The sequence below is a fragment of the Pseudarthrobacter sp. 902506025 genome (genome assembly GCF_040702325.1).
Classification (GTDB): domain Bacteria; phylum Actinomycetota; class Actinomycetes; order Actinomycetales; family Micrococcaceae; genus Arthrobacter.
In genome coordinates this window covers 1-221,263 of the sequence record NZ_JBFBKW010000006.1, presented here as the reverse complement: position 1 = coordinate 221,263, position 221,263 = coordinate 1, and the positions used below count along the sequence as shown (strand labels likewise).

198 protein-coding genes, 3 tRNA genes, 1 pseudogene and 2 riboswitches are annotated in these 221,263 nt (G+C 67.6%); of the genes and pseudogenes, 152 read left to right on the top strand and 50 right to left on the bottom strand.

Going from position 1 to position 221,263, the window contains the following annotated elements; all coding sequences use genetic code 11:
* The 16 genes and pseudogenes from AB0280_RS13535 to AB0280_RS13465 all read left to right on the top strand — a co-directional run.
* On the top strand, positions 1 to 5,592 hold a 5,592-nt coding region (locus AB0280_RS13535; RefSeq protein WP_307492423.1), incomplete at its 5' end, for an Ig-like domain-containing protein.
* A 79-nt stretch (positions 5,593 to 5,671) separates the two neighbouring features.
* Positions 5,672 to 6,643, top strand: coding sequence for an AAA family ATPase (locus AB0280_RS13530; RefSeq protein ID WP_159632448.1), 972 nt, complete (start codon positions 5,672 to 5,674; stop codon positions 6,641 to 6,643).
* A gap of 71 nt (positions 6,644 to 6,714) precedes the next feature.
* Positions 6,715 to 8,058 (top strand): DUF58 domain-containing protein, encoded by a 1,344-nt coding sequence (locus tag AB0280_RS13525; protein WP_275180377.1) that lies wholly within the window; start codon positions 6,715 to 6,717, stop codon positions 8,056 to 8,058.
* Positions 8,055 to 10,685, top strand: coding sequence for a transglutaminase-like domain-containing protein (locus tag AB0280_RS13520; protein ID WP_366367503.1), 2,631 nt, complete (start codon positions 8,055 to 8,057; stop codon positions 10,683 to 10,685). Before AB0280_RS13525 ends, AB0280_RS13520 begins: the two co-directional genes overlap by 4 nt.
* A pseudogene (locus tag AB0280_RS21535) lies at positions 10,685 to 10,762 on the top strand (zinc-ribbon domain-containing protein); the annotation flags it as partial. The gene AB0280_RS13520 and the pseudogene AB0280_RS21535, both read left to right, overlap by 1 nt.
* A gap of 264 nt (positions 10,763 to 11,026) precedes the next feature.
* Positions 11,027 to 12,394 carry an RDD family protein gene (locus AB0280_RS13515; protein WP_307492417.1) on the top strand — a complete coding sequence of 456 codons (1,368 nt, stop codon included), beginning with the start codon at positions 11,027 to 11,029 and terminating at the stop codon, positions 12,392 to 12,394.
* The gene (locus tag AB0280_RS13510; protein ID WP_224025516.1) at positions 12,391 to 13,317 is read left to right on the top strand and encodes a PP2C family protein-serine/threonine phosphatase; all 927 of its coding nucleotides are present in this window, start codon (positions 12,391 to 12,393) and stop codon (positions 13,315 to 13,317) included. The genes AB0280_RS13515 and AB0280_RS13510 overlap by 4 nt, the downstream gene beginning before the upstream one ends.
* Complete coding sequence (locus tag AB0280_RS13505) at positions 13,314 to 15,443, top strand: FHA domain-containing protein (protein ID WP_366367499.1); 2,130 nt, start codon at positions 13,314 to 13,316, stop codon at positions 15,441 to 15,443. Before AB0280_RS13510 ends, AB0280_RS13505 begins: the two co-directional genes overlap by 4 nt.
* Positions 15,440 to 17,206, top strand: a complete 1,767-nt coding sequence (locus AB0280_RS13500) for a serine/threonine-protein kinase (protein WP_366367497.1) — start codon at positions 15,440 to 15,442, stop codon at positions 17,204 to 17,206. The genes AB0280_RS13505 and AB0280_RS13500 overlap by 4 nt, the downstream gene beginning before the upstream one ends.
* A gap of 45 nt (positions 17,207 to 17,251) precedes the next feature.
* Positions 17,252 to 17,956, top strand: a complete 705-nt coding sequence (locus tag AB0280_RS13495) for a hypothetical protein (protein WP_224025519.1) — start codon at positions 17,252 to 17,254, stop codon at positions 17,954 to 17,956.
* Positions 17,953 to 22,398 carry an FtsK/SpoIIIE domain-containing protein gene (locus tag AB0280_RS13490; RefSeq protein ID WP_366367496.1) on the top strand — a complete coding sequence of 1,482 codons (4,446 nt, stop codon included), beginning with the start codon at positions 17,953 to 17,955 and terminating at the stop codon, positions 22,396 to 22,398. Before AB0280_RS13495 ends, AB0280_RS13490 begins: the two co-directional genes overlap by 4 nt.
* A gap of 121 nt (positions 22,399 to 22,519) precedes the next feature.
* The gene (locus AB0280_RS13485) at positions 22,520 to 23,143 is read left to right on the top strand and encodes a hypothetical protein (RefSeq protein ID WP_366367494.1); all 624 of its coding nucleotides are present in this window, start codon (positions 22,520 to 22,522) and stop codon (positions 23,141 to 23,143) included.
* A gap of 132 nt (positions 23,144 to 23,275) precedes the next feature.
* On the top strand, positions 23,276 to 25,552 hold the full coding sequence (gene ligA, locus AB0280_RS13480; protein WP_307492432.1) for an NAD-dependent DNA ligase LigA: 2,277 nt from the start codon (positions 23,276 to 23,278) through the stop codon (positions 25,550 to 25,552).
* Positions 25,549 to 26,358, top strand: coding sequence for an inositol monophosphatase family protein (locus AB0280_RS13475; RefSeq protein ID WP_224025522.1), 810 nt, complete (start codon positions 25,549 to 25,551; stop codon positions 26,356 to 26,358). The genes ligA and AB0280_RS13475 overlap by 4 nt, the downstream gene beginning before the upstream one ends.
* Before the next feature lie 113 nt (positions 26,359 to 26,471).
* Positions 26,472 to 26,975, top strand: a complete 504-nt coding sequence (locus AB0280_RS13470; protein ID WP_159632437.1) for a GNAT family N-acetyltransferase — start codon at positions 26,472 to 26,474, stop codon at positions 26,973 to 26,975.
* Between the two features lie 47 nt (positions 26,976 to 27,022).
* Entirely contained in the window at positions 27,023 to 27,403 is a 381-nt protein-coding gene (locus AB0280_RS13465; protein ID WP_159632436.1) for a RidA family protein, read from the top strand.
* A 10-nt stretch (positions 27,404 to 27,413) separates the two neighbouring features.
* Here the strand turns inward: AB0280_RS13465 and AB0280_RS13460 are convergent, their stop codons facing one another.
* Positions 27,414 to 28,076, bottom strand: a complete 663-nt coding sequence (locus tag AB0280_RS13460) for a response regulator (protein WP_366367492.1) — start codon at positions 28,074 to 28,076, stop codon at positions 27,414 to 27,416.
* Positions 28,069 to 29,823 carry a sensor histidine kinase gene (locus tag AB0280_RS13455; RefSeq protein WP_366367490.1) on the bottom strand — a complete coding sequence of 585 codons (1,755 nt, stop codon included), beginning with the start codon at positions 29,821 to 29,823 and terminating at the stop codon, positions 28,069 to 28,071. Before AB0280_RS13455 ends, AB0280_RS13460 begins: the two co-directional genes overlap by 8 nt.
* Positions 29,824 to 30,013: 190 nt before the next feature.
* On the opposite strand from AB0280_RS13455, the gene AB0280_RS13450 reads away from it, so the two are divergent.
* The 5 genes from AB0280_RS13450 to AB0280_RS13430 all read left to right on the top strand — a co-directional run bounded on the left by AB0280_RS13450 (position 30,014) and on the right by AB0280_RS13430 (position 35,904).
* Positions 30,014 to 31,495, top strand: coding sequence for a CitMHS family transporter (locus AB0280_RS13450; protein WP_275180368.1), 1,482 nt, complete (start codon positions 30,014 to 30,016; stop codon positions 31,493 to 31,495).
* 145 nt (positions 31,496 to 31,640) lie between these two features.
* Positions 31,641 to 31,937, top strand: coding sequence for an Asp-tRNA(Asn)/Glu-tRNA(Gln) amidotransferase subunit GatC (gene gatC / locus AB0280_RS13445; RefSeq protein WP_141940678.1), 297 nt, complete (start codon positions 31,641 to 31,643; stop codon positions 31,935 to 31,937).
* A gap of 2 nt (positions 31,938 to 31,939) precedes the next feature.
* Positions 31,940 to 33,505 (top strand): Asp-tRNA(Asn)/Glu-tRNA(Gln) amidotransferase subunit GatA, encoded by a 1,566-nt coding sequence (gene gatA, locus AB0280_RS13440; RefSeq protein ID WP_159632432.1) that lies wholly within the window; start codon positions 31,940 to 31,942, stop codon positions 33,503 to 33,505.
* Positions 33,505 to 35,013 (top strand): Asp-tRNA(Asn)/Glu-tRNA(Gln) amidotransferase subunit GatB, encoded by a 1,509-nt coding sequence (gene gatB, locus AB0280_RS13435; RefSeq protein ID WP_286402989.1) that lies wholly within the window; start codon positions 33,505 to 33,507, stop codon positions 35,011 to 35,013. Before gatA ends, gatB begins: the two co-directional genes overlap by 1 nt.
* Before the next feature lie 195 nt (positions 35,014 to 35,208).
* The gene (locus AB0280_RS13430) at positions 35,209 to 35,904 is read left to right on the top strand and encodes a hypothetical protein (protein ID WP_366367488.1); all 696 of its coding nucleotides are present in this window, start codon (positions 35,209 to 35,211) and stop codon (positions 35,902 to 35,904) included.
* A gap of 31 nt (positions 35,905 to 35,935) precedes the next feature.
* Here AB0280_RS13430 and AB0280_RS13425 read toward each other — a convergent pair whose 3' ends face one another.
* Positions 35,936 to 36,835, bottom strand: a complete 900-nt coding sequence (locus tag AB0280_RS13425; protein WP_366367486.1) for a LysR family transcriptional regulator — start codon at positions 36,833 to 36,835, stop codon at positions 35,936 to 35,938.
* Between the two features lie 125 nt (positions 36,836 to 36,960).
* Between AB0280_RS13425 and tdh the strand changes: the two genes are divergently transcribed.
* The 6 genes from tdh (at position 36,961) to AB0280_RS13395 (ending at position 43,381) form a co-directional block, all read left to right on the top strand.
* A complete protein-coding gene (tdh, locus tag AB0280_RS13420; RefSeq protein WP_366367484.1) occupies positions 36,961 to 38,007 on the top strand; it encodes an L-threonine 3-dehydrogenase in 1,047 nt (348 codons plus the stop codon).
* An 8-nt stretch (positions 38,008 to 38,015) separates the two neighbouring features.
* A complete protein-coding gene (locus AB0280_RS13415) occupies positions 38,016 to 39,212 on the top strand; it encodes a glycine C-acetyltransferase (protein ID WP_366367483.1) in 1,197 nt (398 codons plus the stop codon).
* Between the two features lie 55 nt (positions 39,213 to 39,267).
* Positions 39,268 to 40,398, top strand: a complete 1,131-nt coding sequence (locus AB0280_RS13410; RefSeq protein WP_366367482.1) for an NAD(P)/FAD-dependent oxidoreductase — start codon at positions 39,268 to 39,270, stop codon at positions 40,396 to 40,398.
* Positions 40,399 to 40,409: 11 nt separating this feature from the next.
* Positions 40,410 to 41,621: an imidazolonepropionase gene (hutI, locus tag AB0280_RS13405; RefSeq protein ID WP_366367480.1), complete on the top strand. Its 1,212-nt coding sequence runs from the start codon at positions 40,410 to 40,412 to the stop codon at positions 41,619 to 41,621.
* Between the two features lie 99 nt (positions 41,622 to 41,720).
* The gene (locus tag AB0280_RS13400; protein WP_307492387.1) at positions 41,721 to 42,509 is read left to right on the top strand and encodes a DeoR/GlpR family DNA-binding transcription regulator; all 789 of its coding nucleotides are present in this window, start codon (positions 41,721 to 41,723) and stop codon (positions 42,507 to 42,509) included.
* A gap of 92 nt (positions 42,510 to 42,601) precedes the next feature.
* Positions 42,602 to 43,381, top strand: a complete 780-nt coding sequence (locus AB0280_RS13395) for a CPBP family intramembrane glutamic endopeptidase (RefSeq protein ID WP_366367478.1) — start codon at positions 42,602 to 42,604, stop codon at positions 43,379 to 43,381.
* A gap of 85 nt (positions 43,382 to 43,466) precedes the next feature.
* Here the strand turns inward: AB0280_RS13395 and AB0280_RS13390 are convergent, their stop codons facing one another.
* Positions 43,467 to 45,248 (bottom strand): HNH endonuclease signature motif containing protein, encoded by a 1,782-nt coding sequence (locus tag AB0280_RS13390; protein WP_366367476.1) that lies wholly within the window; start codon positions 45,246 to 45,248, stop codon positions 43,467 to 43,469.
* A 207-nt stretch (positions 45,249 to 45,455) separates the two neighbouring features.
* Positions 45,456 to 46,094 carry a VOC family protein gene (locus AB0280_RS13385; RefSeq protein WP_141161063.1) on the bottom strand — a complete coding sequence of 213 codons (639 nt, stop codon included), beginning with the start codon at positions 46,092 to 46,094 and terminating at the stop codon, positions 45,456 to 45,458.
* A gap of 161 nt (positions 46,095 to 46,255) precedes the next feature.
* Positions 46,256 to 46,370: riboswitch (SAM riboswitch) on the top strand.
* A 44-nt stretch (positions 46,371 to 46,414) separates the two neighbouring features.
* Between AB0280_RS13385 and AB0280_RS13380 the strand changes: the two genes are divergently transcribed.
* From AB0280_RS13380 to AB0280_RS13365, 4 genes are all read left to right on the top strand, one after another.
* Positions 46,415 to 47,737 carry a bifunctional o-acetylhomoserine/o-acetylserine sulfhydrylase gene (locus tag AB0280_RS13380; protein ID WP_366367474.1) on the top strand — a complete coding sequence of 441 codons (1,323 nt, stop codon included), beginning with the start codon at positions 46,415 to 46,417 and terminating at the stop codon, positions 47,735 to 47,737.
* Between the two features lie 103 nt (positions 47,738 to 47,840).
* Positions 47,841 to 47,956: riboswitch (SAM riboswitch) on the top strand.
* 12 nt (positions 47,957 to 47,968) lie between these two features.
* Positions 47,969 to 49,084, top strand: a complete 1,116-nt coding sequence (gene metX / locus AB0280_RS13375) for a homoserine O-acetyltransferase MetX (protein WP_366367472.1) — start codon at positions 47,969 to 47,971, stop codon at positions 49,082 to 49,084.
* A 179-nt stretch (positions 49,085 to 49,263) separates the two neighbouring features.
* Entirely contained in the window at positions 49,264 to 50,646 is a 1,383-nt protein-coding gene (locus AB0280_RS13370; RefSeq protein ID WP_224025538.1) for an MFS transporter, read from the top strand.
* Positions 50,647 to 50,650: 4 nt separating this feature from the next.
* Complete coding sequence (locus AB0280_RS13365) at positions 50,651 to 51,787, top strand: zinc-binding dehydrogenase (protein WP_366367470.1); 1,137 nt, start codon at positions 50,651 to 50,653, stop codon at positions 51,785 to 51,787.
* Between the two features lie 35 nt (positions 51,788 to 51,822).
* Here AB0280_RS13365 and AB0280_RS13360 read toward each other — a convergent pair whose 3' ends face one another.
* The gene (locus AB0280_RS13360) at positions 51,823 to 52,755 is read right to left on the bottom strand and encodes a LysR family transcriptional regulator (protein WP_159632417.1); all 933 of its coding nucleotides are present in this window, start codon (positions 52,753 to 52,755) and stop codon (positions 51,823 to 51,825) included.
* Positions 52,756 to 52,866: 111 nt separating this feature from the next.
* On the opposite strand from AB0280_RS13360, the gene mmsB reads away from it, so the two are divergent.
* Both mmsB and AB0280_RS13350 read left to right on the top strand, forming a co-directional pair.
* A complete protein-coding gene (gene mmsB / locus AB0280_RS13355; protein WP_159632416.1) occupies positions 52,867 to 53,784 on the top strand; it encodes a 3-hydroxyisobutyrate dehydrogenase in 918 nt (305 codons plus the stop codon).
* 87 nt (positions 53,785 to 53,871) lie between these two features.
* Entirely contained in the window at positions 53,872 to 55,356 is a 1,485-nt protein-coding gene (locus AB0280_RS13350) for a CoA-acylating methylmalonate-semialdehyde dehydrogenase (RefSeq protein WP_366367468.1), read from the top strand.
* A gap of 131 nt (positions 55,357 to 55,487) precedes the next feature.
* Here AB0280_RS13350 and AB0280_RS13345 read toward each other — a convergent pair whose 3' ends face one another.
* Positions 55,488 to 56,069: a hypothetical protein gene (locus AB0280_RS13345; RefSeq protein ID WP_307492367.1), complete on the bottom strand. Its 582-nt coding sequence runs from the start codon at positions 56,067 to 56,069 to the stop codon at positions 55,488 to 55,490.
* A 49-nt stretch (positions 56,070 to 56,118) separates the two neighbouring features.
* On the bottom strand, positions 56,119 to 56,988 hold the full coding sequence (locus AB0280_RS13340) for an SGNH/GDSL hydrolase family protein (RefSeq protein ID WP_159632413.1): 870 nt from the start codon (positions 56,986 to 56,988) through the stop codon (positions 56,119 to 56,121).
* Between the two features lie 77 nt (positions 56,989 to 57,065).
* On the opposite strand from AB0280_RS13340, the gene AB0280_RS13335 reads away from it, so the two are divergent.
* Complete coding sequence (locus AB0280_RS13335) at positions 57,066 to 57,716, top strand: alpha/beta hydrolase (RefSeq protein ID WP_307492364.1); 651 nt, start codon at positions 57,066 to 57,068, stop codon at positions 57,714 to 57,716.
* 53 nt (positions 57,717 to 57,769) lie between these two features.
* Here AB0280_RS13335 and AB0280_RS13330 read toward each other — a convergent pair whose 3' ends face one another.
* Positions 57,770 to 58,003, bottom strand: coding sequence for an RNA-binding S4 domain-containing protein (locus AB0280_RS13330; RefSeq protein ID WP_159632411.1), 234 nt, complete (start codon positions 58,001 to 58,003; stop codon positions 57,770 to 57,772).
* A gap of 32 nt (positions 58,004 to 58,035) precedes the next feature.
* On the opposite strand from AB0280_RS13330, the gene AB0280_RS13325 reads away from it, so the two are divergent.
* The 3 genes from AB0280_RS13325 to AB0280_RS13315 all read left to right on the top strand — a co-directional run bounded on the left by AB0280_RS13325 (position 58,036) and on the right by AB0280_RS13315 (position 61,580).
* Positions 58,036 to 59,025 (top strand): DMT family transporter, encoded by a 990-nt coding sequence (locus AB0280_RS13325; RefSeq protein ID WP_307492361.1) that lies wholly within the window; start codon positions 58,036 to 58,038, stop codon positions 59,023 to 59,025.
* A 129-nt stretch (positions 59,026 to 59,154) separates the two neighbouring features.
* On the top strand, positions 59,155 to 60,540 hold the full coding sequence (locus AB0280_RS13320) for a glycine--tRNA ligase (RefSeq protein ID WP_307492359.1): 1,386 nt from the start codon (positions 59,155 to 59,157) through the stop codon (positions 60,538 to 60,540).
* 2 nt (positions 60,541 to 60,542) lie between these two features.
* Positions 60,543 to 61,580 (top strand): GNAT family N-acetyltransferase, encoded by a 1,038-nt coding sequence (locus AB0280_RS13315; protein ID WP_275180356.1) that lies wholly within the window; start codon positions 60,543 to 60,545, stop codon positions 61,578 to 61,580.
* 71 nt (positions 61,581 to 61,651) lie between these two features.
* Here AB0280_RS13315 and AB0280_RS13310 read toward each other — a convergent pair whose 3' ends face one another.
* Positions 61,652 to 62,476, bottom strand: a complete 825-nt coding sequence (locus AB0280_RS13310; RefSeq protein WP_307492355.1) for a lysophospholipid acyltransferase family protein — start codon at positions 62,474 to 62,476, stop codon at positions 61,652 to 61,654.
* 9 nt (positions 62,477 to 62,485) lie between these two features.
* Positions 62,486 to 63,334 (bottom strand): alpha/beta hydrolase, encoded by an 849-nt coding sequence (locus tag AB0280_RS13305; protein WP_307492353.1) that lies wholly within the window; start codon positions 63,332 to 63,334, stop codon positions 62,486 to 62,488.
* Between the two features lie 110 nt (positions 63,335 to 63,444).
* Between AB0280_RS13305 and AB0280_RS13300 the strand changes: the two genes are divergently transcribed.
* Positions 63,445 to 64,953 (top strand): YibE/F family protein, encoded by a 1,509-nt coding sequence (locus AB0280_RS13300; RefSeq protein WP_307492351.1) that lies wholly within the window; start codon positions 63,445 to 63,447, stop codon positions 64,951 to 64,953.
* 47 nt (positions 64,954 to 65,000) lie between these two features.
* On the opposite strand, the gene AB0280_RS13295 is transcribed toward AB0280_RS13300, so the two are convergent.
* Entirely contained in the window at positions 65,001 to 66,212 is a 1,212-nt protein-coding gene (locus AB0280_RS13295) for a globin domain-containing protein (RefSeq protein ID WP_307492349.1), read from the bottom strand.
* 132 nt (positions 66,213 to 66,344) lie between these two features.
* Here AB0280_RS13295 and dusB point away from each other — a divergent pair, with 132 nt between their 5' ends.
* The 10 genes from dusB (at position 66,345) to AB0280_RS13245 (ending at position 74,783) form a co-directional block, all read left to right on the top strand.
* Positions 66,345 to 67,523 carry a tRNA dihydrouridine synthase DusB gene (gene dusB, locus AB0280_RS13290; protein ID WP_159632404.1) on the top strand — a complete coding sequence of 393 codons (1,179 nt, stop codon included), beginning with the start codon at positions 66,345 to 66,347 and terminating at the stop codon, positions 67,521 to 67,523.
* Positions 67,516 to 68,835, top strand: coding sequence for a deoxyguanosinetriphosphate triphosphohydrolase (locus AB0280_RS13285; protein WP_370871820.1), 1,320 nt, complete (start codon positions 67,516 to 67,518; stop codon positions 68,833 to 68,835). The genes dusB and AB0280_RS13285 overlap by 8 nt, the downstream gene beginning before the upstream one ends.
* 114 nt (positions 68,836 to 68,949) lie before the next feature.
* Positions 68,950 to 69,273 carry a hypothetical protein gene (locus tag AB0280_RS13280; RefSeq protein WP_307492346.1) on the top strand — a complete coding sequence of 108 codons (324 nt, stop codon included), beginning with the start codon at positions 68,950 to 68,952 and terminating at the stop codon, positions 69,271 to 69,273.
* Between the two features lies 1 nt (position 69,274).
* Positions 69,275 to 70,375, top strand: a complete 1,101-nt coding sequence (locus AB0280_RS13275; protein ID WP_307492343.1) for an FAD:protein FMN transferase — start codon at positions 69,275 to 69,277, stop codon at positions 70,373 to 70,375.
* The gene (locus AB0280_RS13270; protein WP_275180509.1) at positions 70,368 to 70,925 is read left to right on the top strand and encodes a ferric reductase-like transmembrane domain-containing protein; all 558 of its coding nucleotides are present in this window, start codon (positions 70,368 to 70,370) and stop codon (positions 70,923 to 70,925) included. The genes AB0280_RS13275 and AB0280_RS13270 overlap by 8 nt, the downstream gene beginning before the upstream one ends.
* The gene (locus AB0280_RS13265) at positions 70,922 to 72,190 is read left to right on the top strand and encodes an NADH-ubiquinone oxidoreductase-F iron-sulfur binding region domain-containing protein (RefSeq protein WP_307492341.1); all 1,269 of its coding nucleotides are present in this window, start codon (positions 70,922 to 70,924) and stop codon (positions 72,188 to 72,190) included. The genes AB0280_RS13270 and AB0280_RS13265 overlap by 4 nt, the downstream gene beginning before the upstream one ends.
* Entirely contained in the window at positions 72,187 to 72,447 is a 261-nt protein-coding gene (locus tag AB0280_RS13260) for a ferredoxin (protein WP_307492339.1), read from the top strand. Before AB0280_RS13265 ends, AB0280_RS13260 begins: the two co-directional genes overlap by 4 nt.
* A gap of 29 nt (positions 72,448 to 72,476) precedes the next feature.
* The gene (gene dnaG, locus AB0280_RS13255) at positions 72,477 to 74,420 is read left to right on the top strand and encodes a DNA primase (RefSeq protein WP_307492337.1); all 1,944 of its coding nucleotides are present in this window, start codon (positions 72,477 to 72,479) and stop codon (positions 74,418 to 74,420) included.
* Between the two features lie 95 nt (positions 74,421 to 74,515).
* Positions 74,516 to 74,588 (top strand) — tRNA-Asn (locus AB0280_RS13250).
* 122 nt (positions 74,589 to 74,710) lie between these two features.
* Positions 74,711 to 74,783, top strand: a tRNA-Asn gene (locus tag AB0280_RS13245).
* A 70-nt stretch (positions 74,784 to 74,853) separates the two neighbouring features.
* Here AB0280_RS13245 and AB0280_RS13240 read toward each other — a convergent pair.
* The 3 genes from AB0280_RS13240 to AB0280_RS13230 form a co-directional block, all read right to left on the bottom strand.
* Positions 74,854 to 75,261, bottom strand: a complete 408-nt coding sequence (locus AB0280_RS13240) for a hypothetical protein (RefSeq protein ID WP_366367462.1) — start codon at positions 75,259 to 75,261, stop codon at positions 74,854 to 74,856.
* A gap of 80 nt (positions 75,262 to 75,341) precedes the next feature.
* The gene (locus AB0280_RS13235; protein ID WP_224025554.1) at positions 75,342 to 75,521 is read right to left on the bottom strand and encodes a glycine zipper 2TM domain-containing protein; all 180 of its coding nucleotides are present in this window, start codon (positions 75,519 to 75,521) and stop codon (positions 75,342 to 75,344) included.
* 72 nt (positions 75,522 to 75,593) lie between these two features.
* Positions 75,594 to 76,817, bottom strand: coding sequence for a multidrug effflux MFS transporter (locus AB0280_RS13230; protein WP_159632397.1), 1,224 nt, complete (start codon positions 76,815 to 76,817; stop codon positions 75,594 to 75,596).
* A gap of 179 nt (positions 76,818 to 76,996) precedes the next feature.
* On the opposite strand from AB0280_RS13230, the gene AB0280_RS13225 reads away from it, so the two are divergent.
* The 6 genes from AB0280_RS13225 (at position 76,997) to AB0280_RS13200 (ending at position 82,268) form a co-directional block, all read left to right on the top strand.
* Entirely contained in the window at positions 76,997 to 77,848 is an 852-nt protein-coding gene (locus tag AB0280_RS13225; RefSeq protein WP_366367460.1) for a phage holin family protein, read from the top strand.
* A 102-nt stretch (positions 77,849 to 77,950) separates the two neighbouring features.
* Positions 77,951 to 78,574, top strand: a complete 624-nt coding sequence (locus AB0280_RS13220) for a CDP-alcohol phosphatidyltransferase family protein (protein WP_366367458.1) — start codon at positions 77,951 to 77,953, stop codon at positions 78,572 to 78,574.
* Positions 78,574 to 79,482 carry a DMT family transporter gene (locus tag AB0280_RS13215; protein WP_224025557.1) on the top strand — a complete coding sequence of 303 codons (909 nt, stop codon included), beginning with the start codon at positions 78,574 to 78,576 and terminating at the stop codon, positions 79,480 to 79,482. Before AB0280_RS13220 ends, AB0280_RS13215 begins: the two co-directional genes overlap by 1 nt.
* A 111-nt stretch (positions 79,483 to 79,593) precedes the next feature.
* Complete coding sequence (locus AB0280_RS13210; protein ID WP_366367456.1) at positions 79,594 to 80,790, top strand: glycosyltransferase; 1,197 nt, start codon at positions 79,594 to 79,596, stop codon at positions 80,788 to 80,790.
* A 75-nt stretch (positions 80,791 to 80,865) separates the two neighbouring features.
* Positions 80,866 to 80,939, top strand: a tRNA-Ile gene (locus tag AB0280_RS13205).
* Positions 80,940 to 81,077: 138 nt separating this feature from the next.
* Positions 81,078 to 82,268: an acyl-CoA dehydrogenase family protein gene (locus AB0280_RS13200; RefSeq protein ID WP_275180349.1), complete on the top strand. Its 1,191-nt coding sequence runs from the start codon at positions 81,078 to 81,080 to the stop codon at positions 82,266 to 82,268.
* 68 nt (positions 82,269 to 82,336) lie between these two features.
* Here the strand turns inward: AB0280_RS13200 and AB0280_RS13195 are convergent, their stop codons facing one another.
* On the bottom strand, positions 82,337 to 82,996 hold the full coding sequence (locus AB0280_RS13195) for a M23 family metallopeptidase (RefSeq protein ID WP_366367454.1): 660 nt from the start codon (positions 82,994 to 82,996) through the stop codon (positions 82,337 to 82,339).
* 447 nt (positions 82,997 to 83,443) lie between these two features.
* Here AB0280_RS13195 and rpsB point away from each other — a divergent pair, with 447 nt between their 5' ends.
* From rpsB to AB0280_RS13165, 6 genes are all read left to right on the top strand, one after another.
* Positions 83,444 to 84,307 carry a 30S ribosomal protein S2 gene (rpsB, locus tag AB0280_RS13190; protein ID WP_110544706.1) on the top strand — a complete coding sequence of 288 codons (864 nt, stop codon included), beginning with the start codon at positions 83,444 to 83,446 and terminating at the stop codon, positions 84,305 to 84,307.
* A 129-nt stretch (positions 84,308 to 84,436) separates the two neighbouring features.
* Complete coding sequence (tsf, locus tag AB0280_RS13185) at positions 84,437 to 85,273, top strand: translation elongation factor Ts (protein WP_141161028.1); 837 nt, start codon at positions 84,437 to 84,439, stop codon at positions 85,271 to 85,273.
* A gap of 150 nt (positions 85,274 to 85,423) precedes the next feature.
* Complete coding sequence (gene pyrH, locus AB0280_RS13180) at positions 85,424 to 86,161, top strand: UMP kinase (RefSeq protein WP_307492317.1); 738 nt, start codon at positions 85,424 to 85,426, stop codon at positions 86,159 to 86,161.
* 129 nt (positions 86,162 to 86,290) lie between these two features.
* The gene (gene frr, locus AB0280_RS13175; RefSeq protein ID WP_141161026.1) at positions 86,291 to 86,848 is read left to right on the top strand and encodes a ribosome recycling factor; all 558 of its coding nucleotides are present in this window, start codon (positions 86,291 to 86,293) and stop codon (positions 86,846 to 86,848) included.
* Positions 86,848 to 87,768: a phosphatidate cytidylyltransferase gene (locus AB0280_RS13170; protein ID WP_159632389.1), complete on the top strand. Its 921-nt coding sequence runs from the start codon at positions 86,848 to 86,850 to the stop codon at positions 87,766 to 87,768. The genes frr and AB0280_RS13170 overlap by 1 nt, the downstream gene beginning before the upstream one ends.
* Before the next feature lie 118 nt (positions 87,769 to 87,886).
* The gene (locus AB0280_RS13165) at positions 87,887 to 88,471 is read left to right on the top strand and encodes a DivIVA domain-containing protein (protein ID WP_275180347.1); all 585 of its coding nucleotides are present in this window, start codon (positions 87,887 to 87,889) and stop codon (positions 88,469 to 88,471) included.
* Between the two features lie 22 nt (positions 88,472 to 88,493).
* Here AB0280_RS13165 and AB0280_RS13160 read toward each other — a convergent pair whose 3' ends face one another.
* Genes AB0280_RS13160 through AB0280_RS13140 form a run of 5 tightly spaced genes read right to left on the bottom strand, consistent with a single transcriptional unit; the run spans position 88,494 to position 92,976 of the window.
* Complete coding sequence (locus tag AB0280_RS13160) at positions 88,494 to 89,183, bottom strand: hypothetical protein (RefSeq protein WP_307492312.1); 690 nt, start codon at positions 89,181 to 89,183, stop codon at positions 88,494 to 88,496.
* Between the two features lie 19 nt (positions 89,184 to 89,202).
* Positions 89,203 to 90,669, bottom strand: a complete 1,467-nt coding sequence (locus AB0280_RS13155; protein WP_307492430.1) for a cation acetate symporter — start codon at positions 90,667 to 90,669, stop codon at positions 89,203 to 89,205.
* A gap of 7 nt (positions 90,670 to 90,676) precedes the next feature.
* A complete protein-coding gene (locus tag AB0280_RS13150) occupies positions 90,677 to 91,048 on the bottom strand; it encodes a hypothetical protein (protein WP_159632386.1) in 372 nt (123 codons plus the stop codon).
* Entirely contained in the window at positions 91,045 to 91,761 is a 717-nt protein-coding gene (locus AB0280_RS13145; RefSeq protein ID WP_159632385.1) for a LytR/AlgR family response regulator transcription factor, read from the bottom strand. The genes AB0280_RS13150 and AB0280_RS13145 overlap by 4 nt, the downstream gene beginning before the upstream one ends.
* A 33-nt stretch (positions 91,762 to 91,794) precedes the next feature.
* Positions 91,795 to 92,976 carry a sensor histidine kinase gene (locus AB0280_RS13140; RefSeq protein WP_307492309.1) on the bottom strand — a complete coding sequence of 394 codons (1,182 nt, stop codon included), beginning with the start codon at positions 92,974 to 92,976 and terminating at the stop codon, positions 91,795 to 91,797.
* A gap of 214 nt (positions 92,977 to 93,190) precedes the next feature.
* Here AB0280_RS13140 and AB0280_RS13135 point away from each other — a divergent pair, with 214 nt between their 5' ends.
* Positions 93,191 to 93,571, top strand: coding sequence for a DUF485 domain-containing protein (locus AB0280_RS13135; RefSeq protein ID WP_159632383.1), 381 nt, complete (start codon positions 93,191 to 93,193; stop codon positions 93,569 to 93,571).
* Positions 93,568 to 95,184, top strand: coding sequence for a solute symporter family protein (locus AB0280_RS13130; RefSeq protein ID WP_159632382.1), 1,617 nt, complete (start codon positions 93,568 to 93,570; stop codon positions 95,182 to 95,184). Before AB0280_RS13135 ends, AB0280_RS13130 begins: the two co-directional genes overlap by 4 nt.
* Positions 95,185 to 95,356: 172 nt before the next feature.
* Here AB0280_RS13130 and AB0280_RS13125 read toward each other — a convergent pair whose 3' ends face one another.
* The 4 genes from AB0280_RS13125 to AB0280_RS13110 all read right to left on the bottom strand — a co-directional run bounded on the left by AB0280_RS13125 (position 95,357) and on the right by AB0280_RS13110 (position 97,707).
* Positions 95,357 to 95,977, bottom strand: coding sequence for a hypothetical protein (locus tag AB0280_RS13125; protein ID WP_224025564.1), 621 nt, complete (start codon positions 95,975 to 95,977; stop codon positions 95,357 to 95,359).
* 16 nt (positions 95,978 to 95,993) lie between these two features.
* Positions 95,994 to 96,398 carry a DUF4383 domain-containing protein gene (locus tag AB0280_RS13120; RefSeq protein WP_159632381.1) on the bottom strand — a complete coding sequence of 135 codons (405 nt, stop codon included), beginning with the start codon at positions 96,396 to 96,398 and terminating at the stop codon, positions 95,994 to 95,996.
* Between the two features lie 147 nt (positions 96,399 to 96,545).
* Positions 96,546 to 97,091 carry a hypothetical protein gene (locus AB0280_RS13115; RefSeq protein WP_275180343.1) on the bottom strand — a complete coding sequence of 182 codons (546 nt, stop codon included), beginning with the start codon at positions 97,089 to 97,091 and terminating at the stop codon, positions 96,546 to 96,548.
* Between the two features lie 142 nt (positions 97,092 to 97,233).
* Entirely contained in the window at positions 97,234 to 97,707 is a 474-nt protein-coding gene (locus AB0280_RS13110) for an Lrp/AsnC family transcriptional regulator (protein WP_307492302.1), read from the bottom strand.
* A gap of 193 nt (positions 97,708 to 97,900) precedes the next feature.
* Here AB0280_RS13110 and pdhA point away from each other — a divergent pair, with 193 nt between their 5' ends.
* From pdhA to AB0280_RS13095, 3 genes are read left to right on the top strand one after another with little or no spacing between them, the layout of a single operon-like run.
* Complete coding sequence (gene pdhA / locus AB0280_RS13105; protein ID WP_307492300.1) at positions 97,901 to 99,070, top strand: pyruvate dehydrogenase (acetyl-transferring) E1 component subunit alpha; 1,170 nt, start codon at positions 97,901 to 97,903, stop codon at positions 99,068 to 99,070.
* The gene (locus tag AB0280_RS13100) at positions 99,070 to 100,080 is read left to right on the top strand and encodes an alpha-ketoacid dehydrogenase subunit beta (protein WP_307492297.1); all 1,011 of its coding nucleotides are present in this window, start codon (positions 99,070 to 99,072) and stop codon (positions 100,078 to 100,080) included. Before pdhA ends, AB0280_RS13100 begins: the two co-directional genes overlap by 1 nt.
* Entirely contained in the window at positions 100,077 to 101,468 is a 1,392-nt protein-coding gene (locus AB0280_RS13095) for a dihydrolipoamide acetyltransferase family protein (RefSeq protein ID WP_307492296.1), read from the top strand. The genes AB0280_RS13100 and AB0280_RS13095 overlap by 4 nt, the downstream gene beginning before the upstream one ends.
* Before the next feature lie 105 nt (positions 101,469 to 101,573).
* On the opposite strand, the gene AB0280_RS13090 is transcribed toward AB0280_RS13095, so the two are convergent.
* Positions 101,574 to 102,197, bottom strand: a complete 624-nt coding sequence (locus AB0280_RS13090; protein WP_366367517.1) for a TetR/AcrR family transcriptional regulator — start codon at positions 102,195 to 102,197, stop codon at positions 101,574 to 101,576.
* 206 nt (positions 102,198 to 102,403) lie between these two features.
* Here AB0280_RS13090 and AB0280_RS13085 point away from each other — a divergent pair, with 206 nt between their 5' ends.
* From AB0280_RS13085 to AB0280_RS13055, 7 genes are read left to right on the top strand one after another with little or no spacing between them, the layout of a single operon-like run.
* Positions 102,404 to 104,011 (top strand): carboxyl transferase domain-containing protein, encoded by a 1,608-nt coding sequence (locus AB0280_RS13085; protein WP_366367447.1) that lies wholly within the window; start codon positions 102,404 to 102,406, stop codon positions 104,009 to 104,011.
* A gap of 7 nt (positions 104,012 to 104,018) precedes the next feature.
* Positions 104,019 to 106,220: a biotin carboxylase N-terminal domain-containing protein gene (locus tag AB0280_RS13080; RefSeq protein ID WP_425328616.1), complete on the top strand. Its 2,202-nt coding sequence runs from the start codon at positions 104,019 to 104,021 to the stop codon at positions 106,218 to 106,220.
* Between the two features lie 2 nt (positions 106,221 to 106,222).
* Positions 106,223 to 107,386, top strand: a complete 1,164-nt coding sequence (locus tag AB0280_RS13075) for an acyl-CoA dehydrogenase family protein (RefSeq protein ID WP_159632374.1) — start codon at positions 106,223 to 106,225, stop codon at positions 107,384 to 107,386.
* Between the two features lie 20 nt (positions 107,387 to 107,406).
* Entirely contained in the window at positions 107,407 to 108,171 is a 765-nt protein-coding gene (locus tag AB0280_RS13070) for a CoA transferase subunit A (RefSeq protein WP_224027299.1), read from the top strand.
* Positions 108,168 to 108,947, top strand: coding sequence for a CoA transferase subunit B (locus tag AB0280_RS13065; RefSeq protein ID WP_374114919.1), 780 nt, complete (start codon positions 108,168 to 108,170; stop codon positions 108,945 to 108,947). Before AB0280_RS13070 ends, AB0280_RS13065 begins: the two co-directional genes overlap by 4 nt.
* Complete coding sequence (locus AB0280_RS13060) at positions 108,944 to 109,510, top strand: MaoC family dehydratase (protein ID WP_224025573.1); 567 nt, start codon at positions 108,944 to 108,946, stop codon at positions 109,508 to 109,510. The genes AB0280_RS13065 and AB0280_RS13060 overlap by 4 nt, the downstream gene beginning before the upstream one ends.
* A 4-nt stretch (positions 109,511 to 109,514) precedes the next feature.
* Positions 109,515 to 110,354 (top strand): HpcH/HpaI aldolase/citrate lyase family protein, encoded by an 840-nt coding sequence (locus AB0280_RS13055; RefSeq protein ID WP_366367444.1) that lies wholly within the window; start codon positions 109,515 to 109,517, stop codon positions 110,352 to 110,354.
* On the opposite strand, the gene AB0280_RS13050 is transcribed toward AB0280_RS13055, so the two are convergent.
* Positions 110,355 to 111,824, bottom strand: a complete 1,470-nt coding sequence (locus tag AB0280_RS13050; RefSeq protein WP_366367514.1) for a lipase maturation factor family protein — start codon at positions 111,822 to 111,824, stop codon at positions 110,355 to 110,357. It abuts the gene before it with no gap.
* A 110-nt stretch (positions 111,825 to 111,934) separates the two neighbouring features.
* Here AB0280_RS13050 and dxr point away from each other — a divergent pair, with 110 nt between their 5' ends.
* The 11 genes from dxr (at position 111,935) to AB0280_RS12995 (ending at position 123,593) form a co-directional block, all read left to right on the top strand.
* Positions 111,935 to 113,119 carry a 1-deoxy-D-xylulose-5-phosphate reductoisomerase gene (dxr, locus tag AB0280_RS13045; protein WP_307492284.1) on the top strand — a complete coding sequence of 395 codons (1,185 nt, stop codon included), beginning with the start codon at positions 111,935 to 111,937 and terminating at the stop codon, positions 113,117 to 113,119.
* 17 nt (positions 113,120 to 113,136) lie between these two features.
* On the top strand, positions 113,137 to 114,468 hold the full coding sequence (locus AB0280_RS13040) for a M50 family metallopeptidase (RefSeq protein WP_366367443.1): 1,332 nt from the start codon (positions 113,137 to 113,139) through the stop codon (positions 114,466 to 114,468).
* Between the two features lie 77 nt (positions 114,469 to 114,545).
* Positions 114,546 to 115,322: a MarR family transcriptional regulator gene (locus AB0280_RS13035; protein WP_366367441.1), complete on the top strand. Its 777-nt coding sequence runs from the start codon at positions 114,546 to 114,548 to the stop codon at positions 115,320 to 115,322.
* Positions 115,319 to 115,942 (top strand): hypothetical protein, encoded by a 624-nt coding sequence (locus tag AB0280_RS13030; RefSeq protein WP_366367439.1) that lies wholly within the window; start codon positions 115,319 to 115,321, stop codon positions 115,940 to 115,942. Before AB0280_RS13035 ends, AB0280_RS13030 begins: the two co-directional genes overlap by 4 nt.
* Before the next feature lie 97 nt (positions 115,943 to 116,039).
* Positions 116,040 to 116,333 carry a YciI family protein gene (locus AB0280_RS13025; protein WP_224025578.1) on the top strand — a complete coding sequence of 98 codons (294 nt, stop codon included), beginning with the start codon at positions 116,040 to 116,042 and terminating at the stop codon, positions 116,331 to 116,333.
* Between the two features lie 34 nt (positions 116,334 to 116,367).
* Positions 116,368 to 117,534, top strand: coding sequence for a flavodoxin-dependent (E)-4-hydroxy-3-methylbut-2-enyl-diphosphate synthase (gene ispG / locus AB0280_RS13020; protein ID WP_018771945.1), 1,167 nt, complete (start codon positions 116,368 to 116,370; stop codon positions 117,532 to 117,534).
* Positions 117,497 to 118,387 (top strand): GNAT family N-acetyltransferase, encoded by an 891-nt coding sequence (locus tag AB0280_RS13015; RefSeq protein ID WP_159635612.1) that lies wholly within the window; start codon positions 117,497 to 117,499, stop codon positions 118,385 to 118,387. The genes ispG and AB0280_RS13015 overlap by 38 nt, the downstream gene beginning before the upstream one ends.
* A gap of 39 nt (positions 118,388 to 118,426) precedes the next feature.
* The gene (locus AB0280_RS13010; RefSeq protein WP_366367437.1) at positions 118,427 to 119,188 is read left to right on the top strand and encodes a hypothetical protein; all 762 of its coding nucleotides are present in this window, start codon (positions 118,427 to 118,429) and stop codon (positions 119,186 to 119,188) included.
* A gap of 354 nt (positions 119,189 to 119,542) precedes the next feature.
* Entirely contained in the window at positions 119,543 to 121,354 is a 1,812-nt protein-coding gene (locus AB0280_RS13005; RefSeq protein ID WP_366367435.1) for a proline--tRNA ligase, read from the top strand.
* The gene (locus AB0280_RS13000; protein WP_224025582.1) at positions 121,351 to 122,145 is read left to right on the top strand and encodes a sulfite exporter TauE/SafE family protein; all 795 of its coding nucleotides are present in this window, start codon (positions 121,351 to 121,353) and stop codon (positions 122,143 to 122,145) included. Before AB0280_RS13005 ends, AB0280_RS13000 begins: the two co-directional genes overlap by 4 nt.
* A gap of 56 nt (positions 122,146 to 122,201) precedes the next feature.
* Positions 122,202 to 123,593 (top strand): pyridoxal phosphate-dependent decarboxylase family protein, encoded by a 1,392-nt coding sequence (locus AB0280_RS12995; RefSeq protein WP_366367433.1) that lies wholly within the window; start codon positions 122,202 to 122,204, stop codon positions 123,591 to 123,593.
* Positions 123,594 to 123,636: 43 nt separating this feature from the next.
* Here AB0280_RS12995 and AB0280_RS12990 read toward each other — a convergent pair whose 3' ends face one another.
* From AB0280_RS12990 to AB0280_RS12980, 3 genes are all read right to left on the bottom strand, one after another.
* The gene (locus AB0280_RS12990) at positions 123,637 to 124,695 is read right to left on the bottom strand and encodes an aminoglycoside phosphotransferase family protein (RefSeq protein ID WP_425328615.1); all 1,059 of its coding nucleotides are present in this window, start codon (positions 124,693 to 124,695) and stop codon (positions 123,637 to 123,639) included.
* Positions 124,685 to 125,452, bottom strand: coding sequence for a VIT1/CCC1 transporter family protein (locus AB0280_RS12985; RefSeq protein ID WP_159632363.1), 768 nt, complete (start codon positions 125,450 to 125,452; stop codon positions 124,685 to 124,687). The genes AB0280_RS12990 and AB0280_RS12985 overlap by 11 nt, the downstream gene beginning before the upstream one ends.
* 98 nt (positions 125,453 to 125,550) lie before the next feature.
* Complete coding sequence (locus AB0280_RS12980) at positions 125,551 to 126,726, bottom strand: DUF4439 domain-containing protein (RefSeq protein WP_366367431.1); 1,176 nt, start codon at positions 126,724 to 126,726, stop codon at positions 125,551 to 125,553.
* 140 nt (positions 126,727 to 126,866) lie between these two features.
* Between AB0280_RS12980 and rimP the strand changes: the two genes are divergently transcribed.
* From rimP to rbfA, 5 genes are all read left to right on the top strand, one after another.
* Entirely contained in the window at positions 126,867 to 127,478 is a 612-nt protein-coding gene (gene rimP, locus AB0280_RS12975; protein ID WP_366367429.1) for a ribosome maturation factor RimP, read from the top strand.
* On the top strand, positions 127,478 to 128,458 hold the full coding sequence (nusA, locus tag AB0280_RS12970) for a transcription termination factor NusA (protein WP_159632360.1): 981 nt from the start codon (positions 127,478 to 127,480) through the stop codon (positions 128,456 to 128,458). The genes rimP and nusA overlap by 1 nt, the downstream gene beginning before the upstream one ends.
* 179 nt (positions 128,459 to 128,637) lie before the next feature.
* Complete coding sequence (locus AB0280_RS12965; RefSeq protein WP_159635606.1) at positions 128,638 to 128,985, top strand: YlxR family protein; 348 nt, start codon at positions 128,638 to 128,640, stop codon at positions 128,983 to 128,985.
* Between the two features lie 152 nt (positions 128,986 to 129,137).
* Positions 129,138 to 132,056, top strand: a complete 2,919-nt coding sequence (gene infB, locus AB0280_RS12960; RefSeq protein ID WP_224025587.1) for a translation initiation factor IF-2 — start codon at positions 129,138 to 129,140, stop codon at positions 132,054 to 132,056.
* Between the two features lie 252 nt (positions 132,057 to 132,308).
* Entirely contained in the window at positions 132,309 to 132,818 is a 510-nt protein-coding gene (gene rbfA / locus AB0280_RS12955; protein WP_307492263.1) for a 30S ribosome-binding factor RbfA, read from the top strand.
* An 82-nt stretch (positions 132,819 to 132,900) separates the two neighbouring features.
* On the opposite strand, the gene AB0280_RS12950 is transcribed toward rbfA, so the two are convergent.
* Entirely contained in the window at positions 132,901 to 134,028 is a 1,128-nt protein-coding gene (locus tag AB0280_RS12950) for a ScyD/ScyE family protein (RefSeq protein ID WP_366367427.1), read from the bottom strand.
* Positions 134,029 to 134,201: 173 nt separating this feature from the next.
* On the opposite strand from AB0280_RS12950, the gene AB0280_RS12945 reads away from it, so the two are divergent.
* Entirely contained in the window at positions 134,202 to 134,705 is a 504-nt protein-coding gene (locus AB0280_RS12945; protein ID WP_307492261.1) for a nucleoside deaminase, read from the top strand.
* A gap of 2 nt (positions 134,706 to 134,707) precedes the next feature.
* Complete coding sequence (gene trxA / locus AB0280_RS12940; protein WP_307492260.1) at positions 134,708 to 135,145, top strand: thioredoxin; 438 nt, start codon at positions 134,708 to 134,710, stop codon at positions 135,143 to 135,145.
* Positions 135,146 to 135,163: 18 nt separating this feature from the next.
* Here trxA and AB0280_RS12935 read toward each other — a convergent pair whose 3' ends face one another.
* Positions 135,164 to 136,321: a pyridoxal phosphate-dependent aminotransferase gene (locus AB0280_RS12935; protein ID WP_307492259.1), complete on the bottom strand. Its 1,158-nt coding sequence runs from the start codon at positions 136,319 to 136,321 to the stop codon at positions 135,164 to 135,166.
* A 137-nt stretch (positions 136,322 to 136,458) separates the two neighbouring features.
* On the opposite strand from AB0280_RS12935, the gene truB reads away from it, so the two are divergent.
* The 10 genes from truB to AB0280_RS12885 all read left to right on the top strand — a co-directional run bounded on the left by truB (position 136,459) and on the right by AB0280_RS12885 (position 146,510).
* Positions 136,459 to 137,424, top strand: a complete 966-nt coding sequence (truB, locus tag AB0280_RS12930; protein ID WP_307492257.1) for a tRNA pseudouridine(55) synthase TruB — start codon at positions 136,459 to 136,461, stop codon at positions 137,422 to 137,424.
* A gap of 2 nt (positions 137,425 to 137,426) precedes the next feature.
* Entirely contained in the window at positions 137,427 to 137,780 is a 354-nt protein-coding gene (locus AB0280_RS12925; RefSeq protein ID WP_159632352.1) for a hypothetical protein, read from the top strand.
* A 19-nt stretch (positions 137,781 to 137,799) separates the two neighbouring features.
* The gene (locus tag AB0280_RS12920) at positions 137,800 to 138,249 is read left to right on the top strand and encodes a hypothetical protein (protein WP_159632351.1); all 450 of its coding nucleotides are present in this window, start codon (positions 137,800 to 137,802) and stop codon (positions 138,247 to 138,249) included.
* Between the two features lie 99 nt (positions 138,250 to 138,348).
* Positions 138,349 to 139,332 carry a bifunctional riboflavin kinase/FAD synthetase gene (locus tag AB0280_RS12915; protein ID WP_307492254.1) on the top strand — a complete coding sequence of 328 codons (984 nt, stop codon included), beginning with the start codon at positions 138,349 to 138,351 and terminating at the stop codon, positions 139,330 to 139,332.
* Between the two features lie 36 nt (positions 139,333 to 139,368).
* On the top strand, positions 139,369 to 140,223 hold the full coding sequence (kynA, locus tag AB0280_RS12910; protein WP_224025592.1) for a tryptophan 2,3-dioxygenase: 855 nt from the start codon (positions 139,369 to 139,371) through the stop codon (positions 140,221 to 140,223).
* Positions 140,220 to 141,479: a kynureninase gene (locus AB0280_RS12905; protein WP_366367424.1), complete on the top strand. Its 1,260-nt coding sequence runs from the start codon at positions 140,220 to 140,222 to the stop codon at positions 141,477 to 141,479. The genes kynA and AB0280_RS12905 overlap by 4 nt, the downstream gene beginning before the upstream one ends.
* 200 nt (positions 141,480 to 141,679) lie before the next feature.
* Positions 141,680 to 141,949, top strand: a complete 270-nt coding sequence (gene rpsO / locus AB0280_RS12900) for a 30S ribosomal protein S15 (protein ID WP_043452786.1) — start codon at positions 141,680 to 141,682, stop codon at positions 141,947 to 141,949.
* A 242-nt stretch (positions 141,950 to 142,191) separates the two neighbouring features.
* Positions 142,192 to 144,450, top strand: a complete 2,259-nt coding sequence (locus AB0280_RS12895) for a polyribonucleotide nucleotidyltransferase (RefSeq protein WP_159635603.1) — start codon at positions 142,192 to 142,194, stop codon at positions 144,448 to 144,450.
* 112 nt (positions 144,451 to 144,562) lie between these two features.
* Positions 144,563 to 145,906, top strand: a complete 1,344-nt coding sequence (locus AB0280_RS12890) for a M16 family metallopeptidase (protein ID WP_159632347.1) — start codon at positions 144,563 to 144,565, stop codon at positions 145,904 to 145,906.
* Positions 145,907 to 146,012: 106 nt separating this feature from the next.
* On the top strand, positions 146,013 to 146,510 hold the full coding sequence (locus AB0280_RS12885) for a DUF1579 family protein (protein WP_307492959.1): 498 nt from the start codon (positions 146,013 to 146,015) through the stop codon (positions 146,508 to 146,510).
* 75 nt (positions 146,511 to 146,585) lie between these two features.
* Here AB0280_RS12885 and AB0280_RS12880 read toward each other — a convergent pair whose 3' ends face one another.
* The 3 genes from AB0280_RS12880 to moaA form a co-directional block, all read right to left on the bottom strand.
* On the bottom strand, positions 146,586 to 148,160 hold the full coding sequence (locus tag AB0280_RS12880) for an HNH endonuclease signature motif containing protein (RefSeq protein WP_307492957.1): 1,575 nt from the start codon (positions 148,158 to 148,160) through the stop codon (positions 146,586 to 146,588).
* A gap of 91 nt (positions 148,161 to 148,251) precedes the next feature.
* Positions 148,252 to 148,518, bottom strand: a complete 267-nt coding sequence (locus AB0280_RS12875; RefSeq protein ID WP_307492955.1) for a MoaD/ThiS family protein — start codon at positions 148,516 to 148,518, stop codon at positions 148,252 to 148,254.
* A gap of 5 nt (positions 148,519 to 148,523) precedes the next feature.
* Entirely contained in the window at positions 148,524 to 149,651 is a 1,128-nt protein-coding gene (gene moaA, locus AB0280_RS12870; RefSeq protein ID WP_307492953.1) for a GTP 3',8-cyclase MoaA, read from the bottom strand.
* A 119-nt stretch (positions 149,652 to 149,770) separates the two neighbouring features.
* Here moaA and AB0280_RS12865 point away from each other — a divergent pair, with 119 nt between their 5' ends.
* From AB0280_RS12865 to AB0280_RS12830, 8 genes are all read left to right on the top strand, one after another.
* Positions 149,771 to 151,441, top strand: a complete 1,671-nt coding sequence (locus tag AB0280_RS12865) for a molybdopterin-dependent oxidoreductase (protein ID WP_425328614.1) — start codon at positions 149,771 to 149,773, stop codon at positions 151,439 to 151,441.
* Positions 151,442 to 151,464: 23 nt separating this feature from the next.
* Positions 151,465 to 152,754, top strand: a complete 1,290-nt coding sequence (gene glp / locus AB0280_RS12860) for a gephyrin-like molybdotransferase Glp (protein ID WP_366367422.1) — start codon at positions 151,465 to 151,467, stop codon at positions 152,752 to 152,754.
* The gene (moaC, locus tag AB0280_RS12855) at positions 152,742 to 153,233 is read left to right on the top strand and encodes a cyclic pyranopterin monophosphate synthase MoaC (RefSeq protein ID WP_224025601.1); all 492 of its coding nucleotides are present in this window, start codon (positions 152,742 to 152,744) and stop codon (positions 153,231 to 153,233) included. Before glp ends, moaC begins: the two co-directional genes overlap by 13 nt.
* Entirely contained in the window at positions 153,230 to 153,760 is a 531-nt protein-coding gene (locus tag AB0280_RS12850) for a MogA/MoaB family molybdenum cofactor biosynthesis protein (protein ID WP_159632338.1), read from the top strand. Before moaC ends, AB0280_RS12850 begins: the two co-directional genes overlap by 4 nt.
* A complete protein-coding gene (locus AB0280_RS12845; RefSeq protein WP_159632337.1) occupies positions 153,750 to 154,214 on the top strand; it encodes a molybdenum cofactor biosynthesis protein MoaE in 465 nt (154 codons plus the stop codon). The genes AB0280_RS12850 and AB0280_RS12845 overlap by 11 nt, the downstream gene beginning before the upstream one ends.
* A gap of 87 nt (positions 154,215 to 154,301) precedes the next feature.
* Positions 154,302 to 155,072, top strand: a complete 771-nt coding sequence (dapB, locus tag AB0280_RS12840; protein ID WP_224025602.1) for a 4-hydroxy-tetrahydrodipicolinate reductase — start codon at positions 154,302 to 154,304, stop codon at positions 155,070 to 155,072.
* Positions 155,073 to 155,075: 3 nt separating this feature from the next.
* Positions 155,076 to 155,549, top strand: a complete 474-nt coding sequence (locus AB0280_RS12835; protein WP_159632335.1) for a hypothetical protein — start codon at positions 155,076 to 155,078, stop codon at positions 155,547 to 155,549.
* 366 nt (positions 155,550 to 155,915) lie between these two features.
* Entirely contained in the window at positions 155,916 to 156,905 is a 990-nt protein-coding gene (locus AB0280_RS12830; protein WP_275180317.1) for a TM2 domain-containing protein, read from the top strand.
* A 124-nt stretch (positions 156,906 to 157,029) separates the two neighbouring features.
* Here the strand turns inward: AB0280_RS12830 and AB0280_RS12825 are convergent, their stop codons facing one another.
* Positions 157,030 to 158,265: a heparan-alpha-glucosaminide N-acetyltransferase domain-containing protein gene (locus AB0280_RS12825; protein WP_366367419.1), complete on the bottom strand. Its 1,236-nt coding sequence runs from the start codon at positions 158,263 to 158,265 to the stop codon at positions 157,030 to 157,032.
* A 113-nt stretch (positions 158,266 to 158,378) separates the two neighbouring features.
* On the opposite strand from AB0280_RS12825, the gene AB0280_RS12820 reads away from it, so the two are divergent.
* From AB0280_RS12820 to AB0280_RS12790, 7 genes are all read left to right on the top strand, one after another.
* A complete protein-coding gene (locus AB0280_RS12820; protein ID WP_275180315.1) occupies positions 158,379 to 158,960 on the top strand; it encodes a hypothetical protein in 582 nt (193 codons plus the stop codon).
* Positions 158,961 to 159,018: 58 nt separating this feature from the next.
* On the top strand, positions 159,019 to 159,927 hold the full coding sequence (dapA, locus tag AB0280_RS12815; RefSeq protein WP_141940780.1) for a 4-hydroxy-tetrahydrodipicolinate synthase: 909 nt from the start codon (positions 159,019 to 159,021) through the stop codon (positions 159,925 to 159,927).
* A 40-nt stretch (positions 159,928 to 159,967) separates the two neighbouring features.
* Positions 159,968 to 161,659, top strand: coding sequence for a ribonuclease J (locus AB0280_RS12810; RefSeq protein WP_159632332.1), 1,692 nt, complete (start codon positions 159,968 to 159,970; stop codon positions 161,657 to 161,659).
* Positions 161,660 to 161,819: 160 nt separating this feature from the next.
* Positions 161,820 to 164,708 carry an FtsK/SpoIIIE family DNA translocase gene (locus tag AB0280_RS12805; RefSeq protein ID WP_307492940.1) on the top strand — a complete coding sequence of 963 codons (2,889 nt, stop codon included), beginning with the start codon at positions 161,820 to 161,822 and terminating at the stop codon, positions 164,706 to 164,708.
* A gap of 17 nt (positions 164,709 to 164,725) precedes the next feature.
* A complete protein-coding gene (gene pgsA, locus AB0280_RS12800; RefSeq protein ID WP_307492939.1) occupies positions 164,726 to 165,370 on the top strand; it encodes a CDP-diacylglycerol--glycerol-3-phosphate 3-phosphatidyltransferase in 645 nt (214 codons plus the stop codon).
* Complete coding sequence (locus AB0280_RS12795; protein WP_307492937.1) at positions 165,367 to 165,846, top strand: CinA family protein; 480 nt, start codon at positions 165,367 to 165,369, stop codon at positions 165,844 to 165,846. Before pgsA ends, AB0280_RS12795 begins: the two co-directional genes overlap by 4 nt.
* Before the next feature lie 168 nt (positions 165,847 to 166,014).
* A complete protein-coding gene (locus AB0280_RS12790) occupies positions 166,015 to 166,467 on the top strand; it encodes a helix-turn-helix domain-containing protein (RefSeq protein WP_018771597.1) in 453 nt (150 codons plus the stop codon).
* A gap of 70 nt (positions 166,468 to 166,537) precedes the next feature.
* Here the strand turns inward: AB0280_RS12790 and AB0280_RS12785 are convergent, their stop codons facing one another.
* On the bottom strand, positions 166,538 to 167,077 hold the full coding sequence (locus AB0280_RS12785; protein ID WP_366367416.1) for a MarR family winged helix-turn-helix transcriptional regulator: 540 nt from the start codon (positions 167,075 to 167,077) through the stop codon (positions 166,538 to 166,540).
* Between the two features lie 41 nt (positions 167,078 to 167,118).
* On the opposite strand from AB0280_RS12785, the gene AB0280_RS12780 reads away from it, so the two are divergent.
* From AB0280_RS12780 to dapF, 6 genes are all read left to right on the top strand, one after another.
* On the top strand, positions 167,119 to 167,343 hold the full coding sequence (locus AB0280_RS12780) for a DUF3046 domain-containing protein (RefSeq protein ID WP_307492932.1): 225 nt from the start codon (positions 167,119 to 167,121) through the stop codon (positions 167,341 to 167,343).
* A gap of 214 nt (positions 167,344 to 167,557) precedes the next feature.
* Positions 167,558 to 168,613, top strand: coding sequence for a recombinase RecA (gene recA / locus AB0280_RS12775; RefSeq protein ID WP_056338727.1), 1,056 nt, complete (start codon positions 167,558 to 167,560; stop codon positions 168,611 to 168,613).
* A 120-nt stretch (positions 168,614 to 168,733) separates the two neighbouring features.
* Positions 168,734 to 169,234, top strand: a complete 501-nt coding sequence (locus AB0280_RS12770) for a regulatory protein RecX (RefSeq protein WP_307492969.1) — start codon at positions 168,734 to 168,736, stop codon at positions 169,232 to 169,234.
* Positions 169,235 to 169,237: 3 nt separating this feature from the next.
* Positions 169,238 to 170,794 (top strand): tRNA (N6-isopentenyl adenosine(37)-C2)-methylthiotransferase MiaB, encoded by a 1,557-nt coding sequence (miaB, locus tag AB0280_RS12765; protein ID WP_425328612.1) that lies wholly within the window; start codon positions 169,238 to 169,240, stop codon positions 170,792 to 170,794.
* 3 nt (positions 170,795 to 170,797) lie between these two features.
* Complete coding sequence (gene miaA, locus AB0280_RS12760; RefSeq protein ID WP_307492930.1) at positions 170,798 to 171,694, top strand: tRNA (adenosine(37)-N6)-dimethylallyltransferase MiaA; 897 nt, start codon at positions 170,798 to 170,800, stop codon at positions 171,692 to 171,694.
* Positions 171,695 to 171,738: 44 nt separating this feature from the next.
* Positions 171,739 to 172,683 (top strand): diaminopimelate epimerase, encoded by a 945-nt coding sequence (gene dapF, locus AB0280_RS12755; RefSeq protein ID WP_307492928.1) that lies wholly within the window; start codon positions 171,739 to 171,741, stop codon positions 172,681 to 172,683.
* Here the strand turns inward: dapF and AB0280_RS12750 are convergent.
* Positions 172,655 to 173,278 (bottom strand): class I SAM-dependent methyltransferase, encoded by a 624-nt coding sequence (locus AB0280_RS12750; protein ID WP_307492926.1) that lies wholly within the window; start codon positions 173,276 to 173,278, stop codon positions 172,655 to 172,657. The two genes, dapF and AB0280_RS12750, sit on opposite strands and share 29 nt — an antisense overlap.
* A gap of 437 nt (positions 173,279 to 173,715) precedes the next feature.
* On the opposite strand from AB0280_RS12750, the gene hflX reads away from it, so the two are divergent.
* Together hflX and AB0280_RS12740 are read left to right on the top strand one after the other, a co-directional pair.
* Positions 173,716 to 175,293: a GTPase HflX gene (hflX, locus tag AB0280_RS12745; protein ID WP_307492924.1), complete on the top strand. Its 1,578-nt coding sequence runs from the start codon at positions 173,716 to 173,718 to the stop codon at positions 175,291 to 175,293.
* On the top strand, positions 175,286 to 177,343 hold the full coding sequence (locus tag AB0280_RS12740) for an ATP-dependent DNA helicase (protein ID WP_307492922.1): 2,058 nt from the start codon (positions 175,286 to 175,288) through the stop codon (positions 177,341 to 177,343). The genes hflX and AB0280_RS12740 overlap by 8 nt, the downstream gene beginning before the upstream one ends.
* Before the next feature lie 63 nt (positions 177,344 to 177,406).
* Here AB0280_RS12740 and lexA read toward each other — a convergent pair whose 3' ends face one another.
* The gene (lexA, locus tag AB0280_RS12735; RefSeq protein WP_307492920.1) at positions 177,407 to 178,141 is read right to left on the bottom strand and encodes a transcriptional repressor LexA; all 735 of its coding nucleotides are present in this window, start codon (positions 178,139 to 178,141) and stop codon (positions 177,407 to 177,409) included.
* A 358-nt stretch (positions 178,142 to 178,499) separates the two neighbouring features.
* Between lexA and AB0280_RS12730 the strand changes: the two genes are divergently transcribed.
* From AB0280_RS12730 to AB0280_RS12695, 8 genes are all read left to right on the top strand, one after another.
* On the top strand, positions 178,500 to 178,850 hold the full coding sequence (locus AB0280_RS12730) for a LysM peptidoglycan-binding domain-containing protein (RefSeq protein WP_307492918.1): 351 nt from the start codon (positions 178,500 to 178,502) through the stop codon (positions 178,848 to 178,850).
* A 69-nt stretch (positions 178,851 to 178,919) separates the two neighbouring features.
* Complete coding sequence (locus AB0280_RS12725) at positions 178,920 to 180,038, top strand: histidinol-phosphate transaminase (protein WP_307492916.1); 1,119 nt, start codon at positions 178,920 to 178,922, stop codon at positions 180,036 to 180,038.
* A gap of 62 nt (positions 180,039 to 180,100) precedes the next feature.
* Entirely contained in the window at positions 180,101 to 180,727 is a 627-nt protein-coding gene (gene hisB, locus AB0280_RS12720; protein WP_307492914.1) for an imidazoleglycerol-phosphate dehydratase HisB, read from the top strand.
* The gene (gene hisH / locus AB0280_RS12715) at positions 180,724 to 181,482 is read left to right on the top strand and encodes an imidazole glycerol phosphate synthase subunit HisH (RefSeq protein WP_307492912.1); all 759 of its coding nucleotides are present in this window, start codon (positions 180,724 to 180,726) and stop codon (positions 181,480 to 181,482) included. Before hisB ends, hisH begins: the two co-directional genes overlap by 4 nt.
* Positions 181,483 to 181,641 (top strand): hypothetical protein, encoded by a 159-nt coding sequence (locus AB0280_RS12710; RefSeq protein WP_307492910.1) that lies wholly within the window; start codon positions 181,483 to 181,485, stop codon positions 181,639 to 181,641.
* A gap of 83 nt (positions 181,642 to 181,724) precedes the next feature.
* Entirely contained in the window at positions 181,725 to 182,471 is a 747-nt protein-coding gene (priA, locus tag AB0280_RS12705; RefSeq protein WP_141160950.1) for a bifunctional 1-(5-phosphoribosyl)-5-((5-phosphoribosylamino)methylideneamino)imidazole-4-carboxamide isomerase/phosphoribosylanthranilate isomerase PriA, read from the top strand.
* Positions 182,472 to 182,492: 21 nt separating this feature from the next.
* Entirely contained in the window at positions 182,493 to 183,377 is an 885-nt protein-coding gene (locus tag AB0280_RS12700) for an SseB family protein (RefSeq protein WP_307492905.1), read from the top strand.
* A gap of 57 nt (positions 183,378 to 183,434) precedes the next feature.
* A complete protein-coding gene (locus tag AB0280_RS12695) occupies positions 183,435 to 184,733 on the top strand; it encodes an MFS transporter (protein ID WP_307492903.1) in 1,299 nt (432 codons plus the stop codon).
* A gap of 92 nt (positions 184,734 to 184,825) precedes the next feature.
* On the opposite strand, the gene AB0280_RS12690 is transcribed toward AB0280_RS12695, so the two are convergent.
* Complete coding sequence (locus tag AB0280_RS12690) at positions 184,826 to 185,212, bottom strand: DUF1844 domain-containing protein (protein WP_159632313.1); 387 nt, start codon at positions 185,210 to 185,212, stop codon at positions 184,826 to 184,828.
* Positions 185,213 to 185,612: 400 nt separating this feature from the next.
* Here AB0280_RS12690 and infC point away from each other — a divergent pair, with 400 nt between their 5' ends.
* The 4 genes from infC to AB0280_RS12670 all read left to right on the top strand — a co-directional run bounded on the left by infC (position 185,613) and on the right by AB0280_RS12670 (position 188,452).
* Entirely contained in the window at positions 185,613 to 186,635 is a 1,023-nt protein-coding gene (gene infC / locus AB0280_RS12685; protein ID WP_370871838.1) for a translation initiation factor IF-3, read from the top strand.
* 118 nt (positions 186,636 to 186,753) lie between these two features.
* Positions 186,754 to 186,948, top strand: coding sequence for a 50S ribosomal protein L35 (gene rpmI, locus AB0280_RS12680; RefSeq protein ID WP_009358635.1), 195 nt, complete (start codon positions 186,754 to 186,756; stop codon positions 186,946 to 186,948).
* A gap of 118 nt (positions 186,949 to 187,066) precedes the next feature.
* Positions 187,067 to 187,456 carry a 50S ribosomal protein L20 gene (rplT, locus tag AB0280_RS12675; protein WP_307492900.1) on the top strand — a complete coding sequence of 130 codons (390 nt, stop codon included), beginning with the start codon at positions 187,067 to 187,069 and terminating at the stop codon, positions 187,454 to 187,456.
* Between the two features lie 69 nt (positions 187,457 to 187,525).
* A complete protein-coding gene (locus AB0280_RS12670) occupies positions 187,526 to 188,452 on the top strand; it encodes a TrmH family RNA methyltransferase (protein WP_275180301.1) in 927 nt (308 codons plus the stop codon).
* A gap of 141 nt (positions 188,453 to 188,593) precedes the next feature.
* On the opposite strand, the gene AB0280_RS12665 is transcribed toward AB0280_RS12670, so the two are convergent.
* On the bottom strand, positions 188,594 to 188,869 hold the full coding sequence (locus AB0280_RS12665) for a GlsB/YeaQ/YmgE family stress response membrane protein (protein ID WP_159632311.1): 276 nt from the start codon (positions 188,867 to 188,869) through the stop codon (positions 188,594 to 188,596).
* A 167-nt stretch (positions 188,870 to 189,036) separates the two neighbouring features.
* Positions 189,037 to 190,245 carry an MFS transporter gene (locus AB0280_RS12660; protein ID WP_307492897.1) on the bottom strand — a complete coding sequence of 403 codons (1,209 nt, stop codon included), beginning with the start codon at positions 190,243 to 190,245 and terminating at the stop codon, positions 189,037 to 189,039.
* A gap of 162 nt (positions 190,246 to 190,407) precedes the next feature.
* Between AB0280_RS12660 and AB0280_RS12655 the strand changes: the two genes are divergently transcribed.
* On the top strand, positions 190,408 to 190,869 hold the full coding sequence (locus AB0280_RS12655) for a (deoxy)nucleoside triphosphate pyrophosphohydrolase (RefSeq protein WP_307492894.1): 462 nt from the start codon (positions 190,408 to 190,410) through the stop codon (positions 190,867 to 190,869).
* A gap of 10 nt (positions 190,870 to 190,879) precedes the next feature.
* Here AB0280_RS12655 and AB0280_RS12650 read toward each other — a convergent pair whose 3' ends face one another.
* The 3 genes from AB0280_RS12650 to AB0280_RS12640 form a co-directional block, all read right to left on the bottom strand.
* On the bottom strand, positions 190,880 to 192,010 hold the full coding sequence (locus tag AB0280_RS12650; protein WP_307492892.1) for an Rv2578c family radical SAM protein: 1,131 nt from the start codon (positions 192,008 to 192,010) through the stop codon (positions 190,880 to 190,882).
* 107 nt (positions 192,011 to 192,117) lie between these two features.
* A complete protein-coding gene (locus AB0280_RS12645; protein ID WP_268891542.1) occupies positions 192,118 to 192,777 on the bottom strand; it encodes an SIMPL domain-containing protein in 660 nt (219 codons plus the stop codon).
* Positions 192,774 to 193,226: a hypothetical protein gene (locus tag AB0280_RS12640; RefSeq protein ID WP_307492890.1), complete on the bottom strand. Its 453-nt coding sequence runs from the start codon at positions 193,224 to 193,226 to the stop codon at positions 192,774 to 192,776. The genes AB0280_RS12645 and AB0280_RS12640 overlap by 4 nt, the downstream gene beginning before the upstream one ends.
* A gap of 201 nt (positions 193,227 to 193,427) precedes the next feature.
* On the opposite strand from AB0280_RS12640, the gene pheS reads away from it, so the two are divergent.
* Genes pheS through AB0280_RS12625 form a run of 3 tightly spaced genes read left to right on the top strand, consistent with a single transcriptional unit; the run spans position 193,428 to position 197,772 of the window.
* On the top strand, positions 193,428 to 194,489 hold the full coding sequence (gene pheS, locus AB0280_RS12635; RefSeq protein ID WP_159632306.1) for a phenylalanine--tRNA ligase subunit alpha: 1,062 nt from the start codon (positions 193,428 to 193,430) through the stop codon (positions 194,487 to 194,489).
* A 2-nt stretch (positions 194,490 to 194,491) separates the two neighbouring features.
* On the top strand, positions 194,492 to 197,035 hold the full coding sequence (gene pheT / locus AB0280_RS12630; protein WP_275180299.1) for a phenylalanine--tRNA ligase subunit beta: 2,544 nt from the start codon (positions 194,492 to 194,494) through the stop codon (positions 197,033 to 197,035).
* A gap of 32 nt (positions 197,036 to 197,067) precedes the next feature.
* Positions 197,068 to 197,772 carry a 4'-phosphopantetheinyl transferase family protein gene (locus AB0280_RS12625; protein WP_159632304.1) on the top strand — a complete coding sequence of 235 codons (705 nt, stop codon included), beginning with the start codon at positions 197,068 to 197,070 and terminating at the stop codon, positions 197,770 to 197,772.
* Here the strand turns inward: AB0280_RS12625 and AB0280_RS12620 are convergent.
* From AB0280_RS12620 to AB0280_RS12610, 3 genes are all read right to left on the bottom strand, one after another.
* On the bottom strand, positions 197,736 to 199,097 hold the full coding sequence (locus AB0280_RS12620; protein WP_275180297.1) for a M1 family metallopeptidase: 1,362 nt from the start codon (positions 199,095 to 199,097) through the stop codon (positions 197,736 to 197,738). The two genes, AB0280_RS12625 and AB0280_RS12620, sit on opposite strands and share 37 nt — an antisense overlap.
* An 11-nt stretch (positions 199,098 to 199,108) precedes the next feature.
* The gene (locus AB0280_RS12615; protein ID WP_366367505.1) at positions 199,109 to 203,011 is read right to left on the bottom strand and encodes a Pls/PosA family non-ribosomal peptide synthetase; all 3,903 of its coding nucleotides are present in this window, start codon (positions 203,009 to 203,011) and stop codon (positions 199,109 to 199,111) included.
* A 235-nt stretch (positions 203,012 to 203,246) separates the two neighbouring features.
* Positions 203,247 to 204,212 carry a quinone oxidoreductase family protein gene (locus tag AB0280_RS12610; protein WP_159632302.1) on the bottom strand — a complete coding sequence of 322 codons (966 nt, stop codon included), beginning with the start codon at positions 204,210 to 204,212 and terminating at the stop codon, positions 203,247 to 203,249.
* 155 nt (positions 204,213 to 204,367) lie between these two features.
* On the opposite strand from AB0280_RS12610, the gene argC reads away from it, so the two are divergent.
* The 10 genes from argC (at position 204,368) to AB0280_RS12560 (ending at position 214,416) form a co-directional block, all read left to right on the top strand.
* A complete protein-coding gene (gene argC / locus AB0280_RS12605) occupies positions 204,368 to 205,399 on the top strand; it encodes an N-acetyl-gamma-glutamyl-phosphate reductase (protein WP_366367408.1) in 1,032 nt (343 codons plus the stop codon).
* A complete protein-coding gene (gene argJ, locus AB0280_RS12600; RefSeq protein WP_224025630.1) occupies positions 205,396 to 206,562 on the top strand; it encodes a bifunctional glutamate N-acetyltransferase/amino-acid acetyltransferase ArgJ in 1,167 nt (388 codons plus the stop codon). Before argC ends, argJ begins: the two co-directional genes overlap by 4 nt.
* 54 nt (positions 206,563 to 206,616) lie before the next feature.
* Positions 206,617 to 207,576 carry an acetylglutamate kinase gene (gene argB / locus AB0280_RS12595; RefSeq protein WP_224025631.1) on the top strand — a complete coding sequence of 320 codons (960 nt, stop codon included), beginning with the start codon at positions 206,617 to 206,619 and terminating at the stop codon, positions 207,574 to 207,576.
* Positions 207,573 to 208,826, top strand: a complete 1,254-nt coding sequence (locus AB0280_RS12590) for an acetylornithine transaminase (protein ID WP_224025632.1) — start codon at positions 207,573 to 207,575, stop codon at positions 208,824 to 208,826. Before argB ends, AB0280_RS12590 begins: the two co-directional genes overlap by 4 nt.
* On the top strand, positions 208,823 to 209,824 hold the full coding sequence (gene argF, locus AB0280_RS12585; RefSeq protein WP_366367405.1) for an ornithine carbamoyltransferase: 1,002 nt from the start codon (positions 208,823 to 208,825) through the stop codon (positions 209,822 to 209,824). The genes AB0280_RS12590 and argF overlap by 4 nt, the downstream gene beginning before the upstream one ends.
* Entirely contained in the window at positions 209,824 to 210,354 is a 531-nt protein-coding gene (locus AB0280_RS12580; protein WP_159632296.1) for an arginine repressor, read from the top strand. Before argF ends, AB0280_RS12580 begins: the two co-directional genes overlap by 1 nt.
* Positions 210,355 to 210,399: 45 nt before the next feature.
* Entirely contained in the window at positions 210,400 to 211,605 is a 1,206-nt protein-coding gene (locus AB0280_RS12575; RefSeq protein ID WP_018763590.1) for an argininosuccinate synthase, read from the top strand.
* Between the two features lie 5 nt (positions 211,606 to 211,610).
* Positions 211,611 to 213,038 carry an argininosuccinate lyase gene (gene argH / locus AB0280_RS12570; RefSeq protein ID WP_307492876.1) on the top strand — a complete coding sequence of 476 codons (1,428 nt, stop codon included), beginning with the start codon at positions 211,611 to 211,613 and terminating at the stop codon, positions 213,036 to 213,038.
* A gap of 70 nt (positions 213,039 to 213,108) precedes the next feature.
* Positions 213,109 to 213,657: a pyridoxine/pyridoxamine 5'-phosphate oxidase gene (locus AB0280_RS12565; protein ID WP_307492874.1), complete on the top strand. Its 549-nt coding sequence runs from the start codon at positions 213,109 to 213,111 to the stop codon at positions 213,655 to 213,657.
* A gap of 21 nt (positions 213,658 to 213,678) precedes the next feature.
* Complete coding sequence (locus tag AB0280_RS12560) at positions 213,679 to 214,416, top strand: maleylpyruvate isomerase family mycothiol-dependent enzyme (protein ID WP_307492872.1); 738 nt, start codon at positions 213,679 to 213,681, stop codon at positions 214,414 to 214,416.
* A gap of 18 nt (positions 214,417 to 214,434) precedes the next feature.
* On the opposite strand, the gene AB0280_RS12555 is transcribed toward AB0280_RS12560, so the two are convergent.
* Positions 214,435 to 214,929 (bottom strand): methylated-DNA--[protein]-cysteine S-methyltransferase, encoded by a 495-nt coding sequence (locus AB0280_RS12555; RefSeq protein ID WP_307492870.1) that lies wholly within the window; start codon positions 214,927 to 214,929, stop codon positions 214,435 to 214,437.
* Entirely contained in the window at positions 214,926 to 216,404 is a 1,479-nt protein-coding gene (locus AB0280_RS12550) for an AlkA N-terminal domain-containing protein (RefSeq protein WP_307492867.1), read from the bottom strand. Before AB0280_RS12550 ends, AB0280_RS12555 begins: the two co-directional genes overlap by 4 nt.
* A gap of 128 nt (positions 216,405 to 216,532) precedes the next feature.
* Between AB0280_RS12550 and AB0280_RS12545 the strand changes: the two genes are divergently transcribed.
* From AB0280_RS12545 to tyrS, 3 genes are read left to right on the top strand one after another with little or no spacing between them, the layout of a single operon-like run.
* On the top strand, positions 216,533 to 217,222 hold the full coding sequence (locus tag AB0280_RS12545) for a DNA-3-methyladenine glycosylase (RefSeq protein WP_307492866.1): 690 nt from the start codon (positions 216,533 to 216,535) through the stop codon (positions 217,220 to 217,222).
* A 51-nt stretch (positions 217,223 to 217,273) separates the two neighbouring features.
* Positions 217,274 to 219,502 carry a HelD family protein gene (locus AB0280_RS12540; protein WP_307492865.1) on the top strand — a complete coding sequence of 743 codons (2,229 nt, stop codon included), beginning with the start codon at positions 217,274 to 217,276 and terminating at the stop codon, positions 219,500 to 219,502.
* Between the two features lie 34 nt (positions 219,503 to 219,536).
* Positions 219,537 to 220,850 carry a tyrosine--tRNA ligase gene (gene tyrS / locus AB0280_RS12535; RefSeq protein ID WP_366367401.1) on the top strand — a complete coding sequence of 438 codons (1,314 nt, stop codon included), beginning with the start codon at positions 219,537 to 219,539 and terminating at the stop codon, positions 220,848 to 220,850.
* Positions 220,851 to 221,263 lie beyond the last annotated feature (413 nt).

The window sequence follows — 221,263 nt, the reverse complement described above, 5'->3', positions numbered from 1 at the left end:
GATGACCGGATTTATTCGGCGGATCCGAAGACCGGGGCTGTGACGGTGACGGGTGTTGACGCCGATGGTGGTGTGACGTCGTCGGAGTCCAGTACGTGGGATGGTCTTAAGGGTGCCGGGGATCTGCAGATGACGGTGGTGGGGGACCAGCCGGTGGTGTTGGATGCTGCGGCGGGGAACCTGTTTTTGCCTGGTGGTAAGCGGTTGGCGTTGGAGGATGCCCGGGATGCGAAGTTGCAGCAGCCTGGGCCGGGCAGTGATGTTGTGGCGGTGGCGACGCGGAAGGCGTTGTTGAAGCAGCCGTTGGATGGTGGGACGGCCAAGACGGTGGGGCTCGACGGCGAGGGCGTCCCTGCTGCGCCGGTGCAGTTGGGCGGGTGCGTGCATGCGGCGTGGTCGGGTGCGAACAAGTACGTGCGGGATTGCGTCAATGATGCTGATGATAAGAATGTTGCGGTGCCGAAGGCGAGTGCGTCGCCGTCGTATGTTTTCCGGGTGAACCGGGACCTGGTGGTCCTGAACGATGTGAACTCGGGGAATGTGTGGTTGGTCAACCAGAACATGCAGCTGGTGAACAACTGGGACGACGTCATCCCACCCAAGAACCAGTCCGACGACCAGGACCAGGAGTCGGCGGACAACAACACCATCAACATCCTGCCGGACCGCACCAAACCCAACCGTCCGCCGGAAACCAAGCCCGACGCCGTAGGAGTCCGCCCGGGCCGGACCACCATCCTGCCCGTCCTGGACAACGACTCCGACCCCGACGGCGACGTCCTCACCGCAGCGGTGGGGGACGCCGGACCCAAATCGGGAACGCTGGAAAGCATCTACGGCGGCACCGCCTTCCAGATCACCGTCCCCGCAGACGCCAAGCCGGGCACCGAGACCTTCAACTACAGTGCCTCGGACGGCCGCGGCCTGTCCGCCACGGGCCAGGTCACGCTCAGCGTGGTGGGACCCGACGAAAACAAGCCGCCCAAGTTCAAGCGCGGCGAAGACACCACCATGCTGGTGGAACAGGGCAAAACCGTCAGCCAGAACATCCTCACCGACTGGATCGATCCCGACGGCGACGACCTGGTCCTGCTGGACGCCAAGGCCGACAACGACCAGGACCAGGTGAAGGTCCGGCGCGACGGGCTGCTCACCTTCCAGGATTCCGGCGCCACCGCCGGCAAGAAGAACGTCCAGGTCACCATCTGGGACGGCCGCGCCACCGTCACGGGCAAGGTGGTGGTTAATGTCCAGCCGCCCGGAGCCCTGGCACCCGTGGTCAACGCCGACCATGTCACGGCCGTGGTGGGCCAGGACCTGGTCATTTCCCCGTTGAAGAACGACGTCGACCCCAACGGAGGTGCCCTCCGCCTGGCCCAGGTGGAAGCCAATGGCCCAGCCGAACTTGGCCCCGTCACCGACGGCGGCACCTTCACCTTCCGCAGCAGCACCCCCGGCCCCGTCTACCTGACCTACATCGCCAGCAACGGCCCCCAAAGCAGCCAGGGCCTCATCCGGGTGGACGTGGAATCCGGCAACGACGGCGGCGACCCCGTGGCAGTCCATGACGTTGCCCTGATGCCCACCGGCGGCAGCGTGCTGCTGGACCCGCTGGCCAATGACTCCGACCCCTCCGGCGGTGTCCTGGTGCTGCAGTCCGTGAAGCTCCCGGACAATGCGACGGTGTCCGTCAGCGTGATCAACCACAGCGTCCTGCGCATCACGGACATCCTGGGGACCAAGGACCCCATCCTGTTCGAATACACCATGTCCAACGGAAAGAAGTCGGCCACCGGCTCAGTCTCCGTGGTGCCGGTCCCGGCACCGGCCGTGGTGGAAGCACCGCAGCCCAAGCCGGACGAGGTGAATGTCCGCGTCAATGACGTGGTCACCATCCCCGTCCTGGACAACGACACCCACCCGCAGGGGCAGGAACTGACCGTGGACCCGGTCCTGCCGCAGGCGGTTGATCCTGCCGACGGCAAGAGCTTCGTCTCCGAGAACACGCTCCGGTTCATTGCGGGCAGCCAGCCCAACACCGTGCGCGCCATCTACAACGCGGTGGATCCGCAGGGCCAGAAGAGCGCCGCCGCCGTGACCATCCACATCCTTCCGCTCGAAGGCGCGGAGAACTCCCGGCCGCAGCCGCGGAACCTCACCGCCCGCGTGGTGGCTGCCGGTACCGTCCGCATTCCGGTTCCCCTGGACGGCATCGATCCGGACGGCGACTCCGTGCAGCTGACCGGCATCGACAGCACCCCCGCCATGGGAACCGCCACCGACGGCAGCAACTTCATCGACTTCACTGCTGCCGGGGACGGCGCCGGCACCGACACGTTCCGCTACAAGGTGGTGGACCGCCAGGGCGCCGTGAACACGGGAACCGTCACGGTGGGTATCGCACCCCGCGGTGACATGAACCAAAAGCCCACTCCCGTGGATGACGAGGTCCGGGTGCGCCCGGGCCGCCAGATCGCCGTCGATGCCCTCGCCAACGACACCGATCCCGACGGCGACCGCATCCGCATCCTGACCGACGGCATCGAGGCCGACCCGGCCCTGCAGGCCACCGTCAGCAAGAACAGCGGCCGCATCATCCTCCTGGCCCCCAACGAGGCCGGAACAGTCAACGTGCGCTACACCATCGCCGATGACCGGGACGCGACCGCCCAGGCCACCATCCGCCTGGTGGTCGACAATGACGTGCCGCTGAAGGCGCCGATCGCCCGTGACGACAGGGTGACGTCCGCCCAGGCCATGGGAAAGACCGCCGTAGACGTTCCGGTCCTCAAGAACGACGAGGATCCCGACGGCGTCGGCGAGAACCTGAAGATCAGCACGGACGCCACCACGGCGCGGCCCGGCGGCAACGGCAACGTCCTGGTCGACCTCACCGAGCAGCCACAGCTCATCCCGTACACCGTGGAAGACGTGGACGGCCAGCAGTCCACAGCCATCATCTGGGTGCCGGGCCTGGGCCAGCAGGTTCCCACCCTGGCCAAGGACGAAGTCATCGAGGTGGTTGCCGGCCAGTCCGTCGACGTCGACCTGAAGGAATGGGTCAGGGTCCGGGAGGGACGCTCACCCCGGCTGACCCAGGCGGACCGGATCAAGCTCATCGGTGCCGACGGCGGCGATCCGGTGACGCGCGACGGCACCGGCCTGAAATACACGGCAGGTGCGGATTACGTAGGCCCCGGTTCACTGACCTTCGAGGTGACCGACGGAACCGGACCGGACGATCCTGCCGGACTCAAGTCCACCCTCAGCATCCGCACCAAGGTCCTCCCGGACCCGAACAAGAACAACCCGCCGGAACTGCTGGGCGCCAACATGGATGTTCCCAAGGGCGACTCAGCCACCACGGACCTCGGCAAGCTCACCTCCGATCCGGACCAGGACGACGTCGAGAAGACGAAGTACGAAGTGGTGGGGGATTCCCCGGGCGGCTTCAACGCACGCGTCGAAGGCAAAACGCTGAAAGTTTCGGCGGCCGATTCCACGGCAACCGGAACCCGCGCCGCCGTGCAGGTCAAGGCAACCGACCCCCGCGGGCTCCAGGCCACGGCCACGTACCAGCTTGCCGTGACCGCCTCCAACCGGCCCAAACCGGTGGCGAACGACGACGTGCAGGACAACGCCGCCGCCGGCAAGCCGGTGACCATCAATGTGCTGGCCAACGACGCCAATCCGTTCCCTGAAACACCGCTGAAGATCATTGCCGCGAACACCGAAACGGGCAGCGGCAATGTGGGCGTCAACGGTGACTCTGTGACCGTCACGCCGGCGCCCGGTTTCACCGGAACCATGGTGGTGGCGTACACGGTGGAAGACAAGACGCAGGACAGCTCCAGGCATGCCACCGCCCGTGTCCGGCTGACCGTTAAAGACAAGCCTGCAGCCCCCACCACACCGCAGGCGCAGAGCGTGGGCGACCAGACCGCACTGCTCACCTGGTCCGCGCCGGCCGACCGGGGCTCCGCCATCACCAAGTACACCGTCTACGGTGAGGGCGGGTTCCGGCAGGAGTGCCCGGCCAACACCTGCACCCTGAACGGCCTGACCAACAACACCACCTACCACTTCCAAGTGACGGCCACCAACGAGTTCGGCGACTCCGACCGCTCGCCGGCGTCCGCCGATGTCCGCCCCGACGTCAAACCGGATACGCCGCTGGCGCCGTCGCTGAAGTTCGGCGACAAGCAGCTGACGGTGAACTGGACTGCCCCGGCGAGCAAGGGCTCGCCCGTAAAGTCCTACGACCTGGAAATCTCGCCGGCTCCGGCCGGGCAGAACGCGCAGATCCAGGGACTGACGTCAGTCAGCTACGTCTGGAAGGGCCTCCAGAACGGCGTCTCCTACAAGGTCCGGGTCCTGGCCCGCAACGATGCCAAGGACCCGTCCGAGTGGAGCCCGTATTCGGCGGCCGAGGTGCCGGCCGGCGTCCCCGCCACTCCGGCAGCGCCGAGCGTGGCACAGGCGACGCCGGTGGGTTCGCAGAGCCAGCTGAGGGTGGTTTGGGCCGCGCCCAACAACAACGGTGACGCCGTCTCGGCCTACACCCTGACCACGCTCCGGGGCGGTGCCGCGGTCTCCAGCCAGCAGGTGTCCGGCACCTCGCAGAACGTCACCGTGGATAACTCGGAAACGAACTACACGTTTACGGTCTCGGCAACCAACAAGGCCGGAACGAGCGGCACGAGCGCGCAGTCCGCCGCAATCCGGGCAGCAGGCAAACCTGGCACTGTCAACGCTGGAACCGTCAAAGAGAACGGGACCAGCGGCCAGCTCGACGTTACGTTCACGCCCCTGACGGATGCGCAGCGCAACGGCTCCACGGCGTCCGAGATTGCCTACTCATACAACGCAGACGGAAAGACCGGTGCCATCAAGGCCGGGGGAGGAACCATCGGTGGCATGACCAATGGCCGGGACATCACCGTGACCATCATTGCCACGTCCACCAAGAACAACATGTCCGGTGACGCCAAGGCCATCGGCACCGGGAACCCCTACGGTCCTGCCAATGCCCCCAGCATCAACGGCGGCACCTCGGCGAAGGGCGATGGCCAGGTGCACTGGACCTGGAATGACCCGGCGACGAACGGCAGGCCCCTTAGCTACTACGAGGTGAGCATGGATGGTGGCGGCTGGCAGAACGTCGGCAAGGCGAACAAGTTCGATACCGGAGCCGGCGGGTGGAGCACGAGCCACAAACTGCGGGTCCGCGCCTACACCGTCACCAACGGGGCAATCGGCGGACCGGTCACCTCTACGTCCGGTCCGGATAACACCCCACCCCCGCCCACGGACTGGTACGTCACGGCAAGCCCGGTGCGCAGCTGCACGGAGCCCCGCCAGGGGACGGACAGCTACATTGCCGGCAATCCGTCCCAGTGCACCGGTGCCGGCAAGTGGCTCGATGCCGGTGCCCCATCCACGGCGGACCGCTACCAGGTCTGGTACAAGACCTCCAACAACCCCAGCGGCATCTGGTACCACCTGAATTCGGGGATGGCGTCGGGTAACTGGCTCCGCTGCGACACCTCCAATGTGGGCTGCAACCCGCCGAACGGCATGCCAAACCGCTAGCAATCTCCGGAAGCACAACTGTGGGCCCGGCTACCCGGGGCTCACAGAAGATTCGATCCATCAGAAGGAAGCACATCTCATGACCATGACCATTGAGCAGGCCGAGTGGTTTGCTGGCACGTTCGAAAAGCTGGTTGCCAACGTGGGCCAGGCGGTGCTGGGCAAGGAACACGTCATCCGGCTGACCTTCACCGCCATGCTGGCCGAGGGCCACGTCCTGTTCGAGGACGCCCCGGGGACGGGCAAAACCTCCCTTGCCCGCGCCTTGGCTGCCACCGTGCAGGGCTCCAACAACCGCATCCAGTTCACCCCGGACCTGCTGCCCTCCGACGTCACCGGTGTGACCATCTACGACCAGAAGACGCAGAAGTTCGAGTTCCACAAGGGCCCGATCTTCAACAACATCGTCCTGGCCGACGAAATCAACCGTGCCTCGCCCAAGACCCAGTCGGCGCTGCTGGAGGTCATGGAGGAATCCCGCGTGACCGTGGACGGCGTCACGTACTCGGCAGGGCGGCCTTTCATGGTGATGGCCACCCAGAACCCGATCGAGCAGGCAGGTACCTACCGCCTTCCCGAGGCGCAGCTTGACCGCTTCCTGATCAAGACCTCCATCGGCTACCCGGACCACGCGTCTACGGTCCGGCTCCTGGGCGGCAGCAACCTGAAGGACCGCTCCAAGGAACTCTCCGCCGTCATCACCACCCAGGCAGTGGCGGACATGGCAGATCTCGCCGCAACAGCCCACGTGGACACTGCCGTGCTGGAATACATCTCCAGGCTGTGCGAGGAAACCCGCAACGCCCCGGAAACGCGCCTTGGGGTGTCAGTGCGTGGTGCCCTGGCCATGGTGCGGGCCGCCAAGGTCTGGGCCGCCGCGCAGGGCCGGAATTTCGTCCTGCCGGACGACATCAAGGAACTGGCCTCCGTGGTGTGGACCCACCGGTTCGTGATGGACCCCGAAGCAGAGTTCTCCGGCGCCACGGCTGAGGCCGTGCTGACCCGGATCCTGGCCGACGTCGCCGCCCCGCAGCAGCGCACCAACGCCTGATCCGCCCGGCTGAGGCCGAACGCCGCAGCCACCGTCATTCCATTCCAGCGCAACAACGAAGGCACACCCCTATGTCCGACGGCACGTCCAGCGGTACCCCGTTGACCCGGCTCGCGGAGCGTTTCCAGCAACTCTTCCACCGGAACGGCCGCCCCACCCGGCTGCACCCTGCCGCGGTGTGGTCCGAGGCCAGCAGTACCGCACTCCAGGCCCTGACGCCCGCATGGCGGTCCGTCCGGGACACTTGGCTGAAGTACGCGTGGCCGGTGCTTTCCGTGGTCAGCATCCTGGGCTGGTCCGTCCTCGCCGCCGCGATCCTGCTCTGGACCACAGGACAGGCATTCGGCTGGCAGGAAGCCACGGCGGCGGCCATAGCCGCCTTCGCCATGTTCGTCATCGCAGTGGCCTTCATCCTGGGCCGGTCCTCGTACGGGGTGGTGCTGGACCTGGCCCGCACCCGGGTGGCGGTGGGGGACAGTGCCGTCGGCAGCATCGCCGTCTCCAACACCTCGGCGCGTCCCCTCCTGCCGGCCGCGCTGGAACTGCCGGTGGGCAGCACCACCGCCGTGTTCCACCTGCCGCGGATGAAGCCCGGCCAGGTGCACGAAGACCTGTTCACCATTCCCACCGCGCGCCGCGCCGTCATCGTGGTGGGACCGGTCCGCTCCGTGCGGGCGGACCCGCTGCACTTGCTGCGCCGCCAGGTCCTCTGGACCGAGCCGGAGGACCTCTTCGTCCACCCGCGGACCGTGGCCCTGGCCGGCTCCGCCGCAGGCTTCATCCGCGACCTCGAGGGCATGCCCACCACGGACCTCTCCAGCGCCGACGTCTCCTTCCACGCCCTGCGCGACTACGTGCCGGGCGATGACCGCAGGCACATCCACTGGAAGACCACCGCCCGCACCAACAAGCTGATGGTGCGCCAGTTCGAGGAAACGCGCCGCGCCCACCTGGCCATTTCGCTGTCCATCAACACCGAGGAATACGCTTCCGAGACCGAGTTCGAGATGGCCATCTCCGTGGCCGCCTCCATCGGCCGGCAGGCCATCCGCGAACAGCGTGAACTGGATGTCCTGACCCAGAAGGGCCCCCTGCGCTGCGAAACCGGCCGCAACATGCTGGACGACATGACCCGGATCGTCGGCGCCCCCATGCGCCGCACCGCCGTCGACCTCGCCCGGACCCTGGCTGACACCGTGCCCAACGCCTCCGTCGTCTTCTTCGTGGTGGGCAGCAACGTCACGGCAACCCAGCTTCGCTCCGCCGCCGCCTCCGTGCCGCCCGGTGTGCGCAGCCTGGCCGTCAGGGTGGAAGCCGGCGCGGCCCCCACCCGGGCCAACATCGCAGACCTTACTGTCCTGACCCTCGGCGACCTGGCCGACCTTGCCATCGTGCTGAGAAAGGCGGCAGCATGAGCACCGCACCGGGCCGATCCCGACAAACCCCTGCCCCCCGCCAAACCCCTGCGCCGCAGACCCGCAGCCGCCGCAAGGTGGCCAACCAGGAGTCGGCGTTCGCGGACGGCCAGCCGCTATGGCACTTCCTGCTCGACGCCGGAGCCCTGGTGGTCCTGCTGGGCCTGGGACTGCTCGGCTACGGCCTGAGCTTCGGCGGGGACCCGTACTACCTGCTGTCGGGTTTCGGCGGCATCATCCTGGGCCTGGCCATCGGTGCGGTCAACGCCCACCTGCGCCTGGGCCTGCTCATCACCACCGCACTGGCCCTTGCCGCGTACCTGCTCTTTGGCACCTGGCTGGCGGTCCCTGATGCTGCCATCGCCGGCTTCGTCCCCACCCTGGATTCGCTGCGGACCCTGCTCCTCGGCGTCGTCTTCGCCTGGAAGGACATGCTCACGGTGGGCGTGCCCGTGGGAACAGCCGGCGGCGTGCTGATTGTTCCCTTCCTGAGCTCCCTGATCACGGCGATCGTCGCCGCGCTGCTGACATGGCGCACGAAAAGCCCCTACCTGCCCCTCCTGCCCGTGCTGGTCCTGTTCGTCACGGGCATCGCCTTCAGCACCAACGCGGCGTTCCTGACCCTGGAACGCGGCATCGGCCTGACCGTGCTGGGCATTGCGTGGGGAACGTTCCGCCGGGACGCGCTCCGGCGGAACAACACCCGGCGGGTGTCCGTGAACAACCCGCAGACGGACACCGCCGCCGCACGGCGCGCCCGGATCCGCCGGCTGGGCATGGCTGCGGGAGTCATCGCCGCCAGCGTGGGGGTCACCGCAGTGGCCGCACCGCTGGTCAGCGCAGGAGAGGACCGGAAAGTCCTCCGCAACGTGGTGGTGCCCCCGTTCGACCCCAAGGACTACATCACGCCCCTGGCAAGCTTCCGGACATACGTGAAGGACAAAAAGGACGACACCCTGTTCGTGGTCAAGGGCCTTCCGAGGGACGGCCGGGTCCGGCTCGGCGCCCTGGATGCCTTCAACGGGACCAACTACAACATGGACCCCAATGGCTCCGGAAACTTCAGCAAGGTGGGCGATGCGAAATCCATCAACACCCTCGCCGACTCATCCGGTGTGGTGCCCACCAACGACTACTCGATCAGCATCAACATCGAGGACTACCAGGGCTACTTTGTCCCCGGCGGACGAAAGACCACCGGCATCAGCTTTGACCAGTCCGGCTCCGCCGCCGCTGCGGGCCTCTACTTCAACCCCGGCTCCGACACCGCGGTGACCACCAGCGGGCTGTCCCGCGGCGACTCCTACAGCGTCCAGGTCTCCGATCCCGTCAAGCTCGAGCACGGGCAGTTGACGCAATACGACTTCGCAAAGATTTCCCTCCCGGATGCACTAGAGGTGCCGCCGGTGGTGGGCTCCCAGGCCAACGACCTGTCCGCGGATGCGCCAACCGCCATCGACCGGGTGCGCCAGATCGAAGCCCACTTCCAAAAAACCGGGGCGTTCAGCAACGGTTTGGTCAGTGAAGGCCAACTGCCCAGCGTCTCCGGCCACGGCTCGGCCCGCATCCGCAGCCTGCTGACGGCCAAGCAGATGCTGGGTGACGATGAACAGTACGCGGTGGCCATGTCCCTGATGCTCCGCCACCTGGGCATCCCGTCCCGCGTGGTGATGGGTTTCTACCCTGAGCCGACCAGCCCGGAGAACGGTGCAGGCGAGGTGAAGATCACCGGCAAGGATGTCCACGCCTGGGTTGAGGTCGCCTTTGAACGGGTTGGCTGGGTCAGCTTCGATCCCACCCCGCCCAAGGACAACATCCCCATCCCGCCTGACCCCGAGAACAAATCCAAGCCCAAGCCGCAGGTGCTGCAGCCGCCGCCCCCGCCGCAGGAGCCGGCAGACCTGCCGCCGGACTCCTCACCGGACGCGCTGGATGCCGACCAGAAGAAAAACAACCCGTGGCTGTTCTGGGGTGCCCTTCTGGGTGCCCTGGGCGTCGTCGCGATCCCGCTGGTGATCCTGGCCCTGCCGCTGCTGCTGATCGCCCTGTTGAAGACACGACGGCGGAAGTCGCGTTTCCGCGACGGGCACCCCGCCCAGCGCGTGGGAGGAGGATGGAACGAGGTAGTGAGCCTGGCGACAGACCTGGGCGCCGCCGTCGACACCCGCTCGACGCGGCGGGAGAGTGCTGCCGTCCTGGCCGAAGCGTTCCCAGCCACCCAGGGAACCACCACCATGCTGGCGCGCCGGGCAGACGCCTCGATCTTCGGGGCGGGGGAGCCCACTGAGGAGGAAGTCCGCGAGTACTGGACCATCGTTGACGGGTCCCTCAAGGAGATGACCTCCTCCATCGGATTCTGGCGGCGCCAGCAGGCACGGTTCTCGCCGCGGTCGCTCCTTGCCGACGCCAGGACCGCGATGAACTCCGGCCAGGGCCTCAAGCTGCGCGGCGGCCGTGTGGCGCTCCCGGCGGTGGGCGGAATCCTGGCTGCGCGCCGCCGCCGGATTGCCGGCGGGAACCCTGCCACGGGCCGGGCGGAAACGCCCAACGCACCTTCATCGCCCCGGCCGGACGCACCGGCCCGGGACACGAACGAGCCAGACCAGCAAGGACCCCACCAGCAGTGATGCCCGACGCCGAACGCTGCCTGCGCTGCCAACAGCAGATCCGCGCGGGAGCCACCTTCTGCACCGCCTGCGGCGCGCCGCTGCCCAACCGGGCAGCGCGCCGCACCCGCACCCCGGACCCGCTGGAGCACCAGGACAGGAGTGCCGACCGGGAAGCGCGCCCCACGCATGCGCCCGGGATTCCCGGTACTATCCCGGTAGTAGAAAGGCCCCCGGCAGGTCAGCCGGCGGGCACAGCACATACGGGCAACGCGCGCAGGGGCACCCTGCATACGGGCACCGGGCCGGGCACGACCGGCGGTTCCACAAGGGTGGAAGCCGCTCCAGGGGGAGGAACGGGAATGGCAGTGAACCTTCAGCTTGTTCCGGCTGCGGCGGGCAAGCGGCTTGGCGCTGCCGTCATCGACTGGCTGCCCGGGGTGGCAGTGCTGGTGGTGACGTTCGCCATCGGATTTGCCGGGATCACCCGCACCAGGAGCGGCGGGTTCATCGTGTACGACACCTCTTCCCTGGTGCTGTTCGGCGGAATCGGCCTGGGCCTCACCCTGGCCTACCTGTTCGTCGTGCTCGGTCTGGAAGCCCGCAGCGGCAAAACGCCCGGCAACCTGGCCATGGGCATCCGCAGCGCGGACCAGGACGGCTACGCACCCGGCGCGGGCGCTGTGTTCCTGCGCGGCCTCATCACCGGGGCGGGCATCCTCCTGGCCCTGCTGGCGGCAGTGCTGGTAGTGGTCTTCAAATGGTTCGACGCCGCCCTGTTCATCCTCGGCCCGCTGCTTCTCGTGGGTGCTGCCTGGGCTGTGCTGGTGGTGGTTTCCAACCGTTGGGACAAGAACGGCGGCCTCCGGGGCTGGAATGACACCGCTGCCAAGACCCTGGTGTTCGACGTCAAGGCAGGCAGGGACCCCATCACCACCGGCGGCATCCAGGGTCCCTACAGCTTCGCGCCCCTGGACCTCCCGCCCGTGCAGCAGGTGCTCTCCCCGGTGGCCGGGGCCAAAGCGCCGCAAACCGCCGCACCCCGTGCCGCTGCACCCCAAACCCCTGGCTCCCAGCCACCTGCTCCGGTACTGCAAACTCCGCCACCTGCTGTCCCGGCCCCGTACAACCCGGCCCCGTACACCCCAGCCCCCTACAACCCGGCCCCGGCGGCTCCGGCGCCGCAGGTCAACGGACCGCAGGCGTCCGCGCCGCAAGCACCTGCGCCGTCGGCCACCATGCCGTCCCAGACCATGCCGTACACCTCGCCGGCGTCCTTCGCGCCGCCCGCGGCCGGTTCCCAGGGCGTTCCCCCGGGGCACCGGGTGCCTTCGCAGCATGTGGACGACGACGTCGAACGCACCCAGGTGCGTCCCGGCGCCGGAGGACCAGCCCAGGTGGCCGTCCTCCGCATCCGCCTGGACGACGGCCGCGACTTCCAGCTGGACCGCAGCGTCCTGGTGGGCCGGAACCCGGTGGGGCAATCGGGCGAACAGCACGCCCAGCTGCTGGCTGTAGACGACCCCGGGCGCTCCATCTCCAAGACGCACCTGCACCTGCTCACTGACGGTGCGGGCATCTGGGTGACGGACCGGCAGTCGACCAACGGAAGCGCCGTCACCACCCCGGACGGCCTGCGCACCCCCCTGGTGCCGGGCGTCCCCACGTTTGTTACCCCGGGATCCAGCGTGCACTTTGGAGACCGTACCTTTTACCTAGGACAGGCATGAACCAGCACCCCGCCAGTGTTTCCTCCACCATCCAGCCGGGGCCGGGCCTCAGCCTCACCTACGGCTACGGGACGGACAGGGGACTCCGCCGGGAGCTGAACGAGGATTCCTACATCGCCGCCGACCCGATCTTCGCCGTGGCTGACGGTATGGGCGGACACGAGGCCGGCGAAATCGCCAGCGGCCTGTGCGTGCGCGCCCTGGCAGAAATGCCCCAGGTCACCACGGGGGAGCGGAACATTACCGCGTCCCTCCTCCAGGAGTACCTGGTCCGTGCCGACGCCTCCATCCGCGAAGCCACAGGCGCCCGCGCCGGCACCACGCTGACGGGCGCTGTGGTGGTGGAGCAAATGGGCGTGCCGTACTGGCTGGTCATGAACATTGGCGATTCCCGCACCTACCGGCTCAGCCAGGGCCGGTTCGAGCAGATCAGCGTGGACCATTCCGAGGTCCAGGAGCTCGTGGACGCCGGCGAGATCACCGCACAGGAAGCCACTGTCCATCCCCGCCGCCACGTGGTCACCCGGGCCCTGGGCACCGGGGACGAGACGGAGGCGGACTACTGGCTCCTCCCCGTGGAGGAAGGCGACCGGGTGCTGGTCTGTTCGGACGGCCTCACCGGGGAATTGCCGGACGAGGAGATCCTCCGGATCCTCAGCACCGTGGCTGCGCCGCAGGACGCAGTGGACGCCCTGATCCAGGCTGCCCTGCGCAGCGGCGGCCGGGACAACGTGACGGCCATCGTGGTGGACGCCAGGAACGTAGCGAACGACGACGGCACCGGCACCACGGCACCCCGCCACACCCCGGCGGACGGGGACGAAGTGACGCTGCCGCGGCCGGCTGCGTCCGAAGCCGTCACGCAGCCCCTGCCGGCGCCCGTCGAAGCCGGCACCGACCAGGACGGAGAGCCCGGACGATGACCGGCGCCAGCTACATCCCCGGCACCTGGCTGGGCATCGTCCGGTCCGGGACCGCAGTCCTTCTGGGCCCGGAGACACCCGCCGGACTCGCAGGGGCCATTTGGGAGCTCCTGGCTTCGCAGCCCGAGCCGCACGAGGTCCTGGCAGCCGTCACCAGCAGTTCCGGTGGCTCCCTGACCCGCATCCCGTCCTTCGGCATCCTGGATTTCAACGGGTCCTTGCGGGTCTTCCTGCGCGGTGACCTCGACCTCACCGTGGAGCAGCCCGGCGGCCCGGTGGAGCTCGACGGCCGCGACGTGACCACCTGGAACGAGCGCAGGTTCGTCGTGGCCGGGACATGCCGGCTGGGTATCGCCGGCGGTGCCACGGCGGGGCTGGCCGCGGAACGCCGCGGCCAGCCGCTCGGTGAACAGCTGCTGGGTGAACAGCCGCTGCCTGAACTGCGGCTGGCTGAACTGCCGCTGGGGGAGGGCGTGGTGCTGCTCCAGTCGCTGACCCTGTGCGCGCCGGCCGGCCCTGCCGCCGTCGGTGGTCCTGCCGCAGTGGACCGCGAAGAATCCCCGCGGACTCCGGCCAGTGTTGATGCCCCGTTCGCCGTCAGTTCTTCCGGCGAGGTGGACGGCCCCGCCGGTTTCGACCAGGCCCTTACCCCGGAAGCGCCAGCAGGTGGGGGCGAAACAGCCGACGATTCCCCCGTGGGGACCCCTAGTGGCATCCCGGCCGCAACCGCCGGAGGCCCGCAGCAACCTGACGCGCTGCCGGATCCGGAACCCGCCGTGCGCCACCTTGATCCGGAAGCCACGATTGCCCCCGGCGCGATCATTGACGCCGACGGAGAGCTTCTCGACGAAACCGGAGCCGAAGACCCGACCGGCCCTGGGGAGCAAGGACCGGAGCTGCCCGGTTCCGGGACAACCGGGACGGAACCAACCGCCCCCGCGCCAGGCCACGCTGATTCCGCACCCGCCGTCGAGATGACCACGTCCTACGACCACCTGTGGGACCGGACCGTCATGCGGAACATCGAAGACGCCGCCGTGCGGGAGGACCCCGACGCCGACTCCGGACATGTAGTGCCGCAGCAACAGCCGGCGCTGCCCGCAGCTGAACCACTCCCCGCCCTGGGCACGGGGGAGGATGCGGCGACGGGTGGCTCGTCGGCCGAATCCGGAGCAGGACCGGCCGGCGCAGCAGATGCCGGACCAGCAGATACCCGTTCAGACGCTCCCGCCGGACACGGTGACGGCTCGAACGGCACGGCTGCCACTCCGTCCCGTCCCGCTTCCTCCGGTGTCCTCATCGATTCCGTCCCCTGGCGCACTGCAGGAACGGCACCCTCACCGACGGAACCCGGCACCGGCAGCGATGCTCCCGCCCGGGAGCCCGCGTCCTTCCAGGGACCTCCGGCTGCCTATGAGCCCGGTCCCGCTGCCTTTGGGCCTGCCCCGGTCCATGAGCTGCCTGCCGATGGGCCGCCAGCCCATAACCCGCAGGTCCATAACCCGCAGGCCCATATTCCACAGGTCCAGCAGCCGGACACGGGCCAGGAACCCGGCGCCGGCTTCGATCCCGACCATGATGGCCAGACGGTCATGAAGAGCAGCGTCGCCGGATCAACGGCCGGCCCTGCTACGGACGCACCTGCGGCCCGGCAGGATGCGGGCGGCGGCCCGCTGGTGCTGGCGCGCGTCTGCGCCCAGGGCCACGCCAATCCGCCCACCCGCGCCCAGTGCAGCGTCTGCGGGGCTGCCCTGTTGCCCGATGCGGTGCAGGTAGCGCGTCCCAGGCTGGGACGGATGCGGCTGTCCACCGGAGACCTGCTGGACCTCGACCAGTCCATGGTGATCGGCAGGCAGCCGTCGGTGTCCCGGGTGCAGGGCGGCGTGATGCCGCGCCTGGTGCAGGTGGCCAGCCCGGGCGGAGACATCTCGCGGTCCCATGTGGAGGTGCGGCTTGAGGGCTGGCACGTGATGCTCTGCGACCTCAAGGCCACCAACGGCACCGTCCTGGTCCGCGAAGGCCAACCGCCGCGCCGTCTCGCCCAGAACGAGATGGCCATCCTGCTCGACGGCGACATCGCCGAGCTGGGCGACAACATCTCATTGCGTTTTGAGGAGATTCCTTGAGTTCCAAACGGCCTGTTGCGCCGCCGCCCCGCATTCCGGGGTTCACCTACATCAGCCTGCTCGGCTCGGGGGGCTTCTCCGACGTCTACCTCTACGAACAGGACAGGCCGCGCCGGAAAGTCGCCGTCAAGGTGCTGCTCTCGGACCTGAAGACCGAGGGCGCCCGGCGGCGCTTCGAGTCCGAGGCCAACCTCATGGCCCAGCTGTCCTCGCACCCGTACATCGTCACCATTTTCGAAGCGGAAGTGACGGACGACGGGCATTCCTACCTGGCCATGGAGTACTGCTCCCGGCCCAGCCTGGACGTGCGGTACCGGCGGCAGCGCTTCAGCGTTGATGAAGTCCTGGCCGTCGGCATCCAGGTGGCCTCCGCCGTCGAAACCGCGCACCGTGCCGGCATCGCCCACCGCGACATCAAGCCCGCCAACATCCTGGTGACGGACTACAACCGTCCCGCGCTGACCGACTTCGGGATCTCCGGCACCCTGGCCGGGGACTCCGACGACGACTCGGGCATGTCCATTCCCTGGTCCCCGCCGGAGCAGTTCCGCGACGGCAGTGTCGACGGCGTCATGGTGGATGTGTGGGCCCTCGGCGCCACCCTGTACACCCTGCTGGCCGGGCGCTCGCCCTTCGTCATGCCGGGGGCGGACAACTCGCAGCGGGAACTGATCAACCGGATCAGCAACTCGCCGCTGCCCCGGCTGGGCCGTCCGGACGTGCCGGAATCGCTGGAACTGGCCCTGGCCACCGCCATGGCCAAGTCGCCGCAGTCACGGTATTCCTCCGCGCACGCCTTCGCCCTGGCCCTCCAGCGGATCCAGGCTGAGCTCAACCTCTCCGTGACTCCCTTCGAAGTCCTCGAGGAACCCCAGCAGGAGGAAAGCCACCCGGACGACGGCACCGAGGAAACCCGCGTCCGCAGCATCGCCGCCATCGATCCCGAGCGCACCGGCAGCGCCCCCACCTTCCCGGCCCGCACCCGCCCCGGCTCACCCGGCGCCGGAACCGACGCCACGGGACGCCGGGGTGGCGCCGTCCCGCCGTCGTCCTTCACCACCGCCGGCCCAGCCCAATGGCGCCCGTCCCCGGCCGTGCCCTCCATCCCGGCGGGCCCCGCCGGAGCGGCTGGCCCCGGAGCAGGCGCGGCCGACGGCGGCGCCCAGGGGGAGTGGGCACAGTCCACCGTCCTGCGCGGCAGCACCGGCGCGGCGAACTATGGTGCCCCGGTAAGGGACGACGCCGGGCCGGACACCTACACCGCCGACGCAACCGTGCACCGGCCCGTGAACGTGGACCAGCCCGAGGCGGAGCCGGCGGCAGACCATGGCAAGCGCAACCTCTGGCTCGCGCTGGCCGGCGGAACCCTCCTGGCCCTGGCGGCGGTGGTGGGCATCGTGGTGGCCAACACTGCGACCGGAACGCCCAAGGCAGTGGACACCCAGCAGGTCAGCAAGCCGCCGGCGGACGCCGTGGACAGCGGCACCGTCCCCAGTGTTGAAGGCCTCACGGCATCACGAAAGCCCGAAGATCCAAACACCATCGTCTTCTCCTGGACCAACCCGCAGCCCAGGGAGGGCGACTCCTACAAATACCGCACCAAATCCGCCAAGGCGGACGGACCCTACGAAACCACGAAGGTACCGAAGACCTTTGTTTCCGGGTTCGGCCCCACTCCCATTTGCCTGGAAGTGATCCTGGTGCGGGCCGACGGCAGCGCCTCGCCGGAAGGCCAGGACTCCATCGCCTGCCTGCAGGACTAGCCAGCTGATGACGCAAACACATTACCCACTGAGGAGGCACAGATCATGGGGGATCTAGCAATAGATTTCTGTGGCGAATGGTACGAGCCATCGGATGAGGACATCTTCAATATCGGCCGCGAAGGCGACCTTGAAGTGGACGACAACCCGTACCTGCACCGGCAGTTCCTGCAGGTGGCCCGCTACGACGGCATTTGGTGGCTGAGCAACGTGGGCAGCATGCTGTCCGCCACCGTGGCTGACGCGTCCGGCGGCATGCAGGCCTGGCTGTCGCCCGGCGCTCGGATTCCGCTGGTGTTCAGCCACACCAACGTCATCTTCACGGCCGGGCCCACCACCTACGAATTTGCTGTGCACCTGAAGACGCCATCCTTCCGGCAGGAAGCCCGGGAAGGCGCCAGCAGCGGCGACACCACCATAGGCCCCGTGGTCTTCACCGACGCCCAGAAGGCGCTGATCGTGGCCCTCGCCGAGCCGGTGCTCCGGCGCGAAGGCACCGGGTTCAGCACCATCCCGTCCTCGGCGGCCGCCGCCAAGACCCTGGGCTGGGCGCTGACCCGTTTCAACCGCAAACTGGACAACGTCTGCGACAAGCTGGACCGCGTGGGCGTGGTGGGACTGCGCGGAGGCGGCGGGAAACTGGCCACCAACCGCCGCGCCCGCCTGGTGGAGCACGCCGTCACCACCCACCTGGTGACACCCGATGACCTGTACCTGCTCGAAAAGATGAGGGGCGTGGACGAAGGATGAGGATCCGGCTGACACTCCGCCGCGAACCCGCCGACGCCAAGGACCTGGCCGTCACGGTGGACGGCCTGGCCACCGTGGCCGATATTGCCACCGTGCTTTGGGCGGCCGACCCTGACCGGAAGGGCACCCCTGCCCCGGACAACCTGTCCCTGCGCATCGACGAAGCCTTCGTGGGTGCCGGCATCAGCGGCAACGTCCTGGCCCGCGAAGACAACCTGCTCGAATCGGGCCTGCGCCCGGGCTCCGTGGTGTCGCTGGCCCAGGTCAGCGGGCAGTTCCACGAACCCGGAGCCAGCCGTGGGCCTGCTGCGGCCACGTTGCGCGTGTTGTCCGGGCCCGACGTCGGCCGCGAATTTTCGCTGCCCATCGGCACCAGCTACATCGGCCGGGACCGGGACGTGGACATCCGCCTGACGGATCCGCTCACGTCCAAACGGCATGCCCGGATCACGGTGGGCGAAAGCATCGAGATCGTGGACACCAATTCCGCCAACGGCCTCCTGATGGACGGGCTGCCGGTCACGCGCGCCACCCTGAACTCGTCCGACACGGTGACCCTGGGGGACACCACCGTCACTGTGGTGCCGCTGGGGCACAACCACGCGGCAGCGCCGACGTCGCCCCTTGTGGACTTCAACCGCTCCCCGCGCGTGGTGCCCCGCTTCGATGTGCCCAAGCGCGTCCTTCCTGCCGGGCCCAAGCGGCCCGAGGACCAGCCGTTCCCTTACATCATGCTGGTGGCACCCCTGATGATGGGCGCGGTCATCTTCGCGGTCACGCAGAACGTGCTGTCCATGGTGTTCATGCTGATGATGCCCCTGTTCATCGTGGGCCACTACGTGGACACCAGGATGCGGACGCGGAAGCAGCAGAAGGAACAGCTCAAGCAGTTCCGGGCGTCCATGGCCGCCTTCCGGCAGGACCTCACCGAACTGCAGCAGGTGGAACGGGCGGTCCGGCTCCAGGAAGCGCCGTCGGTCAGCGACACCGTGGATGCCATCTACAAGCTCGGGCCACTGCTGTGGACGCACCGGCCCGAGCACTCCTCGTTCCTTGGCCTGCGCTTCGGGCTGGGGACCGGGCCGTCCCGCATCCCGCTGGAGGAACCCTCCAACAATGACACCGAGGTCCAGTACGCCCGCGAGATCCAGGACTGCATCAAGCAGTTCAGCGAGATCGAAGGCGTCCCCGTGGTCTCCCAGCTGCGCACCTCCGGGGCCCTTGGCATCGCCGGCGCCCGCGGCCTGGTGGACGATGTTGCCCGCGGCATGGTGCTGCAGCTCGTGGGCCTGCATTCCCCGGCCGAGGTGGTCCTGACGGCCATCACGTCCGCGCAGTCCCGCGAACGGTGGAACTGGCTGCAGTGGCTGCCGCACGTGGGCTCGGGGCACAGCCCGCTGGGCGGGGACCACCTGGCAGCCGGGTCTGCCGGCGGCTCCTCCCTGCTGGCCCGGCTTGAGGACCTGGTGGACGCCCGGGAAGCGGCGGCCAAACGGACCGCCCCGGAACTGCGCCCTGGCATCGACCCCGTCAAGCATGAACTCGAAGAGCCCGTCCTTCCCTCGGTGCTGGTCATCGTGGAAGACGACGCTCCGGTGGACCGCGGCCGGCTCACCCGGCTGGCGGAACGCGGGCCCGACTCCGGCGTCCACGTCCTGTGGGTGGCCACCGACATCCAGGCCCTCCCGGCCGCCTGCCGCGACTTCATGGTGGTGGACGGCGACCACGGCACCACCACCGGCCAGGTGCGCCTGGGCCGCCACACCTATCCCGTCAGCTGCGAGAGCGTGGACGCGGAACTCGCCGCCCAGCTCGCCCGGATGCTGGCCCCCGTGGTGGACGTGGGCAAGCCCGTCAACGACGACTCCGACCTGCCGCGCGCCGTGTCCTACGCGACGCTGATCGGCAAGGACTTCCTGGACAACCCGCAGTCCGTGGCCGAGCGCTGGACGGAAAACAACTCCGTGCACGCCACCGCGGTGGCGAACCGCAAGGACAACGGCACGCTCCGGGCCCTGGTGGGGTCCAAGGGCATCGAGCCGCTGTACCTGGACCTGAAGAACGAGGGGCCGCACGCCCTGGTGGGCGGCACCACCGGCGCGGGCAAGTCCGAGTTCCTGCAGTCCTGGGTCATGGGCATGGCCGCGGCGTACAGCCCGGACAGGGTCAGCTTCCTGTTCGTGGATTACAAGGGCGGCGCCGCATTCGCGGACTGCATCAACCTGCCGCACACCGTCGGTCTGGTCACCGACCTGTCCCCGCACCTGGTGCGCCGTGCCCTGACATCCCTGCGTGCGGAGCTGCATTACCGTGAGCAGCTGCTGAACCGGAAGAAGGCCAAGGACCTGCTGGCCCTGCAGCGCGAGGCAGACCCGGAAGCCCCGCCGTACCTGATCATCATCGTGGACGAGTTCGCCGCCCTGGCCAACGATGTTCCCGAGTTCGTGGACGGGGTGGTGGATGTGGCCGCCCGTGGCCGCTCCCTGGGCCTGCACCTGATCCTGGCCACCCAGCGGCCCGCCGGCGTCATCAAGGACAACCTCCGCGCCAACACCAACCTCCGGGTTGCGTTGCGCATGGCCGATGAGGACGACGCCACTGACATCCTGGGCGTCCCGGACGCCGCCTACTTCGACCCCGCCATTCCGGGCCGCGGTGCCGCCAAAACGGGCCCCGGCCGCATCCAGGGGTTCCAGACCGGCTACGCCGGCGGCTGGACCACCGACAAGCCACAGCGGCCCCAGATCGACATCGTGGAAATGGCTTTCGGTTCCGGTCCCAGCTGGGAAGCGCCCGCCCCTGACAAGCCCGTTGCCCAGGAACCGGCCGGCCCCAACGACATTGCCCGGATGACTTCCACCATCGTGCACGCCGCGGACACCCTGGCCATCCAGCCGCCGCGCAAGCCATGGCTGGATGAACTGGCCAAGACCTACGATTTCTCCAAGCTGCCCAACCCCCGCACCGACGAACAGCTGCTCCTGGGCGTTGCCGACGATCCCGTGCACCAGGACCAGCCCACCGTGTTCTACGAACCGGACCGGGACGGCAACATGGCCATCTACGGCACGGGCGGTTCAGGAAAATCCGCAGCCCTGCGCGGCATTGCCATTGCCGCCGCGGTCACCCCGCGCGGCGGCCCGGTCCACGTGTACGGCATCGATTGCGGTTCTTCAGGGCTGCGGATGCTGGAGGAGCTTCCGCACGTGGGCGAGATCATCAACGGCGACGACGTGGAACGCGTTGGGCGCCTGCTGCGCCTCCTGCGGGACATCGCCGAGCTGCGGTCCGCACAGTTCGCGGAGGTGCGGGCGTCCACCATCGTGGAGTACCGGAAGCTGGCCAACCGGCCGGACGAGAAGCGGATCTTCGTGCTGGTGGACGGCATGTCCGCGTTCCGGGAAGCATACGAGCACAGCAAGCTTTCCGGGCTCTGGGACCTCTTCCTGCAACTGGCCACCGACGGCCGTACCCTGGGCATCCACCTGGTGGTGACGGGGGACCGGCCCAACGCCGTCCCCGCGTCGCTGCTCGCCTCCATCCAGCGCCGGCTGGTGCTGCGGCTCTCCAATGAAGACGACTACATCTCGATGGACGTCCCCAGGGATGTGCTCACCGCCACGTCGCCCCCGGGACGGGGGCTGCTGGACGGACTTGAGGTGCAGCTCGCCGTCCTGGGCGGCAACTCCAACCTGGCCCTGCAGGCCCGGGAAGTCCATAAGCTCAGCGAAGCCATGCTGCGCCAGGGCCTGGACACCGCGCCGGGCATCGAACGGCTGCCTGAGCAGGTGGACCTGGATGTCCTGCCCGCCGGCAGCCCGGACCTGCCGGTGATCGGCGTGGACGACGAGTCCCTGCAGCCCGCAGAGGTCATGGCGCGCGGCCCGCTGCTGCTGGCAGGCCCGCCGGGTGCCGGACGGACCGTGGCCCTGGTAACCCTGGCCTATGCACTGCGCCGGTCAAACCCCGCCACGGAGCTGATCTACCTCGGGTCGCGCCGGTCCGCCGTCGCCTCCCTTCCCATCTGGAACCGCTCGGTGGTGGGACCGGACGACCTCGCCGAGGTGGTGGAGGACCTGGTGGAGCACTCCACCGGGAATCCGGGAGCGGTGGCCTTCTTCATCGAGGGCCTGACGGAATTCACCGACACCATCGCCGAATCAGGGATGGCGCAGCTGGTGACCGCGTCGCTGAAGGCGGACCAGTGGGTGGTGGGCGAGTCCGAATCCTCTACCTGGTCAAGTGCCTGGCAGCTTGCCCAGCCGTTCAAGTCCGGGCGCCGGGGCCTGCTGCTCAACCCGGGGGACATTGAAGGCGACAGCCTGCTCAACACCTCGCTGGGCCGGGTGAGCCCGGACTTCATCCCCGGCCGCGGCTACGTGGTGGGACGCGGTAAGGCACGGAAGATCCAGGTGGCCCTGCCGCCCGAAAACCGGGACTGAGCAGGCCCAATGACGGCGGGGCCGCTGCTGCGGCGGATTTGCGGCCCCGCCGGGCGCTGTAGAAGACTACCGGGGACACCAGAAAGCCGCGGTGGGGGGCTGCGCGCATCGAAAGGTAGCAATGACCCCGTCCGCTCCGATCCTCCATGCCGTCTCGACGACGGCTTCCGCAGCTGTCCTGGCCCTGGCCTTTGGCTTCTTCCCAACCGGCCCGGCACTTGCTGCCACTGCCGATCCCACGCCCGCTCCGGCGTCGGACACCCAGGCGCCAGCCGACTGCGGACTGGTCTGCATGCCCATCCTTGCCAGCAGCCCCGACGCCGGCCAAACCGGGCGCCCACGCAAATCCAAGGATCCCGTGCCGCCGCCGGCCCAGCCGGCACCTCCGGCGGAGCCGGCCGCCCCGACTGTCCAGCCCCAGCCGGCGCAGCCTGACGTCCCGGCCCCGGACCCGGCCCAGCTGCCGGCAACGGTGGCGCCGGTCCCGGACGATTCCGCCCCCGAAACCCCATCAGCGACTGCCGGCTACCGCCCGCCCACCGGCCCCTCCAGTGGACAGGACTGGAACAGTCCCGTGACCCGGACCACTGCGCCCACCAAGTTGGCCGCCGTTGCTCCTGCCGGAGGCGGGGGCCCGGACGGGCCGGCACTGGGGCCGATCGCCATCGGAACACTGCTGGTGGGTGCGTCCGCCGGAGCTTTCGCCTGGTGGAACCGGAACCGCAACCGGCTCCGGTCGCACTGAGCCTGGGTGCCTGCCACGCCGCCGTGCCCGGTGGCTGTCGGAGGTGTAAGGCAAGATAGGTCTGTGAGCACAGGACCAGGACCCGCAGAACAGACCGCCGCCCGGACCACGGCACCGCACGAGCCCGAAGCGATCCCCACCGAGGCCATCCGCGAGGAATATGACAACCTCGCGGACCTGGTCCGGAAGTACCGGTTTGCGTACTACCAGGAGGACGCGCCGCTGGTATCGGACGCCGAGTTCGATTCCCTCTTCCGCCGCCTCGAGGAGATCGAGGCGCTGCACCCGGAACTGGTGGCCAACGATTCACCCACCCAGGAAGTGGGCGGCGAGGTGTCCGCCGCGTTTGCTCCGGTGGAACACCTGCAGCGGATGTACAGCCTCGAGGATGTCTTCTCCCTGCAGGAGCTTGAGGCATGGCTGAACCGGGCCGAGGCCGGCATCGAAAAGATCGGCGACGGCGGCGCAAAGGCGGCGTGGCTGACCGAACTGAAAATCGATGGCCTGGCGGTCAACCTCCTGTACCGCGACGGCAAACTGGTGCGGGCTGCCACCCGCGGCGACGGCACCACCGGCGAGGACATTACCCACAACCTGCTCACCATCAAGGAAATCCCGCAGGAACTGCGCGGCGACGGTTTCCCCGCAGAGATGGAAGTGCGCGGCGAGGTCTTCATCCCGTCCAAGGCGTTCGCCGAGTTCAATGAGGCCCTGATCGAAGCCGGGAAGGCGCCGCTGGCCAATCCCCGCAACGCCGCCGCCGGCTCGCTGCGGCAAAAGGATCCGGCGGAGACGGCCAAGCGGCCACTGAAAATGTTTGTCCACGGCATCGGCGCCCGGGAGGGCCTTGCCGCCGGCAGCCAGTCGGAGACCTACGGCCTGCTGAAGGAGTGGGGCCTGCCGGTGAGCCCGTACTTCGAGGTGCTGGAAGCCCGGGACGACGTCCTCGGATTCATCAAGCGGTACGGGGACCAGCGCCACAAGCTGCTTCACGAAATCGACGGCATCGTCATCAAAGTCGATGATTTCGCCACCCAGCGCGCCCTGGGCAACACCACCCGTGTTCCCCGCTGGGCCGTGGCGTACAAGTACCCGCCGGAGGAAGTCCACACCAAGCTGCTGGATATCCAGGTCAACGTGGGCCGCACCGGCCGCGTCACGCCCTACGGTGTGATGGAGCCGGTCAAGGTTGCCGGATCCACTGTGGAAATGGCCACCCTGCACAACCAGGACGTGGTCAAGGCCAAGGGCGTCAAGATCGGCGACATCGTCATCCTGCGGAAGGCGGGGGACGTCATCCCCGAAATCGTGGGCCCGGTCCTGAACCTCCGGGACCAGCAGGACCCGCCGGTGCGCGACTTCGTGATGCCCACCGAGTGCCCTTCCTGCGGTACCCCGCTGGCACCTGCGAAGGAGGGGGACGTGGATGTCCGCTGCCCCAACGCGAGGTCCTGCCCGTCCCAGCTCCGGGAGCGCGTGTTCCACGTTGCCGGCCGGGGTGCCTTCGATATCGAGGCCCTGGGCTGGGAGGCGGCCATCGCACTGACCCAGCCTGCCGAACCGGACACCCCTCCGCTGACCTCCGAAGCCCGCTTGTTCGACCTCACCCCCGAGGACCTGGCTGGTGTCCGGATCCGGCGCGAAAAGAAGAGTAAAGGCGTTCCCACCGGCGAATACGAGCTGGTGCCGTACTTCTTCAGCAAGGGCACGGCCAAGTCGCCGTCCAAGCCCACCGCCACCACCCAGAAACTGTTCAAGGAACTTGAAAAGGCCAAGACCCAGCCGCTGTGGCGCGTCCTGGTGGCCCTGTCCATCCGCCACGTCGGTCCCCGCGCATCCCGGGCCCTGGCGCAGGCGTTCGGCAGCATGGACCGCATCCGCGCCGCGTCCGAGGAGGAACTTGCGCATGTGGACGGCGTTGGCCCCACAATTGCCGCCGCGCTGAAGGAATGGTTCGCCGAGGACTGGCACGTCGAGATCATCGACCGCTGGGCCGCCGCCGGGGTCCGCATGGAGGACGAACGCGACGAGTCCATGCCGCGCACCCTTGAGGGACTGACCGTGGTGGTCACGGGTTCCCTGCCCAACTTCAGCCGCGACGAAGCCAAGGAAGCCATCCTGCTCCGCGGCGGCAAGGCAGCCGGCTCCGTTTCCAAGAACACCAGTTACGTGGTGGCCGGCGAAAGTGCCGGCAGCAAGCTGGACAAGGCAGAGCAGCTGGGCGTCCGCGTCCTGGACGAGGACGGGTTCCGGCAACTGCTCGACGGCGGCCCGGCGGCCGTGGGGGATGCCGCGGCAGCAGATGCCGTGGAACCGGGCGGGGATGACGGGGGCAACGAACAGGCGACCGTACCTGCCTCTGCAGGGGAGAACACTGCACAGGACAGCACCGTGGAGGAGAACGCATGACGTCCGCAACGGAACTGCTGGAGGTAGCCAAACAGGCCGCCGCGGCAGGCGCTAAAGTCCTGTCCGGCCGTGACGGCAACGCCCTGGACGCAAGCAACAAGGGAGCCGCCGGGGACTGGGTCACGGCCTTTGACCTGGCGGCGGAAAACGCCGTACGCCGCGTCATCACCGCTGCCCGCCCGGGCGACAGCATCACCGGCGAGGAACAGGGAACCACCCGGGCCGCCGACCCCACGGGTTACCGCTGGTCCATCGACCCCCTGGACGGCACCACCAACTTCATCCGCAACATCGTCTACTACGCCACCTCCGTGGCTGTTGCCGATGCCGACGGCGTCTGGCTGGCCGGCGTCGTCAACGCCCCTGCCCTGGGGCGGGTGTACTACGCTGCCCGCGGCCAGGGTGCGTGGCTGGAGGAACGCGGCACTGTCACCAGGCTGGACGGGCCGGTTCCGGGCCGCGCCGGGCAGATCCTGGCCACCGGGTTCAGCTACGAGCCCGATGTCCGCGCCCAGCAGGCGGCCGCCTTCGGCACGTTGATGGATGGCTTTGCCGATGTCCGCAGGCTTGGTTCCGCCGCCCTGGACCTGTGCATGGTGGCGGACGGAACCCACGATGCCTACGGCGAGCGGGGTCTGAACGAGCATGACTTTTCAGCCGGCGCCCTGATCGCGGAGGAGGCCGGCTGCTGGGTGCGCAGGCCGCGCCTGACGAGCCCCCTCGACGGCGGCCCCACCGATGGCGAACGCCTGGACGCCTGGACCTGTGCCGCCAGCCTGGAGCTGTCCGGGAAGTTTCCGCTCTGAGTCGGCATGGGAACCGGCCTCATCGAAAGAGCGGGGCCACCCGTTCTGATAGTTCTGTCACGGAAAGTGCCTTCCTGCCGTACGGCGCCCCGGCCCGCCACTAGCATTGACGGGTGCAGCCGCAGATAACTATCCGTCCCGCCGTCGAGGCCGACTTCGCCGCCATTGCCCGCATCACCGGAGCTTCGTATCTTTCGGCAGGCTACTTCGACGACGCCGCGCACCCCTACATGGTGAAGATCATGGATGTGGCAGAGCGCGCGGAGCAGGCCACCATCTGGGTGGCGGAGCGGGACGGAGCTGTCATCGGTTCCGTCACGCTGGCACTGGCGGGGGAGCCGTACGCGGACATCGCCCTGCAGGATGAGCTGGAATTCCGGATGCTGGTGGTGGACCCTGCCGTGCAGCGCAGCGGCGCCGGCAAAGCCATGGTGGACGCCATCATCGGCCATGCCAGGACCCTTCCCGGCATCCGTGCGGTGGCCCTCACCACCGGTCAAACCTGGGAAAGCGCGCACGGGCTGTACCGCAAGACCGGCTTCCAGCGGGTGCCTGAGCGGGACTGGCTGGTCCCCGGAACCGACATAAAACTGCTGGTTTACCGGCGCGACCTGTAGCAGCCCTACAGTGGTGGCGACCCATTCCAGCTTTGAAAGGCCCACCCATGCGCAAAACCTTCGGCAGCGGATCCGTCTGGGAACAGACCCTCGGCTATTCCCGCGCCGTCCAGGTGGACAACACCCTCTACATCTCTGCCACCGCAGCCAGCGGTGACGACGGAATCGTGGGGGATGACTTCTACACCCAGACCCAGTACATCCTGCAGAAACTCGGCAAGGTCCTGGCTGAGGCCGGCTTCGGCTACGGGGACGTGGTGCAGTCCAAGCTGTACCTGACGGACATCAGCAAATGGGAAGAGGCCGGCCGGGCCCACGGCGAAGTGTTCGGCGAGATCCGCCCCACCCTCTCCCTGGTCCACGTGCTCCCGTTCCTGGACCCGAAGATGCTCGTCGAGATCGAACTGGTCGCGCAGAAGAGCGAGTAAGTTTCCGGCCCTACCGTGCCGGCAGGCCGTAGCGGTGCTCGGGCCTGCCGGTGGTGCCGTAGCGGAGCTGGATGTCCACTGCGCCGTCGTCCGCCAGCGAGGACAGGTACCGCTGGGCGGTGGCGCGGGAAACGCCCACCCGGGCGGCCACCTCGGCGGCAGAGTACTGCTGGCCGGGGGCCAGCGATTCCAGCACCGCGGCCTCCGTCGCGGAGCGTGGTTTCGACGACGGCGTGACGTCCCCCGGAATCAGCGCGCGTTTGGCGCGCTCCACGGCGTCCTGGTCCAGTGCCCCCGGCTGGCCCAGGAGGCGCCGGTACCGGGCATAGGAACGCAGCTGCTGGGACAGTGACTCCGCCGTGAAGGGCTTGAGCAGGTATCCCAGTGCGCCGCGGCGGAACGCGACCCGGACCGACGCGGGATCAGACGCGGCGCTGAGGATGATTGTGTCCACGTCCAGCTGCTGCAGGAGGTCCAGGCCGGAGGCGTCCGGAAGGTACACGTCCAGCAGCACCAGGTCCGGCCGCAGGCTGTGGATCGCCTGCAGGGCCAGCGACGCCGTTCCGACGGGCGCCAGCGCCAGGAACCCCGCCACCGAATCCACGTAGGCGGCATGCAGCTTGGCCACGTGGAAGTCATCGTCCACGATCAGGACCCGAAATTCGTCAGCCATTCTTTTCCTTTCCGGCTTCCCCCGTGGTCTTTGCGACAGGGCTCCCTGCCGTCGTGTGCGGAAGGGTGGCCATGAACACGGCGCCCGGGCCGCCCCTGGCCCCGCGGTCCAGCACCTTCACATCGCCGCCCCGGCGCCGTGCCAGCTGGCGGGCCAGCGCCAGCCCGAAGCCCTGGCCGCCGCCGGCGCGGACCGGGCCGGAAGCGGTGGTGAAACCTTCGGCAAACACGGCCTCCGTGTCTGTGCCTTCTGCCAGCCCGTCACCGGAGTCCGCCACCACGACGTGAAGCGTGCCGCCGTCGTCGCCCGGCTCATCCAGCACCTCCAGCTCAACCCAGCGGTCCGCGGACGAGCCCGCCACGGCGGCGTTGACGGCGTTGTCGAGCAGGTTTCCCAGCACCGTGGTCACGTCCTGGGCCTCCGTTACCTGCCCTCGGACCAGGGTCTCCGGCCCGATGCGCAGTGCGACGCCCCGTTCGTCGGCTTCCACGCCCTTGGCGCCCACGAAGGCCTGCAGGTACGGGTCCTGCAGCAGCTCGGCCTGGTCCACCGGGAACTTCAGCGGGCCGGTAGCGGCGAGGCCGGCAAGGTAGTCGCGCGCCTCCTGGTGCTGGCCGATGCCCAGAAAGCCGGCAAGGGTGTGCAGCTGGTTGGCGAACTCGTGCCGCTGGGCGCGCAGCGCGGTGGACATGGTGCCCACGGCGTCGAGCTGCCGCGTAAGCTCCTGCAGTTCCGTCCGGTCACGCAGCATGACCACCCAGCCCAGGTCCTCCCGGCGGTGCAGGGCTTTGCGCGCATTTACCACCAGCACCCGGCCGCCCGCCGCCAGCTCGAGGGCATCCTGGTTTGATCCGCCGGTGGCAACCGCCGGGCCCGCAACCCCGGTCCCGGGGCGCGTGAGGGACTTCAGCTGTTCCGGGACGGGCGCGTCCTCCCAGCGGGATCCCGACAGGTCCGGCAGTCCCAGCAGCCGCTGCGCGGCGGCATTGAAGACGCTGACCCGGCCGTCGGCACTGACGCCGATCACGCCGTCGTCCACGCCCTGCAGCACCGCCACCTGGTCATGGACCAGCGTGCTGATCTCTTCCGGTTCCAGGCCCAGGGTGAGGCGCTGCAGGCGCCGGCGCAGCAGGAAGGAGCCCAGGACGCCGGCCAGGAGGGCGCCCGCGGCGGTCAGTGCCACGGGCCCGATGTCCCGGGCCACGCTCTGGGCCACGGTTTCCATGGAGTAACCCACACTCACCTCGCCCACCACCGCGCCGGTGCCGGGTGCGTAGACCGGAACTTTCGCGCCGGCGGACGGGCCGAGTGTTCCGGTGTTCCGGGTGGTGACCTCCTGCCCGGACAACGCCTCGGAGGGGTCCGTGCTGACCTTCTCACCGAGCCGTTGCGGATCCGGGTGGGCCAGCCGGATGCCCGTTTCGTCCGTGATGACCACGAACAAGGCGCCGGTCCTGGTCCGCGCCGCCTCGGCGGATGCCTGCAGTGGCCCGGCCAGGAGCTCTGCTGCCGGGGGAGTGCCGGGCTGTCCGCTGATGGCCAGCACATCGGCACGGACCTCCGGGTCGGAGGCAACGGTCCGGGCCAGCGTCAGGGCCTGGTTCTCCGCATCGCTGCCCACCCGGTCATACGTCAGCCACGCGTGCACGGAGGTGCTCAGCAGCACCACCAGCAGCACCACGGCCAGCTGCAGCAACAGCGTCTGGGTGGAAAACCGCAGCGGCTGCCGGGGCGCGGAACGCTGCATTCATCCTCCTTGACGGGTGGCGGCGGGCCATGGTTTCGGCGCCTAAGCGCTGTGAGCACAATGAGCAAAATGCTCCCAATAAGCAGTATGCCAATCAATTGAGCCAAAGGCACTGCCGTGACGGCCGCCACCCTACAGTCTGTAGCACGCGTCACACCGCTGTGCCGCTGTTCACAAGAAGGAGCCGGCTGTGCTGGTAATACTTGGATTCGCCATGATCGCGGTATTCATGGTGCTGATCATGACGAAGAAGTTGACGCCAGTGCTGGCGTTGATCATTGTCCCTACTGTTTTCGGCCTGTTCGCCGGTGCCGGCCTGGGCATCGGCGACATGGTGATGGACTCCATGAAGTCCATGACCTCCACCGCGGCCCTGCTGATGTTCGCCATCATCTACTTCGGCCTGATGATCGACGTCGGGCTCTTTGACCCGCTGGTGAAGTTCATCCTCCGCAAGCTGGGCAACGACCCCGCCAAGGTGGTCCTGGGCACCGCCATCCTGGCCGCCGCCGTGTCCCTGGACGGCGACGGGTCCACCACCTTCATCCTCACCACCGCCGCGATGCTGCCGGTCTACCTGCGCCTCAAGATGAGCCCCGTGGTCCTCACCTGCGTGGCCGGCCTGGCCAACGGCACCATGAACATCCTGCCCTGGGGCGGCCCCACGGCCCGCGCCGCCACCGCCCTGAAGATCGACGTCAACGACGTCTTCGTCCCCATGATCCCGTCCCTCGTGGCCGGCCTGGTGGTCGTCTTCGCCTTCTCCTGGCTGCTCGGGCTGCAGGAACGCAACCGCCTCCGCGCCACGGCCCCCGAGATCTGGGGCGTGCCGGACACTGCGGAAGAGTTCGACGGCGGCACCTCCACAGGTGCCTCAGGCACCGGCGCTTCCGGAACCGGCGCTTTTGGAAGTGGCCGCCGCAAGGGCGGCAACCCCGGCGGAGCAGCCCCCGCCGGTGGTTCGGTGGCGGTCCTGGACCGCACCGAAACCCTGGTGGACGAGCACGACTCCGCCATGGCGGACACCGCGCTCGACCCCAACCGCAGCACCCTGCGCCCCAAGCTGTTCTGGTTCAACCTGGCCCTGACCGTCGCCGTCATGGTGGTGCTCGTCGCCAACGTCATCCCGCTGCCGTTCGTGTTCATGGTGGGCGCCGCAATCGCCCTGCTGGTCAACTTCCCCAAGGTCAAGGACCAGGGCGCCCAGCTGATTGCGCACGCACCGTCCATCGTCGCCGTGGTCAGCATGGTCATGGCCGCCGCCGTCCTCACCGGCGTCCTCAAGGGCACCGGCATGGTGGAAGCAATGTCCGCGTGGCTGGTCCAGATCATCCCCACCTCCATGGGCCCGTTCATGGCGGTCATCACCGGTGTGCTCAGCATTCCCATGACGTTCTTCATGAGCAACGACGCGTTCTACTTCGGCGTCCTGCCCGTCCTCAGCGAAACCGCTGCCCACTACGGTGTCGGCGCCGCTGACATGGCCCGTGCCTCCATCACCGGCCAGCCGTTCCACCTGCAGAGCCCGCTGGTTCCGGCCATCCTGCTGCTGGTCTCGCTGGCCAAGGTGGACCTGGGCGACCACCACAAAAAGGTCCTGTGGCGCACCGCCGTCATCTCCCTGGTAATGCTCGGAGTCGGCATGCTTACCGGCGCCATTGGAATCGGCTAGTCTATAGCTGCCCGTGCTCCTGTCCCCGAGGCAGGCCGGGTATCGAAGGTGCCCGTCTGACGCCCGCTGGGGGATGTCAGACGGGCATCTGCGTTTCCGCACTAGACTGGATCGGAAAACAATTCGAACTTTGCAGGGGAGATCCATGGCTGCGATCAACCGTGACGACGTCGCGCATCTCGCGCGGCTCGCTCACATCGAGATGAGTGCAGAAGAGCTGGACAGGATGGCCGGCGAGCTCGCCGTCATCGTGGATTCGGTCAAGTCCGTCAGCGAGGCCGCGGGGGACGACGTCCCGGCCACCTCGCACCCCATCCCGCTGACCAACGTGTTCCGTGAGGACGTTGTGGGACACACCTTCACCGCGGAACAGGCTCTCTCCGGCGCACCGGACTCCGACGAAAACCGTTTCAAGGTTCCGGCCATCCTGGATGAGGCATAGACATGACTGAAAAGAACACCAGCGCCGGCACCCTGATCCGGCTGTCCGCCGCACAGCTTGCCGAGAAACTGCGCGCCGGCGAAGTCACCGCCGTCGAAGCCACCCAGGCCCACCTGGACCGCATTGCCGCCGTCGACGGGAAGGTCAACGCCTTCCTGCACGTCAACGCGGAGGAAGCGCTCGCCGTCGCCGCGGAGGTGGACGCCATCCGCGCCGCCGGCGGGGCGGAAGCAGAAGCACTGCACTACCTGGCCGGCGTCCCCATCGCCGTCAAGGACCTGATCGTCACCATCGGCCAGCCCACCACCGCCGGCTCGAAGATCCTCGAAGGCTGGCACAGCCCGTACGACGCCACCGTCGTCGAACGCCTTCGCGCCGCAAAGATGCCCATCCTGGGCAAGACCAACCTGGACGAGTTCGCCATGGGCTCCTCCACGGAGCACTCCGCCTACGGCCCCACCCGCAACCCCTGGGACCTGGACCGGATCCCCGGCGGCTCGGGTGGCGGCTCCGCTGCCGCCGTCGCTGCTTTCGAGGCGCCCCTGGCCCTGGGTACGGACACCGGCGGCTCCATCCGCCAGCCCGGCGCCGTCACCGGAACCGTGGGCGTGAAGCCCACCTACGGCAGCGTCTCCCGCTACGGCGCCATCGCTATGGCATCCTCCCTGGACCAGATCGGCCCCGTCACCCGCACCGTACTGGACTCCGCGCTCCTGCACCAGGTCATCGGCGGCCACGATCCCCGCGACTCCACCTCGCTGCCCGAACCCCTGGCGGACCTCGTTGCCGCCGCGAAGACCGGCAACGTCGAGGGCCTGCGGATCGGCATCATCAAGGAACTGCACGGCGAGGGCTACCAGGCCGGCGTCGAAAACCGTTTCAACGACGCCCTGGAGCTGCTCAAGGAAGCCGGCGCGGAGATCGTTGAGGTCTCCTGCCCCAACTTCCAGTACGCCCTGGGCGCCTACTACCTGATCATGCCGTCCGAGGCCTCATCCAACCTGGCCAAGTTCGATGGCGTCCGGTACGGCCTGCGCGTCCTCCCCGAAGATGGCCCCATGACCATCGAACGCGTGATGGGTGCCACCCGCGCCGCCGGCTTCGGCGACGAAGTCAAGCGCCGCATCATCCTGGGCACCTACGCCTTGTCCGCCGGTTACTACGACGCCTACTACGGCTCGGCCCAGAAGGTCCGCACGCTGGTGCAGCGGGACTTCGAGGCCGCCTTTGCGCAGGCTGACGTCCTGATCTCGCCCACCGCCCCCACCACGGCGTTCCCGCTCGGCGAAAAACTGGACGATCCGCTGGCCATGTACCTCAACGACGTCGCCACCATCCCGGCCAACCTTGCCGGCGTCCCCGGCCTGTCGCTGCCTGGCGGCCTGGCGGACGAGGACGGGCTGCCTGTCGGTATCCAGTTGCTGGCCCCGGCCCGCGAGGACGCCCGCCTGTACCGGGTGGGTGCGGTCCTTGAATCGCTGCTCGAAGCCAAGTGGGGCGGCCCGCTGCTGGCCCAGGCTCCCGACCTTGCCGTTGCCGGAACCCTCGAAACCCAGGAGGCAAAATAATGAGCACTGATGACATCCTGAGCTTCGAAGAGGCCATGGAGAAGTACGATCCCGTCCTGGGGTTCGAGGTCCACGTGGAGCTGAACACCAAGACCAAGATGTTCTCCTCCGCCCCCAACGTCTTCGGCGACGAGCCCAACACCAACGTCAACGAGGTGGACCTGGGTATGCCCGGCGTCCTGCCCGTGGTGAACAAGACGGCCATCGAGTCTTCCATCAAGATTGGCCTGGCGCTGAACTGCAAGATCGCCGAATCCTGCCGCTTCGCCCGGAAGCAGTACTTCTACCCGGACACCCCCAAGAACTTCCAGACGTCCCAGTACGACGAGCCCATCGCCTACGACGGCTACCTGGACGTCGAGCTCGAGGACGGCACCGTGTTCCGCGTGGAGATCGAGCGCGCGCACATGGAGGAGGACGCCGGGAAGCTGACCCACATGGGCGGTGCCACCGGCCGGATCCAGGGCGCCGACTTCTCGCTGGTGGACTACAACCGTGCCGGTGTTCCGCTGGTGGAAATCGTCACCAAGCCCATCGAGGGCGCCGGGTCCCGTGCACCGGAACTGGCCAAGGCCTACGTGGCGGCCGTCCGGGAGATCGTGAAGAACCTGGGCGTGTCCGACGCGAAGATGGAACGGGGCAACGTCCGCTGCGACGCGAACGTTTCGCTCCGCCCGCACGGCCGTGAGCGGTTCGGCATCCGTTCCGAGACGAAGAACGTGAACTCGCTCCGCGCGGTGGAGCACGCCGTCCGCTACGAGATTCAGCGCCACGCCGCTGTCCTGGACTCGGGTGAACCGGTGATCCAGGAAACCCGCCACTGGCACGAGGACACCCGCACCACCACCTCCGGCCGCGCCAAGTCCGACGCCGATGACTACCGCTACTTCCCGGAACCGGACCTGGTTCCCGTGGTGGCCTCCCGCGAATGGGTGGAGGAACTGCGCGCCACCCTGCCCGAGCCGCCGGCCGAGCGCCGCAAGCGCCTCAAGGCCGACTGGGGCTACTCCGACCTCGAATTCCGCGACGTGGTCAACGCCGGCGTCCTGGACGAGATCGAGGAAACCATCGCCGCCGGCGCCACCGCATCCGTGGCCCGCAAGTGGTGGATGGGTGAGATTGTGGGCCGCGCCAAAGCTGCCGACGTCGATCCCGGCCAGTTGGGCGTTGAGGCTGCCACGGTGGTGGAGCTGAGCCGCATGGTTGAGGCGGGCAAGATCAACAACAAGATGGCCTCCCAGGTGCTGGACGCCGTGCTCGCCGGTGAGGGCACCCCGGAGGAGATCGTGGAGAAGCGCGGCCTTGCCGTCGTATCCGACGACGGGCCCCTCCTGGAAGCCATCGACGCCGCACTCGCCGCGCAGCCCGACGTCGCGGACAAGATCCGGGGCGGCAAGGTGCAGGCCATCGGCGCGATCGTGGGCGGGGTCATGAAGGCTACCCGTGGACAGGCCGACGCCGGCCGCGTGAAGGAACTGATCCTGGAGAAGCTGGGCGTCACCGTCTAGTACACCCCTGCAGGACCCAACTGGGTAGCGCCAGGTGTCGTTTTGAACCCTCATAACGACACCTGGTGCTACCCAGTTCCGCGTTAAGTACTCAGGCGGCGCTCAGTGAAACTACCCGTGGTTGGGCGCCTGCGGCGGACTTACACTGGAGCCCACAGGGCGCCGGTGCCCTGGCTGCGTGCGGGAGGAACAACCATGGTGGTCCGGGAACCTATGAGGATGCGCAAGGCGGTGCTGGCCGGTGCCGTGGCCGTGGCACTTACCGGGACAGGGGCCGCCCTCGCCTGGTCGGCAACCGGGACGCCCGCACCCACGCCGTCGCCCTCACCATCATCACAATCAGCGCCCGGCAACTCAGGCAGCGCCCCGGGGCCACATAAGCCCGGCAAGGCCGAGCGCGGGCAACTCCTGCACGGCGAAGGCGTCGCCAGGAAGCCCGACGGAACCTACCAGACGGTCCTGGAACAGAACGGGACCGTGGAGTCGGTCAGCGATACCGGCATCACCGTCAAGAGCGGGGACGGCTTCTCCCAGACCTACACCGTCAATGGCGACACGAAGGTGACCACGATTCCTCCGGCCGCCAATCCAGGTGCAACGCCCAGCCCGGAAGCAACGCCCAGCCCCGGTGGAAAGTCCGACGACGGCAAGCGGCTTAAGCCGACGGACGGGACCATCGCGGACATCGCCGCCGGGGACACCGTGCGCATCGCCGGCGTCAAGGACGGGGACAATGCCACGGCCACGCGGATCGTGAAGGGCGCCGGTGACGGGCCCGGACTGGGGCTGGGGCGTGGGTTGGGACGCGGGCCGGGCCATGTGCCGGGTAACGGCCAAGGACTTGGACACAAGATGGGCAAGGGCAACCACCAGGACGGCCAGGACTCGTAGCCTCCAGTACGCCGGCCGGCTCAGCCCTGTTTCACCAGCCCGCCATGATGTCCTCCAGCGCCTCGCAGACCATCACCACGGAGCGGCGCTTGAGGTTCTCCGGCCGGGCCAGCAGGTCGATCCTGCGGCGGGTGCTGATCCCCTCCAGGGGTCGCAGCACGATGTCCGGGTTCAGGACCGGGCCCGCCGTGTATCTGGGGAGCAGCCCCACCACACCGCCGGCGGCCACGAGTGCCGCCACGGTGGAATAGTCGTTGATGCGGTGCACGATATTAGGCTCGCGGCTGGAGACGGCGGCGACGGCGGACAGGACATCGGCGGGGGAGTAGCCGGGGTGGCTGGTCACCCAGGCCTCTGTACCGACGTCGTCCGCCGTGACCGTCTCCTGTTGGGCCAGGGGATGGCCGGCGGGCAGCGCCACGTCCAGCGGCTCATGCGCCAGCGGGATCACCGCGACCCGCTCCGCCGGCCAGCGGGGACTGTGGTCCATGCGGTGCGCCAACACCAGGTCGTACCGGGCGGTGAGGGCCGGGAAGTCCTGTTGCGCGACGTCCTCGTCGGACAGCTCGATCCGCGGGTGCTCCGGCCTGTCCAGCATGCGGGCCAGGGGCGCGAACAGGGCCTGCCCGGCGCTGTGGAACCCGCTGACGGTCACCCTCCCGGCGGGCGAGCCGTGGTAAGTGCCCAGCGCGCCCCGGGCGTCGGCCATGGCACTGACGACGGCGGCGCCCGCGTCAGCGAGAACCTGGCCGGCTTCCGTGAGCACCAGGTTCCGGCCTTCCTTGCGCGTCAGCGGCACCTCCACGGTGCGCTGCAGGTGCGCCAGTTGCTGCGATACTGCCGACGGGGTGACCATGAGCGTATCGGCCACGGCCTTCACACTGCCCAGGGCGCCCAGTTCCCGCAGGATTTCAAGCTGATGAACCTCCATACGTCCACTCTAATCATTAGGACTGCTACATCGTCGATTGAGAAAATCCCTGTTGTGCTAAAGCATCGGCAGGGCTTCAATGGGGACGTACCCCGCAGATTGAATGCCAAGCAGTAAGGATGCCAATGAAGGCCCTGTATAAAGCCGGCCCCCACGCCGGATTCGAGCTCGTCGAACGGCCCGAACCCGCAGCAGGCCCGGCTGACGTGAAGATCCGGGTCATGACCACCGGAATCTGCGGCACGGATCTGCACATCCAGTCCTGGGACGCCTGGGCGCAGGGGATCATCGAAGCCCCCCTGATTGCCGGCCACGAGTTCTACGGCGAAGTGGTTGAAGTGGGCGAGGACGTCCGGGAGGTCAAGGTCGGGGACAGGATCTCCGGCGAAGGCCACGTGGTCTGCGGCATCTGCCGGAACTGCCGTGCCGGACGCCGCCAGATGTGCATCCACACGGTCAGCGTGGGAGTCCAGCGCGATGGCGCCTTTGCCGAATACGTCGTTATCCCCGAAACCAATGTCTGGGTCCACCATGATCCCTCCGTCACGCCCGAACTCGGTGCCATCTTCGACCCCTTCGGAAATGCCGTCCACACAGCACTCAGCTTCCCGCTGGTGGGCGAGGACGTGCTCATCACCGGCGCAGGCCCTATCGGCCTCATGGCCATCGCCGTGGCCCGCCACGCCGGAGCGCGGAAGATCGTCATTACGGATGTTTCCCGGCCGCGGCTGGACCTGGCACGGCAGCTCGGAGCCGATCTTGCCATCGACGTCTCCACCACCCGGGTGCGCGACGCCCAACGTGAGCTGGGCATGCGCGAAGGCTTCGACGTCGGAATGGAAATGTCCGGCCACCCCTCGGCCCTGCCTGAGATGATCGACAACATGAATCACGGCGGCCGGATCGCCATGCTGGGCCTGCCCAGCCAGGAGATCACCATCGACTGGGGCAAAGTGGTCACCCACATGCTCACGCTCAAGGGCATCTACGGCCGCGAAATGTACGAAACCTGGTACGCCATGAGCGCCATGCTCTCCTCCAATCCGGTGCTGCACGCCGGCATCTCCGCCGTGGTGACGGACACGCTGCCCGCCACGGAATGGGAAAAAGGCTTCGAAATCGCCCGCAGCGGCGTAGGCGGCAAAGTTGTCCTCGACTGGACCCGACTGTAAGGAACCCCATGTACACCTCCATCAAGGACCAGCTGCGCGAAGAACTGGACGGGATCCGCACCGCGGGACTGTACAAGACCGAACGCAGCATCAGCTCGCCCCAGTCCAGCCACATCACCGCCGGGCAGATTGGCGGCCCGGGAGCTGATGTGCTCAATTTCTGCGCCAACAACTACCTGGGCCTGGCCGACCACCCGGACATCATCAGCACCGCCAAGGCCGCCATGGATGAGCGCGGCTTCGGCATGGCCAGCGTCCGGTTCATCTGCGGCACCCAGGACCTTCACCTGGAACTGGAAGCCAAGGTCTCCGCGTTCCTGGGCACCGAGGACACCATCCTGTTCTCCAGCTGCTTCGACGCCAACGGCGGCGTCTTCGAGTCCCTGCTGGGCCCGGACGACGCCGTGATCTCCGACGCGCTCAACCACGCCTCCATCATCGACGGCATCCGCCTCTGCAAGGCCCGCCGCTACCGCTACGCCAACCAGGACATGGCCGAACTCGAGGCCCGCCTGCAGGAGGCACAGGACGCCCGCCGGACACTGATCGTCACCGACGGCGTCTTCTCCATGGACGGCTACCTGGCCCCGCTTGAGGCCATCTGCGACCTCGCCGAAAAGTACGGCGCCATGGTCATGGTGGACGACTCCCACGCGGTGGGCTTCATGGGCGCCACCGGTGCGGGAACGCCCGAGCACGCCGGCGTCTATGACCGGGTGGACATCTACACCGGCACCTTCGGCAAGGCCCTGGGCGGAGCGTCCGGCGGGTACGTCTCCGGACGCGGGGAGATCGTGGCCATGCTGCGCCAGAAGGCGCGGCCCTACCTGTTCTCCAATTCCCTGGCTCCCGCCATCGTGGCCGCCACCCTCAAGGCGCTGGACCTGGTGCAGAACTCGGCCGACCTTCGCCGCCGCCTGTTCGAAAACGCCGGGCTGTTCCGCCGCCGGATGACCGAGGAGGGCTTCGACCTGCTTCCCGGCGAGCACGCCATTGTCCCGGTCATGTTTGGCGACGCCGTCGTGGCGGCCAAGGTGGCGGACCGGATGCTGCAGCATGGCGTCTTCGTCACCGCCTTCAGTTTCCCGGTGGTTCCGCGGGGTGCCGCCAGGATCCGGGTGCAGCTCTCCGCTGCGCACTCAGCGGACGACGTCGAAGCGTGCGTAGGCGCCTTCGTCGCCAGCCGGACCGAGGCAGCAGCCTGACGGGACTCCCCGACGGCGGGGTTTCAGTTCGCTGGAACTCTGTCAGGATGGACGAATGGCAGCACACTACGATGTCCTGATTGTGGGCGGCGGCATCGCCGGCCTGTCCCTGGCGTCCGCCCTCGCCGGCCGCTGCAGCGTTGCGCTGGTGGAGGCGGAGCAGGAACTGGCGTACCACACGTCCTCCCGCTCCGCCCGCCAGCTGATCCCCAGCTACGGGCCTCCCGTGGTGCAGGAGCTTACCGTCCGGACCCTTGAGCTGCTCGCAGCCCGCGACGCGGAATCGCCCGAACCCGTCCTGACGCAGCGCAGTTTCATGCTGGTGGGCTCTGCGGAGGATGTCGCCGCGGAAGCCAGCGGGCACATGCAACCCATTACCGTGGACCGTGCCCTTGAGCTGTGCCCTGCGCTGGTCCCGGGAACCTTTGAAGCCGCCGGACTGGATACCGGCTCCTTTGGCTGCAATGCGCCCCTGCTGCTGGAGGACCACCGCAAGCGGGCGCTCGCCGCCGGAGCCGACATCATCACCGGTGCCCGCGTTCATTCGGCACAACGGCTGGGCTCCGGGTGGCAGGTGGGTGCCGGTGCAGAGGGTTTTGAGGCCTCCGTGCTGGTCAATGCGGCAGGCGCCTGGGCGGACGAACTGGCGGTGCTTAGCGGCGTCGAGAAGCTGGGACTCCAGCCGTACCGGCGCACTGCGGCGATTGCCGCCGTCGACCATCCCTTGCCCGCCGCCACCCCCATGGTCGCAGCGGCGGACAACACGTTCTATTTCCGGCCGGACGGGCAGGACGTGCTGATTTCTCCCTCGGAGACGGTGCCCAGCGGGCCCGAAGATGCGCGCCCGCGTCCCGGCGATGTGGAACGCCTGGTGGAAAAGCTCAATGCGTTCACCAGCCTGGGGATCAGCGGCATCCGCCGGGCATGGACGGGCCTGCGCACGGAAGTAGCGGACGGGTTGCCGGTGGCCGGGTTCGACGCCGAGGCTGCCGGATTCTACTGGCTGGCAGGGCAGGGCGGCTACGGCTTCCAGACCTCGGCCGCGATGGCCGAGCTGGCAGCGGGGCAGATTCTTGCCGCGCTGCACTCTTCCGGCGGTTCCGCCCCTGCTGATGGGGCTGCGGACGGTCCGGAATCCCGGACAGCACAGGCCCTGGCAGCCACACGCTGGTCCATCCGACGCTGAAGAATGATTCCATGAGCACCTTGATCACCAACATCGCCGAGCTGATGACACAGGACCTGGAACACCGGGTCTTGAAGGACGCGGCGGTGGTGGTCGAGGGCGAACGGATCTCCTGGCTTGGGGCAGCGGCCGATGCTCCCGCCGCGGATGACGCGGTCGATGCCGGCGGCCGGGCCATGCTGCCGGGGTGGGTGGACTCGCACAGCCACCTGCTGTTCGCCGGGGACCGCACCGCAGAATTCGAGGCACGGATGGCGGGGGAGGCCTACGCCGCCGGCGGCATCGCCGTCACCATGAACGCCACGCGTGCCACGTCCGATTTCGACCTCACCCGCCTGGCCATGGGGCGGGTGGCCGAGGCCGTATCCCAGGGCACCACTTACCTGGAAACCAAGACCGGCTATGGACTGGACGTTGAGCATGAGGCCCGGAGCGCGCGCATTGCCTCCACCATCGCGGACCAGGTGACCTACCTCGGCGCGCACCTGGTGCCTGCCGGGCAGGATCCGGAGGCTTATACGGACCTGGTCTGCGGGCCGATGCTCGCCGCGGTCCGCCCGTACGTCCAGTGGGCTGACGTCTTCTGCGAGGAGGGCGCGTTCAACGCGGAGCAGTCACGCCGTGTGCTGGTAGCCTGCCGTGACGCCGGGCTGGGGCTGCGCGTGCACGGCAACCAGCTCGGTGAAGGCCCCGGTGTGCAGCTCGCCGTGGAGCTGGGCGCGGCCAGCGTGGACCACGTCAACTACCTTGCAGCGCAGGATGTGAAAGCGCTGGCTGCGTCCTGGTCGGGCTGGGACCCTGCCGTGGGGACGGGGGAGCGGGGCACTGTTGCCACCTGCCTTCCTGCCTGCGACCTGTCCACCCGCCAGCCGTTGGCCCCCGCCCGCGAACTCCTCGACGCCGGTGTGCAGGTGGCCTTGGCATCCAATTGCAACCCGGGCACGTCGTACACCAGCTCCATGGCTTTCTGCGTGACGACGGCCGTGCTCCAGATGCGCCTCAGCGTGCACGAGGCTGTCCGGGCCGCCACCTACGGCGGCGCGCTGGCGTTGCACAAGGAAGCCGGGCGGGATGCCGACGGTGAACGCGCCGTGGGGTCCATCGCCGTCGGACACCGGGCCGACCTGCACTTACTGAACGCGCCGTCCGCCACGCACCTCGCTTACCGGCCGGGGATGCCGCTGACGTACGCTGTCTGGCGGGCCGGAACCCGGGAACGGTAATCAAAGGCACCACTTTGATTGTTCCTGATTGTTTCCCTAGGGTTATAATCAGGAAACGTCATCAGGAGTGGTGGCTGATGTATCGAAAGGCCCGCTTGTATGACGCGTACCGACCGGCTGACGGCGATTCTCGACCTGCTGGCCAAGACCGGGCAGGTGGAGGTTGACGAGATCGTCAGCACCCTCAACGTTTCCCCTGCCACGGCCCGGCGCGACCTGGACAGCCTTGCCAAGCGACGCCTGCTGACGCGGACCCGCGGCGGCGCCACCACGGGCGCCCTCGCATACGACCTGCCGGGACGTTACAACCGCGACGACCATGCCGAAGCCAAGGAACAGATCGCGCAGTGCGCCTCTGCCTTGATCCGGCCGGGTGCGGTGATCGGTCTCTGCGGGGGCACCACCAGCACCGCCCTTGCGCAGATCCTGGCCACCCGCGAGGACCTGAACGCACCCTCAAACCAGCCGACGCTGACAGTGGTGACCAATGCCATCAACATCGCCGGCCAGTTGGCGGTGCGGCCCAACATCAAGGTGATGGTGACCGGCGGCATCCTGAACCCGCGGTCGTACGAGCTCGTGGGCCCTTACACGGACATCATCATGCAGAAGGTGGTGCTTGACATCGCCTTCATCGGTGTCAACGGCATCGATCCGGAGGTGGGACCCACCAACACGGGGGAGGGGGAAGCCTCTGTCAACGCCTTGCTGGCTTCCCGCGCCAGGGTGTCCTACGTCCTGGCTGATTCCTCCAAAGTTGGCGTTCGGGCCTTTGCCACCATGGATGGCTATGACTTCACCCGGCTAATCACTGATTCCGGCATTTCTGCGCGCGACAAGGCAGCGTTCGAAGCCAACGGCACGGAAGTGATCGTCGCACCCGTATAAATCCCTTGGGCTGTGCGCGGCCCGCGTACCGTGCTGTCCAACATCTGCCGCTCCATCAGGCCGGATCCAGAAACTGAAGGCAAGATGGGAACATGCTGGTTCCCTCCCGCCGTCGACTGCGGCTCGAAGTCTGGATCGTCCTGGGCCTGTCCCTGGGCCAGTCCGCTGTCTACTCCGTGGTGCAGCTGCTCGACAAGATGACCCGCGCCCCGCTGGCCGAGGGCACCTCCACCCTGAACCGGTCGCAAAGCACCCGCGAGTACTTCGACCTCACCTACCAGCTGCTGGATATCATCTTTGCGCTGGTTCCAGTACTGCTGGTTCTCTACTTCCTCACCGACCAGCGGCAGGCTTCGCCCGGCAACGCACGCAACTCCGGTTCGGCATTCCAAAAGCTCGGATTCAACTTCGCCCGGCCCGGGAGGGACCTCCTGCAGGGCGTCGGGCTCGCCGCGCTGATTGGCATACCGTCCCTGGGGCTTTACGCGGCCGGCCGGGCCCTCGGCATCACCACCGCCATCATTCCCAGCGCACTGGACTCGTATTGGTGGACTGTTCCGGTCCTGATCCTGTCGGCGATGCGCCACGCGGTGCTCGAGGAAGTCATTGTGGTGGGCTACCTCCTGGACCGCTTCGGCAAGTTCGGGTGGAGCACGCCCCTCGCCATCGCCGTCAGCTCGCTGCTGCGCGGCAGCTACCACCTCTACCAGGGCTTCGGGCCCTTCATTGGAAACGCGGTGATGGGGGTGGTCTTCGCCTGGCTCTACACCCGTACCAAGCTCGTCATGCCATTGGTCATCGCCCACGCGCTGCTGGACATTGTGGCATTCGTCGGCTTCAGCCTCTTCGGTAAGGCCGTAGGGCTGGGATAGTGGCGCCGCGGCCTGGCAGTGGGGCTTAGGGGCTACCTGAGCGGCACAAGTGCTGCGTCCCCGCAATGCCCAACACCACCCACATTCACATGCCCAGCAGCAGCTGCCAGTCCGCCTGCGGGTCAGCGGGCAGCTCGAAAAACTTTGCATGGAACTCATCCCACAAGGGATCAGTGGGGCAAAGCTCGCCGGGGTCCACCATGTTCTCACCTGGCGGTTCTTCGACAGGCGGATCAGGCCACACCGGCATCCCCGCAAGGAACTCTTGCCACAACGGATCCTCCGATAGGTGCGGCCCGCGCCATGGTGGCGCCGTAGCCAGTGGAACGGTGTCAGCAGGTCCTGGCGCGTCGGTGAATCCCGGCATGTCGTTGCGTTCAGTGCTGTCGCCAATGCCAGCCGTGTATTCGCGCGGACCTGACGCGTCGACGGGCGCCGCAACAGCATCCATCGGCAAGCTTCCCGATGGCCACTGGGCCGGTTCGGGGTCGGGGTGTTCTGGGTTGTAGTGCCTGCCTGTTGGTGAGGTCCAGCCGGGTGGTTCATTCTTGTTGGCCGGATCTGGTGTCCATTGGCTGTGGTGTTTGAGTCGATGGTGTTTGGGGCAGAGTTGGGCCAGGTTGCTGACGTTGGTGGTGCCGCCGTGTTGCCAGGCTTGTAGGTGGTCTGTTTCGTTGTCGGGGGTGCGGTTGGTGCAGCCGGGGAAGGTGCACTTGGTGTCGCGCAGCCTGATCCAGCGTTTGATGGTTTCGGTGAGCCGGTAGTTTTTCCGGCCGATTTCCAGTGGTGCCCCGTCGCGGGGGTCGATCAGGACCCGGTAGAACGAGTCCGCCCCGTCGGCGACAAGTTTGCGCGCCATGGACGCCGGGATTGGTCCGAAGCCGTCCAGTACGGCGGGTTCATCGGTCTGACCGAGCAGGGCGAACACGGGCACGGTGACCAGGACGTCGGCCCGCGGCGCAGGGACCTTCCCGACCCCGGTGACACCCTCCGTGCCCTGAATGCCGAGGCCGGGACCGTCTTCCTCGGCGTGGCCGGCGCCGAGGAGCAGCGATGCTGCGATGTCGGGGCGGAGTTGGGTAAGGGTGCGGGGTTCGTCTGGTCCCTGGAGGCCGCGGGCGGTCGCGGTGGTCCGGTTCCAGATGGCGCAGGCGGTGTCCCCGGGCAAGTAGAGGGAGATCCAGGCCATACCGTCCTTGTCCGGGGTGTATTCCATCCGCCGGTCAGCCACACCCTTTACATGGCGCTTCTCGATCGAGTCGGGGTGGTGGCGTTCCCGCCAGCCACGCACCTTCGCCCGGAACCGGGACGGAACAAGCTCGCCGGGGGCCGCGCCGCGGGCGGGCTGGGGTGCAGCCGGGTCGAAGAAGTGCGCCACCAACGCCAGGGCGCCCTCGGTGGTGAGGCCTTCAGTCTCATCGGCGACAATCCGGGCGTGCTGCCAGGACATGTCCCCGGCGGACAGTGCATCGAACACCAGCGGCAGGGAGCAGATCCGGCGTGAGTGCTCCACCAAAGCGCCCGCGGCCGCCGAGCTGATGGTCAGCACCCCGGCGATCTCCTCCACCACCGACATGTCCGCGTAAGTGCGGTCCTGGACAGTGGCGTCCGGCGGCGTCATCGCCTGCTGGAAGGCAACGGCTTCGGCAGTATCCAGCGCCTTCATCGCGGCGAGCTGCGCCTCCAGCCGGGCCGCAACCTCCAGCCGTTCCAGCCGGATCTCATACCGCCGTTGAAGCACGTCAACACGGGAACCAATGCCGGCGCCGGCAGCCAGGGAAGTATCTTCGAAATCCAGCGCATCGATGGCAGCAACAGAGGCACGAACACCCTCCAAAACCACCTCAACACCACCGCTGATTCCCATGCCCACATCATCCAACGAGGCACTGACATCCAAAGTGTGCGCGGTTCATGCTGGCGTCCTTCATAGCGGCGCAGGGAGCAGCTTCTTAAATTAATTCGGCCGCCATTGGCTGGTGACGCCGTTGTCACCACCCAATGGCGGCCGAAGTTTGCCCGGGGCACAACCCGGGGACCTCCCCGAAGTGATCCGGGGAGGAACGGGGGAGGGTCAGATGGTGACGGCTCCGTTGGCGGTTTCAAAGGTGACCGAGAGGATGCCCGGGGTTCCGTGCGGGGCGACCCACTCCACCGCAACGTCCTCGAGCGGCTTCTCCACCGGCTCACCCAGCCACTCGGTGACGCGCGAGGCGGAACCGGCGATGGTCAGGCAGCTCATCTTGAGGTTGCTCTCGTACGCGTGGGACGGGTGGAGCGAGGGATCGCCCTCCCACTTGAGCATGTACGGCACCTGGGGATCGGCGATGAGGCCCAGGATGCCAATCTGCTTCCAGACCAGTTCGCGGCCGTCCGGGAACTTGCGGTTGCCGTTCACGGCAGCGCGGCCCAGGCGTTCCTCGAAGGGGGCGAGGTCGTCCACTTCGACGCACCAGCCCATCCAGCCGCCACCAGCAGCGGAGCGGGCACGTACTGCCTGTCCGAACGGTGCCTTGTCCGATGCCGGGTGGTCCAGGACCTCAACGACTTCGAGGTACTTGTGGCCGGCGAGCGGGATGATCATATTCCGGGTTCCGAAGCGGGGGTGTACGCCACCCTTCACTGCCTCAACGCCGAGGGCAGTTGCAATACGTTCGGTAGTGGCCGCGAGGCCATCGTGTTCACAGGCGTAAGAGACGTGATCCATGCGCATGCGAACATCTTGGCACTTTGTGATCGGGCTCTCAGCTAAGGGTACCCTTACTAGCATTACCGGTGCCCGGCGCCCTCGTTATTCGGCCGAGACAGTGGCCGGAAGACCATGTTCGTCACAATGCTGTCCACGGCAACCGTCCGGTTCCTAGACTGGGCCCAGGTCATGAGTGCCAGCGCCAAGCCCCGGCTCGCTGGCCGGCAACCCTCCATCCGCGGTGGGGTGCCCCGGGTGAAGACCTGGCTCTTCGGCAACAGCCGGGAGCAAGCGCGGCCCGTACTGCCGGTGAGCATGCCGGGCCCATGTCAAAGGAGATTTGGATGTCCAACGGATGGTCCTTCGAAACCCGCCAGATCCATGCAGGCCAGGCGGCGGACAGCGCCACGGGTGCCCGCGCCCTGCCCATCTACCAGACCACGTCATTCGTCTTTCCCAGCGCTGAAAGCGCCGCCAACCGTTTTGCCCTGGCTGAACTTGCGCCCATCTATACCCGCATCGGCAATCCCACCCAGGACGCCGTCGAGCAACGGATTGCCAGCCTCGAAGGAGGCCTGGCCGCGCTGCTGCTGAGCTCCGGGCAGGCCGCCGAAACCTTCGCTGTCCTGAACATCGCGGAGGCAGGGGACCACATCGTGGCCAGCCCCAGCCTTTACGGCGGAACCTACAACCTGTTCGCGCACACGCTGAAGAAGTTCGGCATCTCGGTGACCTTCGTGGCCGATCCGGACAACCTGGACCAGTGGCGCGATGCCGTGCAGCCCAACACCAAGCTCTTCTTCGGTGAAGTGGTCTCCAACCCGCGCCAGGATGTCCTGGACATCGAAGGCATCTCCGAGGTGGCCCACCAGGCCGGAGTTCCTCTCATCGTGGACAACACCTTGTCCACCCCTTACCTGATCCGCCCGCTGGAGTGGGGCGCGGATATTGTCCTGCACTCGGCCACCAAGTACCTGGGCGGCCACGGCTCGGCCATCGCCGGAGTCATCGTCGATTCCGGCAAGTTCGATTTCGGCAAGGACCCGGAACGGTTCCCCGGCTTCAACACCCCGGACCCCACCTACAACGGCCTGGTCTACGCCCGCGATCTCGGTGAAGGCGGCGCACTCGGCGCCAACCTCTCCTACATCCTCAAGGCCCGTGTGCAGTTGCTGCGCGACCTCGGCTCAGCCGTCTCGCCCTTCAACGCGTTCCTGATTTCCCAGGGCCTGGAGACGTTGAGCCTGCGGGTGGAGCGCCACGTTGCGAACGCCACGGAAGTGGCGCGTTGGCTGGAGGCAAGGGACGACGTCGAATCCGTCGCCTACGCGGGGCTGCCCTCCAGCCCCTGGTACGAGCGTGGCCGCAAGTACGGACCCAAGGGGACGGGCGCCGTCGTGGCCTTCAACCTGGCCGGCGGGGCAGAGGCGGGCAAGCGCTTCGTCGACGCCCTGGAGCTGCATTCCCACGTGGCCAACATCGGCGACGTCCGCTCCCTGGTCATCCACCCCGCGTCCACCACGCACAGCCAGCTCTCGCCGGAGCAGCGGGTTGTGGCCGGCGTGCACCCGGGCCTGGTCCGGCTTTCCGTTGGCCTGGAGCACATCGACGACATCCTGGCCGACCTGGAGGCAGGCTTCCGGGCAGCCAAGGGCGCCGACGCGTAGCCCCAAACGCGCGCGTCGCAGCATGTGCCGGCCGGCAAACCGGGAAGTCACAACCAGTCATACTCTTGGCCTGGAGTGGGGGGTGTTTCGTACACTCGAACCAGGTCATGAGTGCCAGTGACAGCCCCGGCTTGCTGGCCGGCAACCCTCCATCCGCGGTGGGGTGCCCCGGGTGAGGACCTGGCCTGCCGGTCAGACGACGGCAGGCAAGCGCGTAGAAGAGGTCTTGCCATGACGGTTACCGTCGCCCGAACCACCATCCCCGAACACGGAATCGTCCGTTACGCCTCCATCGGGGGTCTGGAACTCGAAGCCGGGGGATACCTCCCGGACGTCACCCTGGCCTACGAAACCTGGGGGACGCTCAACGCGGACGCCAGCAACGCCATCCTGATCGAGCATGCGCTGACCGGCAGCACCCACGTGACCCGCGGCGACACCGACGAAGAAGGTTGGTGGGAACAGCTGGCGGGCCCCGGCGCTCCCGTGGACACGGACCGCTTCTTCGTGGTGTCCATCAATATCGTCGGCGGCTGCTATGGATCCACTGGCCCGTCATCACCCGCGCCGGACGGAAAGCCCTGGGGCTCCAGGTTTCCCCTCGTCACGCTGCGCGACAGTACGGTTGCCGAGGCAAGGCTCGCGGACCAGCTGGGCATCAAGAGCTGGTTCGCCGTCCTCGGCGGATCCATGGGGGGTGCCCGCGCCCTGGAATGGGCGGTGACGTACCCGGAAAGGGTGGAGCGCTGCGCGGTGATCTCCGTGGGAGCCGCCAGTACTGCCGAACAGATTGCCTTCGCGCAGGCCCAGACGCTGGCCATCCGGCAGGACCCCAATTTCAACGGCGGGGACTACTACGGCGGTCCGTGCCCGGAAGACGGGCTGGCGCTCGCCCGGCGCATCGCCCACATCACCTACCGGTCGGCTGCCGAACTGGAAGGCCGCTTCGGCCGGGCACCCCAGGCGCCCGAGTCGCCCCTGCAGGGGGAAGTTCTTGCCTCCCGCGGCCGCTACCAGGTGGAAAGCTACCTGGACCACCAGGGCAACAAGCTGGTGAAGCGCTTCGATGCCAACAGCTATATCGCCCTGACCGAGGCACTGATGAGCCACGATGTGTGCCGGGGACGGGGAACCTTGGCCGAAACCCTCGCCGCCTCCACGGCACGGTTCTTCGTGGCCGCCGTCGACTCGGACCGGCTCTATTTTCCGTCGCAGTCCCACGAACTGGCCCAGGCGCTGCCCGGGGACGTGGACGTCCATGTCATCCAGGCACCGATCGGGCACGACGGGTTCCTCACCGAGATCGGGCAGTTGGGCGGCCGGCTGCGGAGCAGCTTCCTGGTCTAGGCGCCGCCTGGCGCACAGCCCTTAATGTGCATTCCTGCAGATGCGTTCTGCACTAATCGGCGTTGAGGTTGCGCCGCGGGCAGACCATACTCATCGAATCCGGCTTTCGTGGTGTGCATCACACCCGTCTGCCATTGACTGGTCCCCGTGGTGTCGACGTCGACGCCGAAGGAGTTCGCATGAGTACGGAAAGCTCCGCCGCAAGGCGTACAGAGGAAACCGACGTCAAGGCCTCAGGCCTTAAGAAAGTGGTGACGGCCTCCATGGCCGGCACGGTCGTGGAATGGTACGAGTTCTTCCTCTACGCATCGGCCGCCACCCTGGTGTTCGGGAAGGCCTTCTTCCCCAACGCCGGCACGGAACTGGACGGCATCATCGCCGCCTTCCTCACCTATGCCGTCGGTTTCGTCGCACGCCCTATCGGCGGCATTGTCTTTGGCCACTTCGGCGATAAGTTCGGCCGCAAGCAGTTGCTGCAGCTGAGCATCATCCTGGTGGGGGTCTCCACCTTCCTCATGGGCTGCCTGCCCACCTTCGGACAGATCGGCTACTGGGCGCCCGCGCTGCTGGTCTTCCTGCGGTTCGCCCAGGGCTTCGCCGTGGGCGGGGAATGGGGCGGCGCCGTGCTCCTCGTGGCAGAGCACAGCCCCAGCAAGTCCCGCGGCTTCTGGGCCAGCTGGCCGCAATCTGCAGTGCCGCTGGGCAACCTGCTGGCCACGGCCGTGCTGTTCGTCCTCTCCTCCACGCTGACGCAGGACGCGTTCCTGGGCTGGGGCTGGCGCGTGGCGTTCTGGCTCTCCGCCGTGATCGTCATCATCGGTTACTACATCCGCACCAAGGTCAACGACGCTCCCATCTTCCTGGAGGCCCGCAAAGAGGTGGACGCCGGCCACAAGGGCTACGGCGTAGCCGAGGTGTTCCGGCGCTACCCGCGCGGCGTCTTCACCGCCATGGGCCTGCGCTTCGCGGAAAACATCCTCTACTACCTGGTGGTCACGTTCTCCATCACCTACCTGAAGACGGTGGTGCAGGCTGACACCACGCGGATCCTGCTGCTGCTGCTCCTTGCGCACGCCGTCCACTTCGCCGTCGTGCCCATGGTGGGCAAGCTGTCGGACCGCTTCGGCCGCAAGCCCGTCTACATGGCCGGCGCCATCATGGGTGCCACCTGGGGCTTCTTTGCCTTCCCCATGATGGACACCAAGAACGATGTCATCATCCTGGCGGCCATCATGATCGGCCTGGTGTTCCACGCCTTCATGTATGCCGGGCAGCCCGCCATCATGGCGGAAATGTTCCCCACCCGGATGCGGTATTCCGGCGTCTCCCTGGGATACCAGGTGACGTCCATCGTGGCGGGCTCGCTGGCGCCGATCATCGCCGCGTCCCTGCTGGGTACCTACAAGTCCTCCGTCCCGGTGGCGGTGTACCTGCTCATCGCGTGTGCCATCACCGCCGTCGCGGTCTTCTTCCTGAAGGAAACCCGGGGCATCTCGCTGCACGACGTTGACGCGGCCGACGCCAAGGGCACGGCAGACCTGCTCGCTGCCAGCAAGAAGTAGGCACATGAAAGCCGCCGTCCTCTATTCCACCGTTCCCGCCCCGGCCAGCGCCGAGGGAAAACAGAGCTACGCCGAGTCCCGGCCCCTGCTGGTGCAGGAGCTGGAGCGGCCGGAGCCGCGCGCCGGTGAGCTCGGAGTTTCCATCACCTACTCGAGCCTGTGCCATTCGGACCTGTCCGTCGTGGACGGTTCACGCGTCCGGCCCCTTCCCATGGCCCTGGGACACGAGGCCGTGGGGCGGGTGGTGTCCGTGGGCGACGGCGTCTCCGACGTATCCGTGGGGGACCATGTGGTTCTGGTGTTCGTGCCCAGCTGCGGCCAGTGCCGGGCCTGCCTTTCCGGCAGGCCCGCGCTCTGCCACCGGGCAGCTGAGGTGAATGGATCCGGAGACCTGCTCCATGGTCCGGCACTGTTGCGGACGCCGGCGGGGGAGCGGATCAACCACCACCTGGGCGTTTCCGCCTTCGCTGACTACGCGGTGGTTGCGCGGGAATCAGTGGTGGTGATTGACGACGACGTCCCGGACACCGTGGCGGCGATGTTTGGTTGCGCCGTGCTCACCGGAATGGGAGCGGTGTTCAACACCGCCGCAGTCGGCCCCGGCCAGTCCGTGGCAGTGTTCGGCCTGGGGGCGGTGGGCCTGTCCGCCGTGATGGCGGCCCGCCTGGCAGGGGCCACAAGCGTCATCGCCATCGACCCCAACCAGGGGAAGCACCAGCTGGCCCGCAACGCCGGGGCCACCGCGGTAGGGACGCCGGAGGACGCAGGGCGGCTGATTGAGGAAGCAGCCGGCGACGGCGTCGACGTCGCCATTGAAGCGGTGGGCTCAGCCGGTGTCATCGCATCCTGCCTTCAGCGGGTCACCAGGGGTGGCGCGGTGGTCTCCGTGGGCCTGCCCCACCCCTCCGCAGAGTTGACGGTGCCGGCCCTGCAGTTCGCCGGGGCCGGCAAGCGGCTGCTGGGCTCCTACATGGGCGACGCCGTTCCAGCGCGGGACATCCCCAGGTACCTCGGGTACTGGCGGGACGGCAAACTGCCGGTTGAGCTGCTGCACACCGACACCCGGCCACTCAGCGAGATCAACGAGGGCCTTGATGCGCTCGCAGCGGGACAGGTAGTGCGGCGGCTCTTCCGGGCCTGAACTGTCAGGCCCGGTTCTTCACCCTTCCCGGTTCCTCACCCGGCGAGCAGCAACGAGCGCTCCTTCACCTCGTCCTTCAGGGCCGCGATCACGGCCTGCACCCGCGCTGACCGGAGCGACTCCGGCCGTGCAACGGCCCAGATGGGCAGCTGGCGCTCAAAATCACCTGGCAGGACGGGGACGAAATCTTCACGGTCTCCCACCATGAAGTTCGGCAGCAGCCCAATGCCGGCGCCCTGGCGCACCGCCTCCACCTGGGCGAACACGCTCGTGGCCTGGAAGCTTGTCCTGGGCGTCGGAAGCTGTGATGACCAGCGGGGCCCAAGCTCCGCCACCTGGAGTGCAGACTCCACGTAAGAGACAAACGCGTGCTGCCCCACGTCGTCGAGCGTTTCCGGCAGGCCGTGCTGCGCGGCATAGCCGGGGCTGGCGTAGAGGCGCAGGTAGTAGTTGCTCAGGAAGATGGTCTGCGCGGTGCTGACGTCGGCCCGGCCCACCACGATCTCCAGGTCCACCCCTGACCGGTTCTGGCTGACTTTCCGGGTGGCACTCAGCATCTCGATGTTCAGCTGCGGGTTCTGCTGCTGGAGCCGCACCAGCGACGGGGTGACGAACACGGCTCCCACTCCGTCCGTGGTGGCGACCCGGACCAGGCCGGCAAGGGCACTCTGGTCCTGGCTGATCAGGCCCGACAACGAGCCAAGGGTGCTTTCGATCGCCTCCGCCGCCTCTACCGCGGCCGCACCAAGCTTCGTCAGCTCCCAGCCGTGTGGGCTGCGCTCCAGGGTACGCCCGCCCAACTGTTTGTCCAGGGCCAGGATCCGGCGGGAAATGGTGGTGTGTGTGGTGCCCAGGGTCTCGGCCACCGCATTGAACCGGCCCAGGCGCGCCACGGTCAGCAGGATGAGCAGGTCGTCGGGGCTGGGCAACCGTCTCGAATCCACGGGCGGCCTTCCTCTTGTGTGCATCAATGCACAGAGCGTCTGTAATTTTTCCCCTTGATTGCACTCTAGCAGGGTGTGATCGTAGACACAGACATGCCGGCAGCAACGCCGGAATGGAAGCAAAGGAGCTTACGCATGGCAGTTATCGGATGGATCGGCCTGGGCAACATGGGCGGCCACATGTCGGTGAACCTGGTGAAGGCCGGGCACGATGTGCGCGGCTTCGACCTCAACCCCGCGGCACTGGCAGCCGCCGAGGCAGGCGGCGTCAAGCGTGCAGCCAGCATCGCCGAAGCGGTGGACGGCGCGGACGCCGTCTTCACCATGCTGCCCAAGGGTGAACACGCCCGCGCCGTCTACCTTGGGGAGGACGGTGTTCTGAAGCACGCGGATACCCGCACGCTGCTCATCGACTCCTCCACCATCGACATCGCCTCCGCGCAGGAACTGCACGACGCCGCTGCTGCCGCCGGCTTCCGCTTCGTGGACGCCCCGGTGTCCGGCGGAATGAGCGGCGCCGAGGCCGGAACCCTGACGTTCATGGTGGGCGGTGAAGAGGGTGCCGTCAAAGACGCCTCGGGCTACATCGGGCCCATGTCCGGAAACATCATTCCCACGGGTGGCCCCACCACGGGCCAGGCAGCCAAGATCTGCAACAACCTGATGCTCTTCATCAACCTCGCCTCCACCGCGGAGGGTGCTGTCCTGGCTGACCGGCTGGGCCTGGACAAGCAGGTCTTCTGGAACATCGCCTCGGTCTCGTCGGGGGACTCCTGGGCGCTCCGGACCTGGTACCCGGTCCCCGGAGTGGTTCCCACCGCGGCCTCCAACAACGACTTCGCACCCACATTCACCACCGAGCTCGCGAACAAGGACATCGGCCTGGCCATCAGCGCCGCCGAGGACACCGGCACGCCGCTGGAGATTGGCAAACATGTCCAGCAGCTGTTCCAGCGGCTCATTGATGCCGGTGATGCGGGCAAGGACTGCTCCATGATCATCAAGCTCGTGGACGGCTCGCTCCAGCCCGCCGACGGGACGCCGTCCAACTAACCGCGCCGTCCAACGCAGACACGCAGTCCAACGTAGACACGCAGTCCAACCAACCACGCCGCAAGAACCGCAGGAAAAGAGACACCCTTGGAAACGATTCCGCACTACATCAACGGCGCCCGCGTCACCGATGCCGACCGCTTCGGTCCGGTCTTCAACCCCGCCACCGGCCAGCAGGAGAAGCAGGTGGCGCTCGCCTCGGCGGCACGGACAGAGGAAGCCATCGCCGCAGCCCGCGCCGCGCTGCCGGCCTGGCGGGCCACCAGCCTGGCCAAGCGCACCACCATCTTCTTCAAGGTCCGCGAGATCCTCACCCAGCGAAAGTCCGAGCTCGCGGCGATCCTCACCAGCGAGCACGGCAAGGTCCTCTCCGACGCCGAAGGTGAAATTGCCCGCGGCCTGGAGAACATCGACTTCGCCACAGGCCTGTCCCACATGCTCAAAGGCGAACGCTCGGAGCAGGTCTCCAGCGGCATCGACGTGCACTCCGTCCGCCAGCCGGTGGGCGTGGTGGCGTGCATTACCCCGTTCAACTTCCCGGCCATGGTGCCGCTGTGGATGATCGGCAGCGCCCTGGCGTGCGGCAACACGGTGCTGCTGAAGCCCAGTGAGAAGGATCCGTCGGCGGCCGTCTTCATCGCAGAGGCCTTCGCCGAGGCGGGCCTGCCGGCCGGGGTCCTGAACGTGGTCCAGGGGGACAAGGAAGCGGTCGACGTCCTGCTCGAGCACCCTGAGGTGAAGGCAGTCAGCTTCGTGGGCTCCACCCCCGTGGCCCAGTCCATCTACAAGCGGGCAGCTGAGCACGGCAAGCGGGTGCAGGCCCTGGGCGGCGCGAAGAACCACATGGTGGTGCTTCCCGACGCCGACCTGGACATGGCTGCCGACGCGGCGGTTTCCGCCGCCTACGGTTCCGCCGGTGAACGCTGCATGGCCGTCAGCGTCCTGGTGGCCGTGGGCAACATCGCCGACGACCTGGTGAAGGCGATATCCAGCCGCATGGCAGACCTGAAGATCGGTGCGGGAACCGACCCCGCCTCGCAGATGGGTCCCCTGATCACCGCGGAGCACCGCGACCGGGTGGCATCCTACGTTTCAGGTGCCGAAGGCGAAGGGGCCACCGTAGTGGTGGACGGCCGCTCCCAGCAGTTCGACTCCGACGGGTTCTTCATTGGGGTCAGCCTGGTGGACCACGTCAAGCCGGGCATGAAGGTGTACGACGACGAGATTTTCGGCCCCGTCCTGTCCGTGGTCCGGGTCGATACCTACAGCGACGCGGTGCAGCTGGTCAATGACAACCAGTTCGGCAACGGCACGGCCATCTTCACCCGCGACGGCGGGGCGGCGCGGCAGTTCGAGTTCGACGTTGAGGCAGGCATGGTGGGCGTCAACGTCCCCATCCCGGTCCCGGTGGGCACGTTCTCGTTCGGCGGCTGGAAGAACTCGCTGTTCGGCGACACCCACATGTACGGGCCCGACAGCATCCGGTTCTACACCCGCGGCAAAGTGGTGACCACCCGCTGGCCGGACCCCTCCACCTCCGTGATCGACCTGGGCTTCCCGCAAGTGGACTAGGCAAGTGGATTAAGCACCACGACCTGGCACGCGGATTAAACAACAACAGACCGGGTTAAGAAACAACAGGCCGGGGACCGTCATTCGGTCCCCGGCCTGTTGTGTGCAGGGGCTGTTAAGCACCAGGGCGGCTAGCCATTCATGATGTCGCCACGGCGCTTCATGTACTCCTCCATGGACAACTCACCGTTGCTGTACTGCTGGTCCAGCTCCGCGAGTTTCCGCGCCCGGTATCCTTGCGGGCCTGAGGGTGGCGGGGGAGTGGCGGGTCCGGAAGACTGCTCCGGTCCCTGCTGCTGGTAGGGCGCTTGGTACGCCTGCTGCTGGTAGGGCGGCTGCTGGGGCTGCTGCTGGAACGGCGGTTCCTGCCCGAAGCCCTGCGACCCAGCGCCATAACGGGGGTCCGTCATGGGCGGCTGCCCGTACTGGTACGGCACGGGCGGCTGGCCCTGCTGGCCGGGCCGGCCGAAGCCGCCGGAGAAGTAGTCCTGCTGGGTGTACCCGTCCCGCGGCTGGTTGCTCTGCGGCCCGGCGGAACCGGGGAACTGGCCATAGCCCGGGAACTGGTTGGAACCAGGGAACTGGTTCGGACCTGGAAACTGGCCGGGCAAGCCCTGGCCCCGGTCCCGCCGTGCCATGGATCGCCGGTACGCCCGCATGGCCATGGGGACAACGAAGGACAGGATAATGATCCAGAAAAACAAGCTGCTCACGGTGCCGCGCCTCTCGAGTGTTGTCCTTCCAGCCTAACCCCGGAAAGCGTTACCGGCGGCTGGGTTCCGAGGTTCCCAACGGACCCTCGCCGGAACCCAACGGGACGCCCGGGCCAAAGATGGGACCCGGCGTCGGCCGCTTTGCCATGACGCCATCACCCGAGGACTGGCGCCGCAGCCGGCGCAGCACCCACGGCACGAAATATTCGCGTGCCCACACGAAGTCCCCGCTCCGGGCCTCCCGCCACGTGCGCGGCGGCAGAGGCTTGGGCTGCAGCGGTTCCAGCGAATGCTGAACGTTCAGCGCGTCCAGCACCATGGCGGCAATCGTGTGGTGCCCCAAGGGGGAGAAGTGCAGGCGGTCCTGGTCCCACATCTGCGGGTCGCTCAGCTGCCGCAGCGACCACATGTCCGCGATGACCGCGTCATGCCGGGCTGCCACCGTCCGCAGGTTCTCGTTGTAGATGGCCACCTTGCTGCGGATCCTGCCCAGCACGGAGGAACCCGTGTCCGGCCCGTTGAACAGCACCACCGTGGCGCCGCCCATGGACAGGATCTGGACCACGGAGTCGAGTTTCTCGGCCAGGGCATCAGGGTCGCCTCCGGGGCGGATGAGATCGTTCCCGCCGGCGGAGAGGGTGACCAGGTCCGGCTTCAGCTCCAGGGCCGGGGCCAGCTGCTGGTCCACGATCTGCTGCAGCAGCCTGCCGCGGACGGCAAGGTTGGCGTATGCGAAATCCGGCTGGGTGCGGCCCAGCTCTTCGGCAACGCGGTCGGCCCAGCCGCGGTGGCCGCCGGGGCTTGAGGGTTCGGGGTCGCCGATGCCCTCGGTAAAGGAGTCGCCCATCGCCACATACCGGGTCCAGGGGTGGGAACCGGGGTGCGCGGACGGGGTCTGGATGGCACTTGCGTCAGTCACGGTCCTATCCTGCCTTCCGTCTTGCTGCCTACGCGAACGTAGGTTGTTACTTTCCGGTAACTGTAAGAATGGAAACCATGACTGACGCCGAAGTATTTCCTGCCCCCGTTGTCCTGTGGTCCCATCCGGAAGACCAGCGCGCCGGCAAGCCGCTGCTGGTGCTGCTCCACGGCTACGGCGCCAATGAGCAGGACCTGCTCAGCCTGGCCGACCTGCTGCCCGGGGACTTCGCCGTAGCGTCGCTGCGGGCGCCGATCGCCATGGGCCCCGGCTTCACCTGGTTCCCGCTGACGGCCTCGATCGAGTACTCGCTGGAACGGGTCAAGAAGGCTTCGGCCTACGTGCTGGAGTGGATCGACACCATCCGGGTGGGGCATCCGTCCGTCACCCTGCTGGGTTTCTCCATGGGCATGGCGATGGCCACCACGCTCCTGCGCCAGCGGCCCACGGACTTCGCCGCCGTCGTCGGACTGTCAGGCTTCGTGGTGGACGCCGCCGATGACCCCACGTTCAAGGACGCCGAGCTGGACGGAACCGTGCCCATGTTCTGGGGCCGGGACCAGCAGGACCCCGTGATCACCCAGGACAAAATCGAGTTCACCATGGGCTGGGTGCGCAGGCACGTCAAGCTCACCAAGGTGCTCTACACCGGCATGTGGCACGGCATCAACCAGCAGGAGATCGGGCACGTGGGGGAGTTCCTCACCCACGAAGTGCTCAACAAATAGGACGTACGACGGCGCGCGGCGGCTTGGGCGTCCCGGGCGCCCCGCCGGCGCCGTCAGTCAGCGTTGGGCGCGACCACCCGGACGCTCTGGCCGTTGACCGTGACGGTGTCTCCGTTGTGCAGCTGGCGGCCGCGGCGGTCATCGATCTCGCCGTTGACCTTGACCAGGCCGTTCTTGATGAGCTCAGCGGCCTCCACCCCGTCCTCAACGAGGTTGGCGAGCTTCAGCAGCTGGCCAAGCCGGATCATGCTGTCGCGGATGGGGACGTCCTCAATGGGGTTGCTCATAGAGCAATAATGCCTGAACTAAGGTGGATTCAATGACCTCCCCTTCGCGCCTGCCGGCACTTGCAGGCCTGCCCCTGGCCGTGGGTTCCGGCCTGGCCATCCCCGTCCAGGGCCGCATCAACGGGGCGCTGGGCGCCCGCCTCAATGACGGAATCGCCGCGGCGGCCGTGAGCTTCAGCACAGGCCTGCTGGTCATGATCGTCATTTCCCTGGTCCTGCCGCGGGGACGGGCAGGCCTGGCCGCCATCATCCCGGCCGTCCGCAACCGTGCCTTTCCCCGCATCTACGTGGTGGCCGGTGCCATCGGTGCGTTGTTCGTCTTTGCCCAGTCCTTCACCGTGGGCATCCTCGGTGTGGCACTGTTCACCGTGGCCACCGTCACCGGACAGACTGTCAGCGGCCTGCTGGTGGACCGGCTGGGAATCGGGCCGGCTGGAAAGAAATCCGTCACCGGCATCCGCATCATTGGCTGCATCCTGACCATCGCCGCCGTCGCCTGGGCGGTGTCGCCCCGATTCAGCAGCGGAGGCTCAGGGGACGGGGCCGTCGGGTTGCTGCTTCCCCTCCTGCTGCCCGTGGCGGCGGGGTTCCTCATGAGCTTCCAGCAGGCCATGAACGGCACCGCCACCCTCCACTACGGCACTCCCATTGCCGCCACGCTGGTTAACTTCGTGGCCGGCTGCACCGTGCTCTGGGTCGCGTTGGCCGTGAAGCTCGCGGTGGCCGGCCCCGCCAACCCGCTGCCGGGGGAGTGGTGGTACTACCTGGGCGGCCCCATGGGCTGCGTGTTCATTGGGCTGGGCGCCCTCCTGGTCCGTAGCCTGGGCGTACTGGTCACCGGGCTGGGCATGATCGCGGGCCAACTGCTCGGCTCGCTGGCCCTGGACCTGGCGCTGCCCGCCCCGGGCACCGTCGTGGCCCCGGCCACCGTGCTGGGAACTCTGCTCACGCTCGGCGCCATTGTCCTGGCCACCCTGCCGTGGCCCCGGGGCGCGCTGCGCAGGCAGCGGCCGGTACGCTAGGACACAAGCTTTCCACGATCTTCCTTCATCCGCCCCGACCCGCTGCCCTGCGCCCCAGGTGAAAGGCAGCGCCGGGCCTGACAACCCGCGGACCGCACCCAGCGGCCCTGTAGAAATTGGAGTTACCCCATGGCAGCAAAATCCGTCCTCGACCAGGTCATTTCCCTCTCCAAGCGGAGGGGCTTCGTGTTCCAGGCCGGTGAGATCTACGGCGGTTCGCGCTCTGCCTGGGATTACGGCCCCCTCGGTGCCGAGCTGAAGGAAAACATCAAGCGCCAGTGGTGGCAGTCCGTGGTCCGCGGCCGCGAGGACGTGGTGGGCCTGGACTCCTCCGTGATCCTGCCCCGCCAGGTATGGGAAGCCTCCGGCCACGTGGACGTCTTCTCCGACCCCCTGGTGGAATGCCTCTCCTGCCACAAGCGCTACCGGGCCGACCACCTCGAGGAGGAATACGAGGAAAAGAAGGGCCGCCCTGCCGAGAACGGCCTGAAGGACATTGCCTGCGCCAACTGCGGCACCCGCGGCCAGTGGACCGAACCGCAGGAGTTCTCCGGCCTGCTCAAGACCTACCTGGGGCCGGTGGCCAGCGAAGAGGGCCTGCACTACCTGCGCCCCGAAACCGCGCAGGGCATCTTCGTGAACTTCAACAACGTGCTCACCACCTCGCGGAAGAAGCCGCCGTTCGGCATCGGCCAGATCGGCAAGTCCTTCCGCAACGAGATCACGCCCGGAAACTTCATCTTCCGCACCCGCGAGTTCGAGCAGATGGAGATGGAGTTCTTCGTCGAGCCCGGCACCGATGAGGAATGGCATCAGTACTGGATGAAGGAGCGCATGGCCTGGTACACCGGCCTGGGCATCCGCGAGGAGAACCTGCGCTTCTTCGAACACCCCAAGGAAAAGCTGAGCCACTACTCCAAGGGCACCACGGACATCGAGTACCGCTTCGGTTTCCAGGGCTCGGAGTGGGGCGAGCTGGAAGGCATCGCCAACCGCACCGACTTCGACCTCTCCACCCACGCCAAGGCCTCCGGCACGGACCTGAGCTACTTCAACCAGGCCACCAACGAGCGCTACACCCCGTACGTCATCGAGCCGGCGGCCGGCCTGACCCGTTCCTTCATGGCGTTCCTGGTGGACGCCTACACCGAGGACGAGGCCCCCAACGCCAAGGGTGGCGTGGACGTGCGCACGGTACTGAAGCTGGACCCGCGCCTGGCGCCGGTCAAGGCCGCCGTGCTGCCGCTGAGCCGCAACGAGGACCTGTCCCCGAAGGCCAAGGCCCTGGGCGCGCAGCTGCGGAAGAACTGGAACATCGACTTCGACGACGCCGGCGCAATCGGCCGCCGCTACCGCCGCCAGGACGAGATCGGCACCCCGTTCTGCATCACCGTGGACTTCGATACCCTCGAGGACCAGGCCGTCACCATCCGCGAGCGGGACACCATGAGCCAGGAACGCGTCTCCCTGGACAAGGTGGAAGGCTACCTGGCGGCACGGCTGATCGGCGCCTGAGCATGGCCATCGAATACCGCGAATGGCGGGACGGCGACGACCTTGCCCTGCTGGAAATCTGGGGCGGTCCGGAGACCGCGCAGGCCCGCCAGTTCCGCGGCGCCCTCGCCGTGTCCTCCAACGGAGGAAACGGCACGCCGTGGCGCCGCTGCATCGTGGCCGAGGACGTCGTTGACGGCGTCGGCATCCCCGTCGCGGCCGGCGTCGTCTATGAAGCCTCCCTGCACCCGGAACGCCTGTGGACGTACGTTGAAGTCGCGCGGGACCACCGCCGCAACGGCATCGGTGCCACCCTCCTGGCCATGCTGCGCCGCGAGGCCGGCCACGCGCCGTCGGGCGTTTCCAAGCTCCGCGCCAAGGTAGAGCCGGGCAGCCCCGGCGCCGCATTCGCCGAAGCCGCCGGGCTGGCACCCATCCAGCGTTCACGGCTGGTCATTGTGGAGCCGGGAGCCCTCCGGCTGCCCGTGTTCCCGGACAAGGACCACGGCGGCCGCCCCATCGACGGTGAGAACGCCGGTTCGGACATCGTCATGGACCTGGCCACCGGCTCGGTGGAGCTGACTGACGTGGTGGGCCGCTACTACACCTCCATCCACGGCTGGGACTCTCCGGGGGTCCTCTCCGTGGGCCAGGTGCAGAAGCTCTTCCTGGACGAGCTCACCGGTGCGCACGGTGCCATCGTGCTCCGCGCCCAGCCGGAATCCGCGTTCGGCCAGGGTGTGGCACCCAGCAAGAAGGGCCGCATCCGGGCGTTCGCGGTCAGCTACGCCGCCCCCGCCGGGCCTGACGACGCACCCAACGCGGAGGTGGGCCCGGGCGTGGACACGCCCACGGACGTTTTCGTTGGCCACGAGCCCTCGCTCGATGCTGATGATGCCGCCGAGGCGGTACGGGACATACTCGCCCTGATCGCCTACCAGCACCCGGTCATGCTGGAACTGGACGATTCGATGACGGCCCTGCGCGCCGCCGTCGAGCCCCTCCTGGAGAGCGGCAAAGCCCGCCTGGCGGGCGCGGAGACCCTGGTGGTCTCCGACTAGGCCATTTCCGGCCCACGGCATGGCGCCACGTGCCGTTCCCGGACGGCACGTGGCGCCGTCGTTTAAGCCGGCTACTTGGTGCGGGGAGCACGACGGCGGCCCGCGGCTGCGTCGGCAGCGTCCAGCAGCTGCCGTTCGGCGTCAGTTGGTGCACCGCCGCCCAGCCGTGCCGGTATCCACCATGCCCCGGGTTCCGGCCGGAGCGGAAAGCCGGCGATGCAGCGGTCGATTCCCGCCTGCAGCGTGCCGCGCAAAGCTTCCGTTGCCGCCTCAACGTCGACGCCGGCCGGAAATACCACCGGCTCGTCCACATGGACCCGGATTGGCGCCCGCCAGCTGCGGCGGAAGGAGAAGCCGTGCCCGCGGGTCAGGATGCGGTGGGCGCCCCAGATGGATACCGGAATGACCGGAACCCCCGCCTCCGCCGCCATCCGGACAGCCCCCGTGCGGCATTCGCGGACGGTGAAGCTCCTGCTGACCCCAGCCTCGGGGAACACTGCCAGGTATTCGCCTTCCCGCAGCCTGGCCACGGCAGCGGCGTAAGCGTCTGCGCGGCCGGTATATCCCACCACCACATGGCCGCTGGCGCTGATGGCGGGGCCCGCCAGCCAATGGTCCGCCGCGCCCTGGTGGACCAGGAACCGCAACTGGGCCCGGGTGCGGCGCCACAGGAGCAGTTCGACCACCGCAAAATCCACGTAGCCGAAGTGTGTCACGGCGAACACCGCGCCGTGCCCGCGGACGGCCTTCCGGGAGGGACCGCGGGCCGGTCCCTGGGCAGGCAGGTGCTCCAGGCCGGTGGCTTGAATGTCCAGTTGCAGGGCCCAGCGCAGGAACTGGCCCGTGCGGACGATCAGGCGGTAGAAGTGGTCGTTGGCCGGGGGGCGCCAGGGCACGGGTCCGGCCTACAGGGTGATGTGGACGGAGGACTCGGGAAGCAGATCCGTGAAGGCGCGGGACGGCTGGACGCCGGCGCCCGTGCTCTCGGCGAAGGATTTGATGACGAACCCGGTGGCCAACGTCTGCCATACGCGGACCTTCCGCAGCATGAAGTGCCCCACGCCCTTGAGTGAGACGTACTGCATGCTCGCGGCGTCAGCGGAAGCCCGGCGCGCGAAGGCCAGCGACTGTGAGGGGCTGGTCATGTGGTCGGTAGTGCCGTGGATGATGAGGACTTTCCTGCCGTTGACCCTCTCCACCGGGGTTTCCGGGCCCAGCCACGGCGCCAGCGCCACCACGGCCTCCACCTGCGGATGGTCTGCCGCGCACACGGCGGTCAACCCGCCCATGGAGTGGCCCAGCAGGAAAACGGGAACGTCGGGGTGGCGTTCCGCGATCTGCTGCAGGGCCCACCGGGCGTCCTGCAGCGGGGACATGTCCGGGCCGTTCCAGCCGCGGACGCTGTTGCGCAGGGACCAGACTGCCAGTCCGTGTTTCCGGCCGGCACGGTGCAGGTGCCTGGCGAAAGGAATCATCCTGGCCGGGCTCAGGTGCCGCGCCTCCACCGGTTCCCGGCTGTGGGCCTTGCCGCCGTGGAGGACCAGGACCACGCCCCTGGTGCTGCCGGATGCTTCCAGGACGCTCAGCACTGGCCGGTGGGCGGGAAGAAGGGGCGCCTGACCGGCCCGCACCGCGCCGCTGTCCGGTGTCCCATTGGTACCCGTCCCGGCCCCACTAGTACCGGTTCCCCTGCTGCCGGCCCCCTGTGCACCACGGTTGTCCATGACTGGTTCCTCCCCATCCCGATGGTCCATTTATAAACCCTAAGGCGCCGCACGTAGAGTTCAACCATGAGGTTGTACTGCTGATGGGCGCCGGTCACTCCCACGCTTCCTTGGATCATTCGGAGCCGACGCCCCAGGCGATGGCTGCCCGCAGCAAGGCGAACCGCATCCTGGCCGCCGTGCTCATACCGTTGGCGCTGCTGACCCTGGCGGGGATGGCCGCGCTGTGGCCGTCCGGCAGCAAGGAGGGGGTCTCGCTGGCCAACCCGTACGCCACCGCCCCCGGCGTCACCTTCGATACCGGCACCATCCAGAACGTGGTCACCGGGAACTGCATGCAGGACACCGGCCAGCAGGGGACAAACCAGCAGGGAACAAACCAGCAGGGGAGCGGGCAACAGGACACCGGCCAGCAACAAACAGGCCAGCAGCAACCCGCCCAGCAGGCCCCGCAGCAGGCGCCAGGCCAAGGTTCGGACTGCACCTTCGCCTTCACCGAACCGGACAAGGGCGGCAGCCCGGTAAAGGTGGTCATCAACCCGGACGTGGCCGCATCCCACGGGGTCAAACCCGGCGACCAGATCCGGTACCTGAACCTTTCAAACGCCCAGGGCGCCACCGGGTCGCAGGGGTCCCCGGCCTACATCTTCGTGGACTTCGTCCGGACCATGCCCATTGTCCTGCTCGCCGTCCTCTACGCCGTGGTGGTCATCGCCGTCGCCAGGTGGCGGGGGCTCCGGGCCCTGATCGGCCTGGTGGGCGCATACTTCGTATTGGCGAACTTCCTGCTCCCGGGCCTGGTGGAAGGAAAACCGCCCCTGCTGCTGGCACTGGTGGGATCCACCGTGATCATGATCGGGGTCCTGTACTTCGCCCACGGATTCTCCGCCCGCACGTCCACGGCACTCCTGGGCACCATCTTCGGGCTGGCCATCACCGCCCTGCTGGCGGCCTGGGCCACCAACGCCGCCAACCTGGCCGGCGTGGGCAGCCACGACGCCGCCACCCTGGTGAACACGTCCTCCAACATCTCCATCTCCGGCGTGATTCTCTGCGGACTCATCATCTCCGGGCTGGGCGTCCTCAACGACGTCACCATCACCCAGTCCTCGGCCGTGTGGGAGCTGTACGAACTGGCACCCGCCAGCAGCGCCCGGAAGCTGTTCACCTCCGCCATGCGGATCGGCCGCGACCACATCGCCTCCACGGTGTACACCATCGCCTTCGCCTACGCGGGCGCAGCGCTGCCCATCCTGATCATCGTCATGCTCTACGACCGGCCGCTGATGGACACCCTCACCAGCGCCGAACTGTCCGAGGAAGTCATCCGGACGCTCGTGGGTTCCATCGGGCTGGTCCTGGCCATCCCGGTCACCACCCTCATCGCCGTGCTCGTGGTCAAGGCGACAGGCATCAGCGCAGCTGGACCCAACGCATTAGGGGCCGGCACGTCGGGTCCCAGCGCGGCGGGCAAGGCTGGAGGCGTGGCCGACGACGGCGGCCACAGCCACGCGGACGACGTCGCGGACACCGGGGCGCTCGCCGCAGCCGCCCTTGAGGAACGCAGCCGGCGCACCGCCGTCGAACCCGGCGCCCTGCCCACGGAAGAGGCCGGCACCCGCCGGGGCCGGCGGGCGGACCGCGGCTGACCTGCGTCCAAACCCAAGGCTGAACCGCGCTCAATGCCCCCTATGGGTTACTGGTAATCGGCCAGCCAAAGGTCCGGACCGAAGACTTCGTACTGGATGTCCTTAGCCCGCACGCCTGCGCCCACCAGGGCGGTCCGCACCGCCTGCATGAAGGGCATGGGGCCGCAGAGGTAATACTCGCCGTCGGACGGCAACTGGACGTCCTTGATGTTCATGAATCCGGAATGCACGCTGCCGTCGGCCGAAGAGCCCCCGCCGTCCGGGTTGAGGAACCAGGTATGGAGGGAAGCATCAGGGAGCGCGGCGAGGTCGGCCGTCACCTGGTTCCGCAATGCAAAGGAGGCAGGGGAGTCGTCCGCATGCAGGAACAGGACCTTCCGCTGCGAACCGGACTTGACCAGGTGGGACAGCATGCCGGCCATGGGCGTGACTCCGATGCCCGCGCTTGCCAGCACCACGGGCCGGTCAGTGTATTCCAGCACCACATCGCCGAAGGGCGCGGAGAGGGTAACCTCGTCGCCCACGTTGACGTGGTCGTGCAGGAGGCTGGACATCTCACCGTCCGGCGCACCCTCGGTGCGCACGCGCTTGACGGCGAACCGCCGGTGCTGGCCGTCGTCGGCCTGGGTGAGGCTGTACTGGCGTGGCTGCAGGACGCCGTCGGGCATCTGCATGCGGATGGTGACGTACTGTCCCGGCAGCGACGGCTTGACCTCCCTCTCGTCGGTCCGCTCCACCACGAAACTGACAACGTCGTCGGTTTCCTGGATCTTTTCGGCCACCCGCCACGTGCGCCAGACAGTTTCCGGGCTCAGCCGGACTGCGTCATAAAGCCCGCGTTCCTTGTTGATGAGCATGTTGGCCATGAGCCAGTAGACCTCGTCCCAGGCCGCGGCCACCTCAGGGGTCACGGCGTCGCCCAGGACATCCACAATGGCCCACATCAGGTTGTCGTGCACCACCTGGTACTGCTCAGGACTCAGGCCCAGGGAGACGTGCTTGTGCGAAATGCGGGACAGCAGGTGGTCCGGCAGGTGGGTGGGGTCGTTGACCAGGAAGCCGGCGAACGCGGCCACCGAACCGGCCAGCGCCTGCTGCTGCCGGCCATCGGCCTGGTTGCCGCGGTTGAACAGGCCGTTGAGCAGTCCCGGGTGTTCGCCGAACATGTGCTTGTAGAAACGGGAGGCGATCTCCTGGATATGTTCGCCGACGACGGGAAGGGTCGCCTGGATCACGGGGTATGCGGTGTCGGAAAGCATGGGCAAGTCTCCTTCAAACGTCCTGGCTGGTTGTCCGTCCCCGCGCCACGCTAACAGCCGTCCGAAACCGGGGACAGGTACTTTGGCACTGGACGGGATCACCGATTTGCCCGGCTTTGCAACAATGGACAGGTGACTGTTGCTGCAACTCCTCCCGCCCCCAAGCTGGAACTCCCGCCCCTGAAGCTGGGACCCATCACGGTGGACACCCCCGTGATCCTGGCTCCCATGGCCGGCATCACCAACTCCGCCTTCCGCAGGCTCTGCCGTGAGTACGGCGGCGGCATGTATGTGGCGGAGATGGTCACTTCCCGCGCACTGGTGGAGCGGACCCCCGAGTCCCTCCGCATCATTTCGCACGACGACGACGAAAAGGTCCGCTCCGTCCAGCTCTACGGCGTGGACCCCGGCACGGTCGGCGCTGCCGTGCGGATGCTCGTGGAGGAGGACAGGGCCGACCACATCGACCTCAACTTTGGCTGCCCCGTCCCCAAGGTGACCCGGCGCGGCGGCGGCTCGGCCCTGCCCTGGAAGATCGATCTCTTCACCTCGATCGTGCAGACCGCCGTCAAGGAAGCCTCCAAGGGCAACATTCCGCTGACCATCAAGATGCGCAAGGGGATCGACGACGACCACCTCACGTACCTCGACGCCGGCCGGATCGCCCGCGACGCCGGTGTCGCCGCCGTCGCGCTCCACGGCCGGACAGCCGCGCAGTTCTATTCGGGCAAGGCCGACTGGTCCGCCATCGCCCGCCTCCGCGAAGCCCTTCCGGACATTCCGGTGCTGGGCAACGGCGACATCTGGTCCGCTGAGGACGCCGTCCGGATGGTCCGCGAAACCGGCGTGGACGGCGTGGTGGTGGGCCGCGGCTGCCAGGGGAGGCCCTGGCTGTTCGGCGACCTGCAGGCCGCGTTCGAAGGCAGCGACGTCCGGCACCGCCCCAACCTCCGCCAGGTGGCCGAAGGCGTGTACCGCCACGCTGAACTGATGGTGGAAACCTTCGGCGACGAAGGCAAGGCCCTGCGGGAGATCCGCAAGCACATCGCCTGGTACTTCAAGGGCTACGTGGTGGGCGGGGAACTGCGCACCCGGCTGGCGCTGGTGACCAGCCTCGAGGTGCTCCGGGACACGCTGGCCGAGCTGGACCTGGACTCGCCCTACCCCGGAGTGGACGCCGAGGGCCCCCGCGGCCGCGCCGGCTCGCCGAAAAGGCCCGCCCTGCCCAAGGACTGGCTGGACTCCCGGGCACTCAACGAGGACCAGTCCAAGGACATCGCGGCCGCAGAGCTGGACGTTTCCGGTGGCTGAGGCATCCCTGGCCGGACACCCGCCCGCGGGCACCCCCACCGCAGCCCTGGCGCTGCCGGGCTACGACACGCACGACTCCGCCCGCTGGGTGGAGGAACCGCCCAAGAGCACGTACCGCTCCGACTTTGAGCGGGACCGCGCCCGGGTGCTGCACTCGTCCGCTTTGCGCCGGCTGGGCGCCAAAACCCAGGTGGTGGCACCGGACACCGACGACTTTGTCCGCACCCGCCTCACCCACAGCCTGGAAGTGGCACAGGTGGGCCGCGAACTGGGCCGGGCCCTGGGCTGCGATCCGGATGTCGTGGACACCGCCTGCCTCAGCCACGACCTCGGCCACCCGCCCTTCGGCCACAACGGCGAATCGGCACTGAACGAGGTGGCCCACGCCATCGGCGGCTTCGAAGGCAACGCCCAGACCCTCCGGCTGCTCACCCGGCTCGAACCCAAGGTGCTCACCGCCGACGGACAGCCCGCCGGACTGAACCTCACCCGCGCCAGCCTTGACGCGGCGTCGAAATATCCCTGGTCAGCGCTGGAAGCACCGGTGATCCACGGGCAGCGGACCAGCAAGTTCGGCGCCTACGAGGATGATCTCCCCATCTTTAACTGGCTCCGCGAAGGTGCCCCGGAACGCCGGACCTGCCTCGAAGCCCAGGTCATGGACCTGGCGGACGACATCTCCTACTCCGTCCATGACGTGGAAGACGCGATCGTCGCCGGCCACTTCCAGCTGCGCTGGATGGACAACCCGGACCACCGCGCACGCGTGGTGGGCTACGCCAAGCAGTGGTACCTGCCGCACAACGACCCCGCCGCCATTGACGCCGCCCTCGCCCGGCTGGAGGCCACCGACGTCTGGGTGCGCGAGGCCGACGGCAGCCGCAAATCCATGGCGGCGCTGAAGAACATGACCAGCCAGCTGATCGGCCGGTTCTGCCAGAGTGCCCTGGAAACCACCCGCGCCGTCTACGGGCCGGAAAACCTGACCCGCTACAACGCCGAACTGATGGTTCCCGACGAAACCGTCATGGAGATCGCGGTGATGAAGGGCCTGGCCACCACCTTCGTGATGACCACGGAGCACCGGCAACCTATCTACGAGCGGCAGCGGGAAGTGCTCCATGCCCTGGTGACCGCCCTCAGTGCCACGGGTGACCGGCACCTGGAGCCGATGTTCGCGGCGGACTGGCGGGCGGCGGACGACGACGGTGCGCGCCTTCGCGTGGTCATCGACCAGGTGGCCTCACTCACCGATGGATCGGCCCTGGCCATGTACGAGCGCCTGGTGGGGAGCCTGCCCTCGCTCTGGTGACCCGCCGTTGGCTCCCGCCCGGACGTCCGCCCGATCAACAGCTTTCTTAAAGCATCTACACAGGAACGAAGCGCACCATGGGAGGAAACAGGCCGCTAGGAACGGGAGCTGGTCATGAGTACTCGCAGCAGGGGCAAGCGCCTCGCCACCGGGATCACCGCGGCCGTAGGTGTGGGCAGCTTCGCCGCTGCCGGGGTCGCGGCAGCTGCCGTCTACGCCGCAACGCCGTCCGTCATCGCCAGGACCACTCCCACCACGGATACCAGTAAGCAGGGAAGCACCCCTAAAACCGGTCCTGCCCGCTCCGACGACGATGACTACGGGACCCGCCAGGACAGCAGCCCCCGCCGCTCCAAGAGCTACGGCAATTACGGCAGCACCACACCGGTCCAGCCAGGCAACGGCGGTACCGTCCACGGCCGGTCCTCGGGATCCTGACGTGGCACGTTCCGCAATGGCAGGTCCCGGTGCCCCGGCTGCCAGGACCGCCGAACACACAGCACCCCCGCACGGCACAGCATCTCCGCACGACACAGCGCAAACCAGCTGGACTGTCTGGGGGCTTGAGGCCTCGGTCACGGTCACGGAACCGGCACTGCTTGCCGCGGCCGGGGACATTGTCCGGGATGCCGTGGCGGAGGTTGACCTCGCCTGCAGCCGCTTCCGCGAAGATTCGGAACTGATGATGCTCCAGCCCCACATGGCGCGGGGTGTAAGCATCAGCCCCATGTTCCGGCTCCTCCTTGAACGTGCCCTGGACGCTGCCCGGATGACCGGCGGCGACGTTGATCCCACTCTCGGAGCCGACCTGGCCGCTTTGGGCCACGGCCCGGGAATGCAGGGCAGGCCAGCGCTCACCAGTGTGCCGGTACCGCAGCAGCCTGTGCCATCCCACCCGGTACCGCAGCATCGATCGACGCCCCGGGCCCCCGGCTGGTCCCGCCTCCAGCTCGGGGCAGGCACCCTCACCGTGCCGGACGACCTCCGCCTGGACCTGGGGGCGTCAGCAAAGGCAGTCGCGGCCGATCTTGCGGCCGCAGCTGTCTACCGGGAGCTGGGCTGCGGGGTGCTCGTGGGCCTGGGCGGTGACCTGGCCAGCGCCGGGCCCGGACCGCAGGAGGACGGCAAGCCCGGCCACTGGCAGATCATGGTGCAGGACCTTCCCGCCGACCCTGCCCAGTACATCTCCCTGGCCCCGGGGTTCGCCGTGGCCACGTCCAGTACGCAGAAACGCCGCTGGCAGCACCAGGGGATGCAGGTCCACCACATCCTTGACCCCCGCTTTGGCCTCCCCGCCGAGCCGGTCTGGCGTTCGGTGAGTGTCGCAGCGCCCACCTGCCTGGAAGCGAACGCCTTCAGTACCGCGGCCATTGTCCGCGGCTTCGCTGCCCTGGACTGGTTGCGGACCGAAGGCATTGCTGCCCGGCTGGTGGACAGCCGGGGCAGGGTCGCCACCACCGGCGGCTGGCCGGCGCAAACCTGCAACCCCGTTGGGAACACCGGAGAAAGCAATACTCCCGGGGGTGGCGGCCATGGATGAGGCCATGTGGGCGTTCGGCCGGGTCAGCGGGTTCGTGTCCCTGGCACTGTTCACGGCGTCGGTGCTGCTGGGCATCCTCAACCGGTCCGGCCGGCCCCTGTTGGTGCTGCCCCGGTTCTCCATCAGCCTCCTGCACCGGAACATCGCCCTGCTCGCCACAGTGTTCCTCGGACTGCATGTGGGGTCCCTGCTCCTTGACTCCTTTGCCAAGCTCAACCCGGTGGACATCGTGGTGCCGTTCCTGGGCTCCTTCCAGCCGTTCTGGCAGGGGCTGGGAACCGTGGCGCTGGACCTTGTCCTGGCCGTGGTGGTGACGGGCCTGCTGCGGCACCGGATCGGGCAGCGCAGCTTCAAGGCCGTGCACTGGCTCAGCTACGGCGTCTGGCCGGTGGCGATGGCGCACGCGTTGGGCAACGGCACCGACGTCTCCAGCGGCTGGTTCCTCCTGCTGGCCGCGGCGTCCGCAGTGGCCGTAGCTGCGGCCCTGCTGTGGCGGCTGAGCCCCTCCTTCCTCGAAACCTCCCACGCCCGGCAAGGAAACCTCCCGTGAGCCCCGCCAAGGACACCTACCCGACTGCGCCCCTCCACGCCATACAGGACAACAGGGGGCAGGAACCGCGGCTCCTGGCAGCTGGCCCTGACGCAGGCTGGGAACAGCACCTCGGCACCTTCGGGCCCTGGGAGCCGAACGCCGCCGGAGCCGGCCTGCTGGAGGCGCTCGGGGAGGCTGGACTGACCGGGCGGGGCGGAGCCGCGTTCGAAACCTGGCGCAAAGCCACTGCCGCTGCCGGGTCCGGCAGGAAGGGCCTGTTTGCGGCCCGGCCGGTGGTGATCGCCAACGGCGCCGAGGGCGAACCGCTCAGCTTCAAAGACCGCACCCTCCTTGCCCACGCGCCCCACCTGGTCATCGACGGGCTGGCCGCCCTGGCCGCGGCCCTTGGCGGCGCAAGCATGTACGTCTACGCACCGGCGGCCGGCCTGCCCCGCGTGCAGCAGGCCATCGGCGAACGCCCCCGGGGCAACCGGATCCGGGTAGTGCAGGCACCCGAAACCTTCATCTCCGGCGAGTCGAGCGCCGTCGTCAATATGATCGGCAACGGCAACGCTGTCCCCACCGACCAACGCCGGCGCCTCAGCGAATCCGGCCTCAACGGCCGGCCCACACTGGTGGTCAACGTCGAAACCCTCGCCCAGGTTGCCCTGATCGCCCGCTACGGGGCGCAATGGTTCCGCCAGGCGGGCACCGCGGCGGACCCGGGCACACGGCTGGTGTCCGTTTCCGGTCCTGCCCCGGTACGGGATGTGGTGCTGGAGGTGCCCGGCGGTGCGCAGCTTTCGGCGGTCCTGCAGGAGGCGGGCATGGACCCTGCCGCCTTGTCCGCCGTCCTGGTGGGCGGCTACCACGGCCGGTGGGTGCGTCCCGCGGCGCACGCGCTCTCACCCGTGGGGCCGCCGGACCGGACCGCCCGGCCGGGCGCAGGAGTGATCCACGCCCTGGATCTGCAGACCTGCGGCATCCAGGCGACGGCGCGGATCGTCAGCTACCTTGCCGACCAGTCCGCCAGGCAGTGCGGGCCCTGCATGTTCGGGCTGCCGGCCATGGCATCCGTCCTCAACCGGATCGCCGGAGGGGAAACAAATCCCCGCCTTGCCTCCGAACTGGACCGGCTCGGGCGGCTGGTCTCCGGGCGGGGCGCGTGCAGGCACCCGGAAGGGACCACCGGGCTGGTCAGCAGTGCCCTGGAGGTCTTTGCCGCAGACTTCCGCGCCCACCTTTCCGGATACTGCACGGGCCCGGGAGGCGCAGCGGCATGAAAACCCACCTGCATATCGACTGGACCAGCTGCGACGGCCGCGGCCTGTGCGCCGAACTGCTTCCCGGGGTGCTGGACCGGGACGACTGGGGGTACCCCGTGGCGCGGGGGAAGACAGGCCGCGACAGGACCGACGTTCCGCTGCGCGACGCCGACCGTGAAGCCGCGCAGGAGGCCGTCTTCCTCTGCCCCAAGCTGGCCCTCAGCCTGGTCGACGGGAGGACTCCGGAACCCAGGACGCGGGTGCGCGGGCAGTGACGCCGGGCCGGTGACACTAAGATTGCTGTGTGGCTGGGCTGATTAAACGTGAAGATATTGACGAAGTACGCCAGCGCACGGACATCAAGGAAGTGGTTGACGGCTACGTCACGCTCAAGGGCGCCGGGCTGGGAACCTTCAAGGGCCTGTGCCCCTTCCATGACGAGCGCTCGCCGTCCTTCACCGTCCGTCCCCAGGTAGGCCGTTACCACTGCTTCGGCTGCGGCGAGGACGGCGACGTCATCGCCTTTGTCCAAAAGCAGGACCACAGCTCCTTCCAGGAAGCCGTGGAGAAGCTCGCGTCCAGGATCGGCTACGAGCTCCGCTACGAAGACGGTGGAACCGGCCCCAACCGCGAGGAAGTGGGCCGCCGCCAGCGGCTGCTGGACGCACACAAGATCGCGGACGAATTCTTCCGTGCCCAGATGCTCACGCCCGGCGCCGCAACGGCCCGCAACTTCCTGTTTGGCCGCGGCTTCGACCGGGCCGCCGCGGAACACTTTGGCTGCGGCTACGCCCCCCAGGGGTGGGACGCCCTCCTGAAGCACCTGCGCGGCCGCGGCTTCACCGACGCCGAACTCAAGCTCACCGGAATGTTCAGCGAGGGAAACCGGGGCATCTACGACCGTTTCCGCGGCCGCCTCATCTGGCCCATCAAGGACATGGCCGGTGACACCATCGGCTTCGGCGCGCGCAAGCTATATGAGGACGACCAGGGCCCCAAGTACCTCAACACCCCCGAGACCACCCTCTACAAGAAGTCCCAGGTCCTGTACGGCATCGACCTCGCCAAGAAGAGCATCGCCAAGGACAGGCAGCTGGTGGTGGTGGAGGGCTACACGGACGTCATGGCCTGCCACCTTGCAGGGATTACGACGGCGGTAGCCACCTGCGGCACCGCCTTCGGTACCGAGCACATCAAGATCGCCCGCCGGCTTTTGTCCGACGACGGCACCGGGGGAGAAGTGGTGTTCACCTTCGACGGCGACGCCGCCGGGCAGAAGGCAGCCCTGCGCGCCTTTGAAGAGGACCAGCGCTTCACCGCCCAGACGTATGTGGCCGTGGAACCCACAGGCGCGGACCCGTGCGATCTCCGCCTCAGCCGCGGGGACGAGGCGGTGCACGCCCTGATCCAGTCCCGGCGGCCGCTGTTCGAGTTCGCCATCCGCAGCACGCTCAAGCAGTTCAACCTGGACACCGTTGAAGGCCGCGTCCAGGGCCTCAAGGCATCCGTGCCCGTGGTGGCGGCCATCCGCGACGCCTCCACCCGGACGGGCTACTGCCAGGCCCTGACCGGCTGGCTGGGGATGCCGGACCCCAATGAGGTCCTGCGGATGGTCAACGCCGAAGTGAAGAACGCCGGAAAGCGCGGCGAGACCGGACGCCCCCCGGCTCCGGGCCAGCCGCAGCCAGGCGGCCCCTCCAGCCCGGCCCCCGCCCAAGCTGGGGCACCCGGCGTAGCTGCCGCGCCGTCGTCGGGCGTTGTCCCCTCCTTCCACCGCCCGGACCCGCGCGATCCCGTGGCTTCCATGGAGCGGCAGGCGCTCGAGGTGGCGCTGCAGCAGCCCTCCCTGCTGGCCGGCGGGGTGTGGGACCGCTTTGCCGCTGCCCGGTTCGCCATCCCTGCCTTCCAGGCCGTCCATGACGCCATGCGCGCCACTGGTCCCGGCCTGACCGTCGATCCGGTGCGGTGGGTGGAGCACGTCATGCACGAGGTGCCGGAACCCCTCCGGCCGCTGGTATCCGAGCTCGCCGTCGTGCCGCTGCCGGCCCACACCGAGGAAGCGGTGCTGAAGTACTGCCGCGACATCCTGTCCCGGCTTTTCGAACTCCAGATCACCCGGGTCAAGGCGGACAAGATGGGCCAGCTGCAGCGCCTTGACGCGGCGGCGGACCCGGAGACCTACCAGCGGCTCAACCGCGAGCTGATGATGCTGGAAATGGAACGCCGGGCCCTGCGCGCGGAGTCGTAGGGGTGGCCCGGCCAGCGGACCCGGAGGTGGGCCAGGTCACGGCCCCCCGATTTCGTTTCCGCGCCAAGAGTTTGCTAGGCTGATACCCGCTTCATTCCTCCTTAGCTCAATTGGCAGAGCATTCGACTGTTAATCGAAGGGTTGCTGGTTCAAGTCCAGCAGGAGGAGCTTCCATCCCCGTTCCGGCCGCCGGAACGGGGATTTTTGTTTCCCGGCAGGGCCGTCCGGGCCCGGAAAACCGCCGATTTCCCTTCGGCCGGAATCCTTTGCTAATGTCATACCTGCTTCATTCCTCCTTAGCTCAATTGGCAGAGCATTCGACTGTTAATCGAAGGGTTGCTGGTTCAAGTCCAGCAGGAGGAGCGCAACGAAAAATCCCCGTTCCTCCACATGGAGGAACGGGGATTTTTCTTTCCGCGGGGTGGGAGTCTGTTCAGACGAAATCCATTTCCACCTGCAGGAACCTTTCCGCCTCGGCGATGGCCGCCTGGAAGGCTTCCTGCTCCGTGGGGGACTTCCGGGGTTCACGCGGGCTCCACTCGTGCGGCGCGGAGTGGATCCTCACAAAGCCTGATTCCGGGGGAGCGTAGAAAATCCCGAAGCGCTGCACCGGCCATTCCGGCGAGGTTTCCGGGGCCACCAGCAGGGCCGCATTGAAGGCCGGATTGAACCATTGGGCGATGGGCCGGCGGCGGTCTTCCGTGAACAACCCCGCCGCGTACAGCGCCGCCGACTGCTGTCCGGCCTGCGCACACAGCCGCTCCCACCACAGTGGCAGGATCCGGGCGTCGCACCGTTGCCATGTGGCCGGAAGTGGCGGTTGGTTCTGCCAGTTGGGCACGGCATCATTTTATCGCTGGAGCGGGCCTGGCGGCAGGGAATGCCGCACCGGCCTGCCACAACAAAATCGCGGCACGTCCTTCAGCGGCGGCCGCGGGATCCCGGATTCACCCGGTACAGGATCGCCGCGCCTGCCAGCGTCCCCAGGATGATGCCCCAGGCGGGGTTGCCCAGGGCGCGGCCGGCGAAATAACCCACGACGGCGCCAAGCACCGCCCCGAGGAAAAGTCCCCGGCCATTCCGGTGCGGTGTGCGGCTCACAGGCTGCCTTTCGAGGGGGAGTGGGGACAGGGCCACGCAGGCCGAAATCACGGACCACAGTGGAGGTGGGTCTCAGTGGATCGAGGGTACCGTGCGCGGCCGCACCACAAGCCACAGTGCTGCGATCGCCAGCAGGATGCAGGCCGCCTGCACGGCTCCCATGGGAGCGGCGCTGGTGATGCCGAGCCAGCCCACCACGGGGGAGATGAGCCCGGCCATGAGGAACGTGGCCGCGCCCAGCAGCGAGGCTGCCGTTCCCGCCTGGGCCGCGTGCCCGGCCAGGGCCAGCACCTGGACGCAGGGGAACATGAAGCCGGTGCCCATGATGTAGAACCAGAGCGGGACCATCACGCCCCACAGCCCCAGGCCTGCCCGGTCGAAGACCACGATCAGCATGGCCATCAGGAACATCCAGGCCGTGGCGCCCGCCAGGATCCACTGCGGAGGCACAATCCTGATAAGCCGCGAACTGGTCTGCACGCCGGCCACGATGCCCAGGGAGTTGATGCCAAAGAGCAGCCCGTACTGCTGGGCGGAGAACCCGAACACATCCTGGAACAGGAACGGCGAGGCCGACAGGTAGGTGAAGAGGCCACCGAAATTGAAGCCCGCCACCATCAGCAGCCCCACGAAGATCCGGTCCGTAAACAGCGCCCGGTAGCGTTGCCGGGCGGTCATTCCGCTCCGGCCCCGCTTTTCCGGCGGAAGCGTCTCGCGGACCAGGAGCAGGGCGGCCACGATGACCAAAGTCCCGTAGGCAGCCAGGAACACGAAGATGCCCGGCCACGGCATCACCAGGAGCAGCTGTGAACCGATGACGGGGGCAAGGATGGGCGCAAGCCCGTTGACCAGTGACATCCGGGAGAACATCCGCACCATGGCGTAGCCGGAAAACAGGTCCCGCACCATGGCCATGGCCACCACGCCGCCGCCGGCCGCGCCCACCCCCATCAGTACACGGAAGATCCCCAATGTGGTGATGTCCGTGGACAAGGCCGCGCCCAGGGATGCTGCGATGTGCAGCGCCGTGGCCAGGATCAGCGGAGTCCGGCGGCCGAACTTGTCGCTGAACGGACCCACCACCAGCTGCCCGAACGCGAAACCGACCGTGGTGCCCGCCAGGGTGAGCTGGACCTGGGCCTCGGTCACCCCCAGGCTTGCCTCCAGCGCCGGGAAGGCGGGCAGGTACAGGTCGATGGTGAACGGACCGAGGGCCGTCAAAGCGCCCAGGAGGAGGATGTACAGAAGCTTCCGGCGGCGGGTCAGCAGGTCGCCCGGATTGGGGGGATTGGTCACGGAGAACAATCCTAGGCCCGGCCATGGCGGTTTTTGCAGCGTTGTAGGCCGCGCCGTCCGGCAAGCCCCCAAGTCCGCCCTGAACCTGAATGGTAGTTTTGGTGGCGTGGACTGTGCGGCTGCACATTTCCGCACTAAACGGATGCAGTATGGACCCATGAACCAGTAAGGCGGAACCGATGAGCGGACGTCACAGCGGGCGTACCAGCCCGGGATTGCGTATCACTGCGCTGCCCGGGACGGCAAGACTCCTTTTCCGGTTGGCCCCCCGCCAGCTCAACGACGAGATCGCCTTCGCCAAGATTGAACTCAAGCGCAAGGGCGTCCAGGTGGGGGTGGCCGCGGCCTTCTTCGCCGTGGCGCTCCTCTTCCTGGCGCTGCTGGTGGTCGGCCTGATCGTCGCTGCCATCATGGGGCTGGCCACCATCATGCCCGCGTGGCTGGCAGCCCTGCTGGTTTCCGCCGCTTTCCTGCTGATAGCCCTCGTCGGAGGCCTGGTGGGCCTGGCCCGGTTCAAGAAGGCCATGCCGCTGATGCCGGAGGAAACCATCCGTGGCATCAGGCACGATATCGGGGTCGCCCGCGAAGGCTCGGCCTTCAATCCGGCCATCCTGGATCCGGAGAGCCCGGAAGCCAAGGCTGCGAAGGCGGCCAAGGCCGAGGCAGCCGCCAAGGCAAAAGCCGAGAAGGAAGCCAAGGCCGCCCGGCACGACCAGGAGTTCCCGCACGCATCCGAACCCGAGCTGGTGCGCCGCCTGAGCCAGCGCCGCCACCACCTCACCGAGGTCCGCGACGAACTCGGAACGGAACTGGACGTCAAGACCCAGGCGCGCTACGTGCTTGCCGCGGCCCAGGTCAAGGCACGCGAAGGCCAGGTGCTGGCGCAGCGCGGTATGGACGAGGCGGGGCAGCGGTTTGCGGCCCTGTGCGCCTCCGCTGACCTGCCCAGGCGCTGGAAGCCGCTGACGGCCTTCGTTGCCGCCGGTACGGTCCTGGTGGTCCTCCTGCGCAGGCTCCTGCGCGCCAACTAGGTCCCTGTTTCCGCCACGCAACACCAGGCGGACGCTGTTTCCGCCTGTGAAGGCACAACCGAAAGACCGCGCCGCGGCGCAGCAGGAAGGAGAGGGGGACGGGTGAAGTTCATAGGTGCAGGCGCCCGCCCCGGCCGTCCCCAGGTGGACCATGACCGCGTGGCCACCATTCCCAACCTGCTCACCGTGGTGCGGTTCATGGGTGTTCCGCTCTTCATCTGGCTGGTCCTGGCCCAAAAGGAATACGGCGCCGGCGTGATCGTCCTGGCTGTCATGGCTGGGACGGACTGGATTGATGGCTACATCGCCCGCCGGTTCGACCAGGCCTCCAAGCTGGGCAGGGTCCTTGACCCCATCGCCGACCGCCTTGCCCTGCTGGCGGTGGCCTTCACCCTGGTGATTGCCGGCGTCGTGCATTGGCTGTACCTGGCCGCGCTGGTGGTTCCCGATGCCGTCCTGCTGGTACTCACTCTCTCCCTCTTCCGCGGCCACCCGGACCTCCCGGTCAGCGTGGTGGGCAAGGTGCGGACCGGGCTGCTGCTTTTGGGCACCCCGCTGCTGGTCCTTTCCCGGCTGGACACCGGGTTCTCCGACCAGCTCTTCGCCACCGCCTGGGTGGTGCTGGGCCTGGGCCTGGTGGGTCACTGGATTGCCGCGTACAACTATTTCTGGGCCATGCTGCGCAAGGGCCGGGCATTGAAACAGCACGACGGCGGGAACGGCTGATGGTGTGGTTTGCCGTCGGCCTGGCGGTGCTTGGCGCCTTCTGCCTTGCGTTGGGTGCGCAGCGCCAGGGCAGTGCCGTCAAAGCCGATACCGGCGGCCTGGCCCTGAGCTCCAATGGCTTCCTGCGCCTCCTGCGCAATCCCCGGTGGATGCTTGGACTCCTGCTGCTGTGCACCGGCATGGCGATGAATGCCGTCGCCCTGGTCTCCGCACCGCTCACGGTCATCCAGCCCATCGGCGCCATTGCCCTGGTGATCACCACGGTGGTCAATGCCCGGGACCAGGACCTGACCATCAACCGCGCCACAGCGGTGTCCATTGCCGCGTGCGTCACCGGATCGGCGCTCTTCGTCCTCCTGGCGGTCAACGTCACCCAGGAGAACCACCATGTCAGCCCCGAGGATGAGCTCACCATCGTCCTGCTGCTGGCCCTGGCGGTGGGACTGTTCGGCACGCTGGCCGTGACGTTCAAGCACCGGATGAATGCGTTCATCTATATCCTCGGCGCCGGCATCCTGTTCGGCTTTGTGGCAGTCCTCACCCGGATCATCGGCAAGCACCTCCTGGATCCGAATGGCCTCTTCCTGCTGAATGTCCAGTGGTATTCGGTGGTGGCCATCATCGCGGCCGGCGGCCTGGGGTCCTGGTTCGTGCAGAGTGCCTACTCCACCGGTCCGCCGGACCTGGTGATCGCCGGACTCACGGTGGTGGACCCCATGGTGGGCATTGCCATCGGCGTCATCATCCTGGGCGAACTGCGCCCCGACGTCCATGCCGTCATGGCCATTGCGATGGGAACGGCTGCCGCCCTTGCTATCGTTGGGGTTATCGCCCTTTCCCGGCACCACCCGGAGGTCACCAAGCGCAAGAAGGACGCGCGGAAGGCCGCCGGCAGGCCGTCCCACTAGTCCATTCCCGTCCGTAACCAGCAATCCCACGAAGCCCGGCGCCTTGCGCCAGCGGCCAACCGTGCTGTCAGTTCCACGCTGTCCGCACCGTGACCATCAGGAGTACTCCCCATGACCACGCCCGCCGACCAGCGCCCCCTGACCATCCTCATCGCCGCAGACACCTATCCGCCGGACGTCAACGGCGCGGCCCAGTTTGGCTACCGGCTGGCCAAGGGAATGACTGCCCGGGGCCACAACGTCCATGTCCTGGCGTCCCGCGACAGCAAGGGAAAGAGCTTCACCGAGTTCCGCGAGGAAGCAACCGTGCACCGGCTCCGGTCGCACAAGGCGTTCACCCACGAGAGCTTCCGCCTCTGCTTCCCCTGGGAAATCAAGGAGGAAATCAGCCTCCTCTTCGACCGGGTGAAGCCCGACGTCGTGCATATCCAAAGCCACTACATGATCGGCGAGCACGTTCTCTATGAGGCTGTGAAGCGCGGCGTCCGCATCATTGCCACCAACCACTTCATGCCCGAAAACCTCAACCCCTTCCTGCCGTTCCCGCAGTGGTTCAAGGACATCATTGGGCGGGTTTCCTGGAAGGACATGGGCAAGGTCATGGGCCAGGCGGACGTGGTGACAACGCCCACGCCGCTTGCCGCCCGCGCCATGCACGAGCACGCCTTCCTCCGCAAGGTTTTGCCGCTGTCCAACGGCATCGACTCCGCCGCCTATGAACTGCAGCCCGGTGAGCACATCGAGCCGCACGCCCACCCCACTGTCCTGTTCGCCGGCCGCCTCGCCGAGGAAAAGCACGTGGACGTGCTGATCGAGGCCATCGGCAAAACGCCGCGGGAGCTGAACGTACACCTGGAGATCGTGGGCGGCGGCGAAGTGCGCTCCGCCCTGGAGGACCTGGTGCGGCGGCTCGGCCTCACCAGCCGGGTCAAATTCCTGGGCCTGGCCAGCGACGAGGAACTGCGTACCGCCTACATCCGGGCCGACCTGTTCTGCATGCCCGGAACGGCGGAACTGCAGTCGCTGGTGACACTGGAAGCGATGTCCGCCTCCACCCCCGTGGTCCTGGCGGACGCCATGGCGCTGCCGCACCTGGTCCGCGACGGCGAGAACGGGTACCTCTTCACTCCCAACGACAGTGATGACCTGGCCAAGAAGATCACCCAGGTGCTGGAACTGCCCAAGGACGAACAGCAGGCCATGGGCCGCGCCAGCCGGCAGCTGGTGGAGCCGCACAGCATCCAGGGGACGCTGCAGACCTTCGAAGACCTGTACCGCGGCGCCTCCTACGAGGACAAAGTGGTCTGAACCCTTTCCCGGGTTTGCTAGAGTGTTTTTGCCCTGCCGGAGCATGGCGTCCGAACACCTGCTCCCGGGGCTTGGGGGGCTATAGCTCAGCTGGTTAGAGCGCGGGACTCATAATCCTAAGGTCCTCGGTTCAAGTCCGAGTAGCCCTACCTCAACCGCGGCCAACGAGTTTTTCGTTGGCCGCGGTTTTCTTGGTTAACCCAGCACCCTGCGGTATGTTACTCACCAGTAACATACCGTGCTCCGCTCCGCGGCATGGTCAGCGCTGATCATCAAAGAAGGTAACCATGGCCACCTCCGCAGCCGATTTCCCAGAGCTTCCCTACGCCGACGGCGACTTCTTCGCCTTCGAGCAGCTTCTCTCCGGCAAGGAGCAGGACCGGCTGGCCGAAGTCCGCGACTTCCTGGCGCGTGAGGTCAAGCCCATTGCGGTGGACTGCTGGAACCGCGGAGAGTTCCCCATGGACCTGGTACCGAAGCTTGCCGGGCTGGACCTGGTCAGTCCGGTGCGGAGGCAGGGGTATTCCAACCTCTTCGCCGGCATGCTGCACGCCGAAGCCACCCGCGCGGACGCCTCCATCGCCACCTTCCTGGGCGTGCACGACGGACTGTTCACCGGCTCCATTGAGTTGCTGGCGTCCAAGGAGCAGCAGGACGAATGGCTTCCTGATATCTACGCGCTGAAGAAGATCGGGGCCTTTGGCCTGACCGAGCCGCTGGGCGGCAGCGACGTGGCCGGCGGAACGCGCACCACGGCGCGCAGGGACGGGGACAACTGGATCCTCAACGGCGCAAAGCGCTGGATCGGCAATGCCACGTTCTCCGACTGGGTGGTGGTGTACGCCCGCGACGTGGCGGACAACCAGGTCAAGGGCTTCCTGGTGGACACCACGCTGCCTGGATACAGCGCAACAAAGATCGAGAACAAAATCTCCCTGCGGACTGTCCAGAATGCCGACATCGTCCTGACGGACGTCGTGGTGCCGGACCACTTCAAGCTCGCCAACGCCAACAGCTTCCGCGACGTCAACAAGGTGCTCAAAGTCACCCGCCTGTCAGTTGCCTGGCAGGCCGTGGGCCTCCAGATGGCCGCCTTCGATGTTGCCCGCCGCTATGCCGTGGAGCGCCGGCAGTTCGGCCGTCCCCTGGCCTCCTTCCAGCTCATCCAGGACCAGCTGGTCCGGATCCTGGGCAACACGGTCAGCTCCATGGGCATGATGGTCCGGCTCTCCCAGTTGGAGGACGCCGGGGAGGCGAAGGACGAACAATCCGCACTGTCCAAGGCCTTCGCCACCGACCGCATGAGGGAGAGTGTGGCGCTGGGCCGCAGCATCCTGGGCGGCAACGGCATCGTGACCGACTACGGGATGGCCAAAATCTTCGCCGACGCGGAGGCCATCTACTCCTACGAGGGCACGGCTGAAATCAACACCTTGGTGACAGGGCGCGCCATCACTGGGATCTCGGCCATCGTCTAGGCGGGACGCCCGCACGGGCAGTTGTCTGGCTGACTGATGCTCCGGGGCCATGCCTGCGTTCTCCGTGGCTATGGGCCACCGGCCAGCGGCAGCAGGATGGACGGGCGGAGGTCCAGGACGAACTGCAGGGGATTGACGTAGTCCTCTCCTTCCCGCACGCCCCAGTGCAGGCACTGCGCCGCCGGACAGTGCCCCGGCAGCACAGTGCCGATGACCTCGCCCCGGGCTACGGCGGCGCCCACGGCCAACGTGCTTTCCACGGGTTCGAAACTGCTCCGCAGGCCGCCGCCATGGTCGATGGTGATCACGGGACGGTCCACCACCACGCCCGCGAAACTCACCGTTCCGGCTTCGGGTGACAAGACCTGCGTGCCTGCGGCGAAGTCAAGGTCTACGCCCCGGTGCCCGCTCAGCCATGGCTTGGGCGGGGGATCGAAAGGGCGCAGCACCGGCGGGCGCGGTGCCAGGGGCCACTGCCAGGAAGGGGCGGCACCCGCCCGGGCGGCCGTCGTCGTACTTCCCTGCCGGGCGACGGCCGCGTGGCTGAAGCCGGCTGCGCTGTTGGGAATGGGCGCGCTGTTCGGGATGGCGGCACTGTTCGGGATGGCTGCGCTGCTGGGAATGGCTGCGCTGTAGGGGAGGGGCGCGCTGTTCGGAAGGCCCGCGCCCGGGGTGGCAATCGACGCCGGCAGCAGCAGGAAGGCGGCCAGCAGGACTGATGTCTTCATGCGACCAGCCTGCCCGCCTGCACCCCGAGCCGGCAGGGCCGGTTCCGGCTATGTGGACAACGGCCCGGGCAGGCACGGACTGTCCGGCGGGCGGGGGTGCCTGTAGTACACTTGATGGAGCAGTTTGCTGCGCCCTCAACGCGTTACGTCCCAGTGGTCCACCCCCGCGGTGCATCCCCCTGTCCGGATCGCGTCGGCACATCTCATTCAGGAGTGTGGGGGAGCAGCGGCTGACTACGCGCATCCAGCCCTCCGGCAGCCAACGCCCCGGCGTCGTCCATGGAGGATCGCGCTTCCTGCGGTCAGGCTTTCGTCCTGATGGGAAGGGCGGGGGATGCCAGGAGCACGGCCCGTCCGGGCCACGCTGATCAACCGTCAACTATTGGCAGGGTAAGAAGCCTCCGGGTTTTCTCATGAATGACCTGCCGGAAAATAAGGAGCGCCGGAATGCCCGTCGTAACCATGCGCCAGCTGCTTGACAGCGGCGTCCACTTTGGACACCAGACCCGCCGTTGGAACCCGAAGATGAAGCGCTTCATCTTCACCGAGCGCAACGGCATCTACATCATCGACCTGCAGCAGTCGCTGTCCTACATCGACCGCGCCTACGAGTTCGTCAAGGCCACTGTTGCCCACGGCGGCACCGTGCTCTTCGTCGGCACCAAGAAGCAGGCCCAGGAAGCAATTGCCGAGCAGGCAACCCGCGTGGGCCAGCCCTACGTCAACCAGCGTTGGCTCGGCGGTATGCTGACCAACTTCCAGACGGTTGCCAAGCGTATCCAGCGCATGAAGGAACTCGAAGAAATCGACTTCGACGACGTCGCCGGTTCCGCTTACACCAAGAAGGAACTCCTGCTCCTCAAGCGTGAGCTCACCAAGCTGGAGTCCAACCTGGGCGGTATCCGCAACCTGACCAAGGCTCCGTCCCTGCTGTGGGTTGTCGACACCAAAAAGGAACACCTCGCCGTTGACGAGGCCAAGAAGCTGAACATCCCGGTTGTGGCCATCCTGGACACCAACTGCGATCCGGACGAAGTCGACTTCCCGATCCCGGGCAACGACGACGCCATCCGCTCCGTGAACCTCCTGACCCGCGTTGTTGCCGACGCTGTTGCCGAGGGCCTGATCGCCCGCAACAACCGCGGCACGGGCGCCACCGAAGCTCCGGAAGAGCCGCTGGCCGAGTGGGAGCGCGAGCTCCTCGAAGGCAGCAAGGCAGAAGCTGCTGCCGCTCCGGCTGAGAACGCTGAAGCCCCGGCCGCCGAGGAAGCTCCGGCTGCCGCCGAGGCTCCCGCCGAAGACGCCAAGTAACACACGCAAAAATCCGGATTCTCCGCGCTGTCCGCAGCCGGAGCTGCTGACAGGATGGCAGCCCACCCCCGTGGGCTGCCGTCCTGTCGGTCCGTACACCACCACACATTTCTAGACAGAGGGGTTCACATGGCGAACTACACTGCCGCGGACATCAAGGCCCTGCGCGAGCGCACCGGCGCCGGCATGATGGACGTCAAGAAGGCTCTTGACGAAGCCAACGGCGACGCCGAGAAGGCCATCGAGATCATCCGCATCAAGGGCCTCAAGGGCGCTACCAAGCGCGAAGGCCGCTCCACCGCTGAAGGCCTCGTGGCCGCCAAGGTCAGCAACGGGGTCGGCGTCATGATCGAGGTCAACTGCGAGACCGACTTCGTCGCCAAGGCTGACAAGTTCATCCAGCTGGCCGACAAGGTCCTGGCCGTGGCCGTCGAGTCCGGCGCTGCCGACCTCGAGACCCTGCTGGCCACCGACGTTGACGGCAAGCCGCTCTCCGAGGTTGTCGTCGAAGAAGGCGCCATCCTGGGCGAGAAGGTTGTTGTCCGCCGCATCTCCCGCGTTGAGGGTGCAACGGTTGACGCCTACCTGCACAAGACCTCCAAGGACCTCCCGGCCCAGGTCGGCGTTCTGTTCGCTGTCGACGGTGAAGGCGAAGCCGCCACCGCCGCTGCCCACGACGTCGCCGTGCACATCGCCGCCATGGCCCCGAACTACCTCACCCGTGAGGACGTTCCGGCCGAGCTCGTCGAGTCCGAGCGCCGCATCGCCGAAGAGACCGCCAAGGCCGAGGGCAAGCCTGAAGCTGCCCTCACCAAGATTGTGGAAGGCCGCGTGACGGGCTTCTACAAGGGCGAGGTCCTGGTTGACCAGGCATTCGCCAAGGACGCCAAGAAGTCCGTGGCACAGGTCCTCGAAGAGGCCGGTGTCAAGGGAACCGCCTTCACGCGTTTCCGCGTCGGCTCCTAGCCGAAACTGCAAGGGGGTGGCCACTTCGGTGGCCGCCCCTTTTGCATGCGCCCAAACGGCTGGCAGTCCAGTCCATTTGGACCGCGACCGGTTCCGGGCACCGGATCCGGCAGGATACCCTTTTTTCAGAGTCACCAACGGGAAGGCATCATGGAAGCCCTCAACACTGTCACGCATTCGGAAAAGAGCCGGCGGCGGGTCCTCCTGAAGCTCTCCGGCGAGGTCTTCGGCGGTGGGAAGCTCGGTGTCGACCCCGAGACCGTCCGCAACGTCGCCAAGCAGATCGCAGCAGCCGTCCCCGAAGTGGAGGTGGCCATTGTGGTGGGCGGCGGAAACTTCTTCCGCGGCGCCGAACTGTCCCAAAGCGGCATGGACCGCTCCCGCGCCGACTACATGGGCATGCTGGGAACGGTCATGAACTGCCTGGCGCTGCAGGATTTCCTGGAGCAGGCGGGCGTGGAAACCCGCGTCCAGAGTGCTATCACCATGGGCCAGGTGGCCGAGGCCTACATTCCACGCCGCGCCATCCGCCACATGGAAAAGGGCCGCGTGGTCATTTTCGGCGCCGGCGCAGGCCTGCCCTACTTCTCCACCGACACCGTGGCCGCCCAGCGCGCGCTGGAAGTCCACGCCGACGTGGTCCTCATGGCCAAGAGCGGGGTGGATGCCGTGTACACCGCGGACCCCAAGAAGGACCCCACCGCGGAGCGGCTGGAGACCCTCAGCTACGACGATGCCCTGCGCCGCGACATCCGCGTCATGGACCAGACGGCCATGACCATGTGCAAGGACAACGACCTCTCCATGGTGGTTTTCGGCATGGAGGGTGAAGGCAACGTCACCCGCGCCATCCTTGGCGAAAAGCTGGGCACGCTGGTCACCGCCTAGCTGCGGCTAGGATGATTTCAGGACAGTTCCGTCCCCGCCCCTCCGGGCGGGGACGGAACCAGCAACAAAGAACCACGTGAGTGCATGGATCCGGCGCCCCGGACTGCACCAGAACCGTCAGGAGAGACCGTGATCGAAGAAACCTTGCTCGAAGCCGAAGAAAAGATGGACAAGGCGGTAGAGGTAGCCAAGGAAGACTTCGCCGCCGTCCGCACCGGCCGCGCCAACCCGGGCCTCTACAACAAGGTCCTGGTGGACTACTACGGCTCGCCCACGCCGCTGCAGCAGCTGGCCTCCTTCGCCATCCCGGACGCCCGCACCATCCTGATCACCCCGTTCGACAAGACCGCCATGCGGGACATCGAACGCGCCCTGAGCGATTCCGAGGTCGGCGCGAACCCGTCCAACGACGGCAACGTCATCAGGATCACCATTCCTGAGCTGACCAAGGAACGCCGCAAGGAATACGTGAAGATCGTCAAGACCAAGGGCGAGGACGCCAAGATCTCCATCCGCAACATCCGCCGCAAGGCCAAGGAAACCCTGGACCGCCTGGTCAAGGACGGCGAGGCGGGCGAAGACGAAGGCAACCGCGCCGAAAAGGAACTGGACAGCCTCACCAAGGCCCACGTGGATGGCATCGATGAACTGCTCAAGCGCAAGGAAGCAGAGCTGCTCGAAGTCTGATGGGCCAGGCAGATCAGGCCCCCGCACCACGGGCGCGCACACGGGGGAAGCAGCCCAGGAGCAACCCGACGCCGAAGGCCGGGCGGAACCTGCCCGCCGCCGTCGTGGTGGGCCTGGCCATGCTTATCGCCGTACTCGGCGGGCTGCTGTTCCTCCCACTGGCGTTCGTAGCCATCGTCACGGCCTTTGCCGTCTTTGGCGTGTGGGAGATCTACCGGGCGCTGGAAGCCAACGGCACCAGGATGCCCATCGTGCCGGTCATGACCGGCACGCTGGCCATGCCTTTCGCTGCCTACTTTGGCGGCATCGAAAGCCAGCTGTTCGCGCTCCTGCTCAGTGCGGTGGCCGTCCTGCTGTGGCGCTCGATCGAAAGCGCCGCCGGATCGGCCAACAGCATCTTCGCCGGTGTGTTCACCCTGGGGTGGGTTCCCTTCTTCATCAGCTTCGCCGCGCTGCCGCTGCACGCCGCAGGCACCACCCCGCTGGGGCTTTGGCCCGGCGGCATGGCCCCCATCGGCGCGTGGGAGATCGCCGTCATGCTCCTGCTGGTGGTCTCCAATGACACCTTCGGCTACCTGGTGGGCGCGTCGCTGGGAAAGCACCCCATGGCACCGAAGATCAGCCCCAAGAAGTCCTGGGAAGGCTTCGCCGGGTCGGTGGCAGGCGCCATGCTGATCGGCGTGCTGGCAGCCCTCTTCGTGCTGGACAAACCGTGGTGGGTGGGCGCCGTGCTCGCTGTCGGAACCGTGGCCGCGTCCACCGCCGGCGACCTCGCCGAGTCCATGGTCAAGCGTGAACTGGGCGTCAAGGACATGAGCAGCATCCTGCCCGGGCACGGGGGAGTGATGGACCGGCTGGACTCCATCGTCTTCGCCTCGCCGGTGGCGTTCATCCTGTACGGCCTGGTGGCCGGCGCCTGACCCTCCAGCCCGGCGCGCCGGGCCCCCGACACAAACATGGTCCCGGGCGGCCGCACCAATCGCGGCCCCCTAAACTGGTGCGGAAGCACTACCGCTGAAGAGCATTGAAGGAAACGAAGTGGCATTGGACATTCATCGGCAGATCCCTGCGTCCTTTGAGCGCGTGCAGCGCAGCGAGTACGGGTACAACGCCAGGCAGGTTGACCAGTTCCTGCAGCGGGCACGGATCTCCCTGGAAACACCCCAGGCCGCAACCGACCCCGTCAACAGCGCCGACGTGAGGGCCGTGTCCTTCGATCCCGTCAAAGGCGGCTACTCCGCCACGGTCGTGGACGCCGCCCTGGACCGGCTTGAGGACGCCTTCGCCCGCCGGGAGCGGGATGAACTGATCGCGGCCCGGGGCGAGGAAGCCTGGCTGCGCGAAATCGGGAGCCTCTCCGGAATCCTCCGGGGCCGCCTGCACCGGCCCGACGGAGACCGCTTCCGGCGGCCCACCAAGAAGAAGGCCCGCAGCTACAACACCGACGACGTCGACCGGCTGTGCCGCGAGCTCGTCGCCTACCTCGAACAGGACAAGCCGTTGAGCGTGGACAGCGTGCGCCGCGCTGTCTTCCGTCCCGCAGTGGGCCGCGACGGCTACGAGGAATCACAGGTGGATGCCTTCCTGGACCGCGTTGTCGAGCTGATGGCGGCCATCGACTGACACGTCTCTGCCGCCGGGGCTGTCAGTCCCCGGCCGGCGGGGTGGGGGAAAGCGGCGTGAAGCGGCGCCACACGTCCCGGTAGCTCCGGTACCCGCGCGCCGCGGACACCGCCAGGAACGCCACGCCGCAGAGGGCCCCCACGATGAGGCCGCCGGCTGTCCCTGCCCCGGCGAGGGTTACCAGCAGCCCGGCAACAATGGCAATCAAGGCAGCGTTCGCCGTCGTCATGAAGATCATGCTGCTGCCCGCCACATGGCTGAAAGAGCCGCGGTTGCCGAAGAAATAGTAGGTCTGCACCGAACCGGCCTCATCGTCGTGGTGCGCGGCCATCAGGTACGGCGCCACGCCCGGGTCGAGGTCCACGTACGCGGCCCGCAGCCTGTTCATGGCCGTGACGTACATCAGATCCTCATGGGCCACGTTCATCACCCGGAGCTGGGTCAGCAGCCCGATCGCGGTATCGATGAACAGGACAACCACTGCCAGCAGGACGAAGGCATCCGAAAAGCCGGTGGCCTGGCCCACCAGTGCCACGCTGACAATGCTGGCCGAAGTGAACGTCAGGAACATGCTGATGCGGGTCAGGACCTCGCCCTGGGCGGTACTGCGCGATGCCAGCAGGCCCCAGTGCTCCGTGGCGAGCAGCTGGGCCCGCACGGAGGCAGGGACCCCGCCGTGCTGGTGGGAGGTGCCGCCGTCCTCGATGGACATGGCGTTATTGTCCTCCCGATCACCGTTCCGTTGCCAGCGGCCGTTCCGGGGTGTGCAGGCGGGTCATGATCCGCGGCATGGTGCCCGGGATCCGGTGGGAAGTGGCCCGGGACACGATGACCATCACCGCGAACGCGGCAGGCACGCTCCACGCCGCCGGCTGCGCGAGCCAGGGCGGCGTCAGGCCCGAACCCGATACTGCGCCCGCAATCATCGCCCCGCCGCACAGCACACCGCCGGTTACCATGCCGGCGATGGCCCCGGCATCGGTCAGGCCGCGCCACCAGATGCCCAGCAGCAGGACGGGGCAGACCGTGGATGCGGTGAACGCGAAAACCAGGCCCACGCTGCCGGCAAGTGCCAGGGAACCGGTCATGAACGCAAAGCCGAGCGGGACCAGGGCGGAGATGACGGCGGCGAGCCGGAACCCGCGGACGCTTCCGCCCAGGACGTCCTGGCTGATCACGCCGGCCAGGGAGACCACCAGGCCGGAGGTGGTGGACAGGAACGCCGCGAACGCCCCGGCCACCACCAGGGCGCTGAGCAGGTCGCCCGGTACCCCGCCCACGAGTTCGCCGGGCAGCCGCAGGACCATGGCGTCCGGCTGCCCCGAGCGGGCCAGGTCGGGGGCAAACATCCGGGCCACCAGCCCGTACGCCGTGGGGAAGAGGTAGAACACGGAGAGCAGGCCCAGGACGATCAGCGTGGTCCGCCGGGCCGAGTGCCCGTCCGGGTTGGTGTAGAAACGCACCAGCACGTGCGGCAGTCCCAAGGTGCCGAACAGCAGCGCCACGAGCAGGGACACGTTCTGATACAGCCCGGCAGGTGCCACGCCCGTGGGGTTGACCGCGGGCAGGGACTGGGGCTCCGCCCCCTGGCCGGCCAGCACGAAGACGATGAACAGGATGGGCGCGGCCAGGGCCGTCAGCTTCAGCCAGTACTGGAACGCCTGGACAAAGGTGATGGACCGCATCCCGCCTGCCACCACCGTGAGGCACACCACCACCACGACGGCAACGGAACCCACCCAGGACGGCAGGCCCGTGGCGATATGGATGGTCAGTGCCGCCCCGTGCAGCTGCGGCACGATGTACAGCCACCCCACCATCACCACCACCAGGCTGGTGACGCGCCGGACCGTCCGGGAGGCGAGCCGGGACTCGGTGAAGTCCGGAATCGTGTAGGCGCCGGACCGGCGCAGCGGGGCGGCAACGAAGAGCAGCAGCATCAGGTAGCCGGCGGTGTACCCCACCGGGAACCAGAGTGCATCCGTCCCGGACAGCAGGATGAGGCCTGCCACACCCAGGAAACTGGCTGCGGACAGGTATTCCCCGCCGATCGCCGACGCGTTCCACCAGGGGCGCACGGTCCGGGATGCAACGTAGAAGTCGCCGGTGGTGCGTGAGATCCGGAGCCCGTAAAACCCGATGATGGCCGTGGCGAGGGACACCACCGCGACCGCTGTGATGGCGACGCCGGCATTCACCTGCGCATCACTGTTCCCCTGCCAGGTCCCGGTACCGCGCCTCATTGCGTGCCGCCGTCCTGACGTACAGCCATGCGCTCAAGCCGATCACCGGGTAGATTCCCGCGCCCAGCAGCAGCCAGCCGAACGGGATGCCGGCGATCCGGGTATCGGCCAGGCCCGGAACCACCACCAGGGTCAGCGGGAATGCTGCCAGGATCAGCAGGAAGCCGCCCGCCACCACCAGGGCCAGCCGCAGCTGGGACCTGATCAGCGACCGGACAAACACCTGCCCCACCTCGGAGTCCTGCGCCGCTTCCCGCGACTCGAGCGCGCGGGGTGTGCCGCGCACCGCGGTGCGCGCAGACGCGCGCGGGGCCGTAACCCGGACCCGGGTCATGCGTGCGGCCTGATCCTGGTTGCCTCCAGCTTCTCCCGCACGATGGGCAGGTGCCGGCGGCTGATGGGCAGGCCGGCACCGGCCACCGTGACGCGCGGCCCGTCGGCCGCCAGCTTCATCGAGGACACATGCTTGAGTGCCACCAGGTAGGAGCGGTGCGTGCGGATGAAGCCGGCGTCCGCCCATTGCTGTTCAAGGTCCGCCAGGGGCACCCGGATGAGGTAGCTTGCGTCGGCGGTATGCAGCCGCGCGTAGTCGCCCTGTGCCTGGACGTACGTGACGTCGTCGCGCCGGATCATCCTGGTGGTCCCGCCCTGGTCCACCGTGATCATCTCCGGTGCCGCCCCGCCGTCGCGCAATTCGCTGATCCGCCCCACGGAACGTGCCAGGCGCTCGGCGCGCACCGGCTTGAGCAGGTAGTCCACGGCGGCGAGTTCGAACGCAGCCAGGGCATGGTCCTCATCGGCAGTGACAAAAACAACGGCCGGCGGATTGCTGCTGCGGGCGATGGCCCCGGCGATGTCCAGGCCTGACACCGCAGGCATATGGATGTCCAGGAAAACGGCGTCGATGCCGCCGGCGGACAGGGCCGCAAGCGCTTCAGCGCCGGACGTGGCACGCAGCACCTTCCCGATGCGCTCGTCCCTGCCCAGCAGGAAAGCCAGCTCCTCAACGGCGGGCAGCTCATCATCAACGACGAGGACGTTAATCATTCTCCTAGGGTACTTCCAGCGGAACGGCGCTCCTCACGCATCATGCCCGGGCTGGGACTTCGGCACCCGCATGGTGATCAGCGTTCCCTCGCCCGGCGCCGTTTCCACCACCAGGCCGTGATCGTTGCCGTACACCTGGCGGAGGCGCGCATCCACATTCCGCAGCCCCACATGGTCCCCGTCGGTATGGCCCGCCAGCACGGACCGGAGATGCTCCGGGTCCATCCCCACGCCGTCGTCCTCGATGGTGACCTCGGCGAAGGCCCCGGCGTCCTCCGCCGTGATGCTGATGTGCCCGGGGCCCGCCTTGGCCTCGAGCCCGTGCCGGACGGCATTCTCCACCAGCGGCTGCAGGCTGAGGAAGGGGATGACGGTGCCCAGCACCTCCGGGGCGATCCGCAGGCTGACCTGGACGCGCTCGCCGAACCGGGCACGCTCCAGGAGCAGGTAGCGGTCAATGCAGCGGAGCTCCTCGGCAAGGGTGGTGAAGTCCCCGTGCCGCCGGAATGAGTAGCGGGTGAAGTCCGCGAACTCGACCACCAGCTCCCTGGCCCGCCCCGGATCGGTGTTGATGAAGGATGCGATGGCGTTGAGCGAGTTGTAGATGAAATGCGGGCTGATCTGGGCGCGCAGCGCCCGGACTTCCGCTTCCATCAGCAGCGTGCGGGAGGCGTCCAGCTCGGCAAGTTCCACCTGGACCGCGACCCAGTCGGCCACTTCCCCCGTTGCCCTGACCAGGCCTGCCCCCGCGGAAGGGGCGAAAGCTGCCACCGCGCCCACCACCCGGGTGCCCGCGCGCACCGGGGCGATGACCCCGGCAAGGTGGCCGCCGGTTCCGTCTGCACCGGCGGAGAGAACTGCTGTCCGGCCGGACGCCAGGACATCCGCTGCGAGTTCCATCAGGCGTGGCCTGATGTCCTCGGCACCGCCGTCCCAGGCCAGGACACCGTTGGTATCCGTGATGGCCAGGGCATCGCAGGCCAGCAGGGCCCGCAGCTGGCGGCTGGCTTTCGCGGCGCCCGCCGGGTTCAGCCCGCGGCGCAGGTGCTGCCCGGCCTGGGAGGCAGCGTGGAGCGTGTGGTACGTGGCGCGTTCTGCGTCAGTGCCCAGCTCACGGAAGGAGCGGAGCACCTTCAGGCCCACGCCGACGACGACGGCAATGGCCATGGCGATCACCGCAACGGCCGCGGCGGTGAGGAGGGGGGAGTCCGGCATGGTGCCCAGCGTAGCGGCGGGTGCCGCTTGCCGCAGCATCGCAACCGTTGAGCGACAGTGGGCGGTGAAGTGCTGGAACACAGCGGCGCGCGGGCGGCAAAGTGATTGGTGTCACATCTGCGGTGCCCCTGCGTGGTGCTGCCGGCCAGGCCCCCTGTCCAGCAGTCCGGGGCCCTCCGCCCGGTGTGTTCCGGCAACTCAATGAGGAGGAACGATGGGTAATGATGCCCATACTCCGGACGCAGCGGCGTCCGTGGACTTTGAACAAGTCCAGTCGACCGGGCAGTTCCAGGAATTGCGCAAGCGTCACCGCAGCTTTGTCTTCCCCATGGCAGTGGCGTTCCTGCTGTGGTACTTCGCCTATGTGCTGCTCGCCGACTACGCGGTGGGATTCATGTCCACCAAAGTCTGGGGCAACATCAACATCGGCCTGATCCTGGGCCTGCTCCAGTTCGTCTCGACCTTCGCCATCACCGGCTGGTACGTGCACTACTCCAACAAGCGGCTGGACCCCATCGCCACCGAGATCAGGCACGAAATCGAGGGGCACGAATTCGATAAGAACGGAAACCGAGTGGGCGGAGCCAACAAATGATCGCAATTCCCGCCGCGGTGGATGTCGCCGCCCTCAAGGACACCACCCTTCTGAACATGGGCATCTTCGGCCTGTTCGTGGCCGTGACCATGGTGATCGTGTTCCGCGCCAGCCGCAACAACAAGACCGCCGCCGACTACTACGCCGCCGGACGCTCCTTCACGGGCTCGCAGAACGGCACCGCCATCGCCGGCGACTACCTGTCCGCCGCCTCCTTCCTGGGAATTACCGGGGCCATCGCCATCAACGGCTACGACGGATTCATGTACTCCATCGGCTTCCTGGTGGCCTGGCTCGTGGCGCTGCTGCTGGTGGCTGAACTGCTGCGCAACACCGGCAAGTTCACCATGGCGGACGTGCTGTCCTTCCGGCTGAAGCAGCGGCCGGTCCGGATCGCCGCCGCCATCTCCACCCTCGCGGTCTGCTTCTTCTACCTGCTGGCCCAGATGGCCGGGGCGGGAAGCCTGATCTCCCTCCTGCTGGGCATCAGCGACTGGGGCGGACAGGCTCTGGTGATCATCGTCGTCGGCGCCCTCATGATCATGTACGTCCTGATCGGCGGCATGAAGGGCACCACCTGGGTCCAGATCATCAAGGCCATGCTGCTGATTGCCGGCGCCGCCGTAATGACCCTCTGGGTCCTGGCCATCTACGGCTTCAACCTCTCGGCCCTGCTGGGCGGCGCCGTGGAGACGGCCAAGAACCCGGCCGTCCTCAACCCGGGCCTGCAGTACGGCAAGTCGGACACCTCCAAGCTGGACTTCATGTCCCTCGGCCTGGCGCTGGTGCTGGGCACCGCCGCCCTGCCACACGTGCTGATGCGCTTCTACACGGTCCCGACCGCCAAGGAAGCCCGCAAATCGGTCGTCTGGTCCATCTGGCTGATCGGTATCTTCTACCTGTTCACCCTGGTGCTGGGCTACGGCGCCGCAGCGCTGGTCGGAGCTGACACGATCAAGGGCGCCCCCGGCGGGGTCAACTCGGCAGCTCCGCTGCTGGCATTCCACCTGGGCGGCCCGCTGCTGCTCGGCTTCATCTCCGCGGTGGCGTTTGCCACCATCCTGGCGGTGGTGGCCGGCCTGACCATTACGGCCGCGGCATCGTTCGCGCATGACATCTACGCCAATGTCATCGCCAAGGGCAAGGCCGACGCCGCCACAGAAGTCCGGGTTGCCCGGCGAACCGTGGTGGTCATCGGCATCCTGGCCATCCTGGGCGGCATCTTCGCCAACGGCCAGAACGTGGCCTTCCTGGTGGCACTGGCCTTCGCCGTCGCCGCATCGGCGAACCTGCCCACCATCATCTACTCCCTGTTCTGGCGGAAGTTCACTACGCAGGGCGCGCTGTGGAGCATGTACGGCGGGCTGGCTTCGGCAATCCTGCTCATCATCTTCTCCCCGGTGGTCTCGGGACTGAAGACCTCCATGATCCCCGGGGCAAACTTCGCCCTCTTCCCGCTCAGCAACCCGGGCATCGTCTCGATCCCGCTGGCCTTCTTCCTGGGCTGGCTGGGCACCACCCTGGACAAGAGGCGGGAGGACGTGACGAAGCAGGCCGAGATGGAAGTGCGCTCGCTGACCGGCATCGGTGCCGAAAAGGCGGTGGACCACTAAAACCGGGACACTCCACGAACCGGGACACGCCGGAACGGGGAGGGCCTGAAACAGGGACCACACCCACCAGCGCCGAACCTGTTCCGGCGCAACGTGAAGAGCCTCCTGCCGCGGACTGCGGCACGGAGGCTCTTTCGTTGGGGACGGACCCGGTGGGTTTTCCTGCGGGCGGTCAGCGCTGGTGGTGGCCGCCCGGTGCCAGGTTCCCGTGTTCACCATGCGGCACGGCGTACTGGCCGGCCGTCGAGGCGGCGAGGCCCGGCGTCGTAATTCCGGCCACCAGCACCGCGCCGGCGAACGCTGCCAGCAACAGCCTCCCCGGGCGCATGCCGGCCCCTGCCGGCTGCCGCGCGCTGTCCTGCTGGCCACTGTGCCGCTGGAGCCACCCGAGCGAGGCGATGATCATCAGCGTCAGCAGGAGCGCCGAAAGCTGCGTCAGGCTGAGCCCGGAGGTGGTGGACGTGGGGAACGCGATGGCGGCCAGGTGGGCCGCCGCGGCGCCTGCGAGGGCGTACCGCGCCCACCGGTTGCCGGCCAGCCGGTCCTTGGCCAGGAAGGCCACGGCTCCGGCCAGCAGAGCGGCTCCCCACAGGCCGGCCGCCACACCCGCAAGAAGCCCTGCCGGTCCAGGGGAGCCCGCTGCAAGGAAGCTGGAGGAGATGGCCAGGTTGACCGAGCCCGCACCGAAGCCGGCGAACCCGGTGACCAGGCGAACCGAAGAGTCCGCCTGGGGCGCCGTGGACTGTACCGTCACCGGGTGGGCCGGCGGTGCCGTGGGCCGGAGCGAAACCATGCCGGACCTTGGCATGCTAGGCGCGGGCAGCGGCCGGGGACTTGTCCAGGGACAGGCCCACGCCGAGGAGGAGCACGGCGCTGGCGAGGTGGAGGACGTTGTCGGCACCGTTCAGGGCGATGATGTTCAGCGGCGAGTTCAGCAGGAACAGCCCCACGATGCCCACCAGGAGGTAGACGGCGCCGACGGAGGAGTTCACGGTGCGTGCGCTGTCAGTCCCGCGGAGGCCGGCGAAGAGCAGCGCGGCGCCGATGGCCAGGTGGATGACGTTGTGCAGCGGGTTAACCTCGAAGATGATCAGGTTGGCGCCTTCCGTGGCGACGAAACCGACGCCCGACGTTACGGCGAAGCCCAGGAGGCCCACCAGCAGGTAGACGGCTCCGAAAATGGTGGCGACGAGGCGGTTGGGTGAGTTGCGCATGGTCCGAATCCTTCCTTCAGGGCGGGTGGATTGTCCCGCCGGATGTGGGCCCCCGGACGGGGCCCTCGGAAGCGATTCGGATCATTGCCGGGGTCGGATGGGTGAAAAGGTCAGTACCCTTTGCATTTTCCGTCCGGCTGGTCCCGGCTAGGCAGCGGGGCGCAGCTTGATGTTGGTCATCAGCAGCTTGTCGGTGCCCTGGAAGCGGTAGGCCAGGTCAACCTTCTTTCCGGTGCAGCTGATCTGGCCCACCACCTCGGCGGACTTCACGCCGTTATCGGTGGCAACCTTGAGGTTGTTGTAGGCCGGCTGGCAGGAACTGTCCATTTCCAGGCTCTTAACGCCGGAGATGAAGGCCTCCTTGGAAAGCTGCTTCTTGAGGTCCGGGTCAAGGTATTCGTCGTAGGCCCCGGACGAATCGCCGGCAATCACCTTCTTGGTGAAATCATCCGCAAGGCCACGTGCCTGGTTGGTGGCGCTTCCCACCACGTTCACCAGGATCACGATGCCGAGGATCACCAGGAGCAGCACCCCGCCAATGCTGCCAAGGATGATCCACAGCTTCCGCCGGCTCCGCTGGCGTGGTGGCTCCCCGGGAAGGCCGAACGGCGCGGGCTGCTCCGGCAGCCGGCCAAACTGCTGTGGCGTGAAGCCCGCCTGGCCCTGCCGGTAAGGATCCTGGGGACTGCTCAAGGGTGGGCCTTTCGTGGAACAGGCGCTCCGGCGCCCGGCGGACTGCCCCGGACCGTCCCGGCCCGGCAGATGACTGGAACCAGCCTATAACCCAGGCCGCCGCCGTCGTGCCTGAAGTGCCGCACCGGGGGTTCCGCTGCTGCTAGCTGCCTTCGGAGCCGCGGTCCAGCAGGGGCTGCACCCGGAAGGGGATCAGCTCGCCCATTGCCAGGGCCGTGTCTGCCCGCTCCACGCCGTCGCACGCCAGGATCTTGCCGTTGATGCGGAAAAGGTCCTCGGCGTCCCTGGCCACCACGCGCAGCAGCAGGTCTGCCGACCCCGTCAGCCCGTAACCCTCCAGGACCTCGGGGATGGCGGCGATTTCCCCGGCAAGCCGCCCGAGTTTCTGCTGCTGGACGTGGACGGAGATGAACGCCATCAGCGGATAGCCCAGTGCCACCGGGTTGAGGCGCCGCTCGAAGGACAGGAAGACGTGCTTCTTTTCCAGTTGGGCCATGCGCGCCTGGACGGTATTGCGGGACAGGCCAAGCTTCTGCGCGAGGGCCACCACGGTACGGCGCGGATCCTGCGCCAACGCCGACAGCAGGCGGGTGTCAGTGCCATCCAAAGCTCGCATAATGCGCAACGCTAGCACGGTGCCGGGGCGCGGGACAGGGCACTTTGCTCAGAAACAGCGGTGGTGGTTGTACCCTCTGGGCATTGTGAGTAGGGTCACAGTATCTGGGGCAATGACGCCCGGAAGGCCGGTGGCGGCAGGGGCCAAAAGCCCGCAAACCACGGGTCAACGACGTTCGAAGGTTGCGGCAATCGTGTCTACAGACCAAACGGGCCATGACGGCGCTAACACCCCCCAAAGCGCAGGGAATCCAGGAGAAACCGGGCCGGAATTCCTTCAGCTGATTACCCCGGCCGGTGAACGGATCAGCCACCCGGAGTTCGATTTCTGGGTCCGGGACGTCACCGATGACCAGTTGTGCTCCCTCTTTGAGGACATGACCGTCATCCGGCGGATTGATGTTGAGGCCACAGCCCTGCAGCGGCAGGGGGAGCTGGCCCTCTGGCCCCCGCTCCTGGGCCAGGAGGCGGCCCAGATCGGGTCCGGACGGTCACTGCGCGCAGACGACTTTGTGTTCTCCAGCTACCGCGAGAACGGCGTGGCCTACTGCCGCGGCGTGGACCTGACGGACCTCCTGCGGGTCTGGCGCGGAAACGCCTCCGGCGGCTGGGACCCGTACAGCATCAACATGGCCACCCCGCAGATCATCATTGGCGCCCAGACCCTGCATGCCACCGGCTACGCCATGGGCATCCAGAACGATGGTGCCGATGCCGTGGCCGTCACCTACTTTGGCGACGGTGCCACCAGTGAGGGCGACGTGAACGAGGCCATGGTGTTCGCGGCCAGCTTCCAGGTCCCGGTGGTGTTCTTCTGCACCAACAACCACTGGGCCATCTCCGAGCCCGTGCGCCTGCAGTCCCACATCCAGCTCGCGGACCGCGCCACCGGTTTCGGAATCCCCAGCCTGCGGGTGGACGGCAACGATGTCCTGGCGGTCATGGCCGCCACCAGGCTGGCCCTTGACCGCGCACGGCGCGGCGGCGGCCCCACCTTCATCGAAGCCGTCAGCTACCGCATGGGGCCGCACACCACCGCCGACGACCCCACCCGGTACCGGGACGCCAATGAGCTGGAGGACTGGGCCGCCAAGGACCCCATCAGCCGGCTGGCCGGCCTCCTGGAGCGCAAGGGGCTCCTGACCGAGGAGCTGCAGCAGCAGGTCAAGGACAAGGCCGACACCGTGGCCGCGCAGATGCGCCGCGGCTGCACCACCATGCCGGAGCCCCAGCCCATGGACATCTTCAAGCATGTCTACAGCACGCCCAATTCCTGGCTGGAACGCCAGCAGGACCACTATGCACGGTATTTGGCCTCCTTCGGCGATCCCGCAGGTGCCGTTTCAGAGGAAGGTGCACGCTGATGACCCAGTTGACCTTTGCCCGCGCCATCAACGCCGGGCTCCGGAAGTCGCTGGAAAACGACTCCAAGGTGGTTCTCCTCGGCGAGGACATCGGCGCCCTGGGCGGCGTGTTCCGCGTGACGGACGGCCTGCAAAAGGACTTCGGCACCCATCGCGTGGTGGACACCCCGCTGGCGGAGTCCGCCATCGTGGGAACCGCCGTCGGCCTGGCCTACCGCGGCTACCGGCCCGTCGTGGAAATCCAGTTCGACGGGTTCATCTATCCGGCCTTCGACCAGATCGTCAGCCAGGTGGCCAAGCTGCACTACCGCACCCGCGGGGCCGTCAAAATGCCCATCACCATCAGGGTCCCGTTCGGCGGCGGCATTGGCTCACCGGAGCACCATTCCGAATCCCCGGAAGCCTACTTCACCCATACCTCGGGGCTGCGGGTGGTCACCGTGGCCAACCCCCAGGACGCCTATACGGTCATCCAGCAGGCCATCGCCTGTGACGATCCCGTCCTGTACTTCGAGCCCAAGCGCCGCTACCACGACAAAGGCGAGGTGGACGAGAACGCAGATCCTGCCTCGGCCCTCCCCATGGACAAGGCCCGGGTGCTGACCGACGGCAGTGACGTGACCCTGGTGGCCTACGGGCCACTGGTCAAGACCGCCCTGGACGCAGCCTCCGCCGCCGCCGACGAGGGCATCTCCATCGAAGTCATCGACCTGCGCTCGCTGGCCCCCGTGGACTACGAACCGGTGGTGGCCTCGGTGCGCAAGACCGGGCGCCTGGTGGTCACGCACGAGGCTGCCCAGTCCGGCGGGCTGGGAGCGGAAGTGGCGGCCAGCATCACCGAACGGTGCTTCTACCACCTCGAGGCCGCTCCGGTCCGGGTGACGGGGTTCGACATTCCCTACCCCTACTCCAAGCTGGAAATGCACCACCTCCCGGGCCTGGACCGCATCCTGGACGGCGTGGACCGTGCCCTGGGCCGCCCCAATTCCCTGAGCGGACTGGAAGGATGAGCGCCACCATGATCAAGGAATTCCGGCTCCCGGACCTGGGGGAGGGACTCACGGAGTCTGAAATCCTCAGCTGGAAAGTGGACGTCGGCGACACCGTCAGCCTGAACCAGGTCATCGCCGAGGTGGAGACCGCCAAAGCCGTGGTGGAGCTCCCGTCGCCCTTCGCCGGGGTCATCAAAGAACTTCATGAACAGCCCGGTTCCGTGGTGGAGGTGGGCAAACCGATTGTCTCCTTCGAGGTGGCGGACGACGCCGGGTCCGCACCTTTGGCGCCGTCCGGCGCCGCGGGCGCGGGGTCCGGGGAGGCTGCGCTGGACACCCCGAGAAGGGAACCGAACCTCGTAGGGTACGGCGCCGTCGTCGAAGGTTCCGGGCGCCCGACGCGCCGGGCGCGGAACTTTGCCCCGGTAGTTGAGGCGGGGGGAACCAAGGCCGCGGAGGCCGGCCCGGTCGAGTCTGCAGCTGTCCAGCCAGCACCTGTGGAGGGCAAGGCCGCCGAACGTCCCCGGTCCACGCCCCCGGTCCGCAAGCTGGCCAAGGACCTTGGCCTGGACCTCGCCCATGTTCCCGGAACCGGTCCCGGTGGCCTGATCACGCGGGAGGACGTGCAGGAGTTTTCCGGCCACGCCGCGGAACCTGCCCTGCAGGCGCAGGGGGCCGCGTCCCCAGGCGGAGCCAGGCCGGGGGAGCGGGAGACCCGGACCCCCATCAAGGGGGTACGCAAGCACACCGCTGCCGCGATGGTGCAGAGCGCCTTCACCGCGCCCCATGCCACCGAATTCCTGACCGTGGATGTCACGCCGAGCCTTGAGCTGCTGGCCAAACTCAAGACCAGCAGGGAGTTCGCGGGTATCAAGCTCACCCCGTTGACGCTCGCGGCCAAAGCCCTCCTGATCGCCGTGCGCCGCAACCCGGCACTGAATTCCCGCTGGGACGAAGAAAACCAGGAGATGGTCACCTTCAATTACGTGAACCTGGGCATCGCGGCGGCCACGCCGCGCGGACTCACGGTTCCTAACATCAAGGACGCCGAGGCCCTTCCGCTCCCGCAGCTGGCTCAGGCGCTTACGGCGCTCGCCGAAACCGCGCGGGCGGGCAGGACCACGCCGGCGGACCTCTCCGGCGGCACCATTTCCATCACCAACATCGGCGTCTTCGGCATCGACGCAGGCACCCCCATCCTCAATCCGGGGGAGGCCGCGATCCTTGGCCTTGGGGCGGTCCGGACCATGCCATGGGAATACCGGGGCGAGGTGGCGCTGCGCCAGGTGCTGACGCTGAGCCTGTCCTTCGACCACCGCCTGGTGGACGGGGAGCAAGGCTCCCGGTTCCTGGCGGACGTGGGGGCCATCCTGGCCGAGCCGGGCATGGTGCTCACCATGGTGTAGCGGCTCCTGGCCTGCACATCACCGGCCCCGGCCCGCATAAGCGGTGCTGCCAGGGGCCGGTTGTGCGGGCCGGGGCCGTTCGTGTGGTGACCGGTGCCGGGCGGGTCAGGCCGAGGGGACGGTCAGGGCGGCGAGCGCCATCCGTTCCAGCAAGGGACGGGCGACGCCGGCAGCCATGCGCCTCCCATGGCTGCGGACCGAGTGCGGGGTGGAGTTGATCAGGCCGAACGTGGCGTGGGCGCGCATCCGCAGCTCAGCGTGGTCGGTCGCGGGATGGACCTTGGCCAGGACGTCCACCCACACCTCCACGTAGCTGCGCTGCAGTGTGCGCACGGCCAGCTGGTCCTGCTCGGACAGGTTGGTGAAGTCCCGGTCCTGCACCCGGATCACGTCCGGCTTGCCGAGGGCGAAATCCACCTGGAACTCCACCAGCTGACGGAGCGCGGCCTGGGGGTCGGCAGTACGCTCCACCACCTGGCGGCCGCCGTCGAGCAGTTCCTGGCTCACCGTGACCAGCAAGTCCGCCAGGACTGCCTGCTTGCCCGGAAAGTGGCGGTACACCGCAGGTCCGCTGACGCCTGCCGCCGCGCCCAGGTCCTCCAGCGAGACCCGGTTGAAGCCGTTCGCCGCGAACAGCGAGGCAGCAGCGGACAGCAAAGCCTGCCGCCTGCTCTCCTTGGCCCTGCCGCGCTGGGTTGTTGGCGTGGGGGGAGTGGCGGCCTGGGCCATGGGCGCCTGGGCTGTGGGGGCTTGGGCGGCAGGGGCCGGCTGCGCTGTATTGCTGGACACTTTTCCTCCTTGGGCCAGCCCAGAGTCTAGCAACGCGGCGATGTGTTGGACATCACAGTTAATCGAGACTAACCTGAATTTCAGTTATTAGTCACTAACCGAGTTGGCCTGGCGGCCGCCCGGACCCACACAAGGACGGAACGTCGATGGAGACCCTGGCCACCCGGCTCGACCCGGCAAGCGAGTCCTTCCGCACCAACCGGGACGAGCAGCTCTCGCTCGCCGGGGAGCTGCGGAAGAAGCTGGCTGATGCCGCACTGGGCGGGCCCCAAAAATCGCGGGACCGCCACGTGGCCCGGGGCAAGCTGCTGCCGCGGGACCGGATCGACCAGCTGCTGGATGACGGCAGCCCCTTCCTGGAAATTGCGCCCCTTGCGGCCAACGGGATGTACGGTGACAACGCACCCGGCGCAGGAGTGATCGCCGGAATCGGCCTGGTGCATGGCCGCCACGTCCTGGTGATCTCCAACGACGCAACCGTCAAGGGCGGAACCTATTACCCCATGACGGTGAAGAAGCACCTCCGTGCACAGGAGATCGCGCTGGAAAACCGGCTGCCCTGCATCTACCTGGTGGACTCGGGCGGCGCCTTCCTGCCCAAGCAGGACGAGGTGTTCCCCGACAAGGAGCACTTCGGCCGGATCTTCTACAACCAGGCGCGACTCTCGGCGGCCAGGATCCCGCAGCTCGCCGCCGTCATGGGCTCCTGCACGGCGGGCGGAGCCTACGTCCCCGCGATGAGTGACGAGACCGTCATTGTCCGCAACCAGGGCACCATCTTCCTGGGCGGCCCGCCGCTGGTAAAGGCAGCCATCGGGGAAATCGTCACCGCCGAGGAACTGGGCGGCGGCGAGGTGCACTCCCGGGTTTCCGGAGTGACGGACCACCTGGCCGAAAACGACGAACATGCCCTCCAGATCATCAGGGACATCGTTGCCACGCTGCCGCCTCCCGCCGCGCCGGCCTGGCAGGTGGAACCCGCCGTCGAACCGGCAGCGGACCCGGAAGGGCTCTACGGCGCCGTGCCCACGGACGTCAACGCACCTTACGACGTCCATGAAGTCATCGCCCGCCTGGTGGACGGCAGTAAATTCCACGAGTTCAAAAAGGACTACGGCACCACCCTGGTCACGGGATTCGCCCGGATCGATGGACACCCCGTGGGCATCGTGGCCAACAACGGCGTGCTGTTCAGCGAGTCCTCCCTCAAGGGCGCGCACTTCATTGAGCTGTGCGACCAGCGCGGCATCCCGCTGCTGTTCCTGCAGAACATCTCCGGCTTCATGGTGGGCCGGGACGCCGAGCAGGGCGGCATCGCCAAAAACGGGGCCAAGATGGTGACCGCCGTTGCCACAGCCCGCGTCCCCAAGCTGACAGTGGTCATCGGCGGCTCCTTCGGCGCCGGCAACTACTCCATGTGCGGCCGTGCCTACTCGCCGCGGTTCCTGTGGATGTGGCCCGCTGCCCGGATCTCGGTCATGGGCGGCAACCAGGCGGCCGGCGTGCTGGCCACCGTGAAGCGGGACCAGTACGAAGCGGCGGGGGAGGAGTGGGCGGCCGAGGACGAGGAAGCCTTCAAAGCGCCCATCCGCCGGCAGTACGAGGACCAGGGCAGTCCCTACTACTCCACCGCCCGGCTGTGGGACGACGGTGTCATCGACCCCGCCGATACGCGCACCGTCCTGGGCCTGGCGCTTGACGTCGTCTCCCGCACCCCCTTGCCGGAGACCTCCTTCGGCCTCTTCCGGATGTGAGCCAGCAATGACCATGCAGACCAACACCGCCATGCAGCAAGGCACCACCGGCGCCCAGGCCGGAGAAGCCGGCACCGGGCCCCTCTTCAGCGCCGTCCTGGTGGCCAACCGTGGTGAAATTGCGTGCCGCGTCATCCGCACGCTGCGGCTCCTGGGAATCCGGTCGGTCGCGGTCTACAGCGATGCCGACGCCGGCGCCCGCCACGTGCGCGAGGCTGACACTGCCGTGCGCATTGGCCCCGCCGCGGCAACCGAAAGCTACCTCAGCATCGACGCCATCCTGGCGGCGTGCCGGCAGTCAGGCGCTGACGCGGTCCACCCCGGTTACGGCTTCCTGAGCGAAAATGCGGACTTCGCCCGTGCCCTCGAAAAAGCCGGCATTGCCTTCATCGGTCCCGGCGTGGAAGCCCTGAACGTCATGGGCGACAAGATCCGCGCCAAGAACCATGTGGCAGGGTATGGCGTGCCGGTGGTCCCCGGCGTTGCCAGGCCCGGCATGACGGACAGCGAACTGGTGGACGCTGCTGCCGCCGTCGGCTATCCCCTCCTGATCAAGCCCTCTGCCGGCGGGGGCGGCAAAGGCATGCACGTCGTCGAAAAGCAGGCGGACCTGCCTGCCGCCCTGGCCACCGCACGGCGTGTGGCCGCAGCCGCCTTCGGGGACGACACCCTGTTCCTGGAGCGACTGGTGAGCACGCCGCGGCATATCGAGGTGCAGGTGCTGGCGGACGGCCACGGCAACGTCATCCACCTCGGCGAACGCGAATGCTCCCTGCAGCGGCGGCACCAGAAAGTCATCGAGGAAGCCCCTTCGTCCCTGCTGGAAAGCCTCCCCAACGGTGCGGACGTCCGTGCGCGAATCGGCGAGGCCGCCTGCAACGCCGCCCGCAGCGTGAACTACGCCGGGGCCGGAACCGTGGAGTTCCTGGTCTCGGACAATGCGCCGGATGAGTTCTTCTTCATGGAGATGAACACCCGGCTGCAGGTGGAGCACCCGGTCACCGAAATGGTCACCGGAATCGACCTGGTGGAATGGCAGGTACGGATCGCCGCCGGTGAACCGCTGACCGTCCGGCAGGGTGACGTCAGCCTTTCCGGCCATGCGGTGGAGGCGCGGGTCTACGCCGAGGTGCCGGAGAAGAACTTCCTCCCGTCCACCGGGACGGTCCTCCAGCTGGACGAACTGCCGGACGCAACGGACAGCCGCGTCCGGGTGGATTCATCCCTGATGGAGGGCCTGGAGCTCTCCGCGAATTACGACCCCATGATCTCGAAGGTGATCGCCTGGGGCACGGACCGCACTGAGGCCCTGGAATCCCTCGACGCGGCGCTGGCCGGCTACACGGCGCTGGGCATTGAGACCAACGTCGAGTACCTGCGGCTCCTGGTTAACGATTCCGACGTCCGCGCCGGGCACCTGGACACCGGGCTGATCGAACGGAAGCAGCCGGCGCTGGAATTCCGGCACGTCGGCACCCCGGAACTGGTGGCCGCCGCCCTGTACGCCCTCTCCCGGGAGGCGCAGGACCACCCCGCGCCGGCCGGCGGACCGTGGCAGGCCCGCAGCGGGTGGCGCCTGGGTGCGCCCGCGCCGCGCCGGGTCAGCATGGGAACGCCCGACGGCGGTGTGGCAACAGTGCAGGTCAGCGGAAGCCCCACCGGCGCGGACACTGCCGTGGTTGCTGTTGACGGCGGCGCCCGGCAGGCCGCGGCGCTGAGCCTGGCGGAGGACGGCAGCGCAGTCCTGACCCTTGGCGGGCAGGCACGGGAGTACCAGGTGGCCGTACCGCCCGGGCAGCCGCTCCAGCTCTTCCTCGGCAACGGCGGCTGGTCCTGCCGGCTGGAACTCCTGACCCGTGAAGCACGGCTGGAACGGGTACTGGCAGCCGTGCAGCGCCAGGAAGGTGCGGCCGACCCCGAGGTGCGCTCGCCGATGCCGGGAACCGTGGTGGCCGTCCCGGTCAGCGACGGGGATGCGGTGGAGGCCGGGGAGGTCCTGGTGTCCGTGGAGGCCATGAAGATGGAGCACCATCTGGTGGCCCCCCTGGCTGGAACGGTCCACCTGACCGCCCGCACCGGTGACCTGGTGAAGGCGGATCAGATCCTGGCCACCATCCTCCCGCATCCCACCGGCGGGGATCCCGCTTCCACGGACACCGGCACAGACGCAGACGCAGACACAGACACCCAGCAAGGCGAAGGAGCCTGACCATGACCGGTTTTGAACTTACCGAGGAATACCAGGACCTCAGCGACACCGTCCGCGACTTTGCGGACAACGTGGTGGCCCCGGTCTCCGCCAAGCACGACGAAGAGCACAGCTTCCCCTATGAAGTGGTGAAGCAGATGGCGGAGATGGGCCTGTTCGGGCTGCCGTTCCCGGAGGAGTATGGCGGCATGGGCGGGGACTACTTTGCCCTGGCGCTCGCGCTGGAGCAGCTGGGCCGTGTGGACCAGTCCGTCGCCATCACCCTGGAGGCCGGCGTGTCCCTCGGTGCCATGCCGGTGTACCGGTTCGGCACGGACGCACAGAAACAGGAATGGCTGCCCATGCTGGCGTCCGGCCAGGCGCTCGCCGGGTTCGGGCTCACCGAACCCGAAGCAGGCTCCGACGCCGGCGGCACCAAGACCCACGCCCGGCGGGAGGACGGCCACTGGGTCATCAACGGCAACAAGGAGTTCATCACCAACTCCGGAACCGACATCACCCGGTTGGTCACCGTCACGGCGGTTACCGGGCAAAAGGAGCGCGAAGACGGGTCCATCCAAAAAGAGATTTCCACCATCCTGGTACCCACCGACACACCCGGCTTCAAGGCGGAAAAGCCCTACAACAAGGTGGGCTGGAACGCCTCGGACACCCACCCCCTCACCCTGAAGGACGTCCGGGTGCCGGAGGAAAACCTGCTGGGCGCCGAGGGGCGCGGCTACGCCAACTTCCTGTCCATCCTGGACGAGGGCCGGATCGCCATCGCCGCACTGGCCACCGGTGCCGCCCAGGGCTGCGTCGACCAGTCCGTCAAATACGCCCGCGAGCGCCGGGCGTTCGGCCACGAAATCGGCAAGTACCAGGCCATTTCGTTCAAGATCGCCCGGATGGAAGCGCGGGCGCACACGGCCCGCCTGGCCTACTACGACGCGGCCGCAAGGATGCTGGCCGGCAAGCCGTTCAAGACCCAGGCGGCCATCGCTAAGATGGTCGCAGGCGAGGCGGCCATGGACAATGCGCGGGATGCCACCCAGGTGTTCGGCGGCTATGGCTTCATCAACGAGTTCACCGTGGCACGCCACTACCGCGACTCCAAGATCCTTGAAGTGGGGGAGGGCACCACGGAGGTCCAGCTGATGCTGATCGCCCGCGAACTGGGACTCTAGCCGGCCCGAAAGGATCAATGATGATTGACAAGGTTGTTGCCAGTGCAGACCAAGCCGTTGCGGACATCCCCGACGGCGCGTCGCTGGCCGTGGGCGGCTTCGGGCTCTGCGGAATTCCGGTGGCCCTGATCGACGCCCTCCACCGGGCCGGCACCTCGGGGCTGGAAACCGTCAGCAACAACTGCGGCGTGGACGACTGGGGGCTCGGCATCCTGCTCCGTGACGGCCGCATCCGCCGCACCATCAGCTCCTACGTAGGCGAAAACAAGGAATTCGCCCGCCAGTACCTGGCCGGCGAGCTCGAGGTGGTGCTCACCCCGCAGGGCACGCTGGCGGAAAAACTGCGGGCCGGCGGGGCCGGGATTCCGGCGTTCTACACCAAGGCAGGGGTCGGCACGCAGGTGTCCGACGGCGGCCTGCCGCAGAAGTACGACGCCAACGGCGGGATCGCGGTTGCTTCCGCCCCGAAGGAAGTGCGCTCCTTCGGGGGAGTGGACTACGTCCTGGAAGAGTCACTCACACCTGACTTCGGGCTGGTGCACGCGTGGAAGGGCGACCGGCACGGCAACCTGGTCTTCCACGCCACCGCCATGAACTTCAACCCGCTGTGCGCCATGGCAGGGCGCATCACCATCGCCGAGGTGGAGGAACTTGTGGAGCCCGGCGAACTGGACCCGGAGCACATCCACACCCCCGGGATTTTCGTCCAGCGGGTGGTCCTGGCCCAGGACGGGGAAAAACGGATCGAAAAGCGGACGGTGGCACTCAACCAGGCAGGAGCATGACCATGGATCCCAACAGCCCCGAAGCGCCCCGGCCCGAAGCCGTACGCCCGGAATACCGGCGGCCCGGTTCCCGGCAGTATTCCGGGCCCGGTGACTCCACATCGGCGGAAACCAAAGGCTGGACCCGCAACGAACTCGCCGCACGCGTAGCCAGGGAACTCCGCAACGGCCAGTACGTGAACCTGGGCATCGGGATGCCCACCCTGATCCCCAACTACATCCCGGCGGGCGTGGAAGTGGTGCTGCACTCCGAGAACGGGATCCTCGGCGTCGGGCCCTACCCCACAGAGGACGCCATCGATCCCGACCTGATCAACGCCGGCAAGGAGACCGTCACCGTCAACAGGGGAGCGGCGTTCTTCGACTCGGCCACGTCCTTCGGCATGATCCGCGGCGGCCACGTTGACGTGGCCGTGCTCGGCGCCATGGAGGTGGCCGCCAACGGGGACCTGGCCAACTGGATGATCCCGGGAAAGATGGTCAAGGGCATGGGCGGGGCCATGGACCTGGTGTTCGGGGCCAAGCGCGTGATCGTGATGATGGAACACGTCGACCGCAACGGCAACCCCAAGATCGTCCAGGAATGCTCGCTCCCGCTGACCGGGAAGGGCTGCGTGGACCGGATCATCACGGACCTGGCCGTCATCGACGTCGTCCGGGACGGCAGCGGATCGCGGCTGGTCCTGAGCGAACTGGCCCCCAACGTCTCCGTGGAGGATGTAGTGGCCGCCACCGGTGCGGACCTGTTCGAGGAAGACCGGGAACTCACCGTATGACCGGCAGCAACCCCACGGACGGCAACCCGGCGGACCGTAAACCCACGGAAGACGGCGGCCGGCGGGTCATCGAGCAGCGCGGCCTGTACTTCGACGAACTTGAGGACGGCCTGGTGTATGCGCACCGTCCGGGCCGGACGGTGACGGAAACCGACAACGTCCTCTTCAGCACCCTGACCATGAACACCCAGGCGCTGCACCTGGACGCCGCCTGGAGCGCCGGCCAGCCCTTTGGGCAGCGGCTCATGAACTCCATGTTCACCCTGGCCACCATGGTGGGCCAGTCCGTCACCCAGCTGACCCAGGGGACCATCATCGCCCAACTGGGCCTGACGGACGTTTCCTTCCCGCACCCGCTGTACCACGGGGACACGCTGTACACGGAGACAGTCGTCACCGGCAGGAGGCTTTCGGCCTCACGCCCGGGCCAGGGCATCGTTACCATGGAGCACACCGGCCGCAACCAGGACGGCGCCGTGGTGGCACGTGCCACCCGCAGCTGCCTGATGTGGACCCGGGAGGCACATCAGAACGCGCAGAGCAGCCAAAACGTCGGAGAATAGCCTTATGACCTTTGTGATGGGCCCCGCCCTGCTCTTCTGCCCCGCCGACCGTCCCGAGCGCTACCAAAAGGCCGCCGCCCGCGCGGACGCCGTCATCCTGGACCTCGAAGACGCGGTGGCGCCGGCAGACAAGCAGCGGGCCCGCGGCGCCATCCTGGCCCAGCTGGGCACCACCGGCGTGGAGCCCGAGCTTGAGCCCAGCTGCACCATTGTCAGGGTCAACCCCGTGGGCACCGAGGACTTCGAAAAAGACCTGCACTGCCTGGCGCACACGCCCTACCGCACCGTGATGCTGGCCAAGGCGGAATCGGCCGACCAGCTCAAGGCGCTGGAGGGATACCAGGTCATTGCGCTGTGCGAAACGGCGGTGGGCGTCCTCAACGCCCCGGCCATCGCCGCGGCGCCGAATGTGGTGGGCCTGATGTGGGGGGCTGAGGACCTGCTGGCTTCCCTGGGCGGCACGTCCAGCCGGAAGGACGACGGCGGCTACCGGGCAGTGGCCCTGCACGCCCGCTCGTCAGTGCTCCTGGCAGCGCGGGCGCACGGCAAGGAAGCAGTGGACGCCGTGTACACCACCATCCCGGACCTCGACGGGCTGGCTGCTGAAGCGGCCGACGCCGTGGCCTCCGGCTTCAGCTCCAAGGCCTGCATCCATCCCAGCCAGGCAGCCGTGGTCCGCAAGGCCTATGCGCCCTCGGACGATGAGGTGGCCGCAGCCACCGCCCTGCTGGACGCTGCCGCGTCGGCGGGCTCCGGGGTCTTCAAGTACCAGGGCAAAATGATCGACGGCCCCATCCTCAAGCACGCCCAGGAGATCGTCCGGCGCGCTGCCGTGGAGGCATAACTACCGTTGCCGTCCCTCCGGCCGCCGGAGGGACGTGGCCGGGATCGGCTCATACAGCAGCGTCCGCACCCAGCGGTTCCCCGTTTCCCGGAACTCCTTCCGGCTGGCGAAGCGGTAATGGAAACTGCGCACGCGCACCCAGCGTGGCGCGGCGCCGTCGAACGGGTCCTTCCGCAGCAGCCGCAGCATCTGCCGGTCCGCCGCCAGCAGCTTGCCCAGGAAGGCGTAGAACCATTCCTCGTGCACGGTCCGCAGCGGCAGGAACCACATCAGCCAGTCCAGCCGCAGGTGGTACGGGGCCCACTGCCGCGGAATCCGGCGCACGTCCCCCGGCTTGCCCTTGAAGCCGTACTCGCGCCAGTCCGAACTGTCACCGGGGTCCTCGTCCAGCGTGCCCTCCACCACGATCTCGATGCGCTGCTTGGTCACCGTGCCAAACGCGCCGTAGGCATTGACCAGCTGCCACCGGTTGAAGCTGGCGTTCATCAGCTGCCGGCGGGAGAAAAGGTTCCGCAGCGGCCAGTAGCTCAGCACCAGCAGCAGGACCGACGCCGCCAGCGTGATGGCCAGCCACCACAGCGGGGTTTCCGGCCGGGCACCCGCGGCGGCATTCCAGTCCGCGGGGATGGCAGGGATCACGGCGTGCGCCACGGGGTCGCTGACCGCCGCGAACGCCAGCACGATCGCCATCCAGTTCAGCCAGGCGAAGTTGCCGCTGGCCACCAGCCACAGCTGGGTCACCACCACCACTCCCGCCGCGACGCTTGCCACGGGCTGGGGTGCGAACAGCAGGAACGGCACCACCAGCTGGGCGATGTGGTTGCCCACCACCTCGATCCGGTGAAGCGGCCTGGGCAGCAGGTGCGCCTGCCGGCTCAACGGCCCGGGCATGGGCTGGGTTTCGTGGTGGTAGTACAGGGCGGTCAGGTCGCGCCACTCCCTGCCGCCGCGGATCTTGATCATTCCCGCGCCGAACTCCAGCCGGAACACCAGCCACACGGTCAGGATCAGGATGGTCCGGGGCGGCTCCGTCTGGTTGGAGCCCAGGAAGCCCACCGTGAAACCCGCCTCCAGGAGCAGCATTTCCCAGCCGAACCCGTAGAAGGTCTGGCCCACGTTCACGATGGACATGTACAGCAGCCACAGGGCCAGGAACGCAATCAGCGGCACCCAGGGCGGGCCCAGCTGCGGGATTCCGGCCACCAGCAGTGCCGACACCACCAGCCCTGCGGCGCAGACTCCGCGCAGCAGCCCGTCCGAGTACCGCCAGCGGAACAGCGTAGGCCGGCGAAAGCGGGAGAACGCGGACAGGAACCCGGGCACCGGGAGGAGGCCGCGCTCGCCGAGCAGGGCGGGGAACTGGTTCATCGTGGACAGGAACGCAATAAAATACAGCGCTGCCACACCCCGTTGCAGCACCTGCCGGGCGAACCCGTATTCCGGCGCGTCAAACCACCACAGCCAGTCCACGGATTCCACGTTACGCCCGGTCACGCGGGGGTCAAGGTGCACCATCAGGCCGGGGCGGAGCAGGGCCAGGGGCGTCAAAGGGGCCCGGACGGGTGCGGGATACTTAACCCATGCAGCCACGCAGAATCGTCCTCCTCGGATCCACCGGTTCCATCGGCACCCAGGCGATTGACGTCGTCGACGGCGCCCCGCACCTGTTCGAAGTAGTGGCCCTCAGTGCCGGGGGCGGCAACCTGGAACTCCTGGCGCAGCAGGCGGTCCACACCGGCGCCGCTGCGGTGGGGATTGCCGGCGGAGATCCTGCCCGGCTGGCAGCGCTGATCAGCGACGCCGCTGCTGCGGCCGGCCGCCAGGGGTACCGGCCGGAGATCGTGGCGGGCCCGGACGCGTCCGCCCGCATCGCCGCGGTTGAGGCGGATGTGGTGCTCAACGGCATCACTGGATCGATCGGCCTGGCCCCCACGCTGGCGGCCCTCAAGTCCGGGGCCACCCTTGCCCTTGCCAACAAAGAGTCCCTGATCGTGGGCGGCAGCCTGGTCAAGGCAGCGGCCCGCGAAGGCCAGATTGTCCCCGTCGATTCGGAGCACTCCGCCATCGCCCAGTGCCTGCGCTCCGGCACTGCCGATGAGGTGGACAAGCTCATCCTCACAGCTTCAGGAGGACCGTTCCGGGGCAGGAGCCGGGAAGAGCTCCACGCCGTCACCCCCCGGGAAGCCCTGGCCCACCCCACCTGGGACATGGGCGTCATGGTGACCACCAACTCGGCCACCCTGGTGAACAAGGGCCTGGAAGTCATCGAGGCGCACCTTCTGTTCGACATTCCCCTGGACCGGATCGACGTCGTCGTGCACCCCCAGTCCGTGGTCCATTCCATGGTCCAGTTCGTGGACGGCTCCACCATCGCCCAGGCGTCCCCGCCCGACATGCGCCTGCCCATTGCCCTGGGGCTCGGCTGGCCGGCCCGCGTGCCCAACGCCGCCGTCCCGTGCGACTGGACCCAAGCAGCCACCTGGACCTTCGAACCGCTGGACACGGATGCCTTTCCCGCCGTCGGGCTGGCCAAGGACGCCGCCAAGCAGGGAAGCACCTACCCTGCTGTCTTCAATGCGGCCAACGAGGAAGCGGTCACGGCGTTCCATGCCGGCCGGATCCGGTTCACCGACATCGTCGACACCGTGGACAGTGTGCTCAGCGAACACTCAGGTTCCTCCGGGCTGACGGTGGAATCCGTGCTGGATGCTGAAAGCTGGGCACGCGCCCGGGCCCACGAACGTTTAGCAGTCAGCAGTCTCTAGGAAGCAGCAGCACCTCCATGACCCCTGTCCTACTTTTCATCCTCGGCGTTGTCTTCGTCGCCCTTGGCATCGCCGTGTCCATTGCGCTCCACGAAGCGGGCCACCTGGTGCCCGCCAAGCTCTTCAAGGTCCGCGTCACCAAGTACATGATCGGGTTCGGCCCCACACTGTGGTCGCGCCGTAAGGGCGAAACCGAATACGGCGTGAAGGCCGTGCCGCTGGGCGGCTACGTGTCCATGATCGGCATGTATCCGCCGAACAAGGAGGACGGCTCGGTCCGGCCTTCGAGCACCGGCATGTTCCAGACGCTGGCCACCGAGGCCCGTTCCATGGCCCACGAGGAAGTGGGGCCCGGCGACGAAAACCGGGTCTTCTACCGCCTGCCGGTCTGGAAGAAGGTCATCGTGATGCTGGGCGGCCCGGCCATGAACATGATCCTTGGCGTGCTGCTCACCGCCGTGCTGCTGATGGGCTTCGGTGTTGCGACGGCCACCACCACCATTTCCGACGTGTCCAAATGCCAGGTAGCCGCAGGGCAGACCGTCGACCCCGATTCCGCCGACTGCCAGCTGACGCCCGCCGCCGCGGCCGGCCTGAAGCCCAATGACACCATCACCTCCTTCGACGGCAAACCTGTCACCAGGTGGGACCAGCTGACGGAATGGATCCGCGCTTCCGCCGGCAAGGAAGTCACCATTACGGTGCAGCGGGACGGCAACCCGGTATCCACAACCGTGACCCCCGTCCTGTCGGCCCGGCCGGTCATGGGAACCGATGGTCGCCAGGCCACCGACGCCGCCGGCAACCTCCAGTACCAGGATGTCGGATTCCTTGGCATCGGCGCGCAGACGGCGCTGGTGCCCCAGCCGGCGTCGTCCGTCCTGCCCATGGCGGGGGAGAACATCCGCCAGGTGGCCGGTGTTGTCTTCAACCTGCCTGCCCGCGTGGTGGGCGTGGCCAAGGCTGCGTTCAGCGAAGAGCCGCGCGACCCCAACGGGCCCATCAGCGTGGTTGGCGTGGGCAGGGTTGCAGGCGAGGTGGCAGCCATGGAGGCCGTGCCGATGCAGTCGCGGGTGGCAACCCTCGTCGGACTGCTGGCCGGCCTGAACTTCGCACTTGCGGTGTTCAATCTGGTCCCGCTCCTCCCACTTGACGGCGGCCACGTTGCGGGCGCCCTGTACGAGGGCGTCCGGCGCCGGGTGGCAAAGCTGCGCGGGCGGCCGGATCCCGGGGCCTTCGACATCGCCAAACTGCTTCCCGTCACGTACGTGGTCGCGGCGCTGTTGATGGGCATGAGCGCGTTGTTGATTTACGCGGACATCGTCAAGCCGGTAAATCTGTTCGGATAATCGCCCCATATCGGTTGACTTTCAAAAATCAGCCAAATCTGATTGATTGATCAGTCTCAACCGCCTATGGTTGAGGGATGTTCGTCATGACCATCGATCAGCGCGGAAGTACCGGTGACCAGGACCGTGTACCGGCCCTGCTGGACCAGCTTGCCGGCCTTGAGCTGCCCGACCCGGAACAGCCGGTCTTCGAGCGCTCCGTAGGGGATGAAGTCCAGGGAGTGGTGCGGGACGCCTCCGCCGTGGTGGAGATAGCCCTGCACGCGCTCCGCGGCGGCCACTGGTACATAGGCATTGGCGTTGGGACCGTGGTCCTGCCGCCCCACGCCAGTCCCCGGGAAGGAACCGGAACGGCCTTTGTTGCCGCGCGGAAGGCTGTTGAGCTTGCCAAGGGCGCCGGTTCCCAGGTGCCGTTGTCGGTGGTGCCCGGCATCATGGCAGGGGAAGCGGCCAAGGGTGTCGCTGCAGCGGAGGGGGTGCAGGCTTGTGCCAATGCGGAGGCGGTGCTCCGGCTGCTGGGCCGGCTTGTCCAGGACCGCACGGAAGCGCAGTGGCGGGTGGTGGACGCCCTGCGCCGCCTGGGCGCGCGGGCCCAGGGCCAGGGCCGGCACGGAAGCCAGAAGCACGTGGCGCTTGAACTCGGAATTTCGGAGCAGTCGGTGAGCCGTACCGTGCTTCGCTCCGGGTGGCAGGAAGAATGGGCAGCCAGGCCGGCCGCGTCCATGCTCCTTGGTTTTGCCGACTCCCGGGTTGGCCGGGCCGAAAAGGATGTCCCTGCGCAGCAACAGGTACCCGTGCGGCGGCAGGGGCCTGGGCAGCGAAAGGCGGCGGACCGGATTGAAGGAGACACGTGACTGCACTGTGGGTGGCGGTGGCCTTGGTGGTGGCGGGCTTTGCCGGCTGGCCGGTCACTGCGCTGGTGTTCAAGCTCGCCCGGACCATCGACGACAGGGCAGATGCCGCCAAGGCCGCGGAGGAAGCCCGGGCGGCGGAAGAGGACCCGTCGGCTGACGTCACCGTCGATGACCCTTCCCCTGCCTCCGCGGGGCCGCGCGGAGGCACCGTGCCGGCGGCGGGCGCAGGCCCGGATCCTGACGCAGACCCGGTTCCTGACGCAGACCCGGCTCGTGACGCTGCCGGCGGTGCAGGCAACCAGGCAGTGGACAGTGAGCTGACCGCTACTCCCGGCCGGCCGGCGTCGGACGGTCCCGCAGCCGGACCCGCTGCACCCAGCCCGCGCATCCTGCGCGGCGGGGCCATCATCGGTGTGCTGGAGCGGCTGGGGGTGTGCCTTGCCATCCTTACCGGCCAGCCCGTGGCCATCGCCTACATCGTTGCGATCAAGGGCCTGGGCAGGTTCGCCGAGCTGAAGGAGACGCCGGTGGCGGCTGAGCGTTTCATTATCGGGACCCTCACTTCCATGCTCTGGGCCGCCGGCACCGCTGCCGCGGTCAAAGTCCTCTTCCTGCACTGACCGCAGCCCACTGGGCGTCGTCCGCTCCGCCCCGGCACATCCTCCGGCATTGGGGATTGGGACGGTACCAGGGCGGCCATGGCGATAGGGTAGCGGTATGACAGTTTTTGCCGTTGAGTACGTTTATGCCGCCAACTCCACCGAAACCCGCAATGAGGTCCGCCCCGCGCACCGGGAATGGACAGGCGGCCTGGCACAGGACAGCGTCATCGTGGCCAGCGGCCCCTACGGCGACGGCGCGGGTGCCCTGCTGATCTTCAAGGCGTCAGATGAAGGCGCCCTCAACTCGATCCTCAAGCAGGACCCTTTCGCCGAAGCCGGTGTGATCGCCGGAACCCGCATCACCGAATGGTCTCCGGTAACCGGCATGCTGGCCGGGATCGCCGCGTAGCCGCCTTTTTACCCTTTCAACTCAAGGAGTCCACGTGACCTCGGTCAGCCTGGGAATGCCGTCAGCACCACCGCCCGTCCTTGCCCCCCGCCGCAAGACGCGCCAGATCAAGGTCGGCTCGGTAGGCGTCGGATCTGATTTCCCCATCAGCGTGCAGTCCATGACCACCACGCCCACCACGGATATCAACGCCACCCTGCAGCAAATCGCCGAGCTCACGGCGTCCGGCTGCGACATCGTCCGCGTGGCCTGCCCGTCCGCCGACGATGCCGAGGCGCTGCCCATCATCGCCCGGAAATCGCAGATCCCGGTCATCGCGGACATCCACTTCCAGCCCAAGTACGTCTTCGCAGCCATCGAGGCCGGCTGTGCGGCAGTGCGCGTGAACCCCGGAAACATCCGCAAGTTCGATGACCAGGTCAAGGAGATCGCCGCCGCCGCCAAGGACCACGGCACCTCCATCCGCATCGGGGTCAACGCGGGCTCCCTGGAGCCGGGCATCCTCAAGAAGTACGGCAAGGCCACCCCCGAGGCGCTGGTTGAGTCAGCGGTCTGGGAAGCCTCGCTCTTCGAGGAACACGGCTTCCACGACTTCAAGATCTCCGTAAAGCACAACGACCCCGTGATCATGGTGGCCGCCTACGAGATGCTCGCGGAAAAAGGCGACTGGCCCCTGCACCTGGGCGTCACCGAAGCCGGCCCCGCCTTCCAGGGGACCATCAAGTCCGCCACGGCCTTCGGGGCGCTCCTCTCCCGCGGCATCGGGGACACCATCCGGGTGTCCCTCTCCGCGCCGCCGGTGGAGGAGATCAAGGTGGGCAACCAGATCCTCCAGTCGCTGAACCTGCGCCCTCGCAAGCTTGAAATTGTGTCGTGCCCTTCCTGCGGCCGTGCCCAGGTTGACGTGTACACTCTCGCAGAACAGGTCACCGCCGGGCTGGAAGGGATGGAGATCCCGCTGCGCGTGGCAGTCATGGGCTGCGTCGTCAACGGCCCCGGTGAGGCCCGCGAAGCTGATCTTGGTGTTGCCTCCGGCAACGGCAAGGGCCAGATCTTCGTGAAGGGCGAGGTCATCAAGACTGTTCCCGAGAGCGCAATTGTTGAGACACTGATCGAAGAGGCTATGCGTATCGCGGAAGAGATGGGGGAGGCCGATGGCGAAGATGCTGTCAAGGGTAGCCCCGTGGTTAGCGTCTCGTAAGGACGCGGCGGACCCCGCGGGTCTTTCTGTCCGTACCCTCGACGGCCAGGACACCCCCGCGCTGACATCGCTCGCCGGGCAGGACCCGGTAACCAACGTATTCATCCTGGCGCATCTTCGTGCCACGGGAACGGCGGCACCCACCAGCGGCGGTGCCGGGGTCATCGGCGTTTTCGACGACGGCATCCTTGCAGGTGCGTGCTGGGCCGGAGCCAACCTGGTTCCGGTCCAGCTCGATCCCGCCCTGGCCCCCCTGGTGGCCGAGGCCGCCAACAGCTCCGGGCGCCGGTATGCGTCCGCCTTCGGTCCGGCGGATGCGGTGCTGGCGCTCCATGCCGAACTGGCGGAGCTCGGCCACCGTGCCCACGAGGTCCGGGCGGACCAGCCACTGATGGTCATTGAGGGACCGCCCCTGGTGCAGCCCGATCCCGGCCTGGCCCTGGGGAACCTGGCCGACTTCGACCGCATCCTCCCGGCCTGCGCCGCCATGTTCGAGGAGGAGGTGGGCTACTCGCCCTACCTTGGCGGCAGGGAGTTCTACAGCCGCCGCGTCGAGGGCCTCATCCGGCAGGGTCATTCCATGGTCCACCTCAATGACGCGGGGGAGGTGGTCTTTAAAGCCGAGCTGGGGGCGGTCACGGACGATGTCACCCAGGTCCAGGGGGTCTGGATGAACCCGGTCTTCCGCGGCCAGGGGTTGAGTGCCGGCTACATGTCGGCAGTCGTGGAAAAGGCCCAGCAGATAGCACCCGTGACCAGCCTTTATGTCAACGGCTTCAACACCAGGGCAAGATCCACGTACGAACGCGTTGGCTTCCGCCAGGTGGGCACCTTCGCTACAGTTCTTTTCTAGCCGGCGGTCGCCGGTTCCAAGCAGAATATTGGGGGAAAAGTGAAGACATCGGTGCTGGGAACTTTCGGGGCGTCAGTCCTTTTGGCCGTAGCAGTTTCTGCGTGTGGGGGACCCGGGCCGCAGGCCGCAGAGTCCTCACCGGCACCGTCCGCGGGCTCCGGCACCACAGCCGCCGACCCCACCGCCACGGCAACTCCTACGCCAACCCCGACGGCGAAGGCATACACGGCCGAAGAGCTGGCTGCCATAGTGGGCCAGGTGCGGGACGCGGCCGACCGGAGGCTGACCGTCCTGCCCAGTGCCGATATCAACACCACGCTGGAGCAGACGAAGTCGATGCTTGCCTCCATCGACGTCAAGCCGGAGGAGTGCAAGGCGCTGGCGGCCGCAAGCACCGTGCCTTCGGTCGACGGAGCAGCCATGGCGGTGGGCATGAGCAATGATGCGTCCACAGGCGCTGTCACTGCCCTGTCTTTGGTTGCCGGCCTGGACCAAAGCTTCCTCAGCAAGGTTGCCAACCCATCGGAGCAGCTGGCGAAGTGCTCTTCAATGACCATGACTGCCTCGGGTATGGACGTCTCGGTCACCGTCACGCCGGTGGACGCGGGCACGCAGCCCGGTGCGGTCGCCTACCGCACGGACAGTGCCCTGCCGGACGGCCGTACCCAGTCCACCATCACGGCGCAACTGGTCCGCCAGGGCGTGGTGCTCACCTCGGTTGCGTCCGGCGGCGCAAGCGAGGCCGACGCCGTCCGTCGGGCAGGCGCGCTCCTTGACTCCGCGGCCGCCCTGGTGAAGTAACAACCGGCGGCAAACACGGGGAGAACGGATTCCCAATATAAAAACACTTGTCAAACGTGTGCACGATCACATAAGTTCGATCTAGCTGCGCTGGAAGTGGGGTGGGCGGTCTCACCAGTCCTCACCAGTACTCAGGCGATAACGGCGTTGAGCCACGCCCGGATGCGATGACCAGCCCTATTGGGGGGCCAGGGGCTTTGTATTCCCGGGCGTGGCTCTACTGTGTCCGGGGGTGGTCCCTGGTGCCCCCGCCACCGCCAGTAAGTCCCGCCGGTTGAGTGCCGGTAGATTAGTACCCAGACGAATTTGTCCGGCCCTGCTGACCCAGCACTTCCCCAGAAACGGATACCACCCGTGGTCCTACGACTGTCCCAGCTTTTCCTGCGCACGCTGCGCGAAGACCCCGTCGACGCCGAGGTTGCCAGCCACAAACTCCTGGTCCGCGCCGGCTACATCCGCCGCGCCGCCCCCGGCATCTACACCTGGCTGCCGCTGGGGCTGAGCGTCCTGCGCAAGGTCGAGGAAATCATCCGCGAGGAAATGACGGCCATCGGCGCCCAGGAAGTCCACTTCCCGGCCCTGCTGCCCCGGGAACCGTATGAGGCCACCAACCGCTGGACCGAATACGGCGAGGGCCTGTTCCGGCTGCAGGACCGCAAGGGCGCCGACTACCTGCTGGCCCCCACGCACGAGGAAATGTTCACGCTCCTGGTCAAGGACCTGTACTCGTCCTACAAGGACCTGCCGCTGAGCCTGTACCAGATCCAGAACAAGTACCGCGACGAGGCACGTCCCCGGGCAGGGCTCCTCCGCGGCCGTGAGTTCATCATGAAGGATTCCTACTCCTTCGACGTCGACGACGCCGGCCTGGATGCCAGCTACGCAGCGCACCGCTCCGCCTACCTGAAGATCTTCGAGCGCCTCGGGCTTGAGGTTGTGCCGGTAGCGGCCACTGCCGGCGCCATGGGCGGATCCAGGAGCGAGGAATTCCTGTTCCCCACCGAGATTGGCGAGGACACCTTCGTCCGCTCCGCAGGCGGCTACGCGGCCAACGTGGAGGCTGTCACCACGGTGGTCCCCGACCCGATCGACTTCACCAATGCTCCGGCCGCGGAAGTCCTGGACACCCCGGACACGCCCACCATCGAGACCCTGGTTGCCGCGTCCAACCAGATTGCCCCGCTGGCAGAGGCCGACGGCGGCGCCTGGACTGCCGCCGACACGCTCAAGAACGTGGTCCTCGCCGTCACGCTGCCCACTGGTGAGCGTCAGCTGGTGGTCATCGGCGTTCCCGGCGACCGCGCAGTGGACCTCAAGCGCGTCGAAGCCAACATCGGCGCCTTCCTGCCCATCGCGGGCGAGATCGGACTTGAGCAGGCGGGCGAGGAGGACCTGAAGAAGCAGCCGCTGATCGTCAAGGGCTACCTGGGCCCGGGCCTTTCCCTGGACCAGGCCCTCCTCGGCGCCGAGAGCGCCACAAAGCTCCTCTACCTGGTGGACCCGCGCGTAGTCAGCGGCACTGCCTGGATCACCGGTGCCAACGAGGCCGGCAAGCACGTCTTCGGTTTGGTCGCGGGCCGCGACTTTTCCTGGGACGGCGTGATCGAGTGCACCGAAGTCCGCGCCGGCGATCCTTCGCCGGACGGCTCCGGCCCCCTGGAAACCGCCCGCGGCATCGAAATGGGCCACATCTTCCAGCTGGGCCGCAAGTACGCCGAAGCCCTGGACCTCAAGGTGCTGGACCAGAACGGCAAGCAGGTAGTGGTCACCATGGGTTCCTACGGCGTCGGCGTAACCCGGGCCGTGGCGGCCCTGGCCGAAGCCAACCACGATGACCGCGGCCTGGTCTGGCCCCGCACCGTGGCACCTGCCGACGTGCATGTGGTGGCCGTGGGCCGCGGCGAAGAGATCTTCCAGGCAGCGGAGAAACTCTCGGCAGATCTCGAAGCGGCAGGCCTGTCGGTCATCTACGACGACCGTCCCAAGGTCTCGCCCGGCGTGAAGTTCGGCGACGCGGAACTGGTGGGCGTTCCCACCATCCTCGCCGTGGGCCGCGGGCTGGTGGACGGTGTGGTGGAAATCAAGGACCGCCGCAGCGGTGAAGCCGAGAACATCGAGGTGGACAAGGCCGTCGACTACGTGGTCAACGCCGTCCGCAACCAGTGATCTCCGGCTTCGAATCGATCCAGCTCACCACCATCATCCTGATCGTGGTGGCTGGATTCGCAGCCGGCTGGGTTGACGCGGTGGTGGGCGGCGGGGGCCTTATCCAGCTTCCCGCACTGCTGCTGGTTCCCGGCATCGCGCCGGTCCAGGCGCTGGCCACCAACAAGATGGGCTCCATCTTCGGGACCGCCACCAGCGCCGCCACGTACTACCGGAGGGTGGGGCCGGACCTTCGGACGGCCGTCCCCATGGCCGTCATAGCCCTCGCGGGCAGCTTCGGCGGGGCGAGCCTGGCGGCCACCCTGCCGGCCGGGGTCTTCAAGCCCATCATCGTGGTGGCGCTGGTCGCCGTCGCGCTTTTCACCGCCCTCAAACCCAGCGTCGGCGAGCTGACGGCACTGCGGCACGAAGGCCACCGGCACTATGTGGTGGCCTGCCTCATCGGTGCGGTGATCGGGTTCTATGACGGACTCATCGGCCCCGGGACGGGGTCCTTCCTGGTCATTGCCCTGGTGTCCGCCATGGGGTATGCGTTCCTGGAAGCGAGCGCCAAGGCCAAGATCGTGAACATGGCCACGAACGCCGGGGCGCTGCTGTTCTTCCTCCCGCACGGCTCCATCCTGTGGGGCATCGGCCTGCTGCTCGGGGCAGCGAACATGGCCGGAGGCTACCTGGGCGCCCGGACCGCCGTGCAGCAGGGCAGCAAGTTTGTCCGGGTGGTCTTCCTGGTGGTTGTCGGGGCCTTGATCATCAAGCTCGGCTACGACGTCTGGCAGGAGAACTTCGCCTGACCCCGGCCCGGAAACTGGTTCTCGTGACCCGGGCGTGCCCGGCGTAGCATGCAGGTATGGCACACGGCGACGACGGGTATGCCGCGGCGTTGGCAGCCGCAGCAGGGCACTCGCAGGCCTGGCTGGCCAGCCTCCGGGACCGCCCTGTAGGCCCCCGCGTGCCTGCCTCTGATCTTGCCGGCGTGTTTGGCGGCCTACTGCCCGCAGCAGGCATGCCCGCTGCTGAGGTGATCGATTTCCTTGCCACGCAGGCCGAGCCCGGGCTGATGGCCATGCCCTCGGGCCGGTTCTTCGGCTGGGTCATCGGCGGTACCCTGCCCGCTGCCCTGGCCTCAGACTGGCTGGTGAGCGCCTGGGACCAGAACGCGGCCATGCGCTACGCCACCCCCGCCACAGCCGCCATAGAGGACGGCGCCGGAAAGTGGCTGCTGGAACTGCTGGGGCTGCCCGGCGGGTCCGACGTCGGCTTCGTCACCGGGGCCACCATGGCCAACTTCACTGGGATGGCCGCCGCCCGCTGGCGGCTCCTGGCCGACACCGGATGGGACCTGGACCGGGACGGCCTGTCCGGGGCGCCGCGGATCCGCTGCTTTGTGGGGCGGGAACGGCACGACACTGTCGACCTTGGCCTCCGCTACCTTGGCCTGGGGAAGCCAATCCAGGTCGACGCCGACGCGCAGGGCCGCCTGCTTCCCGCCGCGCTGGACGCCGCCCTCGCCGCCGGGTCCGGCCCCGCCCTGGTATGCCTCCAGGCGGGCAACGTGCACTCGGGCGCCTTTGACCCCTTTGCCGAGGCCATCGCCGTCGCACGCAAACACGGCGCGTGGGTCCACGTCGATGGCGCCTTTGGCCTGTGGGCCGCCGCTGTGCCGGAACTGCGGCACCTCACCCGGGGGTTTGAAGAGGCGGATTCGTGGGGCACCGACGCCCACAAGACCCTGAACGTGCCCTACGACTGCGGCATCGCCATCGTCCGGGACCCGTCGGCACTGCGGGCTGCGATGGGCCTGCATGCCAGCTACCTGGTGCATGACGCCGAAGGCCCGGGCGACCCCTTCGAAAAAGTCCCCGAGCTGTCCCGGCGCGCACGGGGAGTGCCGGTCTGGGCGGCCCTGAAAAGCCTCGGCCGCGACGGGGTGGCCGCGCACGTGGGCGGCCTGGCCGCGGCAGCAACGGCCATCGCGGAGGGGGTGGCGGCCCTGGACGGGGTGGAGGTACTCAACGATGTCGGCTACACCCAGGTGTGCCTGGCATTCGGGGATGACGACACCACCCGCGCAGTCACCGCCCGCGTCATCGAGGAGGGGAAGGTGTGGATGTCCGGTTCGCACTGGCGGGACCGGGACATCCTCCGGGTTTCGGTGAGCAACTGGCACACGGCGGGTGAGGATGTGGCCACGGCAGTGGACGCTGTCCGGTCAGCCCTTGCCGCGGTGCGGAACTCCTGACCATCCAGCACCAGTGCCCGCCTTCCGGCAGCAGGGCGGGACCCTATCCGCCCTGCCCAGGTTCCGGCAGCGAATGGGGATGCGGCAGGCCCTCCAGGGTGTTTCCGGCGAGGGTGCTGGCTACCCAAAGCGACCGCGCCAGGTCACCCCTATGGCCCTTCCAGGCATACCACAGCGCGTTTTCCACCTCCCTGGCGATGCCCCATTCCCTGGCCGCGTCCGGGTCCAGCCCGGCGGCGGTGCTGAAATCGTGGCAGCGGCCGAGGAGCGCTGGAGCGGGCCGGGCCGCGGGCAGGTCTTCCAGGCGGTTCCAGAGCAGCGGCGCAACCGCGAACTCGGGCTCACCGATCATGGGCTGGGGGTCGATCGCCGCATAGCCGGCCGCGGCTGCCTCCGCTGTTCCAGGCCGGGCCAGGATGTTCAGGAAATGCAGGTCCGTGTGGACCAGGAGATCCCGGCCGGACCGGCGTCCCACCGCGCCGCGTGTCTGGCACACCTCCAGCGCCGCTTCCAACAGCCACCGGGGAAACGGCCGTCCCAGTTGTTCCCAGTCCGCGGGCAGGTCATCGCTCCATTGTTCGGCCAGGGCAGCTATGTGGGTGAACTCCTGCCATTCCGGGCGGTGGTCCGGGACGAGTCCCAGCTGACGCACCAATCCGCCCCACACCTGCGCTGCCTCATCCAGCGGCAGGTCCGCCAATGACCGGCCGGCGTCGAGCCGTTCCAGGAGCATGGCACAGGATCCGCTGTCCGAGGCCAGCAGGAGGACGGCACCGCGGCCGCCCCAGAGCGCCAGCGCATGCCGCTCCACCTTGGCCTCATCGTGGGGAAAAGCGATTTTGAGGGCTGCCGGCGAGCCGTCATCCTGCCGTACCGGCACGACCAGGCCGCCGTGGCCGCTCCAGGGGAAGCAGCCCGGCACCAGGTCAACCTCCAGATGCCACTGTTCCAGGCGCTCGGCCAGCAGGCGCGGAAGACTGCCCAGCCAGGCCCGTCCCGCACTGCTGCGGGCGTAGCGGGAAGCGAGGTCAGGGGGAACGGGAACGGCAGCCGGCACGGCGCCCGGTGACAAGGGGCCGGGCACCACGGGATCAGACAACACCGGAGGCGCCGAGCAGGTTGCCGATCACGAACGTTGCCGCGAGGGCCAGGGCGCCGCCCACCACCACGCGGACAGCTGCCCTGGTTTTCGAGCCGCCGCCAATCCAGGCACCGAGTGCACCTGTCAACGCCAGTGCCACCAGCACCGATATGAACGTCAGCGGGACCCGGATCCCTGGCGGCGGCAGCAGGATGGCCAGCATGGGCAGGATGGCGCCAATGGTGAAGGCAATGGCCGAGGCGAAAGCCGCGTGCCAGGGGCTGACAATGTCCGCTTCGTCGATGTTGAGCTCGGCGGACAGGTGCGCTGCCAGGACATCATGGGCCGTAAGCTCGCTGGCGACCTTGGCCGCCGTCTCCGGGGTGAGGCCCTTGGCCTGGTAGATGGCGGTCAGCTCAGCCAGTTCCGCTTCCGGGTCCTCCGCCAGCTCGCGGCGCTCCTTCTCGATCAGCGCCCGCTGGCTGTCGCTTTGGCTGCTGACGGAAACATATTCGCCCAGCGCCATGGACACCGCACCGCCCACCACCCCGGCTACGCCCGCCGTGAGGATGGGGCCCAGCTCGGCGGTGGCCCCGGCCACGCCCACGACGATGGCGGCAACGGAGACGATGCCGTCGTTGGCGCCCAGGACACCGGCGCGCAGCCAGTTCAGCCGGTGCGCTGTATCGTCGCCGTGCGGCTCAGTCTCCAGGTGGCGGTTCAGGTCCGGGCCGGCTGCATTGGTCCCCGGGGCATCGGCCGGTTCGTCCGCGTTCATCCCTTCAGCAAACCACCCCCGCCCGCCCAATGCCACCCTCCACAAGGCCTTCCTTCGGGACCGGATCCAGGGCGGGACGGCGGTCCGTTCAGCGGGGGTCAGGATGCGGCGGGCGACGGCGCCAGGCCGGTCCCGGCGGGAAGGGCAGGCAGTTGCCCGGTGTCCAGGAGCAGGCCCGGCACAGGCCCGGGGTCTGCTCCCCAGCGCAGGGCACGGCCTGCGGCGGAGCGAAGGGCTGCCAGGGCCCATGTCCGGTCCTGGCCCTGCGAGACGGCCACAACGTCGCCATACGAGGCCAGCGTTGTCGCCTCAAGTTTGCCCAGCCCGGCGGCCGGGGCAGCCAGGAAGCCCGGATCGAGGACGTACCCGGGCTGTTGCGGCACGGGGCCGCCGCAGGCCGCCCGGAGCCGTTCCGCCGCGGCCGCAGCCAGATCCTTGTGCACGCCCAGGAATTCCGACGCCGGACCGGCCTCGGCGGGAGCGAGGCGGGGGAGCGCCGCCTGGTAGCCGTAAACGGCCCGCTGCTCGGCGGAAACGGCCGCGGCCAGGGCCTGGCGCGTGCCGGGGGCAGTGCCTGGCGCCGCGCTGTCCTTGGCGGACGGGGCTGAGACGGACGGGGCTGAGGCGGGCGGGGCTGAGGCCGGCGTGCCTGAAGGGGCCGGGGACAACATGGCCTGGACTGAAGGCGAGGGGCACGGGGAAGCGGCTGCTGCTGTCCCGGGCGCCTCGGCGTCGGGTCCTGGGGTTCCCTGCGGTGCGGGGACCCCGGCGGCAGCGGCAAGACGCCCGGCCGCGATGAGCTGCGCGGTGCCGGCGCCCGCGAGAAGCCGTGCCATGCCGCCGTCGGCCGTTTCAGCGTCCCTGAGCCGGATGGTCCCGCTGGTGGCCAGGGCCTGGACCAGCTCCGCGGTGTTTCGTGGACCGGCGACGGACGCTGGTGACGCACCTGCCTGCGGCGATGCCTGGGGCGGGCCGCCCGCAGGCCCGGTCGGGGCACCGGTCACGGAGGCGGCGCTTGGGGGCATCAACGCCCTGGCCTGAATGGTCAGCAAGGTCACAACAGGGTCCACAGCGGTGGAATCCGCGGCGCCCACGGAAGCGAGCTGCATTCCGGCGGCCCGCAGATCGAGGGCCGCACTGAATGCTGCCGCCCGGGCGCGCTCAGAAAACGGAGGCTCGGCGGGGGCAGGTTTTTCCGCGGGAATCAGGGCGAAACCGAGGCTCAGGACAACCAGGGCAGCAAGTGCAAAGACGGCAAATCGGATCGGGCGCATGCGGGGGTCGGTGTCCTGGCGGCGGTCTTTCACAACAGACCATGGTGTCACGCTGAGGGGGCACCCGGGTGCACCACTGGACCGGTAAAATAGCTACGCTAGTAAACACCACATCATCTATAGGGAGGGCGGCCGGCATCGTGAGCAATGCAGAAGCCACGGCTTCACCAGACCATACCGGTACGGGAAGCGGATCCGCGCCGGCCCACAATCCCGAAGCTGCCAGGCTCCGGGCCCTCCTGGAACCCGCGGTCCAGGCCAACCGCCTGTACCTCGAGGATGTTGCCATCATCCCCGGCTCCCACCGGGTGGTCCACGTTGTGGTGGACCTGCCGCAAGAGGAGACTGGCGGAGTCAGCCTTGACGTCATCGCGGACATCTCCCGGGTGCTCTCTGACGTGCTGGACAACGACCCCAACGACGACGGGCGGCCCTACGACCTCGAGGTGTCCTCACCCGGCGTCGGGCGTCCCCTGACCGAACCCCGGCACTGGCACCGCGCCCGCGGCCGGATGGTCAAGGTCAACGTCATCCAGGGCGAAAACGTCACCGGCCGCATCCACGCCGTGGACGGCGGGGGAGTGACGGTTATCCCCGAGGTGCCCGTCAAGAAGGGCATGAAGCCCCGGCAGGGTGACCCGGTAAAACTTCCTTTCGACAGGATCCGCAACGGAAAAGTCGAGATCGAATTCAGCCGCCTCCCGGAGGACGGTCTGGAACCTGAACACAATGGACCTTCCGAGGAGGCCTGATGGATATTGACATGAGCGCACTGAGACTTTTGGAGCGTGAGCGTGAAATCCCGCTGGACCTCCTGATCCCCACCATCGAGCAGGCGCTCCTGGTGGCCTACCACAAGTCACCCGGCGCCTTCGAAAAAGCCCGCGCCGAACTGGACCGCAAGAGCGGCCACGTCACCATCTGGGCTGTCGAGATTGACGACGACGGCGCGCCCATCGGCGAATTCGAGCACACCCCGGAGGGGTTCGGCCGCATCGCTGCCAGCACCGCACGGCAGATCATCCTGCAGCGGCTCCGCGACGTTGAGGACGACAACGTCCTGGGCGAATTCAAGGGCCGCGAAGGCGAACTGGTGTCCGGCACCATCCAGCAGGGCAACAACCCGCACATGATCCAGGTCAACCTGGGGTCAATCGAGGCTCTCCTGCCGCCGCCCGAGCAGGTTCCCGGTGAAAAGTACATCCACGGCAACCGGCTGCGCGCCCTGGTCATCGATGTGCACCGCGGCACCAAGGGCCCGTCCGTCACGCTGTCCCGGTCACACCCGGGCCTGGTCCGGAAGCTCTTCGAACTCGAAGTGCCGGAGATCGCCGACCACTCCGTGGAAATCGTGGCGCTGGCCCGCGAAGCCGGGCACCGCACCAAGATCGCCGTCAAGGCGAACACCCCGGGAATCAACGCCAAGGGTGCCTGCATCGGTGAAATGGGCTCCCGCGTCCGCGCCGTCATGACCGAGCTGAACGACGAAAAGATCGACATCGTCGATTTCAGCGAGAACCCGGCCACGTTCATTGCCAGTGCCCTGTCGCCGTCGCGCGTGAATTCGGTCACCATCACGGACGAGGCAACGCGCTCCGCCCGGGTGGTGGTCCCGGACTACCAGCTGTCCCTGGCCATCGGCAAGGAAGGCCAGAACGCCCGCCTGGCGGCCAAGCTGACCGGGTGGCGCATCGACATCGTCTCCGACGCCGCGGGCAACCGCGATAAGTGAGGTCCGGGCAGGGTGGCTGCTGCGCCGCAACAGCCACCCGGTTTCGGGCAGAACGGCCCGGAGGGGCTAGAATAGATAAGACCGCGCCTAACGGCCGGTAGCCGTGTGCCTTGGGCGTGCTCGTTTCCGTGACTACGGAAACGGTAAAACCTGCGGCCAGCAGAAAGAACGTCAGGACGATGACCGTGGCAGAAATGCTTTCCACCGGGAATCAGCCCCAACGTACCTGCATCGGATGCCGGAAGAAGGGTCCGCGGTCGCAGTTGCTCCGGCTCGTCGCCGAAGGCAGCGGGTCAACCGCTGTCCTGGTGGATGAACGACGCCGGATGGCTGGCCGGGGTGCATGGCTGCACCCCAGCGCATCGTGCCTGGCTCTGGCGATCAAGCGGCGAGCATTCGGGCGTGCCCTTCAGGGCGCAACCGGGACCGCCGCCGTCGAACACCGGATCACGTCAGGCCCGAACGTTGACGCCGCCCCGGTGGCTGCAACACCAACCGTCCAACCTGAAAGCGGGTCAGAAATCTGATGGAAACCCGATGAGTTCCCAGCGATGAGTGCGTAACGATGACAACTTTGTTGCGCTCTGCAATGGGCCCCTTCGCATCAACAGCGGCTGGGGTCCGCAGTAAGAAGTAGACGGTTCGTGCCTGGCTCGGTGCGGACCGAGACAGGAGAAATGTGGCCAAGGTCCGCGTACATGAGCTCGCCAAAGAGCTCGGTATAACTTCCAAAGATGCAGTGACAAAACTGCAGGAACTGGGCGAATTCGTTCGCTCCGCCTCGTCAACTATCGAGGCCCCCGTTGTGCGTAAACTGCGCAACGCCTTCCCCGACGCTGCCGCAAAGTCGGCGGCTCCGGCCGCAGCGCCCGCCGCTGCCCCCAAGGCGCCCGCTCCCGCAGCAGGCAACCGTCCTTCAGCCCCGGCTCCCGGCCCGGCTGCGCCCAAGGCTCCGGCCCCCAAGGCTGAGGCCCCGGCTCCGGCCGCCCCCGCCGAGCCCGCTGCCAAGGAAGCTGCACCGGCAGCGCCGGCTCCCGCCGCGCCTGCCGCCCCCGCAGCACCGTCTGCGGGTGCTCCTTCCACGGGTGCCAAGCCCGGTGCACGCCCGGCCCCCAAGGCCGAGACCCCGGCTCCCTCCGCCCGTCCGGGTGGATCCACACCGGGTGCCTCCGGCCCCCGTCCCGGCGGACCCCGTCCGGGCAACAACCCCTTCGCCACTTCCCAGGGCATGCCCCGGGGCCGCGGCGGAGACGGTGAGCGCGCCCCGCGCCCCGGCAACAACCCGTTTGCCACCTCGCAGGGCATGCCCCGTCCCGGCGGCAGCCGCACCGACGGCGACCGTCCCGGTGGCCCGCGCCCCGCAGCAGGTGCAGGCGGACCGCGTCCCGGTGGGCCGCGTCCCGCAGCCGGTGCCGGTGGGCCCCGCCCCGCCGCAGGTGCAGGCGGACCCCGTCCGGGTGCACCGCGTCCCGGTGGTCCCCGTCCCACGCCCGGCATGATGCCCAACCGCACTGAGCGTCCCGCACCCGCAGGTGCAGGCCGTCCCGGCGGCGGCCGCGGTCCCGGACGCCCCGGTGGCGCTCCCGGCACCGGTGGTCCCGGTGGCGGCGGCGGTGCTCCCGCCGGCGGCGGTTTCGGCAAGGGCGGCCGCGGCCGCGGCGGCACCCAGGGTGCCTTCGGCAAGGGCGGCGCAGGCCGTGGCAAGCAGCGCAAGTCCAAGCGCGCCAAGCGCCAGGAACTTGAGCAGATGAGTGCCCCGTCGCTGGGTGGCGTGAGCGTACCCCGCGGCGACGGCAACACCGTCATCCGGCTTCGCCGTGGCTCGTCCATCACGGACTTCGCCGACAAGATCGAGGCAAACCCCGCCGCACTGGTCACCGTGCTGTTCCACCTCGGTGAAATGGCCACGGCCACCCAGTCGCTGGACGAAGAGACCTTCGCCCTGCTCGGCGAGGAACTGGGCTACAAGCTCCAGGTTGTCTCGCCGGAGGACGAGGAGCGCGAGCTGCTCTCCGGCTTCGACATCGACTTCGACGCTGAGCTCGAAGCCGAAGGCGACGAAGACCTTGAGGCACGTCCTCCAGTAGTCACCGTCATGGGCCACGTCGACCACGGTAAGACCCGACTGCTCGATGCCATCCGCAAGTCCGACGTCATGGCCGGCGAACACGGCGGCATCACCCAGCACATCGGTGCCTACCAGGTCACACACAACCATGAAGGCACCGACCGCAAGATCACCTTCATCGATACCCCGGGCCACGAGGCGTTCACCGCCATGCGTGCCCGTGGTGCCAAGGTCACCGACATCGCCATCCTGGTGGTCGCAGCCGATGACGGCGTCATGCCGCAGACCGTTGAGGCCCTCAACCACGCCCAGGCGGCCAATGTGCCGATCGTCGTGGCCGTGAACAAGATCGACAAGGAAGGCGCCAACCCGGACAAGGTCCGCGGCCAGCTGACCGAGTACGGCCTGGTTCCCGAGGAATACGGTGGCGACACCATGTTCGTCGAGGTCTCTGCCCGCCAGAACCTCAACATCGACGAGCTGCTCGAGGCCGTCCTGCTCACCGCGGACGCTGCCCTGGACATGCGCGCCAACCCGAACAAGGACGCCCGCGGCATCGCGATCGAAGCCAACCTGGACAAGGGCCGCGGTGCTGTTGCCACCGTCCTGGTCCAGTCCGGTACCCTGCGCGTCGGCGACACCATCGTGGCAGGCACGGCCCACGGCCGCGTCCGTGCGATGTTCGACGACGACGGCAGCGCCCTGACCGAGGCCGGCCCGTCCCGCCCCGTCCAGGTGCTGGGTCTGTCCAACGTGCCGCGCGCCGGCGACACCTTCTTCGTGACCGCTGACGAGCGCACCGCCCGCCAGATCGCCGAGAAGCGTGAAGCAGCCGACCGCAACGCCGCCCTGGCCAAGCGCCGCAAGCGCATCAGCCTGGAAGACTTCGACCAGGCCGTCGCCGAAGGCAAGATCGACACCCTCAACCTCATCCTCAAGGGTGACGTGTCCGGTGCCGTGGAAGCCCTCGAAGACGCGCTGCTCAAGATCGACGTCGGCGAAGGCGTGCAGCTGCGCGTCATCCACCGCGGTGTGGGTGCCATCACGCAGAACGACGTCAACCTGGCAACGGTCGACTCCGCCGTCATCATCGGCTTCAACGTCAAGCCCGCCGAGCGGGTTGCCGAACTGGCAGACCGCGAAGGCGTCGACATGCGCTTCTACTCCGTCATCTACGCAGCAATCGATGACATCGAAGCAGCGCTCAAGGGCATGCTCAAGCCGGAATACGAAGAATTCCAGCTCGGCACCGCCGAGGTCCGCGAAGTCTTCCGCTCCTCCAAGTTCGGAAACATCGCCGGCTCGATCGTCCGCTCGGGCATCATCCGCCGCAACACCAAGGCACGCGTCAGCCGCGACGGCAAGATCATCGGCGACAACCTCACCATCGAGACGCTCAAGCGCTTCAAGGACGACGCCACCGAGGTCCGCACGGACTTCGAGTGTGGTATCGGTCTTGGGTCGTACAACGACATCACCGAAGGCGACATCATCGAGACCTTCGAGATGCGCGAGAAGCCGCGCGTCTAAGCTGGTTTCGAACCGGTAGCGGGGAGCCTCCGAGTTTTGGGGGCGCCCCGCCCCTACGCTGGGCGGCAAAGGATCTCGCGATCCTTTGCCGCCCAGCTCCGGTAGGCCCGATGCCACTCCCGGGCGCCCCCAAAACTCTCCGGCATCGTCGTTGGCCCGCCTTTAGTGCGTGGCAGATAACTGAAACGTCCGATCGCGGCCCCCGTGCCGCCGTCGTACGTCCCTAATTTTTTCTTTTTATAGGAGTTGTTCATGGCTGATCCGGCACGTGCTGCCAAGTTGGCGCAGCGGATTAAGGTTGTTGTTGCTGAGGCTCTGGGCCGGAAGGTCAAGGATCCCCGGCTGGAGGGCATTACTGTTACTGATGCCCGCGTGACCAATGATCTGCAGCACGCCACTGTTTACTACACCGTCTTTGGCGACCAGGCTGTCCAGGCCGACGCTGCCAAGGGGCTTGAGAAGGCCAAGGGTGTGCTCCGGCAGGAGGTGGGCCGGAACATCACCGTGCGCCTGACCCCCACCCTTGAGTTCGTGGCCGACCAGATTCCGGTGAACGCCTCCAACCTGGAGGAGCTGCTGCGGGAGGCCCGCAGGCGGGACGCCGAGGTGGCCGCCCTGGCCGCCAACGCGCGGCACGCGGGCGAGGCCGACCCCTACAAGTCCGATGCGTCCGCCGACGTGGACATCGACGAGGACGACTTCGACGAAGAGGACCTGGACCTCACCGACGATGAGGACCTCGACGAGGACGGCCACAAGTAAAGACGCACACCAGGGCCCGGGAACGTATCCCGGGCCCTGATGCATTTAATCCCCCGCGCCCTGCCGGCGGGGCAGGCTGCCGCTACCGGAGGTCGGCCTTGATGACCTTGCCCGCGGGCGGCTGCGACGGGTCACCCAGGGCATCGACGGTGGCGTAGAGCGTATGGCCACTGATGTCGACATCTGCCGGCATGTTCACCGCCAGGAACTGGGAGCGGTCCCCGTCACAGGTGAACTTCAGGATCTCGCCGCCGAACAGCGATGCAACATAGACATCACCGTTGCCCGCTACCGCCAGGCCCGTGGGGCTGAGGATATCCTCTGCCCAGAGGTCGGTGTCGCCGTTCCACGGATTGATCCTGAAAATGGCACCGCGGGCCCCGAGTTCAGGTCCTTCCGGGCCGCCCGGCAGGGACGTCACATACAGCATCCCGTCAGGTCCGATCCCCACATCCGTGGGTACCGGTTCAAAGGCATACTCATGGCCCACCACGCACGCGGGCACCTCCACCGTGTTTCCCATCATGTCCGTGGGAATCCGCAGGCCCGCCGGAACCACGGCCGGCCGCGGCGGCAGCACGGCGACAGTGTCGATGTCACCGTTCTTCAGGTTCACCTTGAGCACAGCGTTCATGCCTGCATCCGCAACATAGGCAGTGTTGTCGCGCACCGCCAGCGCATATGGATGGGAATCCACGATGCCCTCGTAGCTGGGGGGCGGGAACTGCGGCCACGCCGCGAGGCACTGGGCGCTGACGTCGTCGCCGAATCCGTAGTGCTGGTCACCGTCGGGGTTGTGGCTCCGCTCGTAATCGGCAAAGTCGGCGATGGTCTCAACATCGCCCTGGGCGTCCATGGACTTCAGGTACCCGTGCAGCCCTGCGGGGTCGCCCTGGCCGGCGCCCACGCTTTCAAGGAAGTACGTCGTGCTGCCGCGGGTGTCGGCCCCGGCCACCTCCCAGCCCTGGGGAGTGCCCGTGGAAAGGTCCTCCGTGGACCCGTCCCGGTCAATCCGGGTGAGCTTTCCGGCAAAATCCTGGGACACCAGGACGGATTTTCCGGGTCCGGCAGTGACACGCAGGGGCGAGACGAAGCCTCCTGCAAGCACATCGTAATCCGGTGTCTTGGCGGAAGCGGCGGCAGGGCCTGCGGACGCGATGGCAGCGGCCGAGGCCGCCGTACAGGCTAAGAGTGCGAGTCTTTTGTTCATTGGGTACTCCGGGGTGCGGGCCCTTGCGGGCTGGATGTGGAGCCTCCGCGGAGGCAAAATGGATCCCCCGGGCGCAAGCGTAGGCCCGTACCGGCTGGTAGTGGTTGGGGGCATCTCCCCTTTTTGGCCCCCTTTCCATCCCCCTCCGGGGCGCCCGTGGCTAGGATCGTGCTATGACCTCCGCGGACCACGGCAACAGCCCCTCCATCGACCCTGAGCTGAGCCAATACCTTGGGCAGGCCGTGGACCTGGCCACGCGGAACGTCGGCGAGGGCGGCGGCCCCTTCGGAGCGGTGGTGGTGACCCCCGACGGGCGCGTCCACGCCGGGGTCAACCGGGTGACCCGGGACAACGACCCCACCGCCCACGCCGAGGTGGTGGCCATCCGGGCCGCGGCGGCAGCCACGGTGAATTTCGACCTCACCGGCTCAGTCCTCTACGCAAGCTGCGAGCCGTGCCCCATGTGCCTGGCATCCGCCCTGTGGGCCAGGATCGGCCACGTCTACTTCGCCGCCGACCGGCACGGGGCAGCGGCTGCAGGCTTCGATGACGCGCTCTTCTACGACTACTTCAACGGCGCCGCGCCGGAGCTGATGCCGGTGACCAGGGGTGACATCCCGACGTCGGATCTCCCCTTCCAGACGTGGCGCGCCTTTGACAGCAGGAAGGAATACTAGCCATGGAACCCACACTCGTCAGCTGCCCCAGCTGCGGGAAGACCAACCGCGTGCCCGCCCAGGCTGCCGGCCACCCCCGCTGCGGCAACTGCAAGGCGGACCTGCCGTGGATCGTGTCCGCAGGCGATGGTGACTTCGCTGCCGTGGCGGAGCAGTCCTCAGTTCCGGTGCTGGTGGATTTTTGGGCGGTCTGGTGCGGACCCTGCCGCATGGTCAGCCCCGTCCTGGACAAGCTGGCCCGTGAACGGCCGGGGAAGATCAAGCTGGTAAAGGTGGACGTGGACAAGTCGCCCGGCCTGTCGCGGCGGTTCGACGTGCAGGCCATCCCCACGCTGATGGTGCTCGTGGACGGCAAGGTCGCGGCCCGCCAGGCAGGCGCCGCGCCGGCAGAGGCGCTGCGGTCCTGGCTGGACAAAGCGTTGGCCGGCGCCCGCAGCTGATACTGCCTGGCCCGGGTTTTAACGGCCGGAGGCAGGAAGCCGGGACAGTCCTTCCAACAGATCCTGCTTCCGGCCGCACAGCGCGATCCGGACCCACCCCTCGCCGATGGATCCAAACGCAGTTCCGGGAGCCAGCGCCACCCCGGAGTCGGCCAGGAACCGCCGGACCCAGCTCCGCACATCGCCGCCGGTCACATGGGACATGTCCGCCCACAGATAGAACGCGCCCTGCGCCGGCAGGTAGCGGATGCCCTTCGCCGCCAGGACCGCGGACGCCGCATCCCGGTTGTCCCGATAGTGCTGGTGCGCGTGCCGCACGTAGTCCTGCGGCCCGGTGAGGGCTGCGAGCGCGGCGTACTGCGGGGCGGACGCCACGCAGGAGACGATCGATTCCATGACGTTGTCCATCTGCTGCTCCAGCCCCGGCGGGCAGATGAGCGCGCCGATCCGCAGGCCCGTCAGGCCGTAGGTCTTGGACAGCGTCAACGAGGTGAACACCCGCGCATCCTCCGCCGTGCCGCCGTCGAACCGTGCCGGGCTGACATGCGGGACATCGTAGGTGAACGCCTCGTAGCACTCGTCCGAGATGACCCAGATGTCATGCCTTCGGGCCAGCTCCACCAGCTCACGGACCAGGTCTTCACTGAGCACGGCGCCCAGCGGGTTGGACGGGGAGTTGAGTACCAGGACCCGGGTGCGGCTGGTGATCAGGGCTTCCACGTCCGCGACCCGGGGCTGGAAGCCGTGGTCCGGGTGCAGGGGATAGCCGACGGGAACGGCGTTCAGCAGCCGGCTGGTCATGGCGAAGGTGGGGTAGCCCGGGTTCGGGATCAGGATCTCGTCGCCGGGGGAGAGCAGCAGGCTCATGGCGAAGTGCAGGCCCTGCTGGGCGCCGGACACCACGTACACCCGCTCCGCGCCGACGTCCACGCCCTGTTCCTCCCGGAACCTGGCGGCGAACGCTTCGCGCAGGGCCGGGATCCCGGCGTTGGGCGTGTAGTCGGTCTCGTCCCGGTCCAGGCAGGCGATGCCCGCGTCCAGGACGTGTCGGGGGAGGGGGAAGCCCGGCTCCCCGATGCTGAGCACCACGGCGCCGGGAGTGCGCCAGGCGGCCTCGGTAATCTCGCGGATCTGGTTGACGGGCACGTCGAGGACATGGGCGGCAAGCTCAGGCATGCCAGCCATCCTAGCCGTCCCCTGCCCCGCCTCCGCCCCGCCCGGTGACGTGGCCGCAGTGGTGGGCCGCCGCCGTCGTCCGCTCCCGGCCGGTACCCTGCACATGCGCCCCAACCCGCGCCCATATACTGGGAGGCGTGCTTTCTGGACTGGTGATAGTGGACAAGCCGCAGGGATGGACCAGCCATGATGTGGTTGGCCGGATGCGGCGCCTCGCAGGGACCCGGAAAGTGGGGCATGCAGGAACCCTCGATCCCATGGCCACCGGCGTCCTGGTGCTGGGCATCAACAAAGCCACCCGCCTGCTGACCTACATCGTGGGCACCTCCAAGACCTACACCGCCACCATCCGCCTGGGCCAGTCCACGGTGACCGACGACGCGGAGGGCGAGGTCACGGCCACCACCAGCGCGGCCGGCATCACCGACCAGCAGGTTCACGACGGCGTCGCGGAGCTGACGGGCGACATCCAGCAGGTGCCCAGCAGCGTCAGCGCGATCAAGGTCAACGGCGAACGCGCCTACGCCCGCGTGCGGTCCGGCGAGGACGTCAAGCTCGCCGCGCGCCCCGTCACCATCCACCGGTTCGACGTGCATGGCATCCGCAGGGACGCGGCGGCGGACGTGGTGGACCTGGATGTGACGGTGGAATGCTCCTCCGGCACATACATCCGTGCCCTCGCCCGGGACCTGGGCAACGCCCTCGGCGTCGGCGGCCACCTCACCGCGCTCCGCCGGACCCAGGTGGGCCCCTACTCACTGGACCAGGCGCGCACCCTCGAACAGCTCGCCGATGAGCTCAATGTCCTGGACATGTCCCTCGCCGCCAGGGCGCTGATGCCCAACCGCGAACTCACCGCCGAAGAAACCGCCGAGATCTCCTTCGGCCGGCGGATCGCGGCCGGTGCTGCAGCCGGGACGCCCGGCGCCGCCACGGTGGAGCACCCTGCCGCGGCCTTCGCTCCCGACGGCAGCCTGGTGGCCCTTCTCGCCGACGCGGGAAGCTACGCCAAACCGGTCCTGGTCTTCGCCCCGGGCACCGGGCCTGGCGCCGGGGCCGGGTCTGGCGACGGTGCGGCAACAACCTCCGCAGCGGAGGCATAGGCGTGGACGCGTACTTTTGGATCATCTTGGTGGTCGGCCTGGTATCCACCCTGCTGTGCCTGGGCGCCGGGATCCTGAAGAAGGCACCCAACGACGTCACCATCCTGTCCGTCGTGGCCGTCGAAGTGGCCCTGGTGGTCTACCTGGTGGGGTCGATCGTCCGCGTGATCGCCGGCGAACCGATCGCAGGGGAAGCCTGGGAGTTCTGGGGCTACATGGCCACCGCGATGCTCCTGCCACCCGCCGCCATCTACTGGTCCATCCTGGAGCGCACGCGGTGGAGCAACTTTGTCCTGGCCGCCGTCGGCGTCACGGCGCTGGTGATGGCAGCCCGAATGAACCAGATCTGGTACTGAAGTGGAAGAAGCAGCAGAAATGAAAGACCAGCAGGCCCAGCCCGCCACCGGAGAAACCGTCCGCAACACCCGCAATACCGGGCCCGGGCGCCTCCTGATCGCGGTGTACGGGGTGTTCGCCATCTCGGCCACCGCCCGCGCCGGCTACCAGATCCTCACCAAGTTCTCCGAAGCACCCCTGGCCTACCTGCTCTCCGCCTTTGCCGCCCTGGTCTACATCCTGGCCACCGTGTCACTGGCCAAGGCCGGAACCACATGGTTCAAGGTTTCGGTTGCGGCGGTGCTGGTGGAACTTGCCGGCGTCCTCGTGGTGGGGACCCTGAGCATCCTGGACTCCGTGCAGTTCCCGCATGAGACTGTCTGGTCGCTGTTTGGCCGCGGCTACGGTTTCATCCCGCTGCTGCTGCCCATCCTGGGACTGGTGTGGCTGTACCGGCGCCGGCCCTCACAGGCGAAGACTGCGCAGTGACGGGCAAAGCTGCACAGTGAATCCGGGTAATCTTGAAGAGTTCCGCGGCCGGAAGGGTCCCGGAACGTTGATGCTTTCAGGCAGCTTAAGGCGAGGGTGATGGTTTACATCTGGAACGATCCGTCCGATGTCCCGGCGGACTTCGGCCCATCTGTTGTCACTTTCGGCAACTTCGACGGCGTTCACCGAGGCCACCAGCAGGTGCTGTCCCAGCTGATCCGGTCGGCCCGCCTCTCCCATGCCAAGGCAGTGGCCGTCACGTTCGACCCCCACCCCGCTGTGATCCACCGGCCGGAGGCTGCACCGGAGCTCATCATGGGCCTGGACGACAAGCTGGAGGCGCTGGGCGAACTGGGCCTGGATGCGGTCCTGGTGGTCAAGTACTCCCTGGACCTCGCCAGCCTCACGGCCGAAGAGTTCGTGGAGCAGTACCTGGTGGACTGCCTGCACGCCAGCCACGTGGTCATCGGCCACGATGCCCGGTTCGGCCGCGGCAACTCCGGCGACCTGGACACCATGAAGGCGCTCGGCGAAAAATTCGGCTTCGATGTCCAGGTGATCAGCGAATTCGGGGCCGAAGGCTACCCGCTGCATGACGACGACGGCACGGACCGCCGCTGTTCCTCCACCTGGGTGCGCGAAGCGCTGCAGGCCGGAGATGTCACCACCGCTGCATCGGTCCTGGGGCGGCCGCACCGGATGCGCGGCGAGGTGGTCCACGGCGCCGCCCGCGGCAGGGCACTGGGGTTCCCCACGGCGAACCTTGCCTCCAACGCCACAGGGCTGATTCCCGCCGACGGCATTTACGCCGGATGGCTGGTGGACCAGGCAGGCAAGCGCTGGCCCGCGGCCATCTCCGTGGGGTCCAACCCCACGTTCGACGGCGTCAGCCGCCAGGTCGAGGCGCACGTCATCGACAGGCCCAAGGAAGCCGTAGAGGACTTCGATCTGTACGGCCAGACAGTGATCGTTGAATTCGTGGAGCGGCTTCGCGGCATGGTGGCCTACCGTGGCCCTGAGGCACTGGTGGAACAAATGCGGCTGGACGTGGCGCAGGCCCACCAGCTCCTGGGCGGCCGCTGACAGTACGGCCCGGGTGACAACAACGAAAGGCAGGACGTGTCCGTCGAGAAGAACACCCGCAAGCTGGATAAGGGGATTGTCCGCGACTTCAGCTCACGGATGAGCTACGCCTCCTACCTGCAGCTCCCCACCCTGCTCAGTGCCCAGCAGCCGGTCAGCCAGCCCGAACACCACGACGAACTGCTGTTCATCATCCAGCACCAGACCACGGAGCTGTGGCTGAAACTGGTCCTGCATGAACTGCGCAGCGCCGCCGCCTGGCTCCGCGAAGACGACCTCGGTTCGGCACTCAAGGGCATCGCCCGGGTCAAGCACATCCAGAAGACCCTCACCGAGCAGTGGTCCGTGCTGGCCACCCTGACGCCCACCGAGTACTCGCAGTTCCGCGGCTTCCTGGGCAACTCGTCAGGTTTCCAGTCTGCGCAGTACCGGGCCGTTGAGTTCGTCCTGGGGAACAAGAACCGCAAGATGCTGCCGGTCTTCGAATCCGATCCTGAGGCCCACGCAATGCTCGAGGAACTGCTTGCTGCTCCCAGCATCTACGACGAGTTCCTGGCCTACCTCTCCCGGCAGGGCTTCGACGTCCCGCCTGCAGTCCTGGACCGGGACGTGACCCGCGCCCACGAGTTCACCCCGGAGCTGGTACCGCTCTTCAAGCACATCTACGAGAATGCCGCGGACAACTGGGCGGCCTACGAGGCCTGCGAGGAACTGGTGGACCTGGAGGATAATTTCCAGCTCTGGCGGTTCCGGCACCTGCGCACCGTCCAGCGGACCATCGGCATGAAGACCGGCACCGGGGGATCCAGCGGTGTGACCTTCCTGCAGAAGGCCCTGGAACTGACGTTCTTCCCGGAATTATTCGCGGTCAGGACGGAGATCGGACAATGAGCATCCACCAGGAAAACATCGCCGGCGTGACGGCGGAAACGCTCCGGCAGCGCGCCGAAGAGCTGGACCGGAAAGACGCCCTGGCGCACTACCGGGACCACTTCATCGGCACCGACACGCCCCTGTCCTACCTGGACGGCAACTCGCTGGGCCGGCCCCTGAAGCGGACGGCGGACGACGTCTCCGCCTTCATCCGCGACGAGTGGGGCGGACGGCTGATCCGAGGCTGGGACGAACAATGGCTCGCCATGCCGCAGGCCATCGGCGACCAGCTGGGCCGTGCCGTCCTGGGTGCGGCGCCGGGGCAGACCATCATCGCCGACTCCACCACCGTTGTGCTGTACAAACTGATCCGGGCAGCCCTCGCCGCCGTGGCAGACCCGGACCGGAACGAGTTGGTGCTCGACACCGAAAACTTCCCCACCGACCGCTACCTGGTGGAGGGCATCGCCCTCGAGGAAGGCCTGACCCTCCGCTGGATTGAACCGGACCCCGCCGCAGGGGTGACGCTCGAGCAGGTGCGCCAGGCCACCGGGCCACGCACCGCCGTCGTCCTCCTCAGCCAGATCGCCTACCGTTCAGGCCACCTCGCTGACCTGCCCGGCATCACCAAAGCAGTGCACGACGCCGGCGCCCTGGTGGTGTGGGACCTGTGCCATTCGGCGGGGTCGGTGGAGATCGACCTGGACGGCGCGGACGTGGACTTGGCCGCCGGCTGCACCTACAAATACCTCAACGGAGGCCCCGGCTCCCCGGCGTTCGCCTACGTCAACGCACGGCACCTGCCCGCACTGAACCAGCCGATCTGGGGCTGGATGGGACGCAAAGACGCTTTCGAAATGGCGGCCGGCTACCAGCCGGCATCCGGCATCCGTGGGTTCCTCAGCGGCACCCCCGCGATCTTCGGCATGATCGCCATGCAGGGAACCCTGGACCTCATCGAAGAGGCCGGCATGGCCGCCATCCGGTCGAAGTCCGAAGACCTTACCGCCTTCGCCGTTGAGGTCTTCGACGCGTGGCTGGCACCCCTGGGAGCCGAACTGGCCACGCCCCGGAATCCGGGGGAGCGGGGCGGGCACATCACGGTGGACCACGCCGGGTTCACCAAGGCCACCGTCGAGGCCCTGTGGGACGGCGACGTCATCCCCGACTTCCGCTCGCCGCACGGCATCCGGGTGGGCCTGTCACCCCTGAGCACCAGCTTTGCCGAAGTGCTCCACGGCATGGCCGCCATCCGGGACAGGCTGCAGGGCTGACCACAGCGGTGATCCCGCCGCACGTGTTTCGACAAGGTTAGGCCCGGGCCGGTAAACTGGACGATGGATCCCGCTGCAGTCCGTGGCGGCTGGTTCCTGTTGGTGGCGGCCCCTTCCGGATTACCGGGGCGGACGAACACGGCAGACCCGGCAGTGAGTTACTGACCTGGGCCCTCACGGCACATTCCCAAGGAGTTATTGTGGCACTTGACGCCGCTGTAAAGCAGTCCATCATCAAGGAATACGCAACCGCCGAAGGCGACACCGGTTCACCGGAGGTCCAGGTTGCCGTCCTGACCCAGCGGATCAAGGATCTGACTGAGCACATGAAGGAGCACAAGCACGACTACCACACCCAGCGCGGTCTGCTGGCCATGGTTGGTCGCCGCAAGCGCATGCTGAGCTACCTCAAGAAGACTGACATCGCCCGCTACCGTTCGCTCATCGAGCGCCTCGGCCTGCGCCGCTAGTCTGGCTTTGGGGCGGCCCTTTCCATCCGGAACGGGCCGCCTTCTTCAAATGAAAAACTAAACAGGAGGATCAACCGCATCACGCATTCGCGGTCCTCGGTAGTGATCCCCGGGAACGGCTTCGTTGACTGAAGCCGGCGGCCCGTGGGTCTCGATCGATGACCGGGTGCAGGGCCAGTAGACAGATGCTGGCCAGGTTGATGCGGCTGGACTTCCGCAAAAAAGAAACGGAGGTGACTCTCTTGGAGGGTCCCGAAATCCAGTTCTCGGAAGCAGTCATTGACAATGGCCGTTTCGGCAAGCGCGTAATCCGCTTCGAAACCGGCCGGCTTGCCAAGCAGGCAGCCGGCGCGGCCATGGTGTACATCGACGATGACACCGCGCTGCTGTCCGCAACCACCGCCGGCAAGCACCCGCGTGAAGGCTTCGACTTCTTCCCGCTGACCGTCGACGTCGAAGAGCGCATGTACGCTGCCGGCCGTATCCCGGGCTCATTCTTCCGCCGCGAAGGCCGCCCGTCCACCGAAGCCATCCTGGCCTGCCGCCTGATGGACCGCCCGCTGCGCCCCGCCTTCATCAAGGGCCTGCGCAACGAGGTCCAGATCGTGGTCACCGTCCTGGCCATCAACCCGGACGAGCTCTACGACGTGGTGGCCATCAACGCCTCCTCCATGTCCACGCAGCTGTCCGGCCTGCCGTTCTCCGGCCCCATCGGCGGCGTCCGCGTTGCCCTGGTGAACGACGAAAACGGCTCCCAGTGGGTTGCTTTCCCCAAGCACTCCCAGCTCGAGAACTCCGTGTTCAACATGGTGGTTGCCGGCCGCGTTGCCGGTGACGACGTTGCCATCATGATGGTCGAGGCCGAAGCCACGGACAACTCCTGGAACCTCATCAAGGAACAGGGCGCCACCGCCCCCACCGAAGAGGTTGTGGCCGAGGGCCTGGAGGCTGCCAAGCCGTTCATCAAGGCCCTGTGCGACGCCCAGGCTGACCTGGCCGCCCGCGCTGCCAAGCCCACGGTCGAGTTCCCGGTCTTCCTGGACTACGAGGACGACGCCTACGCTGCCGTCGAGTCCGCTGCCGCCGACAAGCTCGCCGCCGTCTTCCAGATCGCCGACAAGCAGGAACGCGACAACGCTTCCGACGCACTCAAGGACGAGGTCCTCGCCGGCCTCGCCGGCCAGTTCGAAGGCCGCGAGAAGGAACTGTCCGCAGCGTTCCGCTCGGTCACCAAGCACGTTGTGCGCCAGCGCATCCTCAAGGACCAGGTCCGCATCGACGGCCGTGGCCTGACGGACATCCGCCAGCTCACCGCCGAGGTCGAGGTCCTGCCCCGCGTCCACGGTTCCGCCATCTTCGAACGCGGCGAGACCCAGATCATGGGTGTCACCACGCTGAACATGCTCAAGATGGAACAGCAGATCGACTCGCTGTCGCCGGTCACGCGCAAGCGCTACATGCACAACTACAACTTCCCGCCGTACTCCACCGGTGAAACCGGCCGCGTGGGCTCGCCCAAGCGCCGCGAAATCGGCCACGGCGCCCTGGCCGAACGTGCACTCGTGCCCGTCCTGCCGTCCCGCGAGGAATTCCCCTACGCCATCCGCCAGGTGTCCGAAGCCCTCGGCTCCAACGGTTCGACGTCGATGGGTTCCGTCTGCGCCTCCACCCTGTCCCTGCTGAACGCCGGTGTGCCCCTTAAGGCCGCCGTCGCCGGCATCGCCATGGGCCTGGTCTCCGACCAGGTGGACGGCCAGACACGCTACGCAGCCCTGACCGACATCCTCGGTGCCGAAGACGCCTTCGGTGACATGGACTTCAAGGTTGCCGGTACCTCCGAGTTCGTTACGGCCATCCAGCTGGACACCAAGCTCGACGGCATCCCGGCCTCGGTCCTGGCCGCAGCCCTGAAGCAGGCCCGCGAAGCCCGCCTGCACATCCTCGAGGTCATCAACTCGGCCATCGACACCCCGGACGAGCTCTCCGAGTTCGCACCGCGCGTCATCGCCGTGAAGATCCCCGTGGACAAGATCGGCGAGGTCATCGGCCCCAAGGGCAAGATGATCAACCAGATCCAGGAAGACACCGGCGCCGACATCTCCATCGAGGACGACGGCACCGTCTACATTGGCGCCACCAACGGTCCGTCTGCCGACGCAGCACGTTCCGCCATCAACGCCATCGCGAACCCGCAGGTCCCGGAAATCGGCGAGCGCTACCTGGGTACGGTCGTCAAGACCACCACCTTCGGTGCCTTCGTATCGCTGACCCCGGGCAAGGACGGCCTCCTGCACATCTCCGAGCTCCGCAAGCTGGCCAACGGCAAGCGCGTGGACAACGTGGAAGACGTGGTCTCCGTCGGTCAGAAGATCCAGGTGGAAATCACCAAGATTGACGACCGCGGAAAGCTCTCGCTCGCCCCGGTGGTCGCTGAGGAAGAGGCTCCGGCCGACTCCGAGCGCGCCCACGCCACGGAGCCTGCCGAAGGCGCTGACGTCTAACAGCCCGGGCTTCCCGGCACAAGCATGAAGCGGCGGGACCGGTGGATGATCCACCGGTCCCGCCGCTGTTACGATGGCAGCCAGATCCGGCTGCCCGTCCTGAAAGGCATCAATGACTGTTGTACCCCTGCCGCTTGAGCAGAACCACGCCGGCGACACCCTGGTCCACGGCTCCGACGGCGGGTCCGAGGTCCGGCGTTCAGTGCTGCCGGGGGGAGTGCGGGTACTGACGGAAGCGATGCCGGGCCAACGGTCAGCCACCATCGGCTTCTGGGTGGGCGTAGGCTCCCGCGACGAGGCTCCCGGCCAGCACGGATCCACCCACTTCCTTGAACACCTGCTGTTCAAGGGCACCAGGCGCCGCACGGCCCTGGAGATCGCCTCCGCCTTTGATGAGGTGGGCGGTGAATCGAACGCGGCCACCGCCAAGGAAAGCACCTGCTACTTTGCCCGGGTCCTTGACTCGGACCTGCCGATGGCCATCGACGTCATAGCGGACATGATCACCGGCGCCGTGCTGGACCCTGACGAGATGGAGCAGGAACGGGACGTCATCCTCGAGGAAATCGCCATGGACAGCGATGACCCCACCGATGTTGCCCACGAGCACTTCGTGGCCAAGGTCCTGGGAAGCCACCCGCTTGGCCGTCCCATCGGCGGCACCCCCGCGGCCATCAAGGCCGTTGCCAGGGACTCGGTGTGGGAGCACTACCGCAGGTACTACAAACCGGAGGAACTGGTCATCACCGCCGCGGGCGGCCTGGACCACGACGTCGTCTGCGGCCTTGTGGTGGACGCCCTCCAGGCCGCGGGCTGGTCACTGGAACCGGACGCGGCACCGGTGCAGCGCCGGTCCACCGAACGTGCCCTGATCACCGGAACCGCCGGCCTGCACGTGGTCAAGCGCGCGGTGGAGCAGGCGAACATCATCATGGGATGCCCCACCATCGTTGCCACCGACGAGCGCCGCTACGTCATGAGCGTCCTGAATGCGGTGCTGGGCGGCGGCATGTCCTCCAGGCTGTTCCAGGAAGTCCGCGAGAAGCGCGGCCTGGTGTACTCCACCTACTCCTTTGCCTCGTCCTACGCCGACGCCGGCTATTTCGGCATGTACGCGGGCTGCACACCATCCAAGGTCCGGCAGGTGCTGGACCTGCTGGCGATCGAGCTGGACAAGCTCGCCGAACACGGAATCTCCGAGGACGAGCTCCGCAAGGCCGTGGGACAGCTTGGCGGCGGAATCGTCCTGGCCCTGGAGGACACGGGCTCGCGGATGTCCCGGCTGGGCAGGGCCGAACTGGTGTCCGGTGAATACCAGGACATTGATGAGACGCTGCGCCTTATCAAGGCCGTCACCGTTGAACAGGTCCAGGAACTGGCTGCCGAACTCGCCGCGGCGCCGCGGACCGTCACAGTGGTTGGCCCGTTCGAGGAGAACGAGACCTTCGGGCTGTAGCCAACCGGCTGCATACGGCACAGAGGCTGGCGGCGCCACGCAGAAGAGTCCATCCTGAGGTGCAGGGGGTTCATGTCTGCAGGCGGGGCGATGGGCGGTGCACGAAATGGAGCAAGGGCATCCTGCCCTGTCCGGCCTTCTGGGCCACTGGCGGGGCCAAACCCACGTCGCTGCAGGCCCATGGGGGCCCGAACGCAGTGTCGACGCCGAGGTGACCTACAGCCGGGTGGCCGCGGGACTGGGCGTCGTGCAGAGCTACCGCCACGTCGAACCGGACGGCAGCCATTTTGAAGGCCACGGCATCTTCACTGTCGATCCGGTCCACAACGACGTGCTCTGGTATTACGTGGACAGTACTGGCGTGCCGCCCGGTACTGCCGCGCGCTGTACCTGGCGCCACGGCGTCCTCCGCGTTGATCGTCCCAGCGACGCCGGATGGACCCGCCACTCCCTCCTGCTCCGTGACGGTGTCCTGACCCACGTCACCGAATTGCGCTCAGTTGCCAGGGACGACGACGGCGGCACAGCAGGTGCGGAAGCAGCTGCGGATGGACGAAGCCCGGCCTACAGGCCGTTTATGCGCTCGGTCTTCCACCGGGCCTGAGGTGCTTCGACTGGCTTGAACTGCTCGCCGGGGTGTCGAGGGCCCACACTGTGAAGGAGGAGCGCTCGAGGTTCACTATGGCCAGGACTGCATCATGTTCCAACAGTCCTTCAATGGGTCTGGCGGCAGCATGAAAGGGCGCGAGTAGAACTCATCCCACAGGGGGTCATCGAGGGGGATCGATTCTGGCGTAAGGAACTTTTCCTGCGGGTCTGTGCCCAGCAATGCACTTTCCTCATGGGGAAACGCATTCAAGAGTCCCGCGGCGGGCGGCCAGTGGGTTGGTTCTGCATCCTGATGCTCTGGGTTGTAATGGCGTCCGGTGGGTGAAGTCCAGCCGGGCGGTTCGTGATTGTTGGCCGGCCCGGGTGTCCACCTGCTGTTGTGTTTGAGCCGGTGGTGCCTTGGGCACAGCTGAGCCAAATTACTTGCTCCGGTAACGCCGCCGTGTTGCCACGCTTGTAGGTGGTCGGTTTCGTTGTCGGGGGTGCGGTTGGTGCAGCCGGGGAACGTGCACTTGGCGTCGCGCAGCCTGATCCAGCGTTTGATGGTTTCGGTGAGCCGGTAGTTTTTGCGGCCGATTTCCAGTGGTGCGCCGTCGCGGGGGTCGATGAGGACCCGGTAGAACGATTCTGCCCCGTCGGCGACAAGTTTGCGGGCCATGGAGGCCGGGATCGGGCCGAAACCATCGAGCATTGCGGGTTCATCGGTCTGACCGAGCAGGGAGAATACGGGCACCATCACCAGGACGTCTGCCCGCGGGGCGGGGACCTTCCCGACCTCCGTGGATTTCCCGGTCTGTGTGGTGTTCCCAGTGCCGAGAAGCAGTGATGCGGCGATGTCGGGGCGGAGCTGGGTGAGGGTGCGGGGTTCGTCGGGGCCTTGGAGTCCGCGGGCGGTGGCGGTGGTCCGGTTCCAGAAGGCGCAGGCGGTGTCGCCGGGGAGGTAGAGGGAGACCCAGGCCATGCCATCGCGGTCGGGGGTGAATTCCATCCGCCGGTCAGCCACTCCCTTTGCGTGGCGTTTCTCGATCGACTCGGGGTGGTGGCGTTCCCGCCACCCACGGACCTTCGCCCGGAACCGGGACGGAACGAGGTCGCCGGGGGCCGCGCCACGGGCAGGCTGGGGTGCGTCGGGGTCGAAGAAATGCGCAACCAACGCAACAGCACCAGCCCCATCGAGACTCTCGGTTTCGTCCGCGACAATCCGGGCGTGCTGCCACGACATGTCCCCGGCGGACAGTGCATCGAACACCCGCGGCAGGGAACAAATCCGCCGCGACTGCTCCACGAACACCCCAGCTGCGGCAGAGCTGAGGGTCAGGACCCCGGCGATCTCCTCCACCGTCGACATCTGCGCGTAGGTGCGGTCCTGGACCGAAGCATCCGGCGGCGTCATCGCCTCCTGCAGTTCAACGGCCCGCGCAGCCTGCCGGGACTTTACCGCGGCGAGCTGCGCCTCCAGCCGGGCCATCAGCTCCAAGCCTTCCAGGCACAGCTCGTACCGGTGCTGCAGCACGTCAATATCGCCAGCCGCAGCTTTCAGCGCTGAATGTTCGAGGTTCCGGTCTTCAAGAGCGAGAGCATCAAGGGCAGCAACAGAGGTATGAACACCCTCCAACACCGCCCCAAGACCACCGCTGATTCCCATACCCACATCATCCAGCGTGGGTCTGACAATCAAGCCCCTACCGCGAAACCCCGACAGTCAAAACCGTCATGGCTCCAGCAGCCCTAAGCGCCTAGCCCCCGGCGAAGGGCGGCAGCACGTCCACGACGTCATCGGGGCCAAGGACGGTTGCCTGGTCCCGCACGGCCACCTCATTGAGCAGGAAGCTGCTCCGCGAAAGAAGCCGGGGAAACGGCGGAGTGCCCGCCGGAGGCTCCGCGCGCTCCACGGCGGCGATGGCTGCCAGCAGGTCCGCTACCGTGGCGCCCTCGGGCAGCTGGAACTTTTCTTCCTCGAAGCCGGCTGCAGCGCGCGCGGCAGCAAAATAGCGTACAAGCATCTGTGTCAGCCCCCGATGGCGCTCATGCTGCGGTCCGGCTGGACGAAGTCCGGAGCGTCAAGTCCCACGTGGTCCATGCCGTGGGCCTTTGGTTTGATCCACATGGCGTCCTGCCACCGCTGCGCCAGTTCCGCATCGGAGGCGCCCGCGCGCAGCAGGTCCAGCAGGTCGAACTCCTCGCGTGAGAACAGGCAGCTCATGATCTTGCCCTCGGCAGTAATCCTGGTGCGGCGGCAGTCGGCGCAGAACGGTTCGGTGACGGAGGCAATGATGCCCACTGTTCCCAAAACCGGGCTGTCGGTATCAGCGGAACCCGCCACCCGCCGTCGTACTTCAAACCGCTCCGCGGGGGCGCCGTCACGCGCCCGGGGATCAGGGGTGAGGTCGTAGTCCCGGGACAGCAGTCCGCGGATTTCGGCAGCGGTGATCATGTTGCGCCGCGTCCAGCCATGGTCGGCATCGAGCGGCATCTGTTCAATGAACCGCAGTTCGTACCCGCGCTCCAACGCCCACGCCAGCAGCTGTGGCGACTCGGCGTCGTTGATGCCCCGCATCAGGACCGCGTTCAGTTTGACCGGGCCAAGGCCGGCAGCCCAGGCAGCGTCGACGCCGGCCAGGACCTGGTTGAGGAACGGGCGCCGGGTCAGCTTGGTGAACGTCTCTTCATGCAGCGAGTCCAACGACACGTTGATGCGGGTCAGCCCGGCGTCCTTGAGCGCCGCCGCCTTCTTTGCCAGGCCGACGCCGTTGGTGGTCATGGAGATCGGCAGGTCCGGGTGGTTGGCCCGCAGGGCCGCGATGATGTCCACCAGGTCATGCCGGACCAAAGGCTCACCTCCGGTCAGCCGCAGTTCCCGGACGCCCAGCTGCTGCACGCCGACCTTGACGATCCGCACGATTTCCCCGGCGGACATCACCGCCTGCTTGGCGAGCCATTCCAGGCCTTCCGCCGGCATGCAGTAGGTGCAGCGGAGGTTGCACTTGTCCGTCAGGGACAGCCTCATGTCCGTGGCGCGGCGGCCATACCGGTCCGCCAGTCCCGCCGGCGCATCCGCGGGCCGTCGTGCGGGGACGCCGGGCAGCGCCGATGCTGCTTCCTCCCGCGGCTGCGGCATGCCTAGCTGGACACTCATGAATTCAGGCTACGCCACGTTGCGCCGCGCATCACACCTGTGACCGGGAGACGGAAGCACCTGGCGCATCCGGGGACATCATCCACGCGGGGAGCGCCGGCGAACCTATGCTGGAAGTTGTGAGGAGTTCCCGGCAAAAGCACGGAGCGGACGACGACGGCGCCGGCCTTGGGGAGCGTGCGGAAAGTCCCGTCCGGCACCGGGCAGTCCTACGCACCGGGGCCCGCTGGGCCGCGGCTGCCGGAATAGGTGCAGCCGCCGGCGGCGTCGCCGTGGGGGAGCTGGCGGCAGGTCTTGCCAGCCCCTCCCTTTCACCGCTGACCGCTGTGGGCGGGGCTGTCATCGATGCCGTCCCGCCCGGTGTCAAGGACTGGGCCATCGCCCTCTTCGGCACGGCGGACAAGGCCGCGCTCCTGGCGGCCATGGCGCTGGCCATTGCCGTGCTGGCCGCAGTTGCCGGCGTCCTTGAGCGCCGACAGCGGTTCGCCGGTGCCGCCGTGATGGGCATCTTCGGGCTGGCCGGCGTGGCAGCGGTCCTGACGCGGTCCCAGGTGACCCCTGCAGCCCTCGTGCTTCCGCTCCTGGCCGCGGCAGTCGCCGTCGTGCTGTTGCGTTTCCTGGCCCGGCGGCTGCAGGCGTGGGAGGACCTGGAACCTGGAGACGCAGGCCCGGAAGGCGAAGGCCCCGGCGACACAGGGCCTGCCGGAACCGGCACCGCCGCTTCCCGACGCAGTTTCCTCCAGGCCCTTGCCACCACTGCCGCGGCCACTGCTTTGGGCGGAGTGCTGGCGGGAATCTGGCGCGGCGCCGCCGCAGCGGTCAGTGAAGCCAGGGCACGCATTTCCCTTCCCCTGCCGGCGTCAGCCGCGCCGCCCATTCCCGCCGCTGCAGAGCCGGGCGTGGCCGGCATGCCGCCGCTGGTCTCCCCGAACCCGGACTTCTACCGAATCGACACAGCGCTGGCTGTCCCCGCGGTCAGCCCGGAGACGTGGGTCCTCAAAGTCACCGGACGGGTGGCCCGCGAAGTCCAGCTTTCCTTCGCCGACCTCCTTGCCAAGCCCTTGGTTGAACGCCACGTCACCATTGCCTGCGTGTCCAATGAGGTGGGCGGGGACCTGATTGGCAACGCCCGCTGGCTCGGCTGGCCGGTGCGTGAACTGCTGGCCCTGGCCGGTCCCCAGCCGGGCGCGGATATGGTCCTCTCCCGAAGCGCCGATGGCTGGACCGCCGGAACGCCGCTGGATGCCCTGACCGACGGCAGGGACGCGCTGCTTGCCGTGGGCATGAACGGTGAGCCGCTGCCGCTGGAGCACGGCTTTCCGGTGCGCCTGGTGGTCCCCGGCCTTTACGGCTATGTGTCAGCCACCAAGTGGGTCACCGAGCTCAAGGTCACCAGGTTCGCCGACGACGCCGGGTACTGGACGCCGCGGGGCTGGTCCGCGCGCGGGCCCATCAAGACGTCGTCGCGCATCGACGTGCCCCGCAGCGGGCGCCCGGTCAGCGCAGGAACCGTGGTTTTCGCCGGAGTTGCCTGGGCCCAGCACACCGGCATTGGGAAAGTGGAGCTGCGGGTCAACCGGGGACCGTGGCAGGAAGCCGAGCTGGCCCCGGGCATCTCGGTGGACACGTGGTACCAGTGGAAGCTGGCCGTCCACCTCACCCCGGGGCAGTACGAGGTCCAGGTCCGGGCCACGAACCTGTTGGGTGAACCCCAGGACGAAACGGCGCGGCCCCCGGCGCCGGACGGAGCTACGGGATTCCACACGGTTAGAGTGGACGTGAAATCCTGACGGCCGCGACCAAAGGCGTACCCATGACCAGCCACCCCCACGGCAAGGCCGAGCATGCCCGGAGCGTCGCCGCGCATGCCGCTGCCGTTGCGGAACTCCTCCAGCCGCTCCGCTCGCCGGAGCGCACGGAAGTCCTGCCGCTCACCCAGGCCCTGGGCCGCGGCCTGGTGGACCATGTCGCCGCTCCGATCAGTCTTCCCCCGTTCGCCAACTCGCAGATGGACGGGTACGCCGTCCGCTCCGGCGACCTGTCGGGCGCCGGCGCGGACCTGCGCATCGTGCCCCCGGTTCCAGCCGGGTCCAGCCCGCAGCCGCTGGCGCCCGGAACGGCCGCCCCGATCATGACCGGTGCCATGATCCCGGAGGGGGCTGACGCCGTCGTACCCATTGAAAAAGCGGTGCCGGACCGCTTCCCGGAGCCCGGCCCGGACGGCGCAGTGAACTGGAACGGCACAGTGAAACTGAACGGCACAGCGAACTGGAACGGCACAGTGAAACTGCCTGCCACCGCCCCGGGAACGTATGTCCGCGCCGCCGGCAGCGACATTGCTGCGGGGGAGCGGGCACTGGCTGCCGGTACCTGCCTGGGGCCGGCGCAGTTGGGGCTGCTCGCCGCGCTGGGCATCCCGGAAGTGACGGTTTCTAAGGCCGCCACCGTCCTGCTTGTCACCACCGGGGACGAGGTGGTGGATCCCGGCCAGGACCTTGCGCCGGGCAAGATCTACGACTCCAACGGAACCCTCCTGGAAGCCGCCATGCAGCAGGCCGGGCTGACTGTCCGGCGCACCGCCATTTCCACCGACAACCCCGCGGAGCTGCTCGCGCTGCTGCGCGCCGGGAGCCCGCGCGCGGACCTGATCGTGACCACGGGCGGGGTCAGCAAGGGCGCTTACGAGGTGGTGCGCCAGGCGATGGCAGGCCAGCCTGTCGAGTTCCTGCACGTGGCCATGCAGCCCGGTGGTCCCCAGGGAATCGGAACATTCGACGGCGTTCCCTTCCTTGGGTTCCCGGGCAATCCGGTCAGCTGCCTGGTGTCCTTTGAAATGTTCCTCCGTCCCGCCCTGTCAGCATGCCTCGGGGCGCCGGCACCGAGGCTGCCCCTGCGTGCCCGCCTGGACCAGCCCCTGGCGTCCCCCGCGCACAAGCACCAGGTCCGGCGTGGAAGCCTGCAGCCGGACGGGTCCGTGAAGCTGGAGGGCGGCGAGGGCTCGCACCTGATGCACGCGCTCGCCGGTTCCAACGTCCTGGTCCACGTTCCCGCTGGCGTAACGGAGCTCGCCGCCGGCGACGAGGTGGAAGTATGGATGTTGTGAACGCAGAACAAACCCCCGCACTGACGCACCTGCGCCAGGACGGCAGCGCCCAGATGGTGGATGTTTCCGCCAAGGCAGAAACAACCCGCGAGGCCACGGCCACCGCCACGGTCCGGACCACCCCGGAGGTGATGCGGCTCCTGGGCACCGGGGGGCTTCCCAAGGGGGACGCGCTGGCCGTCGCCCGCGTCGCCGGCATCATGGCGGCCAAGAAGACCCCGGACCTGATTCCGCTGTGCCATCCGCTGCCCCTCGCCAAAGTCACGGTCGATTTCGACCTCGGCGAAGATGCCGTCTCCATCAGCTCCACTGTCAAGACACGGGGCGTCACGGGAGTGGAAATGGAGGCCCTGACCGCCGCGTCGGTGGCGGCCCTCAGCGTCTACGACATGATCAAGGCCGTGGACAAACATGCCGTCCTGACAGACATCAAGGTGCTGGCCAAGAGTGGCGGCAAGAGCGGAGACTGGGCCCTGTGACCACCCCCCACATCCTGCATCTCCCCGAACCGCACCGGCACGGCGACGTGCAGGGGCGGAAGGCCGGCGTCGTCATCGCCTCCACCCGGGCCGCCGCCGGCATCTACGACGACGAGACCGGACCGGTCATCACCGACTGGCTCACTGAACATGGCTTCGACGTCTTCCCGGCCATGGTGGTCCCCGACGGCGATCCCGTGGGCGCCGCCATACGGGCGCTCCTCACCCAGCACCCCGCCGTCGTCATCACCAGCGGCGGCACCGGCCTCAGCCCGGACGACCGGACACCGGACGTCACCCTGCCGCTGCTGGACCGGGAAATCCCCGGCATCATGGAGGCGATTCGCCGCGCCGGCGCTGCCAAGACCCCGCTGGCTGCCCTCAGCCGGGGATATGCCGGTGCCGCCGGGCGTACCTTCATCGTGAACCTGCCCGGATCGCCCAAAGGCGTCATGGACGGGCTGACCGTCCTGGACCCGGTGATCGGACATCTTTGTGACCAGCTGGAAGGCGGACATGGGCACTGAAGCATTCGAAGTAGTGAGCGCGGTCCTGAGCGCGGAGCCCATCTCCGTGGACCAGGCAATCGCCGCAGTGGAAAGCGACACGGCCGGCGCCGTGGTCAGCTTCAGCGGCGTGGTGCGCAACCACGACGGCGGCAAGGCCGTTGAGCGCCTCAGCTACAGTGCGCACCCCACGGCGCACCAGGTGATGGCCGACGTCGTCGCGCGCCTCGTTGCCGAACAGAACGCCGAAGCAGGTGCCGGCACCGGACAGCCCGTCCGGATCTGGGCGGCGCACCGGATCGGGATGCTGGAGATCGGGGACCCCGCCCTGGTGTGCGCGGTGTCCGCCGCGCACCGCGGGCAGGCGTTCGCCGTCTGCTCCGATCTGGTGGACCGCATTAAGGAACAGGTGCCCATCTGGAAGGAACAGTTCTTCTCGGACGGCACCGTCGAATGGGTCGGCGCAGGCAGCTGACGCTGCTGCCCGGACGGCCCCCGGGTGCGAGGTAACGCACGCCATCCGGTTCCTGCCCGCACCCGTCCCGCCGGTAGGGTTAATGCCATGACCGAACAACACTCCGTTCCCAAGCTGGTGGCCGTCCTTGGTGCCAATGGACGCATGGGCGCCGAGGCCGTCAAGGCCATCGACGCCGCGCCCGACATGAAGCTCGTTGCAGCCCTGGGACGGGGTGACTCGCTGGAGCAGCTGGCAGCCTCAGGTGCCCGGTACGTGGTGGACCTGACGGTTCCCGAAAGCACCGAAGCGAACGTCCGCTTCGCCGTCGAGCACGGCATCCACGCCGTGGTGGGAACCACCGGCTGGGACACGGGGCGGCTGTCCGCCCTGGAATCCCTGCTGGCAGCGCACCCGGAGACCGGCGTTCTCATCGCCCCCAACTTCGCCCTGGGCTCGGTGCTGGCCTCTGCCTTCGCCGCGAAGGCGTCCAAATACTTCGAATCGGTGGAGATCATCGAGCTGCACCATCCGGACAAGGTGGACGCCCCTTCCGGCACCGCAGTCCGCACCGCTGAGCTGATCGCCGCCGAACGCCGGGCAGCGCAGGTGCCGCCCAGCCCGGATGCCACCACCAGTGAACGTGCCGGCGCCCGCGGCTGTGAGGTGGACGGCGTCCGGGTCCACAGTGTCCGGCTTCGCGGCCTCGTGGCACACCAGGAAGTCCTCCTGGGTGGCCCGGGCGAACAACTGACCCTCCGCCACGATTCCTTCGACCGCGCCTCGTTCATGCCCGGCGTGCTCCTGGGCCTGCGCAACGTTGCCGCACACCCGGGGCTGACCTTCGGCCTGGACGGCTACCTGGACCTGGGGCTCTAAGCCGTGAACGGGCTCCTTGCCGGCTTCCGGAAGAACCGCACCAAGATCTGGGTGGGCGCTGTGACGCTGCTGCTGGTCTTCTACCTGGTGGTGTCGTTCCAACGCTCACTCCTGCTCCTGACGGACAGCAACCTCACGGCCAAGGCCATCGGCGCCGCCTACCTGGTGCTGCCTGTGGTGGGTGCCTGGGCCCTGATCCGCGAGCTGATGTTCGGTGCCCGCACCGAGCAGATGGCCAAGGTCCTGGAAGCCGAAGGCGGGCTGCCCGTCGATGAGCTTCCGCGCACGCCGGGCGGCCGGATCGTCCGGGCCGCGGCGGACGCTGAATTCGAAAAGTACCGGGCCGAAGCCGAGGCCGCTCCCGATGACTGGCGTTCCTGGTTCCGCCTCAGCTGTGCCTACGACGCGGCCGGCGACCGCAAACGTGCGCGGGCGTCCATGCGTGACGCCGTGAAGCTCTTCACCGCCGCCTCCTGATACCGGCCTGCGCCAGCCCTGCTCCCGCAGGCCCCGCGCTCCGCGGCCTCCTGCGCCGTTTAGTGCGATGGGCATTTCTGCCCATCGCAGTCCGTTGCCGTCCGCGGTAGGTTTTATTTAGTAAAGACTCTTTAGCTTTGGGGGAAAGCATGAGGTTGGCCATGTCCATGCCGCGGGCGTGGGCCAGCTGTACCCCAGGCCCTCTCCCCGGGCAGCCGCACCCATCCCTGCCACGCACCAGCGCTCCCTTGCCGCGTGCCGGGAAGCCGGAGGCTGCCTGATGCTGCACGCACCCCACCCTTGAACCGCCCGCACACCTGCACCCGTGCACCCAAGAACCCGCACCTTTGGACAGAAGGACCATCCATGAGCCACCCGAATTTCCCCAACCCATCGCAGAGCGGGCCGTCCGCTCCGCCCATTCCGCCGGCCCCGTCCACCTTCGGCGGACAATCCACGTTTGAGGGGCACTACCCCGGAGCTCCGCAGGGGGATTACCAGCCGGGGCCCCACGGCAGCGGCCCCTACCCGGACGGTCCCCGGAAGTCGTTCATGACAACCTGGATCCTTTCGCTGCTGCTGGGTACCTTCGGCGCGGACCGCTTCTACCTTGGCAAGATCGGCTCGGGCATCGCCAAGCTCCTGACGGCCGGCGGCCTCGGCATCTGGGCCATCGTGGACCTGATCATCACCTTGACCGGAAACACCAGGGACAAGGATGGCCGCCCGCTTGAGGGCTACCCGGAGAACAAGAAGAAGGCCTGGATCATCACCGGCGTCGTCTGGCTCATCAGCATCATCACCGGAATCCTGCTGACCATCATGTCCGTCGCCATGATCGGAGCTGCCCTCGACAACCGGAAGCTCCCCGTATCTCCCGAGCTTCCGTCGGCCTCGCAGGCAGCGCCCAACCCGTCACGTGGAACAACCCCGTCGAACGGAGCCGCTCCGTCCAGTGGCGCCGACGCCGGTGCAAACTCCTTCGTTGCCACCGTGTCCGAAGGCAACACTGTCAAGATCAGCGTCCTCGATTCCATCTACACGGCCGAAATCCCGGGCATGACCTACATGCAGCCGAAGAACGGCGGTTTCCTCGCGGTCAAGGTGTCCTGGGAGACGCTGACCGGAAGCAGCTTCTCCAGCCCCTCGAATTTCAAGGTCTACGACGCCGAGGGCAAAGAGGGCGAACTGGTCTATCTTGACGATGGCATGGGCGCCCTGCCCACCGACGAGGTCGGTGCCGGCGATGTCCGCCAGGGCGTCATTGCGTTTGATGTGAAGAAGGGCCCCACCCAGGTTGTTGTCAACGATGACTTCGGCGACAAGACGGCCACCTTCACCCTGACCCCGCAGTAGCAGCCGGCGCACTGCAGCCGGTTTCAGAACGAAACCCGCGGCCCCACTTTCCGGTGGGGGCGCGGGTTCTTTTTCATTCCAGAGCGGGGGCGAAGCCGGGCCAGGCGAGGTGGATTGCCTTGGTTCAGGAGAGGGCCTTGAAGCCGCCCCGGCCCACCACGGCCGCCGCATGGCCCGCCCATTCCAGCGGGCCGCGCCAGGACAGCCGCGCAAAGACAATGCCAACAGTGATGGCAGTGGCCGCCTGGGCAAAGTACATCCCGTCCTCCGTCCAGCCGGCGGGCAGGGGTTTCAGATAGAAGCTGGACACCACCCAGACGTGCACTGTGTACAGGGTCAGCGTCATGGCGCCGGCCCCGCGCAGCGGAAGCAGCAGGTCCAGGTCCACCCACTGCGCGAGGCGCCCCAGCAGCAGGCAGGCGCCAATGACTGCCGCCGCCACTGCCGAGGTGTGCAGCAGGTCAAGCGGAGTTCCCGAGTGCGGTGCGGCCGATGCCAGCCACCACCAGGAGCCCTCCTGGGGGATACCTGTCAGGTTGACCTGCAGCACGCTGCCCAGAGGATACCCCGGGGAATTGAGGACCTTTTCCAGCGCTGCCAGGCCGCCCCAGTCCTCCATGGCCGCTGCCCCCAGGGCCTTGGCTGCCACGGCCACCACCGTTCCGGCCGCCAGCAGCAATATGGGAACCAGTGCCTTGGTGAGGACCAGGCGCCCGATCACCAGCCCCACCAGCAGGTAGGACAGCCACTGGAACACAGGGTAGTAGCCGGTAAAGAACACATCCGCGAGCAGCCGGGCAGGTGTTCCGAGGTCTTCCCAGCCCGGGTTGTGGCCCAGCTTCAGGGGAGGCTCAGGGGCAAGGAGCCAGGGCCGCATGAGGTATGCCAGCACTGGCGAGGCAAGGATCCAGCCACCGGCCCAGGCGCACAGCGGCTTCACGCCAAGCCCCAGGAAGGGGAGGATGCACAGGAACAGCACGGCGTAGTGGACCAGGATAATGGCCACGTTCACCTCCAGGCCGCCCAGGGTAAGTCCGACGGCGGCAATCACCAGGGCGCGCAGCGCCACACCGCGCCGGGCGGCGGAGAGCCCGGGTCCTGCCAGCGGCTTGTCCTTCCCGGTGGACAGGGCAAGTCCCACGCCGGCCAGCACGGCGAAGAGGGCGGCGGCGCGTCCCGAGAAGGTGAGGCCAATCCAGGTTGGCGTGAGGTTTGCATTCGATTCGAACGTCGGCAGCAGGTGGGTGGCCATCATGCCCAGCAACGCCACGCCGCGGGCGGCATCGATGCCCCGGAGGCGCCCCGGCTGTTGCCTGCCTGGGGCCTTGCGGGACCGGGTGGCCGGGCTACGGGACGTCATGACCAGATCGTCTCACATGCTGCTCCTGAGTCGCTTGTGACAGCGGGCGCCAGCGGTGCCCGGAGCGCCAGCATCCCTTGTATTCGAATATATGTTCGAATAGCATGTCGGGTATGGAAATGACGTCGTCCGGAGCATCCGGATCCAGGGGAGGAGCGGCCGGGGGAGCCGCCCATGAAACCAGCGGGCAAGGGCGCCGGCAGCCGGAAGCCCCGCCCGGCAGTCTGCAGGCGGCCCCGGTGCGGGAGGGCAATGTGCAGGCGGGTCCTGCATGGGAGGGCCGTGCGCCGGCAGGCACCGCCCAGGCGGATCACGTGCAGTCCGGGAGCCTGCCGCGCCGTTACGCCCCGGACGACCTTCCGCCCGGGGATCCTGGCGCCGCGGACGGGCCACTGAAGGCGATGAGTCCCGGAGTGGTGGACTACTTGTTCCGCCAGCTTGTTTCCGGGCGGCCCGCGGAGGACGTCGCGTGGGAACGGGAAGGCGTCAGCCTTGCGGCCCAGCCGGCGGGGGCAGAGCTGGCCCGCAGGCTTGCTGAAACGGATCTTGATGCCCTGACGCCCACGGAGTTGTTCCATTACGTGCGGGCGGCGCAGCGGCTCGCATCATGGGCAGAGGGCCTTCGGCAGTCGGCGGTCGGCCGCTATTGCCATGCGGGGGCGGACGCTCCACGGCCAGGGCGTCGTCGTATTTGACGTTCGTCACGCCCGTGGCATTGTCCTAACCAGCCGGGGACAGGGTAACGTTTTTTCCATGGCTGACTCTTCCGCGCACATCCCTGCCCTCGGTACCCTCCTGACCGCCATGGTCACGCCGTTCACCAAGGACGGCGCAGTGGATTACGACCAGGCGGCAGCGCTGGCCAGCAAGCTGGTCGACGACGGCTGTGACGGCCTGGTGGTCACCGGCACCACCGGCGAGACCTCCACGCTGACGGACGAAGAGAACCTCGGCATGTTCCGCGCCGTGAAGGATGCCGTGGGCGGCCGGGCGGCCATCATTGCCGGGACCGGCACCAATGACACCGCGCACTCGGTCCACCTCTCCCAGCAGGCTGCTGCCCTCGGCGTCGACGGCCTCCTCTTGGTGACCCCTTACTACAACAAGCCCAGCCAGGCCGGTGTCCGCGCCCACTTCGAGACCATCGCCTCCGCCGTGGACGTACCCGTCATGCTGTACGACATCCCCGGCCGGTCCTCGATTCCGATCGAACCCGACACCATGATCCGGTTGGCGCAGCACCCCAACATCGTCGCCGTCAAGGACGCCAAGGCAGACCTCACCGCAGCCACCCGCGTCATGGCAGAAACCGACCTCCTGTTCTACTCGGGCGACGACGGGCTGACCCTTCCCTGGATGGCGCTGGGCGCCGTCGGCCTGGTGGGTGTCACCACCCACGTCGCCACCCGCCGCTTCCGCGAGCTCATCGACGCCGTCAACGCCAATGACCTTGGGACTGCCCGCAAGATCAACTTCGAGCTGCAGCCCGTGGTCCGCGCAACCATGACCCGTGTCCAGGGGGCCGTGGCGGCCAAACAGATTCTTAAATGGCAGGGAGTCCTGCCCAACTCGATTGTCCGTTTGCCCCTCGTGGAGCCGGACGAAACCGAGATCGAAACCATCCGCGGGGATTTGGCGGAAGCGGGGCTGGTCTTCTCCTGAGGCTAAGACCGGCACCCTTCCGCCTGGAAAGAAGTGCACTATGACCCAAACTGCCCTTACCGGCCTTGTCACCCCTCCGCGCCTGCCCCAGGGCACCCTGCGGATCGTCCCGCTTGGCGGGCTGGGGGAGATCGGCCGGAACATGGCCGTGTTCGAAATCGACGGCAAACTGCTGATCGTGGACTGCGGCGTCCTCTTTCCCGAGGAAACCCAGCCCGGCGTTGACCTGATCCTGCCGGACTTCTCGTACATTGAGGACCGGCTGGACGACGTCGTGGCCGTGATCCTCACGCATGGTCACGAGGACCACATCGGCGCCGTGCCGTACCTGCTGCGCCTGCGCAACGACATCCCCCTGGTGGGCTCCCAGCTGACGCTGGCCCTGATCGAGGCGAAGCTGCAGGAGCACCGCATCCGGCCCTACACGCTGACCGTTGAAGAAGGCCAGGTGGAGAAATTCGGGCCGTTCGAATGCGAGTTCGTCGCCGTCAACCACTCCATCCCGGATGCCCTTGCCGTGTTCATCCGCACGGCCGGCGGCACGGTCCTGCACACCGGTGACTTCAAGATGGACCAGCTGCCGCTGGACGGACGCATCACCGACCTGCGCCACTTCGCCAAGTTGGGCGAGGAGGGCGTTGACCTCTTCATGTCCGACTCCACCAACGCCGACGTGCCCGGATTCACCACGGCCGAGAAGGAAATCGGCCCCACCCTGGAGCGGCTTTTCGGCCAGGCCACCAAGCGCATCATCGTGGCGTCTTTCTCCTCCCACGTCCACCGCGTGCAGCAGGTCCTTGACGCCGCTGCCAAGCACAACCGCAAGGTGGCCTTTGTGGGCCGCTCCATGGTCCGCAACATGGCCATCGCGGAGAAGCTGGGCTACCTGGACGTCCCTTCCGGGCTGATCGTCGACATCAAGAACATCGACAACCTGCCGGACAACCGCGTGGTCCTCATGTCCACCGGCTCCCAGGGCGAGCCCATGGCGGCCCTGTCCCGGATGGCAAACGGCGACCACCGCGTGGTGGTGGGCGACGGCGATACCGTCATCCTGGCCTCCAGCCTCATCCCGGGCAACGAGAATGCAGTGTTCCGGATTATCAACGGCCTCCTCAAGCTCGGTGCCGACGTGATCCACAAGGGCAACGCCAAGGTCCACGTGTCCGGCCACGCAGCAGCCGGGGAACTGCTCTACTGCTACAACATCCTCGAGCCGCTCAACGCCATGCCCGTGCACGGCGAGACCCGCCACCTGATCGCCAACGGCAAGATCGCCATTGAGTCCGGCGTCCCGGAAGCCAGCGTCATCCTTGCCGACAACGGCACGGTCATCGACCTCCGCGACCACCAGGCGGACATCGTGGGCCAGGTGGAGGTTGGATTCGTCTACGTTGACGGCTCCAGCGTGGGTGAAATCACCGACGCGGACCTCAAGGACCGCCGCATCCTGGGCGATGAAGGCTTCATCTCGATCATCACGGTCATCCACCGAGCCACCGGCAAGGTGGTGTCCGGGCCCGAGATCCACGCCCGCGGTGTTGCCGAGGACGATTCAGTCTTCGACGACATCATCCCCAAGATCAACGCGGCACTGGAAGAAGCAGTCCAGAACCACGCCGACCACACCAGCCACCAGCTCCAGCAGGTGGTGCGCCGCGTCGTGGGCACGTGGGTCAACCGCAAGCTGCGCCGCAAGCCCATGATCATCCCGGTGGTGCTCGAGGCCTGAGATTAGCTCCGCTGCCGCAGGGCAGGTTCGGAAGGCCCCGGTTCACCGCGAACCGGGGCCTTCCCCGTGTGCGGGCGGTGCGGCCGGTGCCCCCAACCGATGCGCTCCCCGGGCCCCGATATCCCCGGAATCACAGCATGCTTCCGGTACCGTGGCTACTATGGCCACACGTACTACTTCCGCGCCCAAAGGTACCGGCAGGGGCAGCTCCGGCAGCAAATCCGGGAGCTCCACAGCCCGCGGAACCGGCTCCACTGCCAGCAAGGCAGGGCGCGGCGGCTCATCCAGCACCGCGCGCACCCGCCAGCTTCCCGCCGTCGAACACCACCAGCCGTGGCTGCTGCGCGTGGTCGGCGGAGCATGGCTGGGCATGGGCCACCTGGTGGGCGGGGGAGTGCGCCGCATCGGCCATGACGTCAGTGACCTTCCCGCCGAGGACCGCCGCGACGGCGCCGCGCTGTTCAACCTGGCGCTGGGGGTCTTCATCGCCACGTTCGCCTGGTGGGGCCTGACGGGCTGGTTCCCGGACGCCGTCTACGCCGTGGTGAACGGCACCTTCGGCTGGATCTCCCTGCTGCTTCCGCTCATGCTGTTCGTCTGCGCCTTCCGGTTGTTCCGGCAGCCCTCCGACGGCCGGGGCAACAACAGGGTGGGCATCGGCTTCCTGATTATGACGTTCGCCGGCTGCGGCCTGGCGCACATCCTGGGCGGCCAGCCCACCGTCGCCGACGGCTTCGACGGCCTCCGCAAAGCCGGCGGCATGCTTGGCTTCCTGGCCGCCACGCCGCTGGCGGCCATCCATCCCGCCGTGCCTGTGGCCCTCTACGGCCTGCTCGCCTTCGTGTCCCTGCTGATCATCACGGCCACCCCGTTCACGGCCATCCCGCGCCGCATCCGCGGAGCCTACGAGCACCTCATGGGCATCGACCTGATGGACCAGGAACGCCCCGACGTCCACGACCGCAGCTACCTGGAACGGACGGCCCCCGCCGCACCCCGCAAGAAGAAGCGCAAGCTCTTTGGCAAGGACCAGGAGTCCGAGCCAGGCCTTGAGGGCTACGTTGGCGACGAAGCGTTTGAGCACGCCGTCATTGACGACGACGAGCAGGAACCTGCCCGGCCCGCGCCGGGCGTGCGGCGGCCCACCCAGGCGGAGATCGCCGTCGAAAAAATCAAGGCAGCCCAGGGCCTGGGCGCCGCGTCGCAGGCGTCACCCCCGGACAACGCCACCGAGGCCATCCCACTGGTCATCCCGGGGGCTGCTGCTCCCGGCAAGCCCGCAGCGGCGCCCACCGTGCCCTCCAACCCCGTGGCGCCGGCCCCGCCGCCCGTCCCCATCCCGCAGCGGACCGAGCAGCTTTCACTCGCCGGCGACGTCACGTACACCCTCCCGGCCTCGGACTTCCTGACCCCCGGATCCATCCCCAAGGAGCGCACGGAAGCGAACGACGCCGTCGTCGCCGCCCTGACCGATACCCTGCAGCAGTTCAATGTTGACGCCACCGTCACCGGCTTCAGCCGCGGCCCCACCGTTACCCGGTACGAGATCGAACTTTCGCCGGGCACCAAGGTGGAGCGTGTCACCGCCCTGTCCAAGAACATCTCCTACGCCGTCGCCTCCAGTGATGTCCGCATCCTCAGCCCCATCCCGGGCAAGTCGGCCATCGGCATCGAGATCCCCAACACGGACCGCGAAACCGTCTCCCTGGGCGATGTCCTCCGCAGCCAGAACGCCCGCCGCACGGACCACCCGATGGTCATGGGCGTGGGCAAGGACGTGGAGGGTGGCTACGTGGTGGCCAACCTGGCCAAGATGCCGCACCTCCTGGTGGCCGGTGCCACCGGTGCCGGTAAGTCGTCCTTCGTGAACTCGATGATCACGTCCATCCTGATGCGTGCCACCCCGGACGAGGTCCGCATGGTCATGGTGGACCCCAAGCGTGTGGAACTGACCGCCTACGAGGGCGTTCCGCACCTGATCACGCCCATCATCACCAACCCCAAGAAGGCGGCCGAAGCGCTGCAGTGGGTGGTACGGGAAATGGACGCCCGCTACGACGACCTCGCCAACTACGGCTTCAAGCACATCGACGACTTCAACAAGGCCGTGCGCGCCGGCAAGGTCCAGCCGCCGGTCGACTCCAAACGCGTCATCCGGCCCTACCCATACCTGCTGGTGATCGTCGACGAACTTGCCGACCTCATGATGGTGGCCCCCCGCGACGTCGAAGACTCCATCGTCCGCATCACCCAGCTGGCCCGTGCCGCCGGCATCCACCTGGTCCTGGCCACCCAGCGGCCCTCCGTCGACGTGGTGACGGGCCTCATCAAAGCCAACGTGCCCTCGCGCATGGCCTTCGCCACGTCCTCCGTCACGGACTCCCGGGTGGTCCTGGACCAGCCGGGCGCCGAGAAGCTCATCGGCCAGGGTGACGCGCTCTTCCTGCCCATGGGCGCCTCCAAGGCGATGCGTGTCCAGGGCGCCTGGGTCACGGAGTCGGAGATCCACAAAGTGGTGGAGCACGTCAAGGGACAGCTCCAGGCTGTCTACCGTGACGACGTCGCCCCTGAAGCGGAAAAGAAGCAGATCGACGACGACATCGGGGACGACCTCGAGGTGCTGCTGCAGGCCACCGAACTGGTGGTCACCACCCAATTCGGCTCCACCTCCATGCTGCAGCGCAAGCTCCGGGTCGGGTTCGCCAAGGCCGGCCGGCTCATGGACCTCCTCGAATCCAGGGGAGTGGTGGGCCCCTCGGAGGGTTCCAAGGCGCGTGACGTCCTTGTGAAGCCGGACGACCTCGCCGCCGTCCTCGCCGCGATGAAGGGCCAGGAAGCCCCTGCGGCGCCTGACTCGCAGACCGCCGCACTCAGTGACAACGCCAACGCCAACATCGCCCAGGGCGGCTACGCCGAAGACCTGGTGGCTGCGGACCTGGACCAGAGGAAGCAGAACGTCGAATACTACGACGGCTCGGATTCGGCCCCGGGCGGCTATGGCGACGACGATGACGGCTCCGAAGACGCCTGGTCCCTCACCGGGCGCTAGGCCGGTAGCCTAGAAACGTGACTAGCACTGATGCAACCGCCGCCGGCCAGGGCCGTGCCGGGGTCTGGAACCTTCCCAATGTCCTGACCATGATCCGCATCGCGCTGGTCCCGTTCTTCGTGTGGTTCCTGGTGGCGGACGCGCCCGGGCTGCACAGCACCTCCAGTCCGTGGCGGTGGGCGGCCGTGGCGGCATTCGCCATTGCCATCTACACGGACAAGCTCGACGGCGATATCGCCAGGAGCCGGAACCTCGTTACGGACTTCGGCAAGATCGCCGATCCCATCGCCGACAAGCTCCTCATCGGCTCCGCGCTGGTGATGCTGTCCCTGCTGGGCGAACTGCCCTGGTGGGCAACCCTGGTGATCCTGGTCCGGGAATGGGGCATCACTGCGCTGCGTTTCTTCGTGATCCGCTACGGCGTCATCCCCGCTTCCCGCGGCGGCAAGCTCAAGACCGTCGTGCAGACCGCAGCGATTTTCCTGTACCTGCTGCCGTTCGGGGCGTTCGCGCCGTGGATGTCCTGGGTGGCGTTTGCCGTCATGATGGCCGCTGTGGCGATCACGCTGTGGACCGGCGTTGAATATGTGATTGAAGCCATGCGCCTCCGTGCGAGGGGCAAGCGGCAGGCAGGGACCGCGGAAGGGCAGGAACAGGCATGAGCAACCTCCACCAGTTGGCCGCCCAGGCCGTCAGGCAGGCGCTCGAGTCAGGACGGACCGTTGCCACCGCGGAATCTTTGACTGCCGGAATGGTGTCCGCGGTCCTCGCCGACACGCCCGGAGCCTCCGGCATGCTCCAGGGCGGCGTGGTGGCCTACCAGAACTCCGTGAAGGACGGGGTGCTGCACGTCCCTTCCGACCTGCTGGCCCGTGCCGGCTCCGTCGACCCGGACGTCGCCCGTGCCATGGCGGCCGGGGCGCGCACTGTCCTGGGCGCCGACGTCGGGCTTTCCACCACCGGCGTCGCCGGCCCCGAGGCCCATGACGGCAAGCCCGTGGGCCGGGTTTACATTGGTATTGCCACGGCTGGCGGCACCGCCGGTTTCGAATACACCTTTACCGGCAGCAGGCCGGACATCCGGGCCGCTGCGTGCGGCGCCGCGCTGGAAAGACTGCTTGAGGCCCTGTCCGACTGACCTTCGCAGCCTGCGAAGTTACCGGGCGTAAAGTTGCCGGGAACAAAAGCCGGTACCGATTAGTTATTACATTGTGTCGCTTCCGGAGAGCGGAGGCGCCTAGGATGAAATGACCAAGACGGGTTCGCCGGCGGCGGACCTGACCAATGAGGGAGCAAGGCGATACAGATGGTAAAGCAGCCCGTATCCGTAAACGGCGTTGTCCGCTGGAAGGATGTGGGCCTCGCCGAACAGGCTAAGAGCGAACAGAAGGAGCGCAAGATGGTAGTACTTCGTCACGAAATCGGTGATGTCCTGCGCGATGTCCGCCAGCGTCAGGGGCGCACGCTCCGTGAAGTTTCGCACAGCGCCCGTGTCTCCCTGGGATACCTCAGCGAAGTGGAGCGCGGCCAGAAGGAAGCATCATCAGAGCTTCTGTCCTCGATCTGCTCGGCACTGGATGTTCCGTTGTCAAGCATGCTCCGTGAGGTCAGCGACCGCGTGGCAGTAGCCGAAGGCGTCGCAGTTCCGGACACCGTTCCGCAGGAATTCTCCCAGCGTTACGGCCGTGACCTGGAACGCGACCTCAACACTGAACTGAACGACGAACTCTCCACGGGCCTCCTCTCCGGAGCCCGGTAAGGCGACCCACCCCAGGGTGGGCGCCGGACAGCAGGAAGCCCCCGGCCATGCCGGGGGCTTCCTGCTGTCGTCAGTCCTCGTGCGCCCGCTCCGGTGAGGGCGGCCCGTCTGCGGCTTCCTTGGGGAACCCGTCACGCTCATAGGTGGAGTTCAACCTGGCCATGCAGCGGGCCAATTCCTCCAGGTCCTCCACCGGCCACTCGCGCAGCCGCTCCTGGAAGACCTGGCGCCTCGCGTCCTGGACCTGGTGCATCTTCTCTTCGCCCTTCGGCGTCAGCCGGATCGACTGCGCCCGGCGGTCCAGGGGGTCCGCCTCCTTGGACACCAGGCCAAGGCTTTCCAGGAACGCGATCTGCCGGCTGACCGAGGGCTTGCCCACCCCGATGTTCATGGCCAGCTTGGTGAGCCGGATGGGTCCTTCCCGGCGGATAATCGTCAACAGCCCGTACGCCGCAGGCTCCATGTCCGGGTGGACCTCGCGCGAAAGCTGGTTGGAGATGGCCCGCGCCCGCCGCCAAAAAAGGCTGATCTGGTGTTCAACATTCTGCAGCGCGGTGTCGGCGGCGTCGCTGCCTGTGTCCTGCCGCGGCGGGTCCGGGGAGTTGCTCATGGCAACAATTCTAGGGTCCACAATCATGAGAGGATTTACCGATGCGAATCAGCGAGTACTGGCGCCTGATGGATGACGAGTTCGGTGCGGGATACTCCCGCGTGCTGAGCAGCACCCTGGTCCTTGCCGGCGTTGGCGGGCGCACCGCTGACCAGGCCCTGGCGGCCGGGGTTGAGCCGCGCCGGGTCTGGCTTGCGGTCTGCGACGTCCAGGATGTCCCGACGGAACGGCGGCTTGGCCGCGACATCGCCCCGCGCCGCGACTAGCGGAGGGGACGGGCGCCCGAGTCCTGCCGGCGGACACGCCGCAGGAGCTCCACTCTTCGAATACCTGTTCGGATAAGGCTATGATTTTTTCATCGGGTTTATCCACATAGCCGTTGTCTTCCGGCCGGAATGTCAGTGGGTCCCCCTAGCGTCAGAGATGACCAATACAACGGCCGCGAAGGCCACCATCGAGAAAGCATTAGAGGTGTCAACCATGGCGGCAGCCCCGGATCGTGCAAAAGCGCTGGAAGCAGCGCTTGCCCAGATTGACAAGCAGTTCGGCAAGGGCTCGGTCATGCGCCTGGGCGACGAAGTCCGCGCTCCGATCGAAGTCATCCCCACCGGCTCCATCGCCCTGGATGTCGCCCTTGGCATCGGCGGGCTCCCGCGCGGCCGCGTCATCGAAATCTACGGTCCTGAATCCTCAGGTAAGACCACCGTTGCCCTGCACGCGGTGGCGAACGCCCAGCGCGCGGGCGGGATCGCCGCCTTCATCGACGCCGAGCACGCCCTGGACCCTGACTACGCCGCCAAGCTGGGCGTGGACACCGACGCCCTCCTGGTCTCGCAGCCGGACACCGGTGAGCAGGCCCTGGAAATCATGGACATGCTGGTCGGCTCCGGTTCGCTGGATGTCATCGTCATCGACTCCGTTGCCGCCCTGGTGCCGCGCGCAGAGATCGAAGGCGACATGGGCGACAGCCATGTCGGCCTCCAGGCCCGCCTCATGAGCCAGGCCCTGCGTAAGATCACCGGCCGCCTGAGCCAGACCAAGACCACCGCCATCTTCATCAACCAGCTCCGCGAAAAGATCGGCGTCTTCTTCGGTTCCCCCGAAACCACCACCGGCGGTAAGGCCCTGAAGTTCTACGCGTCGGTCCGCATCGACGTCCGCCGGATCCAGACCCTGAAGGAAGGCGCGGACTCCGTCGGCAACCGGACCAAGGCCAAGATCGTCAAGAACAAGATGGCTCCGCCCTTCAAGGTTGCCGAGTTCGACATCATCTACGGCCAGGGCATCTCCCGCGAGGGCGGCATCATCGATATGGGCGTGGAGCACGGCATCATCAAGAAGTCGGGTTCCTGGTTCACCTACGATGGCGACCAGCTCGGCCAGGGCATGGAAAATTCGCGCCGTTTCCTCCGTGACAACCCGGAGCTGGCCGCCGAGCTGGAGCGCCTCATCAAGGAAAAGCTCGGTGTCGGCGTCAAGCCTGCCGAGGATGAGTCCAAGGACGCACCAAAGCTGAAAGCCGTCGACGGGTTCTAGCCCTTGACCGGCCCACGAACACGGCGGACCCGTTCCGGCAGCCCCTCGACAGGGGCGCCGGACGGGTTTGGCGTCCCTGAGGACCCGCGGGACGCGGACGCCGAACCGGACCCGTTCTCGGTGGCGCAGGCCATCGTCTACCGGCAGCTGACAGCGGCGCCCAAAAGCCGGCTGCAGCTTGCCCGGAAACTGGCGGAGCGGAACATCCCGGAACACGTCGCCGAGGCCGTCCTGGACAAGTTCCAAGATGTCCGGCTGATCAACGATGCCGAATTTGCCGACATGTGGGTCAGGAGCCGGGCCCAGTCCCGGAAGCTGGCCAAAGGCGCGCTCCGGCGGGAGCTCGCCGAGAAGGGCATCGACCAGGAAACGGCTGCTTCGGCGCTGGAGCAGCTGACCGACGCCGATGAGGAAGCCGCGGCCCGCGCCCTGGTGGAACGCAAGCTCCGCCCCGGGACAGACCTCGCCGGTCCCGGCGAACGGGACAAAGCGGTGCGGCGGTTGGCCTCCATGCTGGCCCGCAAGGGCTACCAACCCTCCCAGGCGTTCCGGATCGTGAACGAGGTCCTCGATTCCCGGCAGGATCCCGATAGCGACCCCCTCCAGAGCCGGTACCCTTAACGGGTGAGTTTGACCATTCCTTCCCCCCAACCCGACGCCACCCCTTCCGTCGAAGCAGGGGCCGTGCCGCACACCGGAGCGATGCCCCGCACCTACCAGGTGCGCACCTTCGGCTGCCAGATGAACGTCCACGACTCCGAACGGATGTCCGGCCTGCTTGAGGCCGCCGGTTACGTGCCCGCGGAGGGCGGGCATGCCGACGTCGTGGTGTTCAACACCTGCGCAGTCCGGGAAAACGCGGACAACAAGCTCTATGGCAACCTGGGCATCCTGGCCCCGGTGAAGGCGGCCAACCCCGGCATGCAGATCGCCGTGGGCGGTTGCCTGGCACAAAAGGACCGCGAAACCATCCTCAAAAAGGCTCCCTGGGTGGATGCCGTCTTCGGTACCCACAACGTCGGAGCCCTTCCGGCCCTCCTGGACCGGGCACGGCACAACGACGAAGCCCAGCTGGAGATCCTGGAGTCCCTGGATGTCTTCCCTTCGACGCTGCCCACCAAACGGGACTCGGTCTACTCGGGCTGGGTGTCCATCTCCGTCGGTTGCAACAACACCTGCACTTTCTGCATCGTGCCGGCCCTGCGCGGCAAGGAAAAGGACCGTCGGCCCGGAGACATCCTGGCGGAAATCCAGGCACTCGTGGACGACGGCGCCATCGAAGTCACCCTGCTCGGCCAGAACGTCAACTCCTATGGCGTCGAGTTCGGGGACAGGCAGGCCTTCTCCAAGCTCCTGCGTGCCTGCGGCGGGATCGAGGGACTGGAACGCGTCCGCTTCACCAGCCCGCACCCGGCCGCCTTCACCGATGACGTCATCGACGCCATGGCAGAGACGCCCAACGTGATGCCGCAGCTGCACATGCCGCTGCAGTCCGGGTCGGACAGCATCCTCCGGGCCATGAAGCGTTCCTACCGGTCCACCAAGTTCCTGGGCATCCTGGACAAGGTCCGCGAAAGGATCCCGCACGCCGCCATCTCGACCGACATCATCGTCGGCTTCCCCGGCGAAACGGAAGAGGACTTCCAGGCAACCCTGGACGTGGTGGAAAAGTCCCGTTTCGCCACCGCCTTCACCTTCCAGTATTCAAAGCGTCCCGGCACGCCGGCGGCCGACCTGCCCGACCAGCTCCCCAAAGCCGTGGTCCAGGAACGCTTCGAACGCCTCACCGCCCTCCAGGACCGCATCGCCGCGGAAGAAAACCGGAAGCAGCTGGGCCGCCGGCTGGAAGTCATGGTCACGGCCCAGTCCGGGCGGAAGTCGGAGGAAACCCACCGGCTCTCCGGCCGGTCGCAGGACCAGCGGCTGGTCCACTGCTCGGTCCCGGAGGGTGCGCCGGCCCCAAGGCCCGGAGACCTGGTCACCGTCACCATTACCGAAGCCGCTGCCTTCCACCTCGTGTCTGATCCGACGCTTGAGGACTACAGCCTGCGCCGATCACGGGCAGGGGACGCGTGGGACAGGTCCCAGGCCGACTCCTGCGGGGCACCATCCCCGGCTTCACCAGGGGAACGCAAGGGCGTCTCCCTCGGCATGCCCGCACTGCCGCTGCGCACCCGCTGACAGGTGGCTGCCCCGCCCGTCATCGCCGTCGTCGGTCCCACCGGCTCAGGCAAGTCAGACCTCGCCGTCAACCTTGCCCTCGCCCTGGACGGCGAAGTCATCAACGCCGACGCCATGCAGTTCTACCGCGGCATGGACATCGGCACCGCCAAGATCACCATGGCCGAGCGCAGGGGAGTGCCGCACCACCTCCTGGACACCCTGGACGTCACCCAGGAAGCCAGTGTTTCCGACTTCCAACGCGATGCCCGCGGCGCCATCGACGCCATCCATGCCCGCGGCAAGCGCGCCATCCTGGCCGGCGGCTCCGGACTGTACGTCCGGGCCGCGCTGGACGTACTGGAGTTCCCGGGGACCGATCCGGCGCTGCGTGCCCGGCTTGAAGCGGAGCACGCCGAACTCGGTACCGAAGCACTCCTTGCCAGGCTCCGGACCGTCGATCCTGCCTCCGCCGCCCGGGTCTCCGATGCCCGGCGCATCATCCGTGCCCTCGAGGTGCACGAACTTACCGGACGGCCCTTCAGCTCCTTCATGCCCCGGCGGGAGTACCACCAGCCCGCCATCCAGCTGGGCCTCAGCGTGGACCGCGAGGTGCTCCGGGACAGGTTGGCCGCACGTGTGCACCGGATGGTGGACGCCGGCCTGCTGGACGAAATCCGGATGCTCGATGCCAACGGCCTGCGCCGCGGCAAAACCGCGTCCCGTGCCCTGGGCTATGCACAGTTCCTGCGGGTCCTGGACGGCGAATCCACCGTCCAGGCCGCCGCGGAGGAGACCATCGTGGCCACCCGGCAGTTCGCCCGGCGCCAGCTGACGTGGTTCCGCGCCGATCCGCGCATCACCTGGCTCGACTGGCAGGACCCCGGGCTCCTGGGCAAGGCCCTGGAACTGTCCCGGTAGCGGCGGTTTCAGGACGGACAGCTTCCGCCGCTACGCTTGGAATCATGAATGCTACCCCCGCGGAAACCACCGGACCTGCCCTGCGCACCCTGAGCGGCCTCTGCTTCTCCAAGGGGCACGGCACCGGCAACGATTTCGTCCTGGTGGCCGACCCTGAGGGGACGCACGAGATCGGCGCGGACCAGGCCGCCGCCCTGTGCGACCGGCACCGCGGGATCGGCGCCGACGGCCTGATCAGGGCCGTCCCGTCCCGCTTCCTGCCAGAGGGCCAGGACTTGCTCGCCGGCGCCCCGGACGCGGAATGGTTCATGGATTACCGCAACGCCGACGGCTCCCTGTCCGAGATGTGCGGCAACGGGGTCAGGGTCTTCGTCCACTTCCTGCGGACCGAGGGACTGATCGACCTGCCCGACGGCGGATCGCTCACCATCGGCACCCGGGGGGGCGTCAAGACCGTGGTCCGGACCGGGGACGGCTACGCGGTGGACATGGGACCCTGGGAGTTCATCTTCCCCGGTGAGGCCAGCGCCAAGGCCATGGATTCCCTGGTCACCGCCGACGGGCTGGAGGTTGCCCGGCCTGCCCTCTCCGTGAGCATGGGCAACCCGCACACGGTGGTGGCCCTTGCCGAACTCTCGGAGCTCACGGGCACCCGGCTCTTCACCGCCCCCAAGGTCGATCCGGTTCCGGCGAACGGGACCAACGTGGAATTCGTGGTGCCGGCAGAGCCGCTGGTCCACGACGGAGTGGGATCCGTGACCATGCGGGTGCACGAGCGCGGCGTGGGGGAGACCCAGTCCTGCGGGACCGGTGCCTGCGCTGCCGCCGTCGCCATCAGGCACTGGGCCGGCGCGGAAGCCCCGGACGCCTGGCGGGTCCACGTTCCCGGCGGAGTGGTGGGCGTGAAATTCTTTGCCGGCCCTGGCGGGCACGAGCATGTGGAGCTCAGCGGCCCCGCCGTCATCGTGGCGAGTGGGACGCTTTCCTGACCGCCAGGATCCGGAAGGACTTCGACGTCGACTCGCGGGTCACGGTGAAGGAGCTGTCCAGTTCGGCCGCCAGCCAACGCTGGAGCGAATCGGAGCCCAGGTTCTTCTGCACCACCAGCCATGCCGTCCCGCCCTCTGCCAGGCGCGGCAGCCACATTTTGAGCAGGGCATGCAGTTCGTCCTTGCCGATCCTGATGGGCGGGTTGGACCAGATGGTGTCAAAGCGGATCTCCGGATCCACGGCCCCAGGGGTGCTGGCGACGACGTTGGCCAGCCCCAGTGCGGCAGCGTTCTCGTTGGTCAAGGTAATGCAGCGTTCGTTGACGTCCACGGCGTAAACCTTCGAACCGGGTGCCAGCAGCGCCATGGTGAGCGCCACGGGTCCCCAGCCGCATCCGATGTCCAGCAGGTTCCCCTGGGGATGCGGTGCCGGGACCCCGGCCAGGAGCACCGCGGTGCCTTTGTCGATGCCGTCGGGGCTGAAGATCCCCTGGGAGGTCTGGAGCCGCCGCGTCTCACCGGCCAATTCCACCGTCAGGGGCTTCCTGGTAAAGGGGCCGGCAGGTGACGAGCTGAAATAGTGTGCGGACTCCATAACTGGCCAGAGTAGTTCCCCCTGCAGCGTAATGGGAAACCGGCCCGCAGCCCCTCTGCTACGCTGGCATACATGTTCCTGATCTTCGAGTAGCTGGTACGGGCCGCGCCCGTCCCGCACACTGTCCTCCCGCGACAGTCCGTCCCGCAGCGACGCAGGTTTCCATACCTTCCGCTTTTGCGCACCGGCCAGGCTTCCCCGCCCGCCCGGCCGCCGGACACAACTCGAAAGTCAGCCCCCTGCTGCACTTCCTGCCTTTGGTCCGGCTGTCCCAGCCCTGCCGCCGTCCTGACGCGGCCTTCGAGCCCCGGCATCGCAGCCGGCGGCGAAACAACCAGGAGAACTGAATGACCGCAGGCCGTCAGCCCAACGCGAATACTTATCAACTTCGAGCCAATCAGCACTATTCTGGAACTGCCGAATCTTCAAAGGAGACCATGACCAGCCAGCCCAATTCCGGTTCCGATCCAGCCACCCAGGACATGAGTCCGCAGGAGATCCAGGCTGTCATCGACCGGATCCTCGCCAAGGACGTCCCTGCCAGGAATGCCGGCACGTCCGGCGGTGAAGGCGGCAGCGGAAAGGCCGTGTTTGGCAAGGCGCAAGCCATTTCCCGGCTCGACGAAGAACATTCAACGTACGACGGCGACCAGCAGGACCTCGAGGAACGGCGTGCACTGCGCCGCAGGGCGGGTCTGTCCACCGAGCTTGAGGACGTCACCGAGGTTGAATACCGCCAGCTGCGCCTGGAACGCGTGGTCCTGGCCGGGCTTTGGTCCGAGGGGACGCTGGCCGACGCCGAAAACTCACTGCGTGAGCTGGCCGCCCTGGCCGAGACAGCGGGTTCGGAAGTCCTCGACGGCCTGGTGCAGCGCCGCGACAAGCCGGACCCCGGGACGTTCCTGGGTTCCGGCAAGGCCCAGGAACTGAAGGACATCGTCATGGCCACCGGCGCGGACACCGTGGTGGTGGACGCCGAACTGGCACCCTCCCAGCGCCGTGGCCTCGAAGACATCGTCAAGGTCAAGGTCATCGACCGGACAGCCCTGATCCTGGACATCTTCGCCCAGCATGCCAAGAGCCGCGAAGGCAAGGCACAGGTGGAACTGGCCCAGCTGGAATACCTGCTTCCCCGCCTGCGCGGCTGGGGCGAGTCGATGTCCCGCCAGGCCGGCGGCCAGGTGGGCGGCGCCGCCGCCGGCATGGGCTCGCGTGGTCCCGGTGAGACCAAGATCGAACTGGACCGTCGCCGGATCCGTACCCGCATGGCCAAGCTGCGGCGCGAAATCGCCGCAATGAAGCCGGCACGCGAGACCAAACGGGCCAACCGTCGTCGTAATGAAGTACCCTCCGTGGCCATCGCCGGGTACACCAACGCCGGCAAGTCCTCGCTGCTCAACCGGCTCACGGACGCAGGAGTCCTCGTGGAGAACGCGCTGTTCGCCACGCTGGATCCCACCGTCCGCAAGGCCGAAACCGCTGACGGCCTGGGGTACACCCTGGCCGACACCGTCGGATTCGTCCGCTCGCTGCCCACCCAGCTGGTGGAAGCCTTCCGCTCCACCCTGGAAGAGGTGGCGGACTCGGACCTGATCCTGCACGTGGTGGACGTTTCGCACCCCGATCCCGAAGGGCAGATCGCCGCGGTCCGGAAGGTCTTCAGCGAAGTCGACGCGCGCAAGGTCCCTGAGATCATCGTCCTGAACAAGGCCGATGCGGCGGACCCTTTCGTGGTGGAGCGGCTGAAGCAGCGCGAGCCGCGGCACGTGGTGGTCTCGGCCAGGACCGGGGAGGGCATCCCGGAACTGCTGAAGGCCATCAGCGAATCCATTCCCCGGCCATCGGTCAAGATGGAGTTGCTCATCCCGTACGACCGCGGGGACCTGATCAGCAAGCTCCACGAGTCAGACGCCGAGATCCTCAGCCTGGACCACATCGAAGCCGGTACCAGGGCTGCGGTGATGGTCCGGGAGGGCCTCGCGTCCGAACTGGAACAATTCGTCGTCAATGACTGATCCCGCTGCCGGCGAAGCTGCGCAGACGGCCGGCGAGCAGTTCGTTATCGAACTGCTCGACCGCGCCGTCGCCGGCATGGGCGGACAAAGCCGCACCGGACAACACGAAATGGCCCGCCAGGTGGCCCGGGCCATCGAAACCGGAAACCACCTCCTGGTCCAGGCCGGCACCGGAACCGGCAAATCGCTGGCCTACCTGGTACCGCTGATCGCCCATGCCCTGGAAAGCAACAAGCCCGCGCTGGTCTCCACGGCGACCCTGGCGCTCCAGACCCAGATCGTGGGCCGGGACCTGCCCCGGCTCCTGAAGAACATCACGCCGGCGCTGGACCGGCCGGTCAAGGTGGCCCTGGTCAAGGGCAGGTCCAACTACGTGTGCCGCCACAAGCTTGAAGGCGGGTTCCCCTCCGAGGAACCGTCGGAAGGGCAGCTCTTCTCCCTGGGGGAGGACACCAGCGTTCCGCACTTCGCCGCCTCGGTGGGCGGGCCGTCGTCGCAGCTGGGCAAGGAAGTGGTGCGGCTGCGCGAGTGGGCGGAGAAGACGGCCACCGGCGACCGCGACGAGCTGCTGCCTGGCGTGACCGACCGTGCCTGGCGGCAGGTTTCCGTTACCTCGATGGAGTGCCTCGGGGCGCAAAAATGCCCGATGGCCGCCGAGTGCTTCAGTGAGCTTGCCCGGCAGGATGCCGCCGAGGCCGACGTGGTGGTGACCAACCACGCCATGCTGGCCGTGAGCGCGTTCGAGGGACTGGCAGTCCTGCCCGAATACGACGTCGTGGTGGTGGACGAAGCCCACGAACTGCAGGACCGGGTGACCGGTGCCGTATCCGGGCAGCTGTCCGTCGCCATGGTCCACGCCGCCGCTTCCGGCGCGCGGAAACATACCGCCATCACCGTTGATGCGCTGAACGCCGCAGCTGCCAACCTGGAAATGGCCCTCGCGGGCGCGCCCAACGGACTGCTCCCCAACGGCCTGAACGACGAGCAACTCGACTGCGTGGACCAGCTGCGTGAAGCGTGCCGGGCTGCGTTGTCCGATTCCAAAGGGGACAGCAACACCACGGCCGACGGCGGGCGGCAGCTGGCCCGTTCCCGGCTGATGCTCATCCTGGAACTCTGCGAGCGGCTGATTGCCGCCCGCGAAAACCGGGAGGTGGTGTGGTTCTCCCGCGCCAGCACCTTTGATCCGGGCCAAGGCTATTCGCAGCCCGATGACAGTGCTCCAGTCCTGGTCAACATTGCACCGCTTTCCGTCGCCGGGAGGCTGCGGGAAGGGCTCTTCGCCGACCATACCGTGGTGCTGACCTCCGCCACCCTGGCGATCGGTTCCGCGTTCGAACCGGCCGCGGGAGGCCTGGGCCTGCTTGGTGACGGCGCGCCCAGCTGGACGGGCGTGGATGTTGGTTCGCCCTTCGACTACCCGAAACAGGGCATCCTTTATGTTGCCGGCCACCTGCCCAAGCCTGGCCGGGGTGTTTCCCCGGAGGCCCTGGCCGAACTCGAAGCGCTCATCAAGGCCTCCAACGGGGGAGCGCTCTGCCTGTTCTCGTCGCGGCGGGCGGCTGAGGAAGCTGCCGATGCCCTCCGCCCGAAGCTCGGCATGACTGTCCTCTGCCAGGGGGAGTCGACCATGACCGCCCTGGTCAAACAATTCGCGGACGAGCCGGACACCTGCCTCTTCGGAACCATGTCCCTGTGGCAGGGCGTTGATGTTCCCGGTGGATCCTGCCGGCTGGTCGTGATTGACCGCATCCCGTTCCCGCGGCCGGACGACCCCCTCATGACGGCGCGTTCGCGAGCCGTGGCGCAGGCAGGCGGAAACGGTTTCATGTCTGTTTCCGCCACGCACGCTGCGATCCGGCTCGCCCAGGGGGCCGGCCGCCTGATCAGGTCAACCGGCGACAAGGGTGTGGTGGCAGTCCTGGACTCGCGGCTGGCCACCGAACGCTATGCGGGATTCCTGCGCGGCGCCCTCCCGCCGTTCTGGGCCACCACTGACCGCGCCAAGGCACTGGCAGCCCTTAGCAGGCTGGGCGCCGACGCGTCCTGAGATCCGGCGCGTCCTGGGAACCGCCGGACAACGCCTGCGCGGATGCCGCGCAGGCGTTCGGGGCTAGAGCGAACGCAGGACCGAGACGACCTTGCCCATGATGGTGGCATGGTCACCCAGGATCGGTTCGTACTGGGTGTTCTGCGGCAGCAGCCAGGTGTGGCCATCGCGCTGGCGGAAGGTCTTTACGGTGGCCTCGTCATCCAGCAGTGCAGCGACAATGTCCCCGTTGGCGGCGTCAGCCTGGCGCCGCACCACTACCCAGTCGCCATCGCAAATGGCGGCATCCACCATGGAATCGCCAGCCACCTTGAGCATGAAAAGTTCACCCTGGCCAACCAGCTGGCGGGGCAGCGGCATGACGTCTTCGACGAGTTGTTCGGCAAGGATGGGGCCACCGGCGGCAATCCGGCCGACCAGCGGAACCATGGCCGTGTCCAGTGCAGTGGGCAGCTCCGTGACTGTGGCGCCGCCCCCTGCGGCCTGGGGCGCGGCAGGCGTGCCCCCGCCTTTGCCCCCGCCATCGAGCGTGAGCGGCATCAACACTTCCATGGCACGCGGCCGCTTGGGGTCGCGCCGAAGGTAGCCCAGCTTTTCCAACTGCGAGAGCTGGTGGGTCACGCTTGACAGGCTGGCAAGGCCCACCGTGTCGCCGATTTCCCGCATGGACGGCGGATACCCGTTCTCGTTAACGGAGCGCTGGATGGTCTCGAGGATCTTCTTCTGCCGGGGAGTCAGCCCCTTGGTGGTCCTCTTGGATTGCGGGACGGTCCTGCCCCCGGCGGCTGCTGCTGCCATATTCGCCATTGCCTTTCGCTTGCCGCCGAACCTCCCGCCGGGCGCTGTTCCGCGGTGCCGGTGGAAGGACTCCCGCTGTCATTGTCAGACCCTGCTGTTCAACTTCAGGAGTGCTTGTTCCTGGTTCCAAAACTAGGCCAGCCATAGTGCTTTTTCAAACATTTGTTCTAGCGAGTCTCGACAATGTTCGTTGATAGGTGCTAAAACTTAATCAGCAAAGTTCGAATATGTGTTCTAACCAGTAGATGACTCCTTCGAATACGCGGCCGGAAGATGTGCGCGGCGGCGGTACGGAACGGCAAGGGGCGTTGGCGGGCGGACACCCGGGCAGCACGGCAAGTCCAGGAGGGCTTAGTTCATGTCAGCTTTATCTCTTCACCAGGTTTCACCTTCGTCTGCACCCCTGCGGCTGACCCGCCGGGGGAGGATCGTCCTGATCGGGGTTCCGCTCGTAGTCCTGGCTGTTCTCCTGCTGTCACTCGCCGGGTTTTTCCATTCCCCGGCCAAGGCCTCGGATTCGGCTGCGGACCTCGCAGTGACCCCCACCGTGACGGTGACGGTGCAGCCCGGACAATCGTTGTGGGCCATTGCCGGTACGGTCGCGCCGGACCGGGACGCCCGCGACGTCGTGGCAGACATCGTCCAGCTCAACAACCTCGACGCCGGCACCGTCCTTCCGGGCCAGCAGCTGTTCGTTCCCACGCACTGAGTGGGCTGCCGGGGCTGGGCAGCAACCGTCACATTTTCCGGCGGTTGCCGCGGCAACTAAACTGTTCAGGTGAACCAGCAGCTAGAACGTCTGAACCGGCTTCCCCTCCGCAGCAACCTTCGCGGCCTGACTCCTTATGGGGCCCCCCAGCTGGACGTCCCCATCCTGCTGAACGTCAACGAAAACACCCATGGTGTTCCCGCCGATGTGCGGGCCGCCATCAGCGCTGCCGTTACGGAAGCCGCCGCGGGCCTCAACCGCTACCCGGACCGCGAGTTCACGGCGCTGCGTAAGGCCCTGGCGGAATACCTCGGGCATGGGCTCGACGAAACCAACCTGTGGGCAGCGAACGGTTCCAATGAGGTCCTGCAGCAGATCCTCCAGGCGTTTGGCGGCCCGGGCCGCACCGCCCTTGGTTTCCCGCCCACGTACTCTATGTACCCGTTGCTGGCCAGCGGAACGGACACGCAGTACATCACCGGGGAACGCGCGGAAGGCTATGACCTCAGCGCCGAGTCCGCCGCACGCCAGGTCAAGGAACTCCAGCCGAACATCGTGTTCCTCTGCTCGCCCAACAATCCCACCGGGACCGGGCTCGGCCTGGACGTCGTGGAAGCCGTCTACGACGCCGGCGCGGACAGCCAGGCCATCGTGATCGTCGATGAGGCCTATCACGAGTTCGCACACGACGGCACGCCCAGCGCACTGACGCTCCTGCCCGGCCGTGAGCGGCTCATCGTCTCCCGCACCATGAGCAAGGCCTTCGCCCTGGCCGGTGCACGGCTCGGCTATATGGCCGCCGCCCCCGAGGTGGCCGACGCCCTGCGGCTGGTGCGCCTGCCGTACCACCTGTCCGCCATCACCCAGGCCACCGCCCTTGCGGCCCTTGAACACCGCGAAGCGCTCATGGCCGACGTCCAGGACATCAAGAAGCAGCGGGACCGCATCGTGGCCGAGCTGACCCGGATGGGACTCAAGCCCGCAGCGTCGGACTCCAACTACGTGTTTTTCGGCGGCCTGGAAAACCCGCACCAGGTCTGGCAGGAACTCCTTGACGCCGGCGTGCTCATCCGGGATGTGGGCATCCCCGGCCACCTCAGGGTCACGGCGGGCACTGAGGCGGAAACCACAGCCTTCCTGACCTCCCTGGAACGCATCCTTGCCGGCCACGCCGCGCTTCACGCCTAGACTTGATATTGCGGCGCTGGACGCCTTGAACCACTTCTTCTCCCACAAAGGATCCCTTCACCATGAGTTCAACCGGATCGAATACGGCTGCAGCCCGGACCGCCCGCATGGAGCGTGCCACCAGCGAGTCCTCCGTACTCGTGGAGATCAACCTGGACGGCACGGGAATCTCGGACATCGACACCTCGGTGCCGTTCTACGACCACATGCTGACGGCCCTGTGCAAGCACTCGTTGATCGACATGACCGTCAAGGCCACCGGGGACACCCACATCGACGTCCACCACACCGTTGAGGACGTCGCCATCACCTTCGGTGAAGTCCTGCGGACCGCCCTCGGCAACAAGGCGGGCATCCGCCGGTTCGGAGAGGCCACGGTGCCGCTGGACGAGGCCTTGGCGAACGCAGTGGTGGACGTTTCCGGCCGCCCCTACCTGGTGCACGGCGGTGAGCCCGCCGGCCAGGAATACCACCTCATTGGCGGCCACTTCACCGGCTCCCTGACCCGGCATGTCTTTGAAGCCATCACGCTGCACGCCGGCATCTGCCTGCACATGAACGTGCTGGCCGGCCGCGACCCCCACCACATCGTCGAAGCACAGTTCAAAGCCTTTGCCCGCGCCCTTCGCGCCGCCGTCGAACCCGACCCCCGGGTTGAGGGCATCCCCTCCACCAAGGGTGCGCTGTGAGCGGCCAGGAACTGAGGGACGGGGCAATCATCGACCCCTCGGCGTCGCGCAGGCTGCCGTCGCCCGAGGGCAAGCCCACCGTCACGGTGCTTGACTACGGTTCCGGGAACGTCAGGTCCGCGGTGCGCGCCCTCGAGCGCGCCGGCGCGGAAGTGATCCTGAGCGCCAAACCGGAGGATGTCCTGAACGCGGACGGCTTGGTGGTACCTGGCGTCGGCGCGTTCGAAACCGTGATGCGCGAACTCAAGGCCGTGGACGGCATCCGGCTCATCGGCCGGCGCGTGGCCGGCGGACGTCCGGTGCTTGGCATCTGCGTGGGCCTGCAGGTCCTGTTCGAAGCCGGCGTGGAACACGGCACCGAAGCCCAGGGCATCGGTGAATGGCCCGGAAAGGTGGAGGCACTTCCGGCTGAGGTCGTACCGCACATGGGCTGGAACACCGTCAAGGTCCCTGAAGGCTCAAAGCTCTTTGCCGGCGTCGAAAACGAACGGTTCTACTTCGTGCACTCCTACGGCGTGCAGGAGTGGAACTTCGACGTCATCCAGCCGCGGATGGCACCGCCCCTGGTGACCTGGTCCGAGCACGGCGGCCCGTTCATCGCCGCCGTCGAAAACGGCCCGCTCTGCGCAACCCAGTTCCACCCCGAAAAATCCGGCGATGCCGGTGCGCGGCTCCTGCGCAACTGGGTGGAGGGCCTGCGCAGGCCGGACGCCGCTGGTTCCGGTGCCCCGGCCAACGCCGGCAGTGGCGCCTAAATGTGGTCCGTACTCCTGATGGGCCTCGCCGGCCTGCTGATTGGCGGCGGCATCTCGTTCCGGCAGCAGGCCAGGCCCATGTGGCTTCAGGTGTCGTTCTATGTCCTGGCCGCAATGGCACTGGTTGCCGCCTACCTGCTCACCCTGCCGGGTAATTGACCGTCCAGGGCGGCACGGAGCATTGACGGCACCGGGCGGCCCCCGTTTTAGTCCCAACCGAAGAACCAACACCGAGGATGAGTATGACCACCGCACATGACCTGCCGGTACTTGAACTCCTGCCCGCCGTCGACGTCGTCAACGGCCAGGCCGTCCGGCTGGTCCAGGGCGAGGCGGGCAGCGAAACCAGTTACGGAACACCCCTCGAGGCTGCGTTGAACTGGCAGCAGCAGGGTGCCGAATGGGTCCACCTGGTTGACCTTGACGCAGCCTTCGGACGCGGTTCCAACGCCGACCTGCTCCGCGAGGTGGTGGGCCGGCTGGACATCAAGGTGGAGCTCTCGGGCGGCCTCCGCGACGATGAAACCCTGGAGGCAGCACTCGACCTGGGCGTCGCCCGGGTCAACCTGGGGACCGCGGCACTGGAAAACCCCGACTGGACCGCACGGGCCATCGAGCGCTTCGGCGACAAGATCGCCGTCGGCCTGGACGTCCGGGGCACCACCCTGGCCGGCCGAGGCTGGACGAAGGAAGGCGGGGACCTGTGGGACGTCCTGGGCCGCCTGGAGGAGGCCGGCTGCGCCCGCTACGTGGTCACGGATGTGACCAAGGACGGCACTTTGCAGGGCCCCAACGTTGAACTGCTGCGCCAGATGGTGGAGAAGACCGGTAAGCCCGTGGTGGCGTCCGGCGGCATTTCCAGCCTCGACGACCTCAAGGTCCTCCGCTCGCTGGTCCCCCTCGGCGTCGAAGGGGCCATTGTGGGCAAGGCCCTCTACGCCGGTGCCTTTACGCTGCCCGAAGCCCTCGACGTCGCCGGCCGCCGCTAGGCCCGGGGAAAGCGCCCGGCCATGCCCAGCTCCGAAGAACCGCTAAGCCCTCCCGCCCGCCAACTGCCCGGCCACATTGCGGCGGCGCTGGCCGGCGCCGGTGGTGCCACGGATTCCGCGGGCCGGCCATGGGCCGGCCGCAGCCTCGCCGGTGAGGACGCAAAGATCCACAACTTCGAGGACGACGACGGAACGGCCGACGCCGGTTACCTCGCCGCAATTGCCGCGCTCCGCCAGGGGCGGGGCGACGAGGCTGACGTCGTTGCGTCGCTGGCCACGGCCCGGGTCTTCATTCCCATCGTGGCGCAGCTGGCTGAAGAGGCAGAAACAGGGCACGGGCTGCACGCTGACAAACAGGCGGATATGGCGCTGGTGACGCTGAAGGCTGCGGACGGACGGACTGCGCTGCCGGCCTTCACGTCGGCGGACGCATTGTCCGCATGGCATCCCGAAGCCCGTCCGGTGGCCGTCTATGCCGCCCGCGCGGCGCTCTCGGCCGTCGCCGAAGGGGCAGAACTCCTGGTCCTGGATCCGGGCGCCGACGTGACGTTCGTGGTGCGCAGGCCCGGTGTCTGGGCCCTCGCCCAGCAGCATGGCTGGACCCCTTCTTACAGTGACCAGGAGCTGGCCGCCGAAATGGGCGCCGCTGCCGCCGGCTTCGCGGCTGTCCGCGGCATCGAGCTGCTGCCCGGCCGGGGAGTGGCCGCCATGGCCGCCGACGGCTCTGTTGTTCCAGGCGGTGGTGCCGGGCCGGAGCTGCAAGTGGTGCTGTACCTTGAAGACGGCCTCGACGCTGCCGGTGTGCAGGAGCTGGTGGCCGGCCTGCAGTCAGAGTGGTCACAGAATGTATTGTTTGGGGAGCGCGTCGACTCCCTTGAAATCAAATTGAGGCGCGCTCCCGATTAACCGCTGCAGGGTGGGTGATCCCCTCCGGTACAGCGGAATACCCTGAAGGACCGCTTCGTGAATTTCGCTCTCTACGGGGAGTTGCTCGCCATCCGGCCGATCCGGCGGCTGCTGCTGGTGGGCATGGTTGCCCGCATCCCGCATTCAGCCGCAGGGGTCCTGCTGACCCTGCACATTGTCCTCACCCTGGGCCAGGGCTACGCCGCGGCCGGCGCTGCAGTGGCGGTCATGACCATCGGCATTGCCCTCGGGGCGCCGTGGCGGGGGAGGCGCGTGGATACCGTGGGGTTGCGGACCGCCCTTATCCCGTCGGTCATCTCGGAGACCGTGATCTGGTCCATCGTGCCCCATGTGTCGTACCAGTGGCTCCTGCCGCTGGTCTTCGTGGGCGGCCTGCTCACATTGCCCATTTTCAGTGTGGTGCGGCAATCCCTGGGTGTCCTGGCCGAGGGTGACCAGCGGCGCACCGCGTTTGCCCTGGACGCCATCACCACGGAATTCGTGTTCATGATCGGGCCGGCCGCCGGCGCCGTCGTAGCTACCAGCGGCCACACTACTGCGGGACTGACAGTGGTGGGCGTGGCTACGTCCCTCGCCGGGCTGTTCCTCATGTGGTTCAACCCGCCCACCCGCAGCCGGGACCAAACGGTCGAATGCGTCGAGGATGAACAGCACGCTGCGGAAGTCGCCGTCGTCTCCACGGCACCGGCGCATGTCCAGGAAGCGGCCGCGGAGCTGGCCCCTGCGGGAGCGGCCACCAGCGCGGCGCAGAGCGGCCTGCGGGGAAGGCTGGCCGGCGGCTTCGCCTGGTTCACCGCCACGGTCGCGGCACTCTTCGCCGTTGCCGCCGGCGCGGGCATGGTCCTCAGCGGCACCGACGTCGGCATTGTCGCGGCCCTGGAAACCGGCGGCCACCAGAGCGAAATCGGGATTGTCTTTGTCTTCTGGTGTGCTGCCTCCGTGCTGGGCGGCCTGATTTACGGCGCCATGCACCGGCCCATTCCACCTGTCATCCTGCTGCTGGGCATGGCCGCGCTGACGCTGCCCATGGCCTTCGCCCACGACACGTGGACGCTTGCCTTCATCTCCGTCCTCCCCGGCCTGCTCTGCGCCCCCGTGCTGTCCGCGGCCTCCGAGAAGGTCGCGGACCTGGTATCGGAGGAACGGCGCGGGGAGGCCATGGGCTGGTACGGCTCCGCGCTGACCGCCGGCGTTGCGCTCGGCTCGCCCCTCGCCGGGGTCTTCATCGACATCATGGGCCCCTCCGGCGGCTTCGTGTCCGTCGGCGCCGCCGGCGTGCTGCTCTGCCTGGTGGGCCTTGCGCTCCAGCGGCGCCGCCGCCGCGCCGCCGCCTGAGCGGTCCCGTCCAGCCGGGGAGTTAAAGCGCGACGGCGGGACAGCCTGCAAAGGCCGTCCCGCCGTCGGACGCTGCTTGGGGGAGTTGCTCCCTAGTTCACGGCCCCGGTGTACTTTTCACCCGGGCCCTTGCCCGGTGCATCCGGAATCAGCGACTCTTCGCGGAAAGCCAGCTGCAGGGACCGCAGGCCGTCACGCAAGGGCCCTGCGTGCTGGGACCCGATCTCGGGGGCTGCCGCGGTCACCAGGCCGGCCAGCGCGGTGATCAGCTTCCGGGCCTCGTCGAGGTCCTTGAGTTCGGCTGCGTTGTCCTCTGCGGCCAGGCCAAGCTTTACCGCGGCCGCGCTCATCAGGTGCACGGCGGCCGTGGTGATGACCTCGATGGCGGGAACTTCGGAGATGTCGCGGATCTGTTGTGAAACGTCTGCGCCTGCTTCGCCGGGCTCGAAGACGTACGAATTACTGTCTGAGGTGCTCATACTGGTAAGCTTGACACAGACCGACTGGATGTCGTTATTTCAGAGATTGTCCCAAACGATCAGGTTCCCAACAGCGCTTCGCGGCGTTGACGGGAATTTTTTCTGTAGAATGGCTTCCAGTTTGCAAGCGGAGTTCTCTCCCACCCGCGTCAGCCGCTGTCCCACCCGTTCCTTTGGAACCTGCAGGGACGCAAGGTTGCCGGGTACCTGGTTGGGCATGGGTCGGCATTTGCCGGGACCGTGCGCGTGCAGCCCTTTGCGGGGTTGCCGGTCCAACCTCTTTGAGGCCTTCGATTGCTCCGGCAATTGGGGGCCTTCTTCATTTGCCGGACTCAACAACAAACACAGGAGCTTTAACATTAGCGAGCCAAGAATCAATGAGCGTATCCGCGTCCCCGAGGTGCGGCTGGTCGGCCCTGCAGGTGAACAGGTAGGAATCGTCCGTATTGAGGATGCCCTGCGCCTGGCTGCCGAGTCCGACCTTGATCTCGTTGAAGTTGCACCTCAGGCGAAGCCTCCGGTGTGCAAGCTGATGGACTTCGGCAAGTACAAGTACGAGGCCGCAGTCAAGGCACGTGAGGCCCGGAAGAACCAGACGAACACGGTTCTGAAGGAAATCCGCTTCCGCCTGAAGATCGACACCCACGACTACGAGACCAAGCGCGGCCACGCCCTGCGCTTCCTCGGCGCCGGGGACAAGGTCAAGGCCATGATCCAGTTCCGTGGCCGTGAGCAGCAGCGTCCGGAGATGGGCATCCGCCTGCTCCAGCGCTTCGCGGACGACGTCGCCGAAGTCGGCGTGGTGGAGTCCAGCCCCCGTATCGACGGCCGCAACATGGTCATGGTGGTTGGTCCGCTGAAGAACAAAGCTGAGGCCAAGGCGGAAGCACGCCGGGCAACCCAGCGCGCCGAGGCCAAGGCACAGAACGAAGCCAAGGCTGCGGGACGGGTTGACACCTCCGGCGAGGACCAGGCCCCCATGACCCAGTCACTGGCGGACCTCCTGCCGGAAGGCTTCACCGTCTCCACTGAACCGGAGGCACCGGCCGCGGACAGCGCCCCGGCTGAAGCCCCTGCTGCCGCTCCTGAGCAGGAAGCCCCCAAGGCCCCCGCTCCGAAGCAGGAAGCTCCAAAGCAGGAAGCCCCGAAGGCCGAAGCTCCCAGGGCTCCTGCTCCGAAGCAGGAAGCTCCGAAGCAGGAAGCCCCGAAGGCCGCCGCTCCCAAGGCTGCTGCACCGAAGGCCGCCGCTCCGGCGCCCAAGCCTGCAGCTGCCGCCAAGCCGGAAGCTGCCGCACCGTCGGCGCCGAAGCCGGCTGGTGTGCCTGCGCCGCCGAAGCCGGTGGCCAGGCCTGCTGCACCGAAGCCTGCTGCCCGCCCTGCCCCCAAGGCAGTGCCGAAGCCGGCCGGTAAGAAGACCAACTAGTTCACAGCTGCCGGGGCGTGTCCCCGGCAGTCAGCAACCAGCATGCTGCCCGCAGGGGTGGCTGCGCGATAGAACTGCCGGCCCCCGGGTCCGCAGAAACGTAAGGAGATCGGTTCCCATGCCGAAGATGAAGACCCACAGTGGTGCTAAGAAGCGCTTCAAGCTGACCGGCAGCGGCAAGCTGCGCCGCCAGCAGGCCAACCGCCGCCACTACCTGGAGCACAAGTCCAGCCGCCTGACCCGCCGCCTTGCCGGCGACAAGATCGTCTTCAAGGGCGACGCCAAGGTCATCCGGAAGATGCTCGGCATCTAGTTTCCAAGTTTATTGATGGACCGCCCACCGGTGGTCCGTCACCTGCCAAACAGCCTTCTCAGGCCGCCGGAACACCGGCAACAGATGCTTGGGATCAGATTTTCGAAGGAGTACGCACGTGGCACGTGTGAAGAGGGCGGTCAACGCCCACAAGAAGCGCCGGGTTGTTCTTGAACGGGCGAAGGGTTACCGCGGACAGCGTTCGCGCCTGTACCGCAAGGCCAAGGAACAGCTGCTGCACTCGTTTGTGTACAGCTACGGTGACCGCAAGAAGAAGAAGGGCGACTTCCGCCGCCTGTGGATCCAGCGCATCAACGCTGCGTCCCGCGCCAACGGCCTCACCTACAACCGCCTCATCCAGGGCCTGAAGGCCGCTGAGGTCGAGGTTGACCGCCGCATGCTGGCCGAGCTTGCCGTTTCTGACGCCAACGCCTTCGCCGCACTGGTCCAGGTGGCCAAGGACTCCCTGCCGGCAGACACCTCCGCCAAGACGGTTGCCGCAGCCTAGCAGCCGCTGCCGCCCCTCGCCTGAGGGGCCAGTTCAGGAACTGGAAGCGTCAGCTACTACAGTTCTTGTATGAACGAAACCGGGCGCCCGCAAGATCTTCCACTGTCCAACCCCCGAGCCGATCGGGTCAGGGACGTGGCAAAGCTTGCAGGGCGCCCGGCCCGTTTAAAGCGTGGCCAGTTCCTTGCCGAGGGGCCGCAGGCGGTCCGGGAAGCCCTCAAGCTCCACCAGCAGCGCCTCGCGGCGGGAGCGCCCGGAGTGGTTACCGAGGTATTCGCCAGCGAAAGCTGCCTGGACCGCTTCCCCGAATTCGAAGAGCTCGCCGAAGGCACCAACGCCCGGCTGGCCACCGATGAGGTCCTGGCGGCCATGGCGGACACCGTCAACCCGCAGGGAATCGTGGCCGTGTGCAGGTTCGTGGACGTTGAGCTGGCGGACGTGCTCGACGCCGGCCCGCGCCTGATTGCCGTGCTGTGCCAGGTCCGGGACCCGGGAAATGCGGGCACCGTGCTGCGTGCGGCCGATTCGGCCGGCGCCGACGCCGTCATTTTCACAGCGTCCAGCGTGGATATCTACAACCCCAAGGCGGTCCGCTCCACCGCAGGGTCGCTGTTCCATCTTCCGGTCGTCCTGGCCGCAGATCCCGCGGAACTGGCTGCCGCCTGCAAGGCCCGGGGCATCGGCGTCCTCGCTGCCGACGGTTACGGGCAGCTGGACCTGGATGTCCTGCAGGACGAGAACGCGCGGCGCAGGCTCACCGGGGACGGCCCTGAATCCGCCTTTGACCTCGCTGCACCGACCGCCTGGTTCTTTGGGAATGAGGCCCAGGGACTCTCGGATGAGGAGCTTGAACTGGCCGACCACCGGGTGGCGGTCCCTGTGTACGGCGCGGCCGAAAGCCTCAACCTTGGAACCGCAGCCACCGTGTGCCTCTACGCCAGCGCCCGATCCCAGCGCCGCCCCGATACTGCTGCCGGGCAGGTCAGCGCCGGGTAAGGGGCGCACGACGGCGGCCGGCGCCCCGCGCCCGGCCGCACTCCCGGTGCTCGCATGCACATCCGCGGAGCAGCATTGTTGCCGGGCACAAAGAAAGGCCCCGGAAATCCGGGGCCCGATGGTTGTTGCTGGACAGAGTTATCAGGGAGCGCGGCTGGCTTTTCCGCGTCCGGTGACGGCTCCGTAGATGCCGGCGACAACCAGGCCGCCGACGATAGCGAGAATCCAGGTGCCGAGGTCGAAGAAGGCAAGATCGCCCTTGTTGAACAGGAGGCTGCCAATCCAGCCGCCAACGATGGCTCCAACGACACCCAGGATGAGGCTGGTAACCCAGCCGCCGCCGACCCGTCCGGGCATAACGGCCTTAACGATGGCCCCGACAATCAGGCCCAGAATAATCCAAGCAAGAAAACCCATGTCTCCTCCTCATTGTGACCGGGATTAATAGTCCCGATGAGCCTCAAGCTAACATAAGCACCCCGCAAAGTCAGTAGCCCCAAAAAGGGCGTTGCCGCATCGTTAGGAGCTTGAATCGGCGGGGAGTTTCAGGGGCCGTGGCCGCGGGGCGCGCAGTGGGCGGCAGCTTAGCCCGCCAGCGGCCTCTTGCGTTCCAGCAGGCCGCTGAGGAGGGCGACGCCGAAACCGAGGACGGCCAGGACGGCGCCGACGAGTGCCGGGGCAACAAAGCCCCACCCGAGGGCGATGACCACTCCACCAAGGAACGCGCCGAGGGCATTGGCGACGTTGAGGGCGGCATGGTTGAGGGAAGATGCCAGCGACGGTGCATCCGGGGAGGCATCCAGGAGCCGGGTCTGCAGGGCGGGGATCAGCATGGAACCGGAAGCTCCCACCACGAACACCATCACCATGGCGCTCCACTGCCAGTGGGCTGCCACCGCGTAAACCACCAGGGCCACGGCAATGGCTGGGAGGACCCGGTAGAGGGTGCCCATCACCGATTTGTCGGCCAGCCTGCCCCCGACGATGTTTCCGGCCACCATGCCCAGCCCGTAGAGCGCCACCACCAGGGGGAGCAACCCCGACGGGATGCCGGCCACGGCCGTCATGGTGTGCGCGATATAGGTGTAGGTGGCGAAGAAGCCGCCGAAGCCCACGACGCCCACCAGGAGGGCCAGCCAGACCTGTAGCCGCTTGAGGGCGCCAAGTTCGCGACGGATGCTGGCGTCGGGGTGAGCCTGCTGGAACGGGACGAACTTCCACACCATGGCCAGGGCCACCAGGCCGATGGCGCCGACCAGAACAAACAGCAGGCGCCATCCGAATGTTTGGCCCAGCCAGGTGGCGAACGGGACGCCCACCACGTTGGAGACACTGAGCCCGGCCATGACCATGGAGATGGCCCAGCCCCGCCGGGTGGGGGGAACCAGGGATGCAGCGATGACGGCTGCAACTCCGAAGAACGCCCCGTGGGGCAGCCCGGCGGCAAAGCGGGAAACGAGCATCGTCCCGTAGTCAGGGGCTATGAACGAGGTCAGGTTGGCCACGGTGAAGAACAGCAGGAGGCCCAGTGCCAGTTTCTTGCGGGGCAGCCTGGCGCCGACGGCGGCAAGGAGCGGAGCGCCGACCACGACTCCCAGTGCGTAGGCGGAGATCAGGTGCCCGGCCTCTGGAGTACTGATCCCCAGGCCCTGTTCCACTTCCTTCAGCAGGCCCATCATGGTGAACTCGGTGACGCCGATGCCCACCCCGCCCATGGCCAGGGCAAAGATGGCCATGCCGACGTTGGGGGTCTTGGTGCGGGCTGCCGTGGACGGAGAAAGGACGCTGCTCATATGCCTGCTTTTCAAAAAAATGGAACTGGAACTGGGACGGGACGCCACGGCAATGGGGCAGGAATCCGGACAGTGAGGCCAACCCTGGGCGGGCAGGCCCTATTCCCTGGGACGGGAAATGCTGATCCGGGCTGTTCCCATTGTGGCCCATAGAATGGGCCGGTGACTGGACTGATTCAGATAGTGGGCGGAGCCGTGGTGGACAACCTTGCCAATCCAACGGCACTCCTGGTGGCGAGGCGGAGCGCTCCGGAGCACCTCGCCGGGCTGTGGGAGTTTCCCGGAGGCAAGGTGGAACACGGCGAGGCGCCCGAAGCGGCGCTGGTACGGGAACTGGCCGAGGAGCTGGGAATCGGCGTGCGGCTGGGGGCAGAGCTGCCGGCGGAAACACCGGCCGGATGGCCCCTGAACGACCGGGCCAGCATGAGGGTGTGGTTCGCCGAGGTGACCCGTGGCAAACCCGCACCTTTGGAAGACCATGACGAACTGCGCTGGATCCGGCTGCAGGACAGCGAAGCAGTCCTGGGGCTGCCGTGGATTCCGGCCGATTACCCGATTGTGCGTGCCCTGCTGGAGTCAGCGGGCGCACTGGCACCGGGGCAGGGCCGGGCCCACGCCCGATAATCCAGGCTGCTCAGAACAGGGAATCCTGCACCGCGGACGGCGACGCTGAAGCAGCCGTGTGACCTCCGGGCGCTGCAGCCGGAATGCTCCCCGCCGGATACTCCGCTTCCTCGGCGCGTGGATCATCCACGTCCCGGTTGCCGAGGTCCCTGTTGTTGAGGTCCTGGTGGCTGAAGCCGGAGGAATGCGAAAAGCCGTGGCGTGCCTTGAAATAGCGGACCTTGCCGGCAAGCCACGTCCGGTATTCCTTGGACGCGTAGGAGCCGGTCCCGTAGAGCCGCCGGTAGCGGCCGGCCAGTTCGGGATGGTTGGCGGCGATCCACTTCATGAACCATTCCCTGGTGCCCGGCTTCAGGTACAGCGCGCCCGCGCTGACTCCGGTTGCGCCGGCGGCCGCCAGGGAACCGAACAGCGCATCCAGGGCTTCATCGCTGTCCGAGAGCCACGGCAGGATGGGCATCGCCATGACGCCGCAGGGCAGCCCGGCTTCGCGCAGCCGGGACACCAGTTTGAGCCGGGCCCTGGGCCCCGGGGTGCCGGGCTCGATCGCCTCGGAGAGGGCTTCGTCGGTCATGGCCAGGGAGATGCCAAGCCCTACCGGCACCTGCGCGGCAGCACTCTTGAGCAGCGGGATGTCCCGTGCCAGCAGCGTCCCTTTGGTGAGGATGGACAGGGGAGTGCCGGACTCCGCCAGGGCATTGATGATGCCAGGCATGAGCCGGTACCTGCCCTCGGCCCGCTGGTAGGGGTCGGTGTTGGTGCCCAGCGCCACCTGCTGGCGCGTCCATGAGGCCTTGTTCAGTTCCTTCCGGAGGACTTCCGCGGCGTTGACCTTCACCACCACCTGGCTGTCGAAATCCATGCCGGCGTCGAAGTCAAGGTAGGTGTGGCTCTTGCGGGCAAAGCAGTAAACGCAGGCGTGGCTGCAGCCGCGGTAGGGATTCACTGTCCACTCGAAAGGCATCTTCGATCCCGCCGGGACCCTGTTGAGCACCGATTTTGCGGTGACCTCGTGGAACGTGATCCCGGCGAACTCGGGGGTGGTGACCGAGCGGACCAGCCCGGCCAGCGGAAGCAGCGCGGGACCGGGTCCTCCTGCGGTTTCCGGCGTGGGCACCAGTGCTTGCGCTTCCCATCTCATGGGACCCATTCGAAAACATGTTCGAATTTAAGTCAAGGCGCCACGCAGTCGAAGCCACTGGAAACTATGCCTCGACGCGGCCCATACGGCTCCAGGCGCCATCGGGGCTAGGGCCGCAGTTCCCATGTGACGGTGACGGCTGCCTCCACCCGGTTCAGGCCCGGCTCAACCTGTGGACCTTCCGTGGCGGATGCCCGCTGCAGCCCGGCAAACGGTACCGGTCCCGGCGCCGGGCGCTGGTCGGTGACGGACAGGACCCGGCCCAGGCCGGCCGAGGCCAGTGCGGCATACTGCGCAGCGGAACCCAGCGCGTCCTGCCAGGCCGCGTCACGCGCCTGCGCCCGGACCACTGAGTCGTCCGAAAGGACCAGCTGCAGGCTGTTCAGGCGGACATTGTCCCCGGCGGTGTGGACGGCTGCTGAAACTGTGGCCGCCGCGCTGCCGAGGTCCCGCAGCCTGACCGCGAGGCTGCTGGAGGCAATGTAGCCCACAAGCCGCTGGCCCTCACCGTCCCGCCAGGCGAGGTCCGCTCGGACGGCCAGGCCGGCCGAGCGGATATCGTCCGGGGAAACGCCCCGGCTGCGGAGGGCCGCTCCAACTGCCGCCAGGTCCCTGCCTGCTGCCGCGTAGGCTTCCGCCACCGATTCGGCGCGGCACTCCATGCCTATGGAAACAAGCATCAGGTCCGGTGCGGCCTCCGCCCATCCAGTCCCCGTGACGGTGATGGCCCCAGGATCCCGGCGGTCCTGCGGGTCCTGGCCCGTCACGGCTGCCTCGCCGCCCGGAGTGGGTAGCCGCCGGCGGCCAGGCCTGCCCGCCGCTCGAAGATGTTCGCCGTCCCCGGATTGCCGGTGCGCAGCACGGACCAGCCGGCGGCTGCCAGGTACAAGGGGATGAAGGGCAGCCCCAGGCACCACGCGTACTGGCTGCAATGCCGTTCCTCGTGTCCCAGGAGCGCAGGCCGGGACAGCAGGTCCGCAGCCGTGCTGCGGCACAGCACCACGTTGCCCAGGGTGTAGGCGCCGGCGAAAGGCAGCCGCCAGCGGTAGCCGGCCGCAATGATCAGGCCGCGCGGCCCCCGGCTGATCCGGGTCCGGGCGGCCAGGGCGACGGCGAGCCCGGCCAGGGTGCTCCCGTTGAGGAGGTTTGCTGCCCGCCTGAGCCGCTGGGCCGTCGTCGGGCCATTCACCGAACCTGCGTGCTGCCGCAACGTCATGAGGCCATGGTAACCGGACGGTTCTACTAGACTGGAGGGCAGTGGCCGCCGGTCCTGCCGGCGAGCCCTGACCTGGTCATTGAATGACACTGACGTTCAGCGCATTCATCCATGACCTGCCAGCGACGGAGGCACCGGGCGGGAAACCGCGCAGGGCTGCCCCGGCCGCAGGCAGCCACGACTCGTAGCTAAGAACAGTAGATGACTGAAACTTTGCCGGGCGCCGCCATCCCGAACCCCACGGATGAGGCCGCCATCAACGCCGCTGTAGACCAGGCCATCACCGCCATCGCCGGTGCGGCCACCCTTGACGAGCTGAAGGCGGTGCGCCTCGCCCACAGCGGCGAAAAATCGCCGCTCAGCCTGGCCAACCGGGAAATCGGCCGCCTCCCCAAGGACCAGAAGGCGCTCGCCGGAAAGCTGATGGGTGCTTCCCGCGGCCGGGTCAACAAGGCGCTCGCCGACCGGACCGAGGTACTCGAAGCCGAGAATGATGCCCGGATCCTGGTTGAGGAGACCGTGGACGTCACCGCTGCCCCCCGCCGCCGCCGCGCCGGTGCGCGCCACCCGCTGTCCACCCTGCAGGACCGCGTGGCGGACATCTTCGTGGGAATGGGCTGGGAGATCGCGGAGGGCCCCGAGGTGGAATCCGAGTGGTTCAACTTCGACGCCCTGAACTTCAAGCCGGACCACCCGGCCCGCGAAATGCAGGACACCTTCTTCGTGGAGCCGCCCGAAGCCCACCTGCTAATGCGCACCCACACCTCCCCGGTGCAGGTCCGCTCCATGCTCGAGCGTGAGGTGCCCATCTACGTGCTGTGCCCGGGCAAGGTGTTCCGCACCGATGAGCTGGACGCCACCCACACCCCGGTGTTCCACCAGTTTGAGGGCCTTGCCATCGACAAGGGCCTGTCCATGGCGGACCTGCTGGGCACCCTGGAGCACTTCACCCGGCAAATGTTCGGCGAGGAGGCGAAGGTCCGCCTGCGCCCCAACTACTTCCCGTTCACCGAGCCCTCCGCCGAGCTGGACATCTTCCACCCCGGCGCCAAGGGCGGCCCGCGCTGGATCGAGTGGGGCGGCTGCGGCATGGTCAACCCCAACGTCCTGCGCGCTGCGGGCATCGACCCGGACGTCTATTCAGGTTTTGCCTTCGGCATGGGCATCGAGCGTGCCCTCATGTTCCGCAACGAGGTTGCCGACATGCACGACATGATCGAAGGCGATGTACGGTTCAGCGAGCACTTCGGGATGGAGATCTAACAGTGCGTATCCCACTTTCCTGGCTGCGGGAATTCGCAGCAGTACCGGCCGGAGCAACGGCCGAAGACGTCATGGAAGAACTGGTCAAGGTCGGCTTTGAAGAAGAAGCCGTCCACCGTCCCACGGACACCCTCCAGGGCCCCGTGGTGGTGGGCCAGGTCCTGAGCCTGGTCAAGGAACCGCAGACCAACGGCAAGACCATCAACTGGTGCCAGGTCCGCGTAGTCCCCGAAGGCAAGGAACAGACCCTCACCGGGGACGGCATCGACCCGTCCGGCGTCCAAGGCATCATCTGCGGCGCGCACAACTTCGTTGAGGGCGACAAAGTGGTGGTCACGCTTCCGGGCGCCGTGCTGCCCGGCGACTTCCGCATCTCCGCCCGCAAGACGTACGGCCACCTTTCCGCCGGCATGATCGCCTCGGTCCGCGAACTGGGCATCGGCGAGGACCATGACGGCATCCTGGTGCTGTCCCGCATCGGGCTGGACCCTGAGGTGGGTACCGACGCCATGGAGCTCCTGGGCCTGTACGACCAGGCAGCCGAAATCAACGTCACCCCGGACCGCGGCTACGCCTTCTCCATCCGCGGCGTGGCCCGCGAATACGCGCACGCCACCGGCACCGCCTTCACGGATCCCGCCTCCAGGGTCCAGGCGCCGGCCGAACTTTCCGGCGGTTACGGCGTCAAGCTCAACGACGACGCCCCGATCTACGGCAAGGCCGGCTGCGACCGGTTCGTGGCCCGCACCGTCAGGGGCGTGGACGCCACCCGTCCCACCCCGCCATGGATGGTCTCCCGGCTCCGGCTCGCCGGCATCCGCTCCATCTCGCTGCCGGTGGACATCTCCAACTACGTCATGCTCGAACTGGGCCAGCCCACGCACTGCTATGACCTGGACAAGCTCTCCGGCGACATCGTGGTGCGCCGCGCCGCCGCAGGGGAGAAGATCACCACCCTGGACGGCAAGGAACGCACCCTTGACGCCGAGGACCTGCTCATCACCGACGACTCCGGCGCCATCGGCATCGCAGGCGTCATGGGCGGTGCGGCCACCGAGGTGAGCGATTCGACGTCGAACATCCTGGTTGAGGCGGCGCACTTTGACGACGTGTCCATCGGCAGGTCCCGGCGCAGGCACAAGCTGCCGTCCGAGGCGTCCAAGCGCTTCGAACGCGGCGTGGACTGGCAGGTGGCGGGCATCGCCGGCCAGCGCGTGGTGGACCTCCTGGTGGAACTGGCCGGCGGCACTGCCGACGAAGCCGGCACCGACGTCGGGACCGCCCCGGAAACCATCACCATCGATTTGCCCGCAGGCTTCGCTGCCGCACGTATTGGCATCGACTTCACCGAAGACCAGATCGTCACCTCGCTTGAGGACCTGGGCGCCGTGGTTGCAAAGCACGACGCCGGGTGGACGGTGACGCCGCCGAGCTGGCGGAGCGATCTGGAGACCAAGGAAGACCTGACCGAGGAAATCGCCCGGCTGGTGGGCTACGACAAGATCCCCGCCACGCTGCCGGTCGCCCCTCCGGGCCGCGGCCTCACCCGTGTCCAGCAGCAGCGCCGCCGCCTCATCCAGGCACTGGCCGACGCCGGACTCACCGAGGTCCTGTCCTACCCGTTCGTCTCCAAGGCGGCCAACGACACCTTCGGCGTGGCTGACGAAGGAGGGGCGCGGACCGCCCTCAAGCTGGCCAACCCGATCAGCGAGGAGCACGGCTACCTGCGCACGTCCATCCTGCCCGGACTGATCGAGGTGGCCAAGCGCAACCACTCCCGTGGCTTCCGGGACCTGGCCCTGTTCGAATCCGGCCTGGTGTTCCTGCCCGAGGGGACGGTGGGCACGGCCTCCATCCCGCCGCTGGGTGCCAAGCCTGCCGATGAGGTTCTTGACGCTTTGTACGACGGCGTCCCGAACCAGCCGTTCCACATCGCGGCAGTCCTCACCGGCCACGATTCCCCGGCCGCCGCGTCCCACACGCCCCGGGTGTGGGACTGGGCCGACGCCCTGGACGTGGCCCGGCTTGCCGGCGACGTGCTGGGCGTGGACCTGGTGGTCAGCCAGGGCAGCCACCAGGCGTTCCACCCCGGCCGCACCGCCCGGCTGGCGCTGCGCACGGGGGAGACCGTTGGCTACGCCGGCGAACTGCACCCCAAGCTGCTGGCCGCCTCGGACATGCCCGCCCGTTCGGTGGCACTGGAACTTGATGCCGATGCCCTGTTCGAGGCCGCGCCGGACGTGATTGTGGCCCGCCACATTTCCACGTTCCCGGTGGCCACCCAGGACGTGGCGCTCGTGGTCCCGGCCGACGTGCCGGCAGACGACGTCCTTGCCGCCCTGCGCGAAGGCGCCGGAGAGCTGCTGGAAGACGTGGCGCTGTTCGACGTTTACGCAGGCAAGGGCATCGAGGACGGCAAGAAGTCGCTGGCCTTCGGGCTCCGCTTCCGGGCCGCCGACCGCACCCTGACCGCTGACGAGGCCTCGGCGGCGCGTGAAGGCGCAGTGGCGCTGGCTGCCGAACGCTTCGGAGCTGTCCAGCGGTAGGTTTCCTCCAGGCATTTCGGGAAGGGCGGGTCATGGCGCAATGCGAAGTGCGCGCCATCCCGCCCTTCCTGCTGTCCGGGAAAGACAGCGGGATGCAGGAGGAGGCCGAAGGCCTCCTGGACAGCGTCGAGCTGGCGCGGGCCAAGGCTTTGCCGCCAGCCGCCGGCATTGCTTTTCTGGCCGGCCGGCTGGCGCAGCGGAGGCTCGCCGCGGAGCTGCTCTCACTTCCCGCCGCAGACCTCACCGTGGCCTACAGCTGCCCACAGTGCGGGACCGGCCCCGGGGTGGGCCACGGCCGGCCGGGATACAGCTATCGGGGCGCCCCTGTGCCGCTGGCACTGAGCTTGTCCCGGGCAGCGGGCTGGACATTGTTGGTGGCTGTGGTGGACGCCTCGCCGGGAACGCGGCTGGGCGCCGACATCGAGGATCCGTCCCGTACCGGCTTTGACGGGTTCGACGGACTTGCCCTGACGCCTGCGGAGCGCCGGAACCTCCGGAACGTCAGGGTGGAGCTGCTGCCGGCGGCGAGGGCCAGGCTCTGGGCACGCAAGGAAGCCTGGCTGAAAATGACCGGTGACGGACTCCGGACTGCGCCGTCCACCGTGGACGTCAGCGGGCGTCCCGGCCTGCGGGACCTGGGCCCTGCTGAAACCGGGCTGCCCGCACACCTGGCCGCCGCCGTCGCACTTTCCGGACCCGTTCAGGCCAGCGGAAGCGGCGGCAGCGGCTCCTCGTAAAGCCAGGGGTGCAGCAGCGGCTCCGCATCGACAGCTGTGGCGCTGCTGACCGCCACGATGAAGTCCTGCGTCGTGACCGAGCCGTGCCTGTGACCGGCTGTCCAGTCCTGCAGGACGGCGAAAAAGGCGAGGTCGCCCACGGCCATCCGGACGGCGTGCAGGGCCAGGGCGCCCCGCTTGTACACGCGGTCATCGAACATCCGCTCGGGACCGGGATCACCCACCAGGATGTCCTGGTCCTCCGCCTGCAACCGGTGCCAGGCCGCCGCGGCCCGCTCCGCCACGGGCATGACACCGGCTTCCTCGGACCAGATCCACTCGGCATAGCAGGCGAAGCCCTCGTGCAGCCAGATGTCCTGCCACCCCGCAGCGGTCAGGGAATTGCCAAACCACTGATGCGACAGCTCATGGGCGATCAGGCGCTGGGACTCCCAGTCCAGGCCCAGGTGGTTGGGACCCAGGATTGCCATCGACTGCGCCTCAAGCGGGATTTCCAGTTCGTCCTCGGTCACCACCACCGTGTACGCGGGAAACGGATAAGGGCCAAAGCAGTTGCTGAAGGTGCGCATCATTGCCGGTTGCCGGGCCAGTCCTGTCCTGGCACGGTCCGCCAAGGCGTGGGAGACCGCCACGGACTGCGGAACCGGGGCCCCGTGCCGTCCGGCGTCCAGATCCAACGGCACGTACCTGCCAATCTGGACGGTCGCAAGATAGGCGGCCATCGGCTCCGCCTGTTCGTAGACCCAGGTTTCCCGGCTGGCGCGGGCCGTATGCGATTGCAGTACGCCGTTGCACACCACCCGGTAGTTCGCTTCAGTGGTGACCGTGAACCGGTAGCTGGCCTTGTCCCCGGAGTGGTCGTTGCAGGGGAACCAGGAGGGGGCACCGTTGGGTTGCCCGGCCACCAGGACACCGTCCGTCAGTTCCTCCCAGCCCACCTCGCCCCAGGGGCCGCGCCGCGGCCGCGGGTTGCCCTCATAGCGCACCTCCAGGGTGAAGGGCTGTTCCGGTTCGAAGGGGGCTTGCGAGGTGACGACCAGCTGCCCGGCCCGCTGGCTGAACCGGAGCGGTTTGCGGCCGTCGAGCAGGACCTTGGTGGCGCGCAGGCCAACGAGGTCCAGGACAATGGCCGACGTCGGAGCGCAGGTGACGCCGTGCAGCACCGCTTTGCCGCTGAGCCGGTTGCTGGCCACCCGGTAGTCCAGGTCCAGTTCGTACCTCTCGACGCGGAAGGCGTTTGTCCCGGCACCGGGCAGGTACGGGTCCGGGGAGGTTCCGGTGGCTGCGGGAATGCTGCCCCGGGCGGCTGATGCTGAAGAACTCATGGGACCTTCGGTTAGGTGGCAGACGGCGATCCGGGCCCGCTCCATGGGCTGACCGGGTTACCCATCCAGTACGTCGCGGCGGGCACTGCCTCGCCGCGCATCACCAAGGATGCCGGCCCCACCGTTCCGCCGGCGCCGATGCTGGCCTGGGGAAGGATGACCCCGTGCGGGCCCATGGTGGCCCCGTCCTCGAGCGTAACAGCGTCAATGCTCATCACACGGTCGTGGAACAGGTGCGTCTGCACCACGCAGCCCCGGTTGACCGTGGAATTCCTGCCAAGGGCCACCAGGTCGGCTTCAGGCAGCCAGTAGCTCTCGCACCACGTGCCGCTGCCAATTTTCGCCCCGAGCGCCCGCAGCCACCAGACCAGCGCGGGGGTGCCCGATGCTGCCCGGGCGAACCACGGCGCCGTGACCAGTTCGATGAAGCTGTCCACCACTTCGTTCCGCCAGATAAAGGAGCTCCACAGTGGATGTTCGCCGGGCCGGATCCGCCCCACCAGCACCCATTTCGCGGCGACGGACGCCCCTGCCGCCACGAGGCCCGCCAGCAGCATCACGACGCCGGTGAGCAGGGCGGCGGCGGCGTAGCCCCAGCTTGCTGCGATCCAGTCGAAGGCCAGCATGGTGCCGGCCGCGATGGCGACCGTGAGCATGACCGGCAGAAAGCGGCCCAGTTCCCACAGGGTGCGGGCGACTTTCAGCCGCGCCGGGGGCTGGAAAGTGCGCGAATCGTCGGAGGCGATCGCGGTCCGCCGCAACCGGACGGGCGGGCTTCCCAGCCAGGAGGTGCCGGATTTTGCCTTGGCCGGTGTGGCGGACAGGACGGCCACGAGTGAGTTCTTGGGAACGCTGCGTCCCGCGGCGGTCATGCCCGAATTGCCCAGGAAGGACCTTTTGCCGATCTTCGCCGGTGCCACCCGCAGCCAGCCGCCGTCGAGCTCGTAGGAGGCCACCATGGTGTCATCGGCGAGGAAGGCGCCCTCGCCCACGGTGGTCATCTTCGGTATCAGCAGCACGGTGGAGGCCTCGACGTTCTTACCGACCTTCGCGCCCAGCAGGCGCAGCCACACCGGCGTGAACAGGCTCGCGTAGATGGGGAAAAGCAGGTCCCTGGCCAGGTCCAGCACCCGCTCGGTGGCCCAGATCTGCCACCCCACCCGGCTGCGGATCCGGTAGTAGCCCTCCGTGATCCCGATGGAGAGGAGCCGCGTGGCAACCAGCACCAGGACGGCGTTCGTGGCGAACCACACCAGCGATGCCGGAGCAAGGGCCGCCAGCAGCCGGGGGAGGGCCCCGGTCAGGGACGTACTGCCCTGGACGAAGGTGAACGCGACCCACAGCGCGGCGGCAGCAGACAGGTACGGAATGAAGGACAGGCACGCAGACGCCAGGGAAAATCCGGCAAACCACGCACGTGTGGCAAACCTGCCCTGGGGCGGGGCATGTGGCACGCTGTGTTTGGCCTTGCCCTGCCGGCGGGCCGGTGAACCTGCGGCCAATTGGCCTGCCTTCACCTTCCCCAGAACCGCGGAACCGGCTTCCACCTGCGCCCCGGCCCCAATCGAGGCGCCGGGCATCAGCGTGCTGCGTGCACCCACGCTGGCACCGCGGCCAATGCGGATGGCCCCAATGTGAACGTCGTCGCCGTCGATCCACCAGCCTGACAGGTCCACCTCCGGTTCCACGTTGGCTCCGCTGCCGAGCGTCAGCAGCCCCGTGACAGGCGGCAGCGAATGAAGCTGGACGTCCCTGCCGATCTTCGCCCCCAGCGCCCGGGCGTAGTACGGCACCCAGGGCGCACTGGCGAGGCTGATGGCCCCTGCCAGGTCCTGGATCTGTTCCGCCAGCCACAACCGCAGGTGGACCCGCCCGGACCGGGGATAGATGCCTGGCCTGACGCCGCGGAGGAGGAACCTCGCGGCTGCGATGGACAGCAGCATGCGCCCGGCCGGGCTGACGAACACCAGCCAGGACGCTGCCACCCACCACCACGAAATGGTCGGTGCAGCAGTAAATCCGGCGAGTCCGGCCAACAGGTTGTTGATTGCCATGAGGTAGGTCAGCCACCGCATGCCCACCAGGATGTGCAGCGGCACACCCATCAGTGTCTGGAAGACCTGCGACTTCCTGGCAGTAGGCCGGACCGTCCGCTCCCGCGCAGGAACGGAGTCCCCGGATTGGTTGACCTGCCGCGCCAGCTCCACCAGTGCCCCCACCCTCGGCGTCGCGTAAACATCGGCCACCGTGATGGTGGGGTAGCGGACCCTCAGCGCGGAGACCAGCTGGGCGGCGGACAGCGAACCGCCGCCGTAGGCGAAGAAGTCGGCGTCCAGCGATGTGACGGGGCTGCCCAGCACGCTGCTCCACTGTTCCACCACCCACGCGGCATCATCCGGAAGGTTCAGCGGAGCGGCATCCGCCTCTGCGGCGCCTGCACCCGCCAGGGGCCACGGCAGGGCGTGCCGGTCCACTTTTCCGCTGGTCTTGGTGGGCAGCGAGTCAACTGTCGTCAACAATGGCACCAGCGCCGCCGGAAGGCTTGCCGCCAGCTGTTCCCGTGCGGCACCCAGGTCCATGTCGTGGCCCGGTGCGGGGGCAAGGTAGCCCACCAGGATGTGGTTGCCTGCGGCGGTGGTCTGCACGGCGGCTGCCGCGCCGGCCACCCCGGGGAGGGCCTGCATGGCTGCGTCGATCTCACCGAGTTCGATCCGGCGGCCGCCCAGCTTGACCTGGTCGTCCGCGCGGCCCTGGAAGATCAGGCCCGCCTGTTCGAACCGCACGAGGTCCCCCGAGCGGTAAGCCCGCTCCCACCCCAGGCTGGGCATGGGCGCGTACTTTTCCGCGTCCTTGGCCGGATCCAGGTACCGTGCCAGCCCCACCCCGCCGATAATCAGTTCACCCGTTCCGCCCTCGGGCACCGGGACACCCGCGGCATCGACAACGGCAAGGTCCCAACCGTCCAGGGGCAGTCCGATCCGTATTGGTCCAGGGCCGCCCAGCGGCGCCGCGCACGCCACCACCGTTGCTTCCGTGGGGCCGTACGTGTTCCAGACCTCCCGGCCCTCCACGGCCAGGCGGTCGGCGAGTTCCGGCGGGCAGGCCTCGCCGCCGAAGATCAGGAGCCGGACGTTTTCGAGGGATTCGGCGGGCCACAGGGCTGCGAGCGTGGGCACCGTGGAAACGGCGGTGATTGCGTGGTTGATCAGCCAGGGGCCGAGGTCCATGCCGGTGCGGACCAAGGCGCGCGGTGCGGGTACCAGGCAGGCGCCGTGGCGCCAGGCGAGCCACATTTCCTCGCAGGAGGCGTCGAAGGCAACCGAAAGGCCGGCCAGGACGCGGTCCTGCGGGCCGAGCGGATCATCCTGGAGGAAAAGCCGGGCCTCCGCATCGACGAAGGCTGCGGCCGAGCGGTGCTGGACGGCCACCCCCTTGGGTGTTCCGGTGGACCCCGACGTGAAGATGATCCAGGCGTCGTCCCCGGGTCCGGGCAGGCGCGCGCCCTTGAATGGACCGCTGCGTGCCGCACCTGCCGGCCCCGGCCCGACGGAGCCCCCGGCCCCCAGGACGGCTGCCACCCGGGCTTCGCCAAACACGAGCCGGGCCCGTTCTGCGGGATCGTCCGCATCCACGGGAACGTAGGCTGCGCCCACCAGGAGGATGGCAAGGATGGAGACATACAGTTCGTTGGTCCCGGAGGGGATCCGCACGCCAATCCTGTCGCCGGCGCCCAGGCCGGCGAGGTGGAGCCGGCGTCCCGTGGCACGGACCTCGTCCAGCAATTGGGCGTAACTGAGCGACGTGCGGCCGTCATCCAGTGCCGAGGCGTCAGGAAACCGGGCGGCCGTGTCCTGCAGCACATCAATGAGGGTCCGGGCCGGCGGCGCCGCGGGAGCCCCGGCCAGCTGAGGCAGGAAAACGGCAACGCTGTGGCCGGCGTCCCCGGACTCCTGGTCCCGGCCGCCGGCTCCTGCACCGTCCCGGATGATGCTGGCTGGCTCCACGCCGGAACCGGAATCCCTAAAGGGGACCTGCTGCTGAGTCACTTGCGCATTGTGCCGGGACAAGATGAACGGAAGGTGTCGTGCGCGCCCGGACGGGCCGTTTCAGGCCGTTCGGGCGTTTGCCCGTTGTTCACGTCGCCCGTGCCTAGGGAACCAGCAGGACTTTCCCGGTGGTCTTGCGGCCTTCGAGGTCGCGGTGCGCCTGCCCGGCCTGGCTGAGCGGGTAGCGTGCACCGATCCGGACCTTCAGGCTGCCGTCGGCCGCGGCGGCGAACACCTCGTCCGAACGCCAGCGCCGCTCCGCCGCGTCCCGCAGGTAGTGGCCCATGGTGGGGCGCGTCAGGAACAGGGATCCCGCGGCGTTGAGGCGCTGCGGGTCAAACGGCGGGACGGGCCCGGAAGCCGCCCCGAACAGCACCAGCATGCCCCGGATCCGCAAGGCTGCCAGGGAGCCGTCGAACGTATCCTTCCCCACGCCGTCGTAGACGACGTCGACGCCGGTACCGCTGGTGATGTCCCTGACCCGCTCCGCGAAGCCGTCGTAGCGCAGCACGTGGTGCGCGCCGGCGTCGAGCGCAAGCTGCTCCTTTTCGTCGGTGGAGACCGTGGTGATGACTTCCGCGCCCCTTGCCTTGAGCAGCTGGATCAGCAGCAGCCCCACGCCCCCGGCGCCCGCGTGCAGCAGGACCTTGTGGCCGGGCTCCACCTTGAAGGTGGAATTCATCAGGTAGTGGGCCGTGACGCCCTGCAGGGGGAGCGCTGCGGCAGTGAAAACATCCAGGCCTTTCGGTACCGGCAGTGCGGCATCCTCATCCACCAGCGCGTAGTCCGCGTAGCAGCTGATGCCTTCAGCGGTAGCCACCCGGCTGCCCACGGCGAAGCCGGTCACGCCCTCGCCGACTGCCTCGACAGTGCCCGCGGCCTCCGAACCTGGGGTGAAGGGGTAGGGGACTTTGTACGTGCCGCTGCGCTTATAGGTGTCGATGAAGTTGACGCCGGCCGCCCCGACCTTGACCAGCAGCTGCCCAGGGCCCGGAACGGGGGGCTCCGCCTCCGTGTACTCAAGGACTTCCGGTCCGCCTGCCTGCCGTGCGACGATTGCGTGCGTCATGGCTCTCCTTTCGCGGGTCCCGGCGTCTCCGGCCCCGGCTGCCGAAACCATCCTAGGGACACTCCCGGGCGGCACGACAAGTGCCGCGTTACCCGGACGCGCTCGAATGCATAATTATCAGTACCAATGCATAACTATTGCTGTATAGTCGGAGCATGACTATTTCTGTTGCGGTTTCGGGAGCCAGCGGCTACGCCGGGGGAGAGGTCCTCCGCCTCCTTGCCGGGCACCCCGGTGTGACCATTGGCGCCATCACAGCCCACAGCAACGCCGGTTCCCGCCTCGGTGAACTCCAGCCCCACCTGCACGGGCTGGCCAGCCGCATCCTCGAGGACACAACGGTGGAGAACCTCTCCGGCCACGACGTCGTGTTCCTTGCCCTGCCGCACGGCGCCTCCGCGGAGATCGCCGCCCAGCTGCCGGAGGGCACGGTGGTCATCGACGCCGGCGCAGACCACCGGCTTGAGGACCCCGCCGCCTGGGAAAAGTTCTACGGCTCCGCCCACGCCGGCACCTGGCCCTACGGCCTTCCGGAGCTGCCCGGCCAGCGTGAAGCCCTCAAGGGCGCCAAACGCATCGCCGTTCCCGGGTGCTACCCCACGTCCGCCCTGCTGGCCCTGACCCCCGGGTTCGCCGCGCACCTGCTGGAGCCCGACGACGTCGTGATCGTTTCCGCGTCCGGCACCTCAGGCGCGGGCAAGGCCGCCAAAGTCAACCTGATCGGCTCGGAGGTCATGGGCTCCATGAGCCCCTACGGCGTAGGCGGCGGCCACCGGCACACGCCGGAAATCGAGCAGGGCCTGTCCAACGCGGCGGGGGAGCAGGTCACCGTATCCTTTACGCCCACCCTTGCCCCGATGAGTCGCGGCATCCTGACCACCGCCACGGCCAAGGTCAAGGCCGGCACCACGGCGGCGGAACTGCGCCTGGCCTGGGCCGAGGCGTACGAAGATGAGCCGTTCGTCCACCTGCTGCCGGAAGGCCAGTGGCCCACCACCAAATCGGCCCAGAGCTCCAACCATGCCGCCATGCAGCTGGCCTTCGACGCCCACACCGGCCGGGTCATCGTCACCTGCGTCATCGACAACCTCACCAAGGGCACTGCCGGCGGCGCCGTGCAGTCCATGAACATCGCACTCGGCCTGCCGGAAACCGCCGGCCTCAACCTGCAGGGAGTAGCCCCGTGACCATCACCGCACCCCAGGGATTCCGTGCCGCCGGCGTCACTGCCGGACTCAAGGCCTCCGGCAATCCGGACCTCGCCCTGGTCGTCAACGACGGCCCCTCCAAGGCCGCCGCCGCCGTGTTCACCAGCAACCGGGTGGCGGCAGCCCCCGTGCACTGGTCCCGCCAGGTGGTCTCCGACGGCCGGGTGGACGCCGTCATCCTCAACTCCGGCGGCGCCAACGCCTGCACCGGCCCCACCGGGTTCCAGAACACCCACAGCACAGCGGAAAAAGTGGCGAAGGTGCTGGGGATCTCGGCCACTGACGTCTTCGTCTGCTCCACCGGCCTGATCGGCGAGCAGCTGCCCATGGACAAGATCCTTCCGGGGGTGGAGGCTGCCGCGGCGGAGCTCAGCACCGACGGCGGTCCGGCCGCCGGCACCGCCATCATGACCACGGACAGCGTGCCCAAGTCAGCGCTCTTCATCGGCACCGACGCCGACGGCCAGGAGTTCAGCATCGGCGGCATCGCCAAGGGGGCAGGCATGCTGGCCCCGGGCCTGGCCACCATGCTGGTGGTGCTCACCACGGATGCCGACGTGCAGCCGGAAATGCTCGACGTCGTCCTCCGCGATGCCACCCGCGTCACCTTTGACCGCGCCGACTCGGACGGCTGCATGTCAACCAACGACACCGTGGTCCTGCTTGCCTCGGGAGCTTCCGGTGCCGTGCCGTCCGCCGAGGCGTTCGGTGCCGGGCTGACCCAGGTCTGCGCCGAGCTGGCACGCAAACTGATCGCCGATGCCGAGGGCGCCAGCCACGACATCGCCATCCGGACCTTCAACGCGGCCAGTGAAGCCGACGCCGAGACGGTCAGCCGCTCCGTGGCCCGCTCCAACCTCTTCAAGGCCGCCATCTTCGGCAAGGACCCCAACTGGGGGCGTGTGCTCTCCGCCGTGGGCACCACCGACGCCGCCTTCGAGCCGGACAAACTCAACGTGGCCATGAACGGCATCCAGATCTGCCGGAACGGCAGCATCGGCGATGACCGCTCCCTGGTGGACCTGGAACCCCGCGAAGTGCTGGTGGAAATCGACCTGCAGGCAGGCGACGCCGAAGCCACCATTTGGACCAACGACCTCACCCACGACTACGTGCACGAAAACAGCGCCTACTCCAGCTAGGAGCCCCGGCCACGGCAATACCGCCAGGCACAAGCCGCTGTGGAAAGTGACAACATGAACACCCAGACGCGTGAAACCACCAGCATGTCCGCCGCCCAGGACAAGGCAGAAACCCTGATCGAGGCACTGCCTTGGATCCAGCGGTTCGCCGGCACCACCATGGTGATCAAATACGGCGGCAACGCCATGGTCAACGACGAACTCCGGCGTGCCTTCGCCGAGGACATCGTCTTCCTCCACCACGTGGGCATCCACCCTGTAGTGGTGCACGGCGGCGGTCCGCAGATCAACTCGATGCTGGGCCGGCTGGGCATCGAATCCGAATTCAAGGGCGGCCTGCGCGTCACCACCCCCGAGGCGATGGACGTGGTCCGCATGGTCCTCACCGGCCAGGTGGGCCGCGAACTGGTGGGCCTGATCAACTCCCACGGTCCCTACGCCGTCGGCATGTCCGGCGAAGACGGCGGGCTCCTCCGCGCCGTCCGCACCGGGACCGTGGTGGACGGCGAAGACGTGGACCTGGGGCTGGTGGGCGAGGTGGTCGGCGTCGACCCCGCAGGCATCATGGACATCCTCGCCGCGGGCCGCATCCCCGTAATTTCCACGGTGGCCCCGGAAATCGTCGACGGCGGCGAAGGCGTGGCGGGGGCCGCGCGGTTCCAGCCCACCGGCCAGGTCCTGAATGTCAACGCCGACACCGCAGCGGCCGCCGTGGCCTCGGCCCTTGGTGCCTCCAAGCTGGTGATCCTGACCGACGTCGAGGGCCTCTACGCCAACTGGCCGGACAAGTCTTCCCTGATCTCCTCGCTCACGGCGTCGGAGCTGCGGGACATGCTGCCCCGCCTCGAATCCGGCATGATCCCCAAGATGGCCGCGTGCCTCAAGGCCATCGACGAGGGCGTGGAACGCGCACACATCGTGGACGGGCGCCTGCCCCACTCCATGCTTCTTGAAACATTTACGACGGCGGGCATCGGCACCCAGGTTGTCCCGGACGAGGAGATCAACGGATGAACACCATGGAAAAGTCACCAGTGAATGAGTTGGTGGAAACCACGGGCCACGCCGGTTCCGAGTGGCTCTCCCGCTACTCCAGCTCGCTGATGAACGTGTTCGGCACGCCGCAGCGGGTCCTGGTCCGCGGCGCCGGCTGCCTGGTCTGGGACGCCGACGGCAAGGAATACCTGGACCTGCTCGGCGGCATCGCCGTGAACGCCCTGGGCCACGCCCACCCGTTCGTGACGTCGGTGATTTCCAGCCAGCTGGCCACCCTGGGGCACGTCTCCAACTTCTTCACCAGCCCCACCCAGGTGGCGCTGGCCGAGAAACTCCTGCAATTGGCCCACGCGCCAGCCGGCTCCAAGGTGTTCTTCAGCAACTCCGGCACCGAGGCCAACGAGGCAGCGTTCAAGCTGGCCCGGCGCAACACCGGTTCCGGGGACACGAAACGCACGAAGATTATTGCCCTGGAGGGCGCCTTCCATGGCCGGACCATGGGGGCCCTGGCACTCACCGCCAAGGAAGCCTACCGTGCACCCTTCGAGCCGCTGCCCGGCGGCGTGGTGCACATCCCGTTCGGTGACATCGCCGCGCTGGAGGCAGCCGTTGACGACACCGTCGCCGCCGTGTTCCTGGAACCGATCCAGGGCGAGGCAGGCGTCCGTCCGCTGCCGCCGGGCTACCTGAAGGCAGCGCGGGAGGCCACCAGCAAAGTGGGCGCCCTGCTCATCCTGGACGAGGTCCAGACCGGCATCGGCCGGACCGGCAAATGGCTCGCCAGCGAGGATGCGGGCATCGTCCCCGACGCCATCACCCTGGCCAAGGGGCTGGGCGGAGGCTTCCCCATCGGTGCTCTGCTCACCTTTGGTGAGCAGACGTCGTCGTTGCTCTCAGCAGGCCAGCACGGCACGACGTTTGGCGGAAATCCCGTGGCTACCGCGGCGGCCCTGGCCACCCTCCACGCCCTCGAAAGCCAGAACGTGCTGGCCAACGCGGCGGCGGTTGGGGAGCACCTGCGCTCCGCGCTGGGCGCCATTCCCGGCGTCACCGAAGTCCGCGGCGAAGGACTGCTGATCGGCTTCGACCTGGACGCCGACGTCGCGCCGGCCGTGGTGCAGGCGGCCCTCGACGCCGGCTTCATCGTCAACAGCCCGGGTCCGCGCACCATCCGCCTGGCACCGCCGCTGATCCTCACCACGGCGCAGGCCGATGCCTTCCTCTCCGCTTTCCCGGCAATCCTCCAAGCAGCTAAGGACGCCCAGTGACCACCGCAACCCGGCACTTCCTCAAGGACACCGACCTCAGCCCCGCCGAGCAGGCAGAGGTGCTGGAACTTGCCGCCCGCATGAAGGCGGCCCCCTACAGCGTGCAGCCCTACGCCGCGGAAGGCAGCGGCCGCAAGACCGTGGCCGTGATCTTCGACAAGACCTCCACCCGGACCCGCGTGTCCTTCGCCACCGGCGTTGCCGACATGGGCGGCAACGCGCTGGTCATCAACCCGGGCGAAGCCCAGATCGGGCACAAGGAATCCGTGGAGGACACCGCCAAGGTCCTCGAACGGATGGTGTCCACCATCGTGTGGCGCACCGGCGCGCACGCAGGCCTGGTGGCCATGGCGGAGAACTCCAGGGTCCCGGTCATCAACGCTCTGTGCGACGACTACCACCCGTGCCAGCTCCTGGCCGACCTGTTGGCAGTCAAGGAACACAAGGGCGAACTCAAGGGCCTCACCATGAGCTACCTGGGCGACGCTGCCAACAACATGGCCAACTCCTACCTCCTGGCCGGAGTCACCGCCGGCATGCACGTCCGCATCGCCGGGCCGGCGGGCTACCTGCCCGCGGAGGACATCGTCGCGGCAGCCCGGGAGCGTGCGGCCGAAACCGGCGGCTCCGTGCTCATCACCACCGACGCCAAGGAAGCGCTGCAGGGCGCAGACGTCGTAGCCACCGACACCTGGGTGTCCATGGGCCAGGAGGCCGAAAAGGAAGCCCGGATGCAGCTGTTCCGGGACTACTCCGTGGACTCGGACGCCATGGCACTCGCCGCGGATGACGCCGTCGTGCTTCACTGCCTGCCCGCCTACCGCGGCTATGAAATCTCCGCCGACGTCATCGACGGCCCGCAGTCCATCGTCTGGGACGAAGCCGAAAACCGGCTGCACGCCCAGAAGGCGCTGATGGCCTGGCTGATGCACCGCTCGGGCCTTGCCTTCGTGGACGGACTTTCCCCCGTCGAAGGCACCGGAGAGAGCACGTTCTAGTGTCCGCCCAGCCGTCCTCCCCGGGCACCAGCCCCGCCACCAAGACTGCCCGGCAGGCGCGCATCACCGCCATCCTCACCGGGCAGTCCGTGCGTTCCCAGGCGGAGCTTGCGGCGCTGCTGGCGGACGATGGCGTCCAGGTCACCCAGGCCACGCTGTCCCGCGACCTCGTGGAACTGGGTGCCGTCCGGGTCCGCGGGAAGGAAGGCGTCCTGGTGTACGCCGTCCCCGGCGAGGGCGGCGAACGGGGCGCCAAGAGCGGCGTCACCCAGGAGATCCTGGATGCCCGGCTCGCCCGGCTGTGCAGCGAACTGCTGGTCACCGCCGAAGCATCCGCCAACATCGCGGTCCTCCGGACGCCGCCCGGAGCTGCGAACTTCCTGGCCCTGGCCATCGACCACTCGGTGATGCCGTCCATCCTGGGCACCATTGCCGGTGACGATACCGTCCTGCTGGTCTCCCGTGACCCGCTGGGTGGCCCGGACCTCGCCGCCCGCTTCCTGCAACTGGCTGAGGAAGCCGGGCAATAAGCTTGAAGACAACAAATCAACCAACCCCAACAAGGAGCATTTAAAGTGACTGAACGCATTGTGCTGGCCTACTCCGGCGGCCTGGACACGTCCGTCGCCATCGGCTGGATCGGTGAAGCCACCGGTGCCGAGGTCATCGCCGTGGCGGTCGACGTCGGACAGGGCGGCGAATCGCTCGAAACCATCCGCCAGCGTGCCCTGGGCTGCGGCGCCGTCGAAGCCTACGTCGCCGACGCATCGGACGAGTTCGCCAACGAATACTGCGTCCCCACGCTGAAGGCCAACGCCCTGTACCAAGGCCACTACCCGCTGGTGTCCGCCATCTCCCGCCCGGTCATCGTCAAGCACCTGGTCAAGGCAGCCCGCGAATTCGGCGCCACCACCGTTGCCCACGGCTGCACCGGCAAGGGCAACGACCAGGTCCGCTTCGAAGTCGGCATCCAGACCCTGGGCCCGGACCTGAAGTGCATCGCACCGGTGCGCGACCTCGCCCTGACCCGCGACAAGGCCATCGCCTTCGCCGAGGAAAAGGGACTGCCGATTGAGACCACCAAGAAGAACCCGTACTCCATCGACCAGAACGTCTGGGGACGCGCCGTCGAAACCGGCTACCTCGAGGACATCTGGAACGCCCCCACCAAGGACATCTACGACTACACCGCCACCCCGGAGTTCCCGCCGGCACCGGATGAGGTCACCATCTCCTTCGAAGCCGGCGTGCCCGTCGCGATTGATGGCGTCAAGGTCACCCCGCTGCAGGCCATCAAGGAACTGAACCGCCGCGCCGGTGCACAGGGCGTCGGCCGCATCGACGTCGTCGAGGACCGCCTGGTGGGTATCAAGTCCCGCGAAATCTACGAAGCCCCCGGCGCCATGGCGCTGATCACCGCCCACAAGCACCTCGAGGACATCACCATCGAGCGCGAGCAGGCCCGCTTCAAGGCCACCGTTGGCCAGCGCTGGGCCGAGCTGGTTTACGACGGCCAGTGGTTCTCCCCGCTGAAGCGCTCCCTGGATGCCTTCATCGAGGACACCCAGAAGTACGTCTCCGGCGACATCCGCATGACCCTGCACGGCGGCCAGGCCATCGTCAACGGCCGCCGCTCCGACACCTCGCTGTACGACTTCTCGCTGGCCACCTACGACACCGGTGACACCTTCGACCAGTCCCAGGCCAAGGGCTTCATCGAGCTGTGGGGTATGTCCGCCAAGGTCGCTTCCGGCCGCGACATCCGCGTCGCAGGGAAGTAGCCCGCGTGGCTGAGCAAAAAACGGAGGCAACCAACGCAGGTGCCCTGTGGGGCGGCCGGTTCGCCGGCGGCCCCGCGGACGCCCTCGCGGCGCTGAGCAAGTCCACGCACTTCGACTGGCGGCTGGCCCGCTACGACATCGCCGGCTCCAAGGCGCACGCCCGCGTGCTGCACAAAGCCGGCCTGCTCGACGACGCGGAGCTCGAAGGCATGCTCGCGGCCCTGACGCAGCTGGACGAGGACGTGGCGTCCGGCGCCTACCTGCCGGCGGAGTCCGATGAGGACGTGCACGGTTCGCTGGAACGCGGCCTGATCGAGCGCGCCGGTGCCCAGCTGGGCGGCAAGCTCCGCGCCGGCCGGTCCCGCAACGACCAGGTGGCAACCCTGGGCCGGATGTTCCTGCGGGACCACGCCCGGATCATTGCCCGCGGTGTCCTGGCCACCGTGGACGCGCTGGTGGAGCAGGCCAAGGCGCACCATGGCGTTGCGATGCCGGGCCGCACCCACCTGCAGCACGCCCAGCCGGTCCTGCTCAGCCACCACCTCCTGGCCCACGCTTGGGCCCTGCTGCGCGACGTGCAGCGGCTCCAGGACTGGGACAAGCGGGCGGGTGTTTCGCCCTACGGTTCGGGCGCCCTGGCCGGCTCCTCGCTGGGGCTGGACCCGGAAGCGGTGGCGGCCGACCTTGGGTTCTTCTCCGCCGTGCACAACTCGATCGACGGCACCGCCTCCCGCGACGTCTTCGCCGAGTTCGCGTGGGTCTGCTCGATGATCGGCGTGGATCTGTCCCGGATCTCCGAGGAAGTCATCTTCTGGGCCACCAAGGAGTTCTCCTTCGTCACGCTGGATGATTCGTACTCCACGGGGTCCTCCATCATGCCGCAGAAGAAGAACCCGGATGTGGCCGAGCTGGCCCGCGGCAAGGCAGGGCGTTTGATCGGCAACCTGACCGGGCTGCTGGCCACGCTCAAGGGCCTGCCGCTGGCGTACAACCGCGACCTGCAGGAGGACAAGGAGCCGGTGTTCGACGCCGCCGACACGCTGGAGCTGCTGCTCCCGGCCGTGTCCGGCATGATCGCCACCCTGACCTTCAACACGGAGCGGATGGAATCGCTGGCTCCGCAGGGCTTCGCGCTGGCCACGGACATCGCCGAATGGCTGGTCCGCCAGGGCGTGCCGTTCCGCGAGGCCCACGAGCTGTCCGGTGCCGCCGTGAAGCAGGCGGAGTCCCGCGGCGTTGAGCTGTGGGACCTGACGGACGAAGAGTACGCCGCGATCTCGGAGCACCTGACCCCGGAGGTCCGGACCGTGCTGTCCACGGAGGGTTCGCTTAACAGCCGGAACTCCCAGGGCGGAACGGCGCCGGCCGCCGTCGAACGCCAGCTGGCTGCGCTGGAAGGCGAGCTTGCCGGCGTGCGGGAGTACGCCGGGTAGGAAACATTGTTGCCAAGGGCCCCGGGGCATGTTCCCCGGGGCCCTTGGCGTCTGTGGCTAGGCTGGGGCCATGAGCGAAACCTTCCGCAAGTTCCTTCGCACCCTGCCCGACTTCCCGTCCGACCTGCCCGGCTTCGACCCCGCCAACGCACCGCAGGACCCGGCCTTGCTCTTCAAGCAGTGGCTGGACGAGGCACTGGATGCGGGGGAGCAGCAGCCGCACGCGTTCAGCCTCGCCACGGTGGGGGAAAGCACCGACGGCGCCCCGCAGCCGTCCTCGCGGATGCTCATCCTGAAGAACATTGACGACGACGGCTGGCACTTCGCCACGTCCCGCACCTCCCGCAAGGGCCGCGAGCTGTCGGGGTCACCGCGCGCGGCGATGAACTTCTACTGGCCGGCCCTGGGCCGCCAGGTGCGGGTGGCGGGCACTGTGGTTGAGCTTTCCGCCGAAGCCTCCGCCGTCGACTGGCACGAGCGGCCCCGGGCCGACGGCAGCGACAACCCGGACTGGCAGCTCTACGCCCTCCAGCCGGCCGAAATCGAGTTCTGGCAGGCCAGCAACGATCGCCGGTACGTCCGCCACCGTGTCGGGCCGGACGGAAGCCCGCTGGACTGACTGCTCGGCTAGGCTGGCCGCATGACCTCACCTTCCCCTGCCGCCCTCCTCGCTGAACTGCACAAAGCCGCGGACGCACTGACCGCTGCGGTGGACCGGATTCCGGCCGGCGGCGAAAGGGCCCCGTCCACCCTTCCCAGCTGGAGCCGCGGCCACCTCCTGGCCCACATCGCCGGAATCTGCAGCGCGCTGGCCCGCCAGGTGGAATACGGGCGGTCCGGCAGGACGGTAGAGCTCTACGACGGCGGCGTGGACGGCCGCAACCGGGCCATCGAGCTTGCCGCCGGCCACAGCCTGGAGGAGCACCGGAAGGACGTTGCGGCCGCGGTGCAGCGGGCACTGGCGGCCTTCGATGCGCTGGGGGAGGACGAATGGCAAACGCGCATCGCCTTCCGCGACGGCGTGATTTTCGGCGCCGGTTTGGCGCTCTGGCGCGAGCTGGTCATCCATACCGCGGACCTGGACACCGGCGCGGGACCCGAGACCTGGAACAGGGCATTCTGCTCCCACCTCTTCGACTTCCTCGCCGCCCGCGTGCCGGCGGAAACCCGGCTGGTCCTGCAGCCCGTGGCACTCCCGCCGCTGGCCCTCGGAACCGGCGGCAGCACCGTCGTCGTCAGCGGGATGGTGACGGACATCGCCGCGTGGCTCGCAGGCCGGCGGCCGTCGCTGGACAGCCTGCGGGCCACGGCCGCCGGGGACGGCACCGATCTTCCCGGCCTGTTGCCCTGGCCGTCGGCGATGCCGGACCCCAAGTAGCCAACGCCGGGGGACTGGTCAGGCGGCCTCGCGGGCCAGCAGGCTCTCTTTGATGCGCAGGCCCCAGCGGAAACCGCCCAGCGAGCCGTCGGTCCGTATGACGCGGTGGCACGGCACGAACAGGGCAGCAGCGTTGAACGCGCAGGCACTGGCGGCGGCCCGCACGGCGCGCGGGTTGCCGGCCAGGGCGGCGTACTCCGAGTAGGTGACGGGTGAGCCCGGCCTGACCTGCCGCAGCACGTCCCAGGCGTGGGCACGGAACGGTCCGGACTGCTGGCGGACCGGCACCGCCATGGCCGGGGCGGGGTCACCGGCATAGAAGGCCTCCACGGCGGATGAGATCCCGCCAAGGTCCGTTACCTCGTCCACGGCGTCGGGCCGCAGCATTGGATGGACCTGGCCGGTCAGGTCCGCCAGGAAGGCCGTCCAGCCGGACGCAAGGACCACGCCATCCTGGGCGAGGACAGTAAATGGACCGTCCGGCGTGGACAGCTGCAGCAGTTGGGCTTTCATGGCGTCCCTTTCGCGGGAATGGTGGTTCTTGCGGCGGGCCGGGCGGCAGCGCGCCAGAGGTGCATGGTGGCGTAGGAGCGCCACGGGCTGGTCTCCCGGAAGTCCGGGCTCAAGGCGCTGGTCCCATTATCGAGGGCGCGGATCCCGTTCCGCACGGCGGCGTCGTTGGCAAGGAAAATATCCGGGGCACCCAGGACCCGCATGGCGGCGTACCCCACCGTCCAGGGCCCGACGCCGGGGAGCGGCAAAAGTGCCGCCGTGAGGCTTGGGAGGTCGTCGCCATAGCCGAAGTCCAGGCGGCCGCGGGCCATGGCCTCCGCAGCATGCAGCAGCGACTCGGTCCGGCGCCGGGGGCCGCGAAGCAGATGTCCTGCAGTTGCGATTTCCGCCGGAGTGGGAAACAGGCGGTCCAGGCCCTCGCCGGGGGCGCTGGCGGGACTGCCCGCCGCGGACAACTGGGTCAAGGCTGTCCTGGCGGCCGCCACCGTGATCTGCTGGCCCACCATGGCCCGGATCAGCAGTTCCGGCGGATCCACCGCGCCGGGCAGGCGCATCCCCGGTGCGGAGGCAACGGAGCCGGCAAGCCTGGGATCGGCGGCGAGCGTGCCGTCGATCGCCTCCGGGTCCGCGTCCAGGTCGAACAGCCGGCGGACGCGGCTGAGCAGCGCCGGAAGGTCGCGAAGGTCCACCGCGCCGATGGTGAGGGTCAACGGCCGTTCCCGGGCCCCGTCGTCGTACTCCACCCTGAAGCGCGCGTCCCCGTGGGGGAGCCGCAGCGTCCGGGCATAGGAAGTGGGCGTGCCGTCCTCGACGCCGGGGATGGCGCGGACCGCCAGGAAGGAGAAGATGCCCGGATCGAAAGGCGGCCGGTAGGGCAGGCCCAGGGTCAGGGCTGTGGCGCCGCCGCCGTTCACCGGATGGCGGACGGTCCTCCTGAGCGCCGTGGGCGTCATATCGAACACCTCGGCGATGGTCTCATTGAACTGCCTGACGCTGCTGAAGCCTGCCGCAAAGGCGACGTCGGCGAGTTTCATCGATGTTGAAACCAGCAGGGTGCGGGCCGTCTGGGCCCTTGCGGCGCGGGCCAATGACAGGGGGCCGGCGCCAAGTTCCTGGCCGAGGATCCGGTTCAACTGGCGCGGCGAATACCCCAGCCGGGCGGCCAGGCCCGCCACGCCGTCGCGGTTGATCACGCCATCGTTGATCAGGCGCATCGCCCGCCCCGCGATGTCCTGCCGCACGTTCCATGCCGGGGTTCCGGGCACCGCCTCCGGCAGGCAGCGCTTGCAGGCGCGGTAGCCTGCCTCGTGTGCGGCGGCGGACGTCTCGTAGAACGTGACGTTGGAGGCCTTGGGGGTCCTGGCAGGGCACGACGGCCGGCAGTAGATCCCCGTGGTGCGGACGGCCGTAAAGAACTGACCGTCGAACCGGGTATCGCGGGCATCGATTGCCCGGTAGCGCTGCCAGAAGTCCATTCCTCCATCCTGCCAGCCGCCGGCCACGGCTTCTAGCGGAAATCGGACATGGCCGTGGGCGCGCAGAACCACCCCGGCCCCCTTCCCGGTGGCGGATGAAACCTGCGGGATCTGGGTAAGGTCAGCTAATGAACCAAAGCGCTGGGGCGACGGAACAACTACGGGATTTCCTGTCCGCGGACGCCCGGGAACTCGCACCAAAGCTGCTCGGTGCCGTGCTCACCCATGAGTCCCGCGACGGCGCCGTGTCCGTCCGGCTCACCGAAGTGGAGGCCTATATGGGCCCCGAGGACTCCCTGCACCCGGACCCCGGCTCCCACACCTACCGCGGCCCCACGCCCCGCAACGCCCCCATGTTCGGCCGCGCCGGCCACCTCTACGTCTACTTCACCTATGGAATGCACCACTGCACCAACATCGTGTGCGGGCCGGCCGGCGTCGCGTCCGCCCTGCTGCTCCGGGCAGGAGAAGTGGTGGACGGGCTGGAGCTGGCCCGGCTGCGCCGTCCAACGTCCAAAACTCCTGCGGACCTTGCCAGCGGGCCGGCCCGCCTTGCCAAAGCGCTGGGATTGACGACGGCGGACAGCGGCCGCGACGCGCTCGCTCCGCCGTTCCGGCTGGAACTTCCGTCCGTTCCCGCCGGCGCGGTCAGTTCCGGTCCCCGGGTGGGGGTGGCCGGCGCCGGAGGCACGGACGAATACGCCTGGCGGTACTGGCTGACCGGCGACCCCACCGTGTCCAGATACAAGGCAGCGAAGCCGCGGACCCGGAAGCAGGCAGCGGAACCCCGGCCGGATGCAACGTTTCACCAGCGTTAACGGAAATGGTTGTAGAATGGACGGTCTGTCTTTTGCGATAGGGGAACGTTAATGCTTGACGCCGAATTGGCCCACGAACGGGAGTACGTAGCCGGCCTGTACGCCCGGCTGGAGGAACTCCGGGAGGAAAAGCGCCGCCAGTTGGCGCAGGTCCGTCGTGCCGGAGCCGTGGGCACCATGCAGAACGTTTCGGAGCGGGACGCGTTCGCCGCACTGTATGAGGACCGCCTGGCGCAGCTGGACGCCGTGGATGACCGGCTGGTTTTTGGCCGCCTGGACCTGGACTCCGGCGAAGCGCAGTACATCGGCCGCATTGGCCTCACCACCGAGGACCTGCAGCGTCTCATGGTGGACTGGCGTGCCCCCGAGGCCGGGCACTTCTACCAGGCCACGGCCTTTGACCGGCAGGGCGTCCGCCGCCGCCGCCACCTGATCCTGCAGGGACGCGAGGTCAAGGCCATCGAGGACGATGTCCTGGACGCCGGGATGCTCACGGACGACGAATCGCTCCAGGGCGAAGGTGCCCTGCTGGCTGCCCTGAACTCCAAGCGGACCGGCCGCATGTCGGACATCGTCAGCACCATCCAGTCGGAGCAGGACCGGATCATCCGCTCCTCCATCTCCGGCGCCGTCGTGGTCCAGGGCGGACCCGGTACCGGCAAGACCGCTGTGGCCCTGCACCGCGCCGCATACCTGCTCTATACCCACCGTGACCGCCTCAAGAGTGCCGGCGTGCTGCTGGTGGGGCCGTCGTCGTCGTTCATGAAATACATCGAACGGGTGCTGCCCTCCCTGGGTGAGACCGGCGTGGTCATGGCCAGCCTTGGCCGCCTGATGCCCGGCATCCACGCCGTTCCGGAAACAGACCCTGACGTCGCCGCCATCAAGGGGCGGCTGGACATGGCCGCCATCGTCGCCAACGCCGTCTCCAACCGCATGCGCGTCCCCGCCCAGAACCGGATCCTCGAAGTGGACGGCCGCAAGCTGACCCTTACGCCCCGGCAGGTGCGCCGCGCGCGGGAACGCGCCCGCGCCACCGGAAAGCCGTACAACGAGGCCCGCGTAACGTTCGTGAAGATCCTGCTGCGCGAACTGACCGAGCAGATGACCGAGCTCGTCGAGGCCGGAAATATCGGCAACAACGCAGACCGCTCCTACCTGGCCGAGGACGTCCGGACCGCCCGCGACGTGCGGATCGCCCTGAACCTGTGCTGGATGCCCATGACGCCGGAGAAGCTGATCTCCGACCTCTTCAGCAAGCCGGAGGTGCTGGAATTCTGCACCCCCCACCTGACCCCTGCCGAGCGGGCGCTGCTGCAGCGTCCGGCCGATGCGCCGTGGACCGAGTCCGACGTCCCGCTGCTGGATGAGGCCGCCGAGCTGCTTGGGGAGCTGGATCCCGCCGCCGGCCGCGGGCTGGCCCAGCAGGAGCACGACCGTGCCCGGGACCTCGCCAACGCAAAGCAGACCCTGGTCAACATGGAAGCCGCCGGCGTCGATCCGTTAATGTCCGCAGAGGAGCTGGCGGAGCAGAACCGGGAGCAGGAAGCCCGGCAGACGGCAGCCGAACGCGCAACGAGCGACCGCACGTGGGCGTTCGGGCACATCGTCGTGGATGAAGCCCAGGAGCTTTCGCCCATGCAATGGCGCCTGCTGGTGCGCCGCTGCCCGTTGAAGTCCTTCACCATCGTGGGCGACATTGCCCAGACCAGCTCCGTTGCCGGGGCCAATTCCTGGCAGGGGGCGTTGGCCCCGATGTTCGGCGACCGCTGGCAGCTGGAGGAGCTGACCGTCAACTATCGCACCCCGTCCCAGATCGCCGAGGCCGCCGTCAGGATGGCCAACGCCGCGGGCCTGGTGGTCTCCGCACCCAAGGCCGTCCGCGAGGGCCGCTGGGCCCCCATCATCGACGAGGTGCCCGCCGGCGGCATCGTGGACCGGCTGGTGGAGGTCCTTCCGGAGGAGCTTGCGGCGCTCGACGGCGGCCTGCTCGCCGTGATTGCCGACGGTGACCTCCTGCCCCAGGCAACGGCGGCCCTCCGTGCCGTATACGGCCGCAGGATCGGCACCGGGGCCGGCAGCTACGAGCAGGACATCGTCGTCATCAGCCCGCGTGAGGCAAAGGGCCTGGAGTTCGACGGCGTCGTGGTCCTGGAACCCTCCGTGATGCTCAACCACGAACACGGCAAAGTGGGGGACCTGTACGTCGCCATGACCCGCGCCACGCAGAGGCTGCGGCTGATCGCGGCGCAACCCGTGCCCGCCGGTATTGCCGGCTGACGGGGCCGTCGGCGTTACTGCTAACTTAGGAAGCGTGCCAGAACTGAACATCCTTGAACCGCAGCGCAACGACCCCACTTTCGCCAATATTTGGCAGGAACTGAAGTGGCGTGGGCTGGTCCATGTTTCCACCGATGAAGCGGAGCTCGAAAAGCTCCTCGCCAACGGGCCGGTCACGTACTATTGCGGCTTCGACCCCACCGCGCCGAGCCTGCACCTGGGCAACCTGGTCCAGCTCCTGGTCATGCGGCGGCTTCAGCTGGCAGGGCACAAGCCCCTCGGCCTGGTGGGCGGGTCCACCGGCATGATCGGGGACCCGCGTCCGACGGCGGAACGCACCTTGAACACCAAGGACACGGTGGCGGAGTGGGTTGGCTACCTCCAGGGCCAGGTGCAGCGCTTCCTCAGCTTCGAGGGGGACAACGCTGCCAGGATGGTTAACAACCTGGACTGGACGGCGCCGCTGAGCGCCATCGACTTCCTGCGTGAAGTGGGCAAGCACTTCCGCGTGGGCACCATGCTGCGCAAGGACGCCGTGGCATCCCGGCTGAACTCCGATGAAGGCATCAGCTACACCGAGTTCAGCTACCAGATCCTGCAGGGCATGGACTACCTGCAGCTTTACCGCGACTACGGCTGCGTCCTGCAGACCGGCGGCTCGGACCAGTGGGGCAACCTCACCAGCGGTACGGAATTGATCCGGAAGGTGGAGGGCAAGAGCGTCCACGCCCTGGGGACCCCGCTCATCACCAACTCTGACGGAACCAAGTTCGGCAAGAGCGAGGGCAACGCCATCTGGCTCGACGCCGGCATGTGCAGCCCGTATGCGTTCTACCAGTTCTGGCTCAACACTGCGGACGCGGACGTGGTGGACCGGCTCAAGGTGTTCACCTTCCTGACCCGCGCGGAGATTGAAGAGATTGCCGTTTCGGTGGCGGAGCGTCCGTTTGCCCGTGAGGGTCAGCGGAAGCTTGCCTTCGAAGTGACCTCGTTGGTGCACGGCGTTGACGCCACCGAAAAGGTCATCGCAGCTTCGGCGGCGCTCTTCGGCAACGGCGATTTGGCCGCATTGGACAAGGCAACCCTGCAGGCTGCAACGTCCGAACTTCCTTCCACCACAGTGCAGGTGGATGAGATGGGGATCGTGGACCTGCTGGTGGCTTCCGGTCTTTCCGAAAGCAAGTCCGCCGCGCGCCGGACCGTGGGTGAAGGCGGAGCCTACGTGAACAACGAGAAAGTCTCGGATCCTGAAGCCGTGATCTCCGAGTCGGAGCTCCTGCATGGCCAGTACCTGCTCCTGCGCCGGGGCAAGAAGAACCTGGCGACAGTGGAAGTACTGGTCCCGTAACCGCGGGAGCGCAACCTACCACCTGCACGCCCCTCGGCGGCCGATTTGCGCGGCCGCGGAGGGGCGTGTATTGTTTTCTGAGTCGCCGCCACTGAGTGGTGACAAACCCCCAACTGATATTGAGAAGCAATTCTCGGCCATGCGGTGCATGGAACGAAGAATGCTTCTCATTCTGCTGGGCGGATTCATTCCGCAGAGTGAATTCCGGGAAAACAACCGGATTTGCAAAAGCGAATATGAATGAAATAAGATAAAAACATCGCAGCGAAGAAATACGGAAAAGAAATTCTCTTTTGAATTGTTCCGGGAATATTCGAATGTGTCTGTTGTTTGAGAACTCAATAGTGTGCCAAGTTTGTTGATACCGATTATGTATGTAATTGGTTGAATTTGCCGAATCGTGCCGCCCCTGT

What these genes read in the sequence shown, in the direction of transcription:
- AB0280_RS13530 (WP_159632448.1), top strand. Translation starts at nt 5,672, where the DNA reads ATGACCATGACCATTGAGCAGGCCGAGTGGTTTGCTGGCACGTTCGAA.
- AB0280_RS13525 (WP_275180377.1), top strand. Translation starts at nt 6,715, where the DNA reads ATGTCCGACGGCACGTCCAGCGGTACCCCGTTGACCCGGCTCGCGGAG.
- AB0280_RS13520 (WP_366367503.1), top strand. Translation starts at nt 8,055, where the DNA reads ATGAGCACCGCACCGGGCCGATCCCGACAAACCCCTGCCCCCCGCCAA.
- AB0280_RS13515 (WP_307492417.1), top strand. Translation starts at nt 11,027, where the DNA reads ATGGCAGTGAACCTTCAGCTTGTTCCGGCTGCGGCGGGCAAGCGGCTT.
- AB0280_RS13510 (WP_224025516.1), top strand. Translation starts at nt 12,391, where the DNA reads ATGAACCAGCACCCCGCCAGTGTTTCCTCCACCATCCAGCCGGGGCCG.
- AB0280_RS13505 (WP_366367499.1), top strand. Translation starts at nt 13,314, where the DNA reads ATGACCGGCGCCAGCTACATCCCCGGCACCTGGCTGGGCATCGTCCGG.
- AB0280_RS13495 (WP_224025519.1), top strand. Translation starts at nt 17,252, where the DNA reads ATGGGGGATCTAGCAATAGATTTCTGTGGCGAATGGTACGAGCCATCG.
- AB0280_RS13490 (WP_366367496.1), top strand. Translation starts at nt 17,953, where the DNA reads ATGAGGATCCGGCTGACACTCCGCCGCGAACCCGCCGACGCCAAGGAC.
- AB0280_RS13485 (WP_366367494.1), top strand. Translation starts at nt 22,520, where the DNA reads ATGACCCCGTCCGCTCCGATCCTCCATGCCGTCTCGACGACGGCTTCC.
- AB0280_RS13475 (WP_224025522.1), top strand. Translation starts at nt 25,549, where the DNA reads ATGACGTCCGCAACGGAACTGCTGGAGGTAGCCAAACAGGCCGCCGCG.
- AB0280_RS13465 (WP_159632436.1), top strand. Translation starts at nt 27,023, where the DNA reads ATGCGCAAAACCTTCGGCAGCGGATCCGTCTGGGAACAGACCCTCGGC.
- AB0280_RS13460 (WP_366367492.1), bottom strand. Translation starts at nt 28,076, where the DNA reads ATGGCTGACGAATTTCGGGTCCTGATCGTGGACGATGACTTCCACGTG.
- AB0280_RS13455 (WP_366367490.1), bottom strand. Translation starts at nt 29,823, where the DNA reads ATGCAGCGTTCCGCGCCCCGGCAGCCGCTGCGGTTTTCCACCCAGACG.
- gatC (WP_141940678.1), top strand. Translation starts at nt 31,641, where the DNA reads ATGGCTGCGATCAACCGTGACGACGTCGCGCATCTCGCGCGGCTCGCT.
- gatA (WP_159632432.1), top strand. Translation starts at nt 31,940, where the DNA reads ATGACTGAAAAGAACACCAGCGCCGGCACCCTGATCCGGCTGTCCGCC.
- gatB (WP_286402989.1), top strand. Translation starts at nt 33,505, where the DNA reads ATGAGCACTGATGACATCCTGAGCTTCGAAGAGGCCATGGAGAAGTAC.
- AB0280_RS13430 (WP_366367488.1), top strand. Translation starts at nt 35,209, where the DNA reads ATGGTGGTCCGGGAACCTATGAGGATGCGCAAGGCGGTGCTGGCCGGT.
- AB0280_RS13425 (WP_366367486.1), bottom strand. Translation starts at nt 36,835, where the DNA reads ATGGAGGTTCATCAGCTTGAAATCCTGCGGGAACTGGGCGCCCTGGGC.
- tdh (WP_366367484.1), top strand. Translation starts at nt 36,961, where the DNA reads ATGAAGGCCCTGTATAAAGCCGGCCCCCACGCCGGATTCGAGCTCGTC.
- AB0280_RS13415 (WP_366367483.1), top strand. Translation starts at nt 38,016, where the DNA reads ATGTACACCTCCATCAAGGACCAGCTGCGCGAAGAACTGGACGGGATC.
- AB0280_RS13410 (WP_366367482.1), top strand. Translation starts at nt 39,268, where the DNA reads ATGGCAGCACACTACGATGTCCTGATTGTGGGCGGCGGCATCGCCGGC.
- hutI (WP_366367480.1), top strand. Translation starts at nt 40,410, where the DNA reads ATGAGCACCTTGATCACCAACATCGCCGAGCTGATGACACAGGACCTG.
- AB0280_RS13400 (WP_307492387.1), top strand. Translation starts at nt 41,721, where the DNA reads ATGACGCGTACCGACCGGCTGACGGCGATTCTCGACCTGCTGGCCAAG.
- AB0280_RS13395 (WP_366367478.1), top strand. Translation starts at nt 42,602, where the DNA reads ATGCTGGTTCCCTCCCGCCGTCGACTGCGGCTCGAAGTCTGGATCGTC.
- AB0280_RS13390 (WP_366367476.1), bottom strand. Translation starts at nt 45,248, where the DNA reads ATGGGAATCAGCGGTGGTGTTGAGGTGGTTTTGGAGGGTGTTCGTGCC.
- AB0280_RS13385 (WP_141161063.1), bottom strand. Translation starts at nt 46,094, where the DNA reads ATGCGCATGGATCACGTCTCTTACGCCTGTGAACACGATGGCCTCGCG.
- AB0280_RS13380 (WP_366367474.1), top strand. Translation starts at nt 46,415, where the DNA reads ATGTCCAACGGATGGTCCTTCGAAACCCGCCAGATCCATGCAGGCCAG.
- metX (WP_366367472.1), top strand. Translation starts at nt 47,969, where the DNA reads ATGACGGTTACCGTCGCCCGAACCACCATCCCCGAACACGGAATCGTC.
- AB0280_RS13370 (WP_224025538.1), top strand. Translation starts at nt 49,264, where the DNA reads ATGAGTACGGAAAGCTCCGCCGCAAGGCGTACAGAGGAAACCGACGTC.
- AB0280_RS13365 (WP_366367470.1), top strand. Translation starts at nt 50,651, where the DNA reads ATGAAAGCCGCCGTCCTCTATTCCACCGTTCCCGCCCCGGCCAGCGCC.
- AB0280_RS13360 (WP_159632417.1), bottom strand. Translation starts at nt 52,755, where the DNA reads ATGCACACAAGAGGAAGGCCGCCCGTGGATTCGAGACGGTTGCCCAGC.
- mmsB (WP_159632416.1), top strand. Translation starts at nt 52,867, where the DNA reads ATGGCAGTTATCGGATGGATCGGCCTGGGCAACATGGGCGGCCACATG.
- AB0280_RS13335 (WP_307492364.1), top strand. Translation starts at nt 57,066, where the DNA reads ATGACTGACGCCGAAGTATTTCCTGCCCCCGTTGTCCTGTGGTCCCAT.
- AB0280_RS13330 (WP_159632411.1), bottom strand. Translation starts at nt 58,003, where the DNA reads ATGAGCAACCCCATTGAGGACGTCCCCATCCGCGACAGCATGATCCGG.
- AB0280_RS13325 (WP_307492361.1), top strand. Translation starts at nt 58,036, where the DNA reads ATGACCTCCCCTTCGCGCCTGCCGGCACTTGCAGGCCTGCCCCTGGCC.
- AB0280_RS13320 (WP_307492359.1), top strand. Translation starts at nt 59,155, where the DNA reads ATGGCAGCAAAATCCGTCCTCGACCAGGTCATTTCCCTCTCCAAGCGG.
- AB0280_RS13315 (WP_275180356.1), top strand. Translation starts at nt 60,543, where the DNA reads ATGGCCATCGAATACCGCGAATGGCGGGACGGCGACGACCTTGCCCTG.
- AB0280_RS13305 (WP_307492353.1), bottom strand. Translation starts at nt 63,334, where the DNA reads ATGGACCATCGGGATGGGGAGGAACCAGTCATGGACAACCGTGGTGCA.
- AB0280_RS13300 (WP_307492351.1), top strand. Translation starts at nt 63,445, where the DNA reads ATGGCTGCCCGCAGCAAGGCGAACCGCATCCTGGCCGCCGTGCTCATA.
- AB0280_RS13295 (WP_307492349.1), bottom strand. Translation starts at nt 66,212, where the DNA reads ATGCTTTCCGACACCGCATACCCCGTGATCCAGGCGACCCTTCCCGTC.
- AB0280_RS13280 (WP_307492346.1), top strand. Translation starts at nt 68,950, where the DNA reads ATGAGTACTCGCAGCAGGGGCAAGCGCCTCGCCACCGGGATCACCGCG.
- AB0280_RS13270 (WP_275180509.1), top strand. Translation starts at nt 70,368, where the DNA reads ATGGATGAGGCCATGTGGGCGTTCGGCCGGGTCAGCGGGTTCGTGTCC.
- AB0280_RS13260 (WP_307492339.1), top strand. Translation starts at nt 72,187, where the DNA reads ATGAAAACCCACCTGCATATCGACTGGACCAGCTGCGACGGCCGCGGC.
- AB0280_RS13225 (WP_366367460.1), top strand. Translation starts at nt 76,997, where the DNA reads ATGAGCGGACGTCACAGCGGGCGTACCAGCCCGGGATTGCGTATCACT.
- AB0280_RS13215 (WP_224025557.1), top strand. Translation starts at nt 78,574, where the DNA reads ATGGTGTGGTTTGCCGTCGGCCTGGCGGTGCTTGGCGCCTTCTGCCTT.
- AB0280_RS13210 (WP_366367456.1), top strand. Translation starts at nt 79,594, where the DNA reads ATGACCACGCCCGCCGACCAGCGCCCCCTGACCATCCTCATCGCCGCA.
- AB0280_RS13200 (WP_275180349.1), top strand. Translation starts at nt 81,078, where the DNA reads ATGGCCACCTCCGCAGCCGATTTCCCAGAGCTTCCCTACGCCGACGGC.
- AB0280_RS13195 (WP_366367454.1), bottom strand. Translation starts at nt 82,996, where the DNA reads ATGAAGACATCAGTCCTGCTGGCCGCCTTCCTGCTGCTGCCGGCGTCG.
- rpsB (WP_110544706.1), top strand. Translation starts at nt 83,444, where the DNA reads ATGCCCGTCGTAACCATGCGCCAGCTGCTTGACAGCGGCGTCCACTTT.
- tsf (WP_141161028.1), top strand. Translation starts at nt 84,437, where the DNA reads ATGGCGAACTACACTGCCGCGGACATCAAGGCCCTGCGCGAGCGCACC.
- pyrH (WP_307492317.1), top strand. Translation starts at nt 85,424, where the DNA reads ATGGAAGCCCTCAACACTGTCACGCATTCGGAAAAGAGCCGGCGGCGG.
- AB0280_RS13170 (WP_159632389.1), top strand. Translation starts at nt 86,848, where the DNA reads ATGGGCCAGGCAGATCAGGCCCCCGCACCACGGGCGCGCACACGGGGG.
- AB0280_RS13160 (WP_307492312.1), bottom strand. Translation starts at nt 89,183, where the DNA reads ATGTCCATCGAGGACGGCGGCACCTCCCACCAGCACGGCGGGGTCCCT.
- AB0280_RS13150 (WP_159632386.1), bottom strand. Translation starts at nt 91,048, where the DNA reads ATGACCCGGGTCCGGGTTACGGCCCCGCGCGCGTCTGCGCGCACCGCG.
- AB0280_RS13145 (WP_159632385.1), bottom strand. Translation starts at nt 91,761, where the DNA reads ATGATTAACGTCCTCGTCGTTGATGATGAGCTGCCCGCCGTTGAGGAG.
- AB0280_RS13140 (WP_307492309.1), bottom strand. Translation starts at nt 92,976, where the DNA reads ATGCCGGACTCCCCCCTCCTCACCGCCGCGGCCGTTGCGGTGATCGCC.
- AB0280_RS13135 (WP_159632383.1), top strand. Translation starts at nt 93,191, where the DNA reads ATGGGTAATGATGCCCATACTCCGGACGCAGCGGCGTCCGTGGACTTT.
- AB0280_RS13130 (WP_159632382.1), top strand. Translation starts at nt 93,568, where the DNA reads ATGATCGCAATTCCCGCCGCGGTGGATGTCGCCGCCCTCAAGGACACC.
- AB0280_RS13125 (WP_224025564.1), bottom strand. Translation starts at nt 95,977, where the DNA reads ATGGTTTCGCTCCGGCCCACGGCACCGCCGGCCCACCCGGTGACGGTA.
- AB0280_RS13120 (WP_159632381.1), bottom strand. Translation starts at nt 96,398, where the DNA reads ATGCGCAACTCACCCAACCGCCTCGTCGCCACCATTTTCGGAGCCGTC.
- AB0280_RS13110 (WP_307492302.1), bottom strand. Translation starts at nt 97,707, where the DNA reads ATGCGAGCTTTGGATGGCACTGACACCCGCCTGCTGTCGGCGTTGGCG.
- AB0280_RS13100 (WP_307492297.1), top strand. Translation starts at nt 99,070, where the DNA reads ATGACCCAGTTGACCTTTGCCCGCGCCATCAACGCCGGGCTCCGGAAG.
- AB0280_RS13095 (WP_307492296.1), top strand. Translation starts at nt 100,077, where the DNA reads ATGAGCGCCACCATGATCAAGGAATTCCGGCTCCCGGACCTGGGGGAG.
- AB0280_RS13090 (WP_366367517.1), bottom strand. Translation starts at nt 102,197, where the DNA reads ATGGCCCAGGCCGCCACTCCCCCCACGCCAACAACCCAGCGCGGCAGG.
- AB0280_RS13085 (WP_366367447.1), top strand. Translation starts at nt 102,404, where the DNA reads ATGGAGACCCTGGCCACCCGGCTCGACCCGGCAAGCGAGTCCTTCCGC.
- AB0280_RS13080 (WP_425328616.1), top strand. Translation starts at nt 104,019, where the DNA reads ATGACCATGCAGACCAACACCGCCATGCAGCAAGGCACCACCGGCGCC.
- AB0280_RS13075 (WP_159632374.1), top strand. Translation starts at nt 106,223, where the DNA reads ATGACCGGTTTTGAACTTACCGAGGAATACCAGGACCTCAGCGACACC.
- AB0280_RS13070 (WP_224027299.1), top strand. Translation starts at nt 107,407, where the DNA reads ATGATTGACAAGGTTGTTGCCAGTGCAGACCAAGCCGTTGCGGACATC.
- AB0280_RS13065 (WP_374114919.1), top strand. Translation starts at nt 108,168, where the DNA reads ATGACCATGGATCCCAACAGCCCCGAAGCGCCCCGGCCCGAAGCCGTA.
- AB0280_RS13060 (WP_224025573.1), top strand. Translation starts at nt 108,944, where the DNA reads ATGACCGGCAGCAACCCCACGGACGGCAACCCGGCGGACCGTAAACCC.
- AB0280_RS13055 (WP_366367444.1), top strand. Translation starts at nt 109,515, where the DNA reads ATGACCTTTGTGATGGGCCCCGCCCTGCTCTTCTGCCCCGCCGACCGT.
- dxr (WP_307492284.1), top strand. Translation starts at nt 111,935, where the DNA reads ATGCAGCCACGCAGAATCGTCCTCCTCGGATCCACCGGTTCCATCGGC.
- AB0280_RS13040 (WP_366367443.1), top strand. Translation starts at nt 113,137, where the DNA reads ATGACCCCTGTCCTACTTTTCATCCTCGGCGTTGTCTTCGTCGCCCTT.
- AB0280_RS13035 (WP_366367441.1), top strand. Translation starts at nt 114,546, where the DNA reads ATGTTCGTCATGACCATCGATCAGCGCGGAAGTACCGGTGACCAGGAC.
- AB0280_RS13025 (WP_224025578.1), top strand. Translation starts at nt 116,040, where the DNA reads ATGACAGTTTTTGCCGTTGAGTACGTTTATGCCGCCAACTCCACCGAA.
- AB0280_RS13015 (WP_159635612.1), top strand. Translation starts at nt 117,497, where the DNA reads ATGCTGTCAAGGGTAGCCCCGTGGTTAGCGTCTCGTAAGGACGCGGCG.
- AB0280_RS12995 (WP_366367433.1), top strand. Translation starts at nt 122,202, where the DNA reads ATGGCACACGGCGACGACGGGTATGCCGCGGCGTTGGCAGCCGCAGCA.
- AB0280_RS12985 (WP_159632363.1), bottom strand. Translation starts at nt 125,452, where the DNA reads ATGAACGCGGACGAACCGGCCGATGCCCCGGGGACCAATGCAGCCGGC.
- AB0280_RS12980 (WP_366367431.1), bottom strand. Translation starts at nt 126,726, where the DNA reads ATGCGCCCGATCCGATTTGCCGTCTTTGCACTTGCTGCCCTGGTTGTC.
- nusA (WP_159632360.1), top strand. Translation starts at nt 127,478, where the DNA reads ATGGATATTGACATGAGCGCACTGAGACTTTTGGAGCGTGAGCGTGAA.
- AB0280_RS12965 (WP_159635606.1), top strand. Translation starts at nt 128,638, where the DNA reads ATGACCGTGGCAGAAATGCTTTCCACCGGGAATCAGCCCCAACGTACC.
- rbfA (WP_307492263.1), top strand. Translation starts at nt 132,309, where the DNA reads ATGGCTGATCCGGCACGTGCTGCCAAGTTGGCGCAGCGGATTAAGGTT.
- AB0280_RS12950 (WP_366367427.1), bottom strand. Translation starts at nt 134,028, where the DNA reads ATGAACAAAAGACTCGCACTCTTAGCCTGTACGGCGGCCTCGGCCGCT.
- AB0280_RS12945 (WP_307492261.1), top strand. Translation starts at nt 134,202, where the DNA reads ATGACCTCCGCGGACCACGGCAACAGCCCCTCCATCGACCCTGAGCTG.
- trxA (WP_307492260.1), top strand. Translation starts at nt 134,708, where the DNA reads ATGGAACCCACACTCGTCAGCTGCCCCAGCTGCGGGAAGACCAACCGC.
- AB0280_RS12935 (WP_307492259.1), bottom strand. Translation starts at nt 136,321, where the DNA reads ATGCCTGAGCTTGCCGCCCATGTCCTCGACGTGCCCGTCAACCAGATC.
- AB0280_RS12920 (WP_159632351.1), top strand. Translation starts at nt 137,800, where the DNA reads ATGAAAGACCAGCAGGCCCAGCCCGCCACCGGAGAAACCGTCCGCAAC.
- AB0280_RS12915 (WP_307492254.1), top strand. Translation starts at nt 138,349, where the DNA reads ATGGTTTACATCTGGAACGATCCGTCCGATGTCCCGGCGGACTTCGGC.
- AB0280_RS12905 (WP_366367424.1), top strand. Translation starts at nt 140,220, where the DNA reads ATGAGCATCCACCAGGAAAACATCGCCGGCGTGACGGCGGAAACGCTC.
- AB0280_RS12890 (WP_159632347.1), top strand. Translation starts at nt 144,563, where the DNA reads ATGACTGTTGTACCCCTGCCGCTTGAGCAGAACCACGCCGGCGACACC.
- AB0280_RS12885 (WP_307492959.1), top strand. Translation starts at nt 146,013, where the DNA reads ATGGAGCAAGGGCATCCTGCCCTGTCCGGCCTTCTGGGCCACTGGCGG.
- AB0280_RS12880 (WP_307492957.1), bottom strand. Translation starts at nt 148,160, where the DNA reads ATGGGAATCAGCGGTGGTCTTGGGGCGGTGTTGGAGGGTGTTCATACC.
- AB0280_RS12875 (WP_307492955.1), bottom strand. Translation starts at nt 148,518, where the DNA reads ATGCTTGTACGCTATTTTGCTGCCGCGCGCGCTGCAGCCGGCTTCGAG.
- moaA (WP_307492953.1), bottom strand. Translation starts at nt 149,651, where the DNA reads ATGAGTGTCCAGCTAGGCATGCCGCAGCCGCGGGAGGAAGCAGCATCG.
- glp (WP_366367422.1), top strand. Translation starts at nt 151,465, where the DNA reads ATGACCAGCCACCCCCACGGCAAGGCCGAGCATGCCCGGAGCGTCGCC.
- moaC (WP_224025601.1), top strand. Translation starts at nt 152,742, where the DNA reads ATGGATGTTGTGAACGCAGAACAAACCCCCGCACTGACGCACCTGCGC.
- AB0280_RS12845 (WP_159632337.1), top strand. Translation starts at nt 153,750, where the DNA reads ATGGGCACTGAAGCATTCGAAGTAGTGAGCGCGGTCCTGAGCGCGGAG.
- dapB (WP_224025602.1), top strand. Translation starts at nt 154,302, where the DNA reads ATGACCGAACAACACTCCGTTCCCAAGCTGGTGGCCGTCCTTGGTGCC.
- AB0280_RS12830 (WP_275180317.1), top strand. Translation starts at nt 155,916, where the DNA reads ATGAGCCACCCGAATTTCCCCAACCCATCGCAGAGCGGGCCGTCCGCT.
- AB0280_RS12825 (WP_366367419.1), bottom strand. Translation starts at nt 158,265, where the DNA reads ATGACGTCCCGTAGCCCGGCCACCCGGTCCCGCAAGGCCCCAGGCAGG.
- AB0280_RS12820 (WP_275180315.1), top strand. Translation starts at nt 158,379, where the DNA reads ATGGAAATGACGTCGTCCGGAGCATCCGGATCCAGGGGAGGAGCGGCC.
- dapA (WP_141940780.1), top strand. Translation starts at nt 159,019, where the DNA reads ATGGCTGACTCTTCCGCGCACATCCCTGCCCTCGGTACCCTCCTGACC.
- AB0280_RS12810 (WP_159632332.1), top strand. Translation starts at nt 159,968, where the DNA reads ATGACCCAAACTGCCCTTACCGGCCTTGTCACCCCTCCGCGCCTGCCC.
- AB0280_RS12805 (WP_307492940.1), top strand. Translation starts at nt 161,820, where the DNA reads ATGGCCACACGTACTACTTCCGCGCCCAAAGGTACCGGCAGGGGCAGC.
- AB0280_RS12795 (WP_307492937.1), top strand. Translation starts at nt 165,367, where the DNA reads ATGAGCAACCTCCACCAGTTGGCCGCCCAGGCCGTCAGGCAGGCGCTC.
- AB0280_RS12790 (WP_018771597.1), top strand. Translation starts at nt 166,015, where the DNA reads ATGGTAAAGCAGCCCGTATCCGTAAACGGCGTTGTCCGCTGGAAGGAT.
- AB0280_RS12785 (WP_366367416.1), bottom strand. Translation starts at nt 167,077, where the DNA reads ATGAGCAACTCCCCGGACCCGCCGCGGCAGGACACAGGCAGCGACGCC.
- AB0280_RS12780 (WP_307492932.1), top strand. Translation starts at nt 167,119, where the DNA reads ATGCGAATCAGCGAGTACTGGCGCCTGATGGATGACGAGTTCGGTGCG.
- recA (WP_056338727.1), top strand. Translation starts at nt 167,558, where the DNA reads ATGGCGGCAGCCCCGGATCGTGCAAAAGCGCTGGAAGCAGCGCTTGCC.
- dapF (WP_307492928.1), top strand. Translation starts at nt 171,739, where the DNA reads ATGAATGCTACCCCCGCGGAAACCACCGGACCTGCCCTGCGCACCCTG.
- AB0280_RS12750 (WP_307492926.1), bottom strand. Translation starts at nt 173,278, where the DNA reads ATGGAGTCCGCACACTATTTCAGCTCGTCACCTGCCGGCCCCTTTACC.
- hflX (WP_307492924.1), top strand. Translation starts at nt 173,716, where the DNA reads ATGACCAGCCAGCCCAATTCCGGTTCCGATCCAGCCACCCAGGACATG.
- AB0280_RS12740 (WP_307492922.1), top strand. Translation starts at nt 175,286, where the DNA reads ATGACTGATCCCGCTGCCGGCGAAGCTGCGCAGACGGCCGGCGAGCAG.
- lexA (WP_307492920.1), bottom strand. Translation starts at nt 178,141, where the DNA reads ATGGCAGCAGCAGCCGCCGGGGGCAGGACCGTCCCGCAATCCAAGAGG.
- AB0280_RS12730 (WP_307492918.1), top strand. Translation starts at nt 178,500, where the DNA reads ATGTCAGCTTTATCTCTTCACCAGGTTTCACCTTCGTCTGCACCCCTG.
- hisB (WP_307492914.1), top strand. Translation starts at nt 180,101, where the DNA reads ATGAGTTCAACCGGATCGAATACGGCTGCAGCCCGGACCGCCCGCATG.
- AB0280_RS12710 (WP_307492910.1), top strand. Translation starts at nt 181,483, where the DNA reads ATGTGGTCCGTACTCCTGATGGGCCTCGCCGGCCTGCTGATTGGCGGC.
- priA (WP_141160950.1), top strand. Translation starts at nt 181,725, where the DNA reads ATGACCACCGCACATGACCTGCCGGTACTTGAACTCCTGCCCGCCGTC.
- AB0280_RS12700 (WP_307492905.1), top strand. Translation starts at nt 182,493, where the DNA reads ATGCCCAGCTCCGAAGAACCGCTAAGCCCTCCCGCCCGCCAACTGCCC.
- AB0280_RS12690 (WP_159632313.1), bottom strand. Translation starts at nt 185,212, where the DNA reads ATGAGCACCTCAGACAGTAATTCGTACGTCTTCGAGCCCGGCGAAGCA.
- rpmI (WP_009358635.1), top strand. Translation starts at nt 186,754, where the DNA reads ATGCCGAAGATGAAGACCCACAGTGGTGCTAAGAAGCGCTTCAAGCTG.
- AB0280_RS12670 (WP_275180301.1), top strand. Translation starts at nt 187,526, where the DNA reads ATGAACGAAACCGGGCGCCCGCAAGATCTTCCACTGTCCAACCCCCGA.
- AB0280_RS12665 (WP_159632311.1), bottom strand. Translation starts at nt 188,869, where the DNA reads ATGGGTTTTCTTGCTTGGATTATTCTGGGCCTGATTGTCGGGGCCATC.
- AB0280_RS12660 (WP_307492897.1), bottom strand. Translation starts at nt 190,245, where the DNA reads ATGAGCAGCGTCCTTTCTCCGTCCACGGCAGCCCGCACCAAGACCCCC.
- AB0280_RS12650 (WP_307492892.1), bottom strand. Translation starts at nt 192,010, where the DNA reads ATGAGATGGGAAGCGCAAGCACTGGTGCCCACGCCGGAAACCGCAGGA.
- AB0280_RS12640 (WP_307492890.1), bottom strand. Translation starts at nt 193,226, where the DNA reads ATGACGTTGCGGCAGCACGCAGGTTCGGTGAATGGCCCGACGACGGCC.
- pheS (WP_159632306.1), top strand. Translation starts at nt 193,428, where the DNA reads ATGACTGAAACTTTGCCGGGCGCCGCCATCCCGAACCCCACGGATGAG.
- AB0280_RS12625 (WP_159632304.1), top strand. Translation starts at nt 197,068, where the DNA reads ATGGCGCAATGCGAAGTGCGCGCCATCCCGCCCTTCCTGCTGTCCGGG.
- AB0280_RS12620 (WP_275180297.1), bottom strand. Translation starts at nt 199,097, where the DNA reads ATGAGTTCTTCAGCATCAGCCGCCCGGGGCAGCATTCCCGCAGCCACC.
- AB0280_RS12610 (WP_159632302.1), bottom strand. Translation starts at nt 204,212, where the DNA reads ATGACGCACGCAATCGTCGCACGGCAGGCAGGCGGACCGGAAGTCCTT.
- argC (WP_366367408.1), top strand. Translation starts at nt 204,368, where the DNA reads ATGACTATTTCTGTTGCGGTTTCGGGAGCCAGCGGCTACGCCGGGGGA.
- argB (WP_224025631.1), top strand. Translation starts at nt 206,617, where the DNA reads ATGAACACCCAGACGCGTGAAACCACCAGCATGTCCGCCGCCCAGGAC.
- AB0280_RS12590 (WP_224025632.1), top strand. Translation starts at nt 207,573, where the DNA reads ATGAACACCATGGAAAAGTCACCAGTGAATGAGTTGGTGGAAACCACG.
- AB0280_RS12565 (WP_307492874.1), top strand. Translation starts at nt 213,109, where the DNA reads ATGAGCGAAACCTTCCGCAAGTTCCTTCGCACCCTGCCCGACTTCCCG.
- AB0280_RS12560 (WP_307492872.1), top strand. Translation starts at nt 213,679, where the DNA reads ATGACCTCACCTTCCCCTGCCGCCCTCCTCGCTGAACTGCACAAAGCC.
- AB0280_RS12555 (WP_307492870.1), bottom strand. Translation starts at nt 214,929, where the DNA reads ATGAAAGCCCAACTGCTGCAGCTGTCCACGCCGGACGGTCCATTTACT.
- AB0280_RS12550 (WP_307492867.1), bottom strand. Translation starts at nt 216,404, where the DNA reads ATGGACTTCTGGCAGCGCTACCGGGCAATCGATGCCCGCGATACCCGG.
- AB0280_RS12545 (WP_307492866.1), top strand. Translation starts at nt 216,533, where the DNA reads ATGAACCAAAGCGCTGGGGCGACGGAACAACTACGGGATTTCCTGTCC.
- AB0280_RS12540 (WP_307492865.1), top strand. Translation starts at nt 217,274, where the DNA reads ATGCTTGACGCCGAATTGGCCCACGAACGGGAGTACGTAGCCGGCCTG.